Raw genomic sequence first — 183,734 nt, 5'->3', positions numbered from 1 at the left:
GGCTTGCGTACACGCCCCGCACGACTTCGAGCACTCCGAATAGCAAAAGCGACGAAAGCGCAAGCAAGGTTAGGTACGTGAGAGTATCCAAATTGGCGGCGGGCAAAACACGATCATATACCTGCAGCATGTATAGAGGCAGAATTAGCACCAGGGTGTTCATCACCGCGGAGAAGAGGCCCATTTCGACCACGCTCCTCGATAGCACCTTTCGGTTTGTAGAACTGGACATGCCCGAAATTGCCCCCCGGCGAACAGCACGCACATTAGACAATCTTTATATATCATGCGAGGTCGTCACGCTATCGGCTGCGATTCTTTTGATAGCCATAGTAAAGAGGACCAAAGCGGGCCGAGGCGTCACGTTAGGTAGACCTGCCGTCAGCATGCGTTTAGCTGCATCGCGAGGCCAAGGCCTTGGCGGCAAAGACGGTTCATCATGTTTGCAAACTCGTACGCTGCCCCGGGTGAACTGTTCGCTCATTGCCTTTACCGAATGGCGATTGTTGTTCGGAAACTATGTCGCGATGTCAAATGCCTCCAAAACGCATGGGGCTAGAGGTACTCAATGCAGCCCTCGTCGCTCCATGAAATCCAACGCGGCATCATCAAACTCACCTCTCGCCGTCGCGTCGACGTCGAGTTTCCCAGCCTGCACTTCCTGGTACATCGCACCGAAATCCTCGAACCATTTTTTTACGACGCGAAGGTCGTGTGACAGGTAACCGCGTGGTCGAGGACGCCCGATCTTACGCCAGGCAACGAATAGAAGTTTGAGCAACTTTCGTTTTGAGAAAGCCTCGTATTTGAACTGCCTGTGAATCCACTCAATGTCCGGGAGCCGCAGACGAGGTGGGATGCTTTTCTCCAGGAGCATTGCCATCACCATTGCGGCGCCAGGGTCATTGAATTGCCGGCCATCTGACCTGCGGGTCGATTTGTGATCGAGCGCATCCTGCATAATGAGGGTCTCCCGCATTTGCAGCGTCCGCTCCAGTTCGCGTTGCTCATCCTTGTTAACAGGCCCCAGAAACCTTGGGCCTGTCGCCGGGTCAGGAACAACGTCGTCTGGATGAGGCAGGATAGTTGGGATCGGTTCACCTCTCTGCTTCGCGTCTTCAATTTCAGCAGTCTTGATGGCCTTCCACAATTCGCAAAGTTCATTGCGATCTCGGATGTCCCGTGCGTTGGCTTCATCGGCTCTCGTGAACAAGTCCGACACCAACCCCTGCGCGCGCGCATTTCCTTTGAGCGCATCAACCAACATTCTTTGTGAGACTGCTTCTCTACCTGTTAGTTCGATGGCTTTGCCGCCATCCATGAGTGAGATTTTCTTGTTGGCCGCTTTGAGCGCAGCTCTAAGCATGGGCTGTTCCGCCATAGAGAGATCCGGCGCCGCTCTTCGTGGCCGCCCTGCAGGATTGCCGGAGCGTCCTTTTTCGAAACGCGTTGCCTTGGGTGGTTTTCCGTAGCCGGCCCCAAACACAATCTGCTTTTTGATACCTTCATTGTTGCCATCTTCAACCGACATTGGATTGCCTCCGAGAAGTGATTCCGCGAACTCTAGAACCGGGCGCTCTTCGCAATTCAGGGGCGGCCCCGAACTGCATGTTGCCATCAGCAAGAAGGGCTTCTCTCCCGGTGTATCTTTGCCAGCGCGAGATGATGGTGTCGCAAAAGGCGGGATCGTATTCGATAAGCCTCGCCTGCCGTCCGCAGCTCTCCGCGGCGATAAGGGTGCTGCCAGAGCCGCCGAATAGGTCGAGCACGATCTCGTTTCGCCGCGAACAATCCTTGATCGCGTCGGCGACCAGAGCGACTGGCTTTACAGTTGGATGCATGGAGAGCTCATCCATGCGGTTGGCGCCGAGGCTGCTGATGCCGGCATAGTCCCAGACGTTGGTCCGATATCGTCCCGTCTCGCCAAGGCCAAAGCTGTTGGTGTGAGGAGCAGTGCCGATCTTGAAGACGAACACCAACTCATGCTTCGAGCGATAGAAGCTGCCCATGCCGCCATTCGACTTGTTCCAGACGCACAGGTTTTTGAGTTCGGTGAATGCCGCCTCGCCTGCATCCTGAAGCTCTCGCATATGGCGCCAGTCCATGCAGACGAAAGCGATAGCGCCGTCCTTTGCGACACGGGAAGCATTTGACAGCGTCACCGTCAGGAACTCGGTAAACTCGGCACTGCTCATTTCGCCAGATGCGAACGCAAACTCGCGATGGCGGACGGATCCGAGGCCACCGACATTGCCGTCGATAGCGACGTTGTAGGGAGGATCGGTGAAGATGAGGTCGGCCGTGTCGCCGCTCATCAAGCGAGTGACATCGTCGCTCGACCGGGCGTCGCCGCACAGCAAGCGATGGCGGCCAAGCAGCCAAAGCTCACCCTGCTTCGAGACCGCCTCGCCTGGAAGTTCGGGAATTAGATCGGCAGCATCATTCGCGGCCGCCGACGCGTTTCTTGCATGGTCAAGTGTCAGATCGATTTCAGCGAGCGAGAACCCGGTCAACGTGACGTCGAAATCAATGTCGATCAGCGCCTGCAGCTCAATCGCCAGGATCTCTGTGTCCCAGCCCGCGTTCAGCGCAAGCTTGTTGTCGGCAAGAATATAGGCGCGACGCTCCTCAGCACTGAGATGCGAAAGCCGGAGCGTTGGTACGGCGACAATTCCAAGCTCCTTCGCGGCCATGACACGGCCATGACCTGCGATGATTTCGCCGGTGTCGCTGACCAGGACCGGATTGGTGAAGCCGAAGCGCGAGATGCTTTCGGCAATTTGTCGGATCTGCTTTTTTGAATGCGTTCGAGCGTTACCAGCATAGGGCCGAAGGGCCGCAACGGGCTGCATTTCGATCGATGGAGAATTCATCTCTAACTATCCGCTTGGCTGATTACATAGTGGATGCGGAAATGGAGACGAAGGCAGCGGAAAAAATCAAGGCTTACTGATCAAAATAGCGCCAAAGGGATGATTTTTACTGTATTGCCCGTTTAATACCGATTTAAGAACACATTTCGGCCACATTTGATGAGTGCAATTGTTGCACTCATTTCAAAAATGCGACCCAGGCCGAATCACTCGGCGATCGCTAGGCGCAAAATGATCTTCTTTAGCCCGAGCAATTAGCCGACCAATGGGTGGCGTTGGTCGTTCTGCCTTGCGACCGCAGTGTTTTTCAGAATAGTAGCGTCTGGGCGAAACTGACGGAGATTGAGTTTGACCGACGAAGCCAGAGCAGAAAAAGACGCTCTTCTAGAACTAACCGCAGACATCGTTGCCGCATACGTTCAAAACAATGCAACCCCAGTGGCGGGACTGCCTGACCTCATCTCCAGCGTAAATTCTGCCCTTTCCGCGCTGATCACGCCCATTGCCGCCCCGGAACCTGTCCAAACACCGGCGGTCAATCCCAAGAAGTCTGTGTTTCCCGACTACATCATCAGCCTTGAAGATGGTCGCAAATACAAATCGCTGAAGCGTCACTTGGGCGCAACCTACGGTCTCACGCCCGATGCCTACCGGGCAAAATGGGGCCTGGCAAAAGACTACCCCATGGTAGCGCCGAGTTATTCTGCAACGCGATCCGCGATGGCGAAGACGATTGGCCTCGGCCGCAAGGCCGCCGCCGTGCCAGCGAAGCAGGCGCCTGCAAAGCGTAAGCCCAAAGCCAAATAGTGATCTAAGCCCCAGGGGCAGTAGCTGCAGCGAGTGCCCAACCGTGGGGATGGGCAACGACGCTCCCGCTGCAGTCTCCGCAATCCGACAATCACATCCCAGTCTATCGCATAGCGTTTTCGGGAAGGAGCAAACTGCTCCCGCCTTTCTTCAATGTGCAACCGCGCTAGGGCATCCGACTCCCATCAAACGGCAACGCGTTCCCGGACGACGACAATTCGATCCCACGTAATGACAATCGCATCCCAGATAACGACAACCAGTTTCCCTGTTAAGTCACCGTCGACTGCTGAATTTGCCTGACACCTGGTCGAATTTCCCTGATAGGTAGCGCAGGGAATTTGTCCATAAATAGCTGAAATCGCACGATAATATCGCTCTTCCGCTGCACGAAAATCGAGCGTTACGCGGGAATTCCCTGTTTTTTGCCTGTTATCAGGGAATATCAAACGGAGACTGGTTCGCCAGAGACTGCTCGGTTCACCACTCAGTCAATGGTAGTATTGGCTATGTCGGCCGGCCCGAAATTCAGTCGACATTTCCGTAGGTTAGGCTGCGCTCCAATTAGACTGTCGGGCTCATATGCCCAGTCAGTCTCAGTTTCCGCCCAGTTTTCAAGGCCTGTCTCTTTGACCGGTTTCTGTGCCCTATTGTTTTTGTGACCGATGCAGAGAGATTGCCGACGTGACCCGCTTCTGGAGAGCGGGAAGTGACGAGACGGTGATTAGAAGCCCGGAACAGACTGTTGCTGGTTCCGATTAAGGGGACGGTGTCGGTGCGACCGCGACGCTTCTGCGCCGTGCGGTCGCACGGGTAAATCGACAACGCATTCCCGCACACGTCTCGCAGTAAATTTGGTATGCATATGCGAGGGAGAGGGCAACAGATGAAACACAATCTTGGCTTGGCGTCCGACGCGACGCCGACACTCCTGTTTCCGAAGACATGATGCAAAAGCAATGTCAGATCTCATGCCTTCTCCAGATGTGACCGGCTCATCCCGCCCCGCGGGCTGGGGCTTGGCCGCAAAGCTGTTTACAACCCTTGTCCTTCTTGGCGCGACCGCGGTCCTGGTGACCGGGGTGCTCGGTTACTTCCGCGCTCGCGACGCTCTCGAAAAAGCAGTCTTCGACCAACTCACGGCCGCCCGTCAGACCAAGGCGCGCCAGGTTGAAACCTACTTCCGCACAATCCAGGCGGAGCTGCGCCTGCTTGCCACTTCCAAGATGGTGGTCGATGCGACACGCGAGTTCCGGATCGCGGTCGACCAACTCGACCGGGCAGGCGCGCCGCCTGACCTACGCCAGAAGGTCGGCGTTTGGTACGCTGAGAACTTCATCCCCGGAATGACGCGCACCCTAGGCAGGGAACCAGCCCTGTCGGACTACCTGCCGGTCAGTGGTGCCCCCTACTATCTACAGTATCACTACATTGTGGAGAATCCCAACTCGCCGGAGCGGCGCAAGCTTCTCGACGACGCCGGCGACGGAAGCGAATACACCAGGCTGCATGCCATATATCATCCATTGATGCGCGCCGCGGCTACCACGGTCGGCTTTTTCGATCTCATGATTGCCGATCCCAAATCAGGTCGCCTGATCTATACGGTCGAGAAGGAGGTGGATTTCACCACGTCCCTTCAATTGGGTCCGTACCGTCGCACCAACGTCGCGGCCGCCGTCGCCCGCTGCTCGCAGATCGCAGATCCGTCAGCCATCTGCCTCGAAGATTTCTCCTCTTATGCGCCATCTGGCGGCGCACCGATCGCCTTTATGGCAGCACCGGTGATTGCCCAGGGCGTCGTCATCGGCGCGCTGGTCGCGCAACTGTCGAATGATGAGATCGACAACGTTGTCACTGGTAACCGCCGCTGGCCGCAGGAAGGGTTCGGCGACACGGGTGAGGCCTATCTCGTCGGACCCGATTATCTGGCGCGCTCTGGCCCGCGGGCGTTCTACGAGAACCGGGATAACTTCTTCGCCGACCTCAAATCCGTGGGCGCTTCGGACGAGGAGATCGCCGTCATTCAACGGTACGGGACACCAGTGCTGCATCAGCGCATCGACACCAAGGCCTCGCGTGCCGCGCTCGCCGGTGTCGAGGGCACGGGCGAGATCATCGGATACCGAGGTGTCCCGACGCTCGCTTCATGGGGACCGCTTGCGATTTCCGATGTCAAGTGGGCTCTCGTCGCCAAGATCGACAGCGCTGAGGCCTTCGCACCGATCGCCGAACTCCGCCGGGATCTGTTGCTCGTCGGAGGACTGGCGATGCTCGTGGTCGCCGCCACCGCCGCCTGGCTTTCGCGCGCGCTGCTCGGACCGCTCCGCGATCTCACTGCCGGGGTGAAACGCTTCTCTGCTGGCGACTATGCGACCAGCGTGCCGGTCCGCACGCGCGACGAGATTGGCGAACTCTGCTCGGCCTTCAATGGCATGGTTGAGGATCTGCACCAGAAGAATCTCGTGATAGAGAACAAGAACCGCGAGAACGAGCAGCTGCTGCTCAACGTCCTGCCGGCACCGATCGCCAATCGGCTGCGCGCTGGCGAGGAGAGGATCGCCGACGGCTTCGCCGAGGTCACGGTCGCCTTCGCAGACCTGGTCGGGTTCACGGCACTGACATCGGAAATGCCGCCGCACGATGTCGTGATGTTTCTCAACGGACTCTTCACGCGCTTCGACGTTGCCGCCAATGATCTCGGCATCGAAAAGATCAAGACGGTGGGCGACTCCTATATGGCGGTGTGCGGCCTACCCGTGCCGGTAGCCAACCACGCCGAGCGCATGGTCCGCATGGCCATCCGCATGGTCCACATTACCCGCGAACACGCGATGGAACACAACGTCTCGATGAAGCTCAGGGTTGGCGTCAACAGTGGGCCAGTGGTCGCCGGCGTCATTGGGAAGAGTAAGTACATCTATGATTTATGGGGCGACACAGTGAACCTGGCGAGTCGCATGGAGTCTGGCGGAGTTCCCGACTCTGTTCAGGTGACGCGCCCCGTCTACGAACAGCTCAAGGACCAATTCGTCTTCGAGACGCGCGGCGCTATCGAAGTCAAAGGCAAGGGAAAAGTGGAAGCCTGGGTATTGAGATTTTAGTTGCGGGGGAAGCTCCGATGCCGGCTTGCCCTCCACCTTTCCGCCGTCAATGGCTTTCGCCGCGGGCGCGACTGGCGCGCCCTGAGGGGAGCGGACCCGAATGTCCGCTTCGCGCCGATGTCGGTCGTCCAGGCTGCGTTGGCCAACTTCCAGAAGTGGACATCGCTTATGATCCGCCTCAGCAGCCGACAAAGCTGTGCCCCACTCAAAAAGTCGCCGACAGTAGATGCAGCCCGAGGCGAACCGGCCCCGCCAGCCGCAAACAACTCAACCGCCTCCTTGGGAACACCATGGAGAAATCATGAAAACCCTTATTCTCGCTTCATTGCTTGCATTCGCCGCAACGTCTGCCGTCATCGCGCCCGTACAGGCCGCGCAAATTATCATTCAGAACGACGATGGCGACAACGGCAACCAAGGCCATAGGCGTCATCGTCAGTAGACTGGCGAAGACTGACGACGCAGCAAGCGGCGGCATTTCCAAATGTGCTTGTGGGCGGATTTGGGCTGTTTTATCTATGGCTTCAACAGGAGCCGATATGAGTGTTCCAAATGTTGATCAAACTATCACCGCAGGAAAGCTGGCGGAATTTGTAGCGAAGTCCGTAGAGGCGGCGCGCGCGGTGGAAGGGCCATTTTACCATCTCGAGTTCGACCGGGTCTTTCCGGAGGATGTTTATAAATCCATGCTGGCGGCGCTGCCGGTGTATGCGGATTACCGGCCGATGCACGGCCGGTCCAAACAGCGGGATGCGTTGGGTGCGTCCACGCGGGTGAAGATTGATCTTTTTCCGGAAAACATCCGACATCTGCCGTCGGCAAAGCGGACGGTGTGGAACGTGGTTGGCAAGGCGCTTTGTTCCGAGCCGGTGAAGAACGCTTTCCGTCGCCGGCTGGCACCGGCGATGGGGCGACGGTTCGGGCCCGGCTTGGCCGAGGTGGGCATGTTTCCAATTCCCATCCTAACGCGTGACATTCCGGGCTACGAAATTCCGCCGCACACGGATACACATTGGAAGGGCATCACGGTGCAGCTTTACCTGCCACCAGACGAGGCGCACACCAACATCGGGACGATCTTTCACGAGGAGCTGCCGGGCGGCGGGCTGGCGAAGAAGATGCAGATGCGTTTCGCGCCGAACACGGGCTATGCTTTCGCGGTAGACAAGGACACGTGGCACTCGGCGGACATAGTGGGGCCGGAAGTGACAACACGGGACAGCATCCTGCTGACGTATTTTGTGGATAGCGGGTTGCTGCGCATCCTGCGTAACCGGGGGAAACGGGTGGGCAACTTTATCAGCAATGAGATCCGGAATTTGGGCTGGTTCATACCGGGCACGTGAGTCCGGGGTTGCGGCCTCCGTTCGTTGCCGGTTGAGAAAGCGTTCCCGATACAATCATCCGCCGGGCGATGCCCCTTCGGAATCCGGAAGAAAAACGTCGGCTGACGAACGCCGCCGCTGCAGCTGTTGGAGCTCCAGGCTGCTGCCGCGCAGGAGCAACGTTCCGAGTTTGACCGCAGCTTTGGCGCCGTCCACGAGGTCATAAAGCACCGGCATAACGATCGTCGCGATCGGAAGACCATCGGTAGCGGAGAGTGTCTCCAGACTTCGCGCCCAGTGCTCCGGCTCAAACAGACGCGCCTCGGTGGGGATTCCTTTCATCCAATCAGCCGGAAGCGCCTCCGACAGGTAAGGAGAGAGTAGGGACAAACGGCGAATGCGATCCTGCGACAGGCCGTTGATCATCGCATCCGCGAGCGCTGCGCAGGTCTGGCCGGCGCGCGTGCTCAGGGCTGAAACGCCGCCAGCGAAATGGATCGGGAGACCCGCGTCCGCCGACAGGACCAGCATGCAACGCACGCGCCCAGCGAAGCGCTTCAACCACCTCCGCGCGTGGGTCGGCGCAAACCTCACAGATCAGATGTTCGGAGGCTGCAGAGGCGTCTGATGTATCCTAGATCAGAGACCCTGAACTGCAAGGCTGCCCTATACAAAGCAGCGACAACCCTTTGAGATTGCCTGCCAACACGGTCGCGGGACCGTTTTCAAGTTTCGGCCCGATGATGCCGTGATTCATTTTGGAGCGGCAGCTTATTGGCAGTTCCGATCAAATAGCGGACTGACAGCTTGCAGCTAACTGCAGCATTTTCCACTTTGAGGCGAAATAATTCTCAACTATGGTCCGCAAGGCTTAAGGCATGGGGGATTGCCGATGGTTTTATCACGCAGGGGTGTCGTGCTCGGCGGCCTGGCGCTGGTCGCGGTCGGTGCAACCGGCAATATTGTTCAAGCCGCGACGGCAAAATCCTTTTTCGCCGGTACCGCCAGCGACAACAATTTTGTCTATCGCAAGACCAACTTCGCCAAGATCGACAAGAGATGGCATCGCCAGATCGTCAAGTATTTCAGCAGCGAGCCGGTCGGCACCGTCGTGGTCGATACCCGCCACCACTTCCTCTACCTCATCATGGAAAACAAGACCGCCATCCGCTACGGCGTCGGCGTCGGCAAGGACGGCTTCAAATGGTACGGCCGCGCGACCATCGACCGCCGCGCGCTGTGGCCGCAATGGGTCCCGCCCCCCGAAATGCGTAAGCGCAGGCCGGACCTACCGCCCATGATCGCAGGCGGCGCGTCCAACAATCCGCTCGGGCCGCGCGCGCTCTATCTGTACCGCGACGGCGCTGACATCGGCTACCGCCTGCATGGCACGCTGGAGCCATGGAGCATCGGCACCGACGCTTCCAGCGGCTGCATCCGCATGTTCCCGGAAGACATCATCGACCTCTACCAGCGGTGTCCGATCGGCACCGCGGTGGAGGTCCTGCCACACATCGCCGACCAGGCGCCCGCTTCCACCACTGTCGAATGATTGGCGCCTCATGAGCCGCATGATTGAAAACACGCGCCGGCTGCTCGCCGCCAGCCTGCTGGTGCTGGCCGCATCCTGCTCGACCAGCAACACGCTGGCCCCTCCCACGCCCGACATCACCAACGCCGAGGTTGCCGGCTTCCAGAACGTGCAGCCGGGCAGCGAGGAGGATTTTATCCTCAATGTCGGCCGCCGCATCTATTTCACGCAAGGTTCAGCCGCGCTCGATTCGGTCGCCAAGGCCACCCTCGACACCCAGATCGCCTGGTTAGCAAAGCATCCGCGCTGGCTGCTCAAGCTGCAGGGTTTCGCCGACGATCCCGGCGCGAGCGAAACTGCGCTGTCGCAGCAGCGCGCCGATGCGGTGATGGACTACCTCGCCGCCGGCGGCATAGACCGCAACCGCATGTGGGCCAAGGGCTACGGCAAGGACAGGCTCGTCCGCGATTGCCCCGACGCCGCCTGCAGGTCGCAGAACCGCCGCGTTGTGTCTAATTTGCGCGATGAGAGGGACGAGTCGTAGGGGCTGCTGTTTTGCTTGTCACCAAATCAGAGTCTCACAAGGCGACGGCGGCATGGCTGTTTTGCGCCTCATGTCGGCCGAAGAGATTGGCTTAACCGCTGCCTGAAAGCAGACGTGGCCAGCGACAGGGCTGGACGTCTTGATTGCGCCAATTGCCGACATTGGCATTCAGCTTCCTCAGTGCCGCGAGGCGATCCCGTCGCGGACTGTCAAAATGATCCCGAAAACAGTCATGGTCACCGGCGCCACACCGGAGTGGGAATTTACCCGTCTCTGCACTCCTACCTGTATCATCCGCCGCCGCCCGCTTTGGCTTCCGGCATAACTTGCAGCAACGGCTGCGGCGACACTGCGATCTCTCCCGTGAAGGGCCGATCGTGGGCGAGAATCAAGAGAACGGATGCCGCCACGCCGGTCGCAAAACTTCCAAGAGCGATCGCCGATGCCATTCGGTTATCACTATGAACGACCGCGATCGCGAGAAGAGCACAGAAGGCTTGCAGGATCAGGCAGGCCCACTTCGTGGGGTTGACTTGTGCGGAGCTGACGAGAATCCGTTGGCGACGCGCCTCAAAGGCGTCCTCAAGCCACCTCGTAATCTCGCGCTGCGCGATCTCCTGGCCGGGATTGCTTGGCGTCAAAGCCAGCGTCGTCCGCAGCGCCTCGTTAAGCGCCGGCGGGATTATGGTGAGGGTCGCCGCGCTCTCGGCCATCAGCGGCCACTCCTGGCTCGTCGTTTCCTCGATATAGCTGCGCACCAGCGTCAGTAAGCGCGCCTCGGGCTCCCCGGGAAAGCTGCTCGCCAGAACCACGACCGACCGCAATGCACTGGCCTCGCGATTGACTGCCGCATTGGCGTGATCGTTGTCGCTCCAGACCTGAGCCGCGGTGAACGCCACAAACAGGCCAAAGATGATACCGAGCGGCGGCAACATGCCAGGCGAAAGCGCCTTGAATGACCGCGCCGTGGAGCCCACAGAAAGAGCGGCGATGCCTTGGTGCAAGATGAACGCGACGATATAGGTGGCCCCGAACACGACGAGAGCCATCCAAGCGAGTGGAAGAGTATGCAACCAGCCACTCATGGTAGCGCCTGCCCTCCTGAGAATTCGTCGTCAGGCGTTTGTAAGGCCGTCGTTCCACTCGTGGCAATGCCACTGTGTTCCATCGTGTCAACAAACTCTATGCACGGGTGCAATCGGCTGCCCACGCCGGTCGAAAGACCTGCTTTATTAATCGCATCGCAGTGGGTGCTTGCGACGGGAGGATTGCCCGCCGATGCGGCGCTCCTCCGGCACCTCGACATTGCGCTCATGCATCCGGCGCTGGATGTCAGCGGCGCACGCCACTGCATTCACCACGGTCGGGAACTCGACCAGCATGCCGTCGCCCGTGAGCTTGACGATGCGGCTCTGGTGTTCGGCGATCTTTGCCGTCGGCCATCTCGCGCCGATGCGTCTTGAGCGCCAACAGCGTGCCGGCTTCGTCAAGCCCCATCAGCCTGGAACAGCCGACCACGTCGGCGGCCAATATTGCGGTCGGGCGTCGTTCCATTGCTATCTCGCAAGCTCCAGCACCGTCTGCCAGCGCGGAAGGCTGTGCAGCGGGTCAAAATCCGAGTCTTGCAGAACCCACGCTTTCATCTCGTGGTTGGCGCGCGGCATCACGCTCTCGAGCATGTCGAACGTCCGGTCGAAATCACCGAGGAAGCAGTGGAAGCAGGCAAGGTTGTATTGGGTCAGGACATCGTCGGGGTCGATCGCGAAAGCGCGCGCGGCCCACTCCTTCGCCCGATCGAACTCGCCAAGTCCGGCGAGCGCGTTGGCGCCGAGGTACGCAGGCCGGGGATTTTCCGGATTCCTTGCAAACTCGCGCTCGGCTCGTTCAACACCCCTGCGAGCCGTCTCCCTTTGTTCCTCATGCCGTCCCAACGTGCGATAGATCTGAATCAGCAAAAGCAGGGATTGGTAGTCGTTGGGGTCTATCTCGGCGGCGCGCTCCCAGTGGACGGCGGCCTTTTCGAGCTTTCCCCGCGCATAACAGCTGCGGGCGTAGAAATAGTGGGTTTCGAACAGGTTGGGGTTGCCCGCGATCGCCTGCTCGAATTCTCGATCCGCTTCGTCGTACAGCTGGCCGATCGAGAGGGCCAGTCCGCGCGACGCATGCGCTTCGGCCAGTCCGCTTTCGATCTCGAGCGCCTTGGCGGCGTTGGCCAGTATGCCGTCGAGCGACACCTCCTCGCTGTAGTCGAGGAACAGGAAGGAGTCGCAATCGGCGCTGCCGGCATAGGCGCGCGCATAGAGAGGGTCGAGCTCGATCGCCATCGTGAACATCCGTCTGGCGAGCCGGTAGTTCAGCTTTGTGCCGCGGTGGAAAAACTCACGGCCTCTCAGATAGTAGGTGTAAGCCTCGACACTCTCGGTCGGAGACGCCTCGATCGCCTTCTTTTCTTCCGGCAGCAGCCTGACCTTGAGCTGGTCGACGATCGTTTTGGTGATCTCGTCCTGAATCGCGAAGATGTCCGTCAGGTCGCGGTCGTAACGATCGGCCCACAGATGCGTGCTGTCCTTGCCGTCGATCAGCTGCGCGGTGATGCGCACGCGCTGGCCGGCCTTGCGGACGCTGCCTTCAAGCACCGTTGCGACATTGAAGCGCCGGCTGACCTCCTGCACGTCGACGGACTTGCCCTTGTAGGTGAACACCGAATTGCGGGCGATCACCGACAGGCCGGAGATCTTCGACAGGTCGGTGATGATGTCCTCGGTGATGCCGTCGGAGAAGTATTCCTGCTCCGGGTCGCCGCTCATGTTGTTGAACGGCAGCACAGCAATCGACGGTTTTTCCTTCGCCGGCGCCGGCTTGGGCGACGCCGCGCCGGCGAAGAGGTCGACATTGTAGACTCGAACCGGCCGGTCGATGTTCTTCAGCGTCTGCTCGCCGGTGTCCTCAAAGGAGAGATCGAGCCGGTTGCCGACATTGTCGCGGACCGAGCCGGACACCGCGACGCCGCCGGGCTTGGCGATGCTTTCGATGCGCGCCGCGATATTGACGCCGTCGCCATAGATGTCGTTGTCCTCGAAGATGATGTCACCGAGATGGACGCCGATACGGAACTCAATGCGGCGCTCCTCCGGCACGTCGACATTGCGCTCGTGCATCCGGCGCTGGATGTCAGCGGCGCACGCCACTGCGTTCACCACGCTAGGGAACTCGACCAGCATGCCGTCGCCCGTGAGCTTGACGATGCGGCCCTGGTGTTCGGCGATCTTGCCGTCGGCCATCTCGCGCCGATGCGTCTTGAGCGCCGACAGCGTCCCGGCTTCGTCAAGCCCCATCAGCCTGGAATAGCCGACCACGTCGGCGGCCAATATTGCGGTCAGGCGTCGTTCCATACTCGGTTGCCCCGCTTCCTTCGGAAGCATACCTTAGCAGTTTCCCCGTGTCGCAAGCAGCCTTTCGCCGACCAGAGGAAGAATACCGGCGTTCGCACAAGGGCAAACTGGCAAACCACTGCTCGAATGTCCGTTCATGCCGCGATCCGCGCCTATCGCGATCGATGCATTCGAAGCAAAGCCTTGTTGCGAGCGAATTCGCTGCTTTCCAGTTTTCGGGGAATTCAGGCGGAGACTGGTTAGCGCGAGACTGCCGCCTTCACCACTCAGTCACGGCAAAACTGGACTATGCTAGGTAGCTCGAAATTCGCTCGACTTATCCGTAAGATAGGCTGGACCGTCTCTGATCAGTTGGGCTTGGTCGCCCAGCCGGTCTCTGTTTCTCCCGAGTAATCGCGACCCGTCTCTGTGACCCGTTTTCCGTGACCTATTGTTTTCAATAGCGATGCAGTGACGACTAACTTGGACTATCGAATATGAGTATTTCTCGCCGAGCCTTCGCTGAACCTATTGCAATTGTCCGGATCGGGTCATTCTCGTCGGTTTGCGGCCTGTCTGTCCGGTCACGAAGCAATCCCGGACATCTGGGTTCACCGCTAGTGACGCACATCGCAACGCCAGCAAGCACCTTTGCGCTTGCCTTGAAGGCATTCTATTCTGGAGGTAGAAGCGGCTCGTGGGCATAGAATGTCGGTACTGCCTTTCTTAAGAATCTACGCGCCGCTCAACGCGGTTCTGGCTGCGCCTGGGCTTTTGGCGGTGGCTGCGCTCACGATACCGGTCATGTCCGGACGAAGCAGACTGGCTCTGGCTGTCGTGCTCGCAGTCATCTGGGGCGCCTATCTCCTGCAACTGGCCGCGACGCTGCTCAAGCGCCGGGCGGGAGACGTTCGGGACAGGACGCCGGCAATCGCCATTGATGTGCTCGCGGTTTTGGTTCCACTCGCCGCATTTCTGCTTGTCGGCACGCCCGACCGGAGCCTCTACTGTGCTGTCTGGCTGCTGAAACCGCTGCGCGACTCGACTTTCTTCCCGGTGCTGGGCAGGGTGCTGGCCAACGAAGCGCGCAACCTGATCGGCGTCACCACGCTCTTCGGCGTCGTTCTGTTCGCTGTCGCGCTCGCCGCCTATGTCATCGAGCGCGACATCCAACCGGAAAAGTTCGGCAGCATCCCCCAGGCAATGTGGTGGGCGGTGGTCACGCTATCCACTACCGGCTATGGCGACGAAATTCCGCAAAGCTTCGCCGGCCGCGTCCTTGCCGGGATGGTCATGATGAGTGGCATCGGCATCTTCGGGCTCTGGGCCGGCATTCTTGCCACCGGCTTCTATCAAGAAGTCCGTCGCGGGGATTTCCTCCGTAATTGGCAATTGGTCGCCACCGTGCCGTTGTTTCAGAAGCTCGGCCCAGCCGTGCTGGTCGAGATCGTGCGCGCGTTGAGACCTCGCATGGTGCCGGCGGGCGCCGTGATCTGCCGCATTGGCGAGCCCGGCGATCGGATGTTCTTCGTCGTTGAGGGGCGCGTCAGCGTCGCGACGCCGAACCCGGTAGAGCTTGGCCCTGGCGCCTTCTTCGGCGAGATGGCGCTGATCAGCGGCGAACCGCGTTCGGCGACCGTCAGCGCTGCAACGGTGGTCTCGCTCCTTTCGCTGCACGCGGTGGATTTCCAGATGCTGTGCAGCAGCAGCCCGGAGATCGCGGAAATCATCCGCAAGACCGCGCTCGAGCGGCGCGGCGCGGTACCGACGGCTTGACCGTACCTCTGGTGTGCAGTCCCAGACTGTGATCGTGTACCGTCGATCTGTGCAGCACCGACAGCGGCCACGGTTTCGTGAGTGGCGAGGGCGACCGCAGCGACATTCGGTAGTCGCAGCTGCCTCGGTGGCCTCGGTCCTAAGATAATATCTGGGAACTGTGCTAGGATGGCCGCCGCCCGGCGCGACTTGTCATGCTTCAAAGCGGTCAGGAACGATTGTCATGCTCAATCCAATCTCCATCATGGCCGACCGGCTCGGCGACTATCTGTCAGACCTCTATCTCCAGTATTTCTCGCATCGCAATCCGGAATATGCGAGCTACATAGGTGGAGCGGCCCGCCTTGTCCTGGAGCGCATCGGCAATTCGAACGCCCTCTATCACAACATCGAGCACACGCTGATGGTTACGCTTGCTGGCCAGCAGATCATCCGCGGCCGGCTGCTTTCGGAATCCCTGACCCCCGATGACTGGCTGCATTATACCTGCGCGTTGCTTGTCCACGACATCGGCATGGTCCACGGCGTGTGCCAGGGCGACACCGAGGACAGCTTCGTCATTAACGAGGCCGGCGACTTCTTTACGCCACCGCGCGGCGCCTCCGACGCGGTGCTTGCGCCCTACCATATCGAGCGCGCCAAAATCTATGCGCGCCAACGTTTTGCTTCCTCGAAGTTCGTCAATGAGGAGCGCATTGTCGCGGCGATCGAGATGACGCGCTTTCCGGTGCCGAACGATCCGGCCTACCAGGTCACCAACACCGAGCCGGCGCTGGTCAGGGCGGCAGACCTGATCGGCCAGCTCGCTGACCCCTTCTACCACCGCAAGCTGCCGGCGCTGTTTGCCGAGTTCTCTGAGATCGGAATGGTGGAAAAGCTCGGCTGCAAGACCGCCGCCGATCTCGGCGCCATCTTCACCGATTTCTTCACGCTGCAGGTCGAGCCCTATATCGGCGACGCGATCCGCTATCTGGAGCTAACGACGGAAGGCAAGCAGTGGATCGCCAACCTCCACAGCAACCTCTTCCAGTCCGGGCATCGCGCCAGGATCGGCCCGTTCCCCGGCGTGTTGCAGCCGGCGAGCCTTTCGGTGGTAACTTAAGAGCCTGGGATTGTTTCCTCTTTTCCGCCGGTGCCGAGCCGGCTGCGAACCAGTGATGGGTCGACGCGGAGTGGATCTCGCCGTCCCTGGCCGCAACTCGACAATCCCCTCCGGCGCTTTGCGCACGCCGGCCAAGTCCGCTTGGCGCTGCGAAATGCTGACATTCAGCATAGCCAAGGAAACGAACCTTTCCCGCAGAACGGGTACAACTGATTTGCCTTTCGTTCCGTCAGCTAACGCGACCGAGGCGCGTTTGCCCGCCACTGTGTTGATGTGCGTCAATGCGAGACGGTCTACGGCCCCTACCATGGTCACGGTCAGCAATGATTTTGGAGACAGCAGATGGACGAAGAGAGCAGAAACAAGATCGAAACGTTGTTGGATCAGCATCGGATCATGACGGTTGCAACGCTGAGGCCGGACGGCTGGCCGCAGGCGACGACAGTCGGCTACGTGAACGAAGGCCTTACCCTTTACTTTCTCTGCGGTCTGGAAAGCCAGAAGGCTGCGAATCTGGCGCGCGACGATCGCGTGTCCTTGACCATCGATCACGACGCGCCACAGGTGATGGACATCACCGGACTTTCTATGGCGGCGCGTGCGCAGCCGGTGGTGGACCGGGCCGAAGCGGAAAAGGTCCTGCGGATGCTGCCGCTGAAGTATCCGGAGCAAGTTTCGTTGCCGGGCCCGATGCCGACGCCGGAGCAGGTGCGCATATTTCGCGTGATGCCCACGGTTATCTCAGTGCTCGATTACTCCAAAGGCTTTGGCCACACCGAGCTCGTCACTTGCTGAGCCCGCTCCTCCCAAGATAAGCTTTGGGTTATGCGGGCGAGGCCGGCAAATCGCGGGCAAAGGCTGCGCATTCAGACCTGGGGCTGGCACCTCGTCGGATGACCGCCAGTAGCACATCCCTGACAGTCGATCGTTCGAGTGATACCGGGTTGATGATCCTACCCATAGGGTGTTTTGAACGGATTCTCGTTTTGTTGGTGATGGGCGATCATGCGAAACCGTCACGCTAGCGACTTTGCCTATTGGCCGTCCTTTAGCGCCCGGGATGGTAAACCGCGATCAAACGCTCGAGTTCGTCGATGGCAGAGGACTGCGGAAGCTTCCCGCCCTGGAGTTCCGGCCGCACCCTCCAGCCCGGATCCACGCCCTCCATACTCGGCAACTCATGCGCGATGCCTTTATGAAAGGCAGTGACCTGTTGCCGCCCCACAAAGAGACGTAGGGCTCAACCACGGGATTCTCAGCTAATTTCTTCGCGCGCCCGCTCGGATAAGGTGTGCAGCAACTCGACCATCGTCCTCATCATGACTGCGAAAATCCTGATGAAGATCAGAAAATATGGCGGCGCGGCCTCAAGACCTCGCTCGTCCGCTAGAATCGGCATTGTGGGGTTCTATGGTGGAGCTCTCTAAATTCCTGGACGCGTAGCCATGCCGGCCGTCGCAACCATGGTCATTGAGTTTGTCTGCGGCGCTGCAAGCGGAATTGCGCTCGGCCGCTGGGTGCCAAGTTTCAGCCTTGGCCGGACAGCCGACGGCATAATCGGCGGCATTGGCGGTCTGCTTTTCGTATGGCCCTCCGCCCGGATCGCAGGTGTTGGGCCCCTCATCGGCCACCACGCCGATGGCCTGACGCCGACCATGTTGATCGGAGCGGGAATAGCAGGGCTGCTCGGAGGTGTTGTCCTGATTGTGCTGGCCGGGTTCGTTTGGGCACTCATGAAAGGCTGACAGCTGCGAATGAAGACGATCTAACGCACTGCGCTTTCCGCCCCATCCGGGTGCGCCATCGCTGAAGATTGCCAGGTAGCTATGAGGAGACCATTATGAGGAAATTGGCTCTTGCGCTTGCAGTCGCCTCAGGTTTGGCAGGCTGCACCAACGCCGAAAAAGGTGCTGTGATCGGGGGGGTTGGCGGCGCCGCGCTCGGAACGGCAGCTGGCGGTAATGACGTGCGAAATGCGGTCGTTGGCGGTGCAATCGGGGCCGTCGCGGGTACCTTGATCGGGGCGGCGGCCGACCGTCGCGGATATTGTCGATACCGGGATCGGCACGGGCGAATCTTCGAGGCGCCATGCAGGTGAGCGCGTTTCGTATCTTGCTCCGCCGTAGCGCTCGCGGGGCGACGCATGACCTGTTTGGCCCAGGAGAACAGGACATGAAACCCACTTCCATCTTCTGATGTCACCCAGGGGTACTCTGTTCCTTGTTCGAATTCCGAATGCGCTCTCCCCCTTCGCCACAGCCCGATCGGCCAATGCCGCTTCATGCAGACCTCCGGATGACAGCTGCGTACCGTTGAGATGAAGTAACTGCCTGCGGCGATCCGGCGCCAGTCGAAGCCATTCTGACGTCTTGGGCTGCAGTCAAAAAGGGACGGACCGCAAAGGCGTGGGATTCCCGGCTAATTTCTTCGCTTTGGTAGAGACCTAAAATGGCATCCCGTAATCTCATGAGCGCATCTCGATCCCATCGAATTTCGCAGTGGAGGCCCCATGTCCGACCTGGTCGTCATAGTCTACCCCTCCGAAGCCAAGGCTGAAGAGGTGCGCCAGCGCCTCTTTGCATTGCAGAAGGAATACCTCATCAACATCGGCGACGCCGTGATCGCGACCAAGACGGAAGCTGGCAACGTAAAGCTCAGCCAGATCATGAACACCACCGTCACTGGGGCCGTGTCCGGTAGCTTCTGGGGGTTGCTCATCGGTGTCATTTTCCTCAATCCCGTCATCGGTGTGGCGATTGGCGCCGCTTCCGGCGCGCTTGGCGGCGCACTGACCGACGTAGGAATAAACGATGCTTTCATGAAAGATCTATCGGCCACCTTGCAGCCGGGAAATGCTGCACTGTTCGTGCTCGTCCACGGAATGACCGCCGACAAGGTGCTGAGCGCAATCAAGGGATTTGGTGGCGTCGTACTCAAGACATCGCTGGACGAGACGAAGGAGCAGATCCTTCGTGAGGCGCTTAGTCAGGCGTCCAAAGCCGCATAAGGTTCAACGCCGCTCAGGAATCGCGTGAGCCGATCGCCTAGCAACGTGGACAGAACGATGGGCACATTCGAGACTGCTGTCGTACTCGCTATAGAGGTCATCTGTGGTGCAGCGGCCGGCCTCGCCCTGGGGCGATGGACGGGTCTTCGTCTGGGCGCAAAAGCCGATGCCTTGACGGGCGCGATCGGCGGACTGGCTCTGACCTGGCTGGCCGGACAGCTGCCAGGCGTCGCCCGTGTTGTCGGAAAGGTGGAAGGCGCGGTGGACGCCGCGGCGCAAGGCGTTGGCGTCCTTACCCCGGCAATCCTTGTCGGGGTTGGCATTGCAGGATTGTTAGGCGGCCTCATCCTTACCGCGTGCATTGCATTTGCCGTAGGCGGAGCCCGGCGTCGAGGGCGGTCCGAAGGAGAAGTGAGGTGAAGCAGGTGCAATGCCTGTTTGCTCACCCGAGCACGTGCTTGCTGGTCGCTGCATTGTTGGCGGCATGCACTGTCATCGTCGATCATCCTCGTCCTGTTCCCCCGCGACCTCAGGCCTGCACCTTCCAGCATGCACCTGTTTGCGGTCGACGAGGTGAAAGGCTGCAGACATTTGGCAACGCGTGCATGGCTCGCGCCCAAGGATTCCAGGTGGTGAGCAATGGCCAGTGTCGCATATCTCGGCCGCCCCAACCGATAGCCTGTACTCGAGAGCTTGCTCCGGTTTGTGCGAGCAGGAGTGGGCGCCTGCGCACCTTCTCCAACGCTTGCGTGGCCCGTGCGGATGGTTTTCGGCCAGTCCATGCCGGCCGCTGCCGTTGAGGCTTCCGGCAGGAATTTGAGCTAGGCTTCTTTCTCGACCGTGAACAATTCCGTTCCGGAGATTGCGACCGTTGCGCTCGATAGACGACAAGGCAGAAATGACAGAAACGAGTGGTCGCGGGGCGATTCATCCTGTTGCAACCGGCATCCTCGTCCTCGCATTGTTGTATTTCGCCAAATCAATCTTTATGCCAGTTGCATTCTCAATGTTCGTTCTCGCGCTGGTCTTGCCCGTTCAAATGGCTTTGCAAAGGCGGATTGCGAAGCTGGCGGCGATGCTGATCACGCTGTTGCTCACGGTTGCAGTGATCGTAATCGTTGGATCCGCCGTCGTCTGGGGACTCGGCGAACTGTCGCAATGGCTGTTCTACAATACCGGGCGGCTTCAGGCGATATACACGCACTGGGCGGTCTGGCTGGAGAGCCATGGCATCGCAATCGTTGGTCCGCTTGAAGAGCATTTCAATCTGACCTGGCTGATCGGCTTGACACAAGGCCTTCTCAATCGGCTGAACAGCATGGCCGGCTTTGCCATATTGACCTTCATCTTTGTCATGCTTGGCCTGCTCGAAGCCGACGATTTCCAGCGTCGTCTTCGCCTGAGTTCGGCTCAACCTCAAGGCGAGATGCTCTTGCATATCGGCCGCGAAATTGGCGCCAAGGTCCGCCGTTTCATGGTGGTGCGCAGCATCGCATGCGTGCTGACGGGCGTGGTCGTGTGGGGGTTTGCCTTGGCTGCCGGGCTCGAACTCGCAAGCGCTTGGGCGGCGATCGCTTTTGCGCTGAACTATATTCCGTTCGTCGGACCGTTGGTGGCTACAATCTTTCCGACCTTGTTCGCCGTCGCGCAGTCCGGGTCGTGGCAGCTGGCCCTGATTGTGTTCCTCGGCCTGAACGCCATTCAGTTCGTTATCGGCAGTTATCTGGAGCCATTCCTGACCGGCGCATCGCTGGCGATCTCGCCTTTTGCCGTGATGTTTGCCATCTTCTTCTGGAGCTTTTTATGGGGTCTGCCCGGGGCTTTCATCGGCGTCCCAATTCTGATTGTTGTAGTCACATATTGCATGCACCAACACTCGACACACTGGATTGCTGCGCTGCTGTCCGGAGGTCCTGTCGAAAGATTTGGTGCTTCTTAGCTGTATTAACTATGCTTCATGGCCAAGCGGGGGCGTCGAAATCCAACGACCTTGTAAAACGGGAAAAATCGGTTTAAATTGGCATTGTGCGGGGAGATATTCTTGTCATTGAAGGATATCTCTGATGAGAGTGCTCTTGCTAACAGTCGCCGGCTGCGCGAAGACGAGTGTCTATAACGCATCTCTAATGCATCTTTGCTTTCGGCGTGCCGACGTTGTGGACTGGTTGTTGAAGACCCTGAGCGGGAAATCTAGCCCCGTCAGGGCTTGCGCCCGTTAGGAGTCCGATTGTGACCGCTAACGCAGCGAGGGCCCTTCCTGTCCACTTCGCCGAACCGTCGCCTCAAGCAACAGCGGTCGCCCCCAAGAATGATCTGCGTCCGGTTGTCCCGGAACCCGTTCCGGTTCCCTGCTTTGAATTCTCGACTAGGGAGTTGCCTCCGAGGGACCAGTTTGCGGCATGGCGCCAGAACTTCGCGACTATGCTCGACTTTGTCGAGCCGAGCGATACTGCGGCTGGTTTCGCCGGCACGCAGCTTCTCTGGGATCTAGGCGATCTTGCCTTGGCTCAGATCAGCACCAATGGCTTGGATTTTTCCAGCCTGGCGGGTCACATTCGCCGAGACCCCATCGATCATTGGTTGGTGACCCTTATCCGGGACGGCAGATCGCAAACGACCACTCCATCCAGGTCTTTCGACGGAGAGGCCGGATCGGTGCAGGTGCATTCGCTTGGCCGTGTCTTCGAGGGAAGCGTTACAGACAGCGAAATGCTGTTGCTCTTCGTACCCCGCGACTTCTGCCGTGACATGGGGTGGGGTCTCGACATGGCCGAGTTCACCGTGCTTGGTGGAGGCATGGGGACGCTGCTTGCCGACTATCTGGCTAGCCTCGCCCAGAGGCTTCCTACGATTAATGTTGGCGATCTTCCTGGCTTGCTCGGTGCGACCAGGGCGATGCTACAGGGTTGCATCGCGCCATGCTCTGACCATCTCGCTGAAGCCCATGATCCGATTTCCGCCACCTTGCTCGAGCGCGCCCGTCGATTCGTGCAACTTCATCTGTTTGAACCGGATCTCGGCACCGAGCGTCTGACACGCGGACTCGGGATATCGCGTTCACGTCTCTACCGACTGTTCGAGGCTTCCGGAGGGATCGTGCACTACATCCAGCATCGGCGGCTCCTGGCGGCCCATGCAGCGCTCGCTGATCCGAACGACCGCCGTCGAATTCTCGACATTGCTGACGAACACGGCTTCGGTGATGGCGCTGAATTCAGCCGGGCTTTTAGACGCGAGTTCGGATACTGCCCGAGCGAGGTGAGAGCTGGTGTCAAAAACGGACCATCGAAATGGCATATGAACGAGGTGCAGGCCGCTGCCCCGTCCGAGCGTCTGAGCCAGCTGCTTCTTCGGCTCCAGGCGCAATGACCGGCGTGGTCGATATCGGCTGAAATCGGGCAACCCCGATCCAATCCCATCGAACAATGCAAACACCATCTGTATTGACGGACCGTTCCGCGGCCCGCAACGCAGCACCGCGCAGCGATCAAATCCGCGAGCCCGGCCGTCGCGAGAATTCACGCTGTCTTGGCCGCAGATACCCAGCCGTTTGTCAGCCAGGCAATGCCATGCGAAATGAGGTCGATACCCAGCAAGAATCCAAGCACCCAAAGGCCGGTCGTGGGCCAACCAGTCAGGACAACAAGTCCAGCCAGAAATCCGAATGTTCCGGACAGAACCATCGCCCAGCCGACGTCGCTCCAGTGCCTGAAGCCGACAAAGAGGCGCACGATGCCCGAGGCCACAAGCAGCAGTCCGAGGATGTAGGTCAGGACAAGGGCGCCTGACACAGGCTGCCTCACCACCATGGCACCAAAAACAATATACAGGATGCCGAGGAGGAATTGCCATATGAAGCCGCCCCATCCCTTCATCCAGAAGGCGTGCATCATCTCGAACGCACCCACGACGATGGCCGTAACACCAATGACAATGGCGCTGATCACGGTAGCCAGCGCTACGTCACTCAAGACGAATATGCCCCCGACAATGAGCACGAGGCCAAGGAGAAGACGAACCGATGTGGGTGGCAAAGTCGATGCGGTTCCATTCTCATAGGCAGTCATGGCTTCCTCTCCGATTGCTGGACTCCCGCATTGGTGGCGATCCCTACCTTCGGCCGTACAGTGGCCCACTCCGCAATATGCTGGATCGCCGCGAATAAGGCCGGGATGATGAAAAGGCCGATCGTCGTTGCGGCCAGCATGCCGCCAAAGATTGTGACACCCACCGCCTGGCGCGCGCCGGCTCCGGCGCCGGTGGACACCGCCAGTGGAATAATGCCCAGAATGAAAGAGAGAGCCGTCATCATCACGGCACGGAAGCGCTGCTCGGCGCCAAGTCTTGCCGCTTCGGCGATCGGTTGCCCCTCCTCGCGGCGTTCCTTGGCGAATTCGACGATCAGTATGGCGTTCTTCGACGCCAGCCCGATGAGCAGCACGATGGCGATCTGCACATAAAGACTGTTTTGCAGTCCGAAAAGCATGAGCGCCCCCGTGGCGCCGAACAAGGCGGCTCCAAGGGACAGAATTACGGCGATCGGAAGCATCCAGCTTTCGTACTGTGCTACCAAGAACAGATAGGCGAACAGGAAGGCCAGTCCGAAGATCATCGTCTCCTGTCCGGCGCTGCGCCGTTCCTGGAACGACAGGCCGGACCACTCGTAGCCATAGCCGGCCGGCAGCGCCTGGGCCGCGACACGTTCGATGGCGTCCATCGCCGCTCCGGAACTGCCGCCTGGCGCGACTTGGCCGTTGATCTGTGCCGCTACCGAGAGGTTGTAGCGGGAGATCACGAAGGGCGCGAGCACCGTGCTGGTCGATACCACCGCCCTTAGCGGCACCATCGCGCCCGCCCGGCTGCGAACATGGAGATTGAGGATATCCGCGGCGTCCCCGCGATGCTCGGCGTCAGCCTGCAGGTTGACCTGGAAGACTCGCCCCTGCAGCGTGAAATCGTTCACGTAACGCGACCCAAAGCTGGCGCCGATCGTCGAATAGATGTCGGACACGCTCACTCCAAGCGCTTCGGCGCGGGTCCGGTCGACATCGACATAAATCTGCGGCACATCGGCGCTGAAGGTAGTCGCCACACCGCCGATTTCCGGCGCCTGGTTGATCTCCGAAACGAATGCACGGACCACCGCCGCGATCTCCTCCGGCGGCTGGCCCTGCAAAGCCTGGAGGCGCAGATCGAGGCCGCCGACAGCCCCGATGCCGGAAATGGCCGGTGGCGAAAAGACTGCAACATTGGCGCCCGGAATGGTTGAGAACTGCGCGCGCAATCTTGCCAGGATGGCGTCCAGCCGCAGATCCGGCGTGTTGCGCTGATCCCAAGGATCCAGCGCCGCAACCACCATCGCACCGTTGGGAGATTGTGTCCCCTGCACGATGCTGAAGCCCGCGACCGAAATGACGTTTTCGACGCCTTTCGTTGCCGACAGAGTCCTTTGAACCTCGCCGACAATCGCCCTCGTGCGATCGAGCGAGGCGGCGTTCGGAAGCTGGATGTCGACAAACAGAGCGCCCTGGTCCTCGTCTGGGAGGAAGGTAGCGGGAAGACTGCTGAACAGCAGGAAGGCGCCCAGGAAGCAGGCGGCAAGCGCGGCGAGAGGTATGATCCACAGGCGCACCAGGAAACCGACCAGCCGACCATAGCCGACACGCGTCGCGTTCATGAAGCGGGCGAACCAACCAAGCGGACCGCGCCGGTATCCGCTCTGGCCGCGCCTCAGCAGGATCGCGCTGAGCGCCGGGCTGAGCGTGAGGCCGACTACGGACGAGATAACCAGTGCCGCCGACAAGGTGACCGCGAACTGACGGTAAAGCTGCCCGCTTATGCCGGATAGGAAAGCTGTCGGGATCACCACGGCGAGGAGGACGAGCGTGGTGGAAATGATCGGCCCCGTGATCTGCCCCATCGCCTTGCGCGCGGCCGCAGCAGTTTCGACCGCGGGGTCTTCCTCCATGACATGCTTGACGTTCTCGACGACAAGGATGGCGTCGTCGGCGACCAGTCCGATCGCCAGCACCAAGGCTAGCAGCGAGATCGAGTTTATCGAATATCCGAACGCCAGCAGGATGGCGATGGCGCCCAGCATTGCGACGGGCATGGCCAGCGCCGAGACCAGGGTAGCCCGCCAGTCCTGCAAGAACAGGTAGGTGACGACGAGCACGATCAAGAAAGCCTCGCCGAGGATCCGTACGATGAGCGAGAGGCTCGTACGGACGAACCGTGTCGCGTCGTAGACGACCTGGTACTGGAGGCCGGGCGGAAACGTGGGCGCAAGACGCTGGAGTTCGGCGAGCACGGCGTTGGCGGTCTGGATGGCGTTGGCTCCCGGTGCCTGGTTTATCTGAAGCATCGCCGTGTCATGCCCGGCGAAGCTCGCGCTCGATGAATAATTGCGCGCGCCGAGTTCGATGCGGGCGATGTCGTGCAGCCGTACGATCGCTCCGGCCTCGCCGGTGCGCACGACGATGGCCCCGAATTCATCCGTGCTCATGAGGCGGCCGCGGGCCACAAGCGTATATTGCAGCTCGGTGCCTTCCCGTGCCGGTGGAGCCCCGGCCTGGCCAAGCGAGGCCTGGATGTTCTGCCGCTGAATGGCGGTGGCCACGTCATCGGCCGTTATGCCGAGCGCATCCATGCGTGCCGGATCCATCCATATGCGCATCGAGTATTCGGACGCGCCGACGACGGAAGCCTCACCGACACCGGTGACACGCGAGAGCGCATCGGCGATCGTTGTCGAGGTGAAATTGGTGATCTGCAGCACGTCGAGCTTGCTGTCCGGAGAATAGAAGGCGATGCCGAGCACGAAATCGGGCGATCTCGACCGCACCGACACGCCTTGCTGGGTGACCGCGGCCGGCAATTGAGAAATCGCCAGTTGCGCCCTGTTCTGCACATTGACCTGCGCAATGTCTGGATCTGTGCCGACTTCAAACGTCACGGACAGCGAATATTGCCCGGCATTCGAACTTGTCGACGACATGTACATCATGTTGGGGACGCCATTGATGGCCGTCTCCAGAGGCCCACCGACGACATCGGCTATTACTTCCGCGCTCGCGCCGGGATAGATGGCCGAGACGCTGACGGTGGGCGGCGTGATCTCTGGATACTGCTGCACCGGCAGCGAAAAAATGGCGATCGCGCCTGCAATCGAAATGACGATCGACAAGACGATCGCCAGCCGGGTCCGGGTGATGAAGAGATCGGAGATCATGGGCCATCGCCAACGGGCTGGCCTTGGCTCGGCTGAACCGTCATGCCTTCGACAAGACGCTGGATTCCCTGGACGACAACCTGCTCGCCGCCGCTGAGGCCAATGGTGACCGCCCAGCCATTGTCAACGCGTGCGCCCGTGTCGATGCGCCGTTGCGAGACGGTGTTGCTCTTGCCGAGCAGATAGACGAAGCGCCCCTCGCGATCCTGCAGCACCGCTGTCTGAGGTACTATCGGCAAGCGGGGCGCGTCTTTCTCCCGCACGTAGAGGGTGACGAACTGTCCGGGCAGAAGGATATGGCGAGGATTGGGGAAAACTGCGCGGGCCGCGACCGTCCCGGTCTGCGGGTCGATCTCGTTCTCGATAAATTCGATTCGACCAGGCGTGTCGTAGTCCGTCCCGTTGGCAAGACGCAGCGAAAGCTTCAACGTGCTCGGATCGACGTTGCTGCCACTCGCCTCCTGCTGCCGGATCGTCACAAGCAACCCTTCGGTCACTGCGAAAGCCACGCGGACCGTGTCCAGACCGACTATGCGTGCCAGCGAACCGGAATCCGATCCGACCAGATTGCCCGTCGTGAACGTCGCGCGGCCGATGTTGCCGGAGATCGGGGCCGTGATACGAGCATAGGACAGGTTGAGTTCGGCGGTAGCCAGGGACGCCTGAGCAACCTGCACGTCCGCGGCAGCGACATCGAATGCCGCCTGGACCTCGTCCAGAGCGGCCTGTGAGATCGTTCTTCGGGCGAACAGATCCTGGTTGCGCGCCAGGCTCCGTTCGGCCGATATTCGTGTTGCCTCAGCACGCGCCACCTGCGCCCGTGCCGACGCGACCAGGACATTGAGTTGATCCGGCTCAATCTCGAACAGCGTTTCCCCAGCCTTTACCGCTTGTCCACCGTTGAAATCGACGGAGTGCAGAAAGCCTGTGACACGCGCCCGGATGTCGACTGCCTCTATCGCTTCCACGCGACCGGTAAACTGCACGGGAGTGCTGACCTGCTGAACCTCGATCTTCTCGACGACGACAGCGGGCGGCGGCGCCTGTCTTCCGCCAGGCTGCTGGGCGAATGAAATCGAACTGATGAAAGGTGGTCCGGCGCCGCCCAGGCAAGCAGCCATCAAGCATGCCCAAGAAGCGCGACTGATCCATCGCCGCCTCGCGGCTGGACGATGTCGCTCGGACGTTTCGCACGGCGCCTTCATGACCGGGCTCTACGCATCGTCAGCGCAATGGCAATGTAGGCGCCGCCGGCGACAAGGAGGGAAATGCCAGCGACCGTACCTGGTGTGTAAATGCTGGTGTAGGGCAACTTCAATGCGAGCGTCGCACTGGCGGCAAGGGCGACCAGGCCCGATACTCCGAACCAATGCCAACCATCTTGATCGCGCACCCGGAACGCGAGGGCGACTTGCAGGATGCCCTGTACCAGAAATACCAAGGCGATCAGAAGCGTGATCGCGAGAGCGCCCTTGAAGGGATTGAAGTATATTAGGATGCCGCCGACCAACTCGACCGCGCCCGTGAGCTCTTGCCAGATGAATCCGCTCCACTCCTTGACTCGCAGGGATTGAACCATCTTCACAATGCCCGCGAGCGAAAGGACGATTCCAAGGACAACGCTTGCAGCGAATGTGGAAACCACGGGCAACGCGACGGCCAGCACTCCAGCCGACGCCAGGCCGATGCCCAGCGCCAAAAACCAACCCCATCTGGAACGCAGGGAGTCCGCTTGATGCTGGTGATCGGTTCCGCTCGTGGATGCGCCGCTCATCGTCGATTGCCTAACCGGAATTGCTGCAGGAGCGGCGCCCATCTCCGATCTCCGGGAACGCTCTCTTGTCAGTAATCCACCGGATCACGGATTATCGGACAGGTCATGCAGTGGCCGCCGCCACGACCGCGGCCTAGTTCCGCGCCGATGATGGTAATGACCTCTATGCCCTCCTTTCGCAGCAGCGTGTTTGTATAGGTGTTGCGGTCATAGGCGTACACGACGCCCGGCGATGCACAGACCAGATTTGCGCCACTATCCCATTGGGTGCGCTCGCGGACGTAGGCATTGCCGCCGGTCTCAACTACACGCATCTTTTTGAGGCCGAGCGAGTCGCGCACCGTCTCGACGAAGGTGCCTTTGTCCTTGTGCAGTTCGACGCCGCCCTTGCCGTCCGGCCGGTAGGAGAACGCCTCGATGCCATTGACGATATCGGGGTAGAGCAGCACACAGTCGCGGTCGGCAAAGGTGAACACCGTGTCGAGATGCATCGCCGCGCGCAGTTTCGGCATCGCCGCGACGATGACGCGCTCGGCCGCGCCCTTCTCGAACAGCGTCGCAGCGAGCTGGCTGATGGCCTGACGCGAGGTGCGCTCGCTCATGCCGATCAGAACATTCCCCTTGCCGATCGGCATGACGTCGCCGCCCTCGAGCGTGGCGAGGCCCCAATCCTTGGTCGGGTCGCCCCACCACACGTTGACGTTGCCGGCGAAGTCGGGATGGAACTTGTAGATCGAGGTGGTGAGGATGGTTTCCTCATGCCGCGCCGGCCAGTAGAGCGGGTTCTGCGTGACGCCGCCATAGATCCAGCAGGTGGTGTCGCGGGTGTAGAGCGTGTTCGGCAGCGGCGGCAGTAGATACTCGTTCACCCCGGCCGCGTCACGGATCAGCTCGAGCTGTTCGCCGCCGATGGATTCGGGGAATTCATGGGTCGAGAGACCACCGATCAGCGTCTCCGCCAGATCGCGGTTGGAGAGCCCCTCCAGATAGGAGCGCACCTCGTCGACGAGGCCGAGGCCGATCTGGTTCGGCACCACCTGATTGTCGAGGATCCATTTCTTCGCCTCGGGGACGGCGACAGTTTCGGCGAGGAGGTTATGCATCTCCACCACCTCGACGCCGCGATCGCGCATCTTGGTCATGAAGTCGAAATGGTCGCGCTTGGCGTTGTCGACCCACAGCACGTCATCGAACAGCAGTTCGTCGCAGTTGGTGGGCGTCAGGCGCTGATGGGCGCGGCCGGGCGCGCAGACCATGACCTTGCGAAGCTGCCCGACTTCGGAATGCACGCCGAATTTCGTTTCCATCGCCATGACTTGTGCCTTTCTCGTCAAGGTGTAATGGCGCCGGTCAACAGGCCGACGAAACCGGCGAGTCCAGCGACCAGTGTGACGGCGAAGATGATGAGTTCGACCGATGTGAAGAACCGCGCGTTCTGTTCGCGCCGCGCCCAGAGGTACAGGACGGTTCCCGGCACGAAGAGCACCGCCACCAGCAGGACGTATTTCAAGCCGGCGGCCAGAAACATGACAAGCGTGTAGGCGACGGCGATCCAGGCGAATAACTGGTCGCGCCCGCGCTGACCAGATGAGGTCTCGTACCCCTCGCCGCGGCGGGCGATCAGCACGCCATAGCCCGCGACCAACAGGTAGGGCAGCAGCGCCGTCACGCTTGTCATGTCGAGCATAACGTTGAAGGCGTCACGCGACCAATAGGTTGAGATGACGAATAGCGAGACGACGATATTGGTCAGCCAAAGCGCGTTGGCGGGAACCCGATTGCCGTTCTGCGCCGCGAAAAGCTTGGGCATGTCCTGCGACTTCGCTGCGGCAAACAGCACCTCGGCGCAGATCAGCGACCAGGCGAGATAGGCGCCGAGCACTGACACCAGCACGCCGATGGAAATGAACACCGCGCCCCAATGGCCCACGACCAGTTCGAGCGCGCCGGCAAGCGAGGGCTGTTGGACTCCGGCGATGGCCGCACGCGTAGCCGTGGCGTAGGGCAGAAGGGTGATGGCCACCATCAGGCCGGTGACGCCGACAAAACCCAGAATGGTGGCGGTGCCGACATCCGAACGCTTCTCGGCGAAGCGCGAATACACGCTTGCCCCCTCGATGCCGAGGAACACGAAAACGGTGATCAGCATGGTGTCACGCACCTGCGCCAGCAGGGTCTTTTCCGGCATGCCCACGCCGCCGAGAAAGTTCTCGGAGAATTGCGTGTAGTTGAACGCGAATGCCATGGCGAGGATCGCCACTATGATCGGTACGATCTTCGCGACCGTCACGACGCTATTGATGAAGGTGGCCTGCTCGACGCCGCGCAGGATCATGAAATGGAAGGCCCAGATGCCAACCAGCGAGACGATGATCGCGGTCGCGGTGCTGCCATCCCCGAAAATCTCCGGGAAAAAGCGCCCGAGCGTCGATCCGATCAGCACCCAGTAGAAGACGTTTCCGAGGCAGCTTCCGAGCCAATAGCCGAACGCCGAGAGGAAGCCCATATAGTCGCCGAAGCCCGCCTTGGCATAGGCGAAGACGCCGGAATCGATATCGGGTTTCTTCTCGGCCAGCGCCTGGAACACCCGGGCCAGCATGTACATGCCGGTTCCGGCTATCGCCCAGGCGATGATGGCGCCGAACGGGCCCGTCGCGGTGGCGAACCTGCCGGGCAGATTGAAGATGCCGGCCCCGATCATCGACCCGACAACCATTGCGATCAAGGCGAACAAGGACAGCTTCTGCTCGGACTTACTTGCCACGTGCCTCTCCCGAGTGATCGGAAATCATCTGTCCGTGAGCCAACAAGCGGGCTGGAATTTCAGTACAAACCAAACCCTATGCTTTTGGCGCGGTCGTGAAATTAGCTGAGAGTCTCATTCCTGTGCATCGCGTCTCTATTTCGGAGCCTCGACGCAATACACCGCCGCAGTGGAGTTACATCGGCTGGACTTGTGACTTTCTCCGATGCAGCATCGGGTGAGCGACCTGGACCGGTTTAACAATTCGGACGGATTTCGCTTGTGCAATTGACGACCGGCTCGAGACGCGGCCATGGCATCCCAGACCTCGCAGAAGCTTTCGCTCGCGGCGCTAACGGCGATGGTGGTCGGATCAATGATCGGCGCCGGCATATTTTCGCTGCCTCGTACCTTCGGCAACGCCACCGGACCAGTCGGCGCAATCATTGCCTGGTGCATCGCCGGGACCGGGATGTATACGTTGGCTCGTGTCTTTCAAGCGCTCGCGGAGCGCAAGCCCGAACTCGATGCCGGCATCTTTGCCTACGCAAAAGCCGGCTTCGGTGACTACGCTGGTTTCCTTTCTGCGTTTGGCTATTGGTTGGTTGCCTGCATTGCCGACGTCTCATATTGGATTCTTATCAAGTCGACGCTCGGCGCGTTCTTCCCAGTTTTTGGCAATGGTGACACGGTCCCGGCGGTTGTGGTCTCGTCGATCGCACTCTGGCTGTTCCACTTCACGATCCTGCGCGGGATCAAGGAAGCTGCCGTCATCAACACCGTTGTTACGGTCGCAAAAGTCATTCCCATCCTTGCCTTCATTCTCATTCTGGCCAGAACGTTCAAGGCGAACATCTTCGTCAGCAACCTATGGGGCGGAGAGCTGGCATCGCGAAGCGGTCTCTTTGAGCAAATCCGAGCGACCCTGCTGGTCACAATCTTTGTGTTCATTGGGATTGAGGGAGCAAGCGTCTATTCTCGCTATGCCAAGGAACGCTCCGATGTCGGCAGGGCGACGATCGTCGGTTTCGTCGCCGTTTTGTCCCTGCTGGTGCTGGTGACGCTTCTGCCGTATGCCGTACTCCCACAGGCGGAAATCGCGGGAATGAGGCAGCCATCCATGGCTTCCATTCTCGAGGCCGTCGTCGGTACTTGGGGCGCGGTTTTCGTCAGCGTAGGGCTGATTGTTTCTGTGCTGGGCGCTTATCTCGCCTGGTCGTTGATCTGTGTCGAGGTGCTGTTCTCGGCCGCAAAGAGCGGCGACATGCCAAGGATTTTTGCGCGTGAAAATGGCAACAACGTCCCGGCCGCCGCGCTGTGGCTGACCAATATCGTCATTCAAGTCTTCGTCATAAGCACGCTTTTCTCGCAAGATGCGTTCGCGCTCATGGTGAAGCTGAGCAGTGCCATGGTGTTAATTCCTTACCTGCTCGTGGCTGGATACGGCTTCCTTCTGGCTTTACGCCGAGAGACCTATGGAACCCAACCGGCACAGCGATCCCGCGACTTGATCCTGGCTGGCATTGCCACATTGTATGTTGCGTTCATGATCTACGCAGGCGGCCTGAAATTTCTGTTGCTGTCATCTATTCTCTACGCACCCGGTACGCTGCTCTATGTTCAGGTCAGACGGGAACAGAACAAGCCAGTGTTGGTCGGCGTAGAATGGATAGTGTTGGCGGCTGCGGCAATTGGTTGCCTCGTTGGCATTTACGGAATTGCCAGCGGCGACATCGTTATTTAGCCGAGCGAGCGAGGTATTCCACTCGCCGAAGTCGCTCATATGAAGAGACTTCGTCCAGCTGCCCTCGGAGAGAAGTTCGATAGCGCTCGCACGCCGCAACGGCCTGCCCGAGCAGCCTGTTCGGCTATGCGGATCACGTCCAAACTAAGTCTACAGATCGGGCGTAACCCTTAGGTCCGTTTGCTATGGCAGCGTCGATCAGCGCTTCAAAAGCAGAAACCTCTCGAACCCAGTCTCCCAAGGGAGCGCCCAGTTGTTGGCCGACAAGACATACCAAGGAATGTCTGGCCTAAATCAAGTGCGTAATCCGGTTACCCTCCGTAGAATGTCGCCGCGAAGTGCCGTCGGCTATTCATCCCTGAAGTGACAATCAGCCTGCCAATCGGTCCTGGTTGGCAACGCATGGGAGACGTCATGGGTATCGCAGCGCGCTTTCTGGCCACGACGACAGTTGCGATCCCTTCAGCCAGACCGCAGTTGCCGCGCGCAGAAGGATCGCGATCATGAACGACAGCCTCTCGCCGCGCGAAATCGTGCGGGCAATGGTGGATCTCGGCGCCGCTAAAGCCGCTCACAGCGTTCCTGATCTTTTGATCCGCGGCATGCTTTCCGGGGCGCTCCTCGCCTTCGCGACGAGCATGGCCCTGGAGGGTGCACTTCAGACAAATGTCGCGCTCGTCGGCGCTCTCATCTTCCCGGTGGGATTTGCGATCATCATCATCCTTGGCCTCGAACTCCTGACCGGGAATTTTGGTCTGGTACCCCTGGCCGTCCTCGCTCACCGCACGACGGTCGGCCGGATGTTGGCCAATTGGTTCTGGGTTTTCGTCGGCAACATGCTCGGTTCGCTCATCTTTGCCGGGCTGTTCTATGTCGTCCTGACCGATGTCGGCAATGTTGGGGCGAGTGCGCTCGGAGATCATCTGCGTGCGCTCGCCGAAGCGAAGACGATCGCCTATGAGCCGTATGGATACGACGGACTGGTGACTGTCTTCGTCAAGGCCATGCTCTGCAACTGGATGGTCTGCCTCGGCGTCGTCATGGGGATGAGTTCGAAGTCCACCCTCGGCAGGATCGTCGGATGCTGGTTGCCCATTTTCGCCTTCTTCGCGCTCGGTTTCGAGCACTGCGTCGTCAACATGTTCGTCATTCCCATGGGGATGATGCTCGGGGCCAAGATCAGCTTCGCAGACTGGTGGTACTGGAACCAGATACCCGTGACCTTGGGCAACATTGCCGGCGGTTTCCTCTTCACCGGACTTCCTCTCTATTGGACCTACCTGAAGGGCGGTGCAGAAGACGTGCCTGCCCCTGCGGCGAGGATGTCACTCGGCCCTGCCGAGTGACATCCCGGCATTCCGGCGAACACATCTTCTTCCTCGGCATTGGGCCGCCCACATTGCTTCGCGAAAGAATGTAGTCGTTTCGAAAAGAAGGCCTCAGTCGGGTCCGCCATGGTGGCGCCGACAGCACCCCAGCCGAACAGCTTCGATTGGACGCAGCTAGAGCCAGGAAAGGCGCCGGCACATGCCTGACAGACCAGATGTGCAGTCCCGAACCAGAGGATGGCTGTGGCTGTCTGGTTCGTGGCCGACCGAGTTCAGTCCGGATCACAAGTTGCAATCGCCGCCATTGCGTATCGCCTGGTGACCACGAACATGGCACAACTCGAACTTCCGCCCGATGTTTCGCCCCAGCCGAGTTTTCGCTCGGCTGACACTTCTTTTTCGGCAAGCGGCGCGGCGGCCGAGATCACTGACGAACGCAGGCGAGCGATCGTCGCGGAGATTCCACGGCTGCGTGGCTATGCGCGCGCGCTGTTGCGGGACCGCGATGCCGCCGACGACCTTGTGCAGGACAGCCTCGAACGAGCGCTGTCGAGGATGGCGAACTGGACGGCCGGCGATACGCCACGCCGCTGGCTGCTCACGATCATGCACAATCTGTTCGTCGACCAGTTGCGGCGCGCCAAACGCCATGCCCAGGCGGTGACCACGATCTCAGAAACGATAGATGCGATCGCGACGTCGCCACAGGCCGACAGGCTCGTATTCGTGGACGTATTCTCGGCGCTTCAGCAGATCAATCCCGAACGACGCGCAGCACTCGTGCTTGTCGCGGTCGAAGGCCTCTCCTATGCCGATGCCAGGAAGGCGCTGGGCATTCCCGTGGGGACGCTGACGTCGCGGATCGCCAGGGGCAGAGAGGAGCTGCGATCGATCCTCGAAGGTGTCTCGCAGCCAGGCCAACCAGGGTGAGCAAAGAATGAACCGTCAGCGTTTTCAATGATGAACCAAGGCACCTGCCGTCCACACCGGCGCGGCGTCACGGGGTCATATCCGGCGAACGGCGGAGGGTCGAGAACCGCTGGAGCGAGCGGGCGGGATCGATAGATTTTCGCGCGATACCGGATGACGACTTTGCCATCGCTATTGATTTGCCCTTCGAAGGCCCAACCGTTCTGCAATCCGTACCAGGTCGGGCAAGGTTCGCACCGCCATCTTCCGCATGAGATGCCCGCGATGGATCTTGACCGTAATTTCGCTGAGGCCCATCTCGCCCGCAATCTGCTTGTTCATCAGGCCCTTGGTCACGAAGAACATGACTTCCTTTTCACGAGAGGTCAAAGTTTGGTACAGGGCTGATATCGTCGCCGCTTCCTGGTCGGATTCCCACCTTATGCGGTCGTTTTCGAGCGCGCCGAAGACCGCATCAAGCATGTCCTGGTCCCGGAACGGTTTGGTCAGAAAATCGATCGCTCCGGCTTTCATCGCGCGCACCGACATCGGAACATCCCCGTGTCCGGTCATGAAGACGACGGGCATTTGAATGTTCGACTTTGCAAGATGAGCCTGGAAATCGAGGCCGCTCACGCCGGGCAACCGGATATCGAGCACGAGGCAGCTTGGCGTTTCCGGCAGCTTGCCCTGCAGGAATTGGCTGGCGGAGGCGAACAGTTCGACATGCAGCCCCACGGATCTGAACAGCCCACTCAGGGCATCGCGCACAGCGTCGTCATCATCGATGACATAGACTGTCGGCGCGAAAGCGGTCGACGCGGTTTGGCCTGGATTGGAACCTGCTGTCACGATAGCAATCCGCTCTCACGATTCCTGCTCCGCACGGCCCAGGAATGGCACAACGCCATCTTAGCATATTAACTTGGCAACAAGCCCCGCCACTAGGCGAGACGTGGTCGCGACTGTCGGTAATGCCGAGGGGGCTGGGATGGCTTCCCATCAATATCACCAATCCACCCATCGGCGCATGTGCGTTGATGTCCCTGCAGTCGCGCCCTCTTGTGCAGCGGGGCCAGGCAGGCGATCACCGAAACCTGCCTGGAATTCAACCGCACAGGTTGGTGGCAATCTTCCCGGAACGAACGCAAAATTCCGATTTGGAACGCACGCGACTTCGCTCCGAAAGCAATGGCGGTGGCAGCGCTCGGCTCACCACGAAGAGGTCATTCCGGCTTGATTTCGCGTGGCCAGTTCAGCGCATCGTCGATGCACCGGATCATGGCGGCGGCGTCAAAAGGCTTGTAGAAGAAGCCTGCCGCCCCTGCAGCGAGGGCATTTTGCCGGGTCCGTTCGTCAGGATAGGCCGTGATAAGAATCACCGGAACGGTGTGGCCACGTGCCAGGAGCAACGTCTGCAGTTCCAACCCGTTCATTTCCGGCATCTGCACATCGGTAATGACACAGCAGGCGTCGGCGAGCCCTGGCGAACGCAAGAGTTCCTCGCCAGAGGCAAACAGGTTCGCGGCAAAGCCGCAGGAACGTATCAGATTCGCGGTGGACGTGCGGACCGCCTCGTCGTCGTCAACTATGGCAACCATCGGAATTTTCGGCACATCGGTGTCCCCCGGAGACTGTGTCGCCCGGCGTCGCCCGGCGCGATCTCATCTCGGCGCCACCATACAAACGTAGGGCCAAGACCGAAATCATACAGAGGTTTGACTGAGCTGAGCTTTGCAGGCAGCGATGCCGCGACTTGGCGACCGGTCGGAAAACCGTACGGCTACACAGCGGCGTCAAGGTTCAACCGCACGGTGGGATCATTGTCGCACGGCACCGGCGGCCTCCCTGCACAAGGTTGCCGACATCGCCAGACGCGCCCAAGGCGGCGCCGCCAATAGTAGATACCATCGTATACGCAGCATAGCTGATGATATGATTCATTCAGACGGCCATTCAATGGAGCAGATTTCCCACCCGTGTACCTTGGCCCAGCAAGCAGAAGAAAATTCTGAGGCTAGAGGAGCACGGGCCCAATGCAGTTCCACTCATTGTCTGCATCCGAATATTACGATCGGCAACCGGCAGAGGATCTGCCCATCCTTCCTCGACGCGACGGCATGGTCCGACCGATACATGTCGCCGGCCCGCCTCGAACGCCTGAAGTCGGCTCGTCATTGTTCGACCCATTCGAGGCAGGCAACGGCGCCTACCCGGTGGCGCCAGACTGCCGCATGATTTCGATCCCCCTCACTCATATGAATGTGGTTCTCTCGGTGTCCGCTGCAGCGATGCCGCAACCCCGTCGCGGCGGTCTAACGATGCATGCAAATGCGGCGGCAGACCCTGATCCTACGGCGGCGCCCAGTGGGGGCATGGCGCAATTTGCCCAAGCAGGCCAAAGCGCGATCGACGGTCTGAATGTTTTCCACGCGCCTCGGGACCTAGGCCTTGCCGAACTGGTCCCGGAACGGCACTCCTCTGATCCGGTCGTCCAGCGTCTTTCCAGGGCGCTCGAGGCGGCCGAAGACAGCCATGATGGATTTGGCAACCTCTATGCCGATGCAGTCCGCCTTGCCATCGTAACCCGCTTGCTCACGCTGCGCTCAGATCCGCAGCCAGACCCGGATGAGCCGGCGACACGCTCTACGGCCGCCCTGTCCAAATGGCGATGGAAGCGCGTCGTCGAATACGTCGATTCACATCTCGATGAGACGATTACGCTCGCCGACATGGCAGCAGTGGCGGGGCTCAGCCGAATGTATTTCGCCGCACAGTTCCGGGCGGCCACCGGCATTCGCCCGCATGAATTCCTGCTGCGGCGACGGATTGACCGTGCCAAGCAGATGCTCATCGAGACCAAGATGACCCTGGTCGACGTGGCGCTGAGCGTGGGCTTTCAGAACCAGGCCCATTTCACCACGGTCTTCGGACGTTTCGTTGGCGAGACACCCTATCGCTGGCGTTGCGGCAATCGCAGGGATGTCGCAGATCGCCCTTTCGACCGCGATCCCGTCGGTTGGCGCCACCCGCCACGTGGGTCGGACACGCGGCCCATTCAGCTGGCAGCTCCGGGAGAGTTGCCGCCCCGCAGCGCTGCCGGTGCAACATAGTCGACATCGCTGGCGGCAGCACTGCGATGGAAAGATGTTGCTTGCCGGAAGGCTTCTTGCCCACACAGGGTTCTTCAGCTCTTCGTAGAGGCGTCTCCAATGGCCAATGACATTCGTCCTTACAATGCCCCGGCCGGCGGATGGGGAGCGCTCAAGTCGCTAGGCGAACACCTTGTCGAGCAGGGAATCCCGATCAAGGGGGCCGCCACTCTGGGGCGCATGAACCAGCCGGAGGGATTTGATTGCCCCGGCTGCGCCTGGCCGGACCCCAAGCACACTTCATCCTTCGAATTTTGCGAGAACGGGGGCAAGGCGGTTGCCTGGGAAGCCACGGCGAAACGCTGCACGCCGGAGTTTTTCGCCGCCCATACCGTTGCCGAGCTTTCAAGCTGGAGCGATTTCGATCTCGAGATGGTCGGACGCCTGACCCATCCGATGGCCTACGACGCCGCATCCGACCATTACGTGCGGGTCGGTTGGGACGAGGCCTTTGCAACCATTGCCCGCCACCTCAACGGATTGCCGGATCCCAACATGGCCGAGTTCTACACATCCGGCCGCACCTCGAACGAGGCAGCGTTCCTCTACCAACTCTTCGTGCGAGAGTTCGGCACCAACAATTTCCCCGATTGCTCGAACATGTGCCACGAGGCTACCAGCGTCGGCCTGCCGCACTCGCTCGGCGTCGGCAAGGGCACCTGCCTGCTTTCCGATTTTGACAAGACGGACTGCATCTTCATCTTCGGACAAAATCCGGGCACAAACAGCCCTCGCATGATGACGAGCCTGCGCGACGCCTCGCGGCGCGGCGCAACCATTATGTCCTTCAATCCGTTCCGCGAGCGCGCCCTGGAGCGCTTCCAGTCGCCCCAGAGCCCGGTCGAAATGGCAACGTTTACATCGACACCGATCAGCGCCAGGCTTTATCAGGTGCGTGTCGGCGGCGACGTCGCGGTCGTCAAGGGGCTCATGAAAGTTCTCATGGAAGCAGACGACGCGGCGCGCGCAGGCGAGCTGCCGGCAATCCTCGACTGGGATTTCATCAAGGGCCATACGACGGGTATCGAGGCTCTCGCCGCCGACCTGCGGGCGACGCGATGGGACGACATCGTCTCTCAGTCAGGGCTCGCTCGCGAGGACATCGAATACGCCGCTCGCGCCTATATGCAGGCCGAACGAGCGATCATTGTCTATGGCATGGGCATCACGCAGCACCGGCGGGGAGCACAAAGCGTGCAGCAGCTGGCCAATCTCGCGCTGCTACGCGGTCATATCGGTCGTGAGGGCGCCGGACTTTGCCCGGTACGCGGCCATTCCAACGTCCAGGGCGATCGCACGGTCGGCATCACCGAAACGCCGACAAAGGAATTTCTCGATCGGCTTGAGCACCGCTTCGGCTTCAAGCCGCCGTCCGAACATGGCCACAACGTCGTGACCGCGCTGGAGGCCATCAAAGACGGCAAGGTGAAAGTGTTCTTCGCCATCGGCGGCAACTTCGTGTCGGCCATCCCGGACTGGGAGGTGACCCGCGCTGCCTTGCGCAAGCTCGACCTGACGGTCCAAGTGTCAACCAAGCTCAATCGCAGCCATCTGGTACACGGGCGCGACGCGCTGATCCTGCCTTGCCTCGGGCGCACCGAAATCGACGTCCAGGCAACGGGGCCGCAGTCGATCACGGTCGAGGATTCGATGTCGATGGTGCACGCGTCGGCGGGCCGCAATGTTCCGGCGTCGGAGCACCTGATGAGCGAACCTGCAATCGTCGCCGGCATTGCGCGGGCGACGCTGGGTGCAGGTTCCGTCGTCGACTGGGAAAGCTTCACCGCCGACTACGACCTTATCCGCGACGCGATCGAAGACGTGTTCCCGATCTTTCAGGGCTACAATGCCCGCATTCGCATCCCCGGCGGCTTCCATCTGACATCGAACGCGCGCGAACGCATCTGGGCGACAGTTTCCGGCAAGGCGAATTTCCTCGTCTTCGACGGCCTCGGCGAGGATCCGCCCCTGGACAGTCTCGACGCTCTATGGCTGACGACGGTGCGCAGCCATGATCAGTACAACACCACGATATATTCGATGTCCGACCGCTATCGCGGTGTCTTCGGTCAGCGCGACGTGATCTTCCTCAACGAACAGGAGATGGAAAGGCGTGGCCTCCAGGCCGACGACCGCGTCGACTTGATCACTCTGTCCACCGACGGCGTTGAACGCCGCCTGTCCAATTTTCGGATCGTCCCGTATGCCTTCCCGAATGGCAGCTGTGCGGCCTACTATCCCGAGGCAAACCCCCTCGTGCCGCTCTATTCGCACGATCCGATGAGTTTCACGCCCTCCTTCAAAGCAATTCCGATTCGCATTTCGCGCTCGCGTACCGAGGCGGTTTGATCATGGGTGAGGTCGAACTCGCGCGCCTTCATGACCAATGCCGATCCTATCCCTGGCGGCTGGACCGCGGCGATCTTCGGGCCGCGTCGCGCTGGGTCGCAGGCAAGTGGTCGGACGGGTTCGGTCGCGACACCGAAGGCGCGAGCGGCAGTGTCGAACTGGCGCAGTTTGGGGTTCTGGAACCGTATCTTGCCGAAGCAATCGTGCTTGAGCGGGGAGCAGACTTCATGTTTGCGAGATGGGGCGCGGCGCTGGACGCGCTTTGTGGCGGGGACCGTGGTGGTCACAGGCTGTCTGCGCTCCCCCAACCCAGCCGCGGGCAGCTGCGCCGGCTGTGTGTGCGGGCCGCTGCGGAGCAGGTGCCGCAAGCAAGACAGGCGACCTGGGCACTCAATGGACGGATCTGGCAGTGTGCGATGCTGGCGCTGCCGACGGCCGGCGACGAGCTTTCCGCCACGCGACTTCTCGTGGCCCTGCTCTTTGCCCCTCACTCAATGTTTGCTGCCCAACCTCTTCCACGTGGCGAAGCGTTGCGTTGGAGGCGAAGCTCCCACGCACTCCGCGCACGCGCCATTCTGCCGAACTCCTGAGGCGCCCGTCCCCTCCTCCCGCGGGCGCCTGAACTGGCGGTGGGTCGCATCAGCGATCCGCCGCCCTTTTTGGTGACCTTCGGTCGTTGCGGACGGCTGGCGCGCCCGTCCGTCACATCGCCATCGGACCTGCCCGTTCGTGCGCGACGAGAAAGGCAGGGGCGTTTCTGAAAGACGCCGAACCGCGAAATCGGGATTGTCGCAACGAGCTGCCTCCGCAAACGCCTAGGCCACGGAGCCGGCCCGCAGGATTTGCTACCGCATCGCTGGCCTTCATCTCGGTCATCGGCGCATTCGATTGTTTGAAAAAGGGAAGGAAGAGACCCGTGCGCGAGATCGTCAATGCCATCGCAATTGCCCTCACTCTTGGCCTGTCGGGAGTCGCCGTGGCGGCTGACAATCCCACGCCCAAGCCCGCGCATACCGTGGCGCGCAACGTCGTGCTCGTGCACGGAGCGTGGGCGGACGGATCGAGCTGGGCCGAGGTGATCCCGCTCCTCCAGGCAGCCGGCCTCAGAGTAACCGCGGTGCAGAATCCGCTGACGTCGCTGGCAGACTCGGTCGCGGAGACGCGCCGGGCGCTGGCGCTGCAGGATGGGCCAACCGTGCTCGTAGCGCATTCCTGGGCCGGCACCGTCATCAGCGAAGCGGGGACTGATCCCAAGGTCACATCGCTGGTCTATGTGGCTGCACGAGCACCGGATGCCGGTGAGGACTTCGTCGCTCTTTCTGCAACCTTTCCCGCAGGACCCGTTCGAGCCGGCATCCAGGTGAATGATGGCTTCACCAGATTGTCCGAAGACTCATTCCTGAAATACTTCGCGAACGGTGTCGCGCCCCGGCAAGCCAAGATCCTGTATGCGGTTCAGGAACCCACCGCTGCGACCATCTTCGGCGGACGAACCACCGAGGCTGCATGGCATTCCAAGCCATCGTTCTATGCGGTGTCGAAGCAGGACAAGACGATCAACCCTGATCTCGAACGGTTTCTCGCCAAGCGCATGCATGCGACGACGGTGGAGATCGATGCGGGCCACCTGTCGCTGGTTTCCCATCCCAAGGAGGTCGCCGACCTCATTCTGGCTGCCGCGGGCCGATGACATTGGATTTGTCCCGGCGAAGCTATGCGGACGGGCCTGACGGCCTGGGCGGGCCGTCCCGGCGACGGCCCGCCTCCCGCGCGCGGCATCCACATGCTGGTCGCAATGGTCTCGCCCACTGCACCGATGTTGCCCAAACCAGCCCGCCATCGGGCGCCCGGCGATGAGCTTGGCGACGTCACCGGGCAACGCTCGGTGCCGACGCCTTTTGGGCGCAAGGACCGGACATTCGAGGCAACGGGCGCAAAGTCATTTCGGAGACACTGAAAGAAAATCCGGCAATACGGCGACGTTCATCGCTCGAGCCGTTCCGACTAACGTTGCCAGGAAGGTCATCGGCTGAGACATGGGTATCGTTCGGTTCGCGTTGCGATTTCCGCACACGTTCTATGTGCTGGCTGCCTTGATTCTCTTTCTCGGCGGCGTCGCAAGTCGCGAGATGCGGTTGGACGTCTTTCCGGAAATCAACATTCCGGTGGTGACTGTAATCTGGAGCTATGGCGGCCTCAGCACACCAGAGATGGAACAGCGTGTCACCACGTACAGCCAGTATGCGATCAGCTCCAACGTTAATGGCATCAAAAACATCGAGGCGCAGACCTTAGGGGGACTGTCGGTCCAGAAGATCTATTTTCAACAAGATGTGAATCTTGATCTCGCGATCGCGCAGATTGTTTCGGCAACAAACGCCATTCGCGCCCTCCTGCCACCGGGAATCCAGGCACCGCTCGTGGTGCAGTTCAACGCCTCCAGCGTGCCGGTCCTGCAGATCAGCCTGAGCTCCGACACCCTCAACGAACAGCAGCTGTACGACTACGGCATCTATCGGATCCGTCAGCAACTGGCCCCGATCCCGGGTGTCACCCTGCCAACACCCGCGGGCGGAAAATATCGCCAGATCATGGTCGACCTCGACCCGTCGAAGCTCCTGGCCAAGGGCCTGACGCCGCTCGACGTCGTCAGCGCGGTCAACGCCCAGAACCTAACCTTGCCGTCGGGCACGGCCAAGATCGGCAACACACAGTATGTCGTGCGCACCAACGCCACGCCAGCAACCATCGACGAGCTCAACGATATTCCGATCAAGGTCGTGAATGGCGCTACGGTGTTCGTCAAGGATGTCGGCCAAGTCCATGACGGATGGCTAGTTCAGCAGAACATCGTTCGCGAGAACGGCCGGCATTCGGTTCTGCTCAGCATCATCAAGAACGGCAATGCCTCGACGCTGGAGGTGGTCAATGCCGTTCGGGATGCCTTGAAGACGGCGCGCGCCGCGGCGCCTCCCGGCATGGAAATCAGAGAGCTCTTCGACCAGTCGGTGTTCGTCAAGCAATCGATCGCCGGCGTGCTGCGGGAGGGCGTGATCGCGGCCGCGCTCACCGCTCTGATGATCCTGCTGTTTCTGGGATCATGGCGATCGACGCTGGTCGTCATGATCTCGATCCCGCTGGCGATCCTGTCGTCGGTCGTGGCGCTGTATTTCCTGGGCGAGACGCTCAACACGATGACGCTGGGGGGCCTGGCGCTGGCGATTGGCATCCTCGTCGACGATTCGACGGTGACGCTCGAGAACACCCATCGCCTGCTCACCGAGGAAAGACAGACGCTGCCGCAGGCGACGCTGCATGGAGCCGCCGGTATCGCCGTGCCGACCCTGGTATCGACGCTGGCCATAAGCTGCGTGTTCACATCGGTGGTTTTTCTGGAAGGTCCGGCAAAATACCTGTTCACGCCGCTCGGTCTTGCCGTCGTGTTCGCGATGCTCGCATCCTACGGCCTTTCGAGAACGCTCACTCCGATCACCATCGGACTGCTGCTCAAAAGCGAGCGCCACGGCGCCTCGACGGGCTGGTTCGGCAGGTTTCACGCCAGGTTCGAACGTGGTTTCGAGGCTATGCGCCTGCACTATGCCGAGCTGCTGGCCGTACTCCTCAGGCGGCGGTTCATCGTTCCCGTCATCGCAGCCCTGGTGCTCGCATTGGGCGCTGTGCTGACAATGCTCGTCGGTCGCGATTTCTTTCCCGCGATCGACGGCGGCCAGATCCAACTCCATGTTCGGGCCCCCGCGGGAACCCGGATCGAGGAGACGGAGAAGATCTTCCAGGCTGTCGAGGACAAGATCCGCGAGATCGTTCCCGATCGCGACCTCCAGCTTGTCGTCGACAACATCGGCCTGCCGGCGCGTTCCTACAATTTGGCGTTCACGGATGGATCGACCATCGGCGTGAATGACGGTGTGATCCAGGTCGCATTGAAAGACGGCCACGCGCCGACTGCCGACTATGTGCGCAAGCTGCGCACGGCGCTGCCAAGCGCCTTTCCAGACGTTCTGTTCTACTTCCAGTCGGCCGACATCGTCACGCAGATCCTCAATTTCGGATTGCCGGCGCAGATCGATGTCCGTACGGTCGGCTATGATCGCGTTACCAATCTGCGGGTTGCATCGGAGTTGCGGCGCCGCATTGCCGCCATTCCCGGCGTGGTCGACGCACACCTGCAGCAGGAAGTCGACGCTCCGGCGTTCTATGCCGATATCGATCGCACGCGGGCGGCGCAACTCGGCCTCAATGCCAGCACGATCGCCAACAACATCAATGTGAGCCTGAGTTCCTCCGAGCAGGTGTCGCCGAACTTCTGGACCGACCCGACCACGGGCATTCCCTACTACCTCGCCGTTCAGACACCGGAAAACAAGATCGCGTCATTGAACGATCTCGGCAACACTCCCGTGTCCTCAACCATCAACACCGCCGGCGCACAGGTTCCCGGGCAACTCAGCAACGTCGCGACATTCAAGCGCGACAGTCTCCCGACCAACGCCAACCAGGCGAACGTCCAGCCAGTCTACGAAGTCTATGCAAGCGTCCAGGGTCGTGATCTGGGAAGTGTCTCCAGCCAGATCAGCACGATCGTCGCCGACCTGCAGAAGCAGCTTTCGCCCGGAAATACCATCCAGGTCATAGGGCAGATCCAGAGCATGAACGATGCTTTCTGGGATCTCGGCATCGGCATCCTGTTCGCCGCCGTGTTCGTCTACTTGCTGATGGTGGTGAACTATCAGAACTTCGGCGACCCCTTCGTCGTCATCCTTGCCTTGCCGGCGACCTTTTGCGGCATCGTGACGATGTTGTTCATCACGGGCACGACGCTCAACGTGCCTTCACTGATGGGTGCGATCATGGCGGTCGGGGTCGCTTCGGCCAATTCCATCCTGCTCGTGACTTTCGCCCGGGACCAGCAGTTGGCAGGCAAGTCCGCGTTCGACGCGGCGATCGACGCCGGTCATACCCGGATCAGACCTGTGCTTATGACCGCGGCCGCGATGATCGTCGGCATGGTTCCCATGGCGATCGGCGGAGCGGGCGAAGAGCAGAATGCCGCACTGGCGCGCGCGGTCATCGGAGGACTTTTATTTGCAACGCCCACGACGCTCCTCGTCGTGCCGTACCTGTTCGCGATGCTGCGTAGCGGACAGGACGGCAAGACGGCTCACGGCGTCTTCGAAGAGGAAATCGGATGAAACCGAGGCATCGTTTGGATCAGGCCGACGACACGGTGATGGATGTTGCAATGGAGCGGCCGCCGCGCCGAGGCGGAGGCCGGCTGCTTGCATTGGGCGCGCTCGCTCTGCTGATGACGGGACTGGCCTATGGCGCCCAGGGATATTATTCGCGCAACCGCGAACTCGCGGCTGCGGCCAAACAGGCGCGTGACTTCATTCCTCAGGTGCGTGTTGCGGCGGTAAGGCCGAGCGACGACATCGTGAAAGTCAGTCTGCCCGCCACCACGACTGCCTTCGACGTCGCCGACATCTTCGCACGAGCCAGCGGCTATATCGAGACGCGCGAGGCCGATATCGGGGACAAGGTCAAGAAGGGAGAGTTGCTAGCCAAGATTGCCGTGCCGGAACTCGACGACCAGATTTTGCAGGCCCAGGCAACCTTGGGACAGCTCAAGGCGGCGCTGCAACAAGCACAAGCCAATCTCGATCTCGCGAAGGTGACGTGGCAACGAGACAAACCCCTGGTGGACCAGGGCTGGATCACCAAGCAGCAGGGTACGATCGACGTCCAAAGCCTCAAGGCACAGGAGGCGGCTGTCGGCGTTGCGCAGGCCAATGTGAATGCGCAGCAGGACCAGTTGCGCGTGCTCGACCAGCAACAGGCCTACCAGCAGGTGGTCGCCCCGTTCGACGGCGTCATCACTCAACGCAACGTCGACATCGGCAGCCTGGTGCAGGCCGACACGACCAACAGCACTTTCCTGTTCGCCATCATGCAGGGGGATGTGATCCGTGCCCAGGTCTACGTCCCCCAGGACCAGGCCTTTGGACTGGCCCCGGGGGTCAAAGCCGTACTCCAGGTCCCCGAAATCCCCGGCCGTACTTTCCCCGGCACGGTGACGCGGATTGCCGATGCGCTGGCACCGGGCACAAGGACCTTGCTGACCGAAATCGACATTCCGAACCCTGACGGTGTTCTCACGCCCGGCACCTATTGTACTGTCGAGCTCCAGATCCCGCGCAAGACACCCAGCTTTTCCGTGTCCGCAGATGCGATCATCTTCAACGCGGATGGTTTGCAGGTTGCCGTGGTCGAGAACGGCATTGCGCATATCCGGAAAATATCGGTGGCGCGCGATCTCGGAAACGAGGTCGAGGTCCGTGACGGCGTCAAACAGGGCGACCTTGTGATCCTGAATCCGCCGGTCGAACTTGACGAGGGCAGCAAGGTGCAGATCAGCCCTGCAGCCGTCGGGCCAGCTTAGTTCAGTTCCGGACGCCCGGGATGATAATGAAGCCCATTTCCCCCTTGGCACCATATATGCATCACAAATTGACGATCCATACTATGTCATGCATCAATGATACTTTGATATACTACATATTACTTCCGAAAATTGCTAGTTAAGTAATGCAGGACGAGAACGGAAGCGGCGAGATCAACTTCGCAACCCGAAAGTTCCCGAGTGCCTGCGGCTCGGAATGCGCGGTGAACAAATAGCCGCCATCCTCATCGAAAAGGATATCTAATCATGCGTTCTATCCCTCTGAAGGCGGTGCTTGCCGCGATGATCGTCACCGTTCCGCTCACCGGGGCCTTTGCCGCCTCGTCGCACGGGGGAGGCCGCGATGGCGGTCGCGACCGTGGCGATCACAGCAGCAATTACAGCGACTTCTCCCAGAATGGGTGGTTTGACGGCATCAATTCGTTCAAGGCCCATCCGGCTGCAGGCAAGGACTTCCTCCAGCAGCTCAAGGGTGAATGAGAAGGTTCCACCGTCTCGCCGCAGCCCCGCCGTCTCTCAGGAGCGGCGCGGGTCTGCAGCGTGAAGCCTCATGAACATGTCACAGGCGCGCCGCCTGTCGATCAAGGCAGGCATGTTGCTCAAGGCAGGCATGTTTTCGACTTCTCATGCCGCCGGACGAGATCATCAAGATGGAGCGCCGCTAAAAAGCTCTTCGACCTGGCGGTTCGTTCGCATCGTCCGCCGGCATCGACTCGCCCCGACTGAGTTCGGCTCAACTCTCTTTGGGATGACGAATTGGAAAATGCTGCCATGCGGAAGATCGGGTGTGGCCCAGAGCCGACCGCCGTGGGCAGCGACGATAGAGCGGCATATCCACAGCCCCAATCCCATCCCCTCGCGCTTGGTCGTAAACAGGGGATCGAAGATGCGATCGATAAGTGCCGGATCGAGCCCTGTGCCCGAGTCCCTGACCGCAACCAGCACATCGCCATTCTTGTCGAGTTGGGTGATGATGCGCAGCTTTCGTTGCCGGTCCTGCACCATGCTCATCGCCTCGATGCCGTTCGCGACCAGGTTGGCTATGACCCGCTCCAGTTGACCGCGATCGCCCCTGATCGGCTCCAGGTTCTCAGCGAGTTCCACCTCGACTGCGATACGGTGATGGCGCAGATCGAGGCTCACGAGATTGAGGAGACCTCTGATCAAGTCGTTGATGTCGAGGTTGTTGGGTACGGGCGGGGATTTTCGAGCAAGATCCCGAACGCCTCTGACGACATCGGCGGCGCGAAGGCTGTTGCCGATGATCCGTTCGATGGCCCGTTTCACCTCATCGAGATTCGCCGGGTCTCTCGTCAACCACCGCAAGGCGGTTTCCGCGTTTGTCAGTATTGCGGTAAGCGGCTGGTTCACTTCATGCGCAATGCACACCGCGCGCTCGCCTATCGTTGTCGATTGGGTGCTAAACATAAGGTGCGGGCTCCTGCCCCAAGAGGGTTCGATTTGGTCGTGGGCGGTACCTAGGGCTGCGGGCGATCGATCCCCCTGACCTTGCAAACGCGCGCGCCAAGACTATTCCGGTGCCGGGGAGGAAACGTTCCGGAGCGTTCGGTGTGAGGAAGCCACGCGAATGTCCCAATTCTGACTCCCTCCAGCGTGCCGATTGCCTGGTACTCCAGGCCATGGAACTATCCGCTCTATGAGCTGTAAGGCGAGTTCAGCGTTGCAAATAGCTGTAAATATTCGCGCCCAAGACAGGCTGTGAATAGGCACATGCCTAGGGCATCGCTCCAGGCGCCTGGCGCGAGCACGAAAGAGCCACGGGGTTGAAGGCGGACCGCGACTGGTTTGCAGAACTCAGTTGGTCGAGCTCAGTTCGTCGAGAAGTCGGCGCGCGGCAACCAGATCTTGGGTTCCAAATCCCTCTTTGAACCGCTGATAGATGTGGTCGAGCATGGAGCGGGCGTCCCCGCTCCGGCCGTGTTCCCGCCACACGCGTGCCAGAGGAATTGCAGCTCTCAACTCCCAGCCCAGGGCGGATTGCTTGCGGGCACGATCGATCGAGCGGAGCAGCGAACCCTCTGCTGCAGGAAGGTCCGGTCTCGGCCGCGCCAGCAGGATTTCGCCTCGGGCTCGCAGCAGGTCGGGCAACCAGAGTATCTCGCCGACTTGCTCCGCATGCGCCACAGCCTCGTCTATGGTGGCCAGCGCTTCCTCCGGCCGACCGGAAAGGGCCAGGCCCTCGGCCAAGGCACGCGATGCCGGCAACGTCACGATGCGGTATCGATTGGCATCCATCGCTTTCAGTCCTGCCCGCAAGATTTCGACGCCCGATGCCGCATCGCCGCGCGCGACCATGAATTCACCTTTCAGCGCGAGGCCTACGGCGTGATAGGGGGCAAGGGAGTATTTGATGGCCTGCTCGATTACGATTTCGGTATGCTCTTCCGCTGCTTTAAGATCGCCACTCCAGTGGAGAACAGGGATGAGATAGATGAGTGCAATGCAATATGAGACCGGGTGATCGTAGCCCTGCGCGGTCTTGATTCCCTGACGTGCGACTTTGCATCCCTGATCCGCGAAGCCGCACAGCCACAAAGACCTGGCCAGCGTTGCGAGCCCTGACACATGGTGGTCGTGGCCAAAGAAGCTCACCCTCCCCAGCTTGAAATCTGACGCAAGCGTCATGCCTTGTTTGCAGTGACGCAGCGCAGCCGCCTGATTGCCGGTTAGATGATATGATCCACCCAGCATCCATTCGGTCATTGCGTTTTCGGTCGGGCCTCCGCTCGCCTTGGCAACGGTGTCGCTTCGTTTGGCGGCCGCCAACGCGCCGCTGAAGTCGCCTTGCCGCGTGAGAAAAATGTAGAGTCCAGAGAGCAGCTGGAGTTGACGCCCTCCATCCCGCAAAGTCTCGGAGAGCTCCAGGCCACGCTCGATGCCGGCCCTGACTTCCAGGCTGTTGCCGCGGGCGTACATGGATGACATCGCCAGAGCTCCCTGGAGCTCCAGTTCCAGTTGCATCCCGTGATCCGTCTCGTGCAGCGAGCCCAGTGCTCGCCGGCACCATTGTTGACACTCATCCAGCAGTGATAGCCCCAGGAATAGCGCAGCCCCATGCGCAGCCAGCGCAATGGCAATGGAACGGTCGCCCGAGCTGGAAAAGCTCCATGCAAGCGCTTTGCGGACATTGCCGATGTGCGGAGCGTAGGCGGCTACGTTGTGGCCATCAAAAGCCGACCCTTTGGCCATGCCTTGCTCCAGAAGGCCGACGAAGTAGCAAGCGTGACGTCTTTCGGCGGCTTCTGCCTCCCCGCCTTCCGCGAGCTTGGCCGCGGCATAGGCGCGTGTTGTGTCCAGGAGCCTGTAGTAAGCAGGCCCGCTTGTCGACGATATCCCCATCAGGGACTTGTCGATCAGGCTGGCGATCGTGTTGGTGACCATTTGCGTCTCGCCATCGGGATCCCCGGCGACTGCATGCGCCGCCGCCAGCGTGAATTGGCCAACGAACACGGACAGCCTGCAGAGGGTTCTCTGCTCATCCGCTGACAGGAGCCTGAAGCTCCAGTCGAGCATGGCCTGCAGCGTCTGATGCCGGGGCGACGCGCTTCGCCGGCCCTGCAGGAACAGCCCGGCGCCGCTGTCCAGGAGATCGGCGGTTCCTTGAATACCATTGGTGCCCACACGACTGGCAACCAGCTCGATCGCCAGAGCAATTCCATCAAGCCGGCGGCAGATATTCGCAACGATTGGAGCTTCGGTATCGCTGAGCTCGGCACGGTGCCCGCTCGATCCCGCCCGCTCCATGAAAAGCTGGACGGCGGGCGAAGCCAGCGCCTGAACGGCAGATGGCGTGTCGTCAGGCGGACTGTCGAGAGGCATCAGCAAATGCACATACTCGCCCTCAACGCGTAACGACTCGCGACTGGTCGTCAACAAGTGCAGCGACGGCGCTGCGCGAAAGAGGCGTTCGCACAGCGGCGCAGCCGTCTCGATCACATGTTCGCAATTGTCAAGAACGACCAGGGTCCGCTTATCGGCCAGGAAGGCGCTTATGTACGGCTCGGGGTCGGGCCCCTGGACAAAGCAGCCGAGTGCCGATGCGACGGCAGCGGGAACGTCTGCTGGAGCGGTCAGCGAACCGAGATCAACGAAGCAAACCGCATCGTCGCCTAATTCCCGACGCAGCGCGTGGCCGACCGCGACGGCGACGGTCGTCTTTCCTATTCCGCCTGGCCCGACCACACTGACGAAGCGTCGCGACAACAGCAGCGACGACAGGGTGGCGACGGTCTCGTCCCGTCCGACCAGCAGTTGCAAGGGCGCCGGGAGACTCGGGGGCAGCACGGGACCGTCAGGAGCGACAATCAGGTCGGTGCCGTCCGCGTTTGAGCGCCGAACCGGTGCAACGAAAGTGTAGCCCCGGCCAGGAACATTGACGATGTATCGACACCCGTCTTTGCCGTCTCTCAGCACTCTGCGAATGGCGGCGATGTGCACACGAAGATTGGCTTCCTCTACGAAGACGCCCGGCCAAACGAGATCGATCAGTTCTCGCCCCCTCACGATCTCACCCGCTCGGCCGGTCAACGCAATCAGAACGTCGAGCGCGCGCCCGCCAATAGCGACCGGTGTGCCATCCTTGACCAGCAATCGCTCAGCCCCGATCAAGCGGTAGGAGCCGAAAGACAGGATTTCTCCGATCCCTAATTCGCCGTCACTTGCCGTGACAGTCGTCCTCGGCGCTGCCGGCCTCATGCTCGAAGATCCGGGCGATCTTCTTTGCATCTTTTTGCGACCTTTAACTCGTCGGGACCGGCGCTCCGGGATCATACTGGGCCGTGTCCGAAAGACGTGGCGAACCGGAGGCGCCAGCGCATCTTGGTGCCGTGCTCTGCGCGAAGCGAAGAAACCACAATTCTCTCGGCGGCAGCATGTGCAATGTCATTGTGCCTAGTTCCTTGTTGTTGGACTCCATTCGAGGCTGAAAGGCGCGGTCGGCGGCAAGGGATTTTGCTCAGGCACGTCTGCATTGGACCGATCGTGTCGCTGGCAGGTCGGCTCTCTGACGATGTCTTCGGCGGAAGTACCGGCATCGAGCTTGCCGCGATCGACAAGGGTCATGGCAGCGGTCGCGAAAATCGATGTCGATATCGAGAAAATACGGAAAAGCGCGTCCCCCGCGGCCCTGCCCACCGGAGACGCTTCACTGGCTGAGCCGGAGCAGCGAACGCCGTTTCGGCCGACAACGAAGGGCAAATCTCCTTCGGCCACGCTCCAGTCGAGAATGTTCTGCAACATCGACATCGATGATACCGCTCCCAGACCCCCCTCTATTGCGATCGGGCAGAATGTCTTTCTGCGCGCTGCCGCGGAGAGAAGCGCAAGGATAAAGGAAGCGTATCCGAGCCTCCATTCTGGCTTGGTACAGTTTCGTATTCGTTCGGAGCGTTGGACCACTACTTAGGTCTATCCAAAATAGCCCTGAGGCTAGTTGTGGGAGCAGGTGCCGAGCGCAGCAACTCGGCCATCCTGACCAAATCGGCCAGGGATTGCGCGCCCATCCTTCTCATGACTTGAGCACGATAAATCTTAACCGTGGATTCTACCACGCCAATCCTTCCGGCAACCTGCTTGTTCATCAATCCTGCCGTCACCAGATCCATCACCTCGCGTTCGCGCTCGCTCAGCGTCTGAAATCGGGTGAACGTCTCGATCGCCCGCCGATTGCTATCGAGGCGCATGCCGTCCAGCTCGATGGCCCTTGTGACGGCATCCAGCATTTCCTGTTCGCGAAACGGCTTCGTCAGAAAGTCGACTGCACCAGCCTTCATGGCTCTCACCGCCATCGGAACGTCGGCGTGGCCGGTCATGAATATGATTGGAATACGGACGCCGGCTGCGACAAGGCGAGCCTGAAAGTCGAGACCGCTGATGCCAGGCATACGAATGTCCAGCACGAAGCAGCTCGCAAGATCGGGCAATTCCATGTTCAACAGCTCGGTCGGGGACGAGAAGGCCTGGCTCTGCAAACCGACGGATTCCAACAAATCGACCAGCCCTTCGCGCATCGCAACATCGTCTTCAACGATGAAGACGAATGCATTTTGGGTAGTCCCAGCATAGATGGGGGCAGCCACCGGACGGGCGTATGACTGCGTCGGCTGCAGCGGCAGGCGTTCATAATCACTGGTCATCAGATCACTTGTCATCATTACTCCCCTTGCGATGAGGCCAAAACGGCCAGGGCGACCGCCGCAAGCAATGCTGAAGCATCGAAGGGCTTTCGAAAGAACCCATGATGACTTTCAGCAGCCGCGCGCCTTTGGTCTGCGGCTTCATGGCGCGCCGTTATGAAAATGACGGGCAAGTCGGGGCGCACAATTCGCGCACGCCGGCGAAGCTCGAAGCCGTCGACAACTGGCATGCCGATATCGGCAATCAGGCAATCTATCTTACGCAACTCGTCGCGTTCGAGGAAAGACTGAGGGGATGAGAACAGACGCACCGAGTGCCCCGCCGACTCCAGGAGATCCTCGATCGACTCGAGGACCCGAACGTCGTCATCGACAACCGCGATCGTTGATTTCCGTACAGTTTTCATTTCGAAGATGTTCCCGCGCGCCGAGAATGGGTTACTGGTACTTGCAGCCTTTGGGCGATCCTCACGAGATCGGCCAGCGATGCTGCCTGCATCTTGTGCATGATCTTGCTGCGGTGGATTTGCAGCGTCACCTCACTGATCCCAAGTTCGGCAGCCGCCTGCTTGTTGAGCAGACCGCTGACGACCAGCGGCAGAACCTGGCGTTCGCGAGAGGTCAAGGAGGAAAGGCGGCGCTGTAGCGCCACAAGCTCGGCCCGCTCCAGGCGGACGCCGCAATCCCGATCGATCGCCGTGTGGATGGACTTCATCAACTCGGTTTCGCTGAACGGTTTGGTGAGGAAGTCCACGGCGCCGCGCTGGATGGCGCGTACAGAAGATGGAATGTCGCCGTGTCCGGTGATGAAGACGATAGGCGGATGTTGCTCGTGGCCGGTCTGTTTCTGGAATTCCAGCCCGTTGATGTCCGGCAGTTCGACATCGAGGATCAGGCAACCGGGCAGGTCCGGCCGGGGAAAAGCTAGATATTCGGCAATCGAGTTGAAGGCAACGGAAGCCAGGCCTCTTGCCGCCAGAAGGTCGGACAGCGCCGCGCATATGCGCTTGTCGTCATCAACGATGAAAATGATACAGTCGTCCTGGGTCATGCCGGATCGCCCGATTGGATCGGCAGCGTAAACGAGAACACCGTTCCCCTTGGCTCGATGCTCTCTGCCCAAAGCCGGCCGTCGTGTGATTCCAGTATCGAGCGACAGATTGCCAGGCCCATGCCCATCCCCTCCGCCTTCGTGGTGAAGAACGGTTCGAAAATTCGTTCTGGTTCGGCAATTCCGTCGCCGTTGTCGCGGACGTCGACCAGGATCTCGTTCTCCCCATAGCGACGTGATCCAAACTTCAGTGATTTCGACACGTCGATTGTCGACTTCATTGCGTCGATCCCGTTGCGGACCAGATTGACCAGCACCTGCTGCATCTGCACGCGGTCGGCGAGCACCTGCGGCAGCGCCGGATCGAGATCCGTCACAACGAAGATGTCCTGCGAGACTATTTCGTCGAACAAAAGCTGACGCACCTCGCCGATCACCTCGTTGAGATCGATTGAAGTTCTGGACAAGGCGGTCTGTGTGAAGAGTGCTCGTATTCGGCTGACGACCTCGGCCGCGGCCATGGAATCGCGAACGATTCGCTCCGCGGTAATGCGTGCCCGCTGCAGGTTTGGAGGATCCGCCGACAGCCAACGTTGGCAGGCATGACTGTCGGTGATGACAGCCGCCAAGGGCTGATTGACCTCATGCGCGATCGAGGCCGACAGCTCGGCGAGGCTCGCAAGCTGCGAAGCGCGCGAAAGCTTGTCCTGGGTCGCACGAACGGCGTCATGTGCTCTCATCTCGTCATCGATGTCGATGATGACGCCGTACCATTTCACGATGCGGCCATCGTCGTCCCGTAGTGGCAGGGCGCGATTGTCAACCCAGCGATAGACGCTGTCGCCCCGGCGGTTGCGGTACCGCATGGCGAAAGGCTCCCCGGTCTTCAATGAATGCATCAGGTTCCTCTTCACAGCCTCCAAGTCATCGGGATGCATAAGGCGTCCAAGTGCCCCATCCAGCTTGGAACCCTCCTTGGGCTGAGTGGGGTCGATCTTGCGGCCGTAGTAGGTTTCCAATTGCTTGTTGATGTAGGCTGGTTCGCCCTCGGGAGTGACGGACCAGACGAGTGTCGGTATGGTGTCGATAAGTTGCTGGAGTTCATACTGTCTGGCTCGCAATGCCTCCTCGGTCCGCTTGCGATCGTCGATGTCGGTGTTGCTCCCGAACCACTGGACCACAGTGCCGGAGGCATCGCGCACTGGCTCGCCTTGGAAAAGGAACCAGCGGTACTGGCCATCGAAGCGGCGTAGCCGGGCCTCGATCTCGCCCGGCGCACCAGCTGCCAGGAGAGTTCGCCAGTATTCGACAAGCCGGTCTCGATCGTCCGAATGTATGGCGGCAGTCCAACCCCAGCCGGCTGCCTGCGCCTGAGACAGCGCCGTGTATTCGTGCCATCTCCGGCTCAGGAATTCGGTGGAACCGTCTGGGCGGGCGGACCAGACCAGTGTCGGAAGAGCGTCGATCAGCCGCTGGAGCTGGAACTCTCTGGCCTCCAAAGCCTGTTCCACTTTCTTCAAGTCATCGATATCGAGCAGGACACCATACCACCCGATGAACTTGCCGTTCCGATCGTGCCTGGGGCGAGCCGCGACACGGAACCAGCGGTAAGTCCCATCGTGGCGACGAAGCCGGCATGCGCCATGGAATTCCTGGCCATTCTCCAGGCATTGCGACATGAGGCCTGCAGTTCGGTCGAAGTCCTCCGGATGAATAACCTGCCGGCAAGGGAGATTGCTGGTGTCGACGGTGCCGAGATAGGCCCGAAGGCTCGTGCTCACCTCGGTTAACCGGCCTTCCGTGTCGACGATCCATGCCGGTCCGGGAATGCTCTCCAAGAACTCATGCGCGTCATACCCAGTGCGATCCAACGCACCCTGCCCTTGCGGCCCTTGAATGAGAAAGCCGGTCAAGATCGCAGTTGCGGCGAGGAGGGTCAAACTCACGTAAATATTGGGTCCGGCCGTCTCAACCAATTCGCTGGACAGCCAGAATACCGACAAGCCGGCGCCGGAAATGGCTATTGTCGAGCCATACTTCCGCAGCGGCGGCTTTGCTTTCATTTTTGGACACCTCCGGAGGCAGCTACTGCTGCCGCGTAAATCGGCATCAGGACCTCGCCCTGCCAGAAGACGACGCGATCGGTCCCCCGAGATATCGGACTTCTACCACACTATATCAGAACAGAATGCCGCCCGGGCATAATGGAAAGATGTGATAGACGGCCGGTCGCCCGCCGCTGCCGTAACACGGCAAACTGGGCGGGCAGCACCAGCGAGCCCAGGGGTGATAACCGCAAGGAAGGGCCAGCCGCCGCAAAGCAGACAAAGCCGTCCACAAACCAGCGGGTATGCTGGCCGTCGAACGCGATGGAAGGCGGCCCAAGAATGGCACGTAGATGAATGTCGGGCTGGCGGCGACCTGTCGGAGTCGGTCACGATGTGAACGTCTACGACTGACGTCTTCCAAGATCGAAGCCACCAATTCTGCGGTAGCGGTTGCCGGCGGAATACGAAGAGGAGACTACAAATGGGCAGCAATCGAGCGCTGGTGCAGATTTCATCCATTGGCGCCAGCGTTTTCGTGTCGATCTGTCTCGCCGGCACCGTAGCCACCGCTGCAGCCAAAGACCAGGACACCGTGGCAAGCGTGGTTGCCGACCAGGTGCGAAGCCAAGGCTTCCCTTGCAGAAATCCAAGTTCTGCCAAGCGCATTGCGGCCGAGTCCGTACCAAATCAGACCGCCTACCTGCTCAAATGCGAGGGGACAACCTACCGGGTGCTCTTGATTCCAGACCAGGCAGCTGAAGTGGCCAGAGTTGACTGAAGCCTTATGCGCGCCTCCCGCGAGGAGACATGTCGACAATCGACGTGGTCGATCTCGAAAGACACTGCGTCGCACCGCTCGTAGCCCTCGCAGTCTTGCCAACAAAAGCACAAACCGGAAGCAACCAGTACCAGCCTAGTAAATCGGCTTGATCGGCAGCTAATCAGCGAGGCTAGCGCATCCGATCGGCCGTACGCCGGATAGACGGTTCCGCACGAGGAACACGCCACGGCGCCAGGACCAAAGCCTCGCACGGGTCGCGACCATGTCAACTTTCAACATCCTCCGCAGGCACCGCGCCGTGCTGCTTTTCTCCGCCGTCCTCGTAGCGCCGCTCGTCGCTGGGGTTGCTCTGAACGCGAGCTTGGCCGATACGAAAATGGACTCCTCCCCGGAGGCCTCCGCCAATCGCGCTCCGGCCACCTCCTATGCTCCGATCGTTGCGGCCGACAAACCGGCAGTGGTGACGATCACGTCGATCATGAAAACTTCATCGGCGCCCGATGGCCAAACCCAGCCCTCGGACAGCGGTCTGTCGTCCGATGAACGGCTGCCTCGATTCTTCAGCAATCGGGGGATTCCGGCGCCCAAGGCACCACCACAGGGAGCGACGCAACTGGCAGAGGCCCTCGGCTCCGGCTTCATCATCAGTTCAGACGGCACCATCGTCACCAACAACCATGTCATCGACGGAGCTTCCGATATCATGGTGACGCTTGACGATGGAACCGAGCTGCCGGCAACCCTTGTCGGCCGCGACTCAAAATCAGACCTTGCGGTCCTGAAGATAAGGGCTGGGAAGCCTCTTCCCACCGTTGCCTGGGGCGATTCCGACAGACTCAGGGCAGGCGACCCGATTCTGGCGATTGGCAATCCGTTCGGCATCGGGACGACCGTCACTGCGGGAATCGTTTCCGCCCGCGGGCGCGACCTCAACAGTGGTCCCTACGACGATTTCCTTCAGATCGACGCGCCGATCAACCACGGCAATTCGGGTGGACCTCTTGTCGACACCAACGGCACCGTCGTCGGTATCAACACCGCGATCTACTCGCCCAATGGCGGCAGCGTCGGCGTCGGATTTGCGATCCCTTCCAATGAGGCCGAAAAGATCGTCGCCAAGCTGGAGAAGAACGGATCGATCGAACATGGGCTGCTCGGCATCGAGATGCAGCCGGTCACAACGGATCTCGCCAACGCCCTCGGCCTGCCGACGCCTGAAGGTGCTTTGGTTGCTGATGTCGGCGACGGATCGCCCGCCGCTCATGCCGGCATCGAGACCGGCGACGTCATTACCGGATTTGCCGGTCAAACCATCAACGAGCCCAAGACCCTGTCTCGAGCCGTGGCGGATCTCCTGCCGGGAAAAAGGGAGGTGCTGTCCGTTTGGCGCAATGGGAAGACAGTTGCGTTGTCGGTGGTCATCGGCGGCAATGACGCCAGCGTCAAACCGGTGGCCGCAATCAATTCTTCGCAGCCGCTGCATTCCAGTTTTCCAACACTCGGTCTGGCGCTTGGCGACCTCGATCGAACCGTTCGCCAGGCCTTGAATGTGCCTTCACAGGTTTATGGTGCCGTGGTCGAGGGTGTCGATCCGGACCAGCCGGCAGCCACCTCCGGCATCGAATTGGGCGACATCATCATCTCGGTCAATGGCGTGCCGGTGAAGACGGCGAAGGACACCAGCCAAGCCATTAGTCTCGCAGCAAAATCCAGCAAGAAGGCGGCGCTGCTGCTGGTCAAGCGCGGCGACCAGCAGACGTTCATCGCTGTGCCATGCGGCAATGGTTGAAATGTGCGGATGCCAAAACCGCCGGAATGGTACGTCATATTGACGCGAAACGATTTCAGTCTCCTGAGGGGACGAAATGCGGTCACCGGGCTGCCCCCTCGGCGAGAGCGATCAAGCGGAAGTGGCGGATCGGGCGGAGAAAACTCGCCCGTCAATTGCGCCAGAACCCAGCTCTCCGATCAAGGCCGGGGAAGGTGAGAGCCAGGACGAAGTCTCGATCGAAGAGCGCCGACTTCAAGGTCGAATTTCAAGAACTGCGCAATGCCCAGCCAGGCCGGGTCCCAGCCAGCCGGGCCGTCCAGGGCCTATCCGAGGCTCCGCTGGTAAGCACTCGGCGTCAGGCCGGTCGCCTTGCGAAAAGCGGCCGTGAATGAGCTGGTTTCGCTGTATCCGACAGTCAATCCGATGTCCGTCACCGAATGAGCCCGCGTCGCAAGGAGACCCTTGGCATGCTCGATTCGACGGTTGATATGATACCGATGCGGAGGCATCCCAAAAGAAAGCTTGAAGGCGCGGCAAAAATAACATGGGCTCAACCGGGAAAGCTCCGCGAGAGTGGCGAGCGGTACCGGTTCGCCCAAATGCGCCTCGATATGGGCCTTTACTATCCGCTCCTGCCAAGCTGCAAGTCCGCCTCGAAGCTGAGGTTCGGCTCTCGGCGTCCTCTCGTGGAAACGGACCAACTCATGAGCCAGGACGATGCCCAGTGCTTCCAGGTAACGCCAATTCTCCAGGTTTGGACTCTCGAGCGACCTCATCAGTTTAAGGGCGGTGCCCAAAAGCGTTGCGTCCTCAAAGAAGAGCTTCGCAACGAACGTCACATCGGTCATGCCAGCGTTGAACGGAACTTGCAGCTTGGCAGGATCAAGATAGACAAACATGAGACGTGCAGCCGTCCGCGGTGCATGCCATTCGAGATATTCGCGACCGGCGGGCACCAAGGTAAGCCGGCGACCAAAATCCCGCAGTTTCGACCGGGGCAAACCTTCGACGAAGGTGTCACCGTCTCGGCGCGTGCCCTGCTCGTAGACCACCAGCAAGTGCATGGGCGCGCGAAACCGGAATTCGAATTTGTCATGACCGGCGGCTTGGACCACCTCGGCAACTATCCCATCTGAAATCACCGTGCGACTACTCACCGCGTCGCCTGAAGATATCTCGACACGGCAATCGGCCCCATCGGCGCTCCAGCGCCCGAACTGCGCATGCGCCACGGAGTTGGTACGCTGTGCCTTTCCGCCGTTGAACGGAGCGCGCCAATCCGCCGACAAGAATGGGTCCGTTTGCTCCGGTCGCCGAGCATTGGCCGCGAAGGCAGCTATCGCGGGTAAATCGATGTCGCGGGAGGCAGGATTCATCAACATGGCTTGGCGCACATCCTTCGGGTTATCCCATCTGATGTCAGCGTAGAGCGCCGGTGATGATTTACTCCATTCTACATCCGTAGGTGGACTTAGAGTATTGGTCTGAACTGCTCATACTTTGGTTTGTGATTGGACGTCGCGATCGATTGTAATGGTGCATGTACCGAGCTGACCAATGGGCCGGTTCTTCAATTGCCGATCCCAGGTGATTGGTCGATTTGGGGGCGACTGTACGTCAGGTCTTGATGACCTTGAGCGGGGTCCCCTGCTTGGCCTGGGCCTTTTGACGTTCCGCGCGAAATCCGCAAGCTGGATGCAAAGCCGGCAAGAACGACGAAGCACCGGCAGCAAAAACCACTAGGTTGTGGGTGGGCGTTGCGATCGGTGGTTTCGATCCGTTTTCGTCACCATCGTGGCAGCGCTCCAACTCGTGCCAGATTGGTTCTCCGGGCCCCTCCCACGCCCGCCGATCGATTGTGAAGGCGCTCCTCCCCCCGGGCGCGTTTCTCACCGCTCGAGTTCTTGGGCCGATGACATGTCGTCATCGGCCCATTTTTCCCTCCTGCCTTCCGAGCAGGAACCGATTCACGGTCGATCGCCGGAGCGTTGCCGCCGGCGTCGAGACCTTCGGCGATGCGACTTGCTTGCCGCGCGATGCATCGTGCGGTTTCGGAGACAAGATCCGACAGCGCAACTGGCGCTCGTCTGTCGCAGGTGGGGCCAACTCGAGTCGACGGGGCGGTCAAGTCAGCCTCAACCGCAATCACCGCGTCGTGAGGGGCGCAACACCTCTCATCAAAACCGGTTCATGCCTGAAAAAAGATCGGTCGGGGGGTCCCCGTCGTTATCGAGCTGCGATGCCGGCTTCTTGGCCGATCTGGTTGTCGGTACTTCACCGTGCCTCGGCAACGAAGTGTGGTTGCTGTTCGTTTTTCGTTCGACACGATCGAACTTTGCCTGCATGCGTCCTGGAGGCGAAGCTGCGGCAGCGGCCCAAGCGGTTGACAGAAGGACTGCCGCGATTGCAGCCCCTATTGAAACAGAACCCATGCGATTCACCTGTTGTGTCGTTCTGTTGCACAGCGCGGCAAAATTCGAATTGGCGATAGAGATATCGCTCATGCCCGCAATCCTTATATAGGTTTCGAAATACGTTCTGAACCACTATACAAAACACATTAAGCATGGCTGCAATTGTTTGGTTACTTAATCTTCAAGTATCATTCCACACATAAGAAGTGATCTGGTGCATAAGGCCAGCAGTTTATTCCTGCCGCCAGCTTTCGCCGATTGGCCCGCGGTCCTCGCGTGGCGGCTTCGTCCCTGGCCGCGGAGACCTGGACAGACTCATGCACGGCGCGGCGCGCGATCAGTCGAAGATCGGCTTTCCGATTCCGTTCGAAAAAATGTTGCCGAGATAGAGGTGGAGCTGTGCACGCACGCCGATGTCGCGGCCCGAACTCGCATTGATCGGAACGATCGCCTCCACCCCGAGTTGGGCGTACTCGCCCACCCAGATAACGCCAGGATTGATCGTGCCCGTGGTCTGTCCAGCCGACGGCCCGTTCAGCGGCGTCTGCATTGCGAATTCCACCAGCGGCACCAAACCCTCGGCGAAGCGATGAGCATTACCCTTGTCAGCGGAATGCGCATTGGTGAGCAGGCTGTATTCCAGGGCAAAGCCCCATTGCAAGATGTCTGGGTTGTCGACCGCGGTGGCGCCGGTCAGGGTGGTGGATTCGGTCGGCAGCGCGACTCCTAGGGTCGCGGTGACATTGACCGGACGCAGCCACGCCAGCGAATCCGACAGATCGCCGAAGCCCTTGCCGACGTAAAGGGTCGGTGTCAGCGTCGAGAACGACTTGGCACCGATGTCGGACGATCCGGTGCCGCCCAGCGCCAGCGTACCGCCTGCCGAGAACACGAACTCGTGCTCGGCATTGGAATAGACTTCATATTGGGTGCCGAGCACCCAATCGTCGAAGCCCGAACGCGTGCCCCCCCGATCGACCATGCGGTAGTTTGCGGTGAACGACACGGACCAATCCGGGGTGATGAGCTTGCTGTAGGAGAAAGGAAAGTCGATCTCGCGCGAGCCGGTGTCGGGCAACTGCATCAATTGGGGAAAATTGACGAAGTCAGCCGGGGTGGGAACCACGGTCGCAAGCGTCGAGGGGAAGAAGCGGTCCCCAACGTAGGACGCCGACGCTTCCGAACATGCAACGAGAGGCACCAGGAAGCTGGGCACCACAAGGTACCGCGCCCGGTTAGCCATCCCACTCTCCTGCTTGACGCGCCCGACGCCGACCGCATCGTCGACTATGGGCTTCGCTTGCATCCACTGGCTGTAGGAATTGGGGATGATCATCCCCCTGGCCCTTCACGCATGGAACGATGCGCTTGGGGCGTGGATGAGACTGGGTCGGTTCAGTCCGGGAATCGTCTTTCTCCGCAAACCAAAGCAAGACGATCACCAGGTCTGAATAGATGGCGAAGAAAATCAGAAACGATCTGGCGACCACGTCCGCGGTTGAGCCCGCGAGCACGACGAAAAGGCAGAGCGGTCCCGTCATGGCGAGGAATTCGAACCAGTGCGTCTTACCGATACGGTCGCGCCACGACAACGCATCGATGATCGCCGAGACGAGTGGGTCGATGCCGGCAGAGATCGCGGAGCCAGGCACCGAAGCATGCCGACGGCGGCCCAGAGGGAAGGAGCATCCGGTTTGGACAGTGCCCGTTGCTCTCGGCCTCCAGGCCGTCGCCTCGCGAGCTGCGGATCCGACTGGTCGAACTGCGATCGCCGTCCAGGGTGGCGTGAGATTCATGTGCAGCAGCGTCGTCGAGCCGCCAATGGCGATGCCCTGCTCCGTGAGGGCTGTTCCGGTCGCCAACAGCGCGCGCCCGCCTCCAGCGACGGACTCGCAAGGCCGCATCGACTTCCTGGGTGCCATGCGTTCAAATCCTCGGTATTGAGCGCCGAATGTTGCGTCCAAGCAAAGAAATGTCTTTCGCAAACGCCACCCCAATTCGCGTTTCGCCCGTTGCGCCGATTGGCTTCTTCAATTGGTTTCTAGGCGAAGCCGGGGACCAGCGTGCCGTTTGCGGATCGCGCAGCGACCCCACTGTGTTCGTCGTTCTCGTCAGAAACGGTGTCCGTCGGACGCCTCCCGACAGACAATCCAAAGTAACTTCTTTGCCATTTGGGTTATGCAGCCATACCAATGGATTATTCATGCCAACGGCAAAATCTATGCATGCTTCCCCGACCGCGAAGGAGCAAAAGAATGAAATGTTTGAACTGCGTAGGCGCGGTGAAAATACCCCACCAGTACTACTTCTGCTCCCAGGAATGTTTCGGAGAGACAACCCGTAACACCAATTGGAGGATGTTGAGTGATGGCCTTCCGCCTACTGGTTTTCCTGCTGGTGGCCAGCCCCGCACTGGCCCAGGACCACACTTCCCACGTCCCCATTGGCCCTCCCGAGGGCAATTACGGCCAGGGGCACGAGAAGTGGCACAGCATCTACATGGGGATGCATAACACGCTGGGTGGCTCATGCTGCAACGGCGGCGACTGTCGGCCAACGGTTGGCAAGTTCGAGGGGGGAAAGTGGTGGGGCAAACTCAACGGAGTATGGACGCCGATCGAACCGTCCAAAAGGGTGCCTGAACACCCCTACTCATGGAACGAAACGGCCCACATCTGCGCGGCTGGGAACAGCGTCTACTGCTTCATACCCCCTGACAACGGGACCTGAACCTCTCGCCTAGCCGGCTGGGTGCCTCGTTTCGGAGAAGAGTTCGCCCTGCTCGGGTTCCACAGGCTGTGTTTTTGCGCCTCGCAAGCCACCCAGGAATCTGCCGAGCCGCTCAAGATACAAGTAGACCACCGGTGTCGTGTAGAGCGTGAGAATCTGCGACAGCGCCAAGCCACCCACGATCGTGTAGCCGAGCGGCTGGCGGATTTCCGATCCGGCGCCGGTGCCCAGCATCATCGGCACGCCGCCTAGCATCGCCGCCATGGTGGTCATCAGGATCGGCCTGAAACGTATGGTGCAAGCGCGGTAGATTGCCTCCTGTGGACTGAGACCTTCGTTCCTCTCGACCTCGAGCGCAAAGTCGACAAGCATGATGCCGTTCTTCTTGACGATGCCAATCAGCAGGATAACGCCGATCATGGCGATGACGCTGAAGTCCATATGGACCGCCATCAGCAACAACAAGGCGCCGATAGCGGCTGAAGGCAGCGTCGATAGAATGGTGATCGGATGGATCAGGCTCTCATAGAGCACTCCAAGGATGATGTAGATCACCACCAGCGCCACTCCGATCAGGATTGGGGTGCCTGACAGCGCCGCCTGAAAGGCTTGCGCGTTGCCCTGGAGGCTGGTTGCAAGCGAAGCAGGCTTTCCGGCATCGCGTTCGAACTGCTGGATCGCGGCGACCGCATTTCCCAGCGCCGCCCCGGGTTTTAGATTGAAGGAGATCGTGACCGCCGGAAACATGCCTTGATGATTGATCACGATCGGCGCAGCCTTCGTCATGCTGGTCACCAGGGCGCTTAACGGCACCTGCTGCCCTGTCGAAGAATTCAGATAGATATCCTTGAGCGCCTCGGGACCGTACTGGAATTCCGGGCTGACCTCGAGAACCACGTGATACTGATTGAGCTGTGTGAACATCGTGGAGACGATGCGCTGGCCGAAAGCATCGTCGAGCGTGTTGTCGATCGTCGACGGGAGGATTCCGAAACTCGACGCGACTTCGCGATTGACGGTCACATCGAGCAGTGGTCCTGCATTCTCCTGATCGGTGGCCACGTCAACGATTCCCGGCATGGCTCTAAGCTTGTCGAGGAATATCGGTGCCCAATGGTTGAGCTCGTTGGAATCGGCATCGGTCAGAGTATATTGATACTGTGTCTTCGAAACCCGACCACCGACAGTGATGTCCTGTGCCGCTTGCATGTAAAGCGCTATGCCTTGAATCTTGGCGAGTTGGGATGACAGCCGGCTGATCACCTGATCGGCGCTGACGTCACGTTGGTTGTTTGGCTTCAAGGCAATGTACATGGTCCCGCGATTGAGCGTGCTCCCGCCAGTTGCTCCTATCGAGGCTCCGACCGAAGCTACCGCCGGATCCTTCAGCACAATGTCGGTTACCGCCTGCTGACGCTCGGACATAGCCGGGAACGAAATATCCTGATCGGCCTCGGTGACGCCGATAATCAGGCCGGTGTCTTGTTGCGGGAAAAAGCCCTTCGGGATGATGAAGTAGAGATAGCCGGTGACAGCAATCGTTCCGAGCATGACGAGCAGCGTCACGAAAGTGTGCCGCAGGACGATCCTTAGGCCGCGTTCATACAATCCAAGCAGCGCGTCGAAGCCGCTTTCGCAAATGTTATAGAGCCGCCCGTGCCTGACGTTGGCCTCATTCTTGAGCAAACGCGCGCACATCATTGGCGTCAGCGTGAGCGAGACCACCAGCGACAGGATCAGTGAAACGCTCACCGTCACGGCGAACTCCTGGAAGAGTTCGCCGACATAGCCTCCCATTAGAAATAGTGGAATGAACACTGCGATGAGCGACAGCGTAATCGAAATGATGGTGAAGCCGATTTCGCTCGAGCCCTTCAGCGCAGCCTCCATCGGAGTGAGGCCATCTTCGATGTGACGGACGATGTTCTCGATCACGACGACTGCATCGTCGACGACAAAGCCGACCGCGATCGACAAGGCCATCAGCGACAGATTGTCGAGGCTGTAACCAAGCACATAGAGCACGGCAAAAGTACCGACGAGCGAGAGGGGCACGGTTATTGCGGGAATGACCGTTGCCCAGAAATTGCGCAGGAACAGGAATATCACCATCACCACCAGGGCGACGGTCAGCATCAACGTGAACCGCACGTCTGCGACCGAGGCACGGATGGTTTGGGTGCGGTCTGAAACGACCGATACCTTGATACCGGGTGGGATCGACGCTTGCAGTTGGGGCAACAGAGCCTGAATGCGGCCAACCGTCTCGATCACATTGGCACCGGGCAGGCGCCGGATAGCCAGCAAGATGGCGGGCTTCTTGTCGAACCAGCCGGCGACAAAGTGGTTCTCCGGCCCGTCTATCGCGGTGCCGATGTCGCGGATGCGTACAGGGGAGCCATTGCGATAGGCGACGATAACATCATTGTAGGCGTCAGGTTTCAGCAGTTGGTCGTTTGTGTTGAGCGTGAAGGTTTGACGCGGGCTATTGAGCGTGCCCTTCGCAATATCAACATTGGCCTCGCCGAGCACGTTGCGAACATCTTCAAGGCCAATGCCGCGGGCCGCGGCCGCTTGCGGATTGACCTGCACACGGATCGCCGGCTTCTGCTGGCCGCCAATGCCTACAAGACCCACGCCGGAGATTTGCGAGATCTTCGGCAGCAGGATGTTTTCCGCATAGGCATCGACCGTCGTCAGTGGAAGGGTGTCGGATGTCAGCGCGAGCACCAGGATCGGAGTATCCGCCGGATTAACCTTACGGATGGTCGGCGGATAGGGGATGCCCAGCGGCAGATCGGGACTGGCGGCATTGATCGCAGACAGCACGTCAACCGCGGCGCTGTCGACGCTGCGGCTGAGGTCGAACTGAACGGTGAGCTGTGTGCTGCCAAGCGCGCTAGTCGAAGACAGCTGGGTCGCGCCCGGGAGTTGGCTTATCTGTTGCTCAAGCGGGGTGGCTACCGACGACGCCATGGTTTCGGGATCGGCGCCGGGCAACTGCGCTGACACCTGAATCGTCGGAAAGTTGACGTTCGGCAGGGATGCGACCGGCAGAAGCTGGTAGGTAGCCAGCCCACACAGCAGCAGACCCACCATCAGCAGGCCTGTGGCGATCGGCCTGCGAATAAAAGGGGCCGAGACATTCACGGGATTGCCTGTTGCACTGCGCTTTGCATGGCGGCTTCATCAGCGGCTTTGCCGCGCAGCACTTGAACGGGCGCGCCTTCCACGAGCCTGTACTGCCCGTCGACCACGACCGTCTCGTTGGCCTCGAGACCCGAATCGATAAGAGCTTGTCCCTCGGTCAACTGGGCAACTGCGACAGGCCGTATCCGCGCGGTTCCATCAGGCGCGATCACGTAGACATAGGGGCCGTTTGGACCTTGTTGCACTGCCGACCCGGCTACCGTCAGCCCCCCAGTGCGGGTATCAAGAAGCAAACGTACATTCACGAGCGCACCCGGCCAGAGTTGGTTCCTGGCGTTAGGAAACGTGGCTCGGAGGCGGATCGTGCCCGTCGTCTGGACAATCTGGTTGTCGAGAAGCAAAAGTTTGCCTTCGTCGAGCTTGGTCTTGTCGTCCTGGCTGTACGCAAAGACCGTAAGCTGCTGCCCCTTGGCCATCTGCTTCTGGATTTGCGGGAGCGTGTCCTCGGGCAACGTAAAGATCAACGAGATCGGTTGGACCTGCGCTACGTCGACCAGACCAAAAGTATCGGTCGGGTGAATGATATTGCCTTCGTCGATCTGCCGGATACCCGTTACACCGTCGATCGGCGAGGTCAGACGGGTGTAGCTCAGATTGATCTGCTCGGCCTGTAGCAGAGCCTCGTCTGCCTTGATGGTCGCCTGGAGCTGGATCACTTGAGCCTTCTGCGTGGCTACCAGTTGGGACGTGGCAAAGCCCTTCGCCAGCAGTTGCGTGTAACGGTCCAGGTCTGCCCGCGCATTGACGAGCAGCGCCTGGTCGCGATCGCGAGTGGCGGTTATCTGATCGATTTGTGCCTGATAGGGATCTGGGTCGATCTGCGCCAGCAGATCGCCCTTTTTCACGGTCTGACCTTGCGTGAATGTGACCTTCGTAATCGGTCCCGAGATTAGGCTGTGCACGACCACGTTGTTGTAGGCGATTACCGTTCCTACACCGCGAAGGTAGATCGGCACATCGTGACTGGCTACCTTTCCGGCAATGACCGGAACCGCCGGGGCAGGACCGGAGGCCGCCGCAGGTTCGGAATGGTCGTAGACGTGTTTGGCTGCAAGCCCAACGCCGCCGATCATGATCAGCAGCGCAGCAACAATGAAGGGTCGCTTGCGCATTGAGGGCTCCTACGACAGCGGCTCTTAAGGGATCAGTTTTTTCAGCAGCCGGATGTCGACGGCGTGCGGCTCATGCCCGTCAGCCCCGTGCTGCCACAGGATGTGCCTGATACATTGAGCGTAGGAATCGCTACCTGTGGATTTGTTACCGGATCGGCCAACGCGGGTGTTGGAATGCCAATCGGCGAACTCACTCCCAAATTGCCGAGCTCCGAAGACCCAAGCGGAATCCCAACTGCGGCTCCAAGACTCGTGGACGATGTCCCAGTGGTCATTGATGGTGTCGCTGTGGTGCCGAAAGACGACGCGCTCGACGCCGTCGAGTTGCAGGTGCCCGACGCTGTTGAAACCGTCGGGTTCACAAACGACGTCCCGCTCGTGGATGTGGTTGCGTTCATGCCTCCGCCGTCGAAAGTGGAAAGGGCGGAAGTGGCTGCGGCAACTTCGGAACTTGACGCCAAAACACTTGGCGCCAAGGCATTGGTACACCCGGAGTCGCTCACGGAACTATTCCCGATGCCCACGGTGCTACCCGTCAAGCCACCCGGATCGAGTTCGACCGCGCCCAGGGGAATAGCAGCCGGATTGAGGGGCGAACCTATTGCAGAAAGCGGCGATGTCATTCCTGTCGCGGGTATGGTGCTGATTTGCGCCAAGCTCGGCCCGCTGAACAAGAGAGCGACCGCAACGGTAATCAGCAAGATTGGCATCGCAACATCATTCTCATTTCGCATTGGAACTCCCGTTGTTTCATGTGTCTAGGTAGGGGCAGAGAACATCGTACTAATCCCACCGCCCTGACTGCCTGAGGCCAAGGATTTCATATGTGCAGGCAGCACTTCCTCGGGTCGTTGGGAGGGTCGGATTTCGCCCGGTCAGATGGAGATGATGCCAGATGGAGGGGAAGCGCTCTTCCCTAAAGGCGGCTGGATTTCCCTATTCGCACGCCGACCCCGAGCATTTGTGAGATTTGGACAAGGTCGCGCTCCTTGTCGGAGTGGGCCTCGCCCTTTCATCAACCCTACGATGCGCTGGCTGCTCAATACGAACATGTGCTAACCGCGACAGGGCGCGGGGTCGGACCATGGATTGGCGGCTGGAAAGGTCTACGAAAGCGGCGCCGAGCCTGCCAGCATTCCTTCCGATCTCGCGCGACGGCGCCCGGATAATCACGCGGCCACCGCCGACATCGGGGTGGCGGTGGCGGAATTCTATCGATTAAGTTGAATGGATCGGCGGCCTTCGACGCCCAAGGCTGGGAACCAGCTGACGGCCAATGCGATCACAACCAGTCTCGGCCTGAGCATTTCGATACCGATTTTCCAGGGCGGCCGGCTGAATTGGGTTACAGGCAAGAGTGCCAGATACCATTGGATCCGTAATAACTCGGGTTCACAGCGTCGAACGAGCAGTAAGCAGTGTCGGTGTCGTCGTTCAACCAGAGCTGGCTATCATATTCCCGGTCGCCAGCTTCCCGACCGCCAAAAAGGACTTTGTGGTGCTGGCGGTTGCCAATGGCACCGCTGCTGAAGTGTACGGCATGACCATCCCTGCCGCCGCTGCGCGCCATGGAGACCGTCGCCGAGCCGGTGGCCAGCATCACGCCCAAAGTAATCTTTGCCAATATTGCTGCTGATTTTCTCACAATATACTCCTTCGGGTTGAGAATTCATGGAATCTTGAACAGTACTTCCAGTCAGGCCGCGGTTCGGCAGACGTGCGAGCCAAAACCTTCAGTGTTCGAATCCGGTCCCCACTCGCACCGTGGAGTCCGGATTCGAAGAGGCCGTGGTGGTTCACGGACAATATGGGTAAAGGCCGCGATACTCATAGTATGGGTACGGGTAACCGCAGTAGCCGTCGTCATAAAAGTCACTGCCGAAACCGCGGTCCCTTCTGAACCTATGACCGTCGCCGACATGGACACCACGGACATGGGCACCGCCGCCCATGATTGCGACACGACCGCCATCGGCAAAGCCTGCCCCGTGGCCACCGCCAAAGCCTCCGGCATGGTCGCCACCGCCCATGCTCATACCATGACCGCCGCCGCCAAAGCCGCCGCCACCGCCATGGCCGCCGCCACCGCCGTGCGCCATCGAGACCGTCACTGAGCCAGCCGCCAGCATTGCGCCCATGACGATCGTCGCCAGGACTGATGTTGATCTTTTCATAATACGCTCCTGTAGTTGAAGCTTTCTTAGTTACTGAAAGCAATATTAATATAGATACAGGAGACGCTTTTCAGCATGATACGCTTGTTTGATTTTTGTATATCTTATAACTACAAACATTCTCTCTTGATTGCATGTGAAGCCGTCAGTGCGCTCTGCGGGCAGTCCTTCACGGCCTCGGCTGCAAGGTGTCCTGCCCAGTTTTGCGCGACAGGCATTTGGTACCGGCTAGATTGGCATTGCTCAGCGCCGATTTGCGCTCCGCAGCCGACCCTTCTTCCGTCGTGTCATTTCACACTGACAACGGCATGGGGTTGTCCCGTTTCGCATAGCTAACCTTCACTGCATTTTGCAATTTTTCGAAGGCGCGCATCTCAATTTGGCGCACACGCTCGCGCGAAACGCCGAATTCGCTGGAGAGATCTGCCAGACTCCTCGGATCATCCGCAAGCCGACGCGCCTCGAGGATGCGCCGTTCGCGTGTGTTGAGAACGCCAAGCGAGTCGATCAGCGCCCTGTGCCGGCCGGAAGCTTCCTCGAACTGAACGAACTTGTACTCCTGGCTGTCCTCGCCCTCGACCAGCAAATCCTGCCATTGGCCCTCAGCCTGGCCTCGCAGGGGCGCATTGAGCGACCTGTCCCCGTCCATGCGACTGTTCATGTACACAACTTCCTGCTCCGTCACGCCAAGGTTGCTTGCGATGAATTCCACGTGCTCTGGACGCAGGTCACCGTCGTCCAGTGCCGAGAGGCGAGCCTTGAGTCGCCGCAAGTTGAAGAACAGCTTTTTTTGATTGGGCGTCGTACCGACCTTCACCAGTGACCAGGAGCGCAGAACATATTCGCGAATGGACGCCTTGATCCACCAGATCGCATAGGTAGCCAAACGAAAGCCGCGCTCCGGTTCGAAGCGATTGACCGCCTTGATCAGGCCGATGCTGCCCTCTGATATCACCTCTGACATCGGCAGCCCGTACCCGCGATAGCGCATGGCAATTTTGGCAACGAGGCGAAGATGCGACAACACCAGTTGGTGAGCGGCCTCCGGATCGTTGTCGTCGCGCCAGCGTTTTGCCAGCGCTTGTTCCTGCCCAAGCGTCAGCATGGGGAGATGTTTGATCTCGCCGAGATAACGGCGAAGCCCGTCTTCGTTTGCCAAATTTGTTATTGCTGCGCGCGCCATGAAGCACTCCTTGCCTACCTCGCAGGGGATCAATAGTTTCTCGACGCCCATAGACGTTCGATGTTGGCTTCTCTGTTCAGCGCTGCCGCTGTTTGCAGCGCTGTTCGCCTGAAGCGCCAAGGTGCACCCAGGTGCCGCTAGCGCGCGCCATGAAGCGCAGAATCGATACAGTTGATCATGGCCTGGCTGTCCAACGGCTTGCCGAAGAAGCCGATGGCGCCGGTTTCCCGAGCGCGTTTGCGGACACGCTCCTCTGGAAAGGCGGTGATCAAGATTGTCGGTATGTGATAGCCATGTTCGATCAAATGATCCTGCAGTTCTATTCCTGTCATTCCGGGCATCTGGATATCGCAGATCAGGCACGACGTAGTTTCCAGATTAGATGACATCAGGAAATCCTCGGCCGATTCGAATGCAAATGCGATGAAACCCAACGATCTGACGAGGCTTGCAGTGGCAAGTCGAACGGACTCATCGTCATCGACGATCGAGATCATCGCGCTGCGGGTCAATTCACTATTCCTCCGTGCTTGCCGATGACCCAAACATTGCTGCTTCAACGACTGTTTCTCGGCCAGATATTGCGCCCGCGCTTGCGAAAGCGAAAGTTATACAGAGGTGTAACAAGCTTATTTACCGGGAGCGTCTATCCCCAGGGCGCCGGCCATCTTCACCAGGTCAGCCAGAGTTCTGGCGCCCATTTTCTTCATCAGGCGACCGCGGTGGATTTTCACCGTGATTTCACTGAGTTGCATCTCGCCAGCGATTTGCTTGTTCATCAATCCAGTCGCGACAAATGCCATCACCTGGCGTTCCCGAGGGGTCAGGGTGCTCAGAAGGCTCTGCAGCTCCGACAGCGCCCGGTCTTTGTCTCGCCGTTGCCTGTCGCGCTCTAGAGCGCCGGCGACTGCATCGAGAATATCCTGATCTCGGAAGGGCTTGGTGAGGAAATCGACCGCTCCGGCCTTCATGGCTCGCACGGACATGGGAATGTCGCCGTGGCCGGTCATGAAAATGATCGGCAAGTGAATGCCTGCCTTGCTCAATTGCGTTTGAAATTCGAGTCCGCTCACCTCCGGCAGCCGGATATCGAGCACAAGGCAGCTTGGACCGTCGGGAAGCCGACTGTTCAGCAGTTCGGGCGCAGAACCGAAAAGCTCGACACGCGTTCCAACAGATCGGAAGAGGCTGCTCAAAGCTTCACGCAACGACGGATCGTCGTCCACGACCAGGACAGTCGGAGGCATGGCGCCATTGCCGACTTGTGGTTGAGAGGGAGAGGCGGGGCGTTGGATCATGAGCCGGCATCCTTTTCGACGCGTGGCAAGGAAAATTGGAATATCGCGCCGCCGCCTGGATTGGGCTCGATCCACACACGGCCTCCATGTGACTCAACAATCGACCGGCAGATCGACAGTCCCATGCCCAATCCCTCCGCCTTGGTGGTGAAGAAGGCCTTGAACATCTGACGCGCACTATCGGGATCGATGCCTGGTCCCGTATCCTGGACCCTCACATTTGCCTGGTTCGATTCATCGATCGAAGTCGTAACGAGAATTTCGCGCAAGTCGCTGTTGCCAGAGGCCATTGCCTGAATCGCGTTGATCAAAAGATTGATCAGGAGCTGTTGAAGCTGGATACGGTCGCCAAGTGCGGGCAGCGCCTGGTTGGCTAGATTCAGTTTCAGGGTGATGCGATTTGCAACGAACTCACGCTGCACCAAGGTGAGCGATTCGTTGACGATCTCGTTCACGTCGACAAGGACCATCTGGATGTCGCCCTTCTTGGACAACGCCCGGATTCGATGGACGATATCGCTGGCGCGTTGGGCGTCAGCGATGCTCCGCTTGACCGCGCTGCGGACCTCATCCAGATCGGGCTTGTCTCGATCCATCCATCGCAGGCACGCCTCGCCGTTCATAACGATGCCGGCAAGCGGCTGATTCACCTCGTGCGCGATCGAGGCCGTCAATTCACCCAATGTGGTGAGGCGTGTCACATGGGCGAGTTCCGCCTGGGCCTTCAGGACCTCGGTTTCGGCTCGCCTGCGCTCTGATATGTCCGTATTCGTTTCGAGAACCGCCAACGGTCTGCCGTCGGCATCCGTCTTCAGCGACCACCGGCTGGAAACGATAACGACGGATCCGTCGCGTTTCGTGTGCAAGAGTTCACCTTCCCAGCGGTTGGAGCTGAGCAGTTCCCGATTGATCTCGTCGAGCCTGGCTGGAAAGACCGTCTGCAGGAGCTGATGGGTGGACTTTCCCGCCGTCTGTTCGGCCGACCAGCCGTAAATGGCTTCTGCACCACGATTCCAATAGGAGATCAGACCGCCCATGCCGCGTACGAAAATCGCGTCATGCGTCAAATCGAGCAGTTCGGCCTTTTCGGATAGATCGGTCGAGGTCGACTGGTTTTTGAGCACCAAAAGGGCGGTAATGACAATGGTCGCGATGCTCATGACGCAGCGGCTGAGGGCGCCACCACTGGCTTCGTGTCCGTGAACAAGCCAGAAGCTCAGCACGGTGAGCCCAACACAGGCGAGCGAACAAAAGACGATGCCACGCCTGCGAAAGGCGGTGGACGCGAGCAGAACAACGACCACATAGAGGACCGAGACAGATCCCGCAAATGGATCAAGAGTATCGACAGCGAATATTCCGGCGGCAAGAAGGTTGGCAAGAGGCGCCACCAGCCGCGAATTGCTCGGTGTTCGCGGAAATAGTCCATGGCGCATAAGGTCTCTGCCCAGCTTCTGGTCGACGCTTGCGCGCTGATCGACCTCCGTGTCGCACAGTGTCCAGGTCCAGCTTAAGCAGCGAAATCCTTTCTGCTTGTTCGAAATTGCGGTTGCCGGTGCCTGATTGCACCTTTGTCACGGCAAGCGCGTCGCGAACCAATCCAGGGGACAGAGCGACCCGTCAGCGGCTTGAGAGCGAGCCTACAAGCATCCGATCCGGCGGAAAGCATGCAGGCAAAACGCAACGCCCAAGCTCTGGCAGCGACACGAGAGGTATGACGACACAGGCTCGGGTGAGCCACGGCCACGATCATCGTGCGATTCAGCTATACGATGCGTCAACAGGAAAGACCTCGTCAGCGCCCGATCAATATCGTGAGCCTTGCGTGCCAATCGGACAACTCATCCGGTCCGCGGCCGAACCAATTCGCGCAGTCGAGAAGCACACCGCAGCAAGGAATGAAACAAGATGAGCATAGCCACCGATAAGATATCCCGTCGAACCATGTTGGCTGCGACAGCTGCTGGCGGCTTGCTCACGACGGCGACACTGGCCCAAGCGCAAAACGGTGGCCCGCTAGCCAACGGCCGCGGCGGCACCAACCCCGGTCCGATGAATCCTTCCCGAATAGCTCAGAATCCGGACCTGATGGTCCCACCGAGCACGGATGCGGGCAGTCTGCCGAACCTGCGTTTCTCGTTCGACGATGCTCATATCCGACTGTCTGGCGGCGGCTGGACTCGGCAGGTGACCGCACGCGAGCTCGGCGTCTCCAAGGACATTGCCGGCGTGAACATGCGCCTGAATGCTGGCGGCGTGCGCGAGTTGCATTGGCACAAGGCCGCCGAGTGGGCCTATGTCCTCTACGGGAAAGCACGCATCACGGCAGTCGATGCCAATGGCCACAATTTCGTCGACGACGTCGGCGCGGGTGACCTTTGGTATTTCCCGCCGGGCATTCCACATTCGATCCAGGGCCTTGATCCAGACGGGACGGAATTCTTGCTGGTGTTCGATGACGGCGACTTCGACGAGGATAACACCTTCCTGCTGAGCGACTTTCTGAAGCACACTCCTCCCGAAGTGCTCGCCAAGAATTTCGGCGTTCCGGCATCGAGTCTTGCGAACGTCCCCGATCCCAGCGAGCTTTACATGTTTCCCGCGCCGGTTCCGGGGCCGCTCAGCGCAGACAAGATCGCGGGCGCGGTCGAGGTCCCGCTGAGCTTCAGCCACCGCATGACGGCACAGGCTCCTATGAGGATGAAACACGGAACGGTGCGAATTACCGACAGCGCCGTGTTTCCTGTTTCCAAAGCAATCGCGGCGGCCCTTGTCGAAGTCGAACCGGGAGGGATGCGCGAGCTGCATTGGCATCCGAATACGAACGAATGGCAGTACTACATCCAGGGCCAGGCCCGCATGGGCGTGTTCGCGGCGTCGGGCGAGGCCCGAACATTCGATTTCCAGGCGAACGACGTCGGATACGTACCCTTCGCTATGGGGCACTACATCGAGAACACAGGCAATACGACACTGCGATATTTGGAGGTATTCAAGAGCACCTACTTCGCCGATGTGTCACTGAATCAGTGGCTCGCCCTCACACCGCCGGAATTGGTCCGCGTCAGTTTGCGCGCCGACCCGCAGTTTCTGCAGGCCTTGCGTAAGGGGAAGTCGCCCATCGTGCCGGCCTAGAGCAATTCCAGGAAAAGTGTGAAACGGTTTTCCGTCCGGAATTGCGTCGAAACAAAGAGTTAGAGCCGTTCGCCGTTTCTGTGAAACGGTGAACTGCTCTAAGCGCATCGCGTCGAACGCATTCGATCGACGCATCGTCCCAAAACCCGCTCACGTGGGTTCGAGAGCGAGGGCATGCTTTTGTGGTCCCTGCAAGTTGGTGGCGAGGTAGCCGCCCGGCACCGTCAAAATAGCTGCGCCGGCGCACACCGACGTCTCGATATTCACTTGCTTGAGTGATCTTTAAGCCAAGCGTAAGCGCCCTGGAGAGTTCTGAAGTCTTCCAGGCTTCGTGCAGGGATGTCGCGATACGCGCCGCCTGCCATTTCGCTCAACGCCCGCCCGGGTCCGAGTTCGAGGAAGGCCGTTGCACCGCCTTCGATGCAACCCTGCAGGCAATCGGCCCATTGCACCGTTTGAGATATTTGCGCCGCCAGCTTGTCGAAACCTGCCTTGGTGTCGATGACAGGAGAGCCGTCGACTCCGCTCAAGACACGCGCGCCGTCAGTCGGAGAGCGCATCAGGCGAACATGGCGCAGGCTCGCGCGAAACGCGGCAGACGCCCCGGCGAGTCGTCTCGTGTGGGAAGCAACCTCCACAGGTAACTCGACAACCCTGGCTCCGTCCGCCTTCGCTTCGCCGGCAAGGGCTTCGAATGTCGCGCGGCTCCCGCCGAGGACGAAGGCGTTACCCGGATTGACGATAGCGATTGCGGCATTGTGCCGTTCGCATAGTCTCTCGATGGATTTGCCGGAAAGGCCACGAATGAAAAGCAGCCCGTCTCCACCGGGGGAAGCAACATCCATGGCTTCCGCCCGACGCGCGACGAGGTCCAGCGTGTCGGTCGCGCTGAACAGACCTGCAACACCCCAAGCCGCCACTTCGCCGATGCTATAGCCGGCGACGGTCGGCCGGTCGGGCAGCGTGTCCCGCAGCGCCGCCGCGGCTGCCAGCGCCTGCAGCGAGCAGAGTATCTGGCCAGTGCGGTTGCGGTGCAGGACGTCGCCGGATCCGGTCCGCACGATCTCGCGTGGATCCCTGTCGCCGAGCAACGATGCGGCATGGGCAAATAGACCGGCAGCTTGCGGCGCATCGGCGGTCAGGGCGAACATGTCAGGATGCTGCCGCCCCTGTCCGGAGCAGAGAATTGCAAGGACCATCGCCGCTATGGAAACATAATGGCGATGGCGATCGCCATCGTCACGATGCTCACGATGGTGCTGCCAATGACCATTGAGCCGACCGTCGAAGAGTCGAGCCGATAGCTCACGGAGAAAAGGATGCCGAAGAACCCTGCCGGCAGGGCAGCGAACAGGATCGCCGTCCTGGCGATCTCAAAGGGAACCGGCAGCAGGAGCACGATCGCGACCATCAGGAGAGGTCGAACGATGTCGGCCAATGCGGTCGCGCTCACGATCTTCCAGTTAAACTCGAACGATTGAGCAGACAAGATCAAGCCGGTCAGGAACAGCGCTACGCCGGCTGCGGCCTGCCCTATCACCGTCAGACAGGCTTCGATGACAGGATTGAGCGTCAGGCTGCATAGCGAGAGCAGGATTCCAAGCGCGGGGCCGAGAACAATGGGTTTTGTCAGCGCGCGCCTCAGCGCGTCGAACATCTGAGCGCCTGGCGTCTTGACGGCGCTCCCTTCCTCCAGGCGGCCCATTTCGGCGACAACCAGCGTGATCGGACTGATCAGGATCGAACCCGCGGCCATGGCAACGGCGACCGAGACCGGCCCCGTCGGTCCGAGCAGCGCAGATGCAATCGGCAGTCCGACGCCGCCAAGGTTGGGGAAGGCAACGGTCAGAGCCTGTACCGACGCGCCAACCTTGTCCGTCGCCAGGAAAAGCCGCGCGATGTAGTACCAGGCAAGATAGATCAGCAGCATGACCCCGCCGAAAATGGCGAAGAGCGGCGCCTGGACAAGCAGTTCGCCACGCGGGGCCGACGCGGTCGCCGCGAACAGGGATGCCGGCAGCGCGAAGCTCATGACGAGCGTGTTGAAGCCGTCGACATGATGGTTTTCGACGATGCCGAATCTTCCGGCTCCATAGCCGAGGGCCATCACGAAAAAGACCGGGGCGAGCGCCAGCAGGATTGTATTGGCCATCAGGCAAGCATCCTTTCCTGCGCGTCGACGAACAGGGTCATGGCAAGGAGGTCCGCTGAGCCCCCGGGACTGAGCCGACGGGCAACGAAGCTCTTATGCACAAAATGGGCGCGGTCTCGCCAGCCGGGTGCGCCGACGCCGCCCTGGTCGAGAAAGCGGCGCGCGGCTCGACGCGCAAAGCCGAGACCGGAGAGGCCGCCGCGGTGCAGCAGAGTGGTGTCCTCGACAACCGCAACGAGCGCGAAACATGTTTCGATACGCTGAGCTTCGGCGTCGTCGGGAGCCTCAAGGACGCTCTTTCGCAGGGTGGGCAGGCCGACATGATAAATGCTGGGGAATCCGAGGGCAGCCTCGATCCGCGCACCACCAGCGCCGAAGCGGCGACGGGCCACCTGACCGTGGCTCTGAGGAACCATCGGTCCTTCGAATATGCCGCGGGCCCATAGCCGCAGGACCACAGTTCCCAACGACAGCGTGGGATCCACCTGCCCGCCGATCCTCGCGCCGGCGGCCGCGCATAGCAGGCCCAATCCGAATATGGCGCCGCGATGGGTGTTGACCCCCGACGTCGCCGCAAGCATGGCTGCCTCGGCATCGAGACCGATTTCCCTCAAGGCGCCCATCGCGCGGCCGGCGGCGCCGGCTTCCGCCAAAGCCTGGAAGTACGGCCCGATGGCCGCGGCGCTGGCGCGAAATGTGCCGGCATCCATGTCTTCATGGCTGCCGGAATCGATGTGGCTTACAAGGCCCGGCTTGGGCCACGTCTCCAGCTCGTCGAGAAGGCAACGCACCGCGCTCGCGGCGATGGCCGCGGCATCCGGAAAACGTGGTACCAGCACCTTTGACGCAAGCGGCCGCTCCGTGCCGAAAGCAAGGGCGACGGTCACGATGGCATCCCTTCAGAAAGAAAAAGCTGGGCGTCGAGCAACGCCACATCGCTGACGGTCTTGACCAGAACCTCGTGCGGGCCGGCGTGAAGCTCCCGCCAGTTCGCGGCCGCGCCGTCATGGCGGATCAGCTCACCATCCAGCCGCATCGGCGCGGCCGCCTCGATCCGCGCCAGATCGGCGGTCAGGCGGCTAAGATCCGTGTCGCGATTGACCTGCAGCAGGAGGTCGAGATCGGAGCGGTCGGTCAGATAGTCCAATCCTGTGACGACAGCCAAGGCAAGGCTGCCGAAGACCCTTGCTTCCACACGATGCCGTGAGGCGATATCTTCAAGCTTGGCGAGCGTGGGTCGCCAGGCGCGTGGCGCCGACAGGCCGGCGGACCGCAGCGAGGGCGGCGGAGACTTCGACAGGATATCCTCGTGCTGCATGAGAAACGAAAATCGCTTCTTTCCGGCGAAGTACGGCAGCGCAAGGCCCAAAGGCACGCCATGCCCCTCACCCGGCATGGCACGTCGTCTAATGAGCGGCCAGCCTCTATCGACCCAAGATGAGGCGAGCTCGTTCGCGGCGACATCGCTGCGTGTCAGCATCAGCGAACGCCACGCCGCCGGCCCGACGAATATCAGATCGTGACGCCGCATCGGCAGTTCACAGAGCTTGAAGTGCGAGTTCACGGACGCGCTCCGCGATGGCGTATGCCTTCGGCCGACCGCCGCGCTCCATGCCGAGCGCATCTCGGCGGTCGCGCGCATCCGGCATGTTCGCCAGAAGTGAGTCCAGTTGCTCAGCCAGCGGGGCAGCCTCGTCCCAGGTGAGATGAACAGCGCCTGTCTGAGCAAGATTTCGCAAGCCCGGAGCAAACACCGGCGTGGACTTCGCCTTTTCCTGCAAAACCTCGATCGATAGCTTCGTCACCCTGGCCATGGATGGCAGATCCATCACCGCCGGATCGGCGGACGGCAGCCCCACCAGCACGCGGGTGGCCAGCGCCGTGGCGAGGAGGGCGCCGGCTGCGGAGTGGCCGTAGAGAAGACCGATGGCGGGCCGCCCACGCATATCCGCATAGATGAGGGACTTGGCGAGATGAGCTAGGAACTCGTTCAACCCCAAAAGCTCGTCCCGCTTGCTCATCCGCTGGCTGTCACTGTCCGCCAGGACGAGGATCGGGGCGTTTCCGTTCTCAACCGACGCCAGGACGTAATTCGAAAGGCGGATGGCCTCGTCCACGCCGAGCGCGGTCCGGTCCGCGACGCCGATGACGAGCGCCCGGCCACCCGATCGCAGTGCACCCGAACCTGACAGAACTCCGCCGCTATTTTTCACGTCGTGGCCGTCGGGAAACAGCGAGGCGAGAATGTCATCGAGCGTCACGGCTGGACCTCCGGACTTTGTCAGCGAGAGCGATGAACTGGTCAGCGGGCAGCGCGGGAATGGAAACGGCGTCAGGAATGCCCTCTGCCGTCCAGATATCGACCGCATCCGGACAGGCGCCGAAGCGCCGCAACCGATCTTCAAGGCGAGATTGCTCGGCCTTCAAAGTGTCGATGCCGAAGGCGCGGATTGAACTGAGCAGCTCCAGCGCGGCGTCGCGAAAGTCCTGGACAGTATCATCGACGAAGACTTCGGCGCCGCCGAGGAGCCGGCGATGCTTGCCGCCCATGGTCCGCCAGACCAGAGCCCGGTCACGGGAGTCGAACTCGTCGACACCGCGATTGGTCTCGATCACCTCGGGACCGGACACCGAAATGCGACCCTGCTCGGAGACCGCCAACGCAGAACAGCAACCAGCGATCAAACCGCCGCCGCCATAGCATCCGGCCCGGCCGCCGATCAGCCCGATCACTTTCACACCTGCGGTTCGCGCCTCGATCACTGCGCGCATGATTTCGGCAATGGCAAGCTCGCCTGCATTGGCCTCCTGCAGGCGCACACCGCCCGTATCGAACAGGATCAGCACCGGAACGGACCCAATATCGCGCGCGGCGCGCAACAGGCCGGTCAGCTTCGCACCGTGAACTTCACCGAAAGCACCGCCCATGAAACGGCCCTCCTGTGCTGCGACAAACACCGGCGAACCGTCGAGCCTGCCGCGTCCCACAACGATGCCATCGTCGAACTGCTCGGGAAGATCGAAGAGCTTGAGATGCGGACTGACCTCGCGCTTCTCCGGTCCGATGAACTCGACAAGGCTTCCGGGATCGAGCAGCAGCCGGACCCGTGTCCGCGCCGAGGACTCATACCAGCTTGCGGTGCGATCCAGTTCCACCGAAGACTTGGTTCTCTGTGTGTGAGAGGCGCTCATTGGTCGTCCTCCTCCATCAGCCGGGCCGCTTGCGCCAGCCTAAGGGACACGGTGTCGGGACGCGCTCCGCCGTCATTGATGGAGAACCGGAGCCCGCCAGGCGAATAGCCTTTGACGAAGTCTGCGATCACGGCATCCCACACTTCGCCGAAGCCCGCGGCAGCAGTCCTGATCTCCACCAGGCATTCGGAGTCGGGCAGCACGCGTTCGGCCAGAACTTCGAGATTGCCGGACGCAACAACGCCGATGACGGCCAGTTTCCTCGTGCCGGCCCCCCGCTGGCGGGTGGTGTGGCGGAAGCTCAGGTCCTCCATGGCGGCTGTCCTTCTCACCAGTTGCGGAATCTTGAGGGCGGCGCGTAGAGCCCGCCCGACCAATGGACAAGATCCTTGATGGAGCGCGCCGCCAGCATGCTCCGGTCGGCGTCGAGCGGATTGATACCGATATCTTCAGGACGGCGGATGGCACCGCGCTCGCGCAGGTGCTGGACCATCTTAGCGTCGCGGCCACGACCGACGTCGGTGTATCCCGCCACCCCGCGGATCGCCTGCTCGCGCTCCCTGGCATCACGACAGAGCAGCAGATTGGCGATGCCTTCCTCCGTGACGATGTGCGTTACGTCGTCGCCGTAGATCATCACCGGCGCCAGCTCGAGATTCAGCCTTTCGGCGAGTTCCAGAGCATCGAGCCTCTCGACGAACAGCGGCACGTTCTTTTCGCCGAAGGTCTCGCCGATCTGCACGACCAGCTTGCGGCCACGGCGCAGCAGCGTTGACCCCTCGGGATCGGCTTCCCTGCCGGCCTGCAGCCAGGGCTCGCTCGGATGTCGCCGCCCGCGCGCATCAGAGCCCATGTTCGGCGCCCCGCCAAAGCCGGCGATGCGCGACGTGGTGACGGTGGAGGAATTGCCCTGAAGATCGATCTGCAGCGTCGAGCCGATGAACATGTCACAGGCATAAAGGCCGGCTGTCTGGCAGAAGGCCCGGTTAGAGCGCAGCGAACCGTCGGATCCGGTAAAGAAGATATCGGATCGGGCGCGGATGTACTCATCCATGCCGACCTCGGAACCGAAGCAGTGGATCTGCTCGAGCCAGCCGGATTCGATGGCCGGGATCAACGCAGGATGAGGGTTTAGCGCGAAATGGCTCGCCACCTTGCCCTTCAGTCCGAGTTTCTCGCCATAGGTCGGCAAGAGGAGTTCGATCGCGGCGGTGTTGAAGCCGATCCCGTGGTTCAATCGCTTGACACCGTAGGGCGCGTAGATGCCCTTGATCGCCAGCATGCCGGTCAGGATCTGCGACTCGGTGATTGCAGCGGGATCGCGCGTGAACAGCGGTTCGACGAAGAACGGCTTGTCGGCCTCGACAACGAAATGCACCCGGTCCCCCGGTATGTCGACGCGCGGAACCTTGTCGACGATCTCGTTCACTTGGGCGATAACGACGCCGTTCTTGAAGGCTGTGGCCTCCACGACGGTCGGCGTATCTTCGGTGTTAGGCCCGGTGTAGAGGTTCCCGTCACGGTCGGCGCTGACTGCAGCGATCAGCGCGACGTTCGGAGTGAGGTCGATGAAGTAGCGCGCGAATAGCTCAAGATAAGTGTGGACCGCACCGAGCTCGATCTTGCCGCCGAACAGCATCTTCGCGATGCGCGCCGACTGCGGGCCGGAGTAGGCATAGTCGAGCTTCTTTGCCACGCCGCGGTCGAATAGATCGAGATGCTCCGGCAGCACGACGCCGGACTGCACCATGTGCAGGTCCCGCACCTTGGCTGGATCGACAGCAAGGAGGGCGGCGCAGAGCAGATCCGCCTGTTTCTGGTTGTCGCCCTCCAGGCAGACGCGATCGCCAGGGCGGACCACCGCCTCCATCAGTCTGGTGGCGTCGCGCGCATCGACGACCTTGCCCTTCGCCAGCCTCGCGCCGGCTTGGATACGGGCGTTGCGCGCCTCCCGGCCACGCTGCCAGGTCGTCATCGTCTTTGCTCCTCCAGCAGGCTCCGGATTGCTGGCCGAAATTTATTCGCGGAGCTCCCTGGAGTATTTCCTCAAGCAACCATATTTTCGACTTCGCACGCTGCCGAACCCGGCAATTGCATAACAGCGCGAACGTTGTCCGGTCCCTCGACTTCGCAACCGTCTTCTGATCGATGCCGCAGCGCTTGGCTACAGGGGCTGAAGGCCGATCCAAAGCATGCCATTGTTGGTCGGAGTGGAGCGATCAACGTGGAACGATCAACGTGGAACCGGCAGCGCTTTCGTCTTGCCTGACAGTCTGGCTCCGATCGCCAGACTTTGGGGAAACCAACTGACGAAAGCCCTCATCGCCGCAGCGGATTGAGGGAGGGCTGCAATGCGTGCCAAAACGGTGGCGGTGCGAATGCGGGTTGCGAATTGTCTGTTCCAGGCCTTTGAGTAGCGACTGCCGGCGGCAACGCGCGCCTCGCGATCCCACCGGTCGAACCTGGCCAATTCGGTGGCCAACAGCCAGCCGGACTGCAAGGCCATGGAGATGCCTTCGGCGATGATGGGATGGGACTCGCCGGCAATGTTGCCGACCCGAAATATATCGTCGGCAAAACGCGGACGAATGCCAGGGCGTATAGGCCCGGCGGCAAGCCATTCGCCATCGAGCGTTGCGCCCCCGATCGCGGAAACCGTACCAGGACAGGATGCCACGATGTGCGCGTGAACGGCCTGGCCCGCCGACAAGGCACCACTTTTCTCACGCAACCTGGCCAATACATCGCGGCGTATGCAGCAGGACACCGACATCCTGTCCTGATCCGTCCACACCATGCCGCCATAGCCGCCCGGAAATACCAGGAGAGGCATGAGGTCTCGGGCGAGCGAAGCTCCTTTGAAATGCGCCTTGAAGCCGAATAGATCGTGAGGCGCACTGCTTTTTGGGAGGTTGGTCGGAAGCTTTCCCTGCTCCCAAGAGCCATGCGCGGCTATCACGACTGGCGCAGCGAGAACCCTCTGATCGCCTTTGCCGCTGATCCGGACTGCGGCGTTCTCCCCATCGCTGATGATCTTCACCGCGCGGTAAGGCTGAAAAACTTCGGCTCCGGCGCTGCGGGCGGCGTCCAAAAGGATGCCATCCAGAACGTCGCGCCCAAGTGCACGCCCAAAAGCGTCTCCCGCTGCCCGGGGCATGCCCGCGTCAATGCCAGGGCCCGACGCAAACAATGCAACTCGCCTGACTTCCGGGCCTGCCTTGGCGCGAATCGCGGCACCCGCCCCCAAACGGTCCAACAGCTCCAGATTGACTGCCGACATGAACTCGCCGCAGACTTTTCGGCGCGGGAATTCGCTTCGTTCGATGATGGCGATCGCGCGCCCCTGGCCGCACAAAGCCAAGGCCACGGACGAGCCACTTGGCCCGGCACCTATGACAATGGCATCGTACATCGCGGGAGCGGTTCCTTAGGGATGACGCTGAAAGCGTGGGTAAACGGGCCAATCCTGCGTTCTTCACACTGCTGGCTTGAGCCCGATGGCCACAGGCTGGAAAGTTCATTGCCCGCGAACCCCGCGCGGACGCTCGCGGCTGCATCGTGCATGGTCACCTCGTTTGCGCCAATGACGCGTAGGAGGGAGCACATTCTCAAGGCACTTGCGTTTCGGCTTGGCTCGGTGGCGAGGAACACCGGTGCCCGCGAACGAAGCGCTGCAAACAGAACCTTCAAGTCCGCGTCGGAAAAATGGTGGAGGAACAGATTGGCCGAGACAACGTCGTACGCGCCGGCGCCGGGCTTTGCGATCCAGTCAAAGACGTCATCGGTGACGGTTTCAACTCGCCATCCGAGTGCGGCGAAGTCCGCGCGCCGTTTGTCTGAGATGAGGTTGACCTGGTCAAGCATGACCAGGTCCACATCGGTCCATCTCCTGGCGAAACGTCTTGCAACCGAGAGCATGAATGCTCCGTCGCCGGAGCCGAGTTCCAGAATCCTGGTAGGCGTTTTGCGCACGTTCGCCTTCAAGAGACCAGACATGATCGCGCTCTGAAACATCAGCGCGTTTATCCAAACGAGGTCGCGCCGGGACCCGATTGCCCTCGGATCGTCGGGGGGCAGCATATCGAGCAGTTCCGGCTCGATCCGACGGCGGTCGAGATCTTTGGTCAACTCAGGCATTGCCGGCCGTATGGAACATCATCGTCTCAGCCGTCAGGCCGGGTCCGAATGCCATGGCACAACCCACGCGGTCTTCCGTGAACTCGCGCAGCATTCGCTCAAGCACGAACATGACGGTGGCTGAAGACATGTTTCCGTTTTCGCGAAGGACCTCGCGCGACATCGACAAAGCACCGGGATGGAGATTCAGCGCGCGCTCCACAGCATCGAGTATCGAGCGCCCGCCTGGGTGGACAGCCCAGAGATCAACGCTTCCGACGCTGCTGGCTCCCAGAATGCTGCCGATACCAGTGGCGAGCACACCTTGAATTGCGCCAGGGACTTGTCCCGACAAAACCATGTCGAAACCGTCGTCGCGAATGCCCCAGGTCATCAGGTCGCGGCTGTCGGCGGCGACGATCGCGTGAAAACTATCCAGGCCGATCCCGAATGGGCGGGCAGTCACCGACGCGGCCGCGCAACCATCACCCCAGAGGCAGAAGGACAGCAGTTTTTCGAGATCGCTGGTCTCCCTGAGATGGAGCGTACAGAGTTCAATACAGACGATTACAACGTGAGCCTCGGGTTCGGACCGGATGATGTGCCGTGCCAGCTTGAGCGCGTTGATTGCCGCGTAGCATCCCATGAAGCCGATGATCGTGCGCTCGACGGTGGTCGGCAAATTGCATCGAGCAATTATCTCCAGATCGATACCGGGGGCGGAGAAACCGGTGCACGTTGTCACGATCAAATGCGTGACGGTCGTCCTGTCCTTATCCTGGAGGAGCCGCTCCACGGCTTGCTGGGCGAGAACCGGCGCAGCGGCCGCAAACATCTCCATGCGTGTCGCCGTTCCTGGAAATGCACCCCGCTTGAAAACGCCCGCCATGTCCACACTCGGACCCTCGGGATCGTCGGCAGGGGCAAAGCACGAATAGCGATGCTCAATCCCACCCTTGTCTGCCATGCGATTGAAAATCGCGCGGCGACGGGGGTTTGCCGTCAACTGAGAGCCAGCAAACTGCAGGAAGAACCTGTGAACGCTGTGGTCCGGGACGGCCGTCGCAATTCGGTTGATGAAAGCTTGAGCGCGCATTTTTTCCTTGGCTTGCCGCCGCAAGCCTATGGTGACCGAGGAAAGCGCCATGTGTTGGAGGCTCGCAGCGGATCTGCGCCTTCGACGGCAATGGCAAACTCTATTGTGGTAAACGCTCAGAACCCACAAATGCTTCCCTTGGACCCTGCTGTTCTCCAAATTTCAGACCCATGCTGTTGGATCGCAACCGAAACCTCGCTGGACAACGAATGTTTTGCGCGGTTTGCCCACAAGCACCATGAAGCCCGGCAAACCGATCTCGGGAGGTTTGCCAGTCACGCCTACAGCGCGGTAAGGCCTTTCCGCTTGTCCAAGATCAGGCCGCTCCAGGATTGGATGTCAGTGGCTTTGGGACGGCCTGAATGCCGTTTTCCTGAAATGCCTGGTGCACGGCGATCAAAGCGGCGCGGCGGATCATGAAGTGTCTGCCCGCTTTCGCCTTGAATTTGGCCCGGATGACCAGCGTGCCGTCCTCGACCTCGCCAATTCCCTGGCTCTTGAACGGCTCGAGCATGTCTCCGGCAAGTTCCGGGTTGGCCGACATATCCTGGCCGATCTTCTTGAAAATCTTGCGGACTTTTTCGACATCGGTGTTGAATGCAACGCGAAAGGTCAGTTTCTCGATCATCCAGTCGCGGCTGAAATTCTGGATCTTGCCGATCTCGCCATAGGGAATTGTCGCCAAGGCACCGCGCTGATGGCGCAGGGAAACCGACCGGACCGAGATTTTTTCTACGGTCCCCTTGGCGCCTGACGTTTCGATGTATTCGCCGAAGCGGAATGCATCGTCGATCAGGAAAAACAGCCCGGAGACCAGGTCCTTCACCAGCGTCTGCGAGCCGAAGCCGATGGCCAGCCCGAACACGCTCAAGCCGGCGATCAGCGGCCAGACATTGACCCCGATCGACACCAGGACCGAGAGCAGCGCCAAGGCCAGAATGCTCGATTTGCCGACCGCGCTGATCAGCGGCACCAGCGTGCCCAGCCGTGAACGCGGCGCACCCAGCGCCTCCTCGTCACCACCTACGGCAGGCAACTCCGCGCGCAATGCCCGAGCCGTCGCTGTGCCGACCACGTTCCACAGAAACGCCGCCACCAACATGATCAGCGCCACACCGGATGCGCCCTTGGCGACCTCTCGCAGATCTGTGCCGAACCCGGCAGCCAGCGGTGTCGCCCATAGCGTTCCCAACATGGCAATCATGATAGCCACAACGGTGAAGCGGGCGGTCTGTCGTCCTGCCGCTGCCAAGATCGAGATGTCAGGAGACTCCAATCCGCGCTGCGCCCAGTTCCCTATCATTGCGTCGAGATGCGGCGCGGCGAGAAATATCAACCCGGTCAGCAGAACGGCCGACCCACGAAGCGATGCCCCGAGGGTTAGCGCGGCCTGAGTGCTGAGAAAGGTGATTATCAGGAACGCGATCACGATTGCCGGCCACATTTTGGCGAGACGGGTGCGCCAGCGGCTTCTCGGGCGCGGACCGGCCACGGCGGCTGCCATTGTGCGTCTGTGCCGCCATACCGCCCATGCAAACAGAACGTAGATCGGAATTGCCAGGCTTGTTCGCAACAGGTCCCCCAAGGCCGGCCCGACGGTCCAGAGCCGCAACGTCGCGATCAGCGCGGTGCCGATGATCGCCAGGCCAATGGCAAGCGAGAGGTCGCGCACGAGCGCCGCCAGATGGGCGGAGTGCTCCACGAACTCGGTTCGCCGCGATGCCATCAACAGTGATCTGACGGCGGCGAGGATGATGAAGCCGAGCACGGTCACCACCGTCCAAAGGTGAAGGGTTTGCAAAGGCACGCCAGAACCCGCCAGCAGCCGCGCAGCGATGAAACCGACCACCAGCGCCACGAAAATAGCCGCCACGCCCGCGAAGAATCTGCGCCATGCACCACCTGTGGCACTCGCCTTGGCCAACCGCCGGGCGAGCAGGATGAACACGCCGGCCACGAGCGCGACAACCAACACAATCTCGAACAGGAGCCCAAGGAGAGACGTTCCCCCGGCCGCAAGCGAGGCCCTCAGGTTTTCAAGCTCGACGGGGACGTCGCCCAAAGCGGCAAACCGCGCGAACAGTCCGGAGACGAAACGATCGGCGAGCTGTTCGAAGCCCGAAATCAACGAAGTAACGTCCGGTTCCGCTGTAGTGTCCACGATTTCCCCCTCTTCAGCGCCGCGGAAGCCAGTTCTGGCGGTCGCGGCCGTGTCTCGCTATCCAGCGCTCGACCGTCGCACAATTCAAGCTTCTTTTCTGCCCTGACCTTTTGCCCCGCGCAGGGTCCGGGCGCACTGAACGTGCCGGCCCCAAGCGCAACAACCGCGCCGATGTCGTCGGTCTGATTGGTGATGCCTATCAGGCGTTTTCTGTGGCTTTCTTCTGGCTCGACTTTTGGAAAACCAACATCTCATTCGGCTCTCTATTTGACGCCTCACCGTAAGCAAGTACGCAAACGACAATAGCCCATTCGACGGTAGTGTTTCATCGTAGCGGAGCGCGAGTGTTGAGAAGTTTGCGCGACATACCATCGCTAGCTGGGAGGCATCGCCGCGAGGAAGCCACAGGCCAGCAGATATTCATAAAGATGCCGTAGAGGCGGTGCGGGACGCAACTGATCGGCACCGATCCATTGCCCGCTGCCGTCAACCTCCCATCCGCGTCCCAGGTCGGTGTTGAGCAGGTGAAGCAACTCCTCGCGAGGGCACGGATAGGCCAGCACGCGCACGTCGGAGCCGAAAAGCCGCGCGATACCCTCGAGCAGGCGGCCTTCCAGGTGCTGGTATCTCACCTCGTCGAAAATCCGTATCAACGCAGGCAGCGGCACGGCAAAACGCAACGGAGCCTGCGTATATCGACGCACGAATGCGGTCGTGCGGTACAACTGGCGATGCTGCGTCATCATCGCTGCACCCTTGCCCAGTGCAGGAAGCGGCGCGTTGGAATCGACGACCGTCAGGCGTACATCGATGACATCCTTCACGTCAGGATTGCTCGCGACCTCATGGCGGAGCGTTCCCAGACACTGTGCAACCGCCTCGGGAGAAAGGTCGTCACGCGAGTCGCTTGCCAACGGCACGATTACCACAGACTTTTTATACAGAAATTCGTTGGCAGCGACGGCCGCACCATCACCGTCCAGCGTCACCGCCTCGGCCCGGCCGCCGCGTGCCATGGCCGTATGCAGTTCGTGCATGTCGCAACCCGCGAACGCGCTGCCTCGCATCACGATCTGATCAATTTCGAGGCGATCATCTGCAAGGTTGTCGAACATCCTCGCAGGCAAATCTCCGGGCGCAGCCCGCTCATTCAGCAGCGCATGCAGCAGGTTCACACCCAGAATGCCCACCGCCTCCTGCTGAAGCAGGTTGGCGTTGTCGCGAAGGTTTGCGTGCAGCAGAATGTCGCTCGCCTCAGCCCTCGGCTGATCCTGAAAGCGGACGCCGATCCAGCCGTGGCAATCGTTGGTGCCGGCAAAGTTGCGGGCCGCGATGGTATCGGCGAAAGCGAACAAACGCGTGTCTTTGCCCCGGGCCTCACCGACCTGTTGCACGAGCGACTTCCATTCACGATCGAGCATCGCCTTAAGCCGCTGCCCGGACACGTAGCGCGTTCCTGAGCCGTAAAGGTCGTCGCTCACTTCCTTGTCGTAGGCTGAGATGGTCTTGGCCACCGTGCCCGACGCGGCGCCAACGCGCAGAAACCATCGTGCCACTTCCTGACCCGCGCCGATCTCGGCGAACGATCCGAAACTCGTCGCATCGAGATTGACCTCCAGCGCCTTCTGATACGTATTTACAACGTTATCATCGGATCGATCGGTCACATCGGTAGTGGCAGAATGATGCATGAGGCCTCTTCTCTTGTAGGAAGTAGCAACACTGCCCTCGACGCTAGTGCAAATTGATCCGTCCGGCCAGTTGCTCGCTCTCCACCAATCGGCACGCCCACCTGCGAGCCCTTCCCAGATCAATTGCCAAGGCCTGGAGACGGCACGCCAACCCGGATCAATCTCGAAAAATCCGGCGAAAGGCCCGACTTCCGCGCACGGTCGTCTATGTGGGCCAACTCCCGCAAGGTCGACAATGGCAAGCGAGTGTCGAGCGCACCGCGGTCGTACGCATAGTCAGGAAGATAACCGTTAACAATGAGCCGCCAGTCGAATGGAACAACGTCGCCGACTGCTCGCTTCATCTTGACGATCGTCGTCGTGCAGTTCGTCGTGATGGAATTGTAGAATGCAGGCTTCGTGGAAAGTGCATTTGCGTCCGAGACGTATTCCAGCAGAAGCGTCCGGGCCGCGTCAGGCGATGCTTTCAGGCGATAGATCTGGACATCCTCTCCCCGAACATTTGACCTGACGCCGACCACGTCTCGCTCGTCGGCCGCGATAATAACCAAGGGATTGCTCTTGAACAGATCCGCTACGGGCGAGAACTCGCCACCGACACGGCGCCGCACCTCAATGGACCAGGCAAGATAGTCACCGCCCGAGAAGCCAAAGCTCATGATGACGTGGGCCATTTTCGGTCCAGCCCAATAGGACATGAAGAGGTCGGCGGTCTGAACCGTGGAAAGGTCGTAGGTTCGGGTTGTCCAACGTTCGGTGAAATCGGTGTCGCTGCGCCATTCGAAGTCGCGCACGTCTTTCAGCGTTAACAGGTTTCCATCGCGGGTGCCGGTTGCCTGACGGGCCACATCTGGAGCCCAGTCGGCGTCGCCCAAAGGCTTGATGGTGCTCCACCAGACCAGAACCGCAGCAAACGCGGCGAGAAACAGGACGAGCGCCCGGAAGCGAAAACGGCTGAACAGCGCGATGATCGTGCCGAGGCCGAACAAGATGAAAAGGGCGCAGGCCGCAGCCCGACCAAGCTCTCCCGCAGGCAGACGATACCACATGGCAAATCCGGCCCAGACGGCCACGGCGGCAATGGCGAGCGACAAGATAATGGCGAACGAGATTCGAGCGATGCGACGCATCATTCCCCCTTCCAGCCCTACGGTACCAACAGCGGCGTCTCTTCAGGGGCGGCCGGAGTCGCTTGCTGCCGTCCGAATGCCATTCTCACGGAGCGTTCGAAGCACTTCGAGATGGAGCATCATTAAGCCTCGCTGCAGGCCTGGTCTGGAATAACTACTTCTTGCAACCTTTCGTGGAGGTCGCCGGCAAAGTACAATCCTTGTTTGTTTTGTTGGCCTGTCTGCTTGGAGAGCCGGTCAAATTCTCGACCTCGTTGCCGTAGTTTTCTCTGGTGTTCTGATCGACCACCGCAACGGGTGCCGAAATCACCAACCCTGCGGCACTGCCAGCCGCAGCCGCCGCGCCGGTCGTCGCTTGCACGATCGTGTCGCCAAGGCCCACCCTGCTGTCGGTCAGGGTCTGGCCGGCAGCCATCCGCGCCCCAATCAATTGCACGATCTGCGGTGACGAGGCGAACTTGCCGTGGTTCAGACTGTCGCCGGATTTGACCTTCGTCAGGTCGATGACGGTTACATTGTTGCTCGAGAGTTCTTCCTTGTATGGAGCCTCTTCCGGATTGATGGAGCCGAGCCGGGGGATGTTGCCCCAGACCCGTCGCGAAAATGCGAGCGCCCGGTCATCCTGCGAGACAAAGAGGGTGAACTGGGGGTGCTGTTTGCCCATGTCGGCAATCTGTGTGCGGAACACGTCGACATCGACGTCTGGTGCGGCCAGCATGACGTTCTTGAACTTCGCCGGCAGGCCGCCATTGCGGATGGCCATCTGGCGCAAGGATTCCAACGCAAGCCAGTTGCCCATCGAATGGGCGAGGATCGAAACCTCTTTTACTTCGGGATCGTGAGCGAGATATTGGAACAGCGTCTCGAGCGCATCTCGCGTGTAGTTGGTGCTCTCGCGATCGTAGCCATAGGCCAGAGTACTGCCTCGGGAAGGCCATGTGACCAGGATCGGTGCGCTGTCGGTGCCCGTATCGTGAGCGATCTGCGCAAAGCGATAAAGGGAGTCTTCGAAGCGGTTGTTGAAGCCATGGATGAAGACCAGCACGCTGTGGTCCGGGCTCTTCGTGACAGAGGCGTGTAGCCATTCCTTCGCGCCATCCCGTGTGAGTTCTTCGGCTTTCACCACCGCGAAATCGGTAGCCGGGTTTGACGGCAGCTTCTTGGGCCAGGCGACTTCGCCGACCTTGCGCACCGATGCTGGTGGGATAGACACCGTAACGTCCGCGAATGAAGGAGCCAGTCCGCGCTCGCCCGTATACATCTCGGCCGGATTGGCGGAGCGAGCCCGCGTCGTCGTCACCAGCATCTCCACCTTGCTGGATGACGGGGAGGTATCGGCTACGGGTAACAGCACGTTCGTCGGACGAGACGCGCAGCCGCCAAGCAGGCCGATCAGTGCGAATGCCAGCAACGCACGGGGGATACACATGAATTTGAACTCGCCTGCAAAGCCGGCTTCCAAAACGTCCCCCTCACGTGTGCAACGTCAACAAGCCGGCTCGGATACTGCTTGTCACCAATCGAAGTCAGTTGACTATGATTGCCACGACAGTGGCACCCAAGAACTGATCGGCACGCCGCTCCACACCACCAACCAAGTACCGGAATCCGTTCTTTCGCGCAACTGCCGGGCACGCGTCTTAATGTTTCGCCTGGGTCTGCGCCGCCGTCCGCTCCTGCACCAAACAGCTAGGCAAACGACAAAGAGTTCGTCGAGTACCCGGCCGCTGCAAGCCATGCCTCCGACTTTATTTCATGCGGGCGACGCCACCCGAAATCTCGATCACCGTTTCCGAACCAGGCTAATCACCTGTCAGCTGCCATTTGTTATCGGGATTGAATTGCTTTATCGCGCCGGCCACAGCCTCCGTTTTCGGGCCTAGATCGGCCTCGCAGACAATGCCTTGCTGATTGACCACAAAGGTTTTGACGCCCGTTTCGGCATATTTCACAGGCCAGGCGACAAGCGCGAAACCCGCAATCATGTTGCCGTTGATAATATAGTTGTAGGCGCCACCGGCGATATTCGCGCCTTGGCCGGTCAGGATGCGGAAGCGATAACCAAAATAGCCATTGCCTTTCTTCGCCTTGTCGAGAGCCGCCTGGTTGATGAAATCGCCTGCCGGACTAACGCCATTGGTCTCGTCGGACGGCCAATATAGTCCGTCGGCCCGGCCCTCGCTGCTGATCAGCTTCTGGGCGTATTCGAGCACGCCATCACCGTCGCGGTCTTCCGCAGCGTAGTCACGCTGAGCTTCCACATAGGCGCGAACCGTTTCGATCGCTGTGATCTCATTTTCGCCGACGCGCCGGTTGATGATCTCTTCGATGCCAGCATAAGTATCGAAAGCCCATTTGCCGTCCTTGCCCTTGGTGATGGGGAATGGCAGCGTCCACAGCTTGTCGCCAATGTCGAGTTCCCTGCGGTCGCCAAGATCGCGAACAATCACCGTTTTCGCAGCGCCCTGCTGGATCTGCGCGTAGGTGTCCATCACGCCTTCGCTTGTCCGCAGCTTCGCTGCATCCAGACCAAGCAATGCCGCCAGTCCGTCGAAATCGTCCTTCGCGAGGACCGATTTAAACGCATCCACCGCCGCCGAGGGATCATCGAAGTGTGGCGGATCGTTCTTGGTCACGTAGTCCGAGAGGCTGTGCACCTCTTGTGCACCGGCAGAATTTGCGGAACCCGCGCCAATGCTCAAGATCATTCCGGCACCGAGCAGCGAACGTAGAACAAGACTCCGGACGGACGTTTTCATGTCGGTTCTCCTCTCGCCAAATCTATTAACGCCGGCGCCCGCCACCGCCCTGCCTGCCACCGCCGTGCCTGATCATTTTGTTGCCGCCGCCGCCGCTGCGAATTCCGCCTCCCATGCTCCTCGCACCGCGGTTAGAGGCAATCTGCTGACGTTTTCCGGAGCTGACGTTGCCAAGACCCGAAGGATTCCTCGGCCTGTTGTCCACTCTCGCTGCGGGCCTGGGCTTGCCGACCGCACGATTGATATTCCCCGACGTCTTGGCCGTGGGGCGATCATTCTTGCGCGCCGAGGAAATCGGGTTGTTGTTGGTTGGCTTTTTGAAGTCCTGCCTCGACGCCGGGGGTCGGCTTTTTAAACCCTCTCTGATTTCGCGTTGGCGGACGTCCGTCACCTTGCCGGACTTTCCGGCAAGCGTGCTCGCTCGGTCCCTTTTCAGATCGGATGCCTTGTTGCGCATATTGTTGCGATCGTCGGCCTTGACCCGATTGCTGATCTTCGTTTTGTCGATGTTGGCGAATTGGTTCTTGTCGAAATTTACTTTCGAACGGTCGACGTTTTTCCAGTCGACGTCGTTGAAATTGACCTTGCCGTTTATGTTGTTGATGCAATTGTTGCAGTCGATATTGATATCGTTGCCGTTCCACCGGCCTCCTGACACACCCCAGCCATTCCAATCCACTGCCGCTGCCCAGACGGCGCCAGTCACGAAGGCCGCGAAATAGGGCGCAGTGGGATAGTAATAACTTGGGTAGGGGTCTGGATAATAGGAGATCGGAGCGACCGGATAGTCGGTGGCATAGAGCATTTGCGGCTCATACCGTGGAACATAGATCGTGTCCGCGCTCGCGGACCGGATGACGACATTGTCGTTCTCCTTGACAACCTTGATCTTGTCATCGGACTTGATCACGCCTTTGGCGACAGCCGTGTCGCGCAACTGCTGTATGGCGACCAGAACGTCTTTTTGCTGATACGTCAGTGCGTCGCCAAACGCCTGGGTCCACTCCAGATCGTCGCTCATCATCTTGACGATGGCGGGATAGTTGAGCAGTGAGATGACGCTGCCGTCCCAGCTTTCCTTCGGTTTCGGGCCTGGCTTCTTGGCGACCTGATCCAAAAACCGGCTCGCTTCCACGATCTGCAATGGATAAAGCGACGCTTCGGAAATGACCGCGACGAGTTCATCGGGATAGAGCGCGATGCGCGCTACCAGTACTTCGAGTTCATCCTCGTCGAGCGGTTCGGGAGCTTGGTTAGCCGCTGCGCTAGCTGTAGCAGCGGCCTGATCCTGAGCAATCGCGAAAGAGGTCGGACCCGAGCAGATCAAGAACGTCAGTATGGCCACAGCGCCAACAGGCCAACGCGGAAGCTTGATCTCCATTGTCGTCCCTCCAAGGTATGTGAACCTGGTTTTCAGCGATGTTCTGTCGCCGAGTCTGGGCGAGTGCTCTTGCCTTGGCGTTACGTTGGCGCATTACCTGCCGAGGCGGAAGGTAAGTAACTGTATGCTACGTGCAGAACTGGGAAACCCTGCCAGCGGATCAGTCGAGGCCGAGGCTATCTTTCGGATCGAATGTCCGCGTCGGTCACGAGCACCTTACGACAGCACGCTGTCTTCAGCGCTGCGCCTCGGTCCTGGCCAAAGCAACGCCGCCATGAGGATCGTATAGGCGATGGCGACGAGTATGTAGTTGACCCGCGTGGCAAAGGATTCCGCCGCCGATCCCGGCAACGGCGATACGCCCGTTCCAAACAGGATGAGGAAGATTGTCAGCGCACCCGCATAGAGCTTGGCGGCAGGGTCGCTCAGCGCGGCGCGGCCGCCGAACACCAGGCCGGCGAGCAGCACCAGGACAAACAGCGTGGGGGTGGTGGGACGAACCTGCAGCAATGCGAACGCAAAGGATGCAACCACGCCTCCGAGGAGATTGACCATGACGAGGCCGAACGCCGCCCTTGCGCTTGCGATGACGTCGAGCTGTGACAACAACGATGCGACAGTGATTGGAATGACGATCGCCGTGGCGAGGCCGTCCCGAGTCAGGCAAGCGAGCACGGCGACCAGCAGAATGGCGGCGTTGGCGGCGGCATAGCGCGCAGCGCGAGGGTTTCCGGCAGGAGCCGGGACTTGAACATCGGCGCTGCCTCGGTCGGGTATGACCGCATGGGCAAGCCACATCAGGATCGCTCCACTCACCACGCCCTGCACAAGGATCGACAGGATGGAATCACCGAGATCGCGGTTGAGCACGGTCAGCAGCGGCACCATCACGGCAACCACAAGGACAAGAAAGATCGCCCCGCCACCCTTGCCGTTGGCCTGCAAGTAGAAACAGACGAAATAGACGAGCCCGAGCAGCAGCAACAGCACCGGCGGCCGGTCGCCTGTCAGTACCGCGACGGCCTGCAGAAGCGCGCCGGCGACAACAATAAGGATAGTCATTCCCAGGGCCTGTTTCAGCTGTAGTGGGCGGGAACTGGAGATCAGGAACTGCGCCGCGAACAACGGTCCCAGAAAGGGGATGATGGCCCCCGACAGAACCGACCATGTAAAGCCGACGGCCACGGCCAGCGCGATGCGCAGACCCTTGCGCCTGGCATTGGCGTGCGCAAGCTCACCGTCAGCTGACATAGGTCAGGACCGACAAGATGCGCATCCAGATGCGGCCGATCGTGTTGGTCACCGGATGGTCGCCGGTATAGATCACCACGTTCGCCTGCGAGCCGTAGCGCACGCCCTTGGGTCTGCCCTCGTCGAGGATCAGGCGGACGGGAAAGCTCTGTGGCGTTCTGACCCATCCGCTTTCGGTGGAGATTTTGGGGAGGCCGGTCTTGGGATCGACGCTTCCCTGAGCCACGCCCATCCCGACGCTCTCGACCGTGGCGCCGAAAACTTGGCCGGGCAAGAGGTCGAACAGCACGTCGGCGCGGTTGCCGGCGGCGACGTTCTCAAGGCTGTTTTCCTTGAACGCCGCGGTGATCCAAACCGTGCCGACATCGATGAAGGTCATGGCGCTCTGGCCGGCGCCGACAACGCCTCCGACGGAAAGCTGGAGGTTGGTGACCACGCCCTCCGCCGGCGCCAGGACCGTAGTGCGCAAAAGGTCAAGCTGCGCGCGTTGAAGTGTTGCGAGCGCCTCCTTCAACTGCGGATTGTCGGCGCCTGATGGGCCAAGTTCTTCTTGTGCCTTCTTCAGGTCCGCCTCAGCGGCGACGACCGAGGCATTTGCCTGGTCCACCGCCGCCTTCGCCTCATCGTACTTCGCCTTGGAATAGACGCCCCGCTTGACGAGCTCCATTGCCCGACTGGCCTGTTCCTGCACGTGGTCGCGAACTGCCTGCGCTTCCACAAGGCGCGCCTGGACGGCATCGACGGAGGCTGTGGAAGCCCCGATCGACTGGCCTACCCGGGCAAGCTTTGCTTCCGCCTCAGCGACGGCCAGTTCGTACTGCTGCGGATCGATGCGAAACAACATCTGACCAGGCGTCACTGCGCTGTTGTCGACCACACCCACTTCGATGACCCGCCCGGTGACCTCCGGCGCAATGCCCACGACATAGGCACTGACCGTCGCCTGCGATGAAGAAGGTGTACGTCTCTCCATGAAGATTGCTATCACGAACAACAGACAAGCCAGCAGAAGCACGGCCAGCGCGACACGGCGCAGCGGGTTTCCCTTCCTGGCCTGCTTATCCGGGTTGTCTTGAGAAATCCCGGTTGCATCGGACGCCATGGCATCTTCTCCCTGTCAGACCAAGCGGGCATCGCGCCACCGACGGATGCTTGCCTCCCGGAGTCTTCAGCCCAGGCAAGCCGGCATGCGAAACCCGGCGCGCAGGTACGAGTAGAAATGACCTAGCGACGGCTCGGTTTTCATTGTGCAGGCGCCCCTCAGCGCGCCCACACTATACACAGTCTTTTGACGGTTCCAGCCAACTTGGGTGTTAATTACGTGGTAACAACGGCCAGATTTTCGCAACGGCAATTCCCAGGATCAGAGCGGGTTGCGCGGAAGAGCGAGCGCTAGCGTTGTGAAATATAGAGCCGTCTAAACAGGTCGTATTCCAGCGCGTTTGTTGGATGGTCCGGCTTGTCTTGGCAGCAGCGAATTTTCCCGGATTTGCTAGACAACCTGTTTCGGATGGTCGACAGTTGTCCAAGGCAGTGTTGAGGGGATTTCCAATGGATTTTGCGGTCCTTGATATAAATCTGGCGGCAAAACTTCTCCTGCTCCTGCTGATTGGCATGGGACCGAAGATCGCGCTCGTGCCTTTTCTGGAAAAGACCCAAAAGTTCGACACCGAAACCAAGGTCAGGATAGGCCGCCAGATGGTCTTGACGGCGCTTGTTACGGCTTTGATCCTTTTTGCCACTGGCGCTCTGCTGATGAGGCTACTTCATATCACTGGCGGTGCAGTGGCGATCGCCGGCGCCATTATCCTGGCGCTCCTCGCGATCAAGATGGCCTCTGGACCGACCGAAAAGCACGAAGAGGATTTGGGCCTGCCGATTGACCCCGAAAAAATCGCCATTTTCCCGCTTGCTGTCCCCTACTTGCTGAATCCTGTGGGCATCACGGTCATTATCATCGCGTCTGGCGAAGTCGTCTCGGTTGCAAGTGCAGTGCTTGTCGCCGGGCTCATCCTGCTTGTCGGCGCATTCGACTATCTGGTGTTCACCAATATCCACGCTGTGGCCAAGCGAATGAAGCCGGCCAGTCTTATCGTTTCGGAGGTCGTGTTCGGCATTCTCCTAACAGCGGTAGCGGTCCAACTGGCTGTTAGCGGATTGGTCAATCTCGGGATCATCACCACGAACGTTGCACATTGATTATGGGCTCGCGCCCATAGGTTGGCGGCTTGCTCGATCTAGCCAATGCCTTAACCGCTGAAACTATGCTTCAATGCCCAGTCATGCATTGTCGCCAATTGAAATCGCTGGAGCGACGCTCGAGAACACGACCAAAGCCAATCAAACGGGCTCAACAGATTTCACGTTGCCATCGGTGTCCACGAGGCAGCTTGTCTTCTTGCCGCCGGCATCGAGCTCGACCTGATAAGTTTTGGAATCGATCTTGCTCGAGGAGATCGGAAGTATCTTGGCGCTGTTGACGCCGCTCGACTTGGCGACCGCGTTGGCGCAAAGAAGCTGCAGATCCGCCGGAGCCGTCTCAACCTGCGTCCTCGACATCTGCTCCGGAGCAGGCGGCGGCGTGCTGACGCAAGCGCTCAAGCTCTGCGCCATGAATCCAAGAGCTACAATCAGGATCGATCTTCTCACTGCACATTTTTCCGACATTGCTTGTCCCTCTCCGAATGCCGCTTCAAACGCCCTTGTAAAGGGCCGCCCCCTGCATCAGAACGATGACCTTGGCTCCGACCTTGACGCGCGACGCCAAGTCGGTGATGTCGTCGTTCCTCATCCGGATGCAGCCTGACGACACGTCGAGCCCGATCGTCCAGGGCTCCGGCGTGCCGTGTATCCGGTAGATCGTGTCCTGATCGCCCTCGTAGAGATAGAGCGCCCTGGCGCCGAGCGGATTGTCGGGACCTCCCGGCATGCCTGCCGCATATTTGACCGCGTTCGGATCACGAGCGACCATTTCGACCGGAGGCGTCCAGGTCGGCCATTCCGCCATGCGGCCGACGCGCACGATACCGGCCCATCCAAAGCCTTCCCGGCCGACGCCGATGCCGTAGCGCATGGCCTGCTGACCGGGCTGCACAAGGTAGAGAAAATGCTTGTTGCCATCGATGATGATCGTACCGGGAACCTCCGCGGTGCGGAATTTGACCATCTGCGGGCGAAATGCCTCGGGCACCTCCTTGTGGGCAGCGTAGTATTTTCGCGCTTTCTTCTTGTCGTAGTCGACCCACTTATGTGTCTGCGGATCGAACACCTGCGTCTGAGCGGCGTACGCCAATGTCGCGACGACCGCGGTCATGACAAGCGCGGCGCCAAGAACGAGGCAGCGGCCAGCCATTCTGTGATCATTGCTTTTCAGAGTGACGGACCGGTTTGCGAGCGAAAAGGTCATGGTCGTCCCTGCCTCTACTTCGACCAGGCGCTAAGCCGGTCTTGATGCTTTGCAACCCAGGCCTGCGCGTACTTGGCGGGATCTTGCCGATCGACCTGCAATGCGTAGCTCATCTCGGTGACCTCGTCTGAGCTGAAGTCGACATGAGAGAGGAAGGCCGCCACTTTCGGCAGGCGCTTGGCCATCGATGAGGCAAACCCGATGTAGAAATGGGATGCGTCCCACGCCACCGGCGCCTCAGATTTCGTAAGCCAGTCAGGGTCGTCGCTCGGCATCACGATGTGCCACTTGGCCGGATCGTATTTCGGCTCGGTCAATTGGACGATATCATGGAGCTTGAACATATGGTGCGGACTGTAGCAGTAGAATGCCATCGGTTGCCCCGTTGCCGCGGCCGCATCGACTGCAGCCATTGCCATGTCTTCCGGCATTTGAAGGAGCGTCATCGTTTTTTCGTAACCGTAGCTCTTGGCCCGGATCTTCTCGATGCTCGTCGACGACCAGCCCAACGCGCCAATCCACATTTCGCCCTTGCCATCGCCGTCGGTATCGAACACGGCCGCTTTTTTCGGATCGGCGAGATCTGAAATGTCCTTGACGCCATATTTGTCTGCCGTCTCGCGCGTCACGCAGATGCCCTGCGTAGCCGACACACCCTTGGGACTGAGGTCCACGGTCTTGCGCCCGTCGACATATTTCTTGACGAGTGAATCGAGATTGGGAAGCCAGACTTCCGGATAGACGTCGACCTCCCCGGTATCCATTCCGGCGAATGCGGTCATGGAGCCCATCTCGCGCACGTCGGCGTCCAGATTGAGTTTTTCCTTCAATCCGTACTTGATTATGTTGGCCGCGGCCTGGCCTGATGGCCAGTTCGGCATTGCAATGAGGAGGTCAGCCGCAAGGGATCGGCCATGCACCGCCAGCATCGTCAGAGCCGCCAGCGACACTTTCAGCAGATGTCGACGAAATCGACTGTCCATTGTCTCCCTCCCGCGGGCCTGAGATGAACCGCAGCGGCAACGAGAGGACTCCCGATCCGCCACGCAACCGGCACACCACCGCCGGAACCGCTTTTGTCTGCCAGCCGGCGTTCCATCCCGTTTGTTGGTTCGTGTTGTCCCGAGACTACCGGACCGAGCCGGCAGCGGAACGTAAGTTACGTGGAGGGCGGGGTAACTTTTTGACTACGAGGCCGTTCAAACGGCTCGCATCGGGGCTTAATATTGAACTGTGTCGATCACATGGAAATCGGTCAAAGGGCGTCGCCCTGCCCATGACGATCGATCGCTAGTAACAATTACCGGAATCGGCTTCCCTGGGCGAACATCGGCGATAGTATCTGTCTGAGTGATAACCATCGCCGTAGTATCGGTCGTGGTAATATGGATCGCCGTAGTACGGATCGACATAATACGGATCGCCGTAGTACGGATCCCCGTAATAATCGCCGCCTCGGTAATACCCGTCGTAATAGCCGTTGCTGTTGGCGATCACGCTGCCAAGCAGCGCTCCGGCGACAAATGCGCCGCCCGGGACCCAGAAGTCGTTGTGCCTATGGTAGTGGCGATAGCCGCGATAACCCCTGTACCAGCCATCCCGAACCTGGAACACATCTAGCTGCGCGCCTTGTGCCTTGGGCACGAATATTGGGGCGGCATCAACTGGAACAGTGCTCGCAAGTGCAAAAGCTGCGACCATGGCGGTCGCTATGCCTGACAGGAACCTCATGATCACGTACTCGCTGGTGGCAATATCTACCGTATGCGAAACGTCGTCATTAACTGCGTGAAACGCCGTCGATCGAACATTGTTCCGAGACATGCAAACGTTTGACGGGCAGACAATGCGGCCGACCCGCCGGCACACTTCTAACGGACTGGGTTGGCAGCTTGAACTATCTGGTACGGCCGGGTGCCGAGGAATGGTCTTCTCGTGCCCTGCCCAACCGTTCAATTTCGAGCGAATAGCAAAACAGACTGAACAGAACCAGTAGGACATCCAACAGCTTGACCGCTCCCTGAATGAATGACGGGAATCGATCGAGTTCCGGTACGTGGCGGAAAAAGAACACCGAAAACAAAGCGCCTCCGAAGAAGAAGCTGACCCGGCTGGCGAACAGGAACAGGTGCCTGACCAAGGCATTGCGAAACGGTGCGGGCATCGCAACCCAGCGGAACCTGACCCAGTAGCAGGTCTGTAGAACGAGGGCACCACAGACCACCGCGGACTGCTCATAGGGGTTGATATCCTGTGGTTCTCCCAATTGCGTGATCACTTGCCGGAAAATTGGGAAAATCGTCAAAAACAGGAACATCGCCGCAGCCGTCTCAACGACCATCAATGAGACGTATCGGATGTTATTGCTGGCCATGCTGGACTATCCTCGACGCAGCGGCGGCGCCTTTGGTCGCACAGCCACAGACCATGGCGTTCCCGCTAGAAAATACAACTTCACCATATCGCCTTTGGTCGGCTTGACGTCGACCAGTGCCGCCTGCCGCCGGGATCAAACGCAAGGAGGTCAAGGTCCCTGCCACGCCGAAAGGTGCGGCGAGGCCCTTGTGCCTCCATCGCGCGGAGGTTGGTTAGCCGGCTGGCGTGTACCAGATCGGCGACGTGTAGGCTCGCTCCTGCGTCGTCATGGTCACATCCGGCGACATCTTGATGCCAAAGTATTTGGCGTCATAGGCGGGCCAGCGCGGCGTCGGGATTTCAATGACGCGACCATAGTAGAAAGCCCGCTGGGACGGATCGAAATCGGGGTCCTTCCATACGGCGCTAAGCTCTGGCGCTCCGATCGTGTTGGTCCATGTGGCATTGGCTACGTCGACCGTGTCGCCAACCGGCGGCAGCTTGCCATCGGCGCCCGGCTTGCGGTCGCCGGACCAGGCAACATCGTAGACCTGTTCATGCACCTCACCAGCGGCGTCCAGCCAACCTTTGACGATCTGATAGCGGTCGAGATTGGCGCCGATCGGATCCTTCAATGCCGCAACCAGGAAGGTCGGCACCTTGCCGGCGGGCGCCTGCTTGAGGTCGCCGCCCATCGGCACGCCCTTGGTGTAACCGGCGATCGCCGGGCTGCGGGTATTGGCGTCGGCTTCGACGAAATCGAAACCGCCGAAGAACCGAACTGCCATCCGCGGTCCGGTCGTGGCATAGGTTTCGCGCCGTTTCATGGCGTCGAAGATCGATGCGCGTGTGTTCTCCTGCGCCCACACTGCGGCATAGCCCGATGCAGTCGTCTCCCAGCCCAGGATCTTTAGGCCAAGCTTGGGGTTTGCCATGAACGGGTGAGACCAGCGTTCCGGGCTCGGCTCGCCGGTCGATATCTTGCCGAAAAAATTGTCGTCGTCGGCAGTGGAGAGGCCCGTGTGCGAATCTGTGCTGCCGACCAGGCCGAACTTGTAGGGATTGACCCCCAGCTTGGCTTCCAGCTTCAGCCCGTTCTTGAGCGCCGAGCGCGTATACTCGAACTCCAGCATGTCCGGTGTCTTCTTGACGCTGAGGTCAAGATTGCCCTTGTCCCATTTCTCGAAATTGGCGAATTCGTCATTGGGAGAAAGAAAGGGATGGCTCTCACCGTCGCCTTTCATCTGGGTGGTCTCGTAAAGCACCTCCCAGTTGGCGCGTTGCTCGGCGTATTCGCGATCGATCTCCTTACCGGTGACCGGCTCGATGATCGGGAACATCTCGCCATTGCTCAGATTGCCATTGTGGGCGATGGCAAGCACATCGCCGCCGGTCTTGTCCTCATAGTTCCGCAGCCATTTCCACAGGTCGCGCGGGTTGTTGCTGCCGACGGGCGGTTGCGTCGTGTACGGCTCGATGAGACCGGCCTTTTCGGCACCATCGCGGAAGATAACATTGCGGTGGAGATTGTTGCCCTTGGACAGCGACGTCCATTCGAAGCCGATGAAGGCGGTGAAGCGCCCCGGATCGTTGGCTTCTTCGGCTGCCGAGATGATGCTCTGCCACACCGACCGATAGGCGGGATTGCCCGGCTGGTAGATGATGTCGGGCGGAAATTTGCCTTGCGAAAAGGTTACGACGATGGCCCACGCAGCTTCCCCGGCGTGCCCCGACTGTATCATGTCATACCACTCGCGGGCCTGTGCGTTCTGCAGGATCTCCGGCTTTCCGGCCATGAAGTCGGTGAACCATCCCATATTGTCGGAGTGATCCGCGACGACCAGGAAGTCGAGCGGACGCGACAGCTTGGCCGGCTGTCCTGTCGAGGAAATGACCTCCTCGCCCTTCGCAAATTTGTAGGCCTCGCGCGGTCCCAGCCTGGCGCCGGCCGCGCCGGCGTCGAAGGACAGGGCCGTGTGCAAATGCGTGTCGCCAAACAGCGGCCGCGTCGGGAAATTGCGACCGGCATAAGGTGAGTAGGGCCGGGCCTTGATGGCTTGCCCCGCTTCCTCGACGGTATAGGTGCCGGCATCCTGTGCCCGCGCCACCGCGCCTACACAGACTGTAAGCAATACAAGACTTGTGATTGTCAGCGGCTTCCGGATCATTGTTTCTCTCCCTGATGGAATGAAATCTCGGTGTGGTCAGGTGTGCATGCGAGCTCAGCGGGCGCGAAGCCAACCGGGTGCGATTGCATCGAAGCGAAATGGGGTGGGCCGGCTGCCGCGCTTGCCAGCGAGACGGCCGGTTTCGGTGATGTTTCGACAGCACTGTCGTTTGCGCCGACATGCGAATAGCAGAGCAGGAATTGGGCGATCTGCGGTGCCGATCCATAGAGCCGCACCACGCCACGCTCGACGGCCTGGCCGAAGGTCAACCGCCGCGCCGCGATTTCGGCTATCACGGCTTCGCCGGCGACAATGACCAGATCTCCGGGCTGCGCCCCTGAAACATGAACCGTTGTGCGCAGGCCATCAGGACCCTGATCGAAGCGCGTCCACAACATCGGCTCAACGATGACCAGCGAAACCGAAAGCTGGGAGGGCCCTGGCGATGCCACCCGGAGCATGTCGCCGAATTGCTCCAGCGCCGCCGCCGTCAGCTTAAATCTATGTCCGAACAGATCCGGTCCGGTCTGATCGAAGTTCGCCACCGGCAGCCGTCCCGCCGCCACCTCTCTCGATATCGCGCCGACGACATAGAGTGAATCCGGATAGAGCCAATTCAGGAAGCCCTGCGAAGTCGTTTGCGGACTATCATAGCCGCAAGTACGTCCTTCGGAGACCGGAGCAGCAGCCATCAAGGACGCGGCGAGCGCAACCGTGGTAGCGCGTGCTAGTTTCCCGCGTCTCAGGCGCGGCAGTCTTGCGGCGGGTCCCATTTGCTCCTCCTACAAGAACATCGCGTCCAGCCGCTGGACGCTCCAGAATGCCGCGATGATCCCGATGGCATAGGCCGACGCGACGATCGCCTGCCGCGGGATCATGACGAACCGCATCATCGAATAAACCGCGGTCAGCAAGACGGCGATGAAGGCCAGTTGCCCGAGCTCGACGCCGACATTGAAGGCCAGCAGCGCCAGCGGAATGTCGCCCTGCGGCAGGCCCAGCTCGACCAGCGCACCGGCAAAGCCGAAGCCGTGCAGCAGGCCGAAAACGAAGGCCACCATCCACGGCCTCACAATGGCCAGGCTGAGCTGCCCGCGCTCCATCCGCACTACCTCGGCAGCGACCATGACGATGCTGATGGCGATCATCGCCTCCACCGGCCGCGATGGCAGCGTCAGCCATCCAAGGGTGGCGCAGCTCAAGGTGATTGAATGAGCAGCCGTGAAGGCGGTGATCGCTTTCACCAGCTTGCGCCAGTCGCGCACGATCAGCATCAGCCCGGTGACGAACAGCAGGTGGTCGAAGCCGAAGGCGATGTGCTCGATGCCGTGACGGACGTAGGTGACGAACACCGCCCAGGCGCTCTGCGACGCCGGAATGACTGCTGACGGTTCGCTGGGGGTGAGTCGCGCCGTCCAACTGTTGCCGTTCGCGAACACCACGTGGACCAGCGCGTCGGTCATGGTGTTCTGCAACCCGTCGATCACGACGTTCTGGCCTGCGAGCGGTTCCAGCGTGCGCATGCGCCAAGTCTGCACCATGGCATCGCCGGTCGGATGCGAGATGATCGGCGTCACCGTCTCGATTTTGCCGGAAAAGAGTGCCGACAGCGCCAGTCGCGCATTGCCCTGCATTGGCGTTTTGAAAAGAACGCTGAACTCGTTCGGCGCCTCCTCCTTCAGGCTGAGATAGGCGGGGCGCACCTCGTGGGAGTAGGCAGCTTCGCAGAACAGCGCAGCAATGGCTGCCGTCAGCAGGACCAGTCGAACGCACTCCAACGCGGAGCGGGCTCCCCGCACAAGCTCAGGCCACTTGGCCAGCCGTCTCATCGTGCGGCCACGTTCGTTGCAGGCCCTGACCCCAGTGTCGCTTTCGTACTCTCGTCAAGCTCGACGCCGTACTTGTTGCGCAGCTCGACCAGATACTCTTTGCTCAGTTCGGTCTGCTTCGCGGAGCGCCACTCAGCCAGCACGGCATCTTTCACGGTCTCGAAGGGCTTCGGCGCGGTCGCCGTGCGCTGCGTGACGAGGACCAGATGAAAGCCATAGCCGGATTTCACCGGACCGCGCCAGCCACCCGGTTCGAGTGCAAACACCTCGCGCCCAAAATCGGCGCCGAACATTCCCGACAGCGCCTGTTCGTCAGTATCGGCAAAGCTGTCGCCGAACAGCAGCCGGTCGCCCTCGATCGAGTCGCCCTCGGCATTCGCTGACAGCGCACCCAGCGCCGCGGTCGCGTCCGCCGCGGCATCCTTGCGATGCTCCGGGTTGAAGTAGACCTGCCGGAACGACAGTTTTCCGGGCGTCTCGAAGTGTGCGGGGTTGGCGGCATAGAACTGCTGCAGTTCCGCCTCGGTTGGCTCGGCAAGCTGGGCCGTGTCCTCGACAAGGAATTTGAGCTTTTGTGCTAGGCGGCGGCGGATGATGGTGTCGTCCTTCTCGAGGCCCATCTCCTGCGCTTCGCGCGCCATCACTTTCTCATTGAGGAGATCGTCGACAAGACCCTTGAGTTCATCGGCGGTTGGTTCGCGCAGCCATTGGCTCGACCAGGTCTGCTTGAGCCACTGCACGTCGCCTTCGCCGATACGCACCGGCTCCGCAACCGTTGCTTCGACATGCCTGTCATTCAGCCAGGAATAGCCGCCAAACAAGATCGCGCCGACGACGGCAAAATGCAGCAGAGGCTCCCTGAGCAACGTCATACGCTGTCCTCGATTTCCCGCTACGGCTGCGTCTCGCACGACCGATGAGCGCTTCCTGCATTCCTTCATGGATAGTAGGCACCAAACAGCTGGCGCTGGAATGTAAGTTACGTGGGGTAAGCATGTAATCGCGCTACTGAGCCGCTGTCGTTGCCAGGGGATTGCCTTCGGAGCAGAGAATCCGCATTTGAACCTTGCTGGCGCTTCAGACGAGCGCCGCGCCATCGTTGAGCATCTTGCCCGTGGCAGTCGGATGCCAACGTGCCACAATGCGCACCCCTCGGTTGTCAACGGCCCCGAAGGGGAGTTTCGCTCGGAAAACCCCGCAGAAGCAGACCACCCCAGACGGCAAGAAGTGCGTGAAATGCAACCGTGGGCCACAGCATGACGCCGGTCATCTTTAGGACTGCGGCCGCGTAGACGAGGAGAATTGATACGGCTGTGTTGTAAATCAGAATGCCAACAAGCAATCCGAATAGCGCATGACTTACCTTGTCCTTCCGCGCCATCCAGCTTGCGACACCTAGGGCAAGCAGCGCCGCGCCCGCGACGCGGCCGACAAAAATTGCTTCAACCGTGGCGCTTTCCAATCCAAGCAGGACAGCAAACGGAACGGAGGGCAACAAAGCAAGACCGAGACCTGTCGCCGCTTCGACCGCCGCGATTACGATCAAGAATAACTTTCGTGTCGCGTTCATCTGTTGACTTTGTCCACAACTAGGCCCGCTGATTGATGCTGGCACTATCCGAGCGCACGACCGCGATCGGTCGTTGTTTGGACGATCTTGTCGCTAAGGCCGATCTGTCGGTCAGGTCTGGCTGGCGGCCCGTCCGCGCCCAATCAGTTAACGTGGACGACCACGTACTTCGACCCCGTGTGCTGATAATATTTCGCGCCGCAATGCCAGATTGCCGTCCCGTTGACCGAAGTCTTGACGCAACCGGCCGGTAGCCTGGCTACGTACACGCTTGTTCTCCGGATGGTTCGCCGGGTCGCGCGKCGCGCGACGCCCGCTGCGCTTGTGGCCGTAAGAGGCCGGCCAACGCGGGCCAACGCCTCAGATGATATCGATCCCTGGGTCACCAGGGAGACCGGATCGATCTGTACGAAAGTGGCCAAAGCCAAGGCCAGGACGGCGCAGTTGCGGAACGTAAGTTTCGTTGTCATCATTTCCTCCACTGTTGTTCGTTGATGCAGATGCTGGATCTAGAAACGCATGACCAGTCCCATGATCGGTCCCTGCTGGACGACATCGAAGACGAAGCCGTCATTGCGGTAGTTGACGCCGAGCGCGCGGTAGCCGGCGACGGCAGAAAACCGCTCGTTGAACCGGTAGCCCAGTGCGGCGGCGACATCCCAGTCGACATTGGCGCCGCCTGCACCAACCATACCCCAGCCCGTCAGATAGACTTCAGGCGTGAGCGAGTAGTTCGCGCGAACGCCAACCAGCCCGTCCACCCAGGTCGCTCCGTCGCTGCCGGATACGCCGTCCAGGATACCGCCATGGAAGTCGAGGTCGGTGTCTACGGACCAGACCCTCATGGCGCCGACAAAATCGAGACGTCCGGCGTCACTCTGGAGGATCGAATAGCCCGCTCCGACCAGCCCTGAAAATGTCTGCGACGAGACCTCGACACTGTTGGCGACGACGCCTCTTGGTGTGCCGCTTTCTCCCGACAGTTTTACGTACATGAGGTCGCCGAAAATGCTGTAGCGGTCGTAGCGAGCCTCGGCGACGGCCATGGCCGCGAAGTCGAGATTCTTCAGGATGTCACTAAAACTCGAGTCGACCTCGACAGTGGGCAGACCAAACTGCGCCACGTCCCCCGACATCCCGGCCGCCCAGAAATACGGCGCAACCGAGAACGTCCACCCCTGTTCGGTCACGACTGGCTTCAGCTCCGGCGTCATGGGTGAGACCGCATCGGCGGCGCCGGCAGGATGGGCGAGCCAAAGGAAGGAAAGGACAGCCCAACCTAGGGCTTGTGTCCGATAGAAGGTCATCATGTCAGGGTCCCCTCCTGAGGTGTCCGTCGTTTGCGGATTTGTTTCTTGGGAGAACGAGAGTGCCTTACCGTGCGAAAACCGTCCATCGTCATGCATGGCGATCATGGCTGTTCACCGTGCCGGCCACGGGTTGATACCCGATTTGCGGGCGGCATCGGTATTCAGCACTGCTGCTCCTACCTCTCCAACCAGGCGATCTATCAATTCCTGCCATTCGGCTCGTCTGGCGTCCCGCAAGGCCGGCGGGGCCTGGTCGACCTTCGAAAGCGCTAACTCTGCATCCGCGAGCTCCTCGCAAATATCGCGAAAGCTCTCACTTCGGTCCATCAGCCGATGGATCGTCAATTCAAATTGGGGGTATCGGCGCACTGCCGCCGAGACCGCTCGGTGTCTGTCAGACGATCCGCCTTTTGTGCTCATGACGCCAGTTCATCGACCTGACGCAATCGTATTGCAAAGAAAGGGCAGCGGGAGGTAAGTTACGTGGATAAGCATGTAACCGAGCGACAACAAAAACCGGCGGTTGCAAGGGATCAAGCGAGGACATGGCGATCCAGGCGGAAACGCCCGCACCAAGGGAGCACGAGCCCCCTGTAGAGGCTTGTCGCGCCCAACTTGCCCTTATCCTCGACAGTGCGGACTTCGATGCCACCAGCCGCGAGCGCCGCTTCCTCACCCATGTGGTGGAAGAGGCTGTGTCGGGACGAGGCGACCGTATCAAGGCCTATTCGATCGCAGTGGAAGTGTTTGGTCGCGGCGAAGCGTTCGACCCGCAGACGGATCCGATCGTTCGCATCGAGGCTGGCCACCTCAGGCGTGCGCTCGAGCGATACTATCTGACAGCCGGACATACAGACCCAATCCTGATTACGATTCCAAAGGGTGGTTATGTTCCTATCTTCTCGCTTCGTTCGCCGCCTTCGTTGGCGCAGCCGCAGGCGCCCATAGTTTCTCAATCAATCACCCACCCTCCGGTCGGGTGGATTGCGTTCCTGCTACCGGCAGTGCTTGCAGCCATTCTCGCGGCTGGAGCATCAGTATTGGCGTGGTCGTGGGTGCCTGTCAGGTCAAGCGCGCCAGAAACGCCCCGCGTGCTTGTTGAGCCGTTTGAAGATCTGACCGGCACCGCCGCGGCGGCAGCCATTGCGAGCGGATTGAAGCAGGAGATTGTCAGCCAGCTTTCGAAGTTCAAGGATATCGTGGTCATGGAGTCGGCGCCTAACGACGGCGATGCGTCGACCTCGCCACCACGATTTGTCCTTGCCGGAAGTGTCAACCTATCAGTCGATACCTTTCTGCTTCGAGTGAGATTGATCAACCGACCCGACGGTTCGGTTCTCTGGGCAGACAGCTATGATGGCCGGATGAAAGTCGCGGACCTTGTCGGAGCTCAAGCAGACATCGCGCGGAATGTGTCGACGAGCTTGGCTCAAACTTATGGCGTCATCTTCCAGGCGGATGCCAATCTCCATGTCGACAATCCGCCCGAAGATTGGGCCGCATATTCCTGCACGCTGTCTTTCTATGCATATCGGGTCGAGCTCAGCCCCGACACCCGTGCATCGGTGCGTTCGTGCCTCGAGAAGGCCGTACGGCGCTTCCCGAATTACGCCACCGCGTGGGGTCTTCTTTCGCTTATCTACATCGATGACTATCGATTCGAGTTCCCCACCGATGCCACGTCGTCCGCCGCCGTGCTGGAGCGCGCCCTGGCAGCAGCAAGACAGGCGGTGGAAGTCGACCCTCTCAACGTAAGAGGGCTTCAGGGAGAAATGCTTGCGCTCTATTTCAGCAAGGAAATGAACCTGGCATTGGGAGTGGGCAAACGGGGTTTGGCGATCAATCCCAACGATACCGAGTTCATGGGCGAATACGGACAGCGCCTGGCGGTCTCCGGAAATTGGCAGGACGGCTGCGCGTTGATAACGGAGGCGCGCCAAAAAAATCCGCGTTCGTTGGGCTACTATGAGGTGGATCTGGCTCTTTGCTCTTATTTCAGCGGCGATTATTCTCAGGCGGTTATGTGGATCAAGAAATCGCCGGTCCGATCGAACCCGATCTATCATATTGTTGCGGCTGCCGTTCTGAGCGAAGGGGGCTACAAGATCGAGGCTGATCGCGAGCGTGGCTGGCTGGAGCAAAATCAACCGGCTTGGACGAAGAACATGCGCCACGTGGTTGCGATGCGCTTGGCCCGTTCGCAAGACGTCGAAATTTTCATCCGTTCACTAAGGAAGGCCGGCTTCAACGTGGCGGATTGAGGGCAAATTCTGTGATGCTGGCAGGTACGGCAACACAAGCAGTCGGAATGCCCGCCAGAGCAATTCCAGGAAAAGTGTGAAACGGTTTTCCGTCCGGAATTGCGTCAAAACAGAGAGTTGGAGCAGTTCGCCGTTTCCGTGAAACGGTCAACTGCTCTGGTGCGCAATGCGGCCTTACATCAACGCCTGCCACGCCTGGCTCGCGATGTAGCTTGTGGCCGGCTCATAGGTCATCTCCCCCCTGATCAGTCAAAGCCCGCGCCTCTGGCGGAGAGCGCGGGCCGACCAGGCGATGGAGTCCCGATCTTCGGCAGGATGTGGGTGAGACATCAACTGCCGCAACCACAAACTGTTAGAGACCTCTAATGTTCCGTCAAGCCGGTTCCGCGGCGTGCCGCAACCGCGATGGGATTGCCTTCATGGCCCTGCAGCCAAGAGCAGGCGTGTTCCTCCCAGACATGCCTCTATTGACGCCCGCCATGCGGGTAGGGCACGTTTCGTCGAGTATTCTCAAAGGGGGCCTCATGGCTGGCAAGATCCACGGCTTTCTGCCTGCCACGGCCGAAATGCCGACTGACCGTCAGCGGTTGATCACCCGCTATATCTTCGGAGTCTTGATCGACCTCGTGGTCCTAAACCTGTTCGATGAGTTTTCGGACAGCGTCACAGTCTCTTCCTTCAGCGTGTCGTTGCTTGCCGCCATCTTGTTGCAGGCACTTCTGAAGGGAACGATCGCCATCGAGCATCAGGTCGCCGTGTTCTTCACGGCAAGGCAAGGTGCCTTCATGAAGTTCATGCGATTCTTCGGCGCATGGGTGGTGCTGTTCCTATCCAAATTCGTGATCCTGGAGGCGATTACCTTCGTGTTCGGGGATAGGGTTCGTTTCGAAGGCATGCTGCACGGGGTGGTGCCGCTGATTATCGTCGTCATGGCCATGCTCTTCGCCGAGGAAGTGATCGTCCGGTTCGTCAGATGGATCCGTTGAAAGGCCACGCAAGGTTCACTCCACGTAGGAGGCACTGTTTCTTCTAGCGGGACGCAGGCGCGGTCCGGAGCGCGTCAAGCGGTTGCTGAAGACCGATTATTTCCTCGAGCGGCTTCATCACGTCGCCCTGGTGGATGGCACGAATAGGTCGGCGACAGCCTTAGGGCAGCGGCGACCTTGCTGCAGCGCCCGCCCGCTGGCGGGATCATGTCACGTCACGTTGAAGCCGCTACCGGTGGGTTCCAAACACTTTCGGCAGGTCCGCGCGACATTGGACGCGGGAACGCTTAAGCCCAAGGCTTCCGCGATCACACCATAGGCTAACGCGATCATGCAGTACACAATACAACTACCAGCGGTCGATTCCTTAGGGATGTAGCCACTCTGAAAGCCCGCCGCGGGTCGCTCCCGTGGCGGGCTTTTCATCGATCGGCACTAGGTTTTCGGGCTTCCATCAGGATGGCCTTGGGTAGACCGTCAGCGTCCCTTCTTGACCTTCGGCGCAATCTCTTCAATCCGCACCTTGTCCCCGATTTCCTTGGCCAAAGCGAAGGCCTTCTCCTTGTCTTTCGTTGACAGGACTGTGCGCCAGTGAGGTTTCTCGAACACGCTCACAACATAGGTCGGCACCGGCTTGTCGGTCATCCTTCCGGCCTTCGGAAATGGCCTGTGCGGTGGATGCTTGGGCGAAGCGCGCCGCACCGGCCACTATAATAGCGGGAAAATCCCCCGCGCCGATAAGTCTATATTATATTAGAAGTCGCGCAATTAAGACTGAAGTCCTTGTTTCGCCGGCCCTAAGGGCCCGCTTTCGAGATGTGCGGGCTTCGCGCAAAAAACCGCTCGGCTTTCCGCCTGATGACGGCGAAAGTGCAGCCATGACATCGTCACGGAGCGGGTGTTAGAGCGCAATGATCCCGGTGCTGGCGCACCCTGATCTCGATTGCGCTGGCAAGCCGGGAAGACTGCGAACGGAGCGAAAGCGGGAGTGGCCAGCGGACGGCCACAACGAGATGTTGGCGCGACCGCAAAATGTATCGTTTTACACAATTTCCAATTGCTGGACTCGCGCGATGCATCGGTAGTTTAATTTTTTGCATCCAGCCAAGGAGTGGGAGGAAGTAGGCATGGATTTCGAATTCGACATCCGCCATCCATCTGACGATCAGCCGTACGAAATCACCTCTTTCGCCCAAAAGTACGGCCTAACGATCCCAATTGCGGACGCCATGCTTTTCGCCAAAGGACCGTCGCGGACTGCGTGCGACGCTGCCGCATTGGCTTTCCTCTGCGCTATCGCCGCACAAGCCAAGAAACAGAGGGCGGCGCAATAGGCCTGCCAGCACTGCGACGCCTCAGGCCGAAAGCAGGATTGGCGTTCACCAAGGCGCGAATTGGCCAGATCTCCTGTGCATCACCAAGGCGACGCCGCAAGTCGCAGCTATCTCTGCGATAAGAGCCTGCAAATCCGCATAGGGCCAAGCAACAGATAGACTGATTGGCGTTCTTAAGGAGCGGAGACACAGCTTACGTATACCGCGCAACCCACAGGAGTGGTTCGGGCAGCACCTGAGTCCATTCGTGGGTTTCGCGCGATCCATTTCAGCGCCGCTTCGACGATGGCAACATCCTCGGGTCGCGCCTCCGCCTACGCCGACGCTGGCGACGCTCACCGGTTCGGTGAGCGAGACGCCGCCGATCGCGCGGTATCGGCCGCCGCAAAACGTGGCGAGCGAACAAAGGGGCCTTCCCTGGTGTCCTTGGCGAAATGCAGCGGTCGTTGAACGCGATATCGAAGGTCGGATCGCAGAGCAGTTGGCTGTCGAACCTGGTACAGACGCGCCGCTTACTCAATTGGGCGATGCAGCTTACGCTCTATTTGGTACTCACCACTGCTGATCGACTTTGGTACGCTCACGCCGTGAGCTTTGTGCTGCGCGCTGTGAGCTTTGTGCGGCGCGTGATCAGTGAGAGTCATGGAGGTCCAGTCATGGATCATATCCAGACGTCCAATGCGGCTTGCCACAGCCCTGCACTCCCCGGTGGTATCCGACGATTCTCGGCCATGGCGGCGTTGTTTCCTGACACCCGCAAGAGGTCACGCGGCGCTGCGATAAGCCTCATCCCGTTCTGCCTGATTCTGTTGTTTGGCGCCCCGGCAAGGGGTCAATCGGAGACTGACAACAGGCTCGCCCCTCAAGACACTGTCGAGCTGAAGGTCTCGGGGTGGGATGCCTTGCGCGGCGGCATCACGGAGGGCGTGGAGCTCAACGGTGCTTTTACGATCGATACAACCGGGACGCTGGATCTTCCGGGCATTGGGCACATTCCGGCTGCGGGTCTGCGCGAGAGTGAATTGGCAAGGCTGATCACCGATCGCTTACAAGCCAGAAGCGGCTTCGACACGCGTCCCGTCATGACCGTCCAGCGCACGCAATTGGCAGCGTCTTCGGGCGGCGCCAAAGTCGAGGGGCACCCGGCTGGGGCGCCACAAGACGTGAGCGGTTCTCGCCCATTAGTAGAGGCTGCCGCGACCGGGCCAGGACGGGAACGATCCAAGACGGACGCGTCACTGCATGAACTATCGGCCGTTCGCGAGCTTGAGGCGGCTCGCCAGCAAGCGTCTACAGATCGTCAGTCTGCAGACAGGGTTGAGCGGGTTCTTCGCAGCGAACTGGAAGCGGCGCGAGACGAACTTGATGAGATGCGGCGCGTCACAGCCGATGCAGGCGTGCGTGCGCGTGCGGTCGCAGAGGCGACGACTCTTCAAGGACAAGCCCTTGAAGACCAGAAGCAAAGAGCTGAACGGCTCGCGCAGGGTCTGGCGATGGCGCAGCGCGAAGTCGAAAGCTTGCGAGCCAAAGCCGCTCTCGCGATCCGCGAAAAGGCCGCAGCACTAGGCGCGCACCAGGCTGCGGAAGCTTCCCTGTCTGGAACGAAACGCGCGCTTGACGAGGAGCGGCAGACGATCGAACGCCTCGAACGCGATCTTGCCGCGACGCAACAATCTCTCGACGCTCTTGAGGCCAACGGAAAACTGGCTGCCGCTGCACAAATGGCAGCTATTCAGGACCGCCAGGCTGCTGAGGCCGCTGCAAAGCGAGCCGGCGAAGCGCTCGCATTGGAACGTGGGAGAGCAGATGCTCTCGAGCGCGATCTCGATGCTGCCCGCCAGGATCGCGACGCGGCAAAAGAGGAAGTCGCCCGGCTCTCTGCTGCGTTGGAGCAACAGCGCGAAAGGGCCGTTGGCCTGACCCGCGACCTCGTTGCGGCGCGCAACGAAACCGACATCCTGAAAGCTCGCAATACGCCTCGCGATCAGCGCATCGAGCCCGCTCCCAAAGCGCCTGCCGGTGATCGCGCAGGCCCACGTACCAGTGCACTTGCAGGGAAACGGGCTCGATCAGCCCATGGGCCCGAAGGGCGAGAAATCCGCAAAGTGGCGGTCCGCAAGTCGCCGCAACCTGTTCGGCTGACGACGATCAGCCTTCCCGCCGCGTTGCTCCCGACGCGGGCGCCATTGCGCACGGCACAAGGATTATGGTGATGCGCAAGTATCCAGCTGCCGTATTGGCGATCGCAGTTGCGATCGGGCCTGCTTCGGCTCTTGCTGATGGCCTTGGAGGCAAAGTCGGTGGTATCGGGGTCGGCGCCAGTGTGGGCGTTGGCTCGAACGGCGCCTCCGTCGGTGTTGGCGCGAGCGTCGACGGTGTCGGAGGAGCAAACGTTGGAGGGTCGGTCGGCCCGAGCAAGGGATCGGCGGGCGTTGGAGGCAACGTCGGTGGCATTGGGGCCGGCGCCGGTGTAGGCGTCGGTTCGAACGGCGCCTCCGTCGGTGTCGACGCGAGCGTCGACGGAATCGGGGGAGCCAATGTTGGAGGCTCTGTCGGCACGAGCAACGGATCGCTTGGCGCCAACGTTGGAGCCGGTACCAGCCCCGGCGGCTTAGGTGGCCTTTCGGCAAGCCCCAGTGCGGGAGACGAATCCACCGGTGCTGGCGCCGCTCCGGGCAGTACGGCAAATAGTCGAGCAAGCGCGGCGTCGGAGGCTCCCACAGGGCCAGCAAGTGTCGGTGTCGGCAAGAAGGCGGCCGCCATGGTCGTGACCAAGGGCGTGCGACACGCAGTAGCCCTGCCACGCAGCCTCTGGCCTTCCAAAGGTGGTCGCGACAGGCAGAGCACCACAGGTTATCCCTTACGGCCTCAGGTGCCGTTAAAGACGATACCTGGCACCCCGGCGGCCGTGGTTCGCGTCTGCCGTCAGGCGATCATGTCGGCTGCAAAGCCACTTGGTGCCGTGCGTGTGCACGCAGCCAGCGCAGGTACCCTGCGCCGGCACCGTCGCGGTGCCCTCACCGCACCGATCGAGGTGCGCATAGACTATGCAAGACAAGGCGGCATCGAAGTTCGGCAGGCGCGGGTCGGATGTCGCCTCGACGCGGCGGGACAGGTCGTCGCGGTGACATAGGTCTGACGAACCTGGCGGGCGAGTTGATGCCACGCCTCAGAATCCAGGTCACCACGGAGCCGGGCGTGTTGCCGATCGTGGCGACCGCAACGAGCCGCGCCGGATCACCGCGACCCGAGACGATCGGGCCGGCGAACCCCACTTCCGACGAGGATGGTTGCGGCGAGGAACGCGCTGACGAAAAGCGCGCCATAGAGCGCCGCCACCTCGCCCTATGCCAGCACGTCGACAATGCCCATCATGCCGAGTTGCTCATGCTCGGGGATGTGGCATTTGATACATGCGCGGCTCCGGCCCCAGCCGACCCTAACAGCTCGGCGGAGCGCACTGCCCGATCCTAACCAGGTGTATTCGCCTTGACGACCTTCTGGCATTCCGGGGTCAGCTCGCTGAAATGCTCCGTCAGACATTGAATGACGCGGCCGCCGCCTGGCTCCACGCCTTTGCAGAACTTTTCGAAGTTCGCTTGGCAAGCCTCACGTTCGGCCGCTGTCTGCGCCTGAGCCGCAAGCATCTGAACGGCTAGGAAAACCACGCTCAAGGCAATTCGCATGACAAACCCCTCCAAAATGGCTAACATTCAATCAAAATACCGTGAAGTGTTGAGGGGGGTCAAATGCTTTTGGTATCGCGCATTGCGCTGGCCGTAACCTTGCTTACGGCGACGGCATTGCTTTCAGCTTGCAACAAGCAAAATGCCTATGTTCCGCCGCCCCCGCCCAAGGTTGACGTGGCGCTGCCGCTCAAGCAGACGGTAACGCCCTACCTCAATGCGACGGGGAACACGGCCGCCGTCAATTCGACGCCATTGGTTGCCCGGGTAGCGGGCTTCATACAGGAAATAGACTACAAGGACGGTGACAGCGTCAAAGCGGGCAGCCGACTGTTCCTTATCGAGCCTGAACCTTACCAGTTGGCACTTGAACAGGCCCAGACTGGACAGACTTCGGCAGATGCCTCAGTCAAACAGTCCAGCGCCGATCTGAAGCGGCAACAGGATTTGCTCGCGCAGAAGGTAATTTCGGCGTCCACGTTGGACCAGTCTGCCGCTGCCGCTGCGGTCGACGTGGCCAAGCAGCAGCAGAACGCCGTTGACGTCAAGCAGGCCCAGCTCAACCTGAGCTACACCGAAGTCAAGGCACCCTTCGACGGCATCGTCACCGCCCGCCAGGTATCGGTCGGCCAGTTCGTAGGCACTGCCAGCACTTCCGACCTCGCAACGATCGTCCAGATGGATCCGATATACATCAATTTCAACGTCAGCGAGCAGGATGTGCAGCGGATCCGGGCTGAAATGGCCAGGCGCGGTCTGACGATGCAGAATCTGAAGAAGATACCGGTGGATGTCGGCCTGCAGACCGAGACTGGATATCCGCACAAAGGAACGCTCGACTATGCGGCGCCGCAGGTATCTTCCTCAACGGGCACGCTACTGGTTCGCGCCGTTTTGGAAAACAAGGACAAAGCGCTGCTGCCCGGTTATTTCGTCCGACTGCGCATCCCGCTCGGCGAACAGCCGGACATGCTGCTCGTACCGGATCGTGCAATCAGCAGCGACCAGAGCGGCCGCTATGTGCTTGTCGCCGGAAAGGACGACACAATCGAGCAACGCGGCGTCGAGATTGGCCAACAGGTCGGCCAGTTGCGCGTCATTACCTCCGGCCTGACAGCGGAAGACCGCGTCGTCATATCTGGCTTGCTGACGGCCCTGCCCGGCCAGAAGATCGAACCGACGGTGAAGACCCTCCAGCAAACTCCGGCCAATGGTGCTGGCCAATGATCTCCAAATTCTTCATCGAACGACCCGTCTTGGCGAATGTCATTGCCGTCCTTATCGTCGTCGTCGGCATCGTCTCGCTCTTTGCGTTGCCCGTAGCGCAGTATCCCGATGTGGTTCCACCGACCGTTTCGGTAACCACCCGTTATCCGGGCGCCAGCGCGCGCACGGTCATCGACACCGTCGCCCTGCCGATCGAGCAGCAAGTCAATGGCGTCGAGAACATGCTCTACATGCAGTCCTTCGCTGCCTCGGACGGCAGCTACAACCTGACCGTCACTTTTGCCATTGGTACAGATCTGGACCTGGCCCAGGTGCTTGTTCAGAACCGGGTCTCTGCCGCCATGGCCGGGCTGCCCCAATCAGTGCAGGTGCAGGGCGTCAACGTGCAGAAGAAGTCGACCTCCATCCTCGAGATCGTGACGTTGACTTCGCCTGACGGAAAATACGGCAGCCTCTATCTCAGCAACTACGCGACTATCAGCCTTAAGGACGAAATCTCGCGGTTGCCTGGCGTCGGCAATGTCAGCGTGTTCGGCGCTGGTCAATATTCCATGCGGGTCTGGCTTGATCCCGAAAAGATGCTGGCACGCGGCTTGACCACGCAAGATGTCGTTCAAGCACTTCAACAGCAGAGCGAACAGGTCACGGCAGGTCAGATCGGCGCCCCGCCGGCGCCGGACGACCAGTCCTTCCAATATTCGATCGAAGTGTCCAGCCGCCTTGACGATCCCGACCAGTTCGGCGCCGTTGTGGTCAAGACAGGCGCCAATGGCGATATGACGCGTGTTCGCGATGTCGGGCGGGTTGAACTCGGTGCGCAGACCTACGGACAGTTCTTCAACCTCGACGGTCAGCAGGCCGCCGGCATGGCCATCTTCCTGGCACCCGGCGCGAACGCGCTCGATGTGGCCAAGAGGGTCGCGTCCAGGATGGAGGAATTGGCGCGAGCCTTCCCGCAAGGCATAACTTACGCGATACCGTTCAACACGACGAATTTCGTCAGCCAGGCGATCAACGAGGTCTACAAGACGCTGTTTGAGGCGGCGGTGCTGGTTCTGATCGTCATCCTCGTCTTCCTGCAGGATTGGCGGGCGATGCTGGTGCCGGCCACGACCGTACCGGTCACCATCATTGGCGCGTTCGCGGCGATGGCGGCGCTTGGCTTTTCAGTCAACCTTTCCACCTTGTTCGCCATCGTGCTCGCCATCGGCATCGTCGTCGATGACGCCATAGTCGTGGTCGAGGGAGCCGCCCACAACATGGAACGTGGCATGTCGAGCCACGACGCCGCCATTGCCGCCATGAAGACATTGTTCGCGCCGATCATCGGCATCACGCTGGTGCTGCTGGCGGTGTTCCTGCCGGCGGCCTTCCTTCCCGGCCTTACGGGCCGGATGTACGCACAATTCGCGCTGGTGATCGCGGCGACCGCGCTGATCAGCGCCGTCAATGCCGCGACATTGAAGCCAACACAATGCGCGACATGGCTTAGGCGTCCCGTACCACCGGACCAGCGCAATGTCTTCGCGCGCGGCTTCAATGCGGTCTACCAGCGTGCCGAGAATGCGTACGTCCGGTTGATCGGAGGGATGGTGCGTCATAGCGCCGTAACGGGTGTGGTCGCACTCATGATCATCGGCGCGGCCGGCTACGGCATGTCGCGCGTCGCCACCGGTTTCATCCCGATCGAAGACCAGGGTTACCTGCTCGCGGCGGTCCAGCTGCCTGACGGCGCCTCGCTTGGTCGCACCCAGGAAACGCTACAGCAGGTTTCGAAGATCGCCAAGGCTACACCTGGGGTGGAGACGGTGGTCACCATCGCCGGGCTTTCGGCCCTCGACAACAATTCAACGCTGGCCAACGCAGGTGTCGCTTACATCATTCTCAAGGACTGGGATCTGCGCGGCAAGAGCGAAGACCTGCCTTCGCTCTACGCCACTCTCAACAAGAATCTGTCGGGCATGGCCGACGGCGTTGTTCTGGTGCTTCCTCCGCCACCAATCCAGGGCATCGGCAACGCCGCCGGCTTCACGCTGCAAGTCGAACTCCGCGACGGCAGTTTCGACCTCTCGAAGCTGCAAGGCTCCGTCAGTGCGATCGTCAACAGGGCCGAGACACAGTCGGGCATCCAGCGCGTCTCGTCATCGTTTCGCGCCAACGTCCCGCAGTACAAGGCCGAGATCGACCGCGACAAGGTGCAGGCCCTCGGCCTGACCACAGACCAGGTATTCCAGACGCTCGCCGGTTATCTCGGCTCCAGCTACGTGAGCCAGTTCAACAAGTTCGGGCGTGTCTTCCAGATCTACGTGCAGGCTGACGCCCAGTTTCGGTTGACGCCGGAGGAGATCGGCCGCCTTACCGTCCGCAACAACAACGGAGACATGATCCCGCTCGGAACCGTGCTGACGATTGAACCCAGCGTCGGTCCATCGCTGATCAGCCTGTACAATCTCTATCCTGCCGCGTCGATCGTAGGCGTGCCCGCTGCAGGCTTTTCGTCAGGTGATTCAATCAAGCTGATGGAGGAGATTGCCGCGGATACCCTTCCGCCCGGTACTGGCTTCGATTGGACTGCGCTGTCTTTCCAAGAGAAGCTCGTTACCAATCAGGTTTACCTGGTGTTCGGAATGGCGCTGCTGCTTGTCTACCTGGTCCTTGCCGGCCAATATGAGAGCTGGCTCGCTCCGATCTCAATCCTGCTCGCCGCGCCGCTGTCTCTGGTGGGGCCGGTCTTGGTGCTCAATAGCCTTGGCATCGACAACAATCTCTATGTCCAGATCGGCCTTATCCTGCTCATAGCGCTGTCAGCCAAGAATGCGATTCTGATCGTCGAGGTCGCACGCGAACTGCGTGCCGCCGGCACACCTATCGTCGAATCGGCGATCGATGCCGCACGTGCCCGCTTCCGGCCCATTCTAATGACATCGTTTGCCTTCATCCTCGGCGTGGCGCCGCTGGTGTTTGCAACCGGCGCCGGTGCGAGCGCGCGGAAGTCGATCGGCATCACGGTCTTTTCCGGCATGCTCGCTTCGACCTGCCTGGCCATTCTTTTTGTGCCATCCTTTTTCGTCATCCTGCAACGATTGGAGGAACGGCGCTCCGGACGCACGAAGAAGAACGAGGCCACCTCAACCGTGCTCAAGTAGCGCTACACTTAAAGCTGGATGGCGCGCCGGCATGCCTGTCGTTGCTCGCACTGGATATGCCAGGGACGTCAACCATCAGCGGCTATACGAACAGGCTCAGCCGACCCTGACGACAAAATGCTTCGTCACCGGTTCGATGATCTTCCAGGTTCCCTTGAAATCGGCTTCCACCACGAAGGCGTCGCCGGGGCCCACCTCGACCGGTGCGCCGCCGTCAGGGGTGATGATGATGCGGCCGGCGATCATGTGCACGAACTCGTAGTCTGTGTAGGTCGCGTGATAGGTGCCTGGCGTCGCCCGCCATGTGCCCGAGATCACCTTGCCGTCCTCGGTCGTATGCTGGACGGCGGTTTGCATGGTCGGCTTGCCTTCGACCACGATCCAGCCGGCCAGATCGCCGGCGTCGGCCTTTTCGACAGCGCCGAATTTGATGATTGTCTCGCGTGTCATGGCTCAGGCTCCGTTGGATTGGCTCAGGCGTCGCTTGCCTGGACGGTCAGATAGCGGATGCCCCTGACGCCGGCAACCGGCCGGCATCATTGTGAAGCTTGCGCCCCATGCGCCTCGAGCATGCGCCGGGCGCTTTCCTCGTCGGTGATCAGGATCGTCGGCGCGATCAGGGTCATGGCGCCAAGCAAGGCTTCGATCTTCTCCTCACCGCCGGAGGTCAGGATGCGGATCGGCGCCCTGCGCAGACGGTCGACATCCACCGACATCACGTGGCTGTTGACGGGATGGTCGACCAGTTCGCCATTGCGGTCGAAAAAATGGAACAGAAGGTCGCCAACGGCGCCACGCGCAAGCAGGGCCTCCCGATCCGCTTCCTTGAGAAAGCCGCCGCGAGAGAAGGTGGTGGCCGAGGCGATGCCGCCGACGCTCAGCAGAACGGCATCGAGCACGTTGGCCATTTCAAAAACCTCCTGCAGGCCGCAGCGTTCGACCAGCGCGATCTTGGTCTCGACGCTGTCGACGACGGCCGGCGTCGGGATCAGATAGCCGTCGCCCTGGAAGATTTGGGCGAAGCGCCAGGCGAACTCGGCCGGGTTGAAGCGACGCACCACGCCGACACCGCCGAGCAGCGAAATGACCTTGAAGTCGGTGAGCGACTTGGCGCTGATGAAGGGCAGGCTTGAGAACAGCGTCCTGCCCCAGCCGACGCCGACCCGCATGCCGGATTTCATCGTGTCCGACAGGAAGCTGCCGGTCTTGGCGCTGATCGCCGGGGTCGGGTCGGCATTGGGGGCTGAAAGCGGCGCCACCAGCGCCTGCTGCAGCCCGAAGGTCTTTTCCAGCGCGCGCTCCAGCCGCACGATTTCGGACAATTCGCTTTCGATGCTGATCTTCACCTCGTTGCGCGAGCGGGCGTCCGCTAGCATGCGCACGATGGTGACGCGGCCGACGCCAAGCACGTCGGCGATCTCGTTCTGCGTCATCTGCTCGACGAAATACATCCAGGCGGCGCGAATCCTGAGGCGATCCGTCCGGCTTTCGCTGGCGACCTGCTCGGGCGTCTGGCTTTCACCTCGACTGTCGTTGGTTTCGCTCTGTCGTCGCCTGCCCAAATTCGTCCCTCCCCCACGGCAATGGACGAGCGCGCCGTCGCCGATTCTGCATGCTGGTCTAGTATCGCCTATTGATCTACCAATCGATAGGAACAATCTAGAAGTGGCGGCTGCCTCCTGTTGGCGGCCATCCGCAGCAATTCGAGGCGATTGGCAATGCTCCGACAAATCTCCGAAGATGTCCGCGTCAATCTGAAAGACCGGTTGCGGGAAGTCCGTGAAATCATTCGCCAAAGCCGCCATGACGGCAGCGGCGACGCCAGTGTCGTGCGCGAAGCAACCAGCCATCTGCCGCCATTTCCAGGCAAAGGCATCGAAGGCCTGCTCAGCCATGCCGCAAGTGCCTTCGACGAAGCGCTGTCGATCGCCGAATCCTTTGTCCCGCATGAGCGCCCGATCAAGGTCGACGGCACCACCGTAAAAGGCCTCGCCACCTATTTCCCGGCCGGGAACGAAGATCGCCAGTTGAGCGCGGAGCGCCTGTTCCGGCGCGACATGTATTATCTGACCAAGGCGGTGCTGGCCGGCCTAAACATCGACAATGCCCGCATCCACGAAGCCGATTTCGCCGCCGTCCATGCGACGATGCGCAAGCGGCATGGCGATCTGCTGGCCGCCTTGGTCGCGCCAGGTGCTGGACTGCCGGCGATCGCGGCCACCTGTTCGGCGCTGCTGGTCGAGTGTCTCAACCAGCGCCCTGTCCACTTTACCGAAACGCCGGAGACGTCGGTGGTCGGTGACCGGACGCTCGACATCAGCTGCCTGGCGCCGCTCGTTCTGGCCTGTGGCCTGGCAACCACCGGCAGGGACGGCTTGCCGGAACCGGATATGCTGGAGATTGCGATCCTGGCAGCCGATATCCGCCATGACCGCATCGTTCAGGCCTGCGCCAAGGCGAGCCCGGTCGATGAACTGACACCCGTCTTCGCCACCTTGCTTGCCCATTTGCCGTAACGGCCCAGAACTCGGCTAGGCGGCACCTTCGGCCGCCATGGCCATGATCGCCTTCTTGGCACGCTGGATCGAGGCCGGGCTCATCGAGAGCTCGGTCAGCCCCATTTTGACGAACGTTGCAATGAGATCGGGCCGGCCTGCCGCTTCGCCGCACATGCCGACCATGATGCCGGCGGCGACGCCGGCTTTGGCCGTCATTTCGATCGCCGACATGACGGCCGGATTGGTGACATCGTTGAGCTTGGCCACTGTCGGGTTCAGCCGGTCGGCGGCCATGATGTACTGGGTCAGGTCATTGGTGCCGATCGAGAAGAACGCCACCTCCTTGGCCAGCGCCGGGGCGATCAGCACGGCGGCTGGGGTCTCGATCATCACGCCGAGGTCGAACGTTGCATGCGGCACGCCTTCGGCTTTCAGCTCGGCCGCGCATTCCGCGACCAGAACCTGCGTCTGCCTGACCTCGCCGATATCGGCCACCATCGGCAGCATCACCTTGACGTTGCCATGCACGGCCGCCCGCAGCAGCGCCCTGAGCTGGCGCTTGAAGATGTCGGGCCGGTCGAGGCACATGCGGATGCCGCGCCAGCCCAGAAAGGGGTTTTCCTCGTCGGGAAATTCGATGCCGGCGATCGGCTTGTCACCGCCGATGTCCAGCGTGCGCACGATGACCGGGTACGGCGCGAAGGCCTTGGCCAGCGCCGCATAGGTCTCGGCCTGCATGTCTTCCGAGGGAAGGTGCATATGGCGCATGAACAGAAGCTCGGTGCGGAACAGGCCGACGCCCATCGCGCCGGCCTCCTGCGCCGCCTCGATTTCCTCCAGCGAGCCGATATTGGCCGCGACCTCGATCACCTTGCCATCGGCGCGCTTCGGCGTCACCGTCTTGAAGATGGTCAGCCCGGCGCGTTCTTTTGCCGCCACTTCGACACGGCCGGCGAATTCGGCGCGGGTCGCCGCATCGGGATCGACGATCACCCGGCCGCTGTTGCCATCGAGGGCCACTTCGTGCGCCGTGCGCAAGGCATTGATCTGGTCGCCGAGACCGAGCACCGCTGGAATGCCGTGCGAGCGGGCGATGATGGCGATGTGTGAGGTGGCGCCGCCATGGCCGCACACCACCCCGCCGATGCGCTTGAGCGGCGCGCGCGCCAGATCCCAGGCGCCAATGTCGTCGGCGATGAGGATGGCGCCTTCGGCGATGTTTTCGAGGCTGATGTCGTCCTGCCCGAGCAGCACGAGACAGATCTGCCGCCCGACCGCATGGACGTCATCCGCCCTTGCGTTGAGATAGTGATCCTCGACCGCGCTGAAATCGACGGCGATGGTGGAGGCGGCGGTGATGACGGCTGAAACCGCATCGTTGCCGCCCTTGATCAGGCCCTCCGCCTCACCGGTCAGGCTGTCGTCGGCAGCGATGTCCCTGAGCGCGGCGATGATGCCACGGTCGCCGGCGGACAGACTGTCCTGCTCCAGTGCCCGGTCCATGCGCGCCTGGACAGCAGCGACGGCGGCGCGGAACCTGTCGATCTCGCCGGCGACCTCCTCGACCTGCAACCTGCGGCCTTGTCCGGCGATATCAGGCGGGAAATGCGCGAAGGCCGGCCCGATGGCAAAACCTTCGCTTGCGGCCACGCCGCGCAAGCCGGTGGTTGCGCCGGCAACAGCAGGCACAGAGTCCAACGCGGCAGCGGCGTCCTGACCCGTATTGCCGGCCTGCGGCGAGTCCTCGTCATCAAGGCCCGCCTTGGGATTTTCGAGATAGCCGATCAGCGCCTCGATGGCCTCGATGGCGTCGGCGCCATTCGCCCGCACGGTGACTTCTTGGTTTTCCTTGACCGCCAGCAGCATCAGCTTGACCGAGCTCTTGGCGCTGACCGCCTTGCCGTCCTTGACCAGCTCGACATCCGATTCGAAACCCTTGGCGAGCTTGACGAACCGCGTCGCGGGACGGGCGTGCAAACCTTCATGCACTCTGACGATGGTCGAGCGTTCCATGGCAAATACTCAGGTTCTGGGCGCCAACATAGGCCGCGGCGCAAATACTGTCAGGCGGCGATGGTGATGATCGCGCCGGTCGTGAGCGCAGCCACGAGCGCTTGCGCATCGACCTGCGAGGCGCAGATCTCGCCGGGCCTCTCGGCCTCGGCAGCGCCGTTGAAAGAGATGACGACATGGCCCATTTCCAGCACCTTGCTCCAGGCGCTGGAACCGACCGCGGTAATGGTCGCGGCAACCGGGCCAAGGGTGATCGACGCGCCCTTTTGCGGCGCGCCGTCGCTGGGTCCGTGCTCCGTCTTGTGGAGCACGGAAACCTCGGCAAGCTCCGGCGGCGAGCCATCCGCAAACAGGATGACCACGCCCCCTTCGGCAAGATCCGCCACTTCGGGTCCGATGGCAGTGACCCGTGTTCTCAACAGAACCGTCATATGGCGAACCTCATTTCCTAACTTCTCTAAGAGCGATTCACTGTTTCACGAAAACGGCGAACCGCTCTATCCCTTTGTTTGGCGGAATTCCGGACGGAAAACCGTCTCACACTTTTCCTGGAACTGTTTCAGAACACGATCAGGCTGACGATCCAGGCGATCAGCACCGAGACCGGGCCCATGATCTGGCGGCTGATGAGCACCGCCGGAACACCGATCTCGATCGTCTTCGGTTTGGCCTCACCGAGCGCCAGGCCGACAGGAACGAAGTCGCAGCCCACCTGGGTATTGTAGGCAAACAGCGCCGGCAGTGCCATCGCCGGCGAAATCGTGCCGTTGGCGATCTGCGGACCGATGATGGCAACGCCGATGACCTGTGCGATGACCGCGCCTGGCCCGAGGATGGGCGACAGGAACGGCAGGCCGCAGATCGCCGAGATGATCAGCAGGCCGACGATGTTGTTGGCCAGCGGACCCATCGGCTGCGCCAGCACATCGCCGATGCCGGTGTAGAGGATCAGACCGATGAGCATGGTCACGAAGGCCATGAACGGCAGCACGTTACGAACAACCTGGTCGATGGTGCGGCGGCCGGCATTGAAGAAGATGCCGACGACACGGCCCATGACGCGGCCGATCGAGCTGATCAGGCCGATCACGCCGCCCTCGCTCGGCAGCGGTTGCGGCGCCGCCGCCGCGTTGTTATTGCCTGGATTCATCGATGCTGCTCCCCCGGCAGTGGTGACCGCTTCGGATCCGTCCGCCATCGTGATGTTGGCCGGCTTCACGCCCGAAACGTAGATGTCCTCGGTGATGAACTGGGCGAGCGGCCCAGACTGGCCGACCGGCGTCAGATTGACGGTCGGGATACGCTTGCGCGGATAGACGCCGCACCGTGCGGTGCCACCGCAATCGACGACGACAACCGCCATCTCGCTTTCGATCGGCGGCGCCTTGAAGCCGTCGACGGCTTCGGCGCCGGTCATATCGGCAATGAGCTGCGCCACCGGATGAATGCCGCCACCGGTGACGGAAACAACCTTGCTGCGCTGTTCGGTCGGCTCGATCACCAGCGGACCGCCCCAACCGGTTTTGCCCCGGGAGATTTGTACGGCTTTGTATGTCTTGGCCATGATGTCCTCCCCGCCCTTACAGCTCGACGCCCTGGCGGCGTGCCATGATGGCAGTGATGCGTTCGGTCAGCATGCCCTTGAGCAGGATGACGACGAGGCCGACGATGGCGTACCAGATCGCCACCTTGACGTGATAGCCGGCGACGACGGCGCCCTTCTTCTCCAGTTCCAGCAGCGCGACGAGAATGCCACCCCAGACGAAATACTCGCCGGGATTGATGTGCGGGAACAGGCCGAGCGGCGGGTGCACATAGGACACGGCTGCGTCATAGAAGGCGGGCTTGTGCTTCTCTTCCAGGAACGATCCGAACGTATAGGCCATCGGATTGGTGAGAAAGAACACCGCCAGCACCGGCAACAGCGTGTAGCGGGTCAGCGCGATCCTGCCGGCGCCGCGCGCCAGGCCGTGCACGCGCTCTTCGCCGACCAGTTCGGTGACCGCGTAGAAGGCCGTCATCAGCACCACCAGCGTCGGAATGATACCGGTGACGAAGCCGGCGAAGACCTCGCCGCCCTTCTGGAAGATACCGATGAAGTACTTGCCGATGGCGGTCAGCCAGCCGAGCTGCTCTTCCTGCTGGACTTCCTTCAGCTTTTCCTTGAACTGATCGACGGTGATCGGTCCGCTGTCCGCCTGTGCGAGGACAACGAGATGGTCGGAGGCATGCTCTACCGCGAGCTTGCCATGCAATGCAGCATCAGAGACCATGGCACCTGCGACATGCAGATTGTGCACGGCCATGTCGGCATGCTGCGCCAACAACGAAAATACAGACATTTCTCCTCCTTATGCCGCCCGCCGGTTGATCCCAGTCGGTGCGCGGCGTCCTCTCTCTAAGCCCTTGCTACGTTCAAACCGGACAGACCCGGCTTCTTCCCCGGCTCCGACCGTGTCTTGTCGATCTGTTCGATCGCCCGCTTCACGGCCTCGGCCACACCGGGTTCCCCCTCCCCCATAATTGCAGGGTTGGACCGGACTCGATCGAGGGGAACGCCCTCGAATTCTTCATGTCTCTTGAACTTGGTGAACACGGAACGGCCGCTCATCACCATCAGGCGGCGCACGACCAGGTCAGGCGTCACCACGACCAGCGCGATGGTGCCCTTGGCCAATCGACCGCGAAAATTGCCGGCTCCGACGAAGCCATCCTTGTACTGGTCGGTGACGCCCCTGAAGACATCCGAATAGTGCCGCATCTGCAGCCAGACGCCGAGCGACTGCAGCGCCCACACAATAACCAGCAGAAGCAGTCCCCACTGCCAAATCGCCATTCGGTTCTCCTCCCGAAGCCTGTGTTGAAGCGCACCTTGGACCGACGCGTGACAACAGCAAAGTGAGAACATTTGTTTCCGCGAATGTCAATATGTATGATATTGGGCATGACCTCGGTCATCCACAGGCCGTCAACCGATTTCGGCGGCGGCGCCGTTGTGCTAGCCTGGCTGGGAACAGGATACGAGAAACATGGATCTGCCCTTCAGGGACGAATTGGCGCTGATGCCCGACCTTCGCCACCGGTTGCGGCAGTTGCGCTGGTTCCGCGCCACCTTCCGCGGCAGCGCCAAGGTGGTGTCGGACACGTTCGGCGTGCGCTTTGAAATCGACGAAGCCAAGCTCACCCGTGCGTTTCTCGACTGGGTCGAGGTCATGGAGGCGCAGAAAGGCTTCGCCGCGGTCGACCGCGCCGACTTCATCGTCTTTGCCGCCGGCCTCGTTTTGCGCGAACTGATCAGGCAGGCGCCGGCAAGGGAAATCTCCGGTCTCAGCCAGTTGATTGAAACGGATTCGAACGCCGGCACGCTGGAAATCATCCGCTTCTGGCCGGAAGGGTTCCTCTACACCAACTACTGCGTCTCGGTGATCTCGGCGATCCACGAGCAGGAATTCGGCAGTGCGCCAAGCATCGACAAATGCGCCGACGATCTGCGCACCTGGTGGTCCTATCGCGAGAACGTGACCGAGATGCCGGCCTACGCAGTGGCTTTCCTCGACCGCTTTCTCGGCGCCGAACCGAACTGGATCACGCCCGATCGCGCGCAGTCCCGGCAAGCCATGCAACGGGCGCTCGGATCCTCGCGTGCCAGCGATGCCATCCGCCGGCTTTGATTGCCCCTCGGTTTCGCGCCTTCAGGCATGCGGCTGTCAAACCAAGCGCACTATTGAACATCTGACTTTTTGCCGATAGCGATGTGCGAAATCGACTCGGGAGAAAAGCGCGTGGCGCGATCAAGGCCTATCATTTTCGATTGCGACGGCGTTCTTGTCGACAGCGAGCCTCTGGCCGCCCGCGCCTATGAACGCGTCTATGACAAGCATGGCATGCCTGGGGTTCACGGCGGTATCATCGCCCAATGCATCGGCATGAAGCAGTCCGACATCATCGCCAAGATCAGGGATTTGACCGGTCACCAGTTTCCGGCAGCTGCGGACGGCGACATCTGGGCCGAGACCAAGATCCTGTTTTCGCAAGAGTTGCAACCGACCCCCGGCATCACAGCGTTTCTGGAGACGCTTGCCGGCGACCGCTGTGTCGCCTCGTCATCCTCCGTCGAGCGCATAAACCACAGCCTGACTGTGACCGAACTGGCGCGGTTTTTCGGCGATGCGATCTACAGTTCCTCGATGGTCAAGCGAGGCAAGCCCGCGCCTGATATCTTCCTGTTCGCCGCGGACAAGATGGGTGCCAAGCCGGCAGACTGCATCGTCATCGAGGATTCGCCCTTCGGCATAGAGGGCGCGGTCGCCGCCGGCATGACGGCGATCGGCTACACCGGTGGCGGCCATACCTATGCCGAGCACGGCGCGCGACTGACAGCGGCAGGTGCCAATTTCATCTGCAGCGATTGGCAAGAGGTTAGCCGGCAACTGGCCGGGCTCGGTGTGCCGGCCTAATCTATCAGCGAACAGGCAATCCGAGGCGAACCCATTCGCTGGGCGGGATCGACGGTCCGACGCGGAAGGTGAAGGACAAGACCCTCGTCGCATCGGTGTCGACCTGGCACCGGAAGCCTAGATGGTACCATTTCGTCGTTGCGCGGAAAGCGACATCCGGGGCGTCGAGGACATTGCCCACCTTCAGCGGAACACTTGGGATCAGGTCGGGGAAATAAGAGGCATCCACCAGTTGCTGCTGCAACGCGCTGGCGCAAAGTTGGGCAATACGCTTCTCGCGAGGCACCCCGCCCATCGCGCTTGTAGCCAGCGCATCGCCGGTAGCGCCCTGCGAGTAGAGCCTGTGAACCCCCGGAAGGCCCGAATATGCCCGCGAAGCACTAGCGGCGGTATCCGTGGAATTTGGCCTCCCGGCGCTCTCGCTTCGGGACTTGGAGACCTTCGCAGGGCCGGGCTTCGGCGCATTTTCGGGTCTGGGCTTCGGCGCTTCGGTTGACGTGGGAAGCTCGATCTCACCGTCGCCGCCGTCGGCAGCCAAAGGCGGTGGCGCCGCTTCTGTTTGCTTGTCGGGTTCGTTCGCTCCCGCCTCTTCCTTGTCCGCCTGCTGTTTATCCATCTCCTGGGTTGGAGCTGCCTGTTTCTCCTGTTCGGGCTCGGCGTCCTTCGCAGCGTCTACCGGCTTCTCGCCGACTTTGGTTGAATCTGGCCGCCCCTCGGCGACCGCCGGCGTGGTGGATTGGTTCTCGGCAGGCTTCGGTACGACAGGCGGCTTCGAATCGTCATCCTTGGCCGGCGAAGGCGAGGTGTCTTGAGCGCTGGCCCCATCCAGGGATTTCCTGGGACCGGTATCCTTGTCGCCAAACTGGAAAACCGGCTTCAGGACCTCAACTTTCGAGGGCTTTTCCGGCGCAGGTGGTTTTTCTGCTTTCGGTTCCGGCGGTTTTTCAACCTTCGGTTCCGGTGGCTTCGGAGGCGGTATCGGAGCAGGTTTCGGTTTTGGTTGCTCGGGCGGAGGCACGAGCGCTACATTGACCGCTTGCTCCTGCTGCGGCTGTTGGGGAGGCCTCGGCACGTTGTAGACCAAGAGCGCTGCGACGAGCGCGTGCAGGATCAGCGATGCGGGCAAGGCCCACAACAAATTCCGGCGCCGGTCTCGTGTCTCGTCCTTCATTCCTTCCGATGTGGAATGAAAAAGCGGCGGCTTCAAGCACAGCCACTGTATTGGCGCCGTTTAGCCGCTGACAGCTTGTCGATTTGGATCACCACACCCAGGGCAGCCCGGCCAAGGCGCTGGGGCGGCTCAATGAGCGGCTACCCACGATCCGATCCATCAAGACCGGAGATCAGCCAGTTCGCCGCCGCCAGGATGGGTGCCGATCCGGCCGACTGCATCGTCATCGAGGATTCGTCCTTCGGCATCCAGGGCGCCGTTGCCGCCGGCCTGACGGCGATTGGCTACACTGGCGGCGGTCACACCTGTGCCAAGCATGCCGCCCGGCTGACGGCGGCTGGTGCCGATTTCGTCTGCGCGGACTGGCAAGAAATTAGCCGGCGATTGTCCGGGCTTGGCGTGCCGGTCTAATTTAGCGGATACTTAGTGAATCCACGGCTGGCCCATTCGCCAGGCGGGACTAATGACCCCACACGGAAGTTGAAGGATAGGACCCTCGTCGCATCGGCGTCGACTTCACATCGAAAGTTTAGATCGTACCAAGTGCTTCTGGTGCTGAAGGCCGCTTGAGTAGGGTTGAGAACATTGCCTTTGTCCAGCGTAATGGTTGGCACCCATTTGACCGAATAGTCGGCACTTTGCAGTTCCTGGCTCAGAACATTGCCGCAAAGGGTGGCCACGCGCTGACCGCGCGGCACATTCTCCATGGAGCTTGTGGCGAAGGCATTGCCAGTTGCCCCCTGCGAGTAAAGCTTTCTGACGCCCGGAAGGCCGGAATAGATTGGCGATCCTGCAACATCGTTGTTGGTGGGATTTGACCTTCCAGCATTCCCGATCGGCGCTTTGAAGGCTCTTGCGGGTTTGAACGTCAGGGTCTTGGCAGGTTTGGGCTTTGCCTTTCCAGTTGAGGCTGGAGGCGCTGGCTTGCCACCAGGCTCAGCCGCCAATGGCTTTGGCGTCACAACCGCTTGCTTTTCGGCGGGTTGCGGTGCGAGCTCCTGTTTGTCCGGCTGCTGTCTGTCAGCGTCCTCGGTCGCCTGCTTCTCCTCGTTTTGGGCAGGTTTGGCGTCCGGCGCGGCGGCCTCCTGCTTTTCTTCGCCTTGCGCGGGCTTTTCGTCCGGCGCAAAGGTGGCCGGCTTCTCGTCAGGCTTGCTGGGCTCTGCCTTCTGCTGTGGCGTTGCAGCCGGGGCGGGCTGTGTCGGCGCGGGTGTCGGTGTTATAGGCGGCTTCGCCGCCTCATCCTTGGCCGGTGATGGCGTGTTGGGTTTAGCGCTGCTTCCGTCGAGCGATTTCTCCGGTCCCGTATCTTTCTGGCCGTACTGGAAAACGCGCTTCAGAACATGGTCGTCTGGCGGTTTCGGGGGCTCCGGAGGCGGCTTTTGTTCAGGCGGCTTTTCAGCCTTCTTTTCAGGTGTCGGCTCCGGTGGCTTTGGAGCAGGTTTCTGCTTAGGCTTCTCGGGCGGCGGCACAATCGCGACATTGACGGGCTGTTCTTGCTGATCCGGCTGCTGGTCGGATCTCGGCACGCCAAAGAACAAGAACGCTGCGATCAAGGCATGCAGGATCAGCGATGCGGCCAAGGCCCATCGCCAATTGCGAAACCACTCTCGTATCTTGCCGTTCATTGCGCCCGATGTGGAATGAAATAGCGGCGGCTTCAAGCACAGGCATGTGTTGGCGCAATTTAGCCGCTGACACGTTGGCGATTTCGATGTCCACGCACTGCTGCTGACGGCGAGACCGGTACGGCCTTTGCCCCCAAGCCGCCGAGCAGGTCGAGCATCATCATGATGCCGCCCCCGTCGCCGGGATGAGCCATCCGGATCGTATCCGCAGAAGCGCCTGCGCGCCGCGCTCCAGCACCACCGGATCGGGCTGTTCGAAATGCAAGGTGAGGTCGGGGCTGGCGGAAGGCGCAAATTCGATGCGCGCCGAGCCACCTTGGTAGATCACCCGCTTGACGAGGCCATCGAAGCCGGGACCGTCCGGCACCACCTTGAGATCGGCTGCCCGACAGCAGATCTTTGCGCCGGCGCGCGGCCGCTCGCCGGTCCGGCAGCGAACGACCAGCTCGGTGCCGAGAACCCTGACCTTGCAGTGCCTGGCCTGCTCTGAGCTCAGCACATCGGCGGGAAGCAAGATACCTTGCGAAATGAAGGACGCCACCATTTCATTTGCCGGCTCATTGAAGAGTTGGCGCGGCGTCGCCAACTGTGCCAGACGTCCATGATCCATCACCGCGATGCGGTCGGCCAGCGCCATCGCTTCGGCCTGGTCATGGGTGATGTAGACGATGGTCGTGCCCGTGCGCCTGTGAAAGGCGGCGAACTCATCCTCCATCGAGGCTCTCAGATGCACGTCCAGATTGGCGAGCGGCTCGTCGAACAGCACCAGTGACGGCGCGGCGACAAGGCAGCGCGCCAGCGCCACGCGCTGACGCTGGCCACCGGAGAGATTGGCCGGCCTGCGTTCGCCAAGCCCCTGCAGATTGACCAAAGCAAGCGCGTCCTCGACCTTCTGGCGCGCGGTCGCCTTGTCGAGCTTTGCCACCTTGAGCGAATAGCCGATGTTCTCGGCGACCGTCATGTGCGGCCACAGCGCATAGTTCTGGAAGACGATGCCGACGCGCCGCTTTTCCGGCGCGACGCTGCCGCCCTTGCCCGACATGACCTCATTGCCGATGCGGATCTCGCCTGACGTCACCTTCTCGAACCCGGCGACGAGCCGCAGCAATGTCGTCTTGCCGCACCCGGAGGGGCCGAGCACGGCCAGGAATTCGCCGTCGCCGACATCGATCGATACATCCTTGACTGCGTCGAAATCGGCAAAGCTCTTGGTCACATTGTCCAGGGTCAATCGCGCCATGGCAGCACTCCGCTTGGAAGGTGTGGGGCAAGCAGATTGGTCGCCAGCATCAGCACGAAGGTGACCGCCACGGTGATGACGGACATCGCCGCCGCGTAGTTGGAATCGCCACCCTGCTCGAAGGAGAACATCACCACGCCGATCGTCTCCGAGCCCGACGACCACAGCAGCACTGACACGGTGAGCTCGCTGAGCGCCGTCATGAAGATCAGCAGGCCGCCGGCGATCGCCGCGGGCGCCACCAGCGGAAAGATGATCGTGCGCATGCGCAGGAACAGCCCGGCACCGGCCACCTGGGCCGCCTCCTCCAGTGCCCGGTCGATCTGGTGATAGCCACTGATGGTCGGCCGCAGCGCCAGCACCAGGAAGCGGGCGAGGTAGGCATAGAGGATGATCCACACGGTGTTGTAGAGCTGGATACCGGTGAGCGGGATCGGCCGCAGGAACAGGAGCAGCGATGCGATTGCCAGCACCACGCCGGGCAAGGCATAGGGCAGTTCGACCGACAGGTTGAGCAGTCGCACCCAGCGCTGCTTGCTCCAGGCAATGAGATAGCCGATCGGCACGGCGACGAGAACCGCGAAGAAGGCCGCCGCGGCCGACAGCCAGAAGCTGTTGAAGAAGGCGCGGCTGGCCGCGTCATGCTCGAACAGCACGAAACGATAATTGTCGAGCGTTGCCGTTCTGGCGGTGAGAGCAATGCCGTAGCCCGGCACCAGCGATGTCAGCAGCAGCCCGAACAATGGCAGGGACAGCACCACCACGATCAGCAGCCACATGCCGGCCTGGACGGCAGGTCGCCAGCGGCCGAGTTCGTAGGGCTCGGCCGGCAGCGACGTCGAGCTGATGCGATAATCGCGGCGGCGGCTCACAACCTCCTGCGCGAGAATGCCAGCCATGGCGATGATGCCGATCAACACTGACAGGAACGCGGTTTCGCCGAGCACCGCCGGGCCGCCGCCGGCCAGCCGCTGATAGATCAGCGTCGGCAGCACGAGATAATTGGCGGGAATACCGAGAAAGGCAGGGATACCGAAATTGCCGACGCAGGACACGAAGGCAAGTGCCGCGGCCGCCATGATCGACGGCGTCATCAAAGGCAGCACGACGGTGACCAGCACGGTGAACCAGCCGGCGCCCCCGGCGCGCGCCGCCTCGACCAGTTCGCGCGGCAGCTTGCGCAGGCCGGCGCGCACCAGCAGGAAGACCAGCGGGCCGTATTGCACGCCGAGCAGCAGGATGATGCCCGAGGTGGAATAGAGCGGATTTCTGGTGCCGAGCGGCGGTGCCGCGCCGAACAGCTTGAGGAACGGACTTGCCGGACCGAACAGTTGCAGCCAGGCCAACGCGGTCACCTGCGGTGCGATCATCAATGGCATGACGTAGCAGAGCACCAGCGCACTGCGGCCGCGTATGTCGGTCAGCGTGATGAGGAGAGCCACCAGCGTTCCCGACAGCACCGCAAGCAAGGTGCCGCCGATGCCGACGATCAGCGTGTGCCAGGTCGCGATCCAGGTCGCCGGACTTCTCAATCCGGCTTCTATCGCCATGCCGGACAAGGTGCCGCCTGGTGCCACGATCTCCTTGATGAGGCGCAGCATCGGCAGCAAGGAAAGCAGCACGATGACGACGGCTACTGCCGCCGTCAGGGCCATTTCCTGGCCCCGACTTTCCCTGATCCGTGTCGACATGATTGCGTTTCCTGGGATCTGTAAGCGGTCCGGGATGTCGCTTTCCACGGCATCCCGCCGCGATTGTCGGGCTCAGCCGCCGAACAGTTCCGAGAACTTCGCCTTGTCGGCGTCGGTGGTGGCCACGATGGCCTTGGTGTCGAACGGCATCACCTTGACCTTGACGCCTTCCGGCATCCATACGGGGCGGCCGACCGAGGCGCGCGCCGGCAGATAGCCCATCGACAGCGCCAGCTTCTGGCCTTCGTCGGAAAGAATGAAGTCGACGAACTTCTTGGCGCCGTCAACATTCTTGGCGGTCTTCATAATGGCGACCGGTTCGGTCACCGCCGGCACGCCTTCGCTAGGGAACACGAATTCGACCGGCGAACCCTTCTTCTTGGCGTTCATCGCCATGAAATCGACCAGGATGCCATAGGGCTTCTCGCCGCTGGCCACCGACTTCAACACGGCGCCGTTGCCGCGCACGCTGACGGTGTTGTTGGTCTTCAGCTTCTGGAAGAAATCCCAGCCATAATTGGTGTCGCCGACGAAGCCGGAGAGCAGATAGGCGGCCGCACCCGAGTAGAGCGGGCTCGGCATGACCAGGCCGTCGGCATAGGTCGGCTTGGCGAGATCGGCCCAATGCGCAGGCTTTTCAGCCGCCGCGGTGTTGTAGACGATGCCGGTGGTGATCAGCTTGCTGCCGAAATAGGTCTTGCCGGGATCATAAGCATCCGCCTCGATGCCGTCCAGCTTTGCCTCGGGATAAGGCAGCAGCCGGTCGTCCTTCTTCAACAGCTCCATGCTGACCGCGTCGGCGATCAGAAGCACGTCGGGCTGTGGGCTGCCGGCGGCGAATTCGGCTGCCATCTTGGTCAGGATGTCGCTTGTCCCGGAACGATAGATGGTCACGTCGATACCCGGCTGCGCCTTCTTGAAGGCATCCACGGTCTTGGCCGCATCGGCTTCCGGCTGTGATGTGTAGAGCGTCAGCGTCTCGGCACCGGCCACGCCGGCAAACAAAGTTGCCGCGAGTGCAAGCTGGCTGGCCAGCAGCTTGATGAATAGCGTCTTCATGAGACCTCCTGTCTGTCTGTGGATGAGCGGTCCGACGCCTAGGCCGGTTCCCGTCTCCCCTCCCTGCACGGCGCATATGACTGGTGGATGACAGCGCCCATGCCCGGCCCAATCAGGTGACAGCTTCCGGCGAAATGCTCTCACGGCACAACGATGCCGGCCCGCGGAACCAGTGTTCCACGTGCCTCATGGCTGCACCTGGACCTGCTGCGATCCTTCGGGGCACCCGAGGTGCTTTGGTGAGTCGGCCGGCCCTAGACCAGCATGCCCATCGGGTTCTCGATCAGGCGTTTGAAGGCAACCAGCAGTTCGGCCCCCAGCGCTCCGTCGACGGCGCGATGGTCGGTCGACAGCGTCACCGACATCATGGTGGCGATTTTGATCTCGCCGTTCTTGACCACCGCCCGCTCCTCACCGGCGCCGACCGCCAGGATCGTCGCATGCGGCGGGTTGATCACCGCGGCAAAGTCCTTGATGCCGAACATGCCGAGGTTCGACACCGCGGTGGTACCGCCCTGATACTCTTCCGGCTTCAGCTTTCGGCTGCGCGCCCGGCTGGCCAAGTCCTTCATCTCGTTGGAGATTGTGGACAACGTCTTTTCGTCCGCCTTGCGGATGATCGGCGTGATCAGGCCGCCCGGAATCGACACCGCAACGCCGACATCGGCATGCTTGTGCTTGACCATGGCGCTTTCGGTCCACGACGCATTGGCATCCGGCACCGCCTTCAGCGCCAGCGCCATTGCCTTGATCACCATGTCGTTGACCGACAGCTTGTAGGCTGGCACGTCACCCTTTTCGGTCTTCTTGACTGGCGCTGCCGCATTGATCTGCGTGCGCAGCGCTAAGAGCGCATCGAGTTCGCAGTCGAGCGTCAGGTAGAAATGCGGGATTGTGGTCTTGGCCTCGACCAAGCGGCGCGCGATGGTCTTGCGCATGTTGTCATGCGGGACGAGTTCGTAGGAGCCTTGCTCGAACAGTTTCAGCACCTGCTCGTCCGACATCGCCTTCACCGGCGCGGCGGCAGCAGCCGGAGCCGCCGGTGCCCCTGCAGGCGCTGCCTTGGCGGCAGGCTTGACGCCGCCACCGGCAATCGCGGCATCGACGTCGGCTTTCACCACGCGGCCATGCGGACCGGTGCCTGCAATGGTGGAGAGTGCAAGACCGGCCTCACGGGCGAGACGACGAGCCAAGGGGGTTGCGCGGGCGACCGATGGCGATTGGCCGATCTCCCCCCTTGTGGGGGAGATGCCCGACAGGGCAGAGGGGCGCGCGACAGGTTGAGAGGCATGCGGGACATCGCCTCCCTCTGTCGACTTCGTCGACATCTCCCCAACAAGGAGGGAGATCGGCGCCTTGTCGCCATAGGCTTCGTCATCCGCATAGATCCAGGCGACAGCCGCGCCGACAGGAATGTCGATCCCCTCCTTGCCGGTTACATCGCGTAAGGTGCCACTGGCCGGCGCGTCGATTTCCATCGCCGCCTTGTCGGTCTCGATCTCGAACAGAACATCGCCCTTCTTGACGCTGGCGCCTTCCTCGGCGAACCAGCGCGAGATCTGTCCGGTCGCCATGTCCATGTCGACCTTGGGAAGAATGACTTCGGTCGGCATCGATCAGCGAACCCCTCTCACGAGGTCGCGCGCAGCCGCAATGATGTCGGGAACTTGCGGCACAACAGCCTTTTCCAGCTCCGGATTGTAGGGGATCGGCGTCTCGGCGCCGCCCAGCCGCACGATCGGCGCGTCGAGGTAATCGAACGCCTCGCTCTCGGCGATCATCGCGCTGACCTCGGCGCCGATGCCCAGCGTCTTGACCGCTTCGTAGACGCACATCAACCGCGATGTCTTCTTGACACTGTCGATGACGGTCTGCTTGTCCATCGGCCGGACGGTCCGGAGATCGACGACTTCGATATCGATGCCTTCGGCTTCCAGCGCCGCAGCGGCGTCGAGTGCCTTGTGCACCATGATCGAGGTGGCGACGATGGTCAGGTCGCGGCCCTCGCGGCGGATGTCGGCCTTGCCGATCGGGACCGTGTAATAGCCCTCGGGCACCGGACCCTTCATCTTGTACAGCAGCTTGTGCTCGAAGATCATCACCGGATCAGGATCGGCGACCGCCGCCAGCAGCATGCCCTTGGCATCGTATGGCGTCGCCGGCTGGATGACCTTGAGGCCCGGCACATGGCCGAGCCAGGCCTCGAGGCTCTGGCTGTGCTGTGCCGCCGCCCCTGTTCCGGAGCCGGCGGGAAAGCGCATCACCACCGGAACCGAAACCTCGCCGCCGAGCATGAAGCGCATCTTGGCCGCCTGGTTGACGATCTGCTCCATGGCAAGCGTGGCGAAATCGGAAAACTGGAACTCGAAGATCGGCCGCATGCCGGTGAGGGCGGCGCCGACCGCCACGCCCGCGCCACCCAGTTCCGAAATCGGCGTGTCGATCACCCGCTCGGTGCCGAACCGATCGACCAGATCACCCGTGACCTGGAAGGCGCCGCCATAGACGCCGATATCCTCGCCCATTAGGAAAACGCGTTCGTCCATGTGCATGGCGATCGCCATGGCTTCCTGGATCGCCTGGGCGTAGCTCAGTTCACGCACCATCGCGTCCATCACGCCTGCTCCGTATAGACATAATTGCCGGTGTCGCGGACATCCGGAGACGGGCTCGCCTTGGCGAACTCGATGCCGTCGGCGATCTCCCGTGCCACGGCGTCGCGAATGGTCTCGATACCCTTGTCGTCTATGAAGCCGAATTCGCGCAGCTCGCTTTCGAACAGGGTGATCGGATCGCGGTTCGACATCCAGTCCTCGATCTCCTCCTTGCTGCGATAGCGGTTGCGGTCGCTCTTGGAATGGCCGCGATGGCGATAGGTCTTGGATTCGATCAGCGTCGGCCCCTCGCCGGCGCGTGCACGCTCGACAGCCATGCAGGACGCCTCGGCGACCTCCGAAAAAATGTTGCCGTTGACGATGACGCCCGGCATCGAATAGGCGGCCGCGCGTTCGGCGATGTTCTTGACGGCGGTCGAGCGGGCCGTCGATGTCGACATGCCGTAGCCGTTGTTTTCGCAGACGAAGATCACCGGCAGCTTCCAGACCGCGGCCATGTTCAGTGCCTCGTGGAAGGCGCCCTCATTGTTGGCGCCATCGCCGAAGAAGGACACCACGACCTTGCCGGTCTTCATCATCTTGGCGGAAAGTGCTGCCCCAACGGCGATCGGAATGCCGCCGCCGACGATGCCATTGGCGCCGAGATTGCCCTTGCCGACATCGGCGATGTGCATTGAGCCGCCACGGCCCTTGCAGTAGCCGGTGGTCTTGCCGAAGAACTCGGCGAACATGCGCTTGACCTCGGCGCCCTTGGCGATGCAGTGGCCGTGGCCGCGATGCGTCGAGGTGATCTGGTCATCCTCGGCAAGCGGCATGCAGATGCCCATGGCGCTGGCTTCCTGGCCGATCGACAAATGCATGGTGCCGTGGATGAGGCCGCGCGTGTAGCACTCCTCCGCGCCCTCTTCGAAGCGCCGGATGAGGTACATCTTGTAGAGCACGTTTCTGAGCTGCTCGGCGCTGTACTGTCGATAGACGAAAGGCAGGTTGGCGCGACTGTCGGCGACGGCTTTGCTGGCTCCGGCCATGATCAGGCTCCCACGGACCCGTAGACGAGCTTGTCCTGGCGGGCGCGCAATTCGGCGATCTTGGAGCCTGGCGCTGGAGCAGCATTCGCATAGGTGACGAGCTCGCCCTTCTTGATCGGCTGGGTCACCGAGCCGCCTTGCAGCAGGCCGCAGGGAATCGCCTTGGCGGCGCGCGCTTCCGGCGCCGTCATGATCCAGGCGCGGTAGCAATATTCGCCGATCGCATCGAGCTTCTCACCCGGCTTCATATCCTTCTTGGCCACCGCGCAGACTTCGGCCGTTGGTTTCGCCAGCGGGACCATATCCGCCTTGCCGTAGAGCACGACACGGGCGCAGGTCAGCGGCACTTCGAGTGAGGTCAAATGATAGGGACGGTGGAAGGTGAAATACGGGCCCTTGCCCATCTTCAGATCTTCCATGCGCTCCGAAATGCGCGGATGCGACATGTCGGCGACGACGAAGACGCCGGGCGCGACACCCTTGCCGATCGAGTAGTCGACGACGCCGACCTTTGACAGCACGCCGCCGTCCTTCTGCGGTACCAGGACCTTGGACAGCTCGCCAAGCGTCGCCGCCGGGCCGTGCATGCCGGGCTTGTCGGGAACCAGCCCGGTGGCATTGGCGATCGCCGCCATCTCGACCATGGTCTTGGAGCCATCGACGAATTCGACCAGCATGCGCACATTCATATGCCGGCGCTCGGCCTCCTCCTCATATTCGGGGGGCGTGGCGTCGATGTTGAGCGGATTGTTCTTGCCCTTGCCGGCGGCTACGATCGGATGGCCCATCGCCGAGACGAATTCGATCAGCTCCATGCAGGACGACGGCTCGTCGCCCGCGCCCAGCGAATAGGTGACGCCCAGCCGGTCGGCCTCGCTTTTCAGATAGGCGCCGATGGTGACGTCGGCCTCGACATTCATCATCACCAGATGCTTGCCATGCTCCATGGCACGCAGGCCGATCTCGGCGCCGACCGCAGGAACGCCAGTGGCGTCGATGACGACATCGATCAGGTCATTGTCGATGACCAGGCTGGCATCGTTGGTGACCGCGACCTTGCCGGCCTCCATCGCCGCCGTCATCGCCGACGCATTCGACACTTCGCGCGCGTGGCCGGTTTGCTGGAAGGCGATATCCACGGCCTTGCTGGCGGCGGGCAGGTTCAGTTCCGAAATAGCGCCGATCTCGATGCCGGACATATGGGCGACGCGGGCGACGATATCGGTTCCCATCTCGCCGGAGCCGATCATGCCGATACGGATGGGCTTGCCCGACCTGGCGCGTTCCTCGAGATCGCGGGCAAGGCCCGTCAACGAAACATTGGAAGCCATACCGCTCGTTCCTCCCATAATGCAGGCTATTCAATCGCCTGACGGGTATTGAACATATGTATTTCTGTCAAGACTAATGTGCACATCAGTTGCTTTGTGACGCCGCATAGTGGAGGCTCCGCGTGACCCAAAACAGCCCACCAACGCGAGGGTCGCGCAGCGGTTGCGCGGACCACGCACTGGCACGGCTGCGTGCTTCCCGGCACACGGACTCTAGGTAGCTCGTCCACCGGTCGTGGCGATCGCTGCGCCAGGCCTCTCGACGGTTCAGGCTATAGAGCCGGCGGCACCGGGAAATCGTGGAAATGCACGATCACCCCATCCGCATCGATCAAGATCACGGCATAGGCTGGCGGCTCGCGGCCGAGGCTCCAGCCCTGCGAGAAATCCAGTGCGGCCTGATGATTGGTGCTGCGCAACGTGCTGATGGGAATGCCACGCCAACTGCCGGCGATCAGCCGGTGGACGTGTCCGGCGAAGATGTGGCGGACATTGCCGTGGCGCAGCAGAACCTCATGCAAGGCATCGGCGTCGGCGAGCATGACACGGTCGAGCTCGGGGATGTGGATCCGGAACGGCGGATGGTGCATGAACAGGAAGACCGGCCGATCGCGAGCCTCTTGCAGCCGCTCATCGAGCCAGTCGAGGCGCGCTGCACACAGTTTGCCTTCGACATGGCCGCTGTCCAGCGTATCGAGCAGGAGCAGGCGACCCTCAGCGCGATCGACGACGCTCTGGACGAAGCCGCGCTCGGCGGTGGCTTGCGGGAACATCTCGAGAAACAGCGCCCGGTCGTCATGGTTGCCGAGCATCAGCCGGCATGGCGGACCGAACCCTGCCAGACTTTCGCTCAGCGCGGCGTAGGCGGAACGCTCGCCGTCATTGGTCAGGTCGCCGGAAATCACCACCAGATCGGCGTCGGCATGGTTGCTGCCTATGTCGGCAAGGCAGGCTTGCAACCTGGAGAGCGGATTGGAGCCGTAAAGAAGACCGCCCGGCGTCATCAGATGCGGATCGGATATCTGGATGACTTTCATGGACCTGACCGGGATGCTTTCCTGCTGGCGGCTTTCCTGTTGAATCCTGCCAACACCAGCCGGCAAACGAACGCCCTTGACCATCCTCTACTGCGCAGTCCAGCCGCCGTCCATCGGCAAGGTCGTGCCGGTGATCTGCTTGGCAGAATCCGAGCACAGGAACAGCGTCAGCGCCGCAAGCTCGTCGACGGTGACGAACTCCTTGGTCGGCTGCGCCGCCAGCAGCACGTCGTGCTTGACCTGCTCCTCGGTCATGCCGCGCGCTTTCATCGTGTCGGGAATCTGCTTTTCGACCAGTGGCGTCCAGACATAGCCCGGCGCGATCGCATTGACGGTGATGCCGTCAAGCGCCACTTCCAGCGCCACCGTCTTGGTCAGGCCCGCAATGCCGTGCTTGGCCGACACATAGGCCGACTTGAACGGCGAAGCGACCAGCGCGTGCGCGGACGCCGTGTTGATGATGCGGCCCCATTTGCGCGCCTTCATGCCGGGCAGCGCCGCCTTGATCGCGTAGAAGGCGGCGAGCAGGTTGATACGGATGATGGCTTCCCATTTGTCGTCCGGGAAGTCCTCGATCGGCGCGACATGCTGGATGCCAGCATTGTTGACCAGGATATCGAGGCTGCCGAACGCGGCCTCGGCCTCATGCACCATGGCGCTCACCGCCGCGCCGTCCATCATGTTGGCATCGGAGTAGCGGCACTTGACGCCGAAATCCTTCTCGATGCCGGCGCGCTCCTGTTCGATTGCCGCGGCATCGCCCAGCCCATTGATGGTGACGTTGGCGCCCTGAGCAGCAAAGGCGCGGGCTATTGCCAAGCCGATTCCGCTGGTCGAGCCGGTGACGAGGGCATTTTTCGAAGACAGGGAACCCATGGTGATCTCGCGCGAGGTGGGAGGGAACATGACATATAATTGTGCATCGCAGCATGACAATGGCAGAGCCATGTGTCGATGCGATTACAGCCTTGCGACCCGCCGGAGCATGGCTCCAATCCCTTCCAAACCGTTGTCGCCGGGCTGACACGGCGCTGTCATGGTGCCGTGCAACATAATCGGCTGCGCATTCGCGCGGTCGTTCCTGACGAGATATTGCCGTATAGAATCTTGGGGGTGCAGCTTGGAAATCGCCGATGTCTTGAAGCGCGCCTATGCGATGCCGCTGACCAATCCGTCCTACCCGCCGGGGCCGTATCGTTTCTTCGACCGCGAATACGTCATCATCACCTACCGCACGACGCGCGAGGCGCTCGAGGCCGTCGTACCGGCGCCGCTGGAGATCGACGAGCCGCTGGTCAAGTACGAATTCATCCGCATGCCTGATTCAACCGGCTTCGGCGACTATACCGAGACCGGCCAGGTGATCCCGGTGCGCTACAAGGGCCAGCATGGCGGTTACGTCCATTCGATGTATCTGGACGACGACGCGCCGATCGCCGGCGGCCGCGAGCTCTGGGGTTTTCCCAAGAAGCTGGCCAGCCCCAAGATCGTGCATGAGGGCGAAGTGGTGGTCGGCACGCTGCACTATGGCAGCGTTCTGTGCGCCACCGGCACCATGGGCTACAAGCACCGGGAGGCCGATCACGATTCCGTGCTTGCCTCGCTGGCTGCTCCCAACTTCCTGGTCAAGATCATCCCGCATGTCGACGGCACGCCGCGCATCTGCGAACTGGTTCGCTACTACCTTACCGATATCACGCTGAAGGAGGCATGGACGGCGCCCGCGGCACTCGATCTGCGGCCCCATGTCATGGCCGACGTGGCGAAGTTGCCGGTGCTCGACGTCGTGTCGGCTGTTCATTTCACCGCCGATCTGACGCTCGGTCTGGGCGAGGTGGTTCACGACTACCTCGCTGATCGCAACCCCTCCGAGATCAGCGCAACCCAGCCGGAGAAGATTCGTGCTTGAACGCAATCGCAAGAAGGAGGCCACCGCCACCATCGAGGAAATCTCGGCGCAGTATGACCGCATCGCGCTGGTGTTTCAGGGTGGCGGCGCGCTCGGCGCCTATCAGGCCGGGGTCTATCAGGCACTGGCCGACGCCGGCTGCGAGCCGAGCTGGCTTTCCGGCGTGTCGATCGGCGCCATCAACGCGGCGATCATCGCCGGCAATGAATCAAGTCGCCGCCTGCAGCGTCTCGAGCAATTCTGGCAGACGATCTCGGGCCGCAAGATCTGGGCCTATACGCCGGAAGGCGACATCTACCGCGACATCCGCAACCGCACCAGTTCGTGGATGACGATGACCATGGGCCAGCCCGGGTTCTTCAAGCCGCGCAATCCCAATCCGTGGTTCGAACAGCCGGGAGCCGAAGGCGCCACCAGCTTCTATGACACGGCCGAATTGAAGGAGACGCTGGAGAGCCTGATCGACTTCGATATCCTCAACGACGGCAAGAAGCGGCTGAGCGTCGGCGCGGTCAATGTCAGGACTGGCAACTTCGTCTATTTCGACACCGAGAAAGTGCGCATCGAACCGGAGCACATCATGGCCAGCGGCGCGCTGCCGCCGGCCTTCCCGTCGATCCGCATCGAAGGCGAATACTACTGGGACGGTGGCATCGTCTCCAACACGCCGCTGCAATACCTGCTCGACCAGGAAGAGGACCGCTCTTCGCTGGTGTTCCAGGTCGACCTGTTCAGCGCGCGCGGCTCCTTGCCGCGCGGCATGGCCGATGTGCTGTCGCGGCACAAGGACATCATGTATTCCAGCCGCACGCGCCAGAACACCGACAATTTCCAGCGCATCCATGCGCTCAAGATGAAGCTGCTCGAGGCGCTGAAGCGCGTGCCCGCCGAACTGTTGAAGGAAGGCGAAAAAGAGCTGATCGAGGACTATTCGCAGGCAGGCGTCGTCAACATCGTCCATCTGATCTACCAGCACAAAGGCTATGAGGGTCACGCCAAGGACTACGAATTCTCCGGCACCTCGATGCGCGAGCACTGGGAGATGGGGCTGGAGGACACGCAGCGCACGCTGCGCCATCGCCAGTGGCTGACCCTGCCGACCAATGTCGAGGGCGTCGCCATCCACGATCTGCACCGCGAGGATCCGACCTGAGGTCATTGCTGCGCCTTGCTCTGACGAGGCGCAAGCCAATTTCACAGTTTTGCGGACCAAGGCCTTCAGCCGCGTTGAAATAAGCCAGACTACCCCAAACGAAAAACGGCGCCGAAACCGGCGCCGTTTTCATTTCAACATCTGATTGTCCGCTCTAGAACACCTGGCGGAAGATGATGAACAGCACGAAGGCGAGCGTGATCGAGCACGGCAAGGTCAGCACCCAGGCAAGCAGCAGGTTGCGCACCGTCGACCATTGCAGCCCCGAACCGTTGGCGGCCATCGTTCCGGCAACGCCCGACGACAGCACGTGCGTTGTCGACACCGGCAGTCCTAGCCGGTCGGCCATGCCGATAGTCACCATCGCGACAAGCTCCGCGGCGGCACCCTGGCCATAGGTCAGATGGCTCTTGCCGATCTTCTCGCCGACCGTGACGACGATGCGCTTCCAGCCAACCATGGTGCCGAGGCCGAGCGCCAGGGCAACGGCAACCTTCACCCAGATCGGGATGAACTTCGTCGCGTTGTCGACGGCCTTGTGATAGTCGGTGACCGCTTTCAGATCGGCCGCCTCCATCGGCAGCAACTTCTTCTTGTCGATCAGCTTGAGTGCCTCGCCGATCAGGTAGATATCGTTGCGGGCGTTGCTGACCAGATCGGTCGGCACGTTGTCGACAGTCGCATAGGGCTGCAGGCCCGCTGTCGTGTTGTGGATGTAGGTCTGCAGCGCGACCGTCGTCTGGTCGTTCCAGGTCCGGGTGCGCACGGCATCCTGGACGGCGGCCTTGGCGTCGGTGACGGTGATGCCCGGCTTGACATATTTGCCGAGCGCCTGTTCGACGCTGACGGAAGCCGATTTGTAGGCCTCGAGATAGTTGATGTCGGGCGTCCGGTTCAGCGCAAAGGCCGTCGGCACGACACCGATCAGGATCAGCATGATCAGGCCCATGCCTTTCTGTCCGTCATTGGAGCCGTGCGCAAAGCTGACGCCGGTGCAGGTGAAGATCAGCAGCCCGCGGATCCACCATGGCGGCGGCGTGTTGCCTTTCGGTGCTTCGTAGAGGGCCGGATTGCGCACGAGCAGCTTCATCGCATAGAGCAGGATCGCAGCGGCGAAGAAGCCAATGATCGGCGACACCAGCAAGGTGATGCCGACATTGGTCGCCTGCGACCAGTCGACACCGCTGGTGGCACTGCCGGCAGGCGCCATGAACTGGTTGGCGAGGCCGACGCCGATGATCGAGCCTACCATCGTGTGCGAGCTCGACGCCGGCAGGCCGAGGAACCAGGTGCCGAGGTTCCACAGGATTGCGGCAACGAGCAGTGCGAACACCATCGCAAAGCCGGAGGAAGAGCCGACCTGCAGGATCAGCTCGACCGGCAGCAGCGACAGGATGCCGAAAGCGACCGCGCCGCTGGAGGTGAGAACCCCGAGGAAATTGAAGGCGCCCGACCACATGACCGCGAATTCGGCCGGCATGGAGCGTGTGTAGATGACCGTCGCCACCGCATTGGCGGTATCATGGAAGCCATTGACGAACTCGAAGCCGAGCGCGATCAGCAAGGCAATGCCGAGCAGGATCCACGGCACGGTCTTGGCCTCTGCCAGATCCTGGCTGAGCGCATAGCCGACATAGACGACGCCGACGAGCACCAGCACGCCGAAGGCCGGCAGGAACCACTTCGCGCTACCCGAATTGTGCAGCGGATGATCCGGTCTCGGAATGCCCGCCTCACTAGAAACTATGTCCACCATGTCCCACTCCTATTGCATTGCAGCAAAGAACCGGGATGAACGCTATGTCCGCACAATGAACCCTGTGTGACGATATCGAACACAACTTCCGAGGATATTTCAGGCGAAATACCTGGTGGTCGACGCTGTCAGGTGCCGCTGGCCCGCGTCTTCAGGATCGCCGAAAACCGCGGATCGAAGGCGCGGCTGATCGGCGCCGCGGCAGCACCGAGCGCGATCGACCAGGGATCGGTGGTGCCGAGCTGCAGGCGCGGCAAATGCCGCCCCGGCCGGTCGGCGATTGACGGCAGCAGCGGATGCATCGCCTCGACCAGCCGGCGGGCCAGCGCTTCCGGCGCTCCGCTGGTCAGGATGACGGTCTGCGGATCGAAGATCGTTTCGATGAGATGCACGCTCCAGCGCAGATCATGCGCCGCACCGTCGATCCAGGCAATGATCTTGGGATCCTCGGCCGTGACGAGGCCGTCCATCTGTTGGTAGATGTCGTCGTCGGCCGGGTTGAGGCCGAGATGCTGGTAAAGCGAGGCCAGCGACGCGCGATGTTCCAGCGGCGTCGAGCCGGGGCCGGCCGGCGACAGCAGCGCCATGCCGATCTCGCCGGCATTGCCATGGCCGCCGCTGTAGAGCTCGCCATTGAGGATCAATCCGGCGCCGATGCCGTACCCGACGTAGAGGCAAACCGCGTGATCGACACCGTGCGCCGCGCCGACGATGCGCTCCGCCGTCGCGCAGGCGGCGGCGTCGTTCTGCAAGCTGACATTTAGGCCTGTGCCTTCGGCGAGCGTCTCCAGCAGCGGAAATTTCTGCCAGGCCGGCATCATCCATTTATCGTCGGAATTCTTCAGCCCGAAAGGACCCGGCATGGCGACGCCGAGACCGACGAGCCTCTCTTCGGATTGGGCGGACATCTGGGATAGCTCACGCCGGACGCCGCCGACCAGGCCAAGTATCACCTCGACGCCCTTCGATGGCTCATCGAACGGCAGGTTGGCCTCGGCTCGCGCCAGCACGCTGCCGACCAGGTCGACGGCGACCGCCCGCGTCAGGTGGCGATCGATCTGCAGCCCGATGGCGAAGGCGCCCTCGGGAACCAGCCTGTAAGGGGTCGAGGGCTGGCCCCTGCCCTTGCGCACCGCCTCTAGGGCGACGACCAGGCCGTCGCTTTCGAGATCCTCTATGATGTTTGAGACCGCCTGCTTGGTGAGTTGGGTCGCCCGTGCCAGGTCCGCGCGCGACAGGGCGCCATTGAGACGCAGCGCCTCGATCATGACACGACGGTTGTGCGCGCTCGTGCCTTCCTGGTTAGTGCCGCTCTTGGCGCGGATCGGGCTGATATCGTCCACCAGCGTTTCCCTCTTGACTCCATTAGGATATTGATCGACTAATTAAGTCAAGCGAATTGACTTAATAGCGAAACCGACCGCAGAACAAGACGGCCAGGGCTTTAAGCCGGGCGCCGCTCACGGTCGGGGGACCATTGGGTCACGTGACATCAATCCGGGAAGGCAACCATATCGCCGGCCCGCCAACATCGGAAATGGGAGAAGAAGATGCTGAAATCGATCGGTAAGACACTCTTGGGCGCAGTCTTTGTCGCAGGATTGCTCGTTCCCCATGCTTTCGCCGAAACGTCCATCAATGCGCTTTTCATGGCGCAGGCCGCCTACAGCGAGGCTGACGTGCGCGCCATGACGGACGCCTTCACCAAGGCCAATCCCGACATCAAGGTCAATCTCGAATTCGTCCCCTATGAGGGCCTGCACGACAAGACCGTGCTCGCGCAGGGCTCGGGCGGTGGCTACGATGTCGTGCTGTTCGACGTCATCTGGCCGGCCGAATACGCCACCAACAAGGTGCTGGTCGATGAGTCGTCGAAGATCACCGGCGACATGAAGAAGGGCGTGCTGCCCGGCGCCTGGACCACGGTGCTGTACGAAGGCAAATACTACGGCATGCCGTGGATCCTCGACACCAAATACCTGTTCTACAACAAGGAGATCCTGGAAAAGGCCGGCATCAAGACGCCGCCGAAGACCTGGGAAGAACTCGGCGAACAGGCCAAGATCATCAAGGACAAGGGCCTGCTGAAGACGCCGATCGCCTGGAGCTGGTCGCAGGCCGAGGCCGCGATTTGCGACTATGCCACGCTGGTCAGCGCCTATGGCGGCGACTTCCTCAAGGACGGCAAGCCGGACTTCCAGAATGGCCCCGGTGTCGCGGCGCTGAAATACATGGTCGACAGCTACAAGTCGGGTCTCACCAATCCCAATTCCAAGGAATTCCTGGAAGAGGACGTGCGCAAGGTGTTCGAAAACGGTGACGCCGCCTTCGCGCTGAACTGGACCTACATGTACAACATGGCCAACGATCCGAAGGACAGCAAGGTGGCGGGCAAGGTCGGCGTTGTGCCGGCGCCAGGCGTCAGTGGCACCAGCGAGGTGTCGGCCGTCAACGGCTCGATGGGCCTTGGCGTCACAGCGGTCTCAAAGCATCCGGACGAAGCCTGGAAGTACATTGAATTCATGACCTCGCAGGCGACGCAAAACCAGTATGCCAAGCTCTCGCTGCCGATCTGGGCTTCGTCCTATGACGACCCGGCGGTGACCAAGGGCCAGGAAGAGCTGATCGCCGCCGCCAAGCTCGGCCTGGCTGCGATGTATCCGCGCCCGACCACGCCGAAGTACCAGGAGCTGTCGACCGCCTTGCAGCAGGCGATCCAGGAATCGCTTCTCGGCCAGTCTTCACCGGAAGACGCCTTGAAGACGGCAGCCCAAAACAGCGGCCTCTGAGCACTGTTGTCCTTCAACATGGGCGGCCTTGTGCCGCCCATGTTATGTCCAGATCAAAGATGAACGAAGAAAGGCTGCTCCGATGTCGGGCACCTGGATGACAACTCGTGCATGGCTGCTGATGCTGCCGCTGCTCGTGGTCATGGTCGCCGTCATCGGCTGGCCGCTGGCCGATACCGTCGGGCTCTCCTTCACCGACGCCAAGCTTGTCGGAACGGGCGGCAATTTCGTCGGCTTCGACAATTATGCGAACATGCTGTCCAGTTCGAATTTCTCGCGCACGCTGGTCACCACGACACTCTTCGCTGTGATTTCGGTCGCCGCCGAAATGGTGATCGGCGTTCTCGCAGCACTGCTGCTCAATCAGCAGTTTCATGGCCGAGCCATCCTGCGCGGCTTGATGATCCTGCCCTGGGCGCTGCCGACGGTGGTCAACGCCACGCTGTGGCGGCTGATCTACAATCCCGAATATGGCGCGCTCAACGCTGCCCTCACACAAATGCACCTCATCGATGCCTACCGTTCCTGGCTCGGCGAGCCGGGCACCGCCTTGGCGGCGCTGATCGTCGCCGACTGCTGGAAGAACTTTCCGCTGGTGGCGCTGATCGCGCTGGCCGCGCTGCAGGCGGTGCCGCGCGACATCACCGCCGCCTCGCTCGTCGACGGCGCCGGGGCTTTCAACCGCTTCCGCTTCGTCATCCTGCCCTATCTCGCCGGTCCGCTGATGGTGGCGCTGGTGCTGCGCACCATCGAGGCTTTCAAGGTCTTCGACATCATCTGGGTAATGACCCGCGGCGGCCCGGCCAACAGCACGCGCACGCTGTCGATCCTCGTCTACCAGGAGGCCTTCTCCTTCCAGCGCGCCGGATCCGGCGCGTCGCTGGCGCTGATCGTCACCTTGCTCGTCACCGTGCTGGCCGTCGCCTATGCGGCGCTGGTGCGCAAGACCGCCGGGAGTGCCGCCTGATGGAACGCCAGAGCCCTGCCTTCACCATCTTCATCCACGCCTGCGCTTTGCTGCTCGCAGCCGTCATCCTGGCGCCCCTCGCCTGGCTGTTCATCATGAGCATCTCGCCGGCCGCCGACCTCGCCGCCAAGCCGCTGCGCTGGTGGCCGCAAAGTGCTGACTTCTCGCGCTACGGGCAATTGCTGTCGACCGCCGAAAACAGCGCCGGCGCTGCCTTCACCTCATCGCTGCGCAACAGCCTCGAGATTGCCGGCATGGCGACCATCGCGGCGCTCGCGCTGGCGATCCCGGCCGGCTGGGCCGTCTCGCGCACGCCGTCGATCGGCTGGTCGCTGTCGATGGTCATCGCCACCTACATGTTGCCGCCGGTGGCGCTTGCCGTACCGCTTTATATGGGCCTGTCGTATCTCGGCCTGCTCAACAATGTCTTCGGCCTGGCGCTGGTCTACCTGACCATACTGGCGCCGTTCACCACCTGGCTGATGAAGTCAGGTTTCGATTCGATCCCGCGCGAAATCGAGGCGGCGGCAATGATCGACGGCGCCGGCCTGTTCCAGACGCTGCGCATCATCACGCTGCCGCTGGCCGCACCGGTGATGGCGACATCGGCGCTGTTTGCCGTGCTGCTTGCCTGGGACGAATTCTTCTACGCGCTGCTGTTCACCTCCGACCAGCGCGCCAAGACCTTGACCGTCGCCATCGCCGATTTGGCCGGCGGCCGCGTTTCCGATTACGGATTGATCGCCACGGCCGGCGTGCTGGCCGCCTTGCCACCGGTGCTGATCGGCCTGGTCATGCAGCGCGCGCTGATCTCGGGCCTGACCAGCGGCGGCGTGAAAGGATGACAATGACCATTGGCAAGAGCCGCCCCGCCGGGCTCATGGCGATCGACCGCGAGATGGCGCGCCAGCATGCCGATGCGATCGCGTCGTTCCAACACAACGCGGCCATGGCGGTAGAGGCCGCCGCCTCGATCCGGCGGAGCGGGCGCCTGCTGCTGCTCGGCATGGGCGGCTCGCACGCAGTCGGCCGCGCCGTCGAGCCGCTCTACCGCGCGCTTGGCATCGATGCGCTGGCACTGCCGCTTTCCGAGCAACTCGGCCAGCCGCTGCCGCTCGAGGGCAGGACGGTGATCGTTACCTCGCAGTCCGGCGAGAGCGCCGAGGTCGTCAGATGGTTCTCGGAGGCTGGCAGCACTGCCGGTGTTTTCGGCCTGACGCTTGAAGGCGCTTCGTTCCTCGCTCGCACCGTGCCTTGCCTGGTCGGCGCCGGCGGCACCGAACTGGCCTTCGCCGCGACCCGCAGCCTGACCGTGACCTTCGCCTTGCATCTGGCGATCCTCGCCGCACTCGGCGAGGACCCGAGTGCCGCGCTTGGCGCCCTGGATCAGCCACAAGACAACGACAACACACAGGCGCTCGCAGCACTGGCCGAGGTGACAGCCATCGTCACCTCGGGCCGCCGGCTGCAAGGTCTCGCCGAAGCGCTCGCACTTGGCCTTACCGAACTGTCGCGCCTGCCGTGCTTTTCGCTCGAGGGCGGCCAGTTGCGCCACGGGCCGATGGAAATGCTCGGCCCGCACATCGGCGTCATCCTGTTTCGCGGCAACGACCCAACGTTGGATCTGGTGACCGCCATGGCCATGTCCGTGGTCGAGGCCGGCGCACCGCTCGTCGTCTTCGATTCGTCCGGGCAAACGCCTGTCGCAGGAGCCGTGACGCTTTCCTTCAAGCCGGCCTTCGGCATGGCCGCGATCTTCGCCATGCTGCCGGTCGCGCAACGCCTGATGATCGCCTTCGCCGATGCCCGCGTCGACAATGCCGGCACGCCTGTCCGCTCCACCAAGATCACCAGGAGCGAGTGATGCGTCCCCTGGCGGTGATCGGCAACGTCAATGTCGACCTGATTGTCGGCCCGGTAGCGCCGTGGCCGGTCGCCGGAACGGAGACCGTCGTCGACCACGACGAATTGCGCGTCGGCGGCCAGGCCGGCAACAGCGCGCTGGCCTGGGAGGCACTGGGCGTCGATTTCGCCGTTGCCGCCAATGTCGGCGACGACCAGTTCGGCCGCTGGCTTCGCGAGGCCTTCGGTCGCCGCGCCGAGAAATGGCCGGTCCGTCCTGAAGGCACGACGCTGTCCGTCGGCATGACCCACCCGGACGGTGAGCGGACCTTCTTCACCACACGCGGACATCTGCCGCGCTTTAGTCTCGCCGACGTGCTCGCCGTCCTCGACGGCAGGGCGCTCTCGGGCGGCTACGCGCTGTTGTGCGGCTCCTTCCTGACCGACGATCTCACGCGCCACTACGACGCGTTTTTCGACTGGGCGGACAGCCACGGCATTGCCGTCACGCTCGACACCGGCTGGCCGATCGACGGCTGGACCGAGGCCAATTGCACAGCCACCCGCGCATGGCTGTCGCGCTGCGAGCTGGCGCTGTTCAACGAAGTCGAGACGGTGACACTGGCCGGAATGCAGAGCCCTGTGGAGGCGGCGCGCGCGATCCGGTCGAGCATGAGGAAAGGGGCGACCTTCGTCGTCAAGCGCGGCCCTCTGGGCGCCATCGCCATCGGCCCGGACGGCGCACTTGTCGAAGCCGCCGCACCCGACGTCCGGGTCGTCGACACGATCGGCGCCGGCGACGTCTTCAACGCCGCATTCCTCGCCGCACTGGCGCAGGAGCAACCACTATCGGCCTGCCTTTCCGCCGCGACGCATGTGGCGTCGCGCGCGATTTCCACCTTGCCCCGCAACTATGGTGGGCCGATGCAGTTCAGGGAATCCACACATGAGCGCGCTTGAAATCCGCGACATCCGCAAGAGCTACGGCAGTGTCGAGACGCTGAAAGGCATCGACATCGCGCTGCAGAGCGGCGAATTCCTGGTGCTGCTCGGCTCGTCGGGCTGCGGAAAATCGACGCTGCTCAACATCATCGCCGGGCTGGCCGAGGCGACCAGCGGCGACGTGCTGATCGGCGGCCGCTCGATCCTTGGCGTTCATCCCAAGAACCGCGATATCGCCATGGTCTTCCAGTCCTATGCGCTCTATCCGAACCTCACCGTCCACCGTAACATCGGCTTCGGATTGGAGATGCGCGGGGTTGCCGCCGACGAGCGCGACAGGGCGGTGCACGAAGCGGCGAAACTGCTGCAGATAGAGACCCTCCTCGACCGCAAGCCGAGCCAGCTTTCTGGCGGCCAGCGCCAACGCGTCGCCATTGGCAGGGCGCTGGTGCGCAAGCCGCAGGTTTTCCTGTTCGACGAACCGCTGTCCAATCTCGACGCCAAGCTGCGCCTGGAAATGCGCACCGAACTGAAGCGGCTGCACCAGATGCTGCAGACCACGATCGTCTACGTCACCCACGACCAAATCGAGGCGATGACGTTGGCGACCCGCATCGCGGTGATGCGCGACGGCCGGATCGAGCAGCTCGGCACGCCCGAAGAGATCTACGACCAGCCGGCGACACTCTATGTCGCGGGCTTTGTCGGCGCGCCGTCGATGAACATGCTGCAAGCGGTCGTCGCCGACGGAATGCTGGCCATTGCCGATACCGACGTGCGGATACCCGTGCCTGCGGGCTATCGAAACTCGGCTCGCGACGGCGCACCGGTCGTCGTCGGCATCAGGCCCGAAGCACTTCGCGTGGCGACCGGTGCTGCGACGGACTTGTCGTTGCCCGTGGAGATTGAGGTCGTCGAACTGACCGGACCCGAACTGGTCACCACGGCCCGCATCGGTCCACAGCGGCTGACGGCTTGCCTGCCGCCACGGACCCGGATTGCCAAGGGCCAGACATGCAGCTTCGCCTTCGACGAGACAGCGCTTCGCTTGTTTGACCCGGCAACCGGCAAGGCCTTCCTGGATCAGCCCTGATCGATGTCCTTGCTGGTCTGAGGCGATCCCGCAATCTCTAGCAGGGACGCCACCAGCAACTGCCGCTCGTCTTTAGAAAGGACATCCGCATCGAAGAGGTTCATGCTGCGCAGCCCTTCTATGGCCAGGTAGCAGACCAGCAGCGACTTCAGATCCTGCGTCTCGCCCTTCAGCCGCTCGAAAAGCTGCCGCTTGAACGTCTTTATCGGCGTCATGAAGTCGGGATCCTCGGCGATTGCCGAAAAGATCCAGGATGCCGATGGCTGCTTGTCCTCGCAATCGTCTGCCGACAGCGTGATATACACGGCGAGTGGGTTTTTGCCTTTGTCGGCGCTGTTGGCGGTTTCGAGCGCCTGCCCGAAGTCATGCAAATAGCCTTCGACCAGTCCCTGCATCAACTTGGCCTTGGTCGGGAAATTGTAGAGCAACCCGCCTTTCGATACGCCGGCGCGGCTGGCGACCGCTTCCAGCGACAGGCTACCGGGCCCGGATTCTCGTGCGACATCGGCCGCCGCAGCAAGAATTTTCTCGCGCGAGTTCGATCTTGGAGCTTTCATGGCCCCTCCCATCGCAAGCTTAGGCCCAATTGACAAGACCGTCCAGACGGTACAGTAAGACCGCCGTTATTTGAAATCGGGACCCGCAGTCGATATGTGTCCCGATGTCCGCGCTTCGCGCCGGATTTCGGCTGAGGGGACTTCCTTGTTCAAGCGCATCCTTCGTATCGTCATCATCGCCCTTGTTCTGCTCGTCCTCTTCGTCGTGGTCGGTGGCATTGTCGGCTTCAACTTCCTGCGCGACAACGGCATCAAGCAGTATTTCGCAACGATGAAGCCGCCGGCGGCGACCGTATCGACGACCATCGCCAAGCCGTCGACCTGGACGCCGGGCGTCGAGGCGATCGGTACGGTCAGGGCTGTGCGCGGTGTCGATCTGACGGTTGAAACCACCGGCATCGTCAAGGAGATCCTGTTTCACGCCAACCAGAAGGTTGCGGAAGGCGCGGTCCTGCTGCAACTCGACGGTGCGGTCGAGCGTGCCGATCTGGAAGCGACGAAGGCGCAAGTCGCGGTCGTCCAGATGGCGCTGACGCGCGCCATTGAACTGCAGAGGCGCGGCGTCAATGCGGACGCAACGCTCGACACGGCGCGGGCAACCGCATCGGCAACCGCCGCGCAAGTGAACAAACTGCAGGCGGTGCTCGACCAAAAGCAGCTGACGGCGCCTTTCAGCGGCACGGTGGGCATTCCGAGAATCGACCTCGGCCAGTACCTGGCGCCTGGCACCGTAGTGGTGACGTTGCAGGATCTGGACACGATGCGGGTCGATTTCTCGGTTCCCGAACAACAGCTCCCGCTGCTCAAGATCGGCCAGACGGTGCGGCTGGGCATCGGCGGCGGCGAGATGCCCTATGCCGGTACCATTCGCGGCATCGACCCGAAAATCGACCCATCCAGCCGGTTGGTGAATATCAGGGCGGAAGTCGCCAATCCTGAAGGCAAGCTGACCCCGGGCCAGTTCGTGCAGGTCCGTGTCGAACTGCCCGAAGAGCAGAATGTGCTGGCGCTGCCGCAGACGGCGCTGACCACCAGTCTCTATGGCGACTATATATTCGTCGTGCAGCCGGCGAAGCCCGCCGAAGCCTCCCCCGCGCAGGCAGCCAAGCCGGAAGAAAAGCCAGCCGCGTCGGCAACCGACAAACCGGCGAACGCCCAGCCCGCAGACAAAAAGCCGGCAGATGCCAAGCCGGCCGATGCGATGAAGCCGGCGGCTGATGCAACCAAGCCTGCGGCCGATGCGGCAAAGCCAGCGGACAAGGCTGCCGATCCGGCCAAGCCGGCGGCGGAAGCCGACAAGCCCGCGCTGGTGCTGTCCCAGGTCTTCGTCAAGCCCGGCCGCCGCAACGAGGGCATGGTCGAGATCGTCGAGGGGTTGAAGGCTGGCGATGAGGTCGTCACCGCCGGTCAGAACCGGCTCTTCAACGGCATGTCCGTCGCCGTCGACAACACCATTGACCCGACCAAATCGGCGAACAAGCAGGCCGACGAGCAATGAGCTTTTCCGATATCTTCATTCGCCGGCCTGTCCTTTCGACAGTCCTCGCCTGCATGATCCTGCTGCTGGGTTTCCAGGGCATCTTCAACCTGTCGATCCGGCAATATCCGAAGGTTGACGAGACGGCGATCACCATCACGACGGCCTATCCGGGCGCCAGCGCCGACCTGATCCAGGGCTTCATTTCCGCCCCGATCGCCCGCGCCGTCGCCTCGACCGAAAACATCGACTACGTCACCTCGTCGAGCCGTCCGTCCTCCAGCACCGTGACGGTGCAGATGAAGCTTGGCTCCAATCCCGACGTCGCGCTGACCGAAGTGCTGTCCAAGGTCCAGGGCGTGCGCGGCACCTTGCCAGACGCCTCCAAGGATCCCGTCATCGTCAAGGGCACCGGCCAGCAGTTCGCGATGATGTACATCTCGATGCAGAATCCGAACATGACGAAGGAGCAGCTGACGGAGTATATCGAGCGCGTCATCCGGCCACGCATGTCGACGGTCGAAGGCGTCGCCGACGTGCAGATCTTCGGCGCCCAGGAATACTCGATGCGCGTCTGGATCGACCCGGTCAAGCTTGCCGCGCGCGGCGTGACGGCCTCCGAGGTTCTGGAGGCGATCAACAATTCCAACTTCCTGTCGGCGCCGGGCAATACGCAGAACGAGTATGTCGTCTCGTCGATCACCGTGCGCTCGACGCTGCAGACGCCGGAAGCGTTCGCCGCGCTGCCGCTGCGCTCGACCGACGGCAATGTGGTGCGGCTGCGCGACGTGGCTCGCGTCGAACTCGGCGCCGAGAATACCGACACCAGGGTCAGCTTCAACGGCAAGCCCGGCACCTTCCTCGCCATCTTCCCAACGCCGGCAGCGAACCCTCTGACCACGGCGGCAGCGCTCACCAAGCTCGTGCCGCAGATTCAGGAAACACTGCCGAAGGGCATGACGATCGAGGTCGTCTACGATGCGACCGGGCAGATCAGTGCCTCGATCGACGAGGTGTTCAAGACCATCGCCGAAGCGGTTGCCATCGTCGTCGTCGTCATCCTTTTGTTCCTTGGCTCTTTCCGTTCGGTGATGATGCCGATCGTCACCATCCCGCTGTCGCTGATCGGCGTCTGCTTCCTTTTGTTTGCGGTGGGCTATTCGATCAACCTTCTCTCCTTGCTGGCCATGGTGCTGGCAATCGGCCTCGTCGTCGATGACGCCATCGTGGTGGTCGAAAACATCCACCGCCACATGGAAGAAGATCACATGTCGCCGATGCAGGCGGCATTCAGCGGCATGCGCGAAATCGCCTCGGCTATTGTCGCCATGACGATGACGTTGGCCGCCGTGTTCGCGCCGCTGGCCTTCACCGGCGGCCTGACCGGCGCACTGTTCCGCGAATTCGCGGTCACGCTCGCCGGCTCGGTGGTGCTGTCAGGTGTCATCGCCGTCACCATCACCCCGATGATGTCGGCGCGCCTCTTGAAGTCCGGCACACCGGGCCGTTTCCAGCGCATTGTCGACGGCACCTTCGCGCGGGTCGAGCACGTCTACGAGAGGGCCGTCACCGGTTCGCTGAACTATCGCCCGCTGACGCTGATCATCGTGCTGGCGCTTGTCGGCGTCACCGGCTTCATGTTCACCAAGACCTCGAGCGAACTGGCGCCGGAAGAGGACCAGGGCTTTCTGCTCTCGATTGTGACAGCGCCACGCTATGCGACGTCCGACTACACCGAGACATACGTCAACCAGATGCTCGGCCTGGTGAGGGATATTCCCGAGACGCGGGCGCAGTTCTCCGCCGTCGCCTTCGGCGGTGAGACAAACAGCGCCTTCGTCGGCTTTGCCTTCAAGGACTGGGCTGAACGCAAACGCAATTCCAAGGAATTGCAGGCCGACATTACGGCCCGTCTCGCCAAGGTGGCGGGTGTCCAGGCGTTCGTCTTTGCGCCACCGACGCTGCCGGGCTCCGGCGGCGGCCTGCCCATCGCCATGGTGGTGCGATCGACCGGCGATTCCTCGGAAGTGTACGATGTGGCGGAGAAGATCAAGAACAAGGCGCAGGCCTCCGGCCGCTTCATCGTCGTGCAGAATTCGATGGCCTATGACGCGCCGCAGGTGACGGTGACCATCGATCGCGACCGCGCCGCGGCCCTCAACCTGCCGATCGCCGATATCGGCCGGACGTTGACGCTGCTGGTCGGCGGTGCCGAAGTGGCGCAATTCGATCGCGACTCCAACAGCTACGACATCATCCCGCAGGTGCCGCAGGAGTTCCGCGACAACCCCGAAAAGCTCGGCGAGTACTTCGTGCGCAGCGTGACGGGCGAGATGGTGCCGCTGTCGGCCGTGGTGAATATCTCCAACAATGCCGCGCCGGCGGCCATCGAGCAGTTCAACCAGCTGAATTCAGCGACGATTTCCGCGCTTCCGCTGCCCGGCGTCACCACCGGCGACGGGCTGAAGGCACTGGAGGACATCGCCAGGGAGAACCTGCCCGATAGTTTCTTCATCGATTACTCCGGCCAGTCCAGGCAGGAGAAGGAACAGGGCAACACCATCCTGATCGCGTTCGCGGCGGCCGTCATCGTCATCTATCTGGTGCTGGCGGCGCAGTTCGAAAGCTTCCGCGACCCGCTGATCATCATGATGGCGGTGCCGCTGTCGATCTTCGGCGCCATCGTGCCGCTCAATCTGGGTCTCGGCACGCTCAACATCTACACGCAGGTCGGCCTGATCACGCTGATCGGCTTGATCACCAAGCACGGCATCCTTCTGGTCGAGTTCGCCAACCAGCAGCGTGAAATCCATGGCATGCGGCGGCGCGACGCCATCATCGCCTCGGCCAAGGTCCGCCTGCGCCCGATCCTGATGACGACGGCGGCGATGGCGCTTGGTGTGGTACCGCTGATCACATCCAGCGGTGCGGGCGCCGCGGCGCGCTATTCGATGGGCCTGGTCATCTTCACCGGCATCCTGGTCGGCACCATGTTCACGCTCTTCGTCGTGCCCATGTTCTACACCTTCATCGCCAGCAAGGACCTGCCGCATCTGGCCGAGAAGCCGGATCCCAAGCTGATGCCGGCACTGCCGAACTAAAGCAAAACAGGATGACAACAAAAAAGAGGCCGGAAGATTCCGGCCTCTTTTTTTGGCTGGGCTCGATACCGCCGGCAAGCTGTACTCAATACCGCGACAAGCTTTCCTGCGGGAGCCTTGAACGAGGACGCGGCGGTTGGCCTGCCCGTTCCACAGCCTGCTACTTGACGATGACGATGCTGGTGTTGGTCGGCCCGAACATTTCGACGAGCTGATAGAAATCGGCGGCGTTGTCGGGATGCAGCCGCACGCAGCCATGCGAAGCCGGCTGGCCGAGACGCTTGATCGCGTTGGTGGCATGCACCGCATAGCCGCCGCTGAAGAAGACCGAGTGCGGCATCGGCGCGTTGTCGTACTTCTTCGAATACCACATCTCATGCATGCGCGTTGGCTTGAACGAGCCGGTCGGCGTCACATGGGCTCCGTCGCCGGTGGAAACCTTCCAGGCGAAGGCCGGACGGCCGTCGACCGAGACTTCCATGACCTGCTGTGAAAGCGAAACGCGGGCCACGATCTTGTTGGCGGCGTGCGCTGCACCCGAGCCGGCGCCGAACAGCAGTGCCGCACCGGTCAGGGCGGCGGCGGCGACGTTGATGAGCTTGGCGCAAATGGCGGTGTGCATGATGGTATCCCCTCTCTTTGCCGGGCTTGGCCGGCTCCAATTCGATGGCTGCTTATCCCAACGCCATGTTTCGGGGAGATTTCGTGAAATGCTCGTTTGTGTTTCGAATCTGTTTCCTCTGGTTAACAAGAAACGCCGCTGACGCAGCCGAGAATGGGGGAAAGACACTGCTTGCTGACAGGGCTCAGATCACAAACATGGGTATTTGCCTCTAAACGAAGGTGCGAATTTCTGTATATGAAACAATGATCTTCGATCTCGAAACCAAGCGGCAACAGAGCGCGACTCCAAGCGGCATGATCCGGATACGGGCCGCAAGCAAAGTTGACGTAACGAAAACAGCCGGTACGAAAATGGAAACGAAATCGAACGCACTGTCCTGGGTTCTCAGGATCAGCATCGCGGCAGTGGTCATCGGCGTCGTCGGCACGGTTGCCGGCAACTCGCTGACAAATCTCGGCGCGATGACGTCAGGCGAGATTTCGACCCTGCATGCCGCACTGTTTTTTGCCACGGTCTGGATTGTTTCCAGCCTGCGCATCGTTCGGCTCAAGGCCCTCTGGCGGGTCGGTCTTAAGCTGACGGGAATGCGCGGCCCCTCCGGCAACTTGCTGCCGAGAGGACCGAAGGCCCGCGCCGCAGCGGGGGGCTCCGTGAGCGGCGCGGGCACTTCGGGAGTATCCTGAAGTGACCTGCAACACACATATGGGGAACTGATACGATGAACACGAAATTCGCCGCTTCGGTGCTTTCTGCACTGCTTTACGCGCAGGGCCTGCTGGGCTTTGCCGCTGTTGCCACCGTGCTGCTCAGGGACCGCGCCCATGCGAGCGAGCTAACCATGTGCAATGACATCCCATCGGGTCCCTCGCTGCTGGTGGTGCGCTGAGCGTCAGGAGCATCGGACCCAGGTGGAAACTCCGATGCTCGAACGAAGAGATGATGTCAGTGCCCGGCCGTCAGTCGACGAATTGCTGTGGCGGATCGAACCGATAGCCGGCGCCGCGAATGGTGGTGATGGTGTCGGTATCGAGCTTGCGGCGCAGCCGCACGATGCGCGAATCGATCGAGCGATCGAAGGCGTCGGCGTTTTCGGCAGGTGCCGCGGCAATGATATCGTCACGCGTCAGCACCTTGCGCGGACTGGCCAGGAACAGCCTGAGCAGCGCCACCTGACCGGGCGAAAGCTGCTCTTCCGTGCCGGACCGATGCATGACCATGGCAGATCTCAGATCGACGGTCGCGTTCTCCAGCACGATCAGTTCCTGCGTGCCTCTGCCGCGCCGCGAAAGCAGGCCGCCGACACGGGCGGCGAGTTCCCTGACATTGAGTGGGCTCTCGACGACGTCGGCCGCACCAAGCTCGAGCGCCAGCACCTTGTCGACGAGATCTGCCGGCCGGCAGATCAGGATGAAATCCGGTCCGCCCTCGCCACCATAGCGCTTGAGCAGATCCCGCCCCTCCGCCTGGCTGAGGCTGTCGCCGATGACGACGACGTCGATGCCCTTTCCCGACAGCAGCGACTCCGCCTCCCATGGCTGCCGCGCCTGATGCACATCGTGGCCACGCCGCTCGAGATGGTCGGCGAGTTCGGTCGCGACCACTTCGGCGACCGATACGAGCGCAATTACGGATCGTGCGGCCATATTTTCCAACCGTTCCCTGGCAACTAGATATGAGTGCTGGACATCATGTTTATACCCAATCTACTTTCCACTGAAAGTGGGAGCGAGAGCATCGTGCGGGCAAGAATTGTCATCGTCGAGGATGAGCCCGACCTGAGGGACGCGGTCGCCGAATATCTCGGCGCCGCCGGCTATGACGTGGCCACCGCTGAAAGTGCGGCCGCCGCGCGCAGCCTTGTTGAAACGCAGTCGTTCCATCTCGCCATCCTCGACATCGCCATGCCGGGCGAGGATGGCCTCTCGCTCGGTCGCTGGCTGCGTTCGCGGCTGCCGATCGGTATCATCTACGCGACCGCCGCCGGCACCGCGCTCGACCGCATCGTCGGGCTGGAACTCGGCGCCGACGACTACATCGTCAAGCCCTACGAATTGCGCGAAGTGCTGGCAAGGGTCCGTAGCGTGCTGCGCCGGGTTCCTCAGCCGCAGGAGCTTCAGGGCAAGAAGGCCGCGACGGATCGCCGTTCCGTTGCCTTTGGCCCTTTCCAGGCCGATCTCGACGGCAGGCTGGTCACCGGAGCCAATGGCTCGGTGATCGACATGGCCAAGAGCGAGTTCGACGTGCTGGAGGTTTTCCTGACCCGCGCCAACCGGCTGCTGACCCGCGCCGCGATCTCCGAGGCGATCGGCTTCACCGAAGACCCAGACTCGTCGCGCGCGGTCGACATCCGCATCATGCGGCTGCGCAAGAAGATCGAGACGGATCCGGCCAATCCGAAATTTCTGCGCACGGTGCGCGGCGAAGGCTATATCTTCTCGCTGCCGACCGGCGACGGCAACTGAGCACCCGAGCCCAAAGGGGGGTCAGGCTCGCAGCCGTCGCTCGCCGATCGAACTGGCCCTGGAATGACGGCAGAAGATGACCGCTGAAACAGCAAACACGGATATGCAAGGGTTCAGGCAGGGCGCGGCGATGGCGGCCGTGCGCGTCGTTCGCCGGCTGCGCGAGGCCGGCGACTGGCAGCGCGAGATGGAGGGCATCCTGGAAACGCTCTGCCGGGCCATAGAATGCCAGCGCGGCATCCTGTTTCGCTTGCGCGAGCTGCCCGGCCAGGGCTTCGCCCAGTCGGTCGCAGCCTACTGGATCGACCCCGACTTCGGCGGAGAACTGGCATCGCCAACCGTCATAATGCAGTCGGTCGTCAATTCGGATCCGCTGCTGGAGCGGGTGGCCGAGGATGAACGGCAAGGCAAGATCTTCGCCGGTCACACGCGCGATCTCGAAGGCTTCCTGAGAACCGACTTCGAAAAGCAGAATATCAAGTCGTTCCTGTCGGTGTCGGTCTTCGCGCATGGCCATCTGTGGGGCACGCTGGCGGTCAATGACTGCGTCGACGAGCGCGACTGGACCGACGAGGAGGAGGCGACGCTGCACATCATCGCGCTCGCCATTGGCGACGCCATCGAACGATCGCCCTCCGACGCCCATGCCAGCGAGGTCATTCGCCGCACCATGCTGCAGGCCTCGCTCGACGCCATCATCGTCATCGACGAGGCCGGGTCGATCATCGAATTCAACCCTGCCGCCGAAAAGATGTTCGGCTTCCAGCGCAGCGACATCCTCGGCAAGGACCTGCTCGACACCGTCGTGCCCGAATACTACCGCAAGGGCTATTCTTCGGGCGCCGACTATATGTCCGGCCGCGGCGCGCCTATGGTTGGCCAGCGGCTAGAGACCGTGACGCAGAATGCGGCCGGCGAGGTGTTTCCGATCGAGCTGACGGCGACCGAGATGCGGGTCGCCGATCGCCGACTGATCTTCGGCTCGATCCGCGATTTGCGCGACAGGCTACGCGCCGAGGAGGAGATCGGTCGCCAGCGCGAGAAGCTACACCAGAACGAGAAGATGGCGGCGATGGGTTCGTTGCTGGCCGGCGTCTCTCACGAACTCAACAACCCGCTGGCCGTGGTGGTGGCGCAATCGACGCTGCTGCACGAATTCGCCTCCGATCCGCAGACCAAGGTGCGCGCCGAGAAAGTGCGTGCCGCCGCCGAGCGTTGCGGCCGCATCGTCAAGAGCTTCCTGTCGATGGTCCGCCTTCACCCCGCCGCCCAAGCCGAGACCGATCTCAACCAGGTGATCCGCGCGGCCCTCGAGGTGACCGCCTATGGCGCGCGGTCGAGCGGCATCATCATCGACACCGATTTCGCCGCCGGCCCGCTGCTGGCCATGGCCGACGCCGACCACGTGACCCAGGTGGCGGCCAACTTCCTCATCAACAGCCAGCATGCATTGGCCGGCATTGCCGGCGACCGGCTGATCAAGGTGCGGACGTTCCGCGGCGACCGGGGCAACCCCGGCTTCTCGGTCGAGGACAATGGCCCCGGCGTGCCGGAAGCGATCCGCGGCCGCATCTTCGAATCCTATTTCACCACCAAGCCGGTCGGCGTCGGCACCGGCATCGGCCTGTCGATCTCGAAATCGATCATCGAGCGGCACAATGGCAATGTCTGGTTCGAGGAAGTGATACCGAGGGGAGCACGCTTCGTGGTCCAGCTACCGGCCATTGCGGCCGGCGCCGCCAGCGCCGGCGAGAACCAGCCGCGCTCAAGCGGCTTGCGTCATGCCTTGATCATCGACGACGAGCCGGATGTCGCCGGCTCGCTCTCCGACATCCTCGAATTGATGGGCATCAAGTCGCGGATTGCACCTGTCTGGGAATCAGGCACCATCACCTTGGGCGGCCACATGCCGCCCGATATCGTCTTTTCGGACCTGCGAATGCCCGGTATCAGTGGCATATCGATCTATCGCGAGCTGCTTGTCGAAAGGCCCGACCTGGCGCAGCGTTTCGTGCTGGTCACCGGCGACCTGATCGGCGCGAAGGCCGAAATCGAGGCCTTGCCGGCGCAGCAGCGGCCGCAGATCCTGGAAAAGCCGTTCAGCACTTTGGATGTACGCAGCGTGCTGTCCGCCATTGCCGAACAGGCGGCATTGAAAGGATAAAAAGAGGCCCCCAGCCGGGCTCGTGGCAGGGGGCCGAAGAAGAGCGCGCCGGAGGGAGCGCTCGGGGGAGGTCAGAGCATGATCCCAAAGAGGGAACCGGTTTCGGGATCAGGCTTTGACAAAGATCAGAAAACGTTCGGCGTGCTGGTCAGCGGCGCAGCATTGGCGATCATGCGGATCGCGCGGATCTTGTGCGCACCTGACTGCTCGGCGATGGCGCGCAGGCAATCCATGCTTTCGGCGCCCCAGGCCTGCCCCTTGCAGGCGAAGTCGATCGTCGGCATCGGCAGACGCGCGGTCCTAGTCGTCGTCTGCGCGCCGTCGACAAGGTTGGCTGGCGGATTCAACGAAGCGAAGGCCGGCCCGACTGTCGGTGCGAACGCCATGCCGACGAAGGCGCAAGCAGCCAGCAGAATGAACATCGCCATGGGATGGTCGCTGGCCTGCTGGCGCAGCGCCAGTTTCGGACGGCGGTCATCGCGCTCTGGAGCCTGGAGGAGGTGCTCGCCACGGGTCGTGTTGATTTTCGCATACATCGCCGTTCCCTTCGCTGAGTTTCTTTTTGGTGATGAAACGAACTTAGCCGCACTGTGTAACCGGGCTAGGGTGGCGCAAGTCTGACAATGTAACCGCCTGGAAACAGTATTTCGGGCAGAATCGGGCAAAACCGGTCACAGCGTTTCGCTCATCCCTCGAAGAATGAGTCTTCGCCCGATTCCTGCCCCTATTGCACTGGCCAAAGCGCCGCCGCAGCGCGGCCCAAACCGACGACCGGCAACCCCGTTCCGGCCCCTGCAAGGCGCTTTGTCCGCCGCTCCGTCCGCCTCGCAAAGTCGTGCCGGGACACCGTCCCTGAAAACGTAACTAACACCCGGATTCTCCGGGATTTTCCGGGCCGACAGCCGCGCAGATTCTGGCTCCAGACGACATCAAGATTCCGCCCCGGAAACCTTCGGATTTTCACAAACCATTGCATTTCAATGAAAAATATGCTTTTATTGAATGAGTATTCAATAAAAAGAAGAGACGTTTTATGAACCCGCACCTCCGTGACGTGGCGATCCCCAACGATTGGGACCGGCGGGGGCTGCCGGGTTGGAGTTACCATTCCGATGCCCTTCTCGAACTCGAGAAGGAGCACGTCTTCCGCAACCACTGGCAGATCGTCGGTCATGTCTCGGATATTCCGAATGCCGGCGATTACCTGACCATGGACGTGGTCGGCGAACGCGCCTTGATCGTGCGCGGCAAGGATGGCGTCGTGCGGGGCTTCAACAACATGTGCCGCCACCGCGGCAGCCGCGTCGTCGCCGACAGCCAGGGCAATTGCAAGAACGCGCTGGTGTGCCCGTTCCATGGCTGGGTCTACAATCTCGACGGCACGCTGCGCGGCGCCGCGCGCCCGCGCTCCTTCCCCGATCTCGACAAGACCGAATTCGGCTTGATGCCGCTCGATCTGGAAATCTGGATGGGTTTCATCTTCATCCGTTTCCGCAATGGTGGGCCGCAGCCTTCGGTCGCCGAGTTGATGAAGCCGATCGAGCCGGAATTCGCGCATTACAACGCCGCCGACATGGTGCCCTCCTGGGGCATCTGGACCCAGAAGACGCCGGTCAACTGGAAGTCGGTGCGCGATGTCGACAATGAGGGCTATCACGTCGCCATGGCGCATCCAGCGCTTCAGGATCTCTATGGCGCCACCTATTTCGACGAGCCGTTCATCAACGGCGTGTCACGCTCCTTTGCCACCTACAACCCGCATGCCGGCCGCCGCTGGAGCGTCAAGAACTATGTCAAGATCGCGCCCGAGCCGACGCATCTGCCTGACTATCTAAAGAAGGCCTGGGTCTATTACGGCATCTTCCCCAATACGGTCATTTCGGTGATGCCGGAATCGGTGCAGTTCTATCAGGAGTTCCCGCTGTCAACCGGGCAAACCCTGCTGCGCGGCGCCATCTACCGCTACCGCGACGAGAGCCGCGAGCAGGCCGCCGCCCGCTACCTCTCCTTCCGCATCGATCGCGACACCATGTCGGAGGACGTCCAGCTTTCGGTATGGTCGAACGAATCCATGCTGTCCGAGGCCTTCGAGGGCTTTTATCTCTCCGACCTCGAATATGGCGTGCGCACCCATCACGATCACCTGCGCAAGATGCTGCCTGTGCTGGGCCTGGAAACCGCGCCCGAGGAGAAGGACATGTGGAATCTGAACGACGCGCTCAGGTCGCGGTCTTAAGGGCAGACGGCGATCAGAGGCCCTCTCCCCATGCTACGGGGAGAAGGGAGAATTCACCCCCGCCACACGCCTTCTTTCGTCAGATCATCCATCGTGCGCGAAATGCCCTCGCGCAAGATGCCGACCATGTCGTCGATCTGCTCGCGCGTGATGACCAATGGCGGCGACATCACGCACATGTTGATCAGCGGACGGACCAGCAGGCCGAGTTCATGGCAATGGGCATCGATGCGCTTGCCGACATTCTTGTCGAGCTGCAGCGGGTCCTTGCTTTCGCGGTCGGCCACGCATTCGACGCAGCCCATCAGCCCGAGGCCACGCACCTCGCCGACCAGCGGCAGCTCTTCCAGTGTCTTCAGCTGCGCCTGGAAATAGGGCGCGACGTCCTGTGTATGGGCAAGCACGCCCTCCTCCAGCAGATCGAGGTTTTTCAGCGCCACGGCGCAGCCGATGGGATGGCTGGTATAAGTCAAGCCGTGGCCGAAGATCGCGTCGGGATGATTCGACCGGCGCAATTCTTCCAGCAGCCGCTCCGAGATGATGACACCGCCCAGTGGGAAATAGCCCGAGGTGACGCCCTTGGCAAAGGTGATCATGTCGGGATCGATGCCGAACATGTCGCCCGAGGCAAAGACATGGCCAAGCCGGCCGAAGGCCGTCACCACCTCGTCGGAGACATAGAGGATGTCGTTGTCGCGGCAGATCTCGCGGATGCGCTTGAGGTAGCCGTCGGGCGGCACGATGACGCCGCCGGACGCCTGCACCGGCTCGCCGACGAAGGCACCGATCTTCTCAGCGCCGACTCGGGCGACCGTGTCGCGGAACTGATCGACCAGGAAATCGGTGAAAGCGGCAAGGCTCATCCCTTGCGGGCGGCGGAACGGATCGGGCGAAGACAGCTTGATCACCAGCTCGTCGGCGCCGTCCATCCAGTCGTGGTCGCGCGGTCGGCCATTGAGCGAGGCCGACAGATAGGTCGAGCCGTGATAGGCGCCGCCCCGGCTCAGGATCAGCTTCTTTTCCGGCCGGCCGCGCACATTGTTGTAGAACTGCATGAAGCGCAGCGCCGTCTCGACGGCCGAAGAGCCGCCGGTGGTGTAGAAGACATGGCTGAGATCGCCTGGCGCGTGGCCGGCGATGCGCTGGGCAAGTTCCGCCGACGGCGCGTTCATCGTGTACCACGGCGTGTTGTAGGACAGCGCCATCGCCTGGTCGTACATCACCCTGGCGAGTTCCTCGCGGCGGTGGCCGACATTGACGCACCACATGCCCGCAGGCCCGTCGATCAGCCGCTTGCCGGTGCTGTCGGTGATGTAGATGCCGTCGCCTTCGCCGATCAGCGTGCGCGCTTCGGCACCGACCGAACCGGCGTAAGGCCAGGGCTGGATGAGATGGCGCTTGGCCAGTTCGACGGCATCGTCATCGCCGACATCAGCCGTATCGCTCGCCCTCAAATCTCTCACAGCAGCCACAATAGCCTCCACATCATCTCGTCCAATTTTTCTCGGGCATGAAATTCAGCGTCAAATGCCGGAAATGGCGGCTTTCTTCACTTCATTTTGAATGTCCGTTCAATCAATATTACAGAAATAGCGCTTGATTTCAATCCGCCGATGCGCGCATGATCAAAGAAAGCCGGCAAGCCAAAACAAAATTGGGAACAGGCGCCGGCGCCAGCACAATGGGATGCCGTATGGCGGGACAGTCCAGGCCAGCAACCGAGATCACACCCGGAGCCCTGCAATGACGGCGGCGGCGGAAGGGTCGCCCCCGTGGCGCATGACGCGGGCCAGACGAAATGCCCTTCTGCAATCCGAACCCGTACAGGGCCTTGCTCTTATCAGCCCAACCTTTCTCTACGCGCTCATCCTTCTTGTCCTGCCGATCCTGGTGGTCATTGCGCACTCCTTCTGGACGCAGAACTACCTGACCATCGACCGCACTTTCACGCTGGAAAACTACCGCATCGCGCTGACCGAGCCGATCTACCGCGATCTGTTGTGGCGCTCTCTCTACATCTCGCTGACGGTCAGCCTGTTCACCGTCATCCTGGCCTATCCGATCGCCTACTTCATTTCGTTCCACGGCGGTCGCCACAAGAGCCTGTGGCTGTTCCTCATCACCATCCCGTTCTGGACCAGCTATCTCCTGCGCGTCATGTCGTGGAAGGTCATCCTCGGCTACAACGGCGTCCTGAATTCCGGCTTGATGGGTCTCGGCATCATCGACGAACCGTCTACCGCCCTGCTCTACAACTCAAGCGCCGTCATCATCACGCTCACCCATGCCTGGGCGGCCTTCGCAATCCTGCCGATCTTTGTCTCGCTGGAAAAGGTCGACCGAACGCTGGTCGAAGCAGCCACCGATCTTGGTGACGGCCCGCTGCGGTCCTTCCTGCGCGTGACCTTGCCGCTGTCGGCGCCAGGCGTGATTTCTGCGGCCTTGATCGTCATGATCCCGACCGTCGGCGACTATGTCACGCCGAAGCTGGTCGGTGGTAAGGACGGCGTCATGATCGCCAATGCCATCCAGGCGCAGTTCGGCAAGGCCTCAAACTGGCCGCTGGGCGCGGCCCTGTCCGTCACCACCATGCTGATCGTGACGCTGATGGCGGGCGCCACGGTGCTCATCATCCGGGCTCTGCAGAGGCTGGCGCGATGACGGCGGTGCGGCGTTTCTTGTCCGGCGGCTGGCTGCCGGCCTACGCGTTCCTCTACGTCGCGTTTCTCTACCTGCCGGTCATCTTCCTGCCGATCTTCTCGATCAACACGGCGGCGACACCGAAGTTCCCGCTCTCCGGCTTCACCTTGCATTGGTACGAGGACCTCCCCCGCACCCCGGCTTTGCTCGACGCCGCCTGGAACAGCCTGATCGTCGGCGTGTCGGCCGCGATCCTCTCCACGGTGCTTGGCATCCTCGCCGCCCGTTCGATCACCCGCTACCGCTATCCCGGCCGCCGCACCATCAACGGCCTGATCATGGCGCCGCTGGTGCTGCCGGAAGTGATCGTCGCCATCTCGATGCTGCTGGTGATGCTGCAGCTTGGCTTGAGCCTGTCGCTGTTCACCGTCGTGCTTGGCCATGTCCTGGTCTGCATCCCTTATTCGATGACGGTGCTGACCTCCGGCTTCGAGGGCTTCGACCGCAGTCTGGAGGAGGCCTCCGCCGATCTCGGCGAAAGCGCCTTCGGCACGTTCCGGCGGGTGACGCTGCCGATGGTGGCGCCGGCCATCATCTCCAGCCTGCTGGTCTGCTTCACCATCTCGCTGGATGAGTTCATCATCGCCTTCTTCCTCACCGGGACAGAGGCGACACTGCCGATCTACATCTGGGGCCAGTTGCGTTTCGCGGCGAAATTGCCCGGCGTGCTGGCGCTGGGCACGCTGTTGCTGGTTGCCTCCTTCCTGCTGATGACAATTGCCGAAATCCTGCGTCGCCGCGCCGCCAGACGCACCCAGAACGAGGGAGGCCTCTATGCCTGAGCAGCCGCAAGTCGAGCGCTCCCAGTCCGATAGGCCAATGATCGAGATCCGCAACGTCACCCGCAGCTATGGCGCGTTCAAGGCGCTCGACGACGCCTCATTGACCATCAAAGAGGGCGAATTCTTTTCGCTGCTCGGTCCATCCGGCTGCGGCAAGACCACGCTGCTGCGCATGATCGCCGGCTTCGACAATCCGACCAGCGGCTCGATCTCGGTTGGCGGCCAGCCGATGGAAGGCATCCCGGCCAATCGCCGGCCGACCAATATGGTCTTCCAGAGCTATGCGATCTTCCCGCATCTCAATGTCGAACAGAACGTTGCCTATGGGCTGAAGCGGCTCAAGCTGCAGGGCGGCGAGGAGAAACGCCGCGTCGAGGAAGCGCTGGCGCAGGTATCGCTGACCGGCCTCGGCAAGCGCCTGGCCACAGAACTTTCCGGCGGCCAGCGGCAGCGCGTGGCGCTCGCCCGTGCGCTGGTCATGCGACCCAAGGTGCTGCTGCTCGACGAACCGCTGTCGGCGCTCGACAAGAAACTGCGCGAGCAGATGCAGGTCGAGCTGCGCCGCCTGCAGCAGGCTGTCGGCATCACCTTCGTCCTGGTCACGCACGACCAGTATGAGGCGCTCGCCATGTCCGACCGCATCGCCGTGATGTTCGGCGGCAGAATCGCGCAGGTCGCCTCGCCCAAGGAAATCTACCAGCGGCCGGTCAACCGCCAGGTCGCCGACTTCCTCGGCGGCATGAACTTCATCAAGGCTGAAATCGTCGAGGAGAGTAGCGCCTCCTTGGTTGTCGACACGCTGGGCTTCGGCCGCGTCAAGACCGACAAGCCCAAGGCCTTCGTGCGCAATGGTGGCGCAGCCACGCTCGGCATCAGGCCGGAACGCCTGCGCGTGTTGTGGGACAATGCGACGGCGAAGTTCGAGGTCGCCGGCAAGGTGGTCGAGCGCCACTATTTCGGCGAGATCACCCATTTGATCGTCGAGATCCCAGGCTTGGAAAAGCCGCTGTCGGTGACCGAGACCAACGATTTCGGCGCCGACGACATTCCGGTCGGCACCCCGATCCGCCTTGCCTACGATCCTGAGGCTCTGGTGGCGATGGCCGATTGAAGTTCGGTCACGATTTTACGCGCCGCGATGCGCCCGGCAACGATGGCGCCCTCGACATAGCCTGGAAATGACGGCGACAGTTCCGAACTGGCGAAATACACCGGCGCAGCGCCGGTGAGAAGCGTGCGCTCGGCGTCGGTTGCCGTCGCATCGATGATGAGATCGCTGTAGGCGCCGCCGCTCCAGCGGTCATCGGTCCAGTCGCGATAGCTGAGATCGAGGATGTCGCCCGCCTCGGGCCCCAAGGCCTCCACCAGCTTTTTCGCTATTTCGGCGCGCAGTGCCGCATCGCCGAGTTCGCGCCAGCGCAAGGCGAGCGGCCCGCCGACGAAGACGACCAGCGCCGCGTGATCGTCGTCCTTGCTGACATCACAGGCAAAAAGCCCCGGCAGGTCGCGCCACATCACCATGCCGCTCAGGCCGTGGTCGCGCCAGAAGGCGGTGGGAAAGCGCACCAGCACCTTGATCACCGCCCCGCTTTGCCAGACGGCCAGAGCCCTTTGCAGGCCAGCTGGCAACGGCGGCGCAAAATCCAGTTTCGCGGCCATCGTCGGTGGCACGGCGATCAACACCGTCCGTCCCTCGATGATACCCGCCGCCGATGCGAGACGGACCCTTCCCGGCCCATGTTCGACCGCCGTAACCGCTCTGCTCAACCGCAGCCGATCGCCGAGATCGCGGGCCAGGTCGTCGGCCAGCGCATGCATGGTTTCGCGCACGAAATACTGCAGCTCCGTCACCTCATTGGTGATGCGCCGGTCATTGTCGATCAAGTGCCACAACGGCAGCTTTTCCAGAGCCTGACACCACAGGCCTTCGATCATCGAGCGGAACACCGCCTTGGCGTCGTCAGGATCATTCTGGCTATCGAGCCATGTGGCTACGGTCAGGCCGGCAATTGCCGGATCGTCAGGCGAGATCGTATTCATCCGGTCGCGGATCGCCATCGAACCGACATATGTTCGTTCCGCCTCCCGAGTGGACATCGCCGGTTGGGCGACGAAGTCGCCATCGAGATAAGTCTCGACCAGCGTCATGCCGCGCGCCTCGACCAGGGCCATCACCTCCGGCATGTCCTCGCACAGGAACTGGCCGCCGCTGTCGATGCGCTCGCCGAGCCCATTCTGTCTGGCTTCGACGCGTCCGCCGACGCGGTCGCGCGCCTCGAGCAGCAGGAAGTCGATGCCGGCTGCCTTCAGCTCGAGCGCCGCCGACAGGCCGGTGAAGCCGGCACCGACTATGACGACGTCGGTTCTTTCCGGTTCGCTCGTCAATAGCCGGCCTTGATCTTCTCGAACTCGGCAACCATGCGCTGCTTGAGCGCCGGTGGCACCGGCTGCTGGAACAACGTCTTGTCGAGGAATTTGTCGAGATTGTCGAAGCCGCGGTCGACCAGCACCGTGTGGTCGATGGCAGCCATGCCTGCGCCATTGGCATGGCCGTAGCCGAAGGTCTTGACCAAATACTCCGACACGGCGGGTGCATTGACGGAGTTCAAGAAATCATAGGCTTCGTCGAGCTTGCCCGGCGCATCCTTCATCAGCACATAGCCGCACACCCAGGTCGAAATGCCTTCCTTGGTGTCGCGGTTCATGGCGATCGGCATGCCTTGCCCCTTGAGCGTCACGAAGGTCTCGTTCCAGCCCCAGACCAGATCGACTTCATTGCCGATAAAGGCCTGGTTGAGATCGGTGTCATCGGTCCAGTAGAAGCGGATGTTCTTGTGCACATCGCGCAAGAAGGCGGATGCCTCCTGGAACTGTGCGTCGGTCATCTTGGTCCAGTCCTTGAGGCCGATGACGAGGCTCGCCAGCGCATAGGCGTCGTCGACATTGTCACCGATGGTGACGCGGCCTTTGAACTTGGGATCGGCAAAAATCCTGAGCGACTGCGCCTGTTCAGCCGTCACCTTGTCGGTGCGGTAGAGCAGCGAGGTGTTGCCCCAGTCGAACGGCATGAACCAGGCCTTGCCGTCGGCGGTGGTGGCGAGATCCTTCATCGCCATGATGCCGGGATTGAGGTCCTTCCAGCCGGCGATCCTGGAGGTGTCGAGCGGCTGCAGCATGCCGGCCTCGCGCCACTTGACCACACTTTGCGAACAGGGGTGGGCAATATCGGCCTTGAAGCCCGCCCGCATCTTCTCGAACGCTTCGTCCTCGTCGCCAAAGAAAGCGAAGGTCGGCTCGGCGCCGTATTTGGCAGCGTAGGTGGGGTGCAGCATCGGATCTTCATAGCCCGACCAGTCGAACACCACGAGGTCGCCGCCGCCTTGCGCCAAGGCATAGAGGGAGCCCGCACCGATCAAACACGCGGTGGCAAGAGCAAGGCGGCGTAGCACTGATTTCATGGCGCGAAAACTCCCCCGTCGCGAAAAAGCTTGCTGCGAGGTTAGGAGAATTCGGCTTCTTTGGCGAGCCCGTCCGCCCGCCATGTCGACGGGCGGACGGACCGGCGAGACAGGCTCAATAGCCGGCTTTGATCTTCTCGAATTCGGCGATCATCTTGAGCTTGAGTTCGGAAGGAACCGGCGACTGGAACAGCGTCTTGTCGACGAATTTCTGCACGTCGTCATAGCCCTTTTCTTTCAGCACCGCCTGATCGACGCCGGCCATGCCCTTGGCATTGGCCTGGCCATAGCCCCAGTCCTTGACCAGCACCTTGGCGGTCTCCGGATCGTTGACGGCGTTCAGATAGTCATAGGCCTTGTCGATATTGCCGGGCGCGTCCTTGAACAGCACGTAGCCGCAGACCCAGGTCGAAATGCCTTCGTCGGTGTCCTTCTTGGACATGATCGGCACACCGGCCGCCACCGACTGCACCGTCGCGTCATTCCATGCCCAGGCGAGGTCGACCTCGCCACCGCTCAGCAGCTGCACGACGTCGGTGGTGTCGGTCCAGTAGGAGCGCACGTTCTTGTGCACCTCGCGCAGGAAATCCGAAGCCTGCTTGAACTGGTCGTCGGTCATCTTGGTCCAGTCCTTGAGGCCGATGGCGAGGCTCGCAAGCGCATAGGCGTCGTCGACATTGTCGCCGATCGACACCCGTCCCTTGAACTTGGGATCGGCGAAGGCCTTTAGCGATTGCACGTCCTTGGCGTCGATCTTGGAGGTGTTGTAGGTGAGCTGGGTGTTGCCCCAATCCCAAGGCATGAACCACGCCTTGCCGTCCGGCGTGGTGGCAAGATCCTTCATCGCCATGATGCCGGGATTGAGGTCCTTCCAGCCCGTGATCTTCGACGTGTCGAGCGGCTGCAAGAGGCCCGCCTCGCGCCACTTCACCACGCTCTGCGAGCAGGGATGGCCGAGATCGGCCTTGAAGCCGGAACGGACCTTCTCGAACGCCTCGTCCTCGTCGCCGAAGAAGGCGAAGGTTGGCGAGTCGCCGTTCTTCTCGACATATTTCGGGTGGAAGCTGGGGTCTTCGTAGCCGGACCAGTCGAACACGATCAAGTCCTTGTCGGCGGCGACCGCAAGTGCGGCGGCCGACGCCGCCAGCGTTCCGGCCAGCACCAAGGTCAGTGTCAGGCGTCTTGTCAGTGTCTTCATTGCTGTTCCATCCTCTGTGGTTTTCTTATGGTTTCGCCGCGCCGGCCGCCTTCCACGGATAGTGTTTGGGGAATGCCGCCGACAGGAATTCGTTTGCCGCCTGCAAGGCGGTCTCGCGGGTGGTGTCCTCGGTGCCCATCATCAGCCGCAGCCACAACCCTTCGGTCATGGCACTGAGTGCCAGCGCCATGACCTGCGGCTCATAGGCATAGTCGCCGCTCTGCTTCAGCGCCGCGCAAAGGTCGATGAAGATGTTTTGGTAGACGGCATCGCGGGCACTGCTGAGCGCCTGATAGGTCGGCCGCGACTTGGCCTCGCCCCAGAAGGCGCACCAGGCGGCGAGCTTGCGCTTGTTGCAGATCGAGCGATCGAAATCGGCCGCGACCAGCGCCTGGAGTTGCCGAGCGGGATCATCGCCGGCCTTCTGCAGGGCATTGCGCCAATGCGCCGAGTACTCGTCATACATATGCTGCAAGGTCGCAATGAGCAGCTTTTCCTTGCTCTCGAAATGGAAATTGACGATGCCGCGCGACAGGCCCGCGCCATCGGCGACATCGGCCATCGTCGTCTCCGAATAGCCGCGCTTGGCCAGTGAATCGATCGTCGCCTCTATGAGCTGAAGCTGCCTGACCTCCTTCGAGGCCTTGCGTCCGCGCTTCTCGGATTCAGTTTTCCGCATTGGTTCAAGGAGGGCGTCCCTGGCGTCTGCCGTCTTCATGGGTCTGATGGTCTCCAGCATCGCCGGCTATCCAACCGGCTTCCGACCGCGAAGATGAGTGGGACGGTGTTCGCCACTGTCAAGCACCTTCTGCATGGCTTCCCAGGTTCTGATGTTCTTGTCGACATAGGCGGCGCCGACCGCGGCCACGACCATCGGATAGAGCGGTCCTTTCAGCCTCTCCAGTTCGCCGCGCGCGACGTCGCGGTACCAGGGATTGCGGTCCCTGACTGTGACATCGGCAAAGCCGGCCCGGCGCATCGCCTGCGCATAGCGCGCCGGCGACGCCATGGCGAAAGACAGGCCTTCGGCGGCGACATAGGCCTTCATCTCCGGCGGCGACATAGGCCTTCATCTCCGGCGACGGTTCGCCGTCATGCGAGATCATCCAGTTGGAGGCGGCAAAGACACCGCCCGGCTTCACTACGCGGAAGATTTCGGCGAACAGGGCATCCTTGTCGGGCACATGCAGCAACGCATCCTTGGAGAAGACGACATCGAAGGAATGGTCGGCGAAAGGCAGCGAGCCCGGTGGCGCCTGGATGAAGCTGACACGATCCGCGAGCCCACGCGCGGCGGCGCGGCGCCGAGCTGTCTCGATCACCGGCTGTTCGACATCGAAGCCGGTGGCGCGGGCAGCGCCATGGCGCTCGACCAGATGCAGCGTGATGCCGCCCGAGCCGCAGCCGATGTCGAGGATCGTCTTGCCCCGGAGCGAGAGCCCTTCGACCACCCGGTCGACCTCTTCCGGCCCGCCGGGCGACAGGTAGCCATCACCCCACAGCGCCTCGAGGAAGCGGATGGCGGTGTCGTCATACTCCGGCTCGGCTGCTGCCGTTTCGATCATCGCACCTCGGCCCCATCAGCCGATTTGAGCACTTTCGATTGTCGGCAAAGCGTAGCGCATACAGAGCAAAACGCAACACCATTTGTTGAACATTCATTCAATATGACTGGACAAAATGGCGGCTGCCATGCCAAATTCCGCGCATTCGGGAACAGATCACGCAAAAATGAAGAGCGGGTCGCACGGGAAGACTGGGCCAAAATGAAAGCTTGGGATGCGATCATCATCGGCGGCGGACACAACGGCCTGGTCAACGCCTGCTATCTGCAGCGCGCCGGCCTCGACGTGCTGGTGATCGAGAAGAACGACTGGGTCGGCGGTGCCGCCACCAGCCGGGAATTGACGCCGGGCTTCCTCTATTCCAACTGCTCCTATGTCTGCTCGCTCTTTCGCCCCGAGATCATGCGCGACCTCGAATTGCCGCGCTTCGGACTGCAGGTCATCTCCTATGAGGGCGGCGCGGTGTTCACGCGCGACGGTGACTACCTCGCCAACTACCGCGACCACGATGCCCACCGGCGCGAGTTCGCCCGCTTCTCGATACGCGACGCCGAAGCCTATGACCGCTACGCCCGCGACGTGACGCGGCAGTGCCGTTTCATCCAGCCGCTGTTGATGCGCACCGCGCCCGACCCGACCAGCCTGCGGCCGCGTGACCTCGGCGAGCTTCTCTATCTCGGCAAGAAATTCGCTGGCCTGTCGGCGCAGGAAATGGCGCTGACGCTGCGCTTCTGGACCATGTCGATCTCGGAGTTCCTCGACGAATATTTCGAGACCGACGTCATCAAGGCGAACTTCGCATTGTCCGGCATCATCGGCACCGCGCTCGGGCCGATGTCGCCCGGCACCGCCTACGTGCTGCTGCATCACTATATGGGCGAGGTCGATGGCTCGGTCGGCGCCTGGGGTTATGCGCGCGGCGGCATGGGCGCGGTCACCAAGGCGCTGGCCGCGTCGTTCAAGGCGTCGGGCGGCACCATCCGCACCGGTGCCGAGGTCGACCATGTGCTGGTCGGCAGGGGCAAGGCCAAGGGTGTTGTGCTGGCCGGCGGCCAGGAGATTTATGGCAAGCTCGTCGTCTCCAATGCCGACGTGAAGCGTACCTTCCTGAAGCTGGTCGAGGAAAAGGAACTGCCCGACATCTTCCTGCGCCGGGTCAGGAACTTCAAGATCCGCGGCTCGTCCGGTAAGGTCAACATTGCCCTCGACTCGTTGCCGGAATTCTCGGCACTACCAAAGGATTCGCCGGTCTATCGCGGCGACATGCATTTCACCGATTCGGTGGAACGCATGGAGCGCGCCTATGACGACTGGAAGGCCGGGCGCTGGTCCGCCGATCCGTTCCTCGACATGGTCATCCCAACGACGCTCGACCCGACCATGGCGCCGCCCGGCAAGCACTTCATGAGCTGCTTCGTACAATACGCACCACCGAAGATCGGCGGTCGAGAATGGACCGATGCAGACCGCGACGGCTTCGCCGAAAGCGTGATTTCGCAGATCGCCGAGTACTCGCCCGGCTTTCGCGATCGCATCGTTCATATGGAAGTGCGCACGCCGCGCGAGATCGAAGCCGAGGTCGGCCTCACCGAAGGCAACATCTTCCAGGGTGAACTGACCTTCGACCAGCTTTTGTTCAACCGGCCCGTGCCGGGTTACGCGCAGTACCGCTCGCCGGTCGGCGGCCTCTATATGTGCGGCTCCTCGACCCACCCCGGCGGTGGCGTCATGGGAGCGCCCGGCCGCAACGCCGCGGCGGAAATCCTGCGCGACCTCGCCAAATCCACCTCGCATATGAGCGCTGCCCATGACGTCATCTGAGACAATCGTCATTGGCGGCGGCCACAACGGCCTCGTCGCCGCAGCCGCGCTGGCGAAAGCCGGCCGCAAAGTGCTGGTGCTCGAAGCCGGAAGCGAAGTCGGCGGCGCCGCGCGCACCGAGGAATTCGCGCCGGGCTTTCGTGTCTCGTCAGTCGCCCATCTGCTGAACCGGCTGCATCCGGATGTGGTCAAGGCGCTGGACCTGGACAAGCACGGGCTGCAATTCGCGCGCGCCGACTTCATGCCGTCGGTTGCGCTGTCGAGGGACGGCCCGCCACTGGTCCTGCATGGCGCATATGGCGAGGTGCTGACCGGCGCCAGTCCGTTCGAGCAGGCGGCCTGGAAGGAATTGCGCGCGCAGCTGCTGCGCTATGCCAGCCTATTGAAGCCGTTCCTGTCCCGCCGCCCGCCCGATCTCGCCGGCATGTCGCTACTCGAGACCGCCTCGCTCGGCCAGGCCGCGCTGGCGCTGAAGAAACTGGGCAAGGAAGACATGCGCGACTTCCTGCGCGTGCTCTTGATGAACGTTGCCGACCTGCTCGACGAGCAACTGGCCGATATCAGGCTGAAGGGGCTGGTCGCCTTCGACGCGACGCTGGGCAGCCATCTCGGCCCCCGCTCGCCAACCTCATTGCTCGGCCTCTACTACCGGCTGGCCGGCGAGACCGGCGGTGCGGTCGGCGCGCAGATACTTCCGCAAGGCGGCATGGGCGCGGTTGTCGCTGCCATCCGTGCCGCCGCGGAAAAGGCCGGCGTTACCATCCGCACGTCGACGCCGGTGGCGAAGATCATTGTCGAGAAAGGCCACGCAGTCGGTGTTGCGCTCGACACTGGCGAGGTGCTGCGTGCCAGGACGATCGTCTCGGCCATCAATCCCGCGACCACCTTCCTCGACCTTGTCGGGCCGCGCCAGATCGATACCGGCTTTGTGCGCAAGGTGAAGAACATTCGGATGAAAGGCGATGCGGCCAAGCTCAATCTGGCGCTCGACCGGCCACCACAATTCACAGGCGTCGATGCCGCGGGCCACAAGGGCCGCCTGGTGATCGCGCCCTCGCCCGACCATGTCGAGCGCGCCTTCAACCCATCCAAGTATGGCGAGTTCTCGCCCGAGCCGGTGATGGAGATCACGCTGCCCAGCCTTGCCGACCCGTCGCTCGGGCCGAGCGGCGCCTGCGTGCTGTCGGCGGTCGTGCAATACGCGCCCTACGCGCTGAAAGAGGGCTGGGCGGCCGGCAAGCCGAAATTCCTCAAGGCGATCATGGCTCAGCTCGAAGCCTATGCGCCTGGCATCGGCAAAAGCGTGGTGCACGCCGAGCTTTTGACGCCGGCCGATATCGAAACGCGCTACCGCATGCCGGGCGGCCAGTGGCACCACGGCGAGTTGCAGGCCGACCAGATGCTGATCTCGCGACCGGTGTCCGGCTGGTCGGGCTATGACACACCGCTCGCAGGGCTGTTCCTGGCCGGCGCCGGCTCACATCCCGGCGGCGGCGTCTCCGGCGCTCCCGGCCTCAACGCCGCGCGGCGCATCATTGCGATGAAGGGGTAAGCCATGGCCCAGGCAATCAGGAAGAAGCCCGTCTCGAAGACAGTCAACGCGGCTGTTACCGCCCGCATCGCCGCGCAGGACCATTTCCGCACGCTGCGGCTCGGCACTCCGTTCCAGCCGCGGATCGACGCGCTGGCCAAGACCCAGGACTGGTACAATTGGGCCGGCTACCGCGCGCCGCATTCGCTGTGGGACGAGGAACTCGAATATTTCGCCATCCGCAGCCAGGCGGCCCTGTTCGACATTTCGCCGATGACCAAATACCGGATCGAAGGGCCGGACGCCGAAGCCTTCCTCGACCGCATCACCTTGCGCGATGTCACCAAGCTGAAACCCGGCCGTGTCCACTACACGGCGTGGTGCGACGACGAGGGCTTCGTCCTCGATGACGGCACGCTGTTCCGCTTGTCGCCGACACGCTTTCGGCTGTGTTCGCAGGAGCGGCATCTGCCATGGCTGCTCGATAGCGCGATCGGCTTCGATGTGACGGTCGAGGAAGAGACCGAGGCTGTCGCCGGGCTCGCGCTGCAAGGGCCGACCTCCTTCGCGGTGCTTCGTGATGCCGGCTTCGCCGGCGTCGAGAAGCTCAAAATATTCGACCTCGCCGATTTCCAGCATGATGGCGGCACCGTCGGCATTTCTCGCACTGGCTTCACCGGCGATCTCGGCTACGAACTGTTCGTCTCGGCCGACAGGGCGCTCAGCCTGTGGGACCGGTTGATGACATCAGGCCAACTACGCGGCATCCGCGCCATCGGCTACACCGCGCTGAACCGCGCCCGGCTCGAGGCCGGATTGATCGTCGCCAATGCGGATTTCACCACCGCCGAGCACGCCATCCGCGCCGATCGCCTGCGCATGCCGGACGAGATCGGCCTCGGCTTCATGATCGATCTGGAGAAAGGTCATTTCAACGGTCGCCGCGCCATCCTCGAAGCCCGGGCGAAACGCAAGCTGCGCCACGTGCTGGTCGGGCTGGAGATCGAAGGCAACATCCCCGCCGAACACGCCATCGTCTACCACAAGAAAAGCCAGGAAGTCGGCCTGGTCAGCGCCGCCATGTGGTCACCGATGGCCAAGCGCAACGTCGCCATCGCCTCGCTGGCGCGGCCGTACGGTGATACCATGGTCGAGGACCTCTGGGTCGAGATCTATGCCATGCGCGAGCTGCAGTATCAGAAGCTGATGAAGCGGGCCAAGGTGGTGGCGCGCCCCTTCATCAAGCTCGACCGCCGCACTGCCAATCCGCCCGCGGATTTCTGACCATGACCGACGAAGCCGGCAAGCAGGAAGAAGATGGGGAAGCCGCCGAGCAGTGGGAGCTGGTCAACACGCTGCTCGGCGAGAAATGGTCGGGCCGCACGCGCTATGCCGCCGCCATGTTCTTCTACAAGGGCGGCGAG

At 61.3% G+C, this 183,734-nt stretch carries 154 protein-coding genes and 2 pseudogenes (1 of these 156 only partly in view); 61 read left to right on the top strand and 95 right to left on the bottom strand.

Translation table 11 applies throughout. The features are described from left to right. The 3 genes and pseudogenes from AC1DZU_RS13840 to AC1DZU_RS13830 all read right to left on the bottom strand — a co-directional run. Positions 1-184 (bottom strand): annotated as a pseudogene (locus AC1DZU_RS13840) (type I secretion system permease/ATPase); the annotation flags it as partial. Between the two features lie 381 nt (positions 185-565). Then, positions 566-1,531, bottom strand: coding sequence for a DUF5681 domain-containing protein (locus AC1DZU_RS13835; RefSeq protein ID WP_477285406.1), 966 nt, complete (start codon positions 1,529-1,531; stop codon positions 566-568). Then, entirely contained in the window at positions 1,521-2,873 is a 1,353-nt protein-coding gene (locus AC1DZU_RS13830) for a site-specific DNA-methyltransferase (protein ID WP_477285404.1), read from the bottom strand. The genes AC1DZU_RS13835 and AC1DZU_RS13830 overlap by 11 nt, the downstream gene beginning before the upstream one ends. Positions 2,874-3,221: 348 nt before the next feature. Here AC1DZU_RS13830 and AC1DZU_RS13825 point away from each other — a divergent pair, with 348 nt between their 5' ends. The 4 genes from AC1DZU_RS13825 (at position 3,222) to AC1DZU_RS13810 (ending at position 8,130) form a co-directional block, all read left to right on the top strand. After that, complete coding sequence (locus AC1DZU_RS13825) at positions 3,222-3,680, top strand: Ros/MucR family transcriptional regulator (RefSeq protein ID WP_477285402.1); 459 nt, start codon at positions 3,222-3,224, stop codon at positions 3,678-3,680. A 959-nt stretch (positions 3,681-4,639) separates the two neighbouring features. Continuing rightward, positions 4,640-6,784: an adenylate/guanylate cyclase domain-containing protein gene (locus AC1DZU_RS13820; RefSeq protein WP_477285400.1), complete on the top strand. Its 2,145-nt coding sequence runs from the start codon at positions 4,640-4,642 to the stop codon at positions 6,782-6,784. Positions 6,785-7,085: 301 nt separating this feature from the next. Beyond that, positions 7,086-7,226 carry a hypothetical protein gene (locus AC1DZU_RS13815; RefSeq protein ID WP_477285398.1) on the top strand — a complete coding sequence of 47 codons (141 nt, stop codon included), beginning with the start codon at positions 7,086-7,088 and terminating at the stop codon, positions 7,224-7,226. A 97-nt stretch (positions 7,227-7,323) separates the two neighbouring features. Next, positions 7,324-8,130: a hypothetical protein gene (locus tag AC1DZU_RS13810; RefSeq protein WP_477285396.1), complete on the top strand. Its 807-nt coding sequence runs from the start codon at positions 7,324-7,326 to the stop codon at positions 8,128-8,130. Positions 8,131-8,184: 54 nt separating this feature from the next. Here the strand turns inward: AC1DZU_RS13810 and AC1DZU_RS13805 are convergent, their stop codons facing one another. Continuing rightward, positions 8,185-8,640: a hypothetical protein gene (locus tag AC1DZU_RS13805; RefSeq protein WP_477285394.1), complete on the bottom strand. Its 456-nt coding sequence runs from the start codon at positions 8,638-8,640 to the stop codon at positions 8,185-8,187. Between the two features lie 361 nt (positions 8,641-9,001). Here AC1DZU_RS13805 and AC1DZU_RS13800 point away from each other — a divergent pair, with 361 nt between their 5' ends. Further along, positions 9,002-9,661, top strand: coding sequence for a L,D-transpeptidase (locus AC1DZU_RS13800; RefSeq protein ID WP_477285392.1), 660 nt, complete (start codon positions 9,002-9,004; stop codon positions 9,659-9,661). Between the two features lie 10 nt (positions 9,662-9,671). Then, a complete protein-coding gene (locus tag AC1DZU_RS13795; protein ID WP_477285390.1) occupies positions 9,672-10,184 on the top strand; it encodes an OmpA family protein in 513 nt (170 codons plus the stop codon). A 290-nt stretch (positions 10,185-10,474) separates the two neighbouring features. Here AC1DZU_RS13795 and AC1DZU_RS13790 read toward each other — a convergent pair whose 3' ends face one another. The 3 genes and pseudogenes from AC1DZU_RS13790 to AC1DZU_RS13780 form a co-directional block, all read right to left on the bottom strand. Further along, positions 10,475-11,269 (bottom strand): bestrophin-like domain, encoded by a 795-nt coding sequence (locus tag AC1DZU_RS13790; RefSeq protein WP_477285388.1) that lies wholly within the window; start codon positions 11,267-11,269, stop codon positions 10,475-10,477. Between the two features lie 192 nt (positions 11,270-11,461). Beyond that, positions 11,462-11,738: pseudogene (locus AC1DZU_RS13785) on the bottom strand (adenylate/guanylate cyclase domain-containing protein); the annotation flags it as partial. 2 nt (positions 11,739-11,740) lie between these two features. Next, the gene (locus AC1DZU_RS13780; RefSeq protein WP_477285386.1) at positions 11,741-13,576 is read right to left on the bottom strand and encodes a TPR end-of-group domain-containing protein; all 1,836 of its coding nucleotides are present in this window, start codon (positions 13,574-13,576) and stop codon (positions 11,741-11,743) included. Between the two features lie 687 nt (positions 13,577-14,263). Between AC1DZU_RS13780 and AC1DZU_RS13775 the strand changes: the two genes are divergently transcribed. From AC1DZU_RS13775 to AC1DZU_RS13740, 8 genes are all read left to right on the top strand, one after another. After that, a complete protein-coding gene (locus AC1DZU_RS13775; RefSeq protein ID WP_477285384.1) occupies positions 14,264-15,331 on the top strand; it encodes a cyclic nucleotide-gated potassium channel in 1,068 nt (355 codons plus the stop codon). 223 nt (positions 15,332-15,554) lie between these two features. Continuing rightward, positions 15,555-16,433: a metal-dependent phosphohydrolase gene (locus tag AC1DZU_RS13770; protein ID WP_477285382.1), complete on the top strand. Its 879-nt coding sequence runs from the start codon at positions 15,555-15,557 to the stop codon at positions 16,431-16,433. 342 nt (positions 16,434-16,775) lie between these two features. After that, the gene (locus AC1DZU_RS13765; RefSeq protein WP_477285380.1) at positions 16,776-17,228 is read left to right on the top strand and encodes a pyridoxamine 5'-phosphate oxidase family protein; all 453 of its coding nucleotides are present in this window, start codon (positions 16,776-16,778) and stop codon (positions 17,226-17,228) included. A 650-nt stretch (positions 17,229-17,878) separates the two neighbouring features. Next, the gene (locus AC1DZU_RS13760) at positions 17,879-18,178 is read left to right on the top strand and encodes a hypothetical protein (RefSeq protein WP_477285378.1); all 300 of its coding nucleotides are present in this window, start codon (positions 17,879-17,881) and stop codon (positions 18,176-18,178) included. Positions 18,179-18,273: 95 nt separating this feature from the next. After that, complete coding sequence (locus tag AC1DZU_RS13755) at positions 18,274-18,531, top strand: YMGG-like glycine zipper-containing protein (RefSeq protein ID WP_184876101.1); 258 nt, start codon at positions 18,274-18,276, stop codon at positions 18,529-18,531. 411 nt (positions 18,532-18,942) lie between these two features. After that, positions 18,943-19,440, top strand: a complete 498-nt coding sequence (locus AC1DZU_RS13750) for a DUF1269 domain-containing protein (RefSeq protein WP_477285376.1) — start codon at positions 18,943-18,945, stop codon at positions 19,438-19,440. A gap of 898 nt (positions 19,441-20,338) precedes the next feature. After that, the gene (locus AC1DZU_RS13745; protein WP_477285467.1) at positions 20,339-21,379 is read left to right on the top strand and encodes an AI-2E family transporter; all 1,041 of its coding nucleotides are present in this window, start codon (positions 20,339-20,341) and stop codon (positions 21,377-21,379) included. 482 nt (positions 21,380-21,861) lie between these two features. Beyond that, positions 21,862-22,809 carry a helix-turn-helix domain-containing protein gene (locus AC1DZU_RS13740; RefSeq protein ID WP_477285374.1) on the top strand — a complete coding sequence of 316 codons (948 nt, stop codon included), beginning with the start codon at positions 21,862-21,864 and terminating at the stop codon, positions 22,807-22,809. A gap of 149 nt (positions 22,810-22,958) precedes the next feature. Here AC1DZU_RS13740 and AC1DZU_RS13735 read toward each other — a convergent pair whose 3' ends face one another. From AC1DZU_RS13735 to AC1DZU_RS13710, 6 genes are all read right to left on the bottom strand, one after another. After that, positions 22,959-23,507 carry an HdeD family acid-resistance protein gene (locus AC1DZU_RS13735; RefSeq protein ID WP_477285372.1) on the bottom strand — a complete coding sequence of 183 codons (549 nt, stop codon included), beginning with the start codon at positions 23,505-23,507 and terminating at the stop codon, positions 22,959-22,961. Then, a complete protein-coding gene (locus AC1DZU_RS13730) occupies positions 23,504-26,671 on the bottom strand; it encodes an efflux RND transporter permease subunit (RefSeq protein WP_477285370.1) in 3,168 nt (1,055 codons plus the stop codon). Before AC1DZU_RS13730 ends, AC1DZU_RS13735 begins: the two co-directional genes overlap by 4 nt. Continuing rightward, positions 26,668-27,876 carry an efflux RND transporter periplasmic adaptor subunit gene (locus tag AC1DZU_RS13725; RefSeq protein WP_477285368.1) on the bottom strand — a complete coding sequence of 403 codons (1,209 nt, stop codon included), beginning with the start codon at positions 27,874-27,876 and terminating at the stop codon, positions 26,668-26,670. The genes AC1DZU_RS13730 and AC1DZU_RS13725 overlap by 4 nt, the downstream gene beginning before the upstream one ends. Beyond that, positions 27,873-28,445, bottom strand: coding sequence for an HdeD family acid-resistance protein (locus AC1DZU_RS13720; protein WP_477285366.1), 573 nt, complete (start codon positions 28,443-28,445; stop codon positions 27,873-27,875). Before AC1DZU_RS13720 ends, AC1DZU_RS13725 begins: the two co-directional genes overlap by 4 nt. Positions 28,446-28,513: 68 nt before the next feature. Further along, positions 28,514-29,752: an arginine deiminase gene (locus AC1DZU_RS13715; RefSeq protein ID WP_477285465.1), complete on the bottom strand. Its 1,239-nt coding sequence runs from the start codon at positions 29,750-29,752 to the stop codon at positions 28,514-28,516. A gap of 23 nt (positions 29,753-29,775) precedes the next feature. After that, positions 29,776-31,209 carry a basic amino acid/polyamine antiporter gene (locus AC1DZU_RS13710; RefSeq protein WP_477285364.1) on the bottom strand — a complete coding sequence of 478 codons (1,434 nt, stop codon included), beginning with the start codon at positions 31,207-31,209 and terminating at the stop codon, positions 29,776-29,778. A gap of 292 nt (positions 31,210-31,501) precedes the next feature. On the opposite strand from AC1DZU_RS13710, the gene AC1DZU_RS13705 reads away from it, so the two are divergent. From AC1DZU_RS13705 to AC1DZU_RS13695, 3 genes are all read left to right on the top strand, one after another. After that, complete coding sequence (locus AC1DZU_RS13705) at positions 31,502-32,932, top strand: basic amino acid/polyamine antiporter (protein WP_477285362.1); 1,431 nt, start codon at positions 31,502-31,504, stop codon at positions 32,930-32,932. A 503-nt stretch (positions 32,933-33,435) separates the two neighbouring features. Further along, on the top strand, positions 33,436-34,278 hold the full coding sequence (locus AC1DZU_RS13700; RefSeq protein ID WP_477285360.1) for a formate/nitrite transporter family protein: 843 nt from the start codon (positions 33,436-33,438) through the stop codon (positions 34,276-34,278). Positions 34,279-34,590: 312 nt separating this feature from the next. Beyond that, a complete protein-coding gene (locus AC1DZU_RS13695) occupies positions 34,591-35,190 on the top strand; it encodes a sigma-70 family RNA polymerase sigma factor (protein WP_477285358.1) in 600 nt (199 codons plus the stop codon). Positions 35,191-35,361: 171 nt separating this feature from the next. Here the strand turns inward: AC1DZU_RS13695 and AC1DZU_RS13690 are convergent, their stop codons facing one another. Continuing rightward, on the bottom strand, positions 35,362-36,021 hold the full coding sequence (locus AC1DZU_RS13690) for a response regulator transcription factor (protein WP_095089056.1): 660 nt from the start codon (positions 36,019-36,021) through the stop codon (positions 35,362-35,364). A gap of 374 nt (positions 36,022-36,395) precedes the next feature. Beyond that, entirely contained in the window at positions 36,396-36,785 is a 390-nt protein-coding gene (locus AC1DZU_RS13685; protein WP_477285356.1) for a response regulator transcription factor, read from the bottom strand. Between the two features lie 420 nt (positions 36,786-37,205). Between AC1DZU_RS13685 and AC1DZU_RS13680 the strand changes: the two genes are divergently transcribed. The 7 genes from AC1DZU_RS13680 (at position 37,206) to AC1DZU_RS13650 (ending at position 47,628) form a co-directional block, all read left to right on the top strand. Next, a complete protein-coding gene (locus AC1DZU_RS13680; protein ID WP_477285354.1) occupies positions 37,206-38,282 on the top strand; it encodes a helix-turn-helix transcriptional regulator in 1,077 nt (358 codons plus the stop codon). Positions 38,283-38,381: 99 nt separating this feature from the next. Beyond that, positions 38,382-40,670, top strand: a complete 2,289-nt coding sequence (locus AC1DZU_RS13675) for an FdhF/YdeP family oxidoreductase (protein WP_477285352.1) — start codon at positions 38,382-38,384, stop codon at positions 40,668-40,670. 2 nt (positions 40,671-40,672) lie between these two features. After that, positions 40,673-41,260 carry a hypothetical protein gene (locus AC1DZU_RS13670; protein ID WP_477285350.1) on the top strand — a complete coding sequence of 196 codons (588 nt, stop codon included), beginning with the start codon at positions 40,673-40,675 and terminating at the stop codon, positions 41,258-41,260. A gap of 371 nt (positions 41,261-41,631) precedes the next feature. Beyond that, positions 41,632-42,360, top strand: a complete 729-nt coding sequence (locus AC1DZU_RS13665) for an alpha/beta fold hydrolase (protein ID WP_477285463.1) — start codon at positions 41,632-41,634, stop codon at positions 42,358-42,360. Positions 42,361-42,706: 346 nt separating this feature from the next. Further along, positions 42,707-45,880, top strand: a complete 3,174-nt coding sequence (locus AC1DZU_RS13660) for an efflux RND transporter permease subunit (protein WP_477285348.1) — start codon at positions 42,707-42,709, stop codon at positions 45,878-45,880. 14 nt (positions 45,881-45,894) lie between these two features. Beyond that, entirely contained in the window at positions 45,895-47,127 is a 1,233-nt protein-coding gene (locus AC1DZU_RS13655) for an efflux RND transporter periplasmic adaptor subunit (protein ID WP_477285346.1), read from the top strand. Between the two features lie 267 nt (positions 47,128-47,394). After that, positions 47,395-47,628 (top strand): hypothetical protein, encoded by a 234-nt coding sequence (locus AC1DZU_RS13650; protein WP_477285344.1) that lies wholly within the window; start codon positions 47,395-47,397, stop codon positions 47,626-47,628. A 165-nt stretch (positions 47,629-47,793) separates the two neighbouring features. Here AC1DZU_RS13650 and AC1DZU_RS13645 read toward each other — a convergent pair whose 3' ends face one another. The 7 genes from AC1DZU_RS13645 to AC1DZU_RS13615 all read right to left on the bottom strand — a co-directional run bounded on the left by AC1DZU_RS13645 (position 47,794) and on the right by AC1DZU_RS13615 (position 56,417). Beyond that, positions 47,794-48,576 (bottom strand): sensor histidine kinase, encoded by a 783-nt coding sequence (locus AC1DZU_RS13645; protein ID WP_477285342.1) that lies wholly within the window; start codon positions 48,574-48,576, stop codon positions 47,794-47,796. A 387-nt stretch (positions 48,577-48,963) separates the two neighbouring features. Further along, entirely contained in the window at positions 48,964-51,864 is a 2,901-nt protein-coding gene (locus AC1DZU_RS13640) for an ATP-binding protein (RefSeq protein ID WP_477285340.1), read from the bottom strand. Positions 51,865-52,059: 195 nt separating this feature from the next. Continuing rightward, the gene (locus AC1DZU_RS13635; RefSeq protein WP_477285338.1) at positions 52,060-52,413 is read right to left on the bottom strand and encodes a hypothetical protein; all 354 of its coding nucleotides are present in this window, start codon (positions 52,411-52,413) and stop codon (positions 52,060-52,062) included. Between the two features lie 152 nt (positions 52,414-52,565). Then, positions 52,566-53,318, bottom strand: coding sequence for a response regulator transcription factor (locus tag AC1DZU_RS13630; RefSeq protein WP_477285336.1), 753 nt, complete (start codon positions 53,316-53,318; stop codon positions 52,566-52,568). Between the two features lie 2 nt (positions 53,319-53,320). After that, entirely contained in the window at positions 53,321-53,710 is a 390-nt protein-coding gene (locus AC1DZU_RS13625) for a response regulator (RefSeq protein WP_477285334.1), read from the bottom strand. Beyond that, a complete protein-coding gene (locus tag AC1DZU_RS13620; protein ID WP_477285332.1) occupies positions 53,707-54,354 on the bottom strand; it encodes a response regulator transcription factor in 648 nt (215 codons plus the stop codon). Before AC1DZU_RS13620 ends, AC1DZU_RS13625 begins: the two co-directional genes overlap by 4 nt. Further along, positions 54,351-56,417 carry a PAS domain-containing protein gene (locus tag AC1DZU_RS13615; RefSeq protein WP_477285330.1) on the bottom strand — a complete coding sequence of 689 codons (2,067 nt, stop codon included), beginning with the start codon at positions 56,415-56,417 and terminating at the stop codon, positions 54,351-54,353. The genes AC1DZU_RS13620 and AC1DZU_RS13615 overlap by 4 nt, the downstream gene beginning before the upstream one ends. Before the next feature lie 466 nt (positions 56,418-56,883). Here AC1DZU_RS13615 and AC1DZU_RS13610 point away from each other — a divergent pair, with 466 nt between their 5' ends. Both AC1DZU_RS13610 and AC1DZU_RS13605 read left to right on the top strand, forming a co-directional pair. Beyond that, the gene (locus AC1DZU_RS13610; protein ID WP_477285328.1) at positions 56,884-57,180 is read left to right on the top strand and encodes a hypothetical protein; all 297 of its coding nucleotides are present in this window, start codon (positions 56,884-56,886) and stop codon (positions 57,178-57,180) included. Between the two features lie 265 nt (positions 57,181-57,445). Beyond that, entirely contained in the window at positions 57,446-58,972 is a 1,527-nt protein-coding gene (locus AC1DZU_RS13605) for a DegQ family serine endoprotease (RefSeq protein WP_477285326.1), read from the top strand. A 305-nt stretch (positions 58,973-59,277) separates the two neighbouring features. On the opposite strand, the gene AC1DZU_RS13600 is transcribed toward AC1DZU_RS13605, so the two are convergent. The 5 genes from AC1DZU_RS13600 to AC1DZU_RS13580 form a co-directional block, all read right to left on the bottom strand. Next, on the bottom strand, positions 59,278-60,336 hold the full coding sequence (locus tag AC1DZU_RS13600) for a helix-turn-helix domain-containing protein (RefSeq protein ID WP_477285324.1): 1,059 nt from the start codon (positions 60,334-60,336) through the stop codon (positions 59,278-59,280). A gap of 795 nt (positions 60,337-61,131) precedes the next feature. Next, on the bottom strand, positions 61,132-61,458 hold the full coding sequence (locus AC1DZU_RS13595) for a hypothetical protein (protein ID WP_477285322.1): 327 nt from the start codon (positions 61,456-61,458) through the stop codon (positions 61,132-61,134). 247 nt (positions 61,459-61,705) lie between these two features. Next, positions 61,706-62,704: a hypothetical protein gene (locus AC1DZU_RS13590; protein WP_477285320.1), complete on the bottom strand. Its 999-nt coding sequence runs from the start codon at positions 62,702-62,704 to the stop codon at positions 61,706-61,708. Between the two features lie 1,403 nt (positions 62,705-64,107). Next, on the bottom strand, positions 64,108-67,248 hold the full coding sequence (locus tag AC1DZU_RS13585) for an efflux RND transporter permease subunit (protein WP_477285318.1): 3,141 nt from the start codon (positions 67,246-67,248) through the stop codon (positions 64,108-64,110). Beyond that, on the bottom strand, positions 67,245-68,420 hold the full coding sequence (locus tag AC1DZU_RS13580; RefSeq protein ID WP_477285316.1) for an efflux RND transporter periplasmic adaptor subunit: 1,176 nt from the start codon (positions 68,418-68,420) through the stop codon (positions 67,245-67,247). The genes AC1DZU_RS13585 and AC1DZU_RS13580 overlap by 4 nt, the downstream gene beginning before the upstream one ends. A gap of 267 nt (positions 68,421-68,687) precedes the next feature. Here AC1DZU_RS13580 and AC1DZU_RS13575 point away from each other — a divergent pair, with 267 nt between their 5' ends. Next, the gene (locus AC1DZU_RS13575) at positions 68,688-69,182 is read left to right on the top strand and encodes a hypothetical protein (RefSeq protein ID WP_477285314.1); all 495 of its coding nucleotides are present in this window, start codon (positions 68,688-68,690) and stop codon (positions 69,180-69,182) included. Positions 69,183-69,765: 583 nt separating this feature from the next. Here the strand turns inward: AC1DZU_RS13575 and AC1DZU_RS13570 are convergent. The 6 genes from AC1DZU_RS13570 to AC1DZU_RS13545 form a co-directional block, all read right to left on the bottom strand. Next, positions 69,766-70,065: a hypothetical protein gene (locus AC1DZU_RS13570; protein ID WP_477285312.1), complete on the bottom strand. Its 300-nt coding sequence runs from the start codon at positions 70,063-70,065 to the stop codon at positions 69,766-69,768. Positions 70,066-70,216: 151 nt separating this feature from the next. Next, the gene (locus tag AC1DZU_RS13565) at positions 70,217-70,594 is read right to left on the bottom strand and encodes a hypothetical protein (RefSeq protein ID WP_477285310.1); all 378 of its coding nucleotides are present in this window, start codon (positions 70,592-70,594) and stop codon (positions 70,217-70,219) included. Between the two features lie 292 nt (positions 70,595-70,886). Next, entirely contained in the window at positions 70,887-71,777 is an 891-nt protein-coding gene (rpoH, locus tag AC1DZU_RS13560; RefSeq protein ID WP_477285308.1) for an RNA polymerase sigma factor RpoH, read from the bottom strand. Positions 71,778-71,914: 137 nt separating this feature from the next. After that, entirely contained in the window at positions 71,915-72,289 is a 375-nt protein-coding gene (locus tag AC1DZU_RS13555; RefSeq protein ID WP_246462152.1) for a response regulator transcription factor, read from the bottom strand. Positions 72,290-72,406: 117 nt separating this feature from the next. After that, positions 72,407-73,075: a response regulator transcription factor gene (locus AC1DZU_RS13550; protein WP_477285306.1), complete on the bottom strand. Its 669-nt coding sequence runs from the start codon at positions 73,073-73,075 to the stop codon at positions 72,407-72,409. Then, entirely contained in the window at positions 73,072-74,466 is a 1,395-nt protein-coding gene (locus tag AC1DZU_RS13545) for a sensor histidine kinase (RefSeq protein ID WP_477285304.1), read from the bottom strand. Before AC1DZU_RS13545 ends, AC1DZU_RS13550 begins: the two co-directional genes overlap by 4 nt. A 517-nt stretch (positions 74,467-74,983) precedes the next feature. Between AC1DZU_RS13545 and AC1DZU_RS13540 the strand changes: the two genes are divergently transcribed. Then, positions 74,984-76,210: an oxalate decarboxylase family bicupin gene (locus AC1DZU_RS13540; RefSeq protein WP_477285302.1), complete on the top strand. Its 1,227-nt coding sequence runs from the start codon at positions 74,984-74,986 to the stop codon at positions 76,208-76,210. A gap of 263 nt (positions 76,211-76,473) precedes the next feature. On the opposite strand, the gene AC1DZU_RS13535 is transcribed toward AC1DZU_RS13540, so the two are convergent. The 19 genes from AC1DZU_RS13535 to AC1DZU_RS13445 all read right to left on the bottom strand — a co-directional run bounded on the left by AC1DZU_RS13535 (position 76,474) and on the right by AC1DZU_RS13445 (position 98,241). Next, positions 76,474-77,409, bottom strand: a complete 936-nt coding sequence (locus AC1DZU_RS13535) for a malonate decarboxylase subunit epsilon (RefSeq protein WP_477285300.1) — start codon at positions 77,407-77,409, stop codon at positions 76,474-76,476. A gap of 5 nt (positions 77,410-77,414) precedes the next feature. Continuing rightward, on the bottom strand, positions 77,415-78,362 hold the full coding sequence (locus tag AC1DZU_RS13530) for an AEC family transporter (RefSeq protein WP_477285298.1): 948 nt from the start codon (positions 78,360-78,362) through the stop codon (positions 77,415-77,417). Next, positions 78,362-79,249: a triphosphoribosyl-dephospho-CoA synthase MdcB gene (gene mdcB, locus AC1DZU_RS13525; RefSeq protein ID WP_477285296.1), complete on the bottom strand. Its 888-nt coding sequence runs from the start codon at positions 79,247-79,249 to the stop codon at positions 78,362-78,364. The genes AC1DZU_RS13530 and mdcB overlap by 1 nt, the downstream gene beginning before the upstream one ends. Beyond that, complete coding sequence (gene mdcG, locus AC1DZU_RS13520) at positions 79,246-80,004, bottom strand: malonate decarboxylase holo-[acyl-carrier-protein] synthase (protein WP_477285294.1); 759 nt, start codon at positions 80,002-80,004, stop codon at positions 79,246-79,248. The genes mdcB and mdcG overlap by 4 nt, the downstream gene beginning before the upstream one ends. Continuing rightward, positions 79,901-80,623: a biotin-independent malonate decarboxylase subunit gamma gene (mdcE, locus tag AC1DZU_RS13515; protein WP_477285292.1), complete on the bottom strand. Its 723-nt coding sequence runs from the start codon at positions 80,621-80,623 to the stop codon at positions 79,901-79,903. Before mdcE ends, mdcG begins: the two co-directional genes overlap by 104 nt. After that, positions 80,610-81,554, bottom strand: coding sequence for a biotin-independent malonate decarboxylase subunit beta (locus tag AC1DZU_RS13510; RefSeq protein WP_477285290.1), 945 nt, complete (start codon positions 81,552-81,554; stop codon positions 80,610-80,612). The genes mdcE and AC1DZU_RS13510 overlap by 14 nt, the downstream gene beginning before the upstream one ends. Beyond that, positions 81,551-81,868, bottom strand: a complete 318-nt coding sequence (gene mdcC / locus AC1DZU_RS13505) for a malonate decarboxylase acyl carrier protein (RefSeq protein ID WP_477285288.1) — start codon at positions 81,866-81,868, stop codon at positions 81,551-81,553. Before mdcC ends, AC1DZU_RS13510 begins: the two co-directional genes overlap by 4 nt. A 14-nt stretch (positions 81,869-81,882) precedes the next feature. Next, a complete protein-coding gene (gene mdcA, locus AC1DZU_RS13500) occupies positions 81,883-83,529 on the bottom strand; it encodes a malonate decarboxylase subunit alpha (RefSeq protein ID WP_477285286.1) in 1,647 nt (548 codons plus the stop codon). Between the two features lie 258 nt (positions 83,530-83,787). After that, positions 83,788-84,966 carry an NAD(P)/FAD-dependent oxidoreductase gene (locus tag AC1DZU_RS13495; protein WP_477285284.1) on the bottom strand — a complete coding sequence of 393 codons (1,179 nt, stop codon included), beginning with the start codon at positions 84,964-84,966 and terminating at the stop codon, positions 83,788-83,790. Then, positions 84,945-85,682 carry a methyltransferase domain-containing protein gene (locus tag AC1DZU_RS13490; protein ID WP_477285282.1) on the bottom strand — a complete coding sequence of 246 codons (738 nt, stop codon included), beginning with the start codon at positions 85,680-85,682 and terminating at the stop codon, positions 84,945-84,947. Before AC1DZU_RS13490 ends, AC1DZU_RS13495 begins: the two co-directional genes overlap by 22 nt. Before the next feature lies 1 nt (position 85,683). Beyond that, complete coding sequence (locus AC1DZU_RS13485; RefSeq protein WP_477285280.1) at positions 85,684-86,817, bottom strand: type III polyketide synthase; 1,134 nt, start codon at positions 86,815-86,817, stop codon at positions 85,684-85,686. Between the two features lie 265 nt (positions 86,818-87,082). Further along, positions 87,083-88,927, bottom strand: a complete 1,845-nt coding sequence (locus AC1DZU_RS13480) for a mechanosensitive ion channel domain-containing protein (protein ID WP_477285278.1) — start codon at positions 88,925-88,927, stop codon at positions 87,083-87,085. 374 nt (positions 88,928-89,301) lie between these two features. Further along, entirely contained in the window at positions 89,302-90,618 is a 1,317-nt protein-coding gene (locus tag AC1DZU_RS13475) for a hypothetical protein (protein ID WP_477285276.1), read from the bottom strand. 119 nt (positions 90,619-90,737) lie between these two features. After that, positions 90,738-91,748, bottom strand: coding sequence for an Lnb N-terminal periplasmic domain-containing protein (locus AC1DZU_RS13470; RefSeq protein ID WP_477285461.1), 1,011 nt, complete (start codon positions 91,746-91,748; stop codon positions 90,738-90,740). A gap of 154 nt (positions 91,749-91,902) precedes the next feature. Further along, positions 91,903-93,177, bottom strand: a complete 1,275-nt coding sequence (locus AC1DZU_RS13465) for an alpha/beta hydrolase (protein WP_477285459.1) — start codon at positions 93,175-93,177, stop codon at positions 91,903-91,905. Between the two features lie 373 nt (positions 93,178-93,550). Further along, complete coding sequence (locus AC1DZU_RS13460; protein ID WP_477285274.1) at positions 93,551-94,507, bottom strand: DUF2950 domain-containing protein; 957 nt, start codon at positions 94,505-94,507, stop codon at positions 93,551-93,553. 25 nt (positions 94,508-94,532) lie between these two features. Further along, a complete protein-coding gene (locus AC1DZU_RS13455; protein ID WP_477285272.1) occupies positions 94,533-95,888 on the bottom strand; it encodes a DUF3300 domain-containing protein in 1,356 nt (451 codons plus the stop codon). 216 nt (positions 95,889-96,104) lie between these two features. Beyond that, positions 96,105-97,139 carry a DUF2955 domain-containing protein gene (locus tag AC1DZU_RS13450; protein ID WP_477285270.1) on the bottom strand — a complete coding sequence of 345 codons (1,035 nt, stop codon included), beginning with the start codon at positions 97,137-97,139 and terminating at the stop codon, positions 96,105-96,107. After that, the gene (locus AC1DZU_RS13445) at positions 97,129-98,241 is read right to left on the bottom strand and encodes an HlyD family secretion protein (RefSeq protein ID WP_477285268.1); all 1,113 of its coding nucleotides are present in this window, start codon (positions 98,239-98,241) and stop codon (positions 97,129-97,131) included. Before AC1DZU_RS13445 ends, AC1DZU_RS13450 begins: the two co-directional genes overlap by 11 nt. Positions 98,242-98,690: 449 nt before the next feature. Between AC1DZU_RS13445 and AC1DZU_RS13440 the strand changes: the two genes are divergently transcribed. After that, positions 98,691-99,338, top strand: coding sequence for a MarC family protein (locus tag AC1DZU_RS13440; RefSeq protein ID WP_477285266.1), 648 nt, complete (start codon positions 98,691-98,693; stop codon positions 99,336-99,338). A 141-nt stretch (positions 99,339-99,479) separates the two neighbouring features. On the opposite strand, the gene AC1DZU_RS13435 is transcribed toward AC1DZU_RS13440, so the two are convergent. The 11 genes from AC1DZU_RS13435 to AC1DZU_RS13385 form a co-directional block, all read right to left on the bottom strand. Continuing rightward, the gene (locus tag AC1DZU_RS13435) at positions 99,480-99,806 is read right to left on the bottom strand and encodes a hypothetical protein (RefSeq protein WP_477285264.1); all 327 of its coding nucleotides are present in this window, start codon (positions 99,804-99,806) and stop codon (positions 99,480-99,482) included. Between the two features lie 25 nt (positions 99,807-99,831). Next, complete coding sequence (locus tag AC1DZU_RS13430) at positions 99,832-100,491, bottom strand: L,D-transpeptidase (protein WP_477285262.1); 660 nt, start codon at positions 100,489-100,491, stop codon at positions 99,832-99,834. 68 nt (positions 100,492-100,559) lie between these two features. Beyond that, positions 100,560-101,528, bottom strand: a complete 969-nt coding sequence (locus AC1DZU_RS13425; RefSeq protein ID WP_477285457.1) for an ABC transporter substrate-binding protein — start codon at positions 101,526-101,528, stop codon at positions 100,560-100,562. Between the two features lie 307 nt (positions 101,529-101,835). Further along, on the bottom strand, positions 101,836-102,369 hold the full coding sequence (locus tag AC1DZU_RS13420; RefSeq protein ID WP_477285260.1) for a hypothetical protein: 534 nt from the start codon (positions 102,367-102,369) through the stop codon (positions 101,836-101,838). A gap of 73 nt (positions 102,370-102,442) precedes the next feature. Beyond that, positions 102,443-102,919 (bottom strand): hypothetical protein, encoded by a 477-nt coding sequence (locus AC1DZU_RS13415; protein ID WP_477285258.1) that lies wholly within the window; start codon positions 102,917-102,919, stop codon positions 102,443-102,445. A 214-nt stretch (positions 102,920-103,133) separates the two neighbouring features. Further along, the gene (locus AC1DZU_RS13410) at positions 103,134-105,068 is read right to left on the bottom strand and encodes a DUF3604 domain-containing protein (protein WP_477285257.1); all 1,935 of its coding nucleotides are present in this window, start codon (positions 105,066-105,068) and stop codon (positions 103,134-103,136) included. Continuing rightward, positions 105,065-105,841, bottom strand: coding sequence for a hypothetical protein (locus tag AC1DZU_RS13405; RefSeq protein ID WP_477285255.1), 777 nt, complete (start codon positions 105,839-105,841; stop codon positions 105,065-105,067). The genes AC1DZU_RS13410 and AC1DZU_RS13405 overlap by 4 nt, the downstream gene beginning before the upstream one ends. A gap of 9 nt (positions 105,842-105,850) precedes the next feature. Then, on the bottom strand, positions 105,851-106,846 hold the full coding sequence (locus AC1DZU_RS13400; RefSeq protein WP_477285253.1) for a HupE/UreJ family protein: 996 nt from the start codon (positions 106,844-106,846) through the stop codon (positions 105,851-105,853). Positions 106,847-106,893: 47 nt separating this feature from the next. Then, positions 106,894-107,769 carry a peptidyl-prolyl cis-trans isomerase gene (locus AC1DZU_RS13395; RefSeq protein ID WP_477285251.1) on the bottom strand — a complete coding sequence of 292 codons (876 nt, stop codon included), beginning with the start codon at positions 107,767-107,769 and terminating at the stop codon, positions 106,894-106,896. Between the two features lie 287 nt (positions 107,770-108,056). Then, entirely contained in the window at positions 108,057-108,443 is a 387-nt protein-coding gene (locus tag AC1DZU_RS13390; protein ID WP_477285249.1) for a hypothetical protein, read from the bottom strand. 533 nt (positions 108,444-108,976) lie between these two features. Continuing rightward, positions 108,977-109,777 carry a hypothetical protein gene (locus AC1DZU_RS13385; protein ID WP_477285247.1) on the bottom strand — a complete coding sequence of 267 codons (801 nt, stop codon included), beginning with the start codon at positions 109,775-109,777 and terminating at the stop codon, positions 108,977-108,979. Between the two features lie 545 nt (positions 109,778-110,322). Here AC1DZU_RS13385 and AC1DZU_RS13380 point away from each other — a divergent pair. Together AC1DZU_RS13380 and AC1DZU_RS13375 are read left to right on the top strand one after the other, a co-directional pair. Continuing rightward, entirely contained in the window at positions 110,323-112,038 is a 1,716-nt protein-coding gene (locus tag AC1DZU_RS13380) for a hypothetical protein (RefSeq protein ID WP_477285246.1), read from the top strand. A 365-nt stretch (positions 112,039-112,403) separates the two neighbouring features. After that, positions 112,404-113,024, top strand: a complete 621-nt coding sequence (locus AC1DZU_RS13375) for a hypothetical protein (RefSeq protein WP_477285244.1) — start codon at positions 112,404-112,406, stop codon at positions 113,022-113,024. A 477-nt stretch (positions 113,025-113,501) separates the two neighbouring features. Here AC1DZU_RS13375 and AC1DZU_RS13370 read toward each other — a convergent pair whose 3' ends face one another. Continuing rightward, complete coding sequence (locus AC1DZU_RS13370) at positions 113,502-113,669, bottom strand: hypothetical protein (protein WP_167392245.1); 168 nt, start codon at positions 113,667-113,669, stop codon at positions 113,502-113,504. Between the two features lie 482 nt (positions 113,670-114,151). On the opposite strand from AC1DZU_RS13370, the gene AC1DZU_RS13365 reads away from it, so the two are divergent. Next, on the top strand, positions 114,152-114,358 hold the full coding sequence (locus AC1DZU_RS13365; protein ID WP_477285242.1) for a hypothetical protein: 207 nt from the start codon (positions 114,152-114,154) through the stop codon (positions 114,356-114,358). A 656-nt stretch (positions 114,359-115,014) separates the two neighbouring features. After that, positions 115,015-116,571 (top strand): polysaccharide biosynthesis/export family protein, encoded by a 1,557-nt coding sequence (locus AC1DZU_RS13360; RefSeq protein ID WP_477285240.1) that lies wholly within the window; start codon positions 115,015-115,017, stop codon positions 116,569-116,571. Between the two features lie 1,257 nt (positions 116,572-117,828). Here AC1DZU_RS13360 and AC1DZU_RS13355 read toward each other — a convergent pair. Further along, positions 117,829-118,044, bottom strand: a complete 216-nt coding sequence (locus AC1DZU_RS13355) for a cysteine rich repeat-containing protein (RefSeq protein ID WP_095089594.1) — start codon at positions 118,042-118,044, stop codon at positions 117,829-117,831. A gap of 63 nt (positions 118,045-118,107) precedes the next feature. On the opposite strand from AC1DZU_RS13355, the gene AC1DZU_RS13350 reads away from it, so the two are divergent. Beyond that, complete coding sequence (locus AC1DZU_RS13350) at positions 118,108-119,271, top strand: efflux RND transporter periplasmic adaptor subunit (protein WP_477285238.1); 1,164 nt, start codon at positions 118,108-118,110, stop codon at positions 119,269-119,271. Beyond that, positions 119,268-122,417: an efflux RND transporter permease subunit gene (locus AC1DZU_RS13345; protein WP_477285236.1), complete on the top strand. Its 3,150-nt coding sequence runs from the start codon at positions 119,268-119,270 to the stop codon at positions 122,415-122,417. Before AC1DZU_RS13350 ends, AC1DZU_RS13345 begins: the two co-directional genes overlap by 4 nt. Positions 122,418-122,513: 96 nt before the next feature. Here AC1DZU_RS13345 and AC1DZU_RS13340 read toward each other — a convergent pair whose 3' ends face one another. Next, complete coding sequence (locus AC1DZU_RS13340) at positions 122,514-122,867, bottom strand: cupin domain-containing protein (protein WP_477285234.1); 354 nt, start codon at positions 122,865-122,867, stop codon at positions 122,514-122,516. 86 nt (positions 122,868-122,953) lie between these two features. Further along, positions 122,954-123,979 (bottom strand): sugar-binding transcriptional regulator, encoded by a 1,026-nt coding sequence (locus tag AC1DZU_RS13335; protein ID WP_477285232.1) that lies wholly within the window; start codon positions 123,977-123,979, stop codon positions 122,954-122,956. A gap of 156 nt (positions 123,980-124,135) precedes the next feature. Between AC1DZU_RS13335 and AC1DZU_RS13330 the strand changes: the two genes are divergently transcribed. Further along, the gene (locus tag AC1DZU_RS13330; protein WP_477285230.1) at positions 124,136-124,933 is read left to right on the top strand and encodes a hypothetical protein; all 798 of its coding nucleotides are present in this window, start codon (positions 124,136-124,138) and stop codon (positions 124,931-124,933) included. Between the two features lie 15 nt (positions 124,934-124,948). On the opposite strand, the gene ptsP is transcribed toward AC1DZU_RS13330, so the two are convergent. The 5 genes from ptsP to AC1DZU_RS13305 all read right to left on the bottom strand — a co-directional run bounded on the left by ptsP (position 124,949) and on the right by AC1DZU_RS13305 (position 129,764). Continuing rightward, positions 124,949-126,928: a phosphoenolpyruvate--protein phosphotransferase gene (gene ptsP, locus AC1DZU_RS13325; RefSeq protein ID WP_477285228.1), complete on the bottom strand. Its 1,980-nt coding sequence runs from the start codon at positions 126,926-126,928 to the stop codon at positions 124,949-124,951. Between the two features lie 50 nt (positions 126,929-126,978). Continuing rightward, positions 126,979-127,359: a PTS glucitol/sorbitol transporter subunit IIA gene (locus tag AC1DZU_RS13320; protein ID WP_095089211.1), complete on the bottom strand. Its 381-nt coding sequence runs from the start codon at positions 127,357-127,359 to the stop codon at positions 126,979-126,981. A gap of 128 nt (positions 127,360-127,487) precedes the next feature. Beyond that, positions 127,488-128,492 (bottom strand): PTS glucitol/sorbitol transporter subunit IIB, encoded by a 1,005-nt coding sequence (gene srlE / locus AC1DZU_RS13315; protein ID WP_477285225.1) that lies wholly within the window; start codon positions 128,490-128,492, stop codon positions 127,488-127,490. A 16-nt stretch (positions 128,493-128,508) separates the two neighbouring features. Next, entirely contained in the window at positions 128,509-129,270 is a 762-nt protein-coding gene (srlA, locus tag AC1DZU_RS13310) for a PTS glucitol/sorbitol transporter subunit IIC (RefSeq protein WP_477285223.1), read from the bottom strand. Positions 129,271-129,326: 56 nt separating this feature from the next. Next, positions 129,327-129,764, bottom strand: coding sequence for a transcriptional regulator GutM (locus tag AC1DZU_RS13305; protein WP_184875950.1), 438 nt, complete (start codon positions 129,762-129,764; stop codon positions 129,327-129,329). Between the two features lie 193 nt (positions 129,765-129,957). Between AC1DZU_RS13305 and AC1DZU_RS13300 the strand changes: the two genes are divergently transcribed. Both AC1DZU_RS13300 and AC1DZU_RS13295 read left to right on the top strand, forming a co-directional pair. Next, positions 129,958-130,599 (top strand): hypothetical protein, encoded by a 642-nt coding sequence (locus tag AC1DZU_RS13300; protein WP_184875948.1) that lies wholly within the window; start codon positions 129,958-129,960, stop codon positions 130,597-130,599. Positions 130,600-130,710: 111 nt separating this feature from the next. Continuing rightward, a complete protein-coding gene (locus tag AC1DZU_RS13295) occupies positions 130,711-131,385 on the top strand; it encodes an HAD family hydrolase (protein WP_477285220.1) in 675 nt (224 codons plus the stop codon). Between the two features lie 4 nt (positions 131,386-131,389). On the opposite strand, the gene AC1DZU_RS13290 is transcribed toward AC1DZU_RS13295, so the two are convergent. Then, entirely contained in the window at positions 131,390-132,556 is a 1,167-nt protein-coding gene (locus tag AC1DZU_RS13290) for a DUF930 domain-containing protein (RefSeq protein WP_477285455.1), read from the bottom strand. Between the two features lie 132 nt (positions 132,557-132,688). On the opposite strand from AC1DZU_RS13290, the gene AC1DZU_RS13285 reads away from it, so the two are divergent. Beyond that, a complete protein-coding gene (locus AC1DZU_RS13285) occupies positions 132,689-132,967 on the top strand; it encodes an HAD-IA family hydrolase (RefSeq protein ID WP_477285218.1) in 279 nt (92 codons plus the stop codon). On the opposite strand, the gene AC1DZU_RS13280 is transcribed toward AC1DZU_RS13285, so the two are convergent. The 10 genes from AC1DZU_RS13280 to AC1DZU_RS13235 all read right to left on the bottom strand — a co-directional run bounded on the left by AC1DZU_RS13280 (position 132,964) and on the right by AC1DZU_RS13235 (position 145,058). Next, positions 132,964-134,181, bottom strand: a complete 1,218-nt coding sequence (locus tag AC1DZU_RS13280) for a DUF930 domain-containing protein (protein WP_477285216.1) — start codon at positions 134,179-134,181, stop codon at positions 132,964-132,966. The genes AC1DZU_RS13285 and AC1DZU_RS13280 overlap by 4 nt on opposite strands. Positions 134,182-134,341: 160 nt before the next feature. After that, on the bottom strand, positions 134,342-135,421 hold the full coding sequence (locus AC1DZU_RS13275; protein ID WP_477285214.1) for an ABC transporter ATP-binding protein: 1,080 nt from the start codon (positions 135,419-135,421) through the stop codon (positions 134,342-134,344). Further along, positions 135,409-137,112: an ABC transporter permease gene (locus AC1DZU_RS13270; RefSeq protein ID WP_477285212.1), complete on the bottom strand. Its 1,704-nt coding sequence runs from the start codon at positions 137,110-137,112 to the stop codon at positions 135,409-135,411. The genes AC1DZU_RS13275 and AC1DZU_RS13270 overlap by 13 nt, the downstream gene beginning before the upstream one ends. Before the next feature lie 72 nt (positions 137,113-137,184). Continuing rightward, positions 137,185-138,171, bottom strand: a complete 987-nt coding sequence (locus AC1DZU_RS13265; RefSeq protein WP_477285210.1) for an ABC transporter substrate-binding protein — start codon at positions 138,169-138,171, stop codon at positions 137,185-137,187. Between the two features lie 254 nt (positions 138,172-138,425). Continuing rightward, a complete protein-coding gene (locus AC1DZU_RS13260) occupies positions 138,426-139,784 on the bottom strand; it encodes a pyruvate dehydrogenase complex dihydrolipoamide acetyltransferase (protein ID WP_477285208.1) in 1,359 nt (452 codons plus the stop codon). Between the two features lie 3 nt (positions 139,785-139,787). Then, positions 139,788-140,786, bottom strand: coding sequence for an alpha-ketoacid dehydrogenase subunit beta (locus AC1DZU_RS13255; protein WP_477285207.1), 999 nt, complete (start codon positions 140,784-140,786; stop codon positions 139,788-139,790). After that, on the bottom strand, positions 140,786-141,814 hold the full coding sequence (locus AC1DZU_RS13250) for a thiamine pyrophosphate-dependent dehydrogenase E1 component subunit alpha (protein ID WP_477285205.1): 1,029 nt from the start codon (positions 141,812-141,814) through the stop codon (positions 140,786-140,788). The genes AC1DZU_RS13255 and AC1DZU_RS13250 overlap by 1 nt, the downstream gene beginning before the upstream one ends. A 2-nt stretch (positions 141,815-141,816) precedes the next feature. Next, positions 141,817-143,145, bottom strand: a complete 1,329-nt coding sequence (locus AC1DZU_RS13245; RefSeq protein WP_477285202.1) for an NAD(P)H-dependent oxidoreductase — start codon at positions 143,143-143,145, stop codon at positions 141,817-141,819. A gap of 272 nt (positions 143,146-143,417) precedes the next feature. Further along, positions 143,418-144,182: a phosphodiesterase gene (locus tag AC1DZU_RS13240; protein WP_477285200.1), complete on the bottom strand. Its 765-nt coding sequence runs from the start codon at positions 144,180-144,182 to the stop codon at positions 143,418-143,420. Positions 144,183-144,269: 87 nt separating this feature from the next. Beyond that, positions 144,270-145,058: a 3-hydroxybutyrate dehydrogenase gene (locus AC1DZU_RS13235; protein WP_477285198.1), complete on the bottom strand. Its 789-nt coding sequence runs from the start codon at positions 145,056-145,058 to the stop codon at positions 144,270-144,272. A 244-nt stretch (positions 145,059-145,302) separates the two neighbouring features. Between AC1DZU_RS13235 and AC1DZU_RS13230 the strand changes: the two genes are divergently transcribed. Further along, on the top strand, positions 145,303-146,091 hold the full coding sequence (locus AC1DZU_RS13230) for an acetoacetate decarboxylase (RefSeq protein ID WP_477285196.1): 789 nt from the start codon (positions 145,303-145,305) through the stop codon (positions 146,089-146,091). Further along, a complete protein-coding gene (locus tag AC1DZU_RS13225) occupies positions 146,084-147,244 on the top strand; it encodes a patatin-like phospholipase family protein (RefSeq protein ID WP_477285194.1) in 1,161 nt (386 codons plus the stop codon). The genes AC1DZU_RS13230 and AC1DZU_RS13225 overlap by 8 nt, the downstream gene beginning before the upstream one ends. 154 nt (positions 147,245-147,398) lie before the next feature. Here the strand turns inward: AC1DZU_RS13225 and AC1DZU_RS13220 are convergent, their stop codons facing one another. Both AC1DZU_RS13220 and AC1DZU_RS13215 read right to left on the bottom strand, forming a co-directional pair. After that, a complete protein-coding gene (locus AC1DZU_RS13220; RefSeq protein ID WP_477285192.1) occupies positions 147,399-149,000 on the bottom strand; it encodes an inorganic phosphate transporter in 1,602 nt (533 codons plus the stop codon). A 128-nt stretch (positions 149,001-149,128) separates the two neighbouring features. Beyond that, entirely contained in the window at positions 149,129-150,343 is a 1,215-nt protein-coding gene (locus tag AC1DZU_RS13215; protein ID WP_477285190.1) for an ROK family protein, read from the bottom strand. Between the two features lie 207 nt (positions 150,344-150,550). Here AC1DZU_RS13215 and AC1DZU_RS13210 point away from each other — a divergent pair, with 207 nt between their 5' ends. From AC1DZU_RS13210 to AC1DZU_RS13185, 6 genes are all read left to right on the top strand, one after another. Beyond that, complete coding sequence (locus AC1DZU_RS13210; protein WP_477285188.1) at positions 150,551-151,789, top strand: extracellular solute-binding protein; 1,239 nt, start codon at positions 150,551-150,553, stop codon at positions 151,787-151,789. Positions 151,790-151,871: 82 nt separating this feature from the next. Continuing rightward, complete coding sequence (locus tag AC1DZU_RS13205) at positions 151,872-152,756, top strand: carbohydrate ABC transporter permease (RefSeq protein ID WP_477285186.1); 885 nt, start codon at positions 151,872-151,874, stop codon at positions 152,754-152,756. After that, positions 152,756-153,601, top strand: coding sequence for a carbohydrate ABC transporter permease (locus AC1DZU_RS13200; RefSeq protein WP_095089248.1), 846 nt, complete (start codon positions 152,756-152,758; stop codon positions 153,599-153,601). Before AC1DZU_RS13205 ends, AC1DZU_RS13200 begins: the two co-directional genes overlap by 1 nt. Further along, positions 153,598-154,620 carry an SIS domain-containing protein gene (locus tag AC1DZU_RS13195; RefSeq protein ID WP_477285184.1) on the top strand — a complete coding sequence of 341 codons (1,023 nt, stop codon included), beginning with the start codon at positions 153,598-153,600 and terminating at the stop codon, positions 154,618-154,620. Before AC1DZU_RS13200 ends, AC1DZU_RS13195 begins: the two co-directional genes overlap by 4 nt. Further along, positions 154,620-155,558, top strand: a complete 939-nt coding sequence (locus AC1DZU_RS13190; protein ID WP_477285182.1) for a PfkB family carbohydrate kinase — start codon at positions 154,620-154,622, stop codon at positions 155,556-155,558. The genes AC1DZU_RS13195 and AC1DZU_RS13190 overlap by 1 nt, the downstream gene beginning before the upstream one ends. Beyond that, on the top strand, positions 155,545-156,633 hold the full coding sequence (locus AC1DZU_RS13185) for an ABC transporter ATP-binding protein (protein ID WP_477285180.1): 1,089 nt from the start codon (positions 155,545-155,547) through the stop codon (positions 156,631-156,633). Before AC1DZU_RS13190 ends, AC1DZU_RS13185 begins: the two co-directional genes overlap by 14 nt. On the opposite strand, the gene AC1DZU_RS13180 is transcribed toward AC1DZU_RS13185, so the two are convergent. Then, positions 156,624-157,190 (bottom strand): TetR/AcrR family transcriptional regulator, encoded by a 567-nt coding sequence (locus AC1DZU_RS13180; RefSeq protein ID WP_477285178.1) that lies wholly within the window; start codon positions 157,188-157,190, stop codon positions 156,624-156,626. The two genes, AC1DZU_RS13185 and AC1DZU_RS13180, sit on opposite strands and share 10 nt — an antisense overlap. Positions 157,191-157,335: 145 nt before the next feature. Between AC1DZU_RS13180 and AC1DZU_RS13175 the strand changes: the two genes are divergently transcribed. Together AC1DZU_RS13175 and AC1DZU_RS13170 are read left to right on the top strand one after the other, a co-directional pair. Then, a complete protein-coding gene (locus AC1DZU_RS13175) occupies positions 157,336-158,688 on the top strand; it encodes an efflux RND transporter periplasmic adaptor subunit (protein ID WP_477285175.1) in 1,353 nt (450 codons plus the stop codon). Next, the gene (locus AC1DZU_RS13170) at positions 158,685-161,768 is read left to right on the top strand and encodes an efflux RND transporter permease subunit (protein WP_477285173.1); all 3,084 of its coding nucleotides are present in this window, start codon (positions 158,685-158,687) and stop codon (positions 161,766-161,768) included. The genes AC1DZU_RS13175 and AC1DZU_RS13170 overlap by 4 nt, the downstream gene beginning before the upstream one ends. A gap of 160 nt (positions 161,769-161,928) precedes the next feature. On the opposite strand, the gene AC1DZU_RS13165 is transcribed toward AC1DZU_RS13170, so the two are convergent. Further along, a complete protein-coding gene (locus AC1DZU_RS13165) occupies positions 161,929-162,390 on the bottom strand; it encodes a L,D-transpeptidase (RefSeq protein WP_477285171.1) in 462 nt (153 codons plus the stop codon). Positions 162,391-162,635: 245 nt separating this feature from the next. Between AC1DZU_RS13165 and AC1DZU_RS13160 the strand changes: the two genes are divergently transcribed. Continuing rightward, positions 162,636-163,076: a hypothetical protein gene (locus tag AC1DZU_RS13160; RefSeq protein ID WP_477285169.1), complete on the top strand. Its 441-nt coding sequence runs from the start codon at positions 162,636-162,638 to the stop codon at positions 163,074-163,076. 35 nt (positions 163,077-163,111) lie between these two features. Then, a complete protein-coding gene (locus AC1DZU_RS13155) occupies positions 163,112-163,279 on the top strand; it encodes a hypothetical protein (protein ID WP_477285167.1) in 168 nt (55 codons plus the stop codon). Between the two features lie 70 nt (positions 163,280-163,349). Here the strand turns inward: AC1DZU_RS13155 and AC1DZU_RS13150 are convergent, their stop codons facing one another. Further along, the gene (locus AC1DZU_RS13150) at positions 163,350-164,036 is read right to left on the bottom strand and encodes a winged helix-turn-helix domain-containing protein (protein WP_477285165.1); all 687 of its coding nucleotides are present in this window, start codon (positions 164,034-164,036) and stop codon (positions 163,350-163,352) included. Between the two features lie 45 nt (positions 164,037-164,081). On the opposite strand from AC1DZU_RS13150, the gene AC1DZU_RS13145 reads away from it, so the two are divergent. Continuing rightward, positions 164,082-164,855 carry a response regulator gene (locus AC1DZU_RS13145; RefSeq protein WP_184875894.1) on the top strand — a complete coding sequence of 258 codons (774 nt, stop codon included), beginning with the start codon at positions 164,082-164,084 and terminating at the stop codon, positions 164,853-164,855. Between the two features lie 76 nt (positions 164,856-164,931). Beyond that, positions 164,932-167,019, top strand: coding sequence for a PAS domain S-box protein (locus AC1DZU_RS13140; protein ID WP_477285162.1), 2,088 nt, complete (start codon positions 164,932-164,934; stop codon positions 167,017-167,019). Positions 167,020-167,144: 125 nt separating this feature from the next. Here AC1DZU_RS13140 and AC1DZU_RS13135 read toward each other — a convergent pair whose 3' ends face one another. Then, a complete protein-coding gene (locus AC1DZU_RS13135) occupies positions 167,145-167,555 on the bottom strand; it encodes a hypothetical protein (RefSeq protein ID WP_477285160.1) in 411 nt (136 codons plus the stop codon). 497 nt (positions 167,556-168,052) lie between these two features. Here AC1DZU_RS13135 and AC1DZU_RS13130 point away from each other — a divergent pair, with 497 nt between their 5' ends. After that, complete coding sequence (locus AC1DZU_RS13130; RefSeq protein WP_477285158.1) at positions 168,053-169,255, top strand: aromatic ring-hydroxylating oxygenase subunit alpha; 1,203 nt, start codon at positions 168,053-168,055, stop codon at positions 169,253-169,255. 53 nt (positions 169,256-169,308) lie between these two features. On the opposite strand, the gene AC1DZU_RS13125 is transcribed toward AC1DZU_RS13130, so the two are convergent. Beyond that, the gene (locus AC1DZU_RS13125) at positions 169,309-170,727 is read right to left on the bottom strand and encodes an aminotransferase (RefSeq protein ID WP_477285156.1); all 1,419 of its coding nucleotides are present in this window, start codon (positions 170,725-170,727) and stop codon (positions 169,309-169,311) included. Between the two features lie 271 nt (positions 170,728-170,998). On the opposite strand from AC1DZU_RS13125, the gene AC1DZU_RS13120 reads away from it, so the two are divergent. Genes AC1DZU_RS13120 through AC1DZU_RS13110 form a run of 3 tightly spaced genes read left to right on the top strand, consistent with a single transcriptional unit; the run spans position 170,999 to position 173,848 of the window. After that, entirely contained in the window at positions 170,999-171,916 is a 918-nt protein-coding gene (locus tag AC1DZU_RS13120; RefSeq protein ID WP_095089267.1) for an ABC transporter permease, read from the top strand. After that, on the top strand, positions 171,913-172,737 hold the full coding sequence (locus tag AC1DZU_RS13115) for an ABC transporter permease (RefSeq protein WP_477285154.1): 825 nt from the start codon (positions 171,913-171,915) through the stop codon (positions 172,735-172,737). Before AC1DZU_RS13120 ends, AC1DZU_RS13115 begins: the two co-directional genes overlap by 4 nt. 37 nt (positions 172,738-172,774) lie before the next feature. Further along, positions 172,775-173,848, top strand: a complete 1,074-nt coding sequence (locus tag AC1DZU_RS13110) for an ABC transporter ATP-binding protein (protein ID WP_477285453.1) — start codon at positions 172,775-172,777, stop codon at positions 173,846-173,848. Here the strand turns inward: AC1DZU_RS13110 and AC1DZU_RS13105 are convergent. The 5 genes from AC1DZU_RS13105 to AC1DZU_RS13085 form a co-directional block, all read right to left on the bottom strand. Then, positions 173,812-175,122 (bottom strand): flavin monoamine oxidase family protein, encoded by a 1,311-nt coding sequence (locus AC1DZU_RS13105; RefSeq protein WP_477285152.1) that lies wholly within the window; start codon positions 175,120-175,122, stop codon positions 173,812-173,814. The genes AC1DZU_RS13110 and AC1DZU_RS13105 overlap by 37 nt on opposite strands. Further along, positions 175,119-176,195 carry an extracellular solute-binding protein gene (locus AC1DZU_RS13100; protein WP_477285150.1) on the bottom strand — a complete coding sequence of 359 codons (1,077 nt, stop codon included), beginning with the start codon at positions 176,193-176,195 and terminating at the stop codon, positions 175,119-175,121. Before AC1DZU_RS13100 ends, AC1DZU_RS13105 begins: the two co-directional genes overlap by 4 nt. A 115-nt stretch (positions 176,196-176,310) precedes the next feature. Beyond that, positions 176,311-177,393, bottom strand: a complete 1,083-nt coding sequence (locus AC1DZU_RS13095; protein ID WP_477285148.1) for an ABC transporter substrate-binding protein — start codon at positions 177,391-177,393, stop codon at positions 176,311-176,313. A gap of 25 nt (positions 177,394-177,418) precedes the next feature. Next, positions 177,419-178,111 carry a transcriptional regulator BetI gene (gene betI, locus AC1DZU_RS13090; RefSeq protein WP_477285146.1) on the bottom strand — a complete coding sequence of 231 codons (693 nt, stop codon included), beginning with the start codon at positions 178,109-178,111 and terminating at the stop codon, positions 177,419-177,421. A gap of 79 nt (positions 178,112-178,190) precedes the next feature. Then, positions 178,191-178,958 (bottom strand): class I SAM-dependent methyltransferase, encoded by a 768-nt coding sequence (locus AC1DZU_RS13085; protein ID WP_477285144.1) that lies wholly within the window; start codon positions 178,956-178,958, stop codon positions 178,191-178,193. A gap of 201 nt (positions 178,959-179,159) precedes the next feature. On the opposite strand from AC1DZU_RS13085, the gene AC1DZU_RS13080 reads away from it, so the two are divergent. The 4 genes in view from AC1DZU_RS13080 to AC1DZU_RS13065 are tightly spaced (at most 3 nt apart) and all read left to right on the top strand, a layout consistent with a single transcriptional unit that may run on beyond the window. Beyond that, on the top strand, positions 179,160-180,779 hold the full coding sequence (locus AC1DZU_RS13080; protein WP_477285142.1) for a phytoene desaturase family protein: 1,620 nt from the start codon (positions 179,160-179,162) through the stop codon (positions 180,777-180,779). Continuing rightward, entirely contained in the window at positions 180,766-182,331 is a 1,566-nt protein-coding gene (locus tag AC1DZU_RS13075) for a phytoene desaturase family protein (protein ID WP_477285140.1), read from the top strand. Before AC1DZU_RS13080 ends, AC1DZU_RS13075 begins: the two co-directional genes overlap by 14 nt. Positions 182,332-182,334: 3 nt before the next feature. After that, positions 182,335-183,594: an aminomethyl transferase family protein gene (locus AC1DZU_RS13070; RefSeq protein ID WP_477285138.1), complete on the top strand. Its 1,260-nt coding sequence runs from the start codon at positions 182,335-182,337 to the stop codon at positions 183,592-183,594. A 2-nt stretch (positions 183,595-183,596) separates the two neighbouring features. Further along, positions 183,597-183,734 carry the 5' portion of a hypothetical protein gene (locus tag AC1DZU_RS13065; RefSeq protein ID WP_477285136.1) on the top strand. The gene runs 123 nt beyond the window's last position, so the window shows 138 of its 261 coding nt (coding positions 1-138); it begins with the start codon at positions 183,597-183,599; its stop codon lies beyond the right edge, outside the window.

It is taken from the genome of Mesorhizobium sp. P2_A12 (assembly GCF_056405075.1).
Note: the sequence above shows the minus strand (reverse complement) of the source record. Positions and strands in the feature narration are given on the sequence as shown.

Excerpts from the sequence above, each read along its gene's own strand:
- AC1DZU_RS13835 (WP_477285406.1), bottom strand. The coding sequence starts at position 1,531 with ATGTCGGTTGAAGATGGCAACAATGAAGGTATCAAAAAGCAGATTGTG.
- AC1DZU_RS13830 (WP_477285404.1), bottom strand. The coding sequence starts at position 2,873 with ATGAATTCTCCATCGATCGAAATGCAGCCCGTTGCGGCCCTTCGGCCC.
- AC1DZU_RS13820 (WP_477285400.1), top strand. The coding sequence starts at position 4,640 with ATGTCAGATCTCATGCCTTCTCCAGATGTGACCGGCTCATCCCGCCCC.
- AC1DZU_RS13815 (WP_477285398.1), top strand. The coding sequence starts at position 7,086 with ATGAAAACCCTTATTCTCGCTTCATTGCTTGCATTCGCCGCAACGTCT.
- AC1DZU_RS13810 (WP_477285396.1), top strand. The coding sequence starts at position 7,324 with ATGAGTGTTCCAAATGTTGATCAAACTATCACCGCAGGAAAGCTGGCG.
- AC1DZU_RS13805 (WP_477285394.1), bottom strand. The coding sequence starts at position 8,640 with ATGCTGGTCCTGTCGGCGGACGCGGGTCTCCCGATCCATTTCGCTGGC.
- AC1DZU_RS13800 (WP_477285392.1), top strand. The coding sequence starts at position 9,002 with ATGGTTTTATCACGCAGGGGTGTCGTGCTCGGCGGCCTGGCGCTGGTC.
- AC1DZU_RS13795 (WP_477285390.1), top strand. The coding sequence starts at position 9,672 with ATGAGCCGCATGATTGAAAACACGCGCCGGCTGCTCGCCGCCAGCCTG.
- AC1DZU_RS13790 (WP_477285388.1), bottom strand. The coding sequence starts at position 11,269 with ATGAGTGGCTGGTTGCATACTCTTCCACTCGCTTGGATGGCTCTCGTC.
- AC1DZU_RS13780 (WP_477285386.1), bottom strand. The coding sequence starts at position 13,576 with ATGGAACGACGCCTGACCGCAATATTGGCCGCCGACGTGGTCGGCTAT.
- AC1DZU_RS13775 (WP_477285384.1), top strand. The coding sequence starts at position 14,264 with ATGTCGGTACTGCCTTTCTTAAGAATCTACGCGCCGCTCAACGCGGTT.
- AC1DZU_RS13770 (WP_477285382.1), top strand. The coding sequence starts at position 15,555 with ATGCTCAATCCAATCTCCATCATGGCCGACCGGCTCGGCGACTATCTG.
- AC1DZU_RS13765 (WP_477285380.1), top strand. The coding sequence starts at position 16,776 with ATGGACGAAGAGAGCAGAAACAAGATCGAAACGTTGTTGGATCAGCAT.
- AC1DZU_RS13760 (WP_477285378.1), top strand. The coding sequence starts at position 17,879 with ATGCCGGCCGTCGCAACCATGGTCATTGAGTTTGTCTGCGGCGCTGCA.
- AC1DZU_RS13755 (WP_184876101.1), top strand. The coding sequence starts at position 18,274 with ATGAGGAAATTGGCTCTTGCGCTTGCAGTCGCCTCAGGTTTGGCAGGC.
- AC1DZU_RS13750 (WP_477285376.1), top strand. The coding sequence starts at position 18,943 with ATGTCCGACCTGGTCGTCATAGTCTACCCCTCCGAAGCCAAGGCTGAA.
- AC1DZU_RS13745 (WP_477285467.1), top strand. The coding sequence starts at position 20,339 with ATGACAGAAACGAGTGGTCGCGGGGCGATTCATCCTGTTGCAACCGGC.
- AC1DZU_RS13740 (WP_477285374.1), top strand. The coding sequence starts at position 21,862 with ATGCTCGACTTTGTCGAGCCGAGCGATACTGCGGCTGGTTTCGCCGGC.
- AC1DZU_RS13735 (WP_477285372.1), bottom strand. The coding sequence starts at position 23,507 with ATGACTGCCTATGAGAATGGAACCGCATCGACTTTGCCACCCACATCG.
- AC1DZU_RS13730 (WP_477285370.1), bottom strand. The coding sequence starts at position 26,671 with ATGATCTCCGATCTCTTCATCACCCGGACCCGGCTGGCGATCGTCTTG.
- AC1DZU_RS13725 (WP_477285368.1), bottom strand. The coding sequence starts at position 27,876 with ATGAAGGCGCCGTGCGAAACGTCCGAGCGACATCGTCCAGCCGCGAGG.
- AC1DZU_RS13720 (WP_477285366.1), bottom strand. The coding sequence starts at position 28,445 with ATGAGCGGCGCATCCACGAGCGGAACCGATCACCAGCATCAAGCGGAC.
- AC1DZU_RS13715 (WP_477285465.1), bottom strand. The coding sequence starts at position 29,752 with ATGGAAACGAAATTCGGCGTGCATTCCGAAGTCGGGCAGCTTCGCAAG.
- AC1DZU_RS13705 (WP_477285362.1), top strand. The coding sequence starts at position 31,502 with ATGGCATCCCAGACCTCGCAGAAGCTTTCGCTCGCGGCGCTAACGGCG.
- AC1DZU_RS13700 (WP_477285360.1), top strand. The coding sequence starts at position 33,436 with ATGAACGACAGCCTCTCGCCGCGCGAAATCGTGCGGGCAATGGTGGAT.
- AC1DZU_RS13695 (WP_477285358.1), top strand. The coding sequence starts at position 34,591 with ATGGCACAACTCGAACTTCCGCCCGATGTTTCGCCCCAGCCGAGTTTT.
- AC1DZU_RS13680 (WP_477285354.1), top strand. The coding sequence starts at position 37,206 with ATGCAGTTCCACTCATTGTCTGCATCCGAATATTACGATCGGCAACCG.
- AC1DZU_RS13675 (WP_477285352.1), top strand. The coding sequence starts at position 38,382 with ATGGCCAATGACATTCGTCCTTACAATGCCCCGGCCGGCGGATGGGGA.
- AC1DZU_RS13670 (WP_477285350.1), top strand. The coding sequence starts at position 40,673 with ATGGGTGAGGTCGAACTCGCGCGCCTTCATGACCAATGCCGATCCTAT.
- AC1DZU_RS13660 (WP_477285348.1), top strand. The coding sequence starts at position 42,707 with ATGGGTATCGTTCGGTTCGCGTTGCGATTTCCGCACACGTTCTATGTG.
- AC1DZU_RS13650 (WP_477285344.1), top strand. The coding sequence starts at position 47,395 with ATGCGTTCTATCCCTCTGAAGGCGGTGCTTGCCGCGATGATCGTCACC.
- AC1DZU_RS13645 (WP_477285342.1), bottom strand. The coding sequence starts at position 48,576 with ATGTTTAGCACCCAATCGACAACGATAGGCGAGCGCGCGGTGTGCATT.
- AC1DZU_RS13640 (WP_477285340.1), bottom strand. The coding sequence starts at position 51,864 with ATGAGGCCGGCAGCGCCGAGGACGACTGTCACGGCAAGTGACGGCGAA.
- AC1DZU_RS13635 (WP_477285338.1), bottom strand. The coding sequence starts at position 52,413 with ATGTCGATGTTGCAGAACATTCTCGACTGGAGCGTGGCCGAAGGAGAT.
- AC1DZU_RS13630 (WP_477285336.1), bottom strand. The coding sequence starts at position 53,318 with ATGACAAGTGATCTGATGACCAGTGATTATGAACGCCTGCCGCTGCAG.
- AC1DZU_RS13625 (WP_477285334.1), bottom strand. The coding sequence starts at position 53,710 with ATGAAAACTGTACGGAAATCAACGATCGCGGTTGTCGATGACGACGTT.
- AC1DZU_RS13620 (WP_477285332.1), bottom strand. The coding sequence starts at position 54,354 with ATGACCCAGGACGACTGTATCATTTTCATCGTTGATGACGACAAGCGC.
- AC1DZU_RS13615 (WP_477285330.1), bottom strand. The coding sequence starts at position 56,417 with ATGAAAGCAAAGCCGCCGCTGCGGAAGTATGGCTCGACAATAGCCATT.
- AC1DZU_RS13610 (WP_477285328.1), top strand. The coding sequence starts at position 56,884 with ATGGGCAGCAATCGAGCGCTGGTGCAGATTTCATCCATTGGCGCCAGC.
- AC1DZU_RS13605 (WP_477285326.1), top strand. The coding sequence starts at position 57,446 with ATGTCAACTTTCAACATCCTCCGCAGGCACCGCGCCGTGCTGCTTTTC.
- AC1DZU_RS13600 (WP_477285324.1), bottom strand. The coding sequence starts at position 60,336 with ATGTTGATGAATCCTGCCTCCCGCGACATCGATTTACCCGCGATAGCT.
- AC1DZU_RS13595 (WP_477285322.1), bottom strand. The coding sequence starts at position 61,458 with ATGAGCGATATCTCTATCGCCAATTCGAATTTTGCCGCGCTGTGCAAC.
- AC1DZU_RS13590 (WP_477285320.1), bottom strand. The coding sequence starts at position 62,704 with ATGATCATCCCCAATTCCTACAGCCAGTGGATGCAAGCGAAGCCCATA.
- AC1DZU_RS13580 (WP_477285316.1), bottom strand. The coding sequence starts at position 68,420 with ATGCGCAAGCGACCCTTCATTGTTGCTGCGCTGCTGATCATGATCGGC.
- AC1DZU_RS13565 (WP_477285310.1), bottom strand. The coding sequence starts at position 70,594 with ATGAAAAGATCAACATCAGTCCTGGCGACGATCGTCATGGGCGCAATG.
- rpoH (WP_477285308.1), bottom strand. The coding sequence starts at position 71,777 with ATGGCGCGCGCAGCAATAACAAATTTGGCAAACGAAGACGGGCTTCGC.
- AC1DZU_RS13550 (WP_477285306.1), bottom strand. The coding sequence starts at position 73,075 with ATGATCCAACGCCCCGCCTCTCCCTCTCAACCACAAGTCGGCAATGGC.
- AC1DZU_RS13540 (WP_477285302.1), top strand. The coding sequence starts at position 74,984 with ATGAGCATAGCCACCGATAAGATATCCCGTCGAACCATGTTGGCTGCG.
- AC1DZU_RS13535 (WP_477285300.1), bottom strand. The coding sequence starts at position 77,409 with ATGGTCCTTGCAATTCTCTGCTCCGGACAGGGGCGGCAGCATCCTGAC.
- AC1DZU_RS13530 (WP_477285298.1), bottom strand. The coding sequence starts at position 78,362 with ATGGCCAATACAATCCTGCTGGCGCTCGCCCCGGTCTTTTTCGTGATG.
- mdcG (WP_477285294.1), bottom strand. The coding sequence starts at position 80,004 with ATGCGCGCGACCGCCGAGATGCGCTCGGCATGGAGCGCGGCGGTCGGC.
- AC1DZU_RS13510 (WP_477285290.1), bottom strand. The coding sequence starts at position 81,554 with ATGAGCGCCTCTCACACACAGAGAACCAAGTCTTCGGTGGAACTGGAT.
- mdcC (WP_477285288.1), bottom strand. The coding sequence starts at position 81,868 with ATGGAGGACCTGAGCTTCCGCCACACCACCCGCCAGCGGGGGGCCGGC.
- mdcA (WP_477285286.1), bottom strand. The coding sequence starts at position 83,529 with ATGACGACCTGGCAGCGTGGCCGGGAGGCGCGCAACGCCCGTATCCAA.
- AC1DZU_RS13495 (WP_477285284.1), bottom strand. The coding sequence starts at position 84,966 with ATGTACGATGCCATTGTCATAGGTGCCGGGCCAAGTGGCTCGTCCGTG.
- AC1DZU_RS13485 (WP_477285280.1), bottom strand. The coding sequence starts at position 86,817 with ATGGCGCTTTCCTCGGTCACCATAGGCTTGCGGCGGCAAGCCAAGGAA.
- AC1DZU_RS13475 (WP_477285276.1), bottom strand. The coding sequence starts at position 90,618 with ATGCATCATTCTGCCACTACCGATGTGACCGATCGATCCGATGATAAC.
- AC1DZU_RS13470 (WP_477285461.1), bottom strand. The coding sequence starts at position 91,748 with ATGCGTCGCATCGCTCGAATCTCGTTCGCCATTATCTTGTCGCTCGCC.
- AC1DZU_RS13465 (WP_477285459.1), bottom strand. The coding sequence starts at position 93,177 with ATGTGTATCCCCCGTGCGTTGCTGGCATTCGCACTGATCGGCCTGCTT.
- AC1DZU_RS13460 (WP_477285274.1), bottom strand. The coding sequence starts at position 94,507 with ATGAAAACGTCCGTCCGGAGTCTTGTTCTACGTTCGCTGCTCGGTGCC.
- AC1DZU_RS13455 (WP_477285272.1), bottom strand. The coding sequence starts at position 95,888 with ATGGAGATCAAGCTTCCGCGTTGGCCTGTTGGCGCTGTGGCCATACTG.
- AC1DZU_RS13450 (WP_477285270.1), bottom strand. The coding sequence starts at position 97,139 with ATGTCAGCTGACGGTGAGCTTGCGCACGCCAATGCCAGGCGCAAGGGT.
- AC1DZU_RS13445 (WP_477285268.1), bottom strand. The coding sequence starts at position 98,241 with ATGGCGTCCGATGCAACCGGGATTTCTCAAGACAACCCGGATAAGCAG.
- AC1DZU_RS13440 (WP_477285266.1), top strand. The coding sequence starts at position 98,691 with ATGGATTTTGCGGTCCTTGATATAAATCTGGCGGCAAAACTTCTCCTG.
- AC1DZU_RS13435 (WP_477285264.1), bottom strand. The coding sequence starts at position 99,806 with ATGTCGGAAAAATGTGCAGTGAGAAGATCGATCCTGATTGTAGCTCTT.
- AC1DZU_RS13430 (WP_477285262.1), bottom strand. The coding sequence starts at position 100,491 with ATGGCTGGCCGCTGCCTCGTTCTTGGCGCCGCGCTTGTCATGACCGCG.
- AC1DZU_RS13425 (WP_477285457.1), bottom strand. The coding sequence starts at position 101,528 with ATGGACAGTCGATTTCGTCGACATCTGCTGAAAGTGTCGCTGGCGGCT.
- AC1DZU_RS13420 (WP_477285260.1), bottom strand. The coding sequence starts at position 102,369 with ATGTCTCGGAACAATGTTCGATCGACGGCGTTTCACGCAGTTAATGAC.
- AC1DZU_RS13415 (WP_477285258.1), bottom strand. The coding sequence starts at position 102,919 with ATGGCCAGCAATAACATCCGATACGTCTCATTGATGGTCGTTGAGACG.
- AC1DZU_RS13410 (WP_477285257.1), bottom strand. The coding sequence starts at position 105,068 with ATGATCCGGAAGCCGCTGACAATCACAAGTCTTGTATTGCTTACAGTC.
- AC1DZU_RS13405 (WP_477285255.1), bottom strand. The coding sequence starts at position 105,841 with ATGGGACCCGCCGCAAGACTGCCGCGCCTGAGACGCGGGAAACTAGCA.
- AC1DZU_RS13395 (WP_477285251.1), bottom strand. The coding sequence starts at position 107,769 with ATGACGTTGCTCAGGGAGCCTCTGCTGCATTTTGCCGTCGTCGGCGCG.
- AC1DZU_RS13385 (WP_477285247.1), bottom strand. The coding sequence starts at position 109,777 with ATGATGACCTTCTATCGGACACAAGCCCTAGGTTGGGCTGTCCTTTCC.
- AC1DZU_RS13380 (WP_477285246.1), top strand. The coding sequence starts at position 110,323 with ATGGCGATCCAGGCGGAAACGCCCGCACCAAGGGAGCACGAGCCCCCT.
- AC1DZU_RS13375 (WP_477285244.1), top strand. The coding sequence starts at position 112,404 with ATGTTCCGTCAAGCCGGTTCCGCGGCGTGCCGCAACCGCGATGGGATT.
- AC1DZU_RS13370 (WP_167392245.1), bottom strand. The coding sequence starts at position 113,669 with ATGACCGACAAGCCGGTGCCGACCTATGTTGTGAGCGTGTTCGAGAAA.
- AC1DZU_RS13365 (WP_477285242.1), top strand. The coding sequence starts at position 114,152 with ATGGATTTCGAATTCGACATCCGCCATCCATCTGACGATCAGCCGTAC.
- AC1DZU_RS13360 (WP_477285240.1), top strand. The coding sequence starts at position 115,015 with ATGGATCATATCCAGACGTCCAATGCGGCTTGCCACAGCCCTGCACTC.
- AC1DZU_RS13355 (WP_095089594.1), bottom strand. The coding sequence starts at position 118,044 with ATGCGAATTGCCTTGAGCGTGGTTTTCCTAGCCGTTCAGATGCTTGCG.
- AC1DZU_RS13350 (WP_477285238.1), top strand. The coding sequence starts at position 118,108 with ATGCTTTTGGTATCGCGCATTGCGCTGGCCGTAACCTTGCTTACGGCG.
- AC1DZU_RS13345 (WP_477285236.1), top strand. The coding sequence starts at position 119,268 with ATGATCTCCAAATTCTTCATCGAACGACCCGTCTTGGCGAATGTCATT.
- AC1DZU_RS13340 (WP_477285234.1), bottom strand. The coding sequence starts at position 122,867 with ATGACACGCGAGACAATCATCAAATTCGGCGCTGTCGAAAAGGCCGAC.
- AC1DZU_RS13330 (WP_477285230.1), top strand. The coding sequence starts at position 124,136 with ATGCTCCGACAAATCTCCGAAGATGTCCGCGTCAATCTGAAAGACCGG.
- ptsP (WP_477285228.1), bottom strand. The coding sequence starts at position 126,928 with ATGGAACGCTCGACCATCGTCAGAGTGCATGAAGGTTTGCACGCCCGT.
- AC1DZU_RS13320 (WP_095089211.1), bottom strand. The coding sequence starts at position 127,359 with ATGACGGTTCTGTTGAGAACACGGGTCACTGCCATCGGACCCGAAGTG.
- srlE (WP_477285225.1), bottom strand. The coding sequence starts at position 128,492 with ATGGCCAAGACATACAAAGCCGTACAAATCTCCCGGGGCAAAACCGGT.
- srlA (WP_477285223.1), bottom strand. The coding sequence starts at position 129,270 with ATGTCTGTATTTTCGTTGTTGGCGCAGCATGCCGACATGGCCGTGCAC.
- AC1DZU_RS13305 (WP_184875950.1), bottom strand. The coding sequence starts at position 129,764 with ATGGCGATTTGGCAGTGGGGACTGCTTCTGCTGGTTATTGTGTGGGCG.
- AC1DZU_RS13300 (WP_184875948.1), top strand. The coding sequence starts at position 129,958 with ATGGATCTGCCCTTCAGGGACGAATTGGCGCTGATGCCCGACCTTCGC.
- AC1DZU_RS13290 (WP_477285455.1), bottom strand. The coding sequence starts at position 132,556 with ATGAAGGACGAGACACGAGACCGGCGCCGGAATTTGTTGTGGGCCTTG.
- AC1DZU_RS13285 (WP_477285218.1), top strand. The coding sequence starts at position 132,689 with ATGAGCGGCTACCCACGATCCGATCCATCAAGACCGGAGATCAGCCAG.
- AC1DZU_RS13280 (WP_477285216.1), bottom strand. The coding sequence starts at position 134,181 with ATGAACGGCAAGATACGAGAGTGGTTTCGCAATTGGCGATGGGCCTTG.
- AC1DZU_RS13275 (WP_477285214.1), bottom strand. The coding sequence starts at position 135,421 with ATGGCGCGATTGACCCTGGACAATGTGACCAAGAGCTTTGCCGATTTC.
- AC1DZU_RS13270 (WP_477285212.1), bottom strand. The coding sequence starts at position 137,112 with ATGTCGACACGGATCAGGGAAAGTCGGGGCCAGGAAATGGCCCTGACG.
- AC1DZU_RS13265 (WP_477285210.1), bottom strand. The coding sequence starts at position 138,171 with ATGAAGACGCTATTCATCAAGCTGCTGGCCAGCCAGCTTGCACTCGCG.
- AC1DZU_RS13260 (WP_477285208.1), bottom strand. The coding sequence starts at position 139,784 with ATGCCGACCGAAGTCATTCTTCCCAAGGTCGACATGGACATGGCGACC.
- AC1DZU_RS13255 (WP_477285207.1), bottom strand. The coding sequence starts at position 140,786 with ATGGACGCGATGGTGCGTGAACTGAGCTACGCCCAGGCGATCCAGGAA.
- AC1DZU_RS13250 (WP_477285205.1), bottom strand. The coding sequence starts at position 141,814 with ATGGCCGGAGCCAGCAAAGCCGTCGCCGACAGTCGCGCCAACCTGCCT.
- AC1DZU_RS13245 (WP_477285202.1), bottom strand. The coding sequence starts at position 143,145 with ATGGCTTCCAATGTTTCGTTGACGGGCCTTGCCCGCGATCTCGAGGAA.
- AC1DZU_RS13240 (WP_477285200.1), bottom strand. The coding sequence starts at position 144,182 with ATGAAAGTCATCCAGATATCCGATCCGCATCTGATGACGCCGGGCGGT.
- AC1DZU_RS13235 (WP_477285198.1), bottom strand. The coding sequence starts at position 145,058 with ATGGGTTCCCTGTCTTCGAAAAATGCCCTCGTCACCGGCTCGACCAGC.
- AC1DZU_RS13220 (WP_477285192.1), bottom strand. The coding sequence starts at position 149,000 with ATGGTGGACATAGTTTCTAGTGAGGCGGGCATTCCGAGACCGGATCAT.
- AC1DZU_RS13210 (WP_477285188.1), top strand. The coding sequence starts at position 150,551 with ATGCTGAAATCGATCGGTAAGACACTCTTGGGCGCAGTCTTTGTCGCA.
- AC1DZU_RS13205 (WP_477285186.1), top strand. The coding sequence starts at position 151,872 with ATGTCGGGCACCTGGATGACAACTCGTGCATGGCTGCTGATGCTGCCG.
- AC1DZU_RS13200 (WP_095089248.1), top strand. The coding sequence starts at position 152,756 with ATGGAACGCCAGAGCCCTGCCTTCACCATCTTCATCCACGCCTGCGCT.
- AC1DZU_RS13195 (WP_477285184.1), top strand. The coding sequence starts at position 153,598 with ATGACAATGACCATTGGCAAGAGCCGCCCCGCCGGGCTCATGGCGATC.
- AC1DZU_RS13190 (WP_477285182.1), top strand. The coding sequence starts at position 154,620 with ATGCGTCCCCTGGCGGTGATCGGCAACGTCAATGTCGACCTGATTGTC.
- AC1DZU_RS13185 (WP_477285180.1), top strand. The coding sequence starts at position 155,545 with ATGAGCGCGCTTGAAATCCGCGACATCCGCAAGAGCTACGGCAGTGTC.
- AC1DZU_RS13180 (WP_477285178.1), bottom strand. The coding sequence starts at position 157,190 with ATGAAAGCTCCAAGATCGAACTCGCGCGAGAAAATTCTTGCTGCGGCG.
- AC1DZU_RS13170 (WP_477285173.1), top strand. The coding sequence starts at position 158,685 with ATGAGCTTTTCCGATATCTTCATTCGCCGGCCTGTCCTTTCGACAGTC.
- AC1DZU_RS13165 (WP_477285171.1), bottom strand. The coding sequence starts at position 162,390 with ATGCACACCGCCATTTGCGCCAAGCTCATCAACGTCGCCGCCGCCGCC.
- AC1DZU_RS13160 (WP_477285169.1), top strand. The coding sequence starts at position 162,636 with ATGATCTTCGATCTCGAAACCAAGCGGCAACAGAGCGCGACTCCAAGC.
- AC1DZU_RS13155 (WP_477285167.1), top strand. The coding sequence starts at position 163,112 with ATGAACACGAAATTCGCCGCTTCGGTGCTTTCTGCACTGCTTTACGCG.
- AC1DZU_RS13150 (WP_477285165.1), bottom strand. The coding sequence starts at position 164,036 with ATGGCCGCACGATCCGTAATTGCGCTCGTATCGGTCGCCGAAGTGGTC.
- AC1DZU_RS13145 (WP_184875894.1), top strand. The coding sequence starts at position 164,082 with ATGTTTATACCCAATCTACTTTCCACTGAAAGTGGGAGCGAGAGCATC.
- AC1DZU_RS13140 (WP_477285162.1), top strand. The coding sequence starts at position 164,932 with ATGACCGCTGAAACAGCAAACACGGATATGCAAGGGTTCAGGCAGGGC.
- AC1DZU_RS13135 (WP_477285160.1), bottom strand. The coding sequence starts at position 167,555 with ATGTATGCGAAAATCAACACGACCCGTGGCGAGCACCTCCTCCAGGCT.
- AC1DZU_RS13130 (WP_477285158.1), top strand. The coding sequence starts at position 168,053 with ATGAACCCGCACCTCCGTGACGTGGCGATCCCCAACGATTGGGACCGG.
- AC1DZU_RS13120 (WP_095089267.1), top strand. The coding sequence starts at position 170,999 with ATGACGGCGGCGGCGGAAGGGTCGCCCCCGTGGCGCATGACGCGGGCC.
- AC1DZU_RS13115 (WP_477285154.1), top strand. The coding sequence starts at position 171,913 with ATGACGGCGGTGCGGCGTTTCTTGTCCGGCGGCTGGCTGCCGGCCTAC.
- AC1DZU_RS13110 (WP_477285453.1), top strand. The coding sequence starts at position 172,775 with ATGATCGAGATCCGCAACGTCACCCGCAGCTATGGCGCGTTCAAGGCG.
- AC1DZU_RS13100 (WP_477285150.1), bottom strand. The coding sequence starts at position 176,195 with ATGAAATCAGTGCTACGCCGCCTTGCTCTTGCCACCGCGTGTTTGATC.
- AC1DZU_RS13095 (WP_477285148.1), bottom strand. The coding sequence starts at position 177,393 with ATGAAGACACTGACAAGACGCCTGACACTGACCTTGGTGCTGGCCGGA.
- betI (WP_477285146.1), bottom strand. The coding sequence starts at position 178,111 with ATGAAGACGGCAGACGCCAGGGACGCCCTCCTTGAACCAATGCGGAAA.
- AC1DZU_RS13085 (WP_477285144.1), bottom strand. The coding sequence starts at position 178,958 with ATGATCGAAACGGCAGCAGCCGAGCCGGAGTATGACGACACCGCCATC.
- AC1DZU_RS13080 (WP_477285142.1), top strand. The coding sequence starts at position 179,160 with ATGAAAGCTTGGGATGCGATCATCATCGGCGGCGGACACAACGGCCTG.
- AC1DZU_RS13075 (WP_477285140.1), top strand. The coding sequence starts at position 180,766 with ATGACGTCATCTGAGACAATCGTCATTGGCGGCGGCCACAACGGCCTC.
- AC1DZU_RS13070 (WP_477285138.1), top strand. The coding sequence starts at position 182,335 with ATGGCCCAGGCAATCAGGAAGAAGCCCGTCTCGAAGACAGTCAACGCG.